The organism is Desulfovibrio sp. X2 (assembly GCF_000422205.1).
GTDB lineage: Bacteria > Desulfobacterota > Desulfovibrionia > Desulfovibrionales > Desulfovibrionaceae > Alkalidesulfovibrio.
In genome coordinates, this window is the sequence record NZ_ATHV01000004.1 from 1 (window position 1) to 226,494 (window position 226,494).

The window sequence follows — 226,494 nt, forward strand, 5'->3', positions numbered from 1 at the left end:
ACCCCATCCCCCTCATCCTCCGAAACTTTTTGGCGCGCTTCGCGGGGCTTGGCCGTGAGCGGCGGGACGGTTGGTCCGGTCGTGGCGGGCGCGGTCGTGTGCAGCGGCAGAGAAGAAGGGAAAAAGTCACACCCGGCTGCTCAGTACGCGAGAGTCCTCCCCCGAAGACGAATCTACCCGGGATCGTAAAATATCCCGGGCAGATTCGTTCCTGCGGCCCGCCACGCCCAGGCTTGCTTCCAGCCTGTCGCCCGGCGTGCCGCGCGCGAGGGGGGTCGAGGCAGAGCCTCGCGCGGGAGAGTCCAGAGAGGGGCGCGCAGCCCCTCTCTGGCGGGAGGGTCCGGGGAGGGCAGCGCCCTCCCCGGCCGCCGGAGGCATCCGTCTCCGGGGGGTCCCTACTTGTAGGCCGCGATGGCCTTCTTGAAACCGGGCAGGCTGTTCCTGATGAACTTCTCCTCCACGCAGAAGGCGAGGCGGAAGTAGCCGGAGCGGCCGAAGCCGGAGCCGGGCACGGCCAGGACGAGGTTCTCGGCCAGGGTGCGGCAGAACGCCACGTCGTCTCCGCCCGGGGCCTTGGGGAAGAAGTAGAAGGCTCCCTTGGGCATGGCGTACTCGTAGCCCGCGGCGGTAAGTACCTCGGCCATGGCCTTGCGGCGCGCGTCGTAGACGGAGGCGTCCACGCTGTTGCCCAGGGCCTTGAGCAGGACCTTCTGGGCGATGGCCGGGGCGTTGACGAAGCCGAGGATGCGGTTGGTCAGCGTCAGGCCGCCGAGCAGGGTCTCCTTCTCGGGCATGTGCGGATTGACCGCGATGTAGCCCACGCGGGCACCGGCCAGGGAGAGGTTCTTGGAGAACGAGCTGACCACCACGGAGTACGGGTAGAGCGGCAGGAGCGGCGGCACCCTGGCGCCGTCGTAGGCCAGGAAGCGGTACGGCTCGTCGCCCAGGAGGTAGATGGGCCGCCCGTACTCGGCGCTCTTTTTCGCCAGGAGCGCGGCCAGGGCCTCGAGGTCTTCGCGGGAGTAGATGGCGCCGGTGGGGTTGTTGGGCGAGTTGACCAGGACCACGCGGGTCTTCTCGGTGATGGCCGCCTCGAAGGCGTCGAGGTCGAGGTCGAAGGTCAGGTCCTTGGCGGGCACGGGCTTGAAGACGCCGCCGAAGTTCTGGGTGTAGAAGACGTATTCCACGAAGAAGGGCGCGGGCGCCAGGACCTCGTCGCCCGGATCGAGCACGGCGCGCAGCAGGGCGTTCAGGCCGCCCGCCGCGCCGCAGGTGATGATCACGTCGCCAGCCTTGACCGGGCAGTCCTGCTCCACGGCCACCTCGAGGGCCAGGCGGGCGCGCACCTCGGGGTATCCGGCGTTGTGCATGTAGCCCACGCTGAAGGGCTGCTCGATGGTCTCGGCGATCTCGCACAGGGCTTCGCGCACGGCGAGCGGCGGCGGCAGGTCGGGGTTGCCCAGCGAGAAGTCGCAGACCGCGTCGACGCCGTGCTGCTGCTTCAGCTTGGCGCCCTCCTCGAACATCTTGCGGATCCAGGAAGAGCGGCCGAGGTAGTCGGTGACCTGGGAAGAGAGAACGGACATGTGCTCTGGCCTCCTGCGCGGCGAAGCTCGCGCGGGGCGCAGGGCGCCTGCCACGGGGGCCTCGCGGCGCCGTGGGTTCGGGTTCAGGGAATTTCCAGGCCCTGCTTGCGGTATTCCGCGAGCTTGTTGCGCAGGGTGCGCACGGAGATGCCCAGGAGGTCCGCTGCCTGGGTGCGGTTGCCCTGGGTCTTGTCGAGGCTTTTCAGGATCATGCGGCGTTCCATCTCGTCCAGCGGCAGGACCTCGCCGCCGACGCCCCCGGCCTCGTCCGCGACCGGGGCGGCGGCGCAGACGCCCGGGGTACACTGCCCGGCCTCCTCGAACTCCTCGGGCACCTCCCAGGCGTCCGGGTCGAGGAGGAAGTGGCGCGACTCGATGGGGCCGTTTCCGGCCAGGAGCACGGCGCGCTCCATGAGGTTCTGCAGCTCGCGCACGTTGCCGGGCCAGTCGTAGGAGCGCATCCACTCCACGGCCTCCTCGGAGAAGGCGAGCCTGGGCAGGCCGTAGGCCTTGCGGAAGCCGTCCACGAACCACTGCGCGAGCAGCAGCACGTCGTCCCCGCGGTCGCGAAGCGCGGGCAGGCGCAGGGGGATGACGTTCAGGCGGAAATAGAGGTCCTGGCGGAACTTGCCCTGCTGCACGTACTCGTCGAGCTTGCGGTTGGTGGTGGCCAGGACGCGCACGTCGACCTTGACCGTGTCCAGGCCGCCCACGCGGTCGATCTCGCCTTCCTGCAGCACGCGCAGGAGCTTGGCCTGAAGGCCCATGTCCATCTCGGAGATCTCGTCGAGCAGGATGGTGCCGCCGGAGGCCAGCTCGAACTTGCCGAGCTTGCGGGCGATGGCGCCGGTGAAGGCGCCCTTCTCGTGGCCGAAGAGTTCGGATTCCAGCAGGTGCTCGGGCAGGGCCGCGCAGTTGATGGCCACGAAGGGCTTGTCCGCGCGGTCCGAGAGGGAGTGGAGGTAGCGGGCGAAGCGCTCCTTGCCGGTGCCGGACTCGCCGGAGATGAGGACCGTGGCCTTGGAGGCCGCGACCTGCTTGGCCAAAGCCAGGACGCGCAGGACCGAGGGGTGGCGGCCGATGATCTCGCCCGCGCCGCCGCGCTGGGGCTCGGCCTTGCGCGCGGGCGCGGCCTGGGCGGCAGGGGCCTCCTCGGCCGGGGGCGGCGTCTTGGGCAGCACGGCCTCGATCTTGTCCAGGGAGACGGGATCGAGCCAGTAGTCGTGGGCGCCGAGTTCGAGGAGCCTGCGCGCCTCATCGGCCGTGCCCTGCTCGGTGAAGATGACGATGGGCGGAAAGTCGCCCATGGCGGAGGCGGACTCGCCCAGAAGGTTCTCGACCCTGTAGCCGGGCAGGCGGACGCGCGAAAAGACGAACAGCGGACGGCTCTTCTTGATGAAGGACAGGGCGCCGGTGAGGTTCTCGGCCAGGCCGACCTCGTAGCCCATCTCGCGCAGGCGGCTGAAGTGCGCCGTGACCGCCGCGGGCTGGGCGACGAAAAGGATGCTAGCCGCCACGGGCCGTCCTCGCGGTGGCTCGCTTCGGGGAAGCTGAGGATGAGTGCTGCATGTTCTCCCAGTGTGACGCCCGCGGAACACGCCGAGCCGTGCCGCGCGGAAGCCCGCCGCAGTGCATTCGTGTCGCGTCTGGTCCCTTGTCTGCCTGCCGAGCGTCGTCACGCTCGCGACACGAGGCGCACGCATACGCGGCTTTCGCCACGACTTCTATACAGACATTCTCCGCCAAGGACAATCCCGCTGCGGCCAACCATCGGAATAGGTGCGCGAATCCGGACCGGGGGGCACCTGGGGAGAGGGGCCGGTCCGATCCCAGGAACGGGCGGTTGACCTCCCGGGTCGGCGCGGATAGCTTCCGGCCCCATGGACAAGGAACATCTGCGCAGCGTTCTGGCCGCGGTGGCCGAGGGCAGCCTCGGGGTGGACGAGGCCCTGCGGCGCGTGGCCCTGGAGCCTTACGCCCGCCTCGCCGAGGGGGTCTGCCTGGACACCGGGCGCGGCGTGCGCACGGGCCAGCACGAGGTCGTCTTCGGCCAGGGCAAGGACGACCGCCAGCTGCTGGCGGCGGTGGGCGGGCTGGCCGAGGCCGGGCTGCCCGCGCTGGTCACGCGCTGCGACGCGCGCCAGGGCGCCCTGCTGCTCGGCGCCTTCGCGCAGGGCGAATACTGGGAGCGCGCCCGGCTCTTCTGCCTGGGCAGGCCGCTTTCGCTGGCCGCCCCCTTTCCCGCCGAGGGCGAGGCCGTGATCGTCTCGGCGGGCGCGGCGGACGCGCCCGTGGCCCTGGAGGCCCTGGGCACGGCCCGCTACCTCGGGCTGTCCGCGGGCTTCGTGCCGGACGTCGGCGTGGCCGGACTGCATCGCCTGCTGCCCTATTCCGAGGCCCTGTCCAGGGCGCGGCTGCTGGTGGTCGTGGCGGGCATGGAAGGCGCGCTGCCGAGCGTCGTGGCGGGCATGTTCGGCAAGCCCGTGGTCGCGGTGCCCACGTCCGTGGGCTACGGCACGGGGCTCGGCGGCGTGGCCGCGCTGCTCTCCATGCTCAACTCCTGCGCCGCGGGGCTTTGCGTGGTCAACATCGACAACGGCTTCGGCGCCGCCTCCCTCGCGGCCAAGCTCCTTTCTTCCCGAGCCGAGGCCCGGTGAACGTCCTCTTCGTCAACTCCACACGCCGCTGGGGCGGGGTCAAGACCTGGACCCTGGACCTGGCCGCGCGCCTTGCGGCCGCGGGCCACGGCGCGCACGTCGCCTGCCGCCCCGGCCCCTTCGCGGACAAGGCGCGCTCCCTCGGCCTTCCGGTCGAGGCCCGGCGCTTCGGCCTGGACTACAGCCCGGCGATGATCCTCTGGTTCCTGCGCCTCTTCAAGGCCTGGAAGACCGACGTCGTGGTCTGCAACGTGGGCAAGGACCTGCGCACCGCGGGCGTGGCCGCGCGGCTGGCCGGGCTGCCCGTGGTGCACCGCGTGGGCCTGCCGCGCGACATGCGCGACACCCTGAAGGTCCGCCTCACGCACCGCTTCGTGCGGCCGCGCCTGCTCTCGCCCTGCGAGTACATCAAGGACGAGATGCTGGACGAGGTCTCCTTCCTGCGCCCCGACGAGATCACGGTCATCCGCACGGGCAAGCCGTGCGCGGGCGCCCTGCCCGCGGCGGCCCAGGCTCCGGGCGTCCCCCGCCGCCTGGTCATGACCTCGCAGCTGAACGCGGACAAGGGGCACGCCGACGTGCTGCGCGCCCTGGCGAGGCTCGCGGCCGAGGGGCTCGACTTCCGCCTGGACGTGGTGGGCGAGGGGCGCGAGGCCGAGGCCCTGCGCGCCCTGGCCGACGCCCTCGGGATCGCGGAAAAGTTGACCTTCCTCGGTTTTCAGGCCAGTGTGCAGCCCTTCCTGGCGCAAGCCGAGATATTCGTCCTGGCCTCGCGCTCGGAGGGACTGCCGAACACCCTGCTCGAGGCCATGGCCGCCGGGCTCGCGCCCATCGCGCGCAACGTGGGCGGCGTGGCGGAGGTCTGGCCGGAAGAACTTTCGCCTTTCCTGACCACGCCCGCGCCCGCAGCCCAAAGCGACGCGGACGAAAACGACCTCACGCAGCCGCTGCGCACGCTGCTCTCCGTCCCGGACGAAGAGCTCGCGCGCCTGCGCGGGGCGGCGCTGGCCGCCTGCCGCGAACGCTTCGAGATCGGCGCGCAGGCCGCGCGGCTGACGGACTGGCTGGCGGGCCTGGCCGCAACGCGGCAGAACCGGCCCCGGAGCCGGGCATGAGCCGGGCAGCCCCCGGCATGGACAACGGATGAGCGCCTTTCGCGATGAACCACAGATGCACCATCTCCCCGCGACGCAAACCACGGACGGCGGCATGACGCGCCGCGACCTGCCCGTGCTGCTCGGCCACTGGCTGGCCTGCTGCCTGCCCCTGCTCCTGGTGCTGGGGCTGCTGCGCCTGTCCATCGGCAGCGACGCGGCCGTGGACGTCTTCTTCCGGGCGCACCGCGCCGCGCATCCCCTCCTCCATCGCCTCTTCACCCTGGCCTCGGACTGGGGCAACCTCTGCCTCTACGCCCCGGCCGCGGCGACGCTGATCCTCGCCTGGCGCCGGGGGAACCGCCCGCGCGTGCGCTACTGGCTGACCTTCGCGGCATTGCAGTTCCTGCTCTGCTTCCTGGTCGTGCGCATCGCCAAGATCTCGCTCGGTGTGCCCCGGCCGGACGCCTCAAACCGCCTGCCCGAGCCCTGGACCTTCGACGCCAGCCACCACGCGCGCCCCTCGGGCCACACGGCCGAGATCTTCGGCCAGGCCACGGCCCTGACGCTGGACCGCCCGGCCCGCTGGAAGACGCTGCTCCTGGCCTGCTTCGGCACTGCGGTGGCCTTCTCGCGCATCTATCTTTCCTGGCATTCGCCGAGCGACGTCTTCTTCGGCCTGCTCGTGGGCGCCACCGTGGGCATCTTCTGCCCCGTGCTCATGGACGTGGACTGGAAGGGACTTGTGCGCGCGGCAAGGAACACGCGGTGAAAATCATCTTCCTAACCTCCTCGTCCACGGCCAGCGGCGGCTCGCGCCAGGCCATCTACCTGGCCAGGGGACTGTGCGAGAAGGGCCACGACCTGACCCTCTTCGCGCCCGAGGGCTCGCCCCTGCCCTCCATCGACCCGAGCGTGCCCTCGCGCGTCCTGCCCGCCAGGCGCTCGCGCTGGCGCGCCGCAGTGGAGGCGGTGCTGCCCGCCAAGAACGAGCCCGTGGTGGTGCACGCCTTCCACAACAAGGCCTGCAAGCTGGCCTCGCTGTGGGGGCTCGTCTGGAAGCTCTCCGGCCGCAAGTCCGTGGTCCTGCTCAACCGGGGCGTCTGCTACCGGCCGGGCAACCCGCTGCCCTGGTGGTCGCCCGGCGTGGACGCCGTGACCGTCAATTCCATGGCCTGCGCCAAGGTCCTGGCCCGCATCGGCACACCGCGCGGCAGGCTGCGCGTCATCTACAACGGCGTGCCGCCCACCCGCGTCTCGCCCGCCCGCTCGCGCGACGCCGTGCGCGCAGAGCTCGGCATCCCGCGCGACACGCTTGTCGTCGGCTCGATCACGGGCGACAAGCCGGTCAAGGGCGTGGCCGAGCTCGTGCGCGGCGCGGCCCTGGCCAAGGCCGAGGGCTTTTCCGGCCGCCTGGTCCTCGTGGGCGCGAGCCCGGAGAAGTGGACCCCGCTGGCCGAGGAGCTGGGCGTGGCCGAGCTCTTCCGCTTCATCCCGCGCACCCCGGCCGTGGCCGACTACCTCCAGATCTTCGACGCCTTCGTCATCTCCTCGCTTTCCGAGTCCCTGCCCAACACCCTGCTCGAGGCCTGCCTGACCGGGCTGCCCGTGCTCTCCACGGCAGTGGGCGGCGTGCCCGAGCTGATCGAGGGCCGCGGCCTGATCGTCGCGCCCGGCGATCCCTCGGCCCTGTCCAAGGGGCTGCTGGACATGGCCGCGGACGCCGCGCGGCGCGAGCGCTTCGCCGCGTCCAGCCGCGAGCTTGCCGCCTCCTGCACCCTGGAGCGCAAGGTGGAGCGCACAGAGACGCTCTACCGCGAGCTTCTGGCCGCGCGCGGCTTCCCCACGGACTGACCGGGGACTCCCGGCGCCCCGGACACCCGGGCGGGACGCGGCCCTGAGGGGCGCTGCTGGCACGCATTCTGCAAATCATTCGCCCGGCGAACGATCTGCCAAAACTTTGCCCAGTTCCGCCGGACGCGGGCAGGCACATTTCTTTTCCGGGAGAGCCGCGTGACCACCACCTCGTGCACCTACCTCATCCTCGGCGCGGGCCCCACGGGCCTGGCCGCCGCCAACCGCCTGCGGGAGCTCGGCGAGGACTCGTTCCTCGTCCTCGAGCGCCACGGCCACGCGGGCGGACTCGCGGCCAGCTTCACGGACGGCGCGGGCTTCACCTGGGACATCGGCGGCCACGTCGTCTTCTCCCACTACGCCTACTTCGACTCGCTCCTCGACTCGCTCCTGGGCGAGGACGTGCTCAGGCACCAGCGCATCTCGTCGGTGCGCATCGCGGGCGGCTGGGTGCCCTACCCCTTCCAGAACAACATCCGCCACCTGCCGCCCGAGCTGCGCTGGGAATGCGTGCGCGAGCTTCTGCCCGGCAGGAGGCCGGAGGGCGAGCCCGAAAACTTCCTGCAGTGGTGCGAGACGGTCTTCGGCAAGGGCATCAGCCGCCTGTTCATGGCGCCCTACAATTTCAAGGTCTGGGCCACGCCGCCCGCGCTCATGGGCTATCGCTGGATCGGCGAGCGCGTCAGCGTCGTCTCCCTGGAGCAGGTGCTGCGCACCATCGTGCTCGGGGAGGACGACGTGGCCTGGGGGCCGAACAACACCTTCGGCTTCCCGCTGCGCGGCGGCACGGGCGAGATCTTCCGCCGCCTGGCAGCGCGCATCGCGGACCGGGTGGTCTACGACGCCGAGGCCGCGGCCGTGGACCCCGTGAGGAAGGAAGTGCGCACGGCGGACGGCCGCGTCTTCGCCTACGAGCATCTGCTCTCCACCATGCCGCTGGACCTGCTCGCGGGCTCGCTTATGAGCGGGGCGCCGGACGCGGTGCGCGAGGCCGCGAAGAGCCTTGCCCACAACAGCGTGCACGTGGCGGGCGTGGGCGTGGCCGACACCAGGGAGGACCCGACCTGCTGGATGTACTTCCCCGAGGACGACTGCCCCTTCTACCGCGTGACGAACTTCCACAACTACTCGCCCAACAACGTGGCCGAACCCGGCCGCCAGCGCGGCCTCATGGCCGAGACCTCGTCCTCGCCCCACAAGCCGGTGGACAAAACCGCGGTCCTGGAGCATACCCTGCGTGGCCTCGAGAACACGACCCTGACGCATCCCGGGACCGAAGTGGTCAGCGCCTGGCAGCACGACGTGGAATACGGCTATCCCGTGCCCACCCTCGGCCGCGACAAGGCGCTCGGCATCGTCCAGCCCTGGCTGGAGGAGCGCTCCGTCTTCTCGCGCGGCCGCTTCGGCGGCTGGAAATACGAGGTGGCGAACATGGACCACTCCGTCATGCAGGGCGTGGAATGGGCCGAACGGATGCTCTCGGACACCAGGGAAACCACCTACACACTCTAGCCATCCAGGCACGCACAATGACTTCTTCCGACACGACGACCGAGGCCGGCTCCGCCACCTCCTCCGACGTCTTCGCCGCCCGCCGCGAGCGGGTGCGCGCGAAGCTGGCGGAAAAGGGACTGGACGCACTGCTCGTGGCCCACGCGGCCAACCGCTTCTACCTCTCCGGCTTCGAGCTGCATGACCCGCAGTGCAACGAGTCCGCGGGCATGCTGCTCATCCACCGCGACGGGCGCGACGTGCTGCTCACGGACCCGCGCTACGAGGACGCGGCCAAGCGGCTGTGGGCGGCCGACGCCATCCACATCTACCGCGCCCCGCGCGACGCGGACATCAACGCCTTCCTCAAGGGCCAGAACTGCGCGACCATGGGCGTGGAGTCCGACGCGCTTTCGCACAGGACCTGGGAGTCGCTGTCCGACGGCCTGCCCTTCACCCCGGCCACCGGCATCGTGGAAGGCATCCGCCTCTTCAAGGACGCGGCCGAGATAGAGGCCATGCGCCGCTCCTGCGCCCTGAACCACGCGGCCTTCTCCGCCGCGCCCGGCTTCCTCGTGCCCGGCCGCTCGGAATACGAGGTCTCCTGGGAGCTGGAAAAGTACTTCCGCGAGCACGGCGCCACCGAGCTCTCCTTCTCCACCATCGTCGGCGTCAACCAGAACGCCGCGCTGCCCCACGCCATCCCCGGCCACACGGCCGTGCCCGAGTCCGGCCTCGTGCTCATCGACATGGGCTGCCGCCTGGACGACTACTGCTCGGACCAGACCCGCACCTTCTGGGTCGGCGACACGCCCTCGGACCGCTTCCGCCACGTGGTGGACATGGTCCGCGAGGCGCAGGACGCGGCACTCAAGATCATCCGCCCCGGCCTTCTCGTGCGCGACGCCTACCTCGCCGCGCGCGCGGTCTTCGAGCGCTACGGCCAGGAACGCTTCTTCACCCACGCGCTGGGCCACGGCATCGGGCTGCAGACCCACGAGCCCCCGAGCCTCGCGCCCACGGCGAGCGACATCCTGCAGCCCGGCATGGTCGTCACCGTGGAGCCGGGCCTCTACTACCCCGAATGGGGCGGCGTGCGCTGGGAGTACATGGTTTGCGTAACACAAGACGGTCACGACGTCCTCTAGGGCGTGATCCGGAGGCGGACCGCTCGGCCCGCCTCTACGTCACCCTCCCCCCGTCCGACATCGCGCGCTTCCGCTTCCTCCTGGAAGCGCACGACAACCTCGCCCTCTTCACGGTGCTCGACAAGCACCGCGCCGCGCTGCGCCTCTCCTTCCCCGTGGGGCTGGAGCCGCAGGTGCGCGCCGCCCTGGCCCGCATGGCGGACGAGATCGCCCTCACGGTCATCGAGCCGCGGCTGGGCTGAGGCAGAGATGCCTCCGGCGGGCAGGGAGGGGCTGTGCGCCCCCTCCCTGCACCCTCCCTGCACACGGGCGATGCCCTTGCCCCCCCTTCGCACACGAAACTCGGGATGCCGAACGCGCCGCTGACCGGGCGTGGCCGGGCGGGCATGGGCGGCCGGGCGTGGACGGCCGGTTGCGGCGTTCGGGAAGATTGTGTCGCCTCCGGGGCCCGAGGCGGGTATGCTGGGCGATGGAAAACTCTTTCGCGGACAAGCCTGAAAAAGGAGGACGCCATGAAGGCCATCGTCATGGATCGTTTCGGCCCGGCGGACGTGCTGCGGCTCGCGGACGTCGCGGAGCCTGAGTTGCGCGAAAACGACCTGCTCGTGCGCGTGCGCGCGGCGGGCGTCAACCGGGCGGACATCCTGCAGCGCCAGGGGATGTATGCCGACCAGCCGCTTGCCGACTCGGAGCTGTTGGGGCTCGAGCTCGCGGGCGAGGTCGTGGCCGCGGGCGCGGCCGTCGCGGACTTCGCCCCCGGGCAGCGCGTCATGGGCATCGTCGGGGGCGGGGCATACGCCGAGGTCGCGCGCATGGACGCGGGCATGGCCATGCCGGTCCCCCAAGGCATGGACTTCGCGCACGCGGCGGCCATCCCAGAGGTCTTCGTCACCGCGCACGAGGCGCTGTTCCACCTGGGCGGCCTGGAAGACGGCGGTACGGCGCTGATCCACGCCGCGGCGGGGGGCGTGGGCTCCGCCGCGGTCCAGCTGGCCCATGCCGCGGGCGCGCGCGTCTTCGCCACGGCCAGCCGCGCCAAGCTTCCGCGGGTCAGGGAGTTCGGCGCAAACACGGCCATCGACTACAGGTCCGAGGACTTCCGTGTGCGCGTGCTGGAGGAGACGGGCGGCAAGGGCGTGGACGTGGTCGTCGACTTCATCGGCGGCCCGAACTTCGCGCCGAACGTCGAGGCCCTGGCCGAAGGCGGACGCCTGATCCAGGTGGGCCTGCTGGGCGGCGCCAAGGCGGAGATCGACCTCGCCAGGATCCTCCGGAAGCGTCTGCGCATCATCGGCACGGTCATGAAGTCGCGCCCCCAGGAGGCCAAGCGCGCCATGGTCCGGCGCTTCGCCCGGCGCTGGCTCCCCCGCTTCGCGGACAATACCCTCCGCCCGGTCGTGGACCGCACCTTCCCCTTCGAGCAGGCCGCCGCGGCCCAGGACTACATGGAGTCCGGCGCCAATGTGGGCAAGATCGTCCTGACGACGTAGAGCCGGGTCACGGCAAGCTCCACTTCCAGGGCGCTCAAAAAGCGTCGGATGCAAGGAGCAGAAAAAAGCTCGGGCCCTCGCGCATGTTGAAATACGCGAGGGCCCGAATCTTTCGCGGCGGCGCTGCGGATGGTGCGTTTACAGCGCCCTGGCCGGGAGTGTCGGAGAATCCTTACGACTTGTTAAGAATCCCGACGCTCCACCGCGCGGGCGCGACGGCGGGCGACGACCGTGCCGAGCACGCCCGCCCCCATCAGGAGCATGGTGCAGGGCTCGGGAGTGGGCGTGGGCGGATCGTAGCCCGTGACCCGGGTCTCGCACAGGGACGTGCCGTACTGGAAGGCCACGCTGTCCGCGAGGTCGTCCAGGCTGAAGCCGTCGGAGGCGTGGAAGGTGAAGATGACCGAGTCGTCGATCAGCGGCCCCTGCTTGCTGAGCCCCTTCTTGTTCTTCGCGCCGGGGTTGGTGAAACCGGCGCTGAGCAGCCCGTAGTCGGCGCCCCCGAGCTTGTGGTGATGGCTCGAGAAGTTGCTGTGGCCGAGGCCGGAGAGCGCCCCGGAGGCGCTGATGAAGCTGTTGTAGTCCGCGATCAGGTCGAGCGTGCTCTGCTTGAAGCCCCAGCCGTCGCCCACGTCGCTCAGGGAGCCGTAATAGACGGTCGATCCGGCCAGCGCGGCGGACACCGGGGTCAGCGTGTACCCGCCGTCCACGTCGAAGAAGAGCCCGGTCAGCACGGCGCTCGGCGAGGTCGTGTCGGCCGTGGACGTGTTGGCCAGCGTGACGGTCAGGGAATTGCCCGTCAGGCTGAACAGCGCGGAGGCGGAATACGCACCCGAGGAGCCGGTGTAATAGAGCGTCGAAGCCTGGGCAGCCACGGCCGACGCCGCGGCGAGGACGATCATGCCGAGAATGAACAGGGATTTGGCGATGCGGTTCATGCGGGTTTCCTTTGGTTCATCGACCCCGGCCATCAGGAGCCCCCTCGGCCCCAGCCGGCCCGATTGCCGTTCGCCAAGCGAAGCAAGAACTGGTCCAAGTATTTTGTCCTTTCATTTAAAGTTCTTATACAAATATTTTCATCCCAGAGTGTAAGATTTACCGACCGAACCGCGAAAAGTCCTCTTCGCCTTTCACCCCGCCATCCGCCGTCTTCCCCCTAGTTCTTCTCTCCCCTCCCCTTTCCCCGCAGCCAGCGCGAAAGGTCCGGCACGAGCCGGGGCGTGCGGGCGCAGTAGGCGTCGTATTCGCTGCCGAACTGCGCGCGCAGAAGCTTCTCTTCCGAGCGCATGCGGGCCTGGAGCAGCGGCAGGAAGCAGGCAGCGACCAGCACGCCGGGAAGCGAGCGGAAGGCCAGGGCCCAGCCCAGGGCGTTCACGAGCACGCCGAGGTAGCTGGGGTTGCGCACCACGCCGTATATGCCGTCCGTGACCAACCTGTGCCCCGGCTGGATGGCCACCAGGGCGCTGAAGCGGTTGCCGAGCACGAAGACCGGCCAGAGCCTGAGCGCCCCGCCGAGGGTGTAGAGGATGACGCCGAGCCAGCGCACCGCGTCGCCGTCGATTGTCAGGAAGCCCAGCCTGTCCGTGTAGGCCGGGAGCCAGGCGAGCAGCAGCCCGAGCAGCGAGAAGACCGCGATGACCCAGCGGTTGGAGCGGTCCTCGCGCACGCCGGGGCTCAGGGTGCCGCCGCTGAAGAGCGACGCGCCCGTGAGGGCGAGCGTGACCGCGGCCAGGGCGAGTCGCGCCGGATCGGCGAAGAAGGCGGCGACCCCGCCCCAGCCGAGCACGGCCAGCCCGAGATAGAGGAGGACCGAGGCGACGGCGAGGAGGGCGAACCGTGGGGAGATCATGCCCCTCCCTTACCCGATCCGGCGGATCGCCGCCACGAAAACGAGGCCCCGGCCGTCCCTTTCGGGCGGCCGGGGCCGGGCGGACGCTGCGCGGGGCAGCGCTAGAATTTCTGGAAACCGGCGTCCAGGTCCTCGGAGGCCATGTCCAGCTTGAGGGCCGGGGCCTTCTTCAGGGAAGCGGACCGCCTGGCCGGGGTCTTCGCCGCGGCGAGCGAAGCCGCGGCCGCGCGCGGCCGCGGGGCGCCTCCGTGGCTGTTCAGGCGGAAGAAGTTGACCGTGGACAGAAGCTGCTCCGACTGGCTGGACAGCTCTTCCGTGGTCGAGGCCATCTCCTCGGCGGCCGAGGCGTTCTGCTGGATGACCTGGTCGAGCTGCTGGATGGCCTTGTTGATCTGGTCCGCGCCCGCGTCCTGCTCCTTGGAGGCGGCGGCGATGTCCTGCACGAGGTCGGCCGTCTTCTTGATGTCCGGGACGATGGCGGTGAACATCCGCCCGGCGCTCTCGGCCACGGCGACGGACTCCGAGGAGAGCGTGGATATCTCGGCCGCGGCCATGCCGCTGCGCTCGGCGAGCTTGCGCACCTCGGCCGCGACCACGGCGAAGCCCTTGCCGTGCTCCCCGGCCCGGGCCGCCTCGATGGCCGCGTTCAGCGCCAGGAGGTTGGTCTGCCGGGCGATCTCCTCGATGATGGTGATCTTCGACGCGATCTCCTTCATGGCCTGCACGGTCTGCGCCACCGCCCGGCCGCCTTCCTCGGTGCTGGCGGCGGACTTGACGGCCATCCGCTCGGTCTGATCGGAATTCTCGGCATTGTGTTGGATGTTGGAGGCCATCTGCTCCATGGACGAGGAGACCTCCTCCACGCTCGAGGCCTGCTCCGTGGCCCCCTGGGAGAGGGTCTCGGCCGTGGCGGCGAGCTCCTCCGACCCGGAAGCCACGTTCTCGGCGCCTGCCTTGACCTCGGACACGATCTCCCGGAGCTTGTGGACCATGCCGTTCAGAGCAGCGGCGAGCTGCCCCACCTCGTCCTTGCGGTCTATCTGAATGATCTGGTCGAGATCCCCCTGGGCCAGGCTCTTGGCGAATTCGACGCCGCGCAGCAGAGGGGCGCTGATGGCCCGGGAGATGACGAACCCGAGGAGGATGCCGAAGGCCGCGCTGACGCAGGCGACAACGAGGAGCAGGAAGCGGTTGGATTCGTAGATGCGCGTCGTCTCGACCGAGTAGTCCTTGGCGTTGGACTCCTTGACGCGGGTCAGGTCGGTCATGGCCGCGTCGACCTTGTCCAGCTTCTCGCGCCCCGTGGTCATGGAGAGGTCGACGGAATCGCGCTTGTCCTGGAGCTCGTCGGCTTGCGCCATGGAGAGGATATGGTCCAGGACCGGCTTGTAGTCGGCGATGTACCTGTCCAACTCGCCCAGAAGCTGCTTGGACCTTTCGGAATAGAAGAGCGGCCGGGCCCGGGCCAGGTAATCGAGATACGCCTTGCCGTACTTCCCGACGTCCTGCCTGTACCTGTCCCTGTCCTCCGCGCTGGAGGAGAGCAGCATGTTCTTCAGCGCCCTGTCCCTGTATATGAGGTTGATGTTGGCCTCCTTGACGTAGGAGATGCCGAGGAGTTCCTTGTTGTAGATGTCGTCCGCCATGGAGTTGATGTCGGACATCTTCTGGATGCCGAGGAAGGCCACCACGAGCATGGCCGCCGTCAGCAGCAGAAACGCGAAGAGGATCTTTGAAGACGTCTTGAGATCATAGAACCATTTCATGGTTGTCCTTCCCCCGGAATGTTTGTTGATCGGGGCCCGAGACTTTCCCAAAACGCCTGTCGGTGGAATTATTTTTCGCGCGAAAATATTCTTTTATCATTGTATCTTACATATAAAAATAATGCTCGGAATCCAAAAGGGGAGCAGGAGTAGGGATTCCGATCCGCTCTGCCGCGTCGAGGCGGGCGAGATCAGCACGCCGAACGCCGGGCCTCGCCCGGAGAAGGCCCGGGCGGAGGCCCTGGCGGAGGGCGCCCCCTCTTCCGGGACGACGCGCGCGGCCCGGTTCGGACGGGGGGGGAAGACGAGAGGAGACAAAGGGATCGCACGTCCCCTTTCCACTGCGCCGCGGTTTCCGGTCTGCAGGCCGGGCTCCGGGAGCGGCTTCGCGGAAGGGGACGGATCGCCTTCCGCCCGGCGACCCCGCGCCCCGTATTCTCTTTTTCTCCTCCCTCTTGACATCAAAATGCGATGTGCTAGATAACTGCGTTCCCGAGCGGGTGTAGCTCAGCTGGTAGAGTACAAGCTTCCCAAGCTTGGTGTCGCGGGTTCGATCCCCGTCGCCCGCTCCAAATTCCGCTCCGGCCTCGGCCGGACCGGGCCTTCTGTTGGTGGCGCTGGAAGGTGGCTTTGGGCCACCTTTTTATTTGGCGCCGCGGGTGGTCCGCTGGCAAGGACGGGCACACGATGGACATGAATCTCGCACAGACCCTGGAAACCCTTTTCGCCCCCGTGATCGAAGGCCTCGGCCTCACGCTGTGGGGCATCGAGACCGTCGGCGGCGATGGACAGCTGGTCGTGCGCGTGTTCATCGAGCGCGAGGGCGGCGTGGACGTGGACGACTGCGCCAAGACGAGCCGCCACCTGAGCCTGCTCCTGGACGTGGAGGATCCCGTCCCCGGACGCTACAGGCTCGAGGTCTCCTCGCCCGGACTGGAGCGCCCGTTCTTCAGGCTCGACCAGGTCAGGCCCCACGTGGGCGGCACGGTGGAGGTGAAGCTCCACACGCCGACGTCCGCGGATCCGGCCCGGCGCAACTACAAGGGCGTGCTGCTGGCCGTGACCGACGACTCCCTGAAGGTCGAGGTGGACGGCGAGGACTACGTCCTGCCCTGGGCGAACGTGTCCAAATGCCGCCTGCGCGTCACCGACTGGGACGCGGTGAAGAAAGGCAAGCAACCTCGGTAGATTTTCACTCGGCATCAGAGATTTTGATTTCCCCGGAGGGGTCATGAGCACGGAACTGAAAAAGGCCATCGACCAGATCAGCAAGGACCGCGGAATCGACCGCGAGCTGCTCGTGGACACGCTGGAAGAGGCGGTGCGTTCGTCCGTCATCCGCAAGTACGGCGAGACCATCGACGTCGAGGTGACGTTCAACGACGACACCGGCGAGATGGAAGTCTTCCAGTTCAAGGTCGTGGTCGACGAGGTCGAGGACCCGCTGTCCGAGATATCCCTCGAGGAAGCCAAGCTGCACGACCCGAACGTGGAGCTGGACGACGACCTGGGCTTTCGGCTCGACGTCATGGACCTGGGCCGCATCGCCGCCCAGAGCGCCAAGCAGGTCATCATCCAGCGCATGCGCGACGCCGAGCAGGAGATCATCTACGAGGAATACAAGGACCGCGTGGGCGAGATCGTCTCCGGCATCATCCAGCGCCGCGACCGCACCGGCTGGATCATCAACCTCGGCCGCACCGAGGCGCTCCTTCCCAAGGAGGAGCAGATCCCGAAAGAGCGCTACAAGCGCGGCGACCGCGTGCAGGGCTTCATCATCAATGTTCTGAAGGAAGGCCGCGGCCCGCAGGTCGTGATCTCCCGTTCGCACCCGGACTACATGACCGCCCTCTTCCGCCGCGAGGTGCCCGAGGTGGCCGACAGCACGGTGCGCATCATGGGCGTGGCCCGCGATCCGGGCAGCCGCGCCAAGGTTGCCGTCACCTCCCGCGACCGCGACGTGGATCCGGTGGGAGCGTGCGTGGGCATCCGCGGCAGCCGCATCCAGGCCGTGGTCCAGGAGTTCCGCGGCGAGCGCATCGACATCGTGGTCTGGCGGCCCGACATCGCCGACTACGCGCGCAACGCCCTTTCCCCGGCGCTGATCACGCGCATCACCGTGGACGAGGACGACAAGCTCCTCGAGGTGGTGGTGCCCGACGACCAGCTGACCCTGGCCATCGGCCGCAAGGGCCAGAACGTGAAGCTGGCCTCCAAGCTGCTGGGCTGGAAGATCGACATCTTCACCGAGACCCGCTACGGCGAGCTGCACGCGGCCCGCGAGGTCCTGGAGCAGGTCGCCTCCGTGGCCGAGATGCCGGTCGAGCGCTTCCTGAACGCGGGCTTCGAGACGCTGGAATCGCTCGCCGAGGCCGAAGAGGAGACCCTGCTGGCCATCGAGGGCATGAGCGAGGAGAAGATCGGCCACATCATGGCCGCCGTCCGCCTGCTCATGCCGAGCAAGCCCGTCGAGGAGGAAGACGCCGAGGAGGCGGATGCGGACGAGGAAGCCGAGACGGTTTCCGAAGAGCCCGCTGCCGAGGCCGCTCCCGAGGAGCCGACCGAGGAGCCTGCCGAGGAGTCGACCGAGGAAGCCGCCGAGGAGCCTGCAAAGGACGATGGCGAGCAAGAGTAATCACGTGCCGCAGCGGACCTGCGTGGTCTGCCGCGGCCGTTTTGAAAAATGGAGCCTTATGCGCTACGTCTGCCCAGGCCGGCCGGACGAGCCGCTCGTTCCCGACCCGGAACAGCGGCTTCCCGGACGCGGCGTGTACTGCTGCGGACGCGAAGAGTGCCAAGCGCGGCTGCCAGCTGTGAAAGGGTGGCGGAAGAAATGCAAGGGGGTTTTTGATGGCTGATATCAAGGTACGGGATCTCGCCGCCGACCTCGGCGTGAGTTACAAGGAGATCCTTCAGGTGCTGCGTGACCTGGACATTCCGGTCAAGAGCCAGGTCAGCACGCTTGAGGAAGACGAGGCCAAGCTGGTTCGCCAGCGCTTCGCCCAGGGCGTGACCGTGACCGAAGTCATCAAGGAGGTCCAGCCGGGAGTCGTGCGGCGCCGCCGCAAGAAGCTCACGGCGTCCGCCTCCGAGGAGGAGGCCCCCGAGGCCGAGGAGGCCGAGGCCGCCGAGGTCGAGGAAGCGCCCGAGGCCGTCGAGGCCGAGGAGGCTGTCGAGGCCGAGGAGGCCCCTGCCGTCGAGGCCGTGTCCGAGGAGGCTCCCGCCGCCGAGGCGGGCGCCGAGGCCAGGCCCGAGGCCCAGCCGACCGCGCGCATCATCAGGCCCGCCCACGCGGAGACGGCCGCCCCCGCCGCCCCCGCCGCCGAGGAAAAGGAAGCCCCCGCCGAGTCCGAGGCCCCCGCAGCCGAAGCCACCGCCGAGGAAGCCGCGCCCGAAGCCCCCGAGGCCGCGCCCGAGGCCGAGGCTCCCGCCCAGGCCGCCGTGGAGTCCGAGACGGAGGCCGCCGCCGAGGCCGAGGCTCCCGAAGCCGCCGAAGCGTCCTCCGAGGAGGACAAGGGCGATCGCCGCGGCAAGAAGAAGGACAAGAAGAAGGAAAAGTTCAGCGGGCCGCAGGTCCGTGTCATTTCGAGGCCCGACCCCTCCGAGGTCAAGGCCCGTCCCGCCGCCCCCGCCGCTCCGGCCGCGCCGGGTCGGGGACGCCCGGGCGCTCCGGCAGCCGGAACCGATGCCGACCGTCCCAAGCGCGACCGCCGCGTGGTGGAATACCGCGACGTGCCGAGCGAGGCGCCCAAGGCCGCCGTGCCGCCGCGCACCCCGGGCGGCGACGCCGGAAAGCCCGGCAAGAAGGGCAAGAAGGGCAAGCGGGGCGAGCGTCCCGGCACCGGCAGGCGCGAGGACTCGGTCCCGGCGCATCTGATGCAGCCCAAGAACCGTCAGGCCGTGCCGCAGCCCATCACCCAGCCCATGAAGGCCGCCAAGCGCAAGATCCGCGTCGAGGACGCCATCCGCGTGGGCGACCTGGCCCACCAGATGGGCATCAAGGCGCCGGAGATCATCCGCGTGCTCATGGGACTCGGCGTGCTCGCGACCATCAACCAGTCCCTGGACATCGACACCGCCACCGTGGTGGCCGGCGAGTTCGGCTACGAGATCGAGAAGGTGGGCTTCTCCGAGGAGAGCTTCATCATCCCGGCCGAGGCCGACAAGCCCGAGGACCTGAAGCCGCGTCCGCCCGTCGTAACCATCATGGGCCACGTCGACCACGGCAAGACCTCGCTGCTCGACGCCATCCGCAGCTCCAACGTGACCGCGGGCGAGGCCGGCGGCATCACGCAGCACATCGGCGCCTACCACGTGGCCACGCAGCGCGGCGAGGTCGTCTTCCTGGACACCCCGGGCCACGAGGCCTTCACCGCCATGCGCGCCCGCGGCGCCGAGGTCACGGACATCGTGGTCCTGGTGGTCGCGGCCGACGACGGCGTCATGGAGCAGACCCGCGAGGCCGTGAACCACGCCCGCGCGGCCAAGGTGCCCATCGTCGTGGCCGTGAACAAGATGGACAAGGAAGGCGCCAACCCCGACCGCGTGAAGCGCGAGCTCTCCGAGCTCGGCCTCATGCCCGAGGAATGGGGCGGCGAGACCATTTACGCCTACGTCTCGGCCAAGCAGCGCCAGGGCATCGACAACCTGCTCGAGCTCATCCTGCTGCAGGCCGAGGTGCTGGACCTGCGCGCCAACCCGGACAAGCCCGCGCGCGGCCACATCGTCGAGGCCAAGCTCGACAAGGGCCGCGGCGCGCTGGGCACCGTGCTCATCTCCGAGGGCACGCTCAAGCAGGGCGACGCCTACGTCTGCGGCCTGCACTGGGGCAAGGTGCGCGCCATGTTCAGCGACCAGGGCAAGAAGCTCAAGAAGGCCGGACCGGCCATGCCGATCGAGGTCCAGGGCTTCGACGGCGTGCCCGAGGCCGGTGACGAGTTCGTCTGCGTGGCCGACGAGAAGGTCGCCCGCCGCATCGCGGAGGAGCGCCAGACCAAGCAGCGCGAGCGCGAGCTGGCCAAGGAGACCAAGGTCACCCTGGAGTCCTTCCTCAAGTCCCGCCCGGACGAGGAGGTCAAGACGCTGAACCTCGTGGTCAAGACCGACGTGCAGGGCTCGCTCGAGGCCATCGCCGACGCCCTGACCAAGGCCAGCACCGACAAGGTCAAGATCAGCATCATCCACTCGGGCGCCGGTGCCATCACCGAGTCCGACATCCTGCTCGCCTCGGCCTCCGAAGCCATCATCATCGGCTTCAACGTGCGGCCCACCGCCAAGATCAAGGAAGTGGCCGAGCAGCAGAAGGTGGAGATCCGCTTCTACGACATCATCTACAAGCTGGTCGGGGAGATCAGGGACGCCATGGCGGGCATGCTCGCCCCGGTGATCAGCGAGAACTACCTGGGCCAGGCCGAGGTGCGCGAGCTGTTCCACATCTCCCGCATCGGCACCATCGCGGGCTGCGGCGTGACCGACGGAAAGATCACGCGCAACGCCAAGATCCGCCTGCTGCGCGGCGGCGTCGTGGTGCACACCGGCGAGCTGTCCTCGCTCAAGCGCTTCAAGGACGACGTCAAGGAAGTCGCCAAGGGCTACGAATGCGGCATCACGCTGCAGAACTTCAACGACCTGAAGGTCGGCGACATCGTCGAGGCCTTCGAGTTCGTGGAGAGCGCGGCCACGCTGTAGCCGCACACCGAATGCGCGCCGGGCGCGCGGACGTCGCATGGACGTCCGCCGCCCGGCGGCCTCCGGGGCCGCCCCCGCGCGGCCGCGAAATACGCGGGCACGGGTGGCGCGGAAACTGAAAACGCGCTAACAGGGACCGGAAGGAAACACTGTTCGCGGCGCGAGGAGCCGGGCCCCGGCATCCGGGACCTTCGGGACGCGCTCCCCTCCCCTCCTCCCCGGCACGGCACGGCACGTATGTACATCGGCGTATTGCGCCTGGAGTTCCATCTCCACGGCAACGACAGCCTGAAGGGAAAGCGCCGCGTGGCGCAGAGCCTGAAGCAGAAGCTCCGCAACAAATTCAACGTGGCCGCCTCCGAGGTCGGCGCGCAGGACGAGCACACGCGCCTGCTCCTGGGAGCCGTGACCTGCGGGCCCGACTACAAGGTCGTGGAGGGGCGGCTGCAGAAGGCACTGAACATGGTCGAGGCGGCCAGCGACGAAGAGCTGGCCGATTCGGACATCGAGATTTTCGACGACGAGGGACGATGAAGCGTTCGACGAGCCGGCGCGCCGACAGAATGAGCGACGCCATCCTGCGCGAGATAGCGCGCCTTTTGGCCGAGGAAGTGGCCGACCCGAGACTCGAGCTGGTCACCGTGAGCGGCGTGCGCATGAACGCCGACTTCTCCGTGGCCGAGGTCATGCTGACCTACAGCGGCGACGAGGAGCGGCACAAGCAGGTCGAGGCGGCGCTCAAGAAGGCCTCGGGCTTTCTGCGCACCCGCCTGGGCAAGGCCTTGCAGATGAAGAAGACGCCCGAGCTGCGCTTCTCCTTCGACGACTACCTCGAGGACATGGTCTATGAGCGACACGAGACGTGAGCTGGCCCGCATCATCGCGGAGCAGAACGACTTCCTCGTGGTCGCGCACACCAATCCGGACGGCGACGCCGTGGGCTCCACGGCGGCCATGGGCTGGATCCTCGAGGCCCTGGGCAAGCGCTATTTCCTCTACAACCGCACGGGCATGCCCCGGGGCTTCGACTGGCTCTCCCTGCCCGCGCCCCTGCTGACCTCCCTGCCCGGCGAAGAGATCGAGTGGATCATCTCGCTGGACTGCGGGGCGCTTTCCCGCGTCGGCCCCGAGGCCGAGGCCGTCTGGCCGGACAAGCACACCATCAACATCGACCACCACCTGGGCAACCCGGATTTCGCGGACTACAACTGGGTCCGCACCACCTACTCGAGCACGGGCGAGATGGTCGCGCGGCTGGCCGAGGAGCTCGGCGTGCCGCTGTCCGGTCCGCTCGGCGAGGCCGTGTACACGGCCATCGTCACCGACACCGGCAATTTCAGCTACGACTCCACCACCACCAGGACCATGGCCGTGGCCTCGCGCATCATGGAGCAGGGGCTGCGCCCCGGTCCCATCAACGCGCGCATCCAGAACCAGTGGTCGCGCGAGCACATCTGCCTCATGCGCGAGGTCCTGGGCTCGGCCGACCTGCTGCACGGCGGCCGCATCGGCGTGATCCGCATCCCGCACGCGGCCATGGCCGCCTGCGGCGCGCTGCGCGAGGACGCGGACGGGCTGATCAACATGCTGCGCCGCGTACGCGGCGTGGAGATCGCCATCGCCCTGCGCGAGGAGACGGACGGCAACATCAAGTTCTCGCTGCGCAGCCACGGCGACGTGAACGTGCAGCAGGTGGCCGCCCTCTTCGGAGGCGGCGGCCACAAAAACGCCAGCGGCGGCACCCTGCCCCCGCCCATGGCGAGCGCCGCGCAGACCATCGTGGACGCCTGCGCCGCGATCCTGCCGGAGGCCTAGTGGACGAGCGCACGCACGCGACATCCGGCGAAGACCGCCCCGCGCCGCAGAAGGTCCGCCTTCCGCAGCTCGACGGCGTGCTCGTGCTGGACAAGCCCGTGGGCCCGACCTCGGCCGACTGCCTGAACCGCATAAAGCGGCTCGGGCAGCGCAAGATCGGCCACGCCGGGACGCTCGACCCCCTGGCCTCGGGCGTGCTCGTGGTGCTCCTCGGCCAGGCCACCAAGCTGGCCACCTTCATCACCGGCGCGGTCAAGACCTACCGGGGGAGGCTGCGCTTCGGCACCACGACCGACACCTACGACATCCAGGGCAAGGTCGTGTCCGAGGCAGACTGTTCGCATCTGACCGCCGCGCAGGTGGAAGCGGCGGTGCTTGACTGGACGCAGGCAAAAGTGCAGGAAGTGCCTGCCTACTCAGCGGCCAAGCATCAGGGAAAGCCCCTGTACGCACTGGCCCGCGAAGGCAAGGACGTTCCTGTCAAAACGAAGGAAATAACGGTCTTTTCGGCCAGGGCACTTGACATTGCCCTGCCGGAGACCGAGTTTCAGGTGTCCTGCTCGGCAGGCACTTATGTCCGCTCCCTGGTCCACAGCCTGGGGACGCGGTTTGGTTGCGGCGCCGTGCTGACCGCGCTTCGGCGCGAGGAAAGCCGCCCGTTCACCCTGGAGAGGGCCGTTCCCTTGCAGAACGTGCTCGACGAGCCCGAAAGGCTGCCCGAATGGGTCATCGGCCTGGCCGATGCCCTGCCGGACTGGCCCCGGGCGCGTCTCACGGCCGAGGAGGCCCACCAGGTGAAGAACGGGGTCAGGCTGCCCACGCGCGGACAGGCCGGGCCCGGCGCCAGGGCGATGTTCCTCGACGAGACGGGAACCCCCCTGGCCCTGGCCGAAAGCACGATCGAATCCGGCGACGTCCGCTGGGCGATCCTGCGCGGTCTCTGGTAGCCGCCTGGTCCCACAACACATTACATCATCAACAAGGAGAGACTGCTGTGGTCATGACGCCCGAGGACAAGAACCGCATCATCGCGGAGTACGCCAAGCACGAGGGTGACACCGGTTCGCCCGAGGTGCAGGTTGCCCTGCTGACCAGCCGCATCACCTACCTGACCGAGCACTTCAAGGTCCACGCCAAGGATTACCACTCCCGCACGGGCCTGCTCAAGCTGGTCGGACAGCGCCGCAAGCTGCTCAACTACCTGAAGAGCAAGGACATCCAGCGCTACCGCGAGCTGATCGGTCGGCTCAACCTGCGCAAGTAGACGACTTCCGGCCGGGACTCCGCGTGGAGTCCCGGCCTTCCCTCCACCCTTTGGAGCGCAGTAGTTGGCTGTGGCGGGTGCTTCGGCCAGGAGCCTCCGCCCGGGCTCGCACCGGAGCCCTCGCCACAGACCAGCTAACGCTCCGAGGGGATACCCCCCAACCAAGGAGCATTGAATGCCCGTTCCCTTCGAAAAGACCAGCCTGACCACCACGGTCGGCGGCATGGACATCACCATCGAGACCGGCCGCATGGCCAACCAGGCCGACGGCGCCGTGTGGGTGCAGTCCGGCGGCACCGTCGTGCTCGTCACGGCCTGCTGCCAGGCCCTCGAGATCGACCGCGGATTCTTCCCCCTGACCTGCAACTATCAGGAGAAGTTCTACGCCGCGGGCCGCATCCCGGGCTCCTACTTCCGCCGCGAAGTGGGCCGTCCCTCGGATCACGAGACCCTGATCTCCCGCCTCATCGACCGCCCGGTGCGTCCGCTCTTCCCCAAGGGCTTCAAGGACGAGGTCCAGGTCATCGCCACGGTCCTTTCGGCCGACCGCGTCTGCAACCCGGACGTGCTGGCCATGACCGGCGCCTCGGCCGCGCTGACCATCTCCTCCATCCCCTGGTCCGGCCCCATCGCCTGCGCCCGTGTGGGCTACGTGGGCGGCAAGTTCGTCCTCTACCCCACCTACGAGAGCATGAACGCCGACGCCACCCTGAACCTGGTCCTGGCCGCCTCGCGCGACGCCGTGGTCATGGTCGAGGGCTCGGCCCAGTTCCTGCCCGAGGATCTCGTGGCGGATGCCATCGCCTGGGGCCACGAGCAGATCCTGCCGCTCATCGACATGCAGGAGGAACTGCGCGCCAAGGTCGGCAAGGAAAAGCGCACCTTCACCCCGCCCCTTGAGAACAAGGAGCTGGTCGAGGCCGTCTTCGAGGCCGCCCGCGCCGACATGACCGAGGCCCTGGCCGTGCCCGAGAAGATGCCCCGCCGCCAGGCCATGGCCCAGGTGCGCGAGAAGGCCAAGGCCTCCCTGGCCGAGCGCTTCGAGGACGACGCGGACTTCGGCAAGCACTTCGAGGAGGCGCTCGGCGCCCTCGAGAAGGCCATCGTGCGCGAGAAGATCAGCACCACGGGCCGCCGCATCGACGGACGCGACCTGACCACGGTGCGCCCGCTCTCCATCGAGACCGGCGTACTGCCGCAGGCGCACGGCTCCTCGCTCTTCCGCCGCGGCGAGACCTCCGCCCTGTGCATCACCACGCTCGGCTCCTCGCGCGACGAGCAGCGCCTCGAGACGCTGGTCGGCGAGAAGACCAAGCCCTTCATGCTGCACTACAACTTCCCGCCGTACTGCGTGGGCGAGGCCCGGCCGCTGCGCGCGCCGTCCCGCCGCGAGGTTGGCCACGGCACCCTGGCCGAGCGCGCCCTGTCCGCGGTCCTGCCCGAGAACGGCGAGTTCCCCTTCACCGTGCGCGTGGTCTCCGAGGTCATGGAGTCCAACGGCTCCTCCTCCATGGCCACGGTCTGCGGCGGCTGCCTGGCGCTCATGGACGCGGGCGTGCCCATCAAGGCCCCGGTGGCGGGCATCGCCATGGGCCTGGCCAAGGTCGGCGAGGAGTACTACGTGCTCACGGACATCCTCGGCGACGAGGACGCCCTGGGCGACATGGACTTCAAGCTCGCCGGCACGGCCGAGGGCATCACCGCCGTGCAGATGGACATCAAGATCTCCGGCATCCCGCAGGAGGTCCTGCGCCGCGCCCTGCACCAGAGCCGCGACGCCCGCCTGCACATCCTCTCCGAGATGGCCACGGTCCTGACCGCGCCGCGCGAGGAGCTCTCCGACCTCGCCCCGCAGTACAAGACCATCACCATCAACCCCGAGAAGATCCGCGAGGTCATCGGCTCCGGCGGCAAGAACATCAAGGCCATCACCGCGGCCACCGAGGCGGACATCGACATCGAGGACACCGGCAACATCAAGATCTTCGCGCCGACCCTCGAGTCCCTGAAGAAGGCCGAGGAGATGATCCTCTACTACGACCAGACCGCCGAGGTCGGAAAGAACTACGTCGGCAAGGTCATCAAGATCATCGACTGCGGCGCCATCGTCGAGATCCTGCCGGGTCTCGAAGGCCTGCTGCACGTCTCCCAGCTCGACGTCGAGCGCGTGGAGAACGTCTCCGACCTGCTCTCCGTGGGCCAGGAAGTGACCGTCAAGGTCGTCGAGGTCCAGGCCGGAGGCCGCGTGCGCCTCTCGCGCAAGGCGTGGCTCATGGAGCAGGCGGGCCAGGAAGTGGACCTCTCCAGCTTCAGCGCGCCCCGTGGCGGCGGACGTGACCGCGGCGGCGACCGCTGCGATCGCGGCGGACGCGGCGGTGACCGCGGCGGACGCGGCGGGCGCAGGTAGCCCGCGCTTCCCGAGCAAAACGAAAAAGACGAAGGGCGGTCCGGAAACGGGCCGCCCTTTTTTCATGCGCTGCTTCGCGCGCTCGGGGAGGAACGGGCTGTCGGCGTGGGGAGCTAGAGGTCGGACTCGCAGACGACTTCGGGGAAGCAGGCCAGGCCGAGGGAGGTGAGCTCGGCGCTCACGGCCTCGGAAGGGGGGGCGAGGAAGCCGATGCTGCCGCCCTTCTCCTGCAGGCTCTTCTGCGCCGCGGCCACGAGCTGCACGAAGGTCACGTCGATGCGCGAAAGCCTGGCCGCGTCCAGGCGCACCTCGCTGCCCTGGGCCACGCACGCGAGCAACGCGGCGCACAGCGCAGCAGCCTCGGCCACGGTGGCCGACTCGCCGAGCTCGCACACGACCTGTCCGTCCGCGCGGCGCACGACAAAGGGACCCGGCAGTTGGTCCAGGGGAGTCTCGTCCGAGGGAATTTCGTCTGCCTCCGTCCCGCCGGCCGCCGATTCCGGCTCGGATGCGGCGGCCGCTGCACGTCCGGTTTCTTTCTCGCTCATGGCATGTTCCTCCCTGGCCGCGTCGGCGGCGGCCGAATCTTCTTCGCCGGAATCGACCTCTCCGGTTCCGGACTGGGCAGGAGCCTGCGCCGGGGCCTGCCCGGACGGCGGATGCGAAAACCCGGGGCCCGAAGGGGCGACGAGCCCGGGCAGGCGGCGCACCTGCTCAGTGGGCACGCCGGTGAGCATGCCCAGTATCTCCGCGTCCACGAAGGAGCCCACCAGGGCCGAAAAGACGCGCGGCGCCCCCGCCTCGTCCGGTTCGTCCAGGCGGCTGCCGAGCACGCACCCCGCTCCGGCCAGGGCAGCGAGCACGTCGCAGACGAGCCCGTCGGCCTCCTCCGGCGGGTCGACGAGTCCGGAAGGGGTGAGCGAAATGTGGTAGAACGACTTGCCCCCGCGAAGCGCAGCGGCCAGGAGCATCTCGTCGCTCTGGAAGACCGCTCCCTCCGGCCCGTCTGCCACCAGAATCCGGCGCTCGGCGGCTCCGTGCGGCAGCAGCCCGGCCAGTTCGCGCGCCACGCTCGATGCCGCCTGGCGCGTGCGGCCTTCCCGGGCCGGTCCCGCGCCGTCCTCCGAGGCCAGCAGGGAGAGGGCGTCGAAGGCGTGCACCAGCGCGCCCTGCACCGCCTCCGAGAAGGGCAGCGTACGGCTGCGCAGCGCGAGGAGCACCCCTTCCGCCTCGCGCGCGAGCTCCGCCACGACCAGGCCGGGCCAGAAGCGCTCCGCCACGGCCGCGAGCGTATGCGCGGAGCGCAGCAGGTTGCCCAGCCGCCCGGAATCCAGCTCCTTCGGGCTCGCGCCGATCTCCGCCACGCCGCTGCCGAAATCGGCCAGCAGCCTCCTCCAGCGCGCGGCCAGGAGGTCGGACACGGGGGCTGTCGCGCCGTTCATGCCCGCACTCCCCTCATTCGGGCCTCATTCGGGAGCCTTGTGGACGGTGAAGTGCCTGGTCAGGCGCATCATGGACAGGATGTCGTAGATGCGCTCCGGGACGTTGACCAGCGTCAGGCTGCCGCCCTTGCCGAGCAGCGAATTGTGCGTGGCCACGAACAATCCCATGCCCAGGGAATCCACCATGCGCACGCCCGTGAGGTCGATGGTCAGGTTGGTGTAGCCCTCGTCGACCAGGGAGGTCAGCTCGTTCCTGACCTCCTCCACGGTCGACGCCACGAGGTCGCGGCCGGGCAGAATGGTCGCCCCGGCCTCGGCCCGTATCACGTCCGACATGCTCCCCCCCTTGCGCACAAGCCGTTTGGTCAGGCTGATCTCGTTGCCGGTCTCGTTGAAGGAGACCTCGTCGAAACATTTCTCGATGAGCGCCAGGCCCCGCCCCACCTCGTTCTCCGGCGGCGGCTCCACGCGAGGCATGGCCCCCCAGTCGAAGCCCTTGCCGGGATCGCGCACCGTGACGGTCAGCTCTTCCCCGCCCGCCTCGAGTTCGCAGAAGACCTTGCGGTCGCCCTGGCTCCCGCAGCCGTGCAGGATGGCGTTGGACAACGCCTCGCGCAGGCCGAGCTGCAGGGAGAAGAGGTCGCCGTCAAGGTGCTCCTCGGACAGGAAGCGCTCGGTCATGCTCCAGATCTGGTCGATGTTGGACAGGCGGGCCGATGACTGGAAAGCCAGGATGTGCGGACGGTGCAAAAGTATCAGCATCTCAGACCTCCACCGCAAGCAGGACGGCATCGTCGTGGAACGGCCCTCCCCGCCCCATGACCGAACGAACGGCCTCGACACTCTCACGCAAAGGGTGCGTCCGGCAAGCGGCGCATGCCTCGAGGAGCTCGGGAAGGCCGGAGGTCAGGTCGCGCTCGGGCGCCTCCACCAGACCGTCGGTGTACATGTAGAGCCGGTCGCCGGGAGAGACGTCCAGGGTCAGGGGGGCGAAGGAGACGGACTCGAAGGGACCGAGGATGTCTCCGCCGGCCTCCAAAAAGCGCGGCTTTGTGCCGTCCGCGGGCATGAGGATGGGCGGCGGGTGGCCGCAGGAAAAGACGCGCAGGCTCGTGCGCCGCGCGTTCAGCAGGCAGTAGCAGGCGGTCAGGAACTGCCCGCGGCGGAGCACGCGGCCGAGCACGCTGTTGAGGTTGCCGAGCGTCTCCGCGGGCGTGAACAGCGGACCGGCGTTCTGCGCGAGCAGCGCCTTGAGCCCCGCGGTGGCGAACGAGGCGGTGATGTCGTGGCCGCTCACGTCTGCCACGAAGTAGCCGTAGCCGCCGCCCACGTCGATGACGTCGTAGAAGTCGCCGCCCGCCTCGAGCACAGGCTCGTAGGAGACCGCGAAGCCCGCCCCGGGCAGGTCCTCGGGCGTGACGAGGATGGCCTTCTGGGCGTCGCGCACCTGGGCCAGACGCTCGGCCTGGGTGCGGATGATCTCCTCGTAGGCGGCCTTGAGCTTCAGCGTGTTGCGGATGCGGGCCAGGACCTCGGGCAGCTCGAAGGGCTTGGTCACGTAGTCCACGGCCCCGAGCTCGAAGCCCTTGACCTTGGTCTCCACGTCGGCCAGGGCCGAGAGCAGGATGACCGGGATGGAGGCCGTGGACGGCTCGTTCTTGAGCGAACCGAGCGTCGAGAGCCCGCTCTCCCCGGGCATCATGATGTCGAGCAGGATGAGATCGGGGCAATGCGCGCCCGCCATCTCACGAGCCTCCCGGCCGCTTGCGGCCAGGAGGCTTACGAAACCCTCGCCCCGGAGCATTCGCTCCAGGGTGAAACGGTTCAGCCGTTCGTCGTCGACGACGAGGATGACGGGCTTTTCGCGCATCGTTCCCGCGCCGCCCTACTTGGTCCCGCCGCCGGAGCCGTCCTTTTGCTGCTCGAAGACCTGGGTCACGGGCAGGGTGTAGGTGGTGACCGTGTCGCCCGAGCGCACGAGCAGCTTGACCTTGTCGATCTTCACGTCGCCCGGGAAGTAGAGGTAGCCGACCTTGGTGTAGCTCTGCGGCACCGGCTCGGAAGTCCAGGCGTAGCGCGACAGCTCGCGTATCACGCTCTGCTTGAGTTCGGTCTCGGAGTTGTAGCCGCCGTAGAGGCCGCCGGCCATGGCGCCGCCGGCGGCGCCGATGGCCGCGCCCTTCCAGATGTTGTCGCCGCCGCCGATGGTCCCGATCAGCGCGCCGATGCCCGCGCCGAGCACCGCGCCGAGGCCGCCGGAGCGGGCCGCGTTGCTCGTGGTGTTGGACAGGGCCTCGGAACGGGTCACGAGCTGCGTGGCCTCGTCGACGCTGTAGGGCAGGTACTCGGAGCCGTCGGAGGCCACGCCGCGCGTCTGGTCGTAGTCCACGGTGAACTTCTTGTCGGAGCTGTTCTTGAAAACCAGGAAGACCGGGTCGAGCCCCGCCTTGCTGTAGTCCAGCCCCTCGCCCAGGTAGGTGTAGCCCACGGCCGCGATGCCGAACTCCGAGGTCTTGACCGAGCCGGGCACGGTATCGGGATCCGCCACCCTGCGCGGCTGCGGCAGGGGCTGGCGGCTGGCGCAGCCGAAGAGCGAGGCCGGGAAGACCAGGACCAGCACGAGGGCCACGGCCCTGAAAAGACGTGAACGGTGAAGCGCTTGCATCTTCGATGTTCTCCTAGTTCATCAGCACGCCGGCGTAGCCGACGACGCTCGTGTAATCGCCCGAGGCATCCCCCGAGGTGGCGTAGGCGGCGAGACGCGCGTTTTGCGCGCCGAGGACGCGGGCCGCATGCATCCCGAGCACCATGGGCAGCACGCCGCACATGGTGATGCCGTGGTCGGCCACCACGCGGTAGAGGCCCTCCGGGTCGAAGGACAGGATCCGCTCGAGGGCCAGGGAGTCCCGCTCCTTGGCCTTGTCGTGCGGCAGGTAGTGGCTCATGTCCGAGCTGACCACGATGGCCGCCCGATCGGGCAGGGCCGCCATGGCCTCGGCCAGCGCCTGCCCCGCCTCGAGCAGGGACTCGGGCGAGCGCGCGGACACGGCCACGGGCACGACGCGGATGTTGTTGTTGAAGTGGCGCAGGAACGGCAGGACGACCTCGAGGGAATGCTCGTGCTCGTGCGCCGCGGTATCGGCCCGAAAGCCGTGCCCCGCCCCCACGATGGCCGCGGCCAGGGACTCGTCCACCGGCAGGCCGCCGCCGGGCAGCTCCCATGCGCCGTCGGGCCACACGGCCAGCGGGGCGCCGCGGCCGGTATGGTTCGGCCCGAGCAGGACCACGACGTCGGGCAGGTTGGCCTGCGCCAGGGTCTGGCCGCAGACCTGGCCGGAGTAGATGTAGCCCGCGTGGGGCACCATGGCCAGGACGGTGGGCTCCATCTCGCTTTCACCCGCGCCCTCGGCGCAGGTCACTATCATCCGCTCGAGCTCGTGTACGTCTGTGGGGTAGAACTGCCCCGCCACGATCGGCCGTCTGTTCATGGCGATCCTCCTTGCCCCTCCCATGGTTGAAGCCGCAAGTGCCCTTCTAGCATAAATCTTTTTTCCTGCAAGGGAACCCGGGAGTCGGCGCGACTTGCTTTTTGGCGGTTCCCGCCTAGAATCGGCGCGTTTGCCCGAAGGGCCGTTCGGCCCCGCGGGCACGGTATCGAGCATCGCAGCAAGGAGCCCGCATGATTTCCAAAGGCAGCGTCTTCAACGTCCTCGGCGTCCCCATGGACCTCGGCGTCTCCAAGCTCGGCGTGGACATGGGGCCGACGGCGCTGCGCTACGCGGGCATCTTCGAGGCCCTGGAGCACGCGGGCTTCTCCTACGTAGACGCGGGCGACCTGACCGTGGCCCACAACTTCGCCCTGGACCGCCTGCCCGTGGGCGAACGCGCCGGGGCCAAGCGCGCCGAGATCGCGCGCGTCTCCGAGGCGCTCGGCCGCCACGTCTACGAGGCGGCCGCCCGGGGCGAGATCCCGCTCACGCTCGGCGGCGACCACTCCACGGCCATCGGCGCCATCGCCGGGCTGGCCAAGGCCCACGGCAGGCTCGGCGTGGTCTGGATCGACGCCCACGCCGACGCCAACACGCCCGAGACGAGCCCCTCGGGCAACATCCACGGCATGCCCCTGGCCGTCTCGCTCGGCCACGGCTACCCGGAGCTCGTGCGCTGCCTGGGCTTCGCGCCCAAGGTCAGGCCGGAGGACGTGGTCATCATCGGCGCCAAGGACGTGGACCCGGAAGAGATGGAATTCGTGCGCCGCCAGGGCATCGCGCTCTACTCCACCTTCGACATGGAGCACCTGGGCCTCGCCCGGGTCATGGAGGAGGCCGTGGCCCGCGTCGCCCAGCACACGGACGCGGTCTACGTGAGCTTCGACGCCGACGTCATGGACATGCGCCTGGCCCCCGGCACGGGCATCATGACCCGCGGCGGCCTCAACTACCGCGAGATCACCTACGTCTGCCGGACCATCGGCGAGCGCCTCCCCCTCGCGGGCCTGGACATCATCGAGGTCAACCCGCTCATGGACAAGCGCAACCAGACAGCCGAACTCTGCGTGGAGCTGGCCATGGCCCTGCTCGGCGTGAAATGGACGGACTACGAGCGCGACTACCTGCGCGCCAACGCCGCCCCCTCCGCCCGCCCCCACGCGGACGACGACTGAGAAGAGAAGGCCTCCGGCGGGCAGGGAGGGGCTATGCGCCCCTCCCTGCACCCTCCCCCACGAGGGGTTACCCCTCGACCTCCTTCGCACTCGCCACGCCGGGCAACGAACATGGTCCGCCCGGGCGTGACGGGCTGAAAAGCGCACGCGACGTACCGCCGCGTAACGCCCCTTCTCCCTTCACCCCATCCTCCTCCCAACAATCCCGGCAGGATGCTCAAAAGGTGCCGGATGCAAGGAGCAAGGAAGAGGCAGGCCCGACGCGTATTCCCCATACGCGAGGGTTTGCATCTTCCGCAGCGACGCCGCAGACGGCGCCTTTGCAGCACCCTGCCCAGGGCGCTCAAAAGGTGTCGGATGCAAGGAGCAAGAAAAGCTCGAACCCTCGCGTATTCCGCATACGCGAGGGTTCGAGCTTTTCGCGGCGACGCCGCAGACGGCACCTTTTCAGCAACCTGCCCAGGGCGCTCAAAAAGCGTCAGATGCAAGGAGCAAGAAGAATTCAAGCCCGACGCGTAGTCTGACCTACGCGAGGGTTCGAGCTTTTCGCGGCGACGCCGCAGACGGCACCTTTTCAGCGCCCTGGCTAGGGGATGGAGGGGGTGTATTCCTGAACTTGCTTTTCGATGCTCGTGGTGCTCAGGGCGGCCTGGGCGGTGCGCGCGGCGAGGGTGCCGGGCTTGCGGGCGATGATGTCCTCGAGGATCTTGCGCGCGGTGTCCTTGTCCCCGTACTCGCGGTAGACGCGCGCCAGGCGCAGCCTGAAGGCGGGCCAGTCAGGCGACTCGTCGGTGATCATCTTGTCGTACTGGAGCCCCCAGCGCAGCGCGTCCTCGAAGCGTCCGGCGCGTTCGGTAACGTCCATGAGCATCATCATCAGGTCCTTGACCCGGTCCGGCTGGGAATGCGCGGAGAGCAGCAGGCTCACGGCCTCCTGCGCGTAGAGGAACTCCTTCTCCAGCTGCTTGTCCGCCTCCGCGGCCTTGGCCATGTGGTAGAGCGCCAGGCCGCGTTCGCCTCCGGGCAGGTCCTGGTCCCCGGCCAGCTTGCTCCACAGCCCTTCGCTCTCCTTGGTCCGGCCGAGCCCGGTCAGGGCCACTGCCGTGGCGTAGTCCAGCTGGCGGCGCAGCTTGGGCGAGAGGTCCCAGCCCGAGAGGCGCTTGGCGAGGTCGGACACGGCGGGCCAGTCGTTGTTGCCCACGTAGACGTCGAGCACGAGCCCGAGGGCCAGCTCGGAGAGCGGCCCCTTCTTCTCGAGGAAGGGCAGGGCCAGGGCCAGGGCCTGATCGTTCCGGCCCTGCTTCCACAGCGCCGTGGCCACGGCCATGCGCGTGTCCGGGGTCATCTTGTCCCGCATCTGCTCCAGGAAGGGGAAGCGCTGCCACATGCCCGCGATGCGCGGCCAGTTGCCCTGGTCCTGGCTTTCCTTGACCGACTTCTCGAAGGCGGCCAGGGCCATGTCGCGCACGTGCCCGGCCAGGCTGTGCTTGGGATACTTCTCGAAGAACTTCCCTGCCGCGTTCAGGGCCTCGTCCGGCTTGTTGTTGAAGAGGTACCACATGCCGAGCTTCGCCTGGGCCAGAGGCGCGAGCGGGCTGTCCGGGTACTTCTCCATGATCTGGTTGTAGATCTCCACCGGCCGCAGGGTGAAGGGCCTGTCGAAGACCGCGGACATCTGGGGCATGGTGGGATCGTCGTAGATGCCCTCCTCGGCCAGGCGCATCTTGGCCACCAGGCCGCCCTGCTTGTCCCCGTACTCGTTCGCCACGCGGGTATACATCTCGCGCGCCGCGTCCTTGTCGCCCTGGCGCAGGTAGATGTCGCCGATGCGCGCCAGGACCACGTCCACGTCCGGCGCCTTGGGATCGAGGTTGTAGAAGGCCCAGTAGGCGTCCTTGGCCTTGGCGTAGTCGCCCAGGGCGTTGGCCACGTTGCCCGTGAGGCGGAGGAACTCCGGCGATTCCACGTAGTAGCGCGGGAAGCGCTTGTCCACGTAGTCGACGATCTTGCCCGCCTCCTTGTCGAAGCCGAGCTTGTTCAGGGCCTCGGCCAGGCCCACGGCGGCCTCGCGCACCACCGGGCTGTCCGGATAGCCCTGCACCAGGGCCTGGTAGTGGTCCGCGGCCTGCTGGTAGTCGCCCTGCTCGGCGTAGTACTTGCCCCAGTAGTAGTCGATGAGCGCGATGTTCTCGTCGTGCGGGTAGCGCTTCTTGAGCAGGTTGAAGTAGGCCGTGGCCTCCGGGATGTTGCCCACGCGCATGTTCACGAGGCCGAGCGAGAAGAGGATGCCCGGGACCTTGGGTCCCTCGGGCTGGTAGTTCATGGCCCGCTCGAAGGCCCCCACGATCTCCTCGAAGTGCGGCGTGAGGTCGTCGGCGTGCTGCGTGAAGAGGCTCTGCGCCAGGTTGTAGTAGGCCTCCCCCTTGAGGTCGGCCGGATAGGCCGGGTCCTTGGTCAGGGCCTCGAGCTGCTTGCTCGCGTCGGCGTAGTTGCCGCCCTGCAGGGCGGCCAGGGCCTCCTGGAGCTGGTCTTCCTGCTTCTGGCGCAGTTCGGCCGGAGACATCGGCGGCTCGGCGCCGTGGCCGCCCTTTCCGCCTTCGTGCGGCGCGGCCTCGTGGCCCGCGCCGTCGGGCGCCTGCTCCCCGGCGGCCGGGGCTGCGGCGACATGTCCGCCGGTCTGGTCGCCTGCCTGCTCTCCCGCGTGGGGGGCGGGCTGGTCGGCGGGCCGCCCTCCGGCCTCGGGCGGCGGCGCGGCCGCACCCTTGACCTGAGGAGCGGCCGGGGCCGGGGCGGGGTTCCCCTGCGTCCCGGCCGCCTGCTCGCCGCCTGCCGCCGCACCCGGCGCAGCGGACTGCTGTGCGCTGCCGGGGGCTGCGGGCGGGGCCGCGCTGTTCGCCGCCAGGATCTCGGGCAATGTCTTGTGCACCACGGACTGGCGCAGGGAATAGCCTTCCTGCGGGCCTTGCGCGGCGGCCGCCTGCGGACTTTCCGGAGCGGCGGCGCCGTTCGCGGCGCCTTCGGCCGCGGTGCCAGCGTTCCAGGCCTGGGCGGCATCGGGACCGACCTGTCGCACCGGCGCGCGCAGGGAATACGGGCTCGAGCCCGGGGCGGACAGGGAGCCGGGCCGGTTCGGCGGAACCGGAGGCGTGGGCGGCGTCGGGGGCGTGGGGCCGGGGATGGCGGGCGCGGCCTGCCCGTTCTTTTGCGGTCCGGCCGGGGGCCCGGCAGGCGTCTGGGCAGACGTCTTGGGAATCGCCTGGGGAGCCGCCTGGGGAGCCGCCTTTTGCGGCGCAGGTGCCTGGGGAGCCGATTTCCGGGGAGCCGCGGGGGGCGTCTTCGCGGGCTCGGGCTTTTGCTGCGGCCTAGGCTCGGGCTTGGGCTCGGGCTTGGGCTCGGGCTTGGGCTCGGGCTTGGGCGCGGGCGCTGCGGGCTCCGTGGTCTTGGACCACAGCGCGCCGATGGGGTCGCGGAAGAACTGCAGGGTCACGCTGTTGCCCCGCGCGGGCATGTTGATGAAGCCGAAGGCGTTGCTGCGCAGGCGGACCGAGAAGCCGTCGCCCGTGGGCGTGATGCCCTGCACGATCCCTGAGCCGGAATAGGTCTGCGCGGCGGGGCGCGTGCCGCCGTTCTGCACGGTCACGGCCACGCGGTCCGCGCCCACGCGCTCGGCGCGCACCCTGGGTGCCTGGCCGTCGAAGGTCAGCGTCAGGGTCTCGTTGCCGCCGGACGTGCCGTGCGCCACCTCGAAGGCCATGGCCTGGGCGGGCAGGAGCAGGAGCAGCGACAGCGCGCAAAGGAACCGGAACGGGCCGGCAAGGGAGATACGTCGCACCAGGGCGCGGCGAAGCAAGAAGCGTGCTCGTCCGGACACTGCTTCAAGCGGCCCCCTGGGCGCGGCCGCCCTCCTGCGCATACCGCCTTCCACCCCCGGGGCCCCGCTCAGTTCGCGTCCAGCTTGCGTTTCTTGAGTTTCTCTATGAGCGTGGTGCGCTTGATGCCGAGCAGTTCGGCGGCCTGGTTCTTGACGCCGCCCGCCTCGCCCAGGGCCTCCACCAGGAGGCGTTCCTCGATCGAGTCCAGGAATTCCTTGAGCCCGAGCCCCTGCTCGCGCAGGTGCGACAGCGTGGGCCAGACGAAGCCCTGCGGCGCGGCCGGGGCGGGCTCGGGGTGCGGCCGCTCGAGCCCGGAGTCCCGCCAGATCTTCTCCGGCAGGTCCTGCGGCACGATCTCCGCCCCCTCGCAGAGGATGGCCATGCGCTCCATGAAATTCTCGAGCTCGCGCACGTTGCCCGGCCAGGAGTAGTCGCGGAGCATGTGCCGCGCCTCGGGGTCCATGCCCAGGCGGGGCCGCTCGCGCAGGCGGCAGAACTTGTCCAGGAAGTAGTCGGCCAGGAGCAGCACGTCCTCGCCGCGCTCGCGCAGGGGCGGCAGGTGCAGAGGGATGACGTTCAGGCGGTAGAAGAGGTCCTCGCGGAAGCGGCCCTCGGCCACTTCCTTCTCCAGGTCGCGGTTGGTGGCCGCCACCACGCGCACGTCGGCCTTCTGGACCTTGGCGCCGCCGACCTTCTCGAACTCGCGCTCCTGGAGCACGCGCAGGATCTTGACCTGCAGCGAGAGGTCCATCTCGCCGATCTCGTCCAGGAAGACCGTTCCGCCCTGGGCCAGTTCGAAGCGGCCGGGCCTCGTGCGCACGGCGTGCGTGAAGGCGCCCTTCTCGTGGCCGAAGAGCTCGGATTCGAGCAGTTCCTTGGGGATCGCCCCGCAGTTGATGGGCACGAAGGGATGATCGCGGCGGTGGCTGTTCCTGTGCAGGGCCCGCACGAGCAGTTCCTTGCCCGTGCCGGATTCGCCCGTGATCAGGACCGTGGAGTCGGTGGGCGCGACCTTGGCCAGGATCTTGAAGACTTCCTTGAGCCCAGAACTCGCGCCGATGATACCCTCGACGTTCAACTCCATGCGGAGCGCCTCCCGGATGAAATACGGCGCGTGCCCCCACACGGCGCGCATTCACCAACTGGTGTCAATAGTATGACGCAAAGTCAAGGGCAAATGCGCACTCCCCGCGCGGATCAATATGATTTTTCCTTTGCCTCTTCCTCTCCTTGACATTTTCCCGCGATTCCATTTTACAATGGCAATACTGAAAAAACTTTTCCGGTTTTCACCGTCAACCAAAGGAGCCTCGCCATGTTCGCCAAAAGGTTCGCACTCACCTTCGCGGCCCTGGCTCTCCTGCTGGCCGTTCCGGCCATGGCAGGGGCCCAGAGCAAAACCGTCCTGAGCCGCCCCCAGGGCGCGACCGGCCAGCCCCTGACGCCTCCGGGCCAGACAATGGAGAAGAAGGGACCGAGCCCCCTGATCCAGAAAGGCCAGTACGTGCAGACGGCCGACAACTTCATCATCCTCTTCGACTCCTCCGGCTCCATGGCCGGTGAGTACGCGCCCTCCAAGACGACCAAGCTGCTCGCGGCCGAGGATCTGCTGCGCGCCTTCAACGCGGACATCCCCGACTTCAATTACAAGGCGGGGCTGTACACCTTCACGCCCTGGAAGGCCTATTACCCCCTGGGTTCCTACGACAAGGCGGGCTACCGCCAGGCCATCGACTCGCTGCCCACCGAGATCCCGGGCGGCCAGGCCTTCGGCGCGCCCACGCCGCTCGGCGAGGCCATGCTCAAGGTCGGCGACATGCTGAAGACGCTTTCCGGCCGCACCGTGGTCATCATCTTCTCCGACGGCCGCAACACCGACACGAGAAACCCGGTCAAGATCGCCAAGGGCCTGGCCGCGAAGTACAATGTCTGCTTCATGACCGTCAGCGTGGCCCAGAACCGGGACGGCCAGAAGATGCTCGACTCCATCGCCAAGGCCAGCCCCTGCTCCCTGAACGTGGACTTCGATTACGCGGTGCGCAACCCCGAGGTCTGCACCGGCCAGATCTGCGCCCTGGCGCCCTTCACCGCGATCGTCCAGCCGAGTGGAACGACCTACGTGCCCGTGCACACCATCTGGTTCGCCTTCGACAAGTCCGACCTCAGGGCCTGGGACAAGGAGATGCTGGACAAGGCCGCGGCCGACCTGAAGGCCGACCCCTCCTCCACCTTCTACGCCTCGGGCTACACCGACAGCATCGGCACCGAGAAGTACAACGTGGGCCTGTCCATGCGCCGGGCCATGGCCGCCAAGGAATACCTGGTCAAGAAGCACGGCATCAACCCTGACCGCATGGTCATCCGCTGGTTCGGCGAGAGCTCGCCCGCGGCCAGCAACGAGACCGCGGCCGGACGCCGCCTGAACCGCCGCGTGGAGTACATGGTCATGCCGGGCTCCAAGTAGCCCGCCCGGTCCATTGCGCGGCAAAAAAGGGGCGCCCCTCGCGGGGCGCCCCTTTTCTCATGATCCGGGATCGAGAGGGCTAGCCTGCCGCGGCGCCTCCGGCGGCGTTCAGCACGAAGCCCTTGGTGGTGCCTCCCGTGGACGAGGGCGTGCCCGCGATCTTGGAGAGGTAGACGTCGCCGAGCGTCTCGATGTGCCCGCCGACGTTGTCGAAGTAGTTGTAGTGCAGCTGCTCCTCGTCGATGATCTGCTCGAAGAGCTTCACGCTGCCGCTGTCGCCGTTCTCGCGGCAGACGAGCAGGAGCTGGTTGTAGACGTCGATGGTGTTGTCCTCGAGCCCGGCGTCGAAGGGGAAGACGTCCTTCACGTCCTGCCCCTTGGCGACCTTGGCCGCGGGCTCGCTCGTGGGCTCGCCGCCCAGCTCCTTGATGCGCTCGGCGAACATCTCGGCATGGCGCATCTCGTCGATGGCGATGAGCTTCATGTTCGCGGCCAGCTCCCCGTAGTCCTTGTCGTCCAGGCCGTAGTGCTGGTTCATGTACTGGTTGATGGCGTGCAGCTCCATGGACCGGGCCTTGTTCAGGGCCTCGATGACCTTCTGCATGCGCGCTTTCCTGTCCTTGCTCCCGGCGGCGGTTTTCATGGCGGTCGTTCTCCCTTTCTTGAGCAGGATTTTCCCCCTGCCCCGCGCTCAGGCCGCGGAGCGAACCAAAAGGGGATAATGATTCTCCGGACCATACGCCTGCCCCGCCGCGGATTCAAGGCAAAGCCGCTTTTTTTCGAGAAGCTCAGGAAAAAAGACGGGGCGGCGGCGACACGCGCAGCCGGGGTCCCGGGCGCCGGACGGGGCGAACGGAAGCCGGGCCTCGGTGCGGCGCACGGAGGAGGGAAAGCGGGGAAGTCGCGCGAAGCGGGGAGGGAAGGAGGCCGGAACCCGGCGGCTCAGGCGATCATGTCGAGCACGGTGCCCGCGAGCTGGTCCTGGGTGCGGACGGCCGCGACGTTGGCCGCATAGGCGTTCTGCACGAGGCCGAGGTCGACCATCTGGGTGCCGATGTCGGTGTTGGAGCCTTCGATGAGTCCGGGGGCCAGGCGGGCCGGGCCTCCGTCCTCGGGCAGGCCCGAGGCGGGGATGGCGGGGCCGGGGGAGTTGTCCACGTCGATGGAGCCGACGCGCATGCCCTCGCCGTCCGGGCCGGTCTCGAACTCGGTGCGCGACTGCTTGAAGCCGGGCGTGTTCGAGTTGGCCACGTTGTTGGCCGTCACGGCTGCGGCGGTCGCGAAGCCGCCCAGGGCCTGGACGTTGACGTCGATGCTCATGGCGTGTCCCCTGTTCTCCCCCAAGGCACTCTAGCGTGACGTCCGCAAAATACGCAAAGCCGTATTTTGCGGAAGATCGCTGCGCCGAAAACATGGTTTTCGGCTTGCTCACGCCGCCGACGGCCGCTGAACCGTGCATTCGCCCGGTTCACGTGTCGCGTGCGACTCCTGCGCAGCGTATCGACCTTTTTCACGGACACGACACTAGCGCCGCCGACAAGGACGGTCAAACGTCGTATCGGCAGGCCGGGGGGCCGAACTTTAGGGGGGCGCCCGAAAAAAAGCTGTTTTCCGGAAAAAGGGCGGAGAAGCCCGCCCGCTCCTCAGGGGCGCGACAGCTCGATCGAGGCGTAGGCCGCGTGGTTGTGGATGGACTCCTGGCTCTCCACGTCCACGCTGAACCAGGTCACGCGCTCGTCCTCGGACAGCCTTTTCGCGGCCGCGCGGACCACGTCCTCCACGAAGCATGGGTTGGCGAAGGAATTCTCGGTGACGCGCTTCTCGTCCTCGCGCTTGAGCAGGCTGTAGACCGGGGACGAGGCCGAGGACTCGGCGATGTCCACCAGCTCCTCGATCCACACGAAGCCCTTGGCGCGGCAGGCGATGCGCACCACGGCGCGCTGCGAGTGCGCGCCCTCGTCGCTGATGGCCTTGGAGCAGGGGCAGACGGTCATCACCGGGACCTCCACGCGCAGGGTGAAGGTCATGCGGCCCGCCTTGAGCTCACCGTCCAGCTCGCAGTCGTAGTGCATGGGCCCGGCGATGCCGGAGACGGGCGCCGCGCGGGTCACGAAATAGGGGAAGAGGAAGCGGGCGTGGGCCGAGCCCGCCTGCAGCCGCGCGCACAGCTCGGTGAGGAGCTCCTTGCACGAGGCGTAGTCCAGGTCGCCCCGCCACTGGCCGAGGATCTCCACGAAGCGGCTCATGTGCGTGCCCTTGAACTCGGCGGGCAGGTCCACCGCCAGGTCCACGGCGGCCACGGTCTGCTGGCGGCCGTGCGCGCGGTCGCGCACGGAGAGCGGAACCTTGAGCCCCTTCACGCCCACGCGGTCGATGGCCATGGCCACGTCGGCCGGGCCGCTCTGCACGTCCTTCATCTTCATCGTCATCTGTATTGAATCCTCTGGAATGCTGGAAATATTCTTCGCAAACCCTCAGGCCAGGTCGTGGCCGGTGGTGGTCAGGCCGAGCTTGCCGTGCTTCACGCCCTTGGTGGCCACGAGGCGCTGCGCCAGGTCGCGGATGCGTCCGGCGTCCCCGCGCAGGACCAGGACCTCCAGGCAGTTGTGGTGGTCCAGGTGGACGTGCATGGAGCACTGGATGAGGTCGTGGGCGTCGTGCTGGATCTCGGTCAGCCGCTGCGCCAGGTCGGACTGGTGGTGGTCGTAGACCAGGGACAGGGTCCCGGCCAGCTCGCCCTCGGCGTCCTCCCACTCCTTCTGCACCAGCGTGTTGCGGATCAGGTCGCGGATGGCCTCGCTGCGCGTCTGGTAGCTCTTCTCCTCGCACAGCTTGTCGAACTTCTCGAGCAGGTCCGAGTCGAGCGAAACGCCGAAGCGGATGGTCTGTCCCATATGTCTACCTCACCATTCCCATATCTCTCACAGGGAAGAATATGCGACCTGTCTGAGCAGAATGTCTTCTTTTTTGAAAAAGCAAATCGTCAAGGCGCACTCGACGTTCCAGTACAGCCAGTAAATCCACACCATCCATTAGAAGCAATGGACTCTTCTGCCCAGAATGAGCGTCGATAGCATTATTTACAACACCATTTATCGAAATTAATAGCCCTAATGTATTTTCTGCACATCTTCCGATCTTTGATTTAAAAATATCAAGGACATTTGTCGCGCATGGATTCTCTGTCCATTTGCACTCCAACAGGTAATCCATATTCTCAAATACAAATGAACCATCAATTTGATCAAAATCGCTTTTGTAAGAAGCACGGGGGTATAAATCATAGACTTCAAACAAACTATTGATTAATTTTTCTAATTCATAGCCTCTGTTTTGCTTATTTTTTTCTGTCCCAAGCAAAAAAAATAAAGATTTTAATTCATCCATTTTTGAATTAAAAATTTCATCCTGCTTACGCTTCTCGACCTCGATTTTTGATTTTTCTTCATATAGTTCTCTTTCTGATTTTTTATCGAAATGTTCTTTAGTGAGCTTTTTAAGTGCATTTACTGCTTCAATAGCTTCTCTCTCTTTCTTCTGCCCATCATCAAGCTGTTTCAAATGAGAAAAATCTTCGATATTAATTACGCATTGTATCAAATTAAAAGTCAGATCTTTATAAAACTCTTCATGTTTGGCTAAACGCTCAACTATTTGCGCGCTTATGTTGATCTTTATATCATCCCAATTGATACCATTTAATACGGATGATTCACTGAGCGAAAGAGATAAAAATCGCCTGAAGTCTCTTTTATACCAATAAATTTTGGCTAATGCGAGTGAAAGCGCATTATAGACGGTAGGATTTACCTTTTTCGCCATTATTCCAACCTGAGCTCCCAGAGATTCACGGTCATGGACGAGGTGGGCGAGGTGCGCTTCTCCTGGCCGACGCGCTCCACGAGCCAGCCGCGCTCCCTGAACCTGTCCGGGAAGGGCTTGGACACGTCGCGCCGGGCCTCGCCGAGCCACACCCGGCCGCCAGGGGCCAGGGCGTGGCGGAAGAGCGCGTCCAGCGGCTCGAAGAAGCGCTTCTCGTAGATCACGTCCCCGCCGAAGATGAACGGGAAGGCGCCCTTGCGCACGGCCGGATAGCGCCAGTCCATGCGCAGCCACAGAGGCTGGGGCACGCCGTTCAGCGCGGCGTTGTCGCGGCCGTAGGAGAGCGCCTCCTGCATGATGTCGAAGGCCACCACGCGCGCCCCGAGCCAGGAGGCCACGAGGGCGGTCACGGCCAGGCCGCAGCCCACGTCCAGGCAGGCCCGCCCCGCGATCTCGTCCTTGCGCTCGGCCAGCATGGCGGCCAGGGCCACGCCCGCGGGCCACATCTCCACCCAGTAGGGAATGTGGTCCTCGGCGTCGGGCGTTTCCTCGTCCAGGGAGTTCCAGAGCGTTTCCAGGTCCCCTTCCCGCTCGATGCGCCAGGTGCGTCCGGCGAGCGTGAGGGTCAGGGTCTCGCGGCCGGGAAGGGAAGACTCGGCAGGGTCGGTGTGCGGCATGGCCGCGCTATAGCCCGGCCGGGGCGTACAATCAAGTGGCGACGGGCCGCCCCGGGACGGCAAGGAAACGCTTGCGGCGCCCGGGAAGGCACTTTACATAGGGTGGCGTTTGGGGATACCCCTGCCGCCGCGGCGTCCGGGCCCCCCGAATGCCGTTTCATCCGGACATCGCAGGAGGAGCGAATGATTCCCGACGATCTTCTTTATGCCAGGACGCACGAGTGGGCCCGAGTCGAGGACGGCGAGGCCACTGTCGGCATCAGCCATTTCGCCCAGGAGCAGCTCGGCGACCTGACCTACGTCGAGCTTCCCGAGGTCGGCCAGCAGGTCGCCCACGGCGAGGAAATGGGCAGCGTCGAGTCGGTCAAGGCCGCGAGCGAGCTGTACGCCCCGGTCACGGGCGAGGTCATCGCCGTGAACGAGGAGCTGGCCGACAACCCGGGCCTCGTGAACGAGGACCCCTACGGCGAGGGCTGGATGATCCGCGTGCGCCTCTCCCAGGACCCCGAGGAACTGCTCGAGGCCCCGGAGTACGAGCGCCTGCTCGAGGAAGAAGCCCACTAGCCGAAACCGCTTTCCGCCGCCGGATAATCGTTCCGGCGGCCCGGAGCCGTCATGCCCTACATTCCGCATACGGACGAAGACGTCCGTGAAATGCTGTCCGTCATCGGCGCGTCCTCCGTGGAGGACCTCTTCGCCGAGATCGTCCCGGCGCTTCGGCCGAAAAGCTTCGACCTGCCGGACGGCCTGTCCGAGCAGGCCGTGCTCGCCCGCATGGAAGGCCTCTCGGCCAAGAACGCCTCGGGACTCAAGTCCTTCCTGGGCGCCGGCTTCTACGACCACCACATCCCGTCCGTGGTCGACGCCATCACCTCGCGCGGGGAGTTCTACACGGCCTACACGCCGTACCAGCCCGAGGCCTCGCAGGGCACGCTGCAGGCCATCTACGAGTTCCAGAGCGCCATGTGCCGCCTGATGGAGATGGACTGCGCCAACGCCTCGGTCTACGACGGCGGCTCGGCCATCTTCGAGGCCATGATGATGGCCGCGCGCAAGACGCGCCGCCGCCGCTTCGTGATCTCCGAGAGCGTGAGCCCCATCTACCGCATCATGCTCACGTCCTACACCATCAACCTGAATTTCGAGCTGGTCACGGTGCCCCACCGCGACGGCAAAACCGACACCCAGGCACTGGCCGCGGCCATCGACAAGAACACGGCCGCCGTGCTGGTGCAGAACCCGAACTTCTTCGGCACCGCCGCGGACCTCTCGGACCTCTTCGCCGCCGCGCGCGCGGCCGGGGCCGTCTCCGTGCTCTCCACCTACCCGGTGCTGCAGAGCGTGCTGAAGACGCCCGGGGCCATGGGCGCGGACGTCGCCGTGGCCGAAGGCCAGAGCCTCGGGCTGCCGCTCTCCTTCGGCGGGCCGTACCTCGGCGTCATGACCAGCACCAAGGAGCTCGTCCGCCAGATGCCCGGCCGCATCGTGGGCCGCACCACGGACCTCGAGGGCAAGACCGGCTACGTGCTCACGCTGCAGGCCCGCGAGCAGCACATCCGCCGCGCCAAGGCCACCTCGAACATCTGTTCCAACCAGGCCCTGTGCGCCCTGCGCGCCCTGGTCCACCTCTGCTGCCTGGGCGAGGAAGGCATGCGCCGCACCGCGGCCGTGTGCATCGAGCGGGCGCATTACGCCGCCGAGCGGCTGACCGCCATTCCCGGGGTCTCGCTCCTCTCCGACGCGCCCTTCGGCAACGAGTTCGCCGTGCGCCTGCCCATCGGCGCCTTCGAGGCCATCGACAAGCTGACGGCCAAGGGCGTGGTCCCGGGCTTCCCCCTCGGCCGCTACTACGAGGGGCTGGAGAACTGCCTGCTCGTGGCCTGCACCGAGAAGAACTCCAAGGAAGACATCGGCGTCATGGCCGAGATGCTGGGAGGGCTGCTGGCATGAAGACCATCTTCGCCAAATCCCGCGCCGGACGCGAAGGCGTCTGGCCCGACGCTCCGCAGAAGGCCCCCGAGGCCTACCTGCCGCAGGACGTGCTGCGCGCCGCTCCCGCGCGCCTGCCCGAGCTCTCCGAGCTCGACGTGGTGCGCCACTTCACCGAGCTGTCGCGCAAGAACTTCGGGGTGGACTCGAACTTCTATCCGCTCGGCTCCTGCACCATGAAGTACAACCCCAAGTTCACCGAGCAGGTCGCCGCGCTGCGGGGCTTCGCCGGGCTGCACCCGGTGCTGCCCCAGCTGCAGGGCGCCGGACGCCACTGCCAGGGCGCGCTGGAGGTCATGTACGAGCTCGAGCGCCTGCTCTGCGAGATCACCGGCATGGCCGGCTTCACCCTGCACCCCATGGCGGGCGCGCACGGCGAGCTGACCGGCTGCATGCTCATCGCCGCCTACCACAACGCCAAGGGCAACAAGAAGACCAAGGTCATCTGCCCGGACTCGGCGCACGGCACCAACCCGGCCTCCGCCTCGCTCGCGGGCTTCGAGGTGGTGAACATCGAGTCCGTGGACGGCCTCATCGACCCGCAAAAGCTCGCCGAGGCCCTGGACGACGAGACCGCGGCCCTGATGATGACCTGCCCGAACACGCTCGGCCTCTTCGAGCGCAACCTGCCCGAGATCGTGAGGCTCCTGCGCGAGAAGGACGCCCTGCTCTACTACGACGGCGCGAACCTGAACGCGATCCTGGGCAAGATGCGCGTGGGCGACGCGGGCTTCGACGTGGTGCACCTGAACCTGCACAAGACCTTCGGCACCCCGCACGGCGGCGGCGGCCCCGGCTCCGGCCCGGTGGGCGTGTCCGAGAAGCTGCTCGAGTTCCTGCCCGTCTCCAGGGTCAAGAAGCTCGAGGACGGCCTCTTCGTGCTCGACTACAAGCACCCGAAGTCCATCGGCTACGTGGCGCCGTTCTACGGCAACTTCGGCGTCTACCTGAAGGCCTACGCCTACATCCTGCGCCTGGGCGGCAAGGGGCTCACGCGCGTCTCCGAGAACGCCGTGCTGGCCGCCAACTACCTGCGCAAGAAGCTCGAGAAGGCCCTGGAGATCCCCTACGACCGCACCTGCATGCACGAGTTCGTGGCCTCGGCCGTGGAGCAGGCGAAGTCGGGCGTGCGCGCCCTGGACATCGCCAAGGCGCTGCTCGACAAGGGGCACCACGCGCCCACGGTCTACTTCCCGCTGATCGTCAAGGAATGCATCATGGTCGAGCCCACGGAGACCGAGTCCAAGGAGACGCTCGACCGCTTCGTGGACGACCTGCTGGACATCCTGGACCACGCCGCGCGCGAGCCCGAGGCCATCCAGGCCGCGCCCGTGACCCTGCCCGTGCGGCGCCTGGACGAGACCAAGGCCGCCCGCGAGATGGACATCGCCGACCTCGGCTAGGCCGCGGAGACGGAATAAAGACGGGACGAATGGAACACGATCTGATCGTCATCGGCGGCGGGCCCGCCGGCTACAATGCGGCGCTGCGCGCCGCGGCCGGCGGGCTCGACGTCTGCCTCGTGGAGAAGGCCGAGCTCGGCGGAACCTGCCTCAACCGGGGCTGCATCCCCACCAAGTTCCTGCTCGCGGGCACCGCGCCCGTGGAGGAGCTGGCCGACCAGGCGCGCATGAAGGCCGCCTCGGGCGAGATCGCCATCGACCTCGCGGCGCTGCAGGCCCGCAAGGACCGCCTCCTGGCCGCCACGCGCAAGGCCATGGGCCAGAGGCTCGCCGCCGCGGGCGTCACGCTGCGCCAGGGGCTGGCCCGCTTCGACGGGCCGAACGCCGTGGAGCTCACGGCCGAGGACGCCGTCCACGTTCTGCCCTTCAGGCACTGCCTCCTGGCCGCGGGCTCGGTCTCCACGCTCGTGCCCTCCATGCGGCCGGACGGACAGGCCGTGCTCGACTCGGACCAGCTCCTCGACCTGACCACGCCCCCGGCCTCGCTCATCATCGTGGGCGGCGGCGTCATCGGCATCGAGATGGGCCGCATCTTCGACCGCCTGGGCGCGCAGATCACCGTGGTCGAGGCCCTGAACCAGCTCGTGCCCTGGGAGGACCCCGAGGTCTCCGACGAGCTCGCCCGCGTCTGCAAGCGCCGCAAGTGGACCGTGAAGCTCGGTGCGCGCGTGGCCTCCCTGCGCACCGAGAACGGCGCGGCCCACCTCGCCCTCGAATCCGGCGAGACGCTTTCGGCCGAGAAAGCCCTTGTCTGCATCGGCCGCCGCCCGGCCGTGGAGCCCCTGGTGCCCGCCAAGGCGGGCATAAGCCTCACGCCGCGCGGCTTCGTCGCCGTGGACGAGCACCTGCGCGCCACGGACTCCATCTACGCCGTGGGCGACGTGAACGGCCGCGCCATGCTGGCCCACGCCGCCGAGCACCAGGCCGCCCACGCCGTGGACCACTTCCTGGGCAAGGCCCCGGCGCCCTACGCCGACACCGGCCTCCCCTCCTGCATCTACGGCGCGCCCGAGATCATGCGCACCGGCCGCATGGCCCACGAGCTGCTGGCCCAAGGCCGCTCGCCGCAGATCTCGCGCTTTCCCATGGCCGCCAATCCCCTGGCCCAGGCCCACGCCAGCACCACCGGCTTCGTCAAGATCGTCTGGGACGAAGGCCGCATCGCGGGCGCCACGGCCATCGGCCACGCCGCCTCCCACCTCGTCTCCCTCGCCGAGGTCATGGTCCGCCAGGGCTGGACCCGCGAGCAGGTCGAGGAATTCGTCTTCCCCCACCCCTCCGTCGACGAGGCCCTGAAGGAAGCCTGCCTCGCCGCGCCGGAGCCGGTGGAGATGAAGACGAAGAAGTAAGCAGCAAGAGAAGCGGGGAGGAGGAGAAGGACCCTTTGGAAAGGATCCTTCTCCTCCTCCCCGCACCCCTCCTCCTCATCCCCGAAACTTTTCGGCGCGCTTCGCGGGGCCGGACGGACGCCGCGGGCGACCGGTCCCGGCCAAGCGCCGCGACGCCATTGTCCGCGACCGCCGTATAAACCGTCCCGCCTCGGCCATAGGCCGCCCATCCAAATCGCGTCCGGGGTCTCACCAGGCATCGGGACCGGCAGAACGCGCTCCCCCGGGCACGCCTTCCTGCTCTTCCGTCGTGAAGAGGACCCTTTCGGGATTAAGAAAGGCACGGGGAAAAGGGGGAGGCATGGTTGACTCGGGCGCAAAGCCGGTGCACTTAACCGGGTAAGATCGCAGGCAGAAAAGTCACGCCGCGTGACCAGAAACGCCGCAAGGCGCGCACGGGAACACGGCAAAAGGCGGTCTTGAGCCACAGGAGCGGCGTGCGGGCAGCGGTTGCAAGGTCCGCAAGGGGAACGCCGGGTTACGCCATCGTTCAGGGGAGTCAGGAGGACAGTACCGAAAAGGCTGTGAGCGCAGGGGGGCTGCGTCATGTATGGCATCTTCAGAAGGCTCGGGCTTGCCCGGAGCCGCAGGAACCGTACGGCGGGCGACGAGGAATCGCGCCCCAGGACCTTTTCCGCGGGAGGCATCCTGCGGACCCTCATCCAGAAACGCAGGGCGATCGACGTCATCGTCGGCGACGACGGCCCGACATTCAGGCTGCATCCCGCCTTCATCCAGGACGGCAGCGTCCTCTTCAGGCGCCATCCGCACGAAAGATTCCTTCTCGGCCGCGAGGTCATGCTCTTCTGCTCGCTGCCGGATCCGGCGGCCAGGGGCAGGACCATGTTCCTGCGTTCCGAGGCCGACATGGACGGCCAGTTCTTCAACTACCGCGGCGAGCCCCACCTCTCCTGCCTCGCGCACAGGGAGTTCGAGGAGTGGCAGCGGCGCCGCCACACGCGCTACAGGCTGGAGCCCCAGGCCGACGTCCAGCTGGACCTCTGGACCTGCCCGCGCGGCGAGGTCCCCGTCCCCAGGACCGGGCCCGAGCTCACCTGCGGCAACGGCCCGGGCCTCGCCGCCCGGGTGTGCAACATCTCGGCCTCCGGCATCGGCCTGTACATCTCCAACACCACCTGCGTGGGCACCATGTTCGAGAAGGACAGGCTTCTGCTGCGCCTGTCCGTCGGCACGAAGGTCTTCATCCTGCTCGCGGAGCCCAGATACTTCTCCAAGCGCGCAGGATTCGTCTACGTCGGGCTCGCCTTCGTCCGATCGTACCGCCTCGCCTCGGGAAAGCTCCAGGAGGACGCGGCGCCTCCCTTCACCGCCCTCGCCCTGGCGGCCAAGGCGCTCGGCACGGAGTGACCCGCCCCGGGGAGGGACAGGCAAGAAGGCGGGAATGCGCGGCCGTTCGGCCGGAGCGGTCAGCCGTGGTTTCGGCGATAGGCGCCGGGCGGGATGCCCATCAGGCGCTTGAAGGCCCGCGCGAGATGGCTCTGGTCGCTGAAACCTACGGCCAGGGCGGCCTCGGACAGGGAGGCGCCGCCGTCGAGCAGCGCGCGGGAACGGCGGATGCGCTCGCGCGTGTGGTATTCGTGCGGGGAGAGGCCCGTCGCCTGCTGGAAGACGCGCTGGAAATGGAAGGCCGAGAGACCGGCCAGGGCCGCGAGGTCGTCCAGGCGCAGGGACTCGGCGTGGTGCTCCCGGATGTATTCCGCCACGCGCTCCACGGCCGCGCCGTGACGTCCGGGCAAAACCGCGGGGATGAGGCCGGGCGCGGCATGGGCGAAAAGCGCGGCAAGAAACGACTGCAGCGCCTCCTCGCGCTCCAGCGCCTCGGCCGGACGCGTCAGCAGGCCTATCAGACGGCGGAAGGCGCGCTCCAGGGACCTGTCCGCGATCCACAGGGCCTCGAAACGGGGCGCGGCCGACGCCCGGCAATCCATTGCGGCGCACAACTCGGCCAGGCGGCCGGGCGCCAGGGCGAGCACGCTGTAGCCGTGCGGCCCCAGGGCCTCGCAGACGTGGCGCTGGCCGGGGTTCACGACGAACAGGCCGTGCTCCGGCGCGAGGAAGGAACGGTCGTGCAGGCTGATGACACGCTGTCCGGCCTCCACCGTTCCGACGCAGAAGTCGTCGTGCGCGTGCGCGGGAAAGCGGCCGGACACCCCGCGCGCGAGCACGAGGTGCACGCCCGGCAGACCGAGCGCGTCCAGGAAGCGGATGCGCGGGGTGGCCGCGGGCATGACCGGCCGTCTTCCCGAGGCACCGGCCGCGGCACCGGCCGAGGCGGCGGCAGATGCGTCGGCCGAGGCGCCGGTCGCGGCCGGGATCAGAGCAGCGCGGGGAAGAACTTGGCCAGCAGCCACAGCCCCTCCTCCCCGGCGCGCACCTCGTGGGTCTCGCCCATGGGAATGACGCACACGTTGCCGGGCGCGTAGTCCATCCGCCTGCCGAAGACCTGGACCTGTCCGCCGCCCGCCACGACCTCGTGCAGCTCCCACTGCCCCGCGTGGGTGTGCGCGTCGAGGGAACACCCGGGCGCCACGTGCACCAGGTGGCAGGAGAGTCGCCCCTCGGTCCTCTCGCCGCGCACGAGATGCTTCATGCGCACTCCGGCAAAGGAGGGATGCGGCGTCCAGGCGATGGCCGCCGCGTCCACCGTCTCCCCCTCGAACCCCATCCGTCCCCGGGCCATGCGCTCTCCCGAATGTTCCGTCCTGTCCTGCATCGCCATCTTCTCCTCCCGGCGCGCCGCGCGCGCCTGTGCGTTTCGTGATGGCTCAAAGATAAGCCATGCCCGGCGCCGGGTCTTGGACGATCTTGCGAGCCCCCTTCCCTTTCGGCACGCCCCCGCACGCCCAGGCCTCCTCCCCCCCGATCGCCCGGCGCAGCGCAAGCGAAACGGGTCCAGGCTCAGCCTGGCGCGGGAGAGTCCAGAGAGGGGCGCGCAGCCCCTCTCTGGCCGCCGGAGGCATCTTCTCCCTCTCCCCTCTCTCCCCTTCTCGTCTAGTCGATCCCGTAGGCCTTGAGCTTGCGCCACAGGGTGGTGCGGGGGATGTCGAGGATCTGGGCGGCGAGGCCCTTGTTGTAGCCGGTCTTTTCCAGGACCGTGGCGATGTAGCGGCGTTCGACCTCGTCGAGGCTCGGCAGGGCCTCGCCGTCGAGCGTGTCGAACTCCAGCTGCTGCAGGTCCTGGGGCAGGTCCTGGGGCCTGATCTGGTCGCAGTCGGTGAGGGCCACGGCGCGCTCGACGATGTTCTCGAGCTCGCGCACGTTGCCGGGGTAGCTGTAGTTCTGGAGGATGTGCAGGGCCTGGGGGTGGATGGCGGCCACGGGCTTCCTAAAGGAGAGGCTGTACTTCTCCATGAAGTGGCGCACGAGCAGCGGGATGTCCTCGCGCCGGTCGGAGAGCGGCGGGATGACCATGTTGACCACGTTCAGGCGGAAGTAGAGGTCCTCGCGGAAGGCGCCCGCCGCGATCTCGTTCTTGAGGTCCTTGTTGGTGGCGGCGATGACGCGGATGTCGAGGTCGATGGGCTTGGTGCCGCCCACGCGCAGGATGCGCCGCTCCTGGATGACGTGCAGCAGCTTGACCTGCATGGAGAGCGGCATCTCGCCGATCTCGTCGAGGAAGACGGTGCCGCCGTTGGCGGATTCGAGCAGGCCGATCTTGGTGGCCGCGGCGCCGGTGAAGGCGCCCTTCTCGTAGCCGAAGAGCTCGCTGCTGATGAGCTCCTCGGTGAAGCCGCCGCAGTTGAAGGCCACGAAGGCGTGGTCCTTGCGGCCGCTCAGCTTGTGGATGGCGCGGGCCACCAGGGCCTTGCCCGTGCCGCTGGCGCCCTGGATGAGCACGTTGCAGTCCACGGGCGCTATCTTCCTGATGAGCGAGAAGAGGCGCTGCACCACCGGGCTCGTGCCCACGATGGTGCCCATGCCGCCGTCCTTCAGCGCCTCGCGCAGGCGGGCGTTCTCCTGGCGCATGGCGATCTTCTCGATCGCGCCCTGGACCAGGGCGCGGATCTCGGCCAGCTTCACGGGCTTGGTCACGTAGTGGAACGCGCCGTCGCGCATGGCCTCGATGGCGGTGTCGATGGCGCCGTGGCCGGTGATGATGATGACCTCGGTGTCGTTGTGCTCGGCCTTGATCTGGGGCAGCAGCTCGATGCCGGTGATGTCGGGCAGGCGCAGGTCGGAGAGGACCACGTCGAAGGGCCGGGCGCGCATGCGTTCCATGAAGGCCTTGCCCGTGGTGAAGGCCTCGACGTCGAAGCCGTCGCGGCCGAAGGCGCGGCTGAGGCTCCTGCACACGGGTATCTCGTCGTCGACCACGGCGATGCGTGCCGGGACCGTGGTCAGCAATTCTTCAGTCATTCCGACTCCTCGGGCGGGGCTTTGGGCAGGTAGACCTTGAAGGTGCTGCCCTTGCCCGGTTCGCTTTCGACCTCGATGCGGCCACCGTGCCGCTTGACGATGGAATAGGTCACGGCAAGGCCGAGGCCCGTGCCGCGTCCGACCTCCTTGGTGGTGTAGAAGGGTTCGAAGATGTGTTCAAGCACTTCGGCGGCGATGCCCTGGCCGGTGTCGCGCACGTCGAAGCGCACGTGGCCGTCTCCGGCGTCCCGGGCCGAGAAGTCGATGGCCCCGCCCGAGGGCGTGGCCTGCATGGCGTTCAGGAGCAGGTTCATGAAGACCTGCTGGAGGTTGCGCATGTTGCCGCGGACCCTGGGCAGGTCCTCGGGCACGTCAAGCGAGAGGGTGACGCCGGAGAGCATGACCTGGTTCTTGACGAGGTTGGCGGTGCTGCGGGCCACGTTGATCGGCGCGAGGTTCATGAAGGCGGGCTTCTCGGTGCGCGAGAAGTCGAGGAGGTTGCGCACGATGTCGCCCGCGCGCTCCGCCTGGACCACGATGTCGCCTGCGAGCTCGCGGCCGTCCTCGTCCAGCGTCTCGCCGTGCTCCTCGAGGAGAGTCTCGGCGGTGAGCGAGATGTTGTTGATGGGGTTGTTGAGCTCGTGGGCGATGCCCGCGGTGAAGGTGCCAAGCGCGGCGATCTTGCGCGCCTGCAGCAGGTCCTCCTGGTTGGCCTCCAGCTCGTGGGCCATGCGGTTGAAGGCCTCGATGAGCCCGGCCACCTCGCCGATGCGGTGGGCGTCGTAGACGATGGGGCTGAAGTCGCCGCGCGCCACGCGCGCCGTGGTCAGGCGGATGACCGCGAGCGGGCGCAGAAGCCCCTGGGAGACGAGCTTGATGACCAGGATCATGAGAAAGATGAAGACGGCCAGGAAGGCGAAGGGCAGGAGCGAGGTGCGCACGATGGTCTCGTGGATGCGCTCGCGCTTGTAGGTCAGGAAGTGCATGGCCTGGTCGAGGAGGTCCTTGCCCTGAGCGCGGATCTCGTCGCGGCTCTTGGAGCCCGCGGGCGCGAGCGAGGTCATGGTCTCCTCGTAGGCGGCGAGCGAGGCGGCGAAGCGGGCCATGGCCTCCTTGCCGAAGACGTCCGCGATGTCCGGCGTGAGCTCGGCGACCACGGCGTCGATGCGGCGCAGGTAGTCGCCGCTCTCCTCCAGGTTGCCGGGATCGCCGTAGAGCAGGAAGTTCTTCTCGAAGCGCCGGACCTCGAGGATGTCGTTGACCATGTCGTCGTAGCGCTCGCCGAGGAGCAGGCGGTTCTTGACCGTGGTCAGGCTCCAGAGGTTCAGCGCGGTGAGCGCGCTCACGGAGAGGAAGGTCAGGGCGAAGACGATGAGGAACTGCCCCTTGATGGAGCCGTAGAGGCTCCAGGCGCCGCGGCGCTTCCCGGCCTCGCCCGGCGCGGCGCTGCCCGCCTGGTGTCCCTGTTGCGTGCTGCCGTGGTTGAAGATGGACACGTCGCCTCCCCTGTCTGCCGGACTGCTGCGCGGCCGTCGGCGGTTCACCTTTTCGCGGCGCCGTGCGGGCGCCGCGCCTCTCCCCAGCCTCTGCGCCGGGGCAGCAATCTTCGTTCCAGACCGTCCGATCGCGAAAAAACGCGGATTCGGACCAATTTATTCGGCAATTCTATGTTTCAACTTGAGACATGATCGCACACGTGAAAAGCGTGTCAATTTCAATCTGAAACAATGGAGCCTGTTTTTCGCCCGTCGGAAACAGACTAACCAAACAATTAAAGCATATTACAAGAATGGCACCTTCATTGCTCCTTTCAGGGCAGAGATCACTACGAGGCGATGATGGAACGCATACTGGTCCCCATGGATGAACGACACGGCGCTTTCGAGGCGCTGTCGCACGCCATCTTCCTGTCCGGCCGCATAGCCGCGAAAATCTATGTGCTGCTGGTCCTGGCCCTTGCGGGGCCGGACTCTCCGGCGGCCGCAGCCTCCGCTCTCCCGGGCGACCCGGCAGGTCCCGGGGCCATCCGCAAGCGTCTCGAATCCCAGATTGAAACGGCCAAGGCCGAAGGTGCACAGATCGACTACTTCGTAACGGAGGGTGTCTATGCTGAAGAGGTAATCCGTTTCATCGAACACAACAGGATAACCCTCCTGATCGCGGAAGGGTCCGAAGGCAGCGACGGCCGTGCCGATCGCGATGCCGCGGCCTTGCGCAAGATACTGCACCGCGTTTCCTGCAGGGTCGAGATCGTCACCCCTCGAAAAACCGGACAAGGTTCGGCAAGGGAGTCAACATGAGTCTACCTCTCCATCTCTACCTGCCCATCGCCGGGAACAGCGTCAACGTGCTCTCGATTCTCGGCCTGGGCGGAGCCGTGGGCCTGCTCTCGGGCATCTTCGGCGTCGGCGGCGGTTTTCTGATGACGCCTCTGCTCATCATGCTGGGCATTCCGCCCACCGTGGCCGCGGCCTCGGACTCCAACCAGATCGTGGGCGCCTCCACCTCGGGCACCCTGGCCCACTTCCGCCTCGGCAACGTGGACTTCAAGATGGGCATCCTGCTCCTCGTGGGCGGCGTCTTCGGCGGCACCATCGGCGTGCAGATCATCAAGATCCTGCGCCAGCTCGGCAACGCCGACTTCCTGATCAACATCACCTACGTGCTCATGCTCGGCATCGTGGGCGGCTACATGTTCGTGGAAAGCCTGCAGTCCATGCGCAAGGACAAGGCAGGCGCCCAGAGCGCGCCCAAGCCCAAGAAGAAGTCCGCCTTCGGCGCCATGCTCCAGGCCCTGCCCTTCCAGATGGACTTCGTGCGCTCCGGCGTGCGCATCTCGGCCATCATCCCGTTCATCCTCGGCACCCTGGTCGGCATCCTCTCCGCGATCATGGGCGTGGGCGGCGGCTTCATCATGGTCCCGGTCATGGTCTACCTGCTGCGCATGCCCATGCACGTCGTGGTGGGCACGAGCCTGTTCCAGATCCTCTTCACCTGCATCAACGTGACCATCATGCAGTCCATGGAGAACCACACCGTGGACTTCGTCCTGGCCCTGCTCCTGCTCATCGGCTCGGCCATCGGCGCCCAGGTCGGCACCAAGATCGGCCGCAAGCTCAAGGGCGACCAGCTGAAGATCCTGCTCGCGAGTCTCGTGCTCGTGGTCATGGGCAAGATGCTCTACCAACTCCTGGCCAGGCCTGATATTCTGCTCGCCTACGTGGGAGGACACTAGCCATGCAGCGGACATCTCACAACATCGCCATCCTCGCGGCGCTCTGCGCCCTGCTGCTCGCCGCCGTCCCGGCCTTTGCCGACGGCGCGGCCACGCTGACGCTCGCTCCCGCCCAGATCGACATCGGCACGACCTACAACGGCATGCCCCTGCACGTCGAGGGCACCATCCCGGCCGGCTGCCAGGCCGTGATCCGCTTCCTGGGAGAGCCCAAGGACGTGCACATGAAGGCCAAGGGCAAGATCTTCGGCCTCCTGTGGATGAACCTCGACTCCCTGACCTTCACCGACGTGCCGAGCGTCTTCCTGGCCCAGTCCTCCACGGAGTTCGGCCAGCTCGGCGCCGCGGGCGACAGCCTGGGGCTTGACGGCCTGAAGGCCTCCATCGGGGTGCACGGCGGCAACGAGGGCGCCAAGTCCCTGATCGGCGACCTCCTGCACATGAAGCGCACGGAGAAGCTCTACCGCCAGACCGAGGGCGACGTGACCCTGACCCCGGCCGACGGAAGCCAGACCTTCGCGGCGGACATCGCCCTGCCCTCGCGCCTCGCCCCGGGCACCTACACGGTCGAGGTCCACGCCGTGTGCGACGGCAAGGTCGCGGCCAGCGCGCGCCAGGAGATCACGGCCAAGCTCGTGGGAGCGCCCGAGTTCCTGGCCCGCATGGCCTTCTCCCAGGGGTTGCTCTACGGCGTCCTGGCGGTCATAATCGCCCTCCTGAGCGGCCTGGCCATCGGCCTGGTCTTCCAGAGCAAGGGAGCCCACTAGCAGTATGGTTTCGCTTTCCGGTCTATTGGACGTGCTCGCCTTCTGGCGGCGCCGCAAGGCTCCTCTCCACTTCGGGGTGCTCTTCAAGACGTTCCGTACCATTTTGGAACGCAACAACCGCATCCTGGAGCAGATGGGGGACATGGGCGACAAGCTGGGGGGCGAGTACGTCTTCGACCGGCAGTACATCGTCTCCGCCTGCGAGACCCTGGGCGACCAGGTCTTCAAGCTCATCTCGGACCTGAGCGTGCTGGCGCGCAACAAGAACGACGGCCTCTTCGCCGTGTTCGCGAACATCCAGCACGAGATCCACGAGGAGCTCGCCGGGCGCCACGCCATGCCCGAGGTCAGCCTGGTCCTCGACCTGGACAAGCTGAGCTCGGACCTCTTCGAGTCCGCGGGCAACAAGCTGGCCGTGCTCGGCGACGTGCGCAACGTGCTCGGCATGGAGACCCCGGACGGCTTCGTGGTCACGGCCAAGGCCTTCATGGACTTCATGGCGCAAAACGGCCTGCCCGAGCTCATCGAGACGCGGCTGAAGGCCTGGGACGGCGAGGACGAGGCGGTCTTCTCCGAGCTCTGCCACGACGTGCGCGAGCAGATCCTGGGCGGCAAGATCCCAAAGCCCCTGCGCAACGCGGTCAACGCCGCCCTGGACAAGCTCGCGCGGCGCAACGGCCGGGGCGAGCTGCACATGGCCCTGCGCAGCAGCGCCTGGGGCGAGGACTCGGAATCGAGCTTCGCCGGGCAGTACGAGACCGTGCTGAACGTCACCCCCGACAATTTCTTCACCGCCTACCGCACGGTGCTGGCCAGCGCCTATTCCGAGATGGCCTGGCGCTACCGGCTGCACCGCGGCTACCGCGAGCACGAGATGGTCATGCCCGTGGGCTGCCAGCTCATGGTCGAGGCCGCGGTCAGCGGCGGGCTCTACACCCTGGCCCCGGTGGGCCAGGAGCGCGAGGTCATGGTCGTGAACGCGGCCTGGGGCCTGGGCGCGCCCGTGGTGGACGGCACCGGCGAGGCCGACACCTTCATCCTCGGCCGCAGCTCGCCCTATCCCGTGCACTCAGCGGAGATCGCGCACAAGGCCAAGGCCATGATCCTGTCTTCCGCGAGCGGCACCGCCTACGAGGACGTGCCCGAGGCGCGCCGGGACGTGCAGAGCCTCACTCCCGAGCAGCTCGAACGCCTGGCCCAGGCGGCCATGACCCTCGAGCGCTTCTACAAGCGTCCCCAGGACGTGGAGTGGGCCTTCACCCGCGACGGAACGCTCAACATCCTGCAGTCCAGGCCGCTCAACATGCGCTCCAGGCTGCCGGAGTTCGCGCCCTGTCCGGAGGAGGCCACGCGCGACGCGGAGGTCGTGTTCCAGGGCCGGGGCACGGTGGTGCAGCGGGGCGTGGCCGTGGGCCGGGTCTTCGTCGTGCACGGCCACGAGGACCTGGACGAGTTCCCCTACGGCGCCATCCTCGTCTCGCGCTACACCTCGCCGCGCTTCGCCAAGGTCATGCGCAAGGCCCAGGGCATCATCACCGACGTGGGCTCGCCCACCGGCCACATGGCGACCATCGCGCGCGAGTACCGCGTGCCCACGGTGGTCGGCACGGGCATGGCCACCAAGCTTTTGAAGACCGGCGAGGAGATCACCCTGGACGCCTCGACCAACGCGGTCTACCGCGGGGCGCTGGGCGAGCTGTGCCGCTACGAGCTGACCGAGGTGGACGTCTTCGAGGACGCCTACGAGTACCGGCTGCTCCGGCGCGTGCTGCGGCGCATCACCCCGCTGCACCTGCACGACCCGCACGCCGCGAGCTTCAACCCGGCGGAGTGCCGCACCTACCACGACATCACCCGCTTCGTGCACGAGCGCTCCGTGGAGGAGCTGATCGGACTCTCCGAGCGGGGCGAAAACTTCTCCGACGCCACGCCGCGCCACCTGGTCACCAAGCTGCCGCTCGGCCTCACGGTCATCGACATCGAGGACGGCCTCGCGCCGCTCGATCCCGAGGCCGACGCCACGAGCGAGGACGTGACCTCCATCCCCCTGCGCGCCCTGCTGGAGGGGCTGACCGCCTCGGACATGTGGTCCACCGAGCCCGCGCCCGTGGATCTGAAGAGCTTCATGTCCAGCTTCACGCGCACCACCGCGGCGGCCGCGGCCACGGACCGCTCGGAGCGCAACCTGGCCGTGGTCTCGCGCTCCTACATGAACCTGAACCTGCGCCTCGGCTACCACTTCACGCTCATAGACGCCTTCATCACCCCGGAGATCAACGACAACTACATCTATTTCCGCTTCCTGGGCGGGGTCACGGACATGGCCCGCCGCTCGCGCCGCGCCAAATGCATCGGCGATATCCTGGAATCCACCGATTTTCGGGTGGAAGTCCGCGGCGACCTGGTGGTAGGACGGGTGAAGAAGCTCGCCAAGAAGCGTATGGTGGAGCGCATGATGCTGCTCGGGGGGCTCATCGGCTACACCCGGCAGCTGGACGTGCACATGGACTGCGACGAAGACATCACCCGCCACGCGGCGTGTTTTTGCGAGCGCATAGAGGCCCTTTTGGAGGAGCACCGTGAGCGGAGAGAATGGCGGACAGGTTAACGGCGGCCAGGACGGCGGCCAGAACGTCAGGACGGAGAGGCAGCCCCAGGGCCGCACCCGCGTCCTGATCCTCGACGACGAGCCCATCGTCTGCAAGCGGCTGAAACCCGCGTTCCAGAAGGCAGGCTACGACGTGGAGACCTTCACCGACAGCGGCGCGGCGCTCGCCCGCGTCGAGGAGGCCCCCTTCGACATCGTGATCACCGACCTCAAGATGGAGGGCACGGACGGCCTCGAGTTCCTGAAAAGGGTCAAGGCCCGTCGCCCCGAGACCGGCGTGATCGTCATCACCGGCTTCGCCACCCTGGAGACGGCCCGCGAATCGTTCCGCGAGGGTGCCTTCGACTTCGTGGCCAAGCCCTTCAAACTCAAGGACATCCTGGACACCGTCGCGCGTATGCAGCAGGGCGCGTCCAAAGGCACCGCGACCGGGGCGGGCTCCTAGACACCGGCTCCAGGCCCGGACGCCCCGACGGGCCGCAACCCCACGGCGAGAACCATGCGCAGCACTTCCCGCCCGTCCTCCGGCCGCACTCCCGGCCAGCCCGGAACCCCCTCCGGCAGCCCAGGGGCGCCACACGGCGCCGAGGCGCTGCGCGCGCTCTTCGCCAAGTTCCGGCGCATCCTCGAACTCAACAACCGCGTCCTCGAGATGATGGCCGAGATGGAGCGGGCGCTCGGCGGCGAGTACATCTTCGACTCCGCCTTCCTGCGCTCGGCCGTGGCCGAGATGTCCGGACACGTGCACCAGGTGGCCTACTGCCTGAACGTGCTCTCGGGCAACCGCCACGTGGCCCTCTACGACCGCTACGAGGCCATCCGCAACATCCTGGACGACCTGCTCGAAGGCGGCCCCGGCCCGGGGCTTGCGGGCGGCAGGCAGCTCGTCCTGCCCGGCGCCGAGGTGCGCTGGGAGGTGGAGCCCCTGGTGGGACAGGCCGCCGCGGCCCTGGCCGAGACGGCGCGGGCCGGGGAGATCGGGCTTTTGGACTGCTTCTTCGTCAGCGCCGCGGGCATCGCCGCCTGGCGGGAAGCGGGCGGATCGCCCGACGAATTGCCGCCCGCCCTGGCCGAGGCCGTGCGCGAGGAGCTTGCGAACCTCTTCCGCCGCCTGGGCGGGCCGCGCCGCCTGGTGCTGGAGGCCCTGCCCCACGCGGCCGCCGAGGCCACGCCACGCGCGCAGGCGCGCGGGGCCGGGCCGGACGCGGACGAGGTGCTGCGCGCCGTGGCCGCCCTGCTCGCCGAGGCCGATGCCGTGTCGAAAAAGGTTGCGGCCGCGGGCGGAGACGAGAACGAAGCCGCGGCCGCGAGCCCGGCCTGCGTGCGCCTGCGCGAGGACCTCGCGGCCAGGGCCGCGGGCAGCATCCTGGCCATGCCCCGCGAGGCCGAGCTGCCCGGCACCATGCTCGTCACGGCGCGGTGCGAGGCCATGGGTCCCGGCGAGGACCGCTATTTCCTGCGCCGCGTGCCGCCGCACGAGCTGGTGCGCTCGGAGCAGGCCGCTGCGGCGGACCTCGGCGGCAAGAACGGCGGCCCGGCCTGCGCGCCGGGCAAGGACGCCGCCCTTGCCCCGGGAGCGCGCGGGCTCAGACGCGGCTCGGCCATTCTCGCGCCCGGCGCGCTGACCGGCCTGGCCTCGGCCGCCCGGACGCTGGAGAACGCCCTGGGCGGACCTCCGGCGCTCACCTGGGCCATGGACCAAGGAGGCCGCCTGCTGGCCCTGGACGTGTCCGTGTGCACGCCCCCGCCCGAGAGCGTTCGCGTCGCCGGGCTGGACCGCATCCTGGCCGGAGCGGAACGAATCCTTTCCGGCGGGGCCACGGTGCAGTCCGGCGTGGCCGCGGGCCGCGTGGTCCACGTGGACGAGCACACCGATCCTTCCGCCCTGCCCCCGGGCGCGGTGCTCGTGGCCCGGGCCGCGGCGCCGTCGCTGAGCCCGCTCCTGCGCCGGGCCGCGGCCGTGGTCACGGAGATGGGCTCGGCCACCGGCCACCTGGCGACCATCGCGCGCGAATGCCGCCTGCCCGCCGTCTTCGGCCTGCAGGACGCGCGCGCCCGGCTGCCCGAGGACACGGAGGTGACCGTGGACGCCGGGGCGGGCGTGGTCTACCGGGGCGTCATCGAGCCGTTGCTCGATTTCCAGGCCTCGGCCCCGGAGTTCGGCCCCACGGACCCGGAATACCTGACGCTCAGGCGCCTTCTGCGCTTCATCCGGCCGCTCTCCATAAGCCATCCCTCGGACGAGGGGTTCGCGGCCGCCAACTGCCGGACGTTTCACGACATCATCCATTTCTGCCACGAGCAGGCCATGGAGGAACTGCTGGAGCTCTCGGCCCGCCACCCGGACCTGGAGCAGGCCGCGACCCGGCCCCTCGAGCTGCCCGTGCCGCTGGACCTCTTCGTCCTGGACCTGGGCGGCGGCGTGGCGCCGGAGGCCGGGCAGCGCCTCGGCCCCGAGGACCTGACCTCCCGCCCGCTGCGCGCCCTGCTGCGCGGCCTCGCCAGCCCCTCGGCCTGGGACAACGCGCCCATGGCGCTGCACCTGGGCGACGTCTTCGCCGGGCTCGGCCGCAGCACGGCCGCCCTGGACGCGCCGGGCCAGGGCTATTCCGGCCGCAATCTGGCCGTGGCCGCGCGCACCTACTGCAACGTCAGCCTGCGCATGGGCTACCATTTCAACGTCATCGACAGCTGGCTCGGCGACACGCCCGGCCAGAACTACGTCTACTACCGCTTCGTGGGCGGCTTCGCGGACGAGGCCCGGCGCGGGCGCCGCGCCGAGCTCGTGCGCCGCGCCCTCTCGCGCCTGGGCTTCCGCGTCGAGGTGCGCGGCGACCTGGTCACGGCCAGACTGCGCATGGGCGAGCGCGAGGAGATCGAGCTGACGCTCTCGCGCCTGGGCGAGCTGACCGGCTTCACCCGACAGCTCGACCTGGCCATGGGCTCCGAGGAGGACGTGGCCGCGCTCGAGGCGCGTTTCGCCGAGATCGGGGCCGACAATGGGAACGGCAACGGGACCGACAGCGGGGTCGGGCCGAAAACCGGAGATGAAGAACAGAGCACACCAACCCCGGACGGGGGAGGCGACGCATGACCGGACTCTTCGGCCGCATCGCGGCCTGGCTGCGCGAGAAGCGCGAGGCGCGCGCACGCGGGGCGCTCGATGCCCTGAAGGCCCGCTACCACACCTTCCGCGTGCTCCTGGCCAACAACGAGCGCGCCCTTTCCCTCATCTGCGCCCTGGACGCGGAGCTGCGCGGCGGCGACTTCCACGGCTCCGCCTGCGGCGGATCGGAGGAGAGCACCGCGGCCAAGATCGAGGACCTCATCGGCGTGACCTACGAGCTGTCCGAGGGGCTGAACCTTCTGACCTACGACGCGCACGGCGGGCTCTTCACGGTGCACGCGCGGCTGGCCGCGGACATCCGCGAGCTGACCTCGCACCTGGACGAGCTGCGCGAGGAGACGCCGCTCTCCCTGCCGCTCTCGGCCCCGGAGGCCGCCTCCGAGCGCCTGGCCGGGGGCAAGGCGGCCTCCCTGGCGCGGCTTGCGCGCGCGGGCCTTCCCGTGCCGCAGGGCTTCGTCATGACCACGGAGGCGGGCCGCCTCTTCCTGCGCGAGTCGGGCCTGGACATGGCCGTGCGCCGCCGCCTGCGCGAGGCCCAGTCCGGCCGCAAGAGCCTCGAGCAGGCCATGGCCGCGCTCGAGGAAGACATCATGGCCGCGCCCCTGCCGCCCGCCGTGGCCAAGGCCCTGCACGAGGGCTTCGCGGCCTGCGTGGACGAAAGGACGCCCGGCGCGGGCATCTCCGCGCGCAGCAGCGCCCGGGTGGAGGACAGGCCGGGCCAGTCCTTCGCCGGACAGTTTCTGAGCATCCTGAACGTGACCTCGCCCGCGGCCCTGGAAGAGGCCTACCGCCGCGTGCTGGCCGGAAACTTCGCGCCGCGCGCCGTGAGCTACCGCCTGCAGGCCGGGCTGCCCGCGCAGGACGCGGGCATGGCCGTGCTCTGCCAGCGCATGGTCCCGGCCCGGACCGCGGGCGTGCTCTACACCCTGGACCCGTCCGCCCCGCCGTCCAAGGACGCGGCCGCGGACGGCCACATGCTGCTGAGCGCCGCGCCGGGCCTGGGCACCCAGGTGGTGGACGGCTCGGGCGCGGTGGACACCTACCGCCCGCCGCGCGGCCAGGGTGTCGCCGGACCGAGCGTGATCGGAGCCAAGGGCATGCGCGTGGTGGCCGCAAACGGCGGCGGTCTGCGCGAGGAGGACGTGGCCGGGGAGGAACGCGACGCGCCCCTCCTCGACCAGGACGCCATCGAGCGGCTGGCCGCGCTCGGCCGCTTCATCGAGAGCCTGGCCGGGACGCCGCAGGACATCGAGTGGGCCATGGACGGCGAGGGCGTGATCCACGTCCTGCAGTCGCGCGCCGTGCCCCTGCCCCAGGCCGGGCGACGCATGGCCGAGGAGCTTTCCGGGCACGTGCTGCACCAGGGCGGCGTGACCGCCGCGCCGGGCCGGGCCGTGGGCCGCGCGCGCGTGCTGCACTCCGCGCAGGACATCGCCGCGGCCGAGCAGGAAGGAAACGGCGCCAAGGCCGCGCCCCTGGTGCTGGTCATGCGCCAGAGCCTGGTGGACGCGGCACGCCTGCTGCCGCGCGCGGCCGCGGTGGTGGTCGAGTTCGGCAACCCCACGGACCACCTCTCCTGCGTTGCGCGCGAGGCGGGCGTGCCCATGCTCACGGGCGCCACGGGCGCCGAGGCCGCGGTGGCGGACGGCGCCTGGGTGGTGGTGGACGCGGACAGGGGCGAGGTTTTGGCCGTGCCGCCCGAGGCCCTGCCGGGCCTGGCAGAGCTTGCGCCAAGGCGCCCCGCCCCGGCCGCGCCCGAGCTTGGCCACGCGCCCTCGCCCGAGCTCGCCAGGCTGCGCGACCTCGTGGAGCCGCTGCACCTGACCGACGCCTACGGACCGACCTTCAGCATCCGCGAGTGCGCCTCGCTGCACGACATCGTGCGCTACTGCCACGAGAAGGCGGTGCTGGCCATGTTCGAGGCGGGCGACGAGACGCTGGAGGAGGCCTCCTCCCTGGTGCGCAGGCTGGACGAGGACGTGCCGCTGCATTTCCTGCTCATAGACCTCGGCGGCGGGCTTGCGCCGGGCCACGGCAAGCTGCGCGTGCGCATGCGCGACGTGCTCTGCGCGCCGCTCCTGGCGCTGTGCGAGGGCATGGACACGCCGGGGCTGCGCTGGCGCGTGCCGCCGCCCACGGGCTCGGTCTCCGGCCTCTTCGTCAAGGGGCTGACCGACAAGCGCGGCCCGCGTCCCCTGGGCGAGTTCAACTACGCCATGATCTCGCGGGACTACCTGAACCTCAACGCACGGGTGGAGTTCCACTTCGCGATGATCGACACGGTCTGCGGCCGCAACCCGCGCGAGAACTACGTGCGCTTCCGCTTCAAGGGCGGCGGCGGGGAGATGGCGCAGCGCGAGCGCCGCGCGCGCTCTGTGGCCTTCGTGCTCGAGGCCTACGACTTCCTGGCCGACTTCGAGGGCGATCTGGTCACCGGGTCGCTGCACGACGTGCCCGCCGAAACCATCCGCGAGCGGCTGATCATGCTCGGCCGCCTGCTCGGCTTCACCCGCCTGCTGGACGCGGCCATGACCGGGGACGACATGCCCGGCCGCCTGGCCCAGGCGTTCCTGGACGGCGACTACGGGCTGCGCTGCCTGGAGGAAGGCACCTGCCGGGCGCCCATAGGCGACGGCGGGGAGAAGCCCGCCAAGGAAACGGAGACGCCGCGCGCTCAGGCGTGATGGAAGCGCAGCCCCGGCACGCCCGCGGGTCCCGAGGCGGACAGCTCCACGGCGGTCAGGAGGTTGCCGTGGCAGGCGCCGGTGTCGATGCCCACGAGCCCTTCGGCCACGAAGGGCGTCTCGAACGAGGTATGGCCGAAGACGACGAGCTCGGCCGTCTCGCCCTCCGCCTCCTCCTCCAGGCTCCTGATGAGCCCCGGCCGCACCGCGAGGCTGGCCTCGAGCTCGCCCGGGGTGCTCGCGCCCTCGCGCAGGGCCACGCCCGCGTGGGCGAAGAGGAAGCGCCCGTGCCGCCAGTGCGGCAGGAGCGAGCGCAGGAAGTCCAGATGGTCGGGCGGCAGGAAGGAGAGATCGCCCAGGGAGCGCATGGTCTTCCTGCCGTAGCTCGTGAGGGTCTGCTCCACGCCCAGGGTACGCAGCACGCGCAGGTACTCCACGTCGCCGGTCTCGGCGTAGCGCAGCAGGGCCTGCTCGTGGTTGCCCATGAGGAAGACCGCGCCCGGGCACTCCTCGCGCACGGCGAGCAGCCGCTCGAGGACCAGGCGCGTGTCCGGCCCCCGGTTGATGTAGTCGCCCAGGAAGACCAGGGTGTCGCGCTCCGGCACGAACGGCAGGCGGTCGAGCAGCCGCTCGAGCTTGTCCGAGCAGCCGTGTATGTCGCCCACGGCGAAGATGCTCATGCTGGTTTCCGTCCTCTTCCGTCCTGTCTTTCAATGTAGCGCGGCAAGGCGCGCCTGAAAAGCCCGCGGGCCAAAAGAGGCCCCGGCCTCGCGTCCGGCCGGCGCAGGCCTTTTCTCCGGGACGTCAATTTCGTACAATACGCTGCCCGGCCGAACGGCTAGACTGCCGTTCGACACCCGTAAGGAAGATCAGCCATGCGCCCCATTCTCGACGTGCGCTTCCTGCGCGACCCCGACCTGCGATTCCTGGAGATCGCCCTGGTCCGCAAGAGCGCCCACGTCTTCCCGAAGCACTGCCACGACCATTTCACCATCAGCGTCATCGAGGCCGGAGGCAGCTACTGCAACGGACCGACGCAGGAGAAATCCTTCGTGGGGCCGGGCAAGATCGCGCTCATCAATCCCGGCCAGGTGCACAGCTGCATCGCGCCCCCGGGCATGGTCTCCAGCTACCGCGTGTTCTACGCGGACACGCCCTGGCTGCAGGCGCTGGCCCGCGAATGCTGCCAGAGCGAGATCGCCTCGCCGGAGTTCGCCCGACTCATCGTCGAGGAGCCTGCGGCCACCCGGGCCTTCCAGGCTTTCTCGCGCATGCTGGCCCGCGGTCCGGACCGCGTCGACCGGCTGCAGAGGGAGTCGGCCATGGTCGCGGCCTTCTCCCGCCTCTTCGCGCGCCACGGCAACTTCTCCGGACGCGTGCCGCATCCGGGGCGCGAGCACCGCTCCATGCGCCAGGTGCGCGACTACCTCGCCTCGCACCTGGCCGAGAAGGTCTCGCTCGAGGAGCTGGCGCAGCTCGCCGGGCTGTCGCGCTACCACCTGCTGCGCGTCTTCAAGCGCGACACGGGCATGGCGCCCCACGCCTTCCATACCCAGATGCGCATCGACCGGGCCAAGAGGCTCCTGCGCCGAGGCCTGCCCATCGCCGAGGTGGCCTTTGCCGTGGGCTTCGCGGACCAGAGCCACTTCTCCAACAAATTCCGCCAGTTCGTGGGCGCCACGCCCGGCCAGTACGCCCTCGGCTAGAGCAATTTCCTGCAAGACGGCCCGACGGGACGCCCGTATGCTGCCGCGCAAAACGGAGGATCGCATGTCCCGCCTGTTCTCCCGGGCCTCCCGGGGCTCCTCGTCAGTACCTTCGCCTGCGTCTTCGGGGCTCCTGCCCGTTCTGGCCCTCGTGGGCGCCGTGCTGCTCTGGGGCGGCTCGTTCTCGACCATGAAGATCGCGGTGGGCGCCTTCGGCCCCATGAGCGTCATGTGGCTGCGCATGGTCATCGCCCTCGTCCTGCTCCTGCCCTTCGCCAAAAAGCTCTGGCCGCGCGGCGCGAGGCCCGGCGACTGGAAGCTCCTGGCCGCCATGTCCGCCCTGCTCCCCTGCGCCTACTTCATGTTCGAGGCCAACGCGCTGCGCTTCACCACCTCGGCGCAGGCCGGGGTCGTCTCCTCCTCGGTGCCGGTGCTGGTGGCCGTGGGCGCGGCCCTCTTCCTGGGCGAGCCGCTGACCAGGCGCGCCGTGGCCGGGCTCGTGCTCTCCGTGGCCGGAGTGGCGGGGCTGAGCCTCGCCGGGGCGCCGGGCGTCGCCGCGCCCGCGCCGCTTCTCGGCAACATGCTGGAATTCCTGGCCATGGTCAGCGCGGCGGGCTCCATGCTGCTCGTGAAGAAACTCTGCGGCCGCTACGGCCCCTGGACCCTGACCGCGCTGCAGACCCTGGCGGGCTCGCTCTTCTTCCTGCCCGGCGCAACGGAGCTGCCGCGCGCCATGCCCTGGGACTGGCCCGCGGTCCCGGCGCTGTGCGTGCTGTTTTTGGGCAGCTTCGTGACGCTCGGCGCCTTCGGCCTCTACAACTGGGGCATGAGCCGCCTGTCCGCCGGGCGCGCCTCGGCCTTCATCAACCTCGTGCCCCTGGTGGCCGTGGCGGGCGGCTGGCTCTGGCTGGGCGAGGCCCTGGCCCCGGCGCAGGCCGCCTCGGCCGCCCTAGTCCTGTGCGGGGTGATCTACGGCCAGACCGCGCCGCGGCGCGGCCCGGAAAAGGAATACGCGGACGGAACGAGCGGGGACGAAGCGCCCCGTCCGCAGGAGTCGGAGGCCTGAGCCGGGTCTAGTAGGCGTAGGGCTCGTGGTCGCGCCACTCGAAGATGTAGGGCGCGCCCGAGGCCTCCTCGTCCGGGATGGGGTCGATGCGTTCCGGGACGAAGACGAAGTTCGTGTCCACGATCGTGGAAAAGACCCCTCTGACGTGCAGCTTTTCCAGGTCCTTGGCCGCGGGCTTCCTCTCCAGATGACCGTAGACGCGCACCCACTCGCCCGGCGCGAGCCCGGCGGGCGGCGCCCCTGCCACGCGCAAGCCGACGGCCACGGCGTCCGCCAGACAGCACCAGACCGAGACCCTGAAGACCCCGAACTCGTGATGCCGCGTGAGCTCGCCCGCCTGGATCGTGCTGCCGCGCAGCACGTAGCGCCCGGCCAGGGCCTCGTCCGGATGGTCGCGGCAGAGAAAGAACAACTCCGCCAGGTTGATCTTCACGTATTCCTTGCCGCCCAGGGTCAGGCGCGAGGGCTCGGCCGCCTCCCCGTGCGGCGCCGTGACACCCGAGAAGGCCGAGCCCGAGGTGGGCGGCGTGGCCCCGCCCTCGTCCCAGACCGGGGCGGGCGCGGCCTGGGCTGAAGTCTCTTCGGAAGTCTGGGCATGGTCCGACGGGACAGGCGCCGCAACGGACGTAGCGGCGCGCGCCGGAGGCGGCGCCGTGGGCGTGAAGGCGTCCCGGCCGCCGTACCAGCAGACGACGAGGAAGGCCCCGAAGACCGCGACGCGCAGGAAGTTCGCGCGACGGGGGCGGCGCAGCCCGGCGGCCAGGCCGAAGACGAGCAGCAGCCCGGCCGCGGCCAGGGAGAGCGGCATGAACTTGGGATTCAGGAACTTCCAGTAGCCGCCGCTTCGCGCCAGATGGACGATGAACAGGCCGAGGGCGACGAGAACGAGGCCCTCGAGCAGGGCGGAGAGACGGAGGAGGTTCCTCACAGTCCCACCCCCTGCAGGAAGGTGTGGCTCACGCCCTGCCCTATCCCGTGGTTCAGGGCCACCCCGAGCAGCGCGCAGACCACGAAGACGAGCAGCGCCGGGATCACGGCCAGCATGAGCACCACGCGCCTCTTGAACGTCCCGGAGAACATGAAGAGGAGCTTCAGGTCGAAGATCGGCCCGAGCGTGACGAAGGCGAGCTTGGAAGCCGCAGGGAAGCTGACGAACGAGGCGGCCACGAAGGCGTCGGCCTCGGAGCAGACCGAGAGCAGCACGGCCAGGACGATCATCGCGCCCACGGCCAGGAAGACGTTGGCCTCGAAGGGGGCTATGGCCGAGGGCGGCAGGAAGGTCTTGAAGGCCGCTGCGGCCATGGCGCCGAGCACGAGATACTGCCCGGCCGAGAGGAAGTCCTCGGCCATGTGCGCGGCGGCCGCGGCGAGGCGCGCGCCGAGCCCGTGCCCGTCGCCCCGCGCCTTCTCCTCCGGACGGCGCAGCCCTGTCGCGGCCAGGGCCTGGACCTCGGCCATGGCGGGCAGCAGCGGCGGCCGCGGCACTGGGGCGGCCTTGGCCGCGGCCTGAGCGCCGTCGTGGACGAGGGCATGGTCATGGCCGTGCCCGCAGCCGCAGCCCTCGGCCTCGGCGTCCGGCCGCACCAGTTCGGCGGGGTCGCTTCCTGACACGATCCAGCCGACCACTCCGGCGGCCAGGCAGACCACGGCCACGCGGCCGCCGACCATCCAGAGGTTGCCGCGGAAGGCCACGTAGGTGGCCACGAGGACCACCGGATTGACCACGGGCGCGGCCAGGAGATAGGCGAAGGCCGCGTGCGCCGGGAAGCCCTTGCGCAGCAGGCGGCGCACGATGGGCACCACGCCGCACTCGCAGGTCGGCAGGAGCACGCCCATGGCGATGCCCGCCAGGATGCCCGTGGCCGTGCCGCGCGGGATCAGGCGCTCCACCCGCCCGCCCGGGACGAAGACCTCGAAGAGCCCGGAGACGAGCGAGCCCAGCAGCAGGAAGGGCAGCGCCTCGAGCACGATGGCCGTGCAGGTGGTGGAGAATATCCCCATGTTTTCCGGGGAGAAGATGCTCATGCGTACCTCGTGCGGACGAAGCCGTCGGGCGCCCTCCCCTCGGCGGCTCGTCGCCTCCATCATAAACGGACCGCGGCGGAAACGGGAGGACTCCCGGGCCGGGCGGGCGAAAAAAAAAATCGCGGCGGCTCCACCGGGATTCACTTCGCGGCCGCAGCGTCCCTTGACCGCCTCCTACGCGACGTGATAATTTTTCTCAACCATGAACACGAACGACCCCACCGGCCTTGACCGGCTGCAGCAACTCTTCGACCGCCTCGGCCAGCGCCTGACCCCCCAGAAGGAGGCGGTCTGGCGGCTCTTCGCCGCGTCGTCGCAGGGCTACACCCTGCCCGAGGCCTGCCGCGCCCTGCGCGGCGAAAAGATCGGCCAGGCCACGGTCTACCGCGTGGTCAACCTGCTGCGCGAGCACGGACTCCTGCGCTACGTGCACGCGGCCGACGGCGAGCACCGCTACCTGGCCGGGGGCCCGGGCCATTCGCACTACCTGGTCTGCCGCTCCTGCGGCAAGGCATGCGAGGTCACGGACTGCGACCTCTCGGTCCTGGAAAAGCTCCTCTCCGTGCAGACCGGCTTCTGCGTGGAGGGGCACCACCTGGAATTCTTCGGGCTCTGCCCGCAGTGCGGCCCCCTGCCCGACCTGCGCCGCGCCCCGCACAGCGGCTGAGCCGCCTCCCCGAGCACCGCGTCCCGCTCCCGAACGGGCAGTGTTTCGGCCGCCGCGCGCGGTCCGGCCCTGCCATTTCGATGAAAGCGGTTGTCTTTCCCCTGCAACGTGATAAGAGTTCTCAGAAAACCATGCACAAGACAGCCTCCGCCACACATTCTTCCGCCGCCCAGCGCGGCGCGCGCGACGCCCGGCCGCCCTTCTCGCCGCTCGGCTGGAACGTGGGCAGCCGCCTGATCGTGGCCGCCGCCGTCTCCGGCCTGCTCTGGGTCGTGCTCTGGTGGGCTTTGGACTAGCCATGCCGCACTTCATCCACGTCCACGACCTGACCGTCGGCTACAACGGCCACCCCGCCGTGCACCACCTCTCCGGCACCTTCGAGGCGGGCTCGCTGACCGCCGTGACCGGGCCCAACGGCTCGGGCAAGTCCACGCTGCTGAAGGCCATCGTCGGCCTGCTGCGCCCCCTGGGCGGCCACGTGGACCGCGACGGGCTGACCAGCCGCGAGATGGCCTACCTGCCCCAGCAGGCCGAGATCGACCGCACCTTTCCCATCACCGTGCTGGACATGGTGGCCCTGGGCCACTGGCAGACCACCGGGCTCTTCGGCCGCGTGAGCCGCGCGCAGTGGCGCGCCGCGCACGAGGCGCTCGAGACCGTGGGGCTCTCCGGCTTCGAGCGCCGCCCCATCGGCAGCCTCTCGGCCGGGCAGTTCCAGCGCGTGCTCTTCGGCCGCCTGCTCCTGCAGGACGCGCCCCTGGTCATCCTGGACGAGCCCTTCACGGCCATGGACGCCGCGACCACCGCGGTGCTCCTGCGCCTGGTGCTCACCTGGCACGAGCAGGGCCGCACGGTCATGGCCGTGGTCCACGACCTGGCCCAGGTGCGCGACCATTTTCCCCGGACCCTGCTCCTGGCCCGCGATCCCGTGGCCTGGGGCCCCACGGCCGAGGTCCTGACGGAGGAGAACCTGGCGCGCGCGAACGGCATGGCCGAGGCCTGGGACGAAAACGCCGAGGTCTGCCGGGAGGTGCCCGCATGAACTGGCTCGCGCACCTCCTCGTCTCGCCCTTCACGGACTTCGCCTTCATGCGCCACGCCCTGGGCGCCTGCCTGGCCCTGGCGCTCGGCTGCGGCCCGCTCGGCACCTTCCTCCTGCTGCGCCGCATGACGCTCTCGGGCGACGCCCTGGCCCACGCCATCCTGCCCGGCGTGGCCGTGGGCTTCCTGCTCTTCGGCCTCTCCCTGCCCGCCATGACCGTGGGCGGCTTCATCGCCGGGCTCGGCGTGGTCGTGGGCTCCGGCGCCGTGGCCCGCGCCACCCCCCTGCGCGAGGACGCGAGCCTCGCGGCGCTGTACATCATGTCCCTGGCGCTGGGCGTGCTGCTCGTCTCGCTGCGCGGCAGCAGCGTGGACCTCATGCACCTGCTCTTCGGCAGCATCCTGGCCGTGGACGACTCCTCCCTGCTGCTCATGGGCGCCATCGCCACGGTCTCGCTCTTCGCCCTGGCCCTGCTCTACCGCCCCCTGGTGGTGGAGTGCGTGGACCCGGGCTTTTTGCGCGTCATGAGCGGCCGGGGCTCCCTCGTGCACCTGGTCTTCATGTCCCTGGTGGCGCTGAACCTGGTGGGCGGCTTCCAGGCCCTGGGCACGCTCATGTGCGTGGGCCTCCTGGTGCTGCCCGCCTCCGCGGCCCGCTTCTGGACCGTGCAGGTCTGGTCGCAGTCGGCGGCCGCCACGGTCATGGCCCTGGCCTCGGGCTACGTGGGGCTTCTCGTCTCCTACTACCGCGAGGTCCCCTCGGGCCCCGCCATCGTGCTCACAGCGGGGGCCTGCTACCTGCTCTCGCTCTGCTTCGGCCCGCGCGGCGGCCTCATGGCGCAGCGCCCCGCACGCAGACACTTCAAACGCTGAGGAACGGCATCATGCGCAGCCATACGCCTTCCACCCCCGCCCGGCTCCTCGTCCCGGCCCTCGCCGCCCTGTCCGCCCTTCTCCTGCTCGCGCCGTTCCCCGCGCGGGCGGCCGGACCGCTTCGCGTGGTGGCCACCTTCTCCATCCTCGGCGACATGGTGAAGAACGTGGCCGGGGACCGCGTGGAGCTTGCCACCCTGGTCGGACCGGACACGGACACCCACGTCTACGAGCCCACCCCGAGCGACGCCAGGACCCTGGCCAAGGCCGACCTGGTCTTCGTCAACGGCCTCGGCTTCGAGGGCTGGATGGACCGGCTGGTGGAAAGCTCCGGCTGCAAGGGGCAGGTGGTCGTGGTGAGCAAAGGCGTGAAGCCGCGCACCATGATCGACGAGGACGAGGGCGGCAAGGAGGTCGTCGACCCGCACGCCTGGCAGGACCTGACCAACGGCGCCATCTACGTGGCCAACATCGAGAAGGCCCTGGTCAAGGCCGATCCGGCGAACGCCGCCTTCTACACGGCCAACGCCGAGGCCTACCTGAAGAAGATCAAGGAGACGGACGACTGGGTGCGGGCCGAGTTCGCGGCCATCCCGGCGCCCAGGCGCAGGATCATCACCTCGCACGACGCCTTCGGCTACTTCGGCCAGGCCTACGGCGTGATCATGCTCGCGCCCGAGGGCTTTTCCACCGATGCCGAGGCCTCGGCCAGGGGCGTGAGCCGTCTCATCCGGCAGATCAGGAGCGAGAAGATCTCCGCCCTGTTCGTGGAGAACATGAGCGACCCGCGCCTCATCGAGCGCATCGCCAAGGAGACCGGCGTGCGCCCCGGCGGCGAGCTGTACTCCGACGCCCTGTCCAGGCCGGGCGAGGGCGCCGCGACCTACCTCGAGATGTTCAGGAACAACGTGACCAAGATGGTCGCGGCCATGACCGGCAGCAAGTAGCCCTCGCGCTAGCCGATCTCCACCGTGGCGGGCTTTTCGAGCCCGGCCTCCTCCGTCTCCGGGCGCTCCCGGGCGGCCGGGGACGCGCCCGCCACCTCGGCCAGCGGCTCGAGCACCAGGCTGTGCTCGTGAAAGGCCCTGAGCGTGCCGCGATGCCCCACGCTGAGGATGGCCGCCCGCGGCAGCCGCTCGCGCAGGAGCGCGTAGAGCGCCTTCTCGCCCGGCTCGTCCAGGGCCGAGCTGGCCTCGTCCAAAAACAGCCAGTCCTGCCGCTGCAACAGCATGCGCGCGAAGGCCAGCCGCTGCTGCTCGCCCGGCGAGAGCTCCTGCGCCCAGTAGCGGGCGTCGTCCAGGTGGCCCGCCAGACGCGAGAGCCCGCAGGCCGTGAGCGCCTCCCGCACGTCCTCGTCGTCGAAGCCCCCGGCCGGAACCGGATAGCTCACCGCGGCGCGCAGCGTGCCCACGGGCAGGTAGGGCTTTTGCGGCAGGAAGAGCATCCGGCCCGAGGCGGGCAGCTCGATCCGCCCCCGGCCGTGCGGCCAGAGCCCGGCGATGGCGCGCACGAGCGTGCTCTTGCCCGCGCCCGAAGGCCCGGTCACGAGCAGGCTCCCGCCCGGCGCCAGGGTGAAGGAGATGTTCGAGAGCAGCGGCCTGCCGTCCGGCAGGTCGAGCGCCACGTCGCGCACGCGCAGCCGCTCGTCCGCGCCCGTGCGGCGCACGAGCACGCCGCCCTTCTCCCGGAGGGTGCGCGCCCCGTCCCTGGCCTCGTCCATGGCCTGCGTGAAGTGGGTCAGCCGGTCCGCCGTGGCCTTCCACTGCGCCAGCTGCGGGTAGGCGGCCACGAACCAGCTGAGCGCGCCCTGGAAGTTGCCGAAGGCCGAGGCCGTCTGCATGAGCCCGCCGAGCTGGAGGGCCCCGGAGAAGTAGCGCGGCGCCGCGGCCAGGAAGGGGAAGACCACGGCCAGCTGGCCGTAGCCCGTGGTCAGCCAGGCGAGCCGCTTGCGCCGCTTCATGATCTCCCACCAGTTGCGCACCACGTGGCCGAAGCGCTCGGAGAAGAGCCCGGCCTCGTCCTTCTCGCCGCCGTAGAGCGCCACGCCTTCGGCGTTCTCGCGAAGCCGGACGAGCGAGAAGCGGAAGTCCGCCTCGTAGCGCTGCTGGTCGTAGTCCAGCCGGATCAGCGGATGGCCCACCCGCTTGGTCAGCCAGGTGCCCACGATGGCGTAGACCACGGCCACCCAGACCATGTACCCGGGCACGCGCAGCGCATGGCCGAAGAGCGCGATGGAGAGCGTGCCGGAGAGCATCCACAGGATGCTCGTGAAGGAGACGAGCGTGACCACGGACTCGAGGAAGCCGAGCGAGAGGGTCAGGGTCTGCTCGATGAACAGCCCGATGTCGTCCGCGATGCGCTGGTCCGGGTTGTCCGTGTCGCCGTTGCGCATCTGCAGCCCGTAGTAGACCTTGTCCCCCAGCCACTCGCCCAGGTACCGCTCCGTGAGCCAGCGCCGCCAGCGGATCTGCAGCATCTGGCGCAGGTAGAGCTGGTAGACCGCCACCGTGATGTAGCTGGCCGCGAGCACGCCGAAGATGCCGAGCTGGTGGTAGAAGCCTTTCAGGTCGTGGTTCTGCAGCGTGTCGTAGAAGGCGTTGTTCCACTTGTTGAAGAGCACGTTCAGGAACACGAGCCCGAGGCTCATGGACACGATCACCGCCAGGAGCCCGCGGCCCGGCCAGCGGTCCTCGGAAAACCAGTAGGGCCTGGCAAGACGCCAGATGTCGCGCAGCACGCGCAGGGTCTCCTTCACGGAAGCCTCGTTGGATGCGTCTTTCGGAAAATGACGGTTTGCGCCGGCAACCGCTGTCGGCAGGAAAAGGATCTGGACCGAAGACTCGGCCGGACCATTCGGCATATACGCCGGGCGGCCGGGCGGCGTCCACTCCAGGAAGCGGGGCGCCCTTCTGCCCGAAGAAAACGTTTTTGGCCCCGAAACGGTGGACAGCCAGTTCCTTCCCCGAAGAGAACCCCAGAAAATTCCCCTCCCCCCTTCCCACATCCGTCGTGACGTCGTATGGTCGTTCCCTCCCCTCTGGAGCGGACGCGCCGGTCCGCCCGCACCGGGACGCGCATGGCGCCCCGGAGACCGGCGCGTCCGCCATCGGGGCGCCCTTTTCCCACGGCCGCAAAACGACGCAGGGGCGGGAACACGGTCCAAGGAGCCCGCAATGCCGGAACTGCCCGACGTGGAGGTCTTTCGCCGCTATCTGGAAGCAACGGCCCTGCACAAGCGCATCGAGTCCGTGCAGGACCTCGAGACGGGGTTGCTGGACGGCGTCTCCGCGAACGACCTGCGCCGGGCGATAGAGGAGCATGCCCTGGAGGAGACCGCGCGCCACGGCAAGCACCTCCTGGCGCGCATCCCGGGCGACGGCTGGCTCGCCCTGCACTTCGGAATGACCGGCCGCCTCAAGTACCACAAGCTGGCCGACTCGGCCCCGGAGCACGTCTGCATGCGCCTGGCCCTCGAGAACGGCTACGACCTGGACTACGCCTGCACCAGGAAGCTCGGCCGCATAGGGCTCGCCGCCTCGCCGGACGCGCTGGCGCGCGAGCAGGGTCTCGGGCCGGACGCACTGGATCCCGGGCTCTCCGGGAGCGGCTTCGCCCGGCTCCTGGCCGGGCGGCGCGGAATGCTCAAGACCGCGCTCATGGACCAGTCCCTCCTGGCCGGGATCGGCAACGTCTATTCGGACGAGATCCTCTTCCAGCTCTCCCTGCATCCCAGGACCCCGGTCGACACCCTGGACGAGGCCGGGCTTAAGCGGCTGCACGCGACCCTGCGCCAGGTCCTCGAGCAGGCCGTGGAGAACGGCGCGGACCCGGCCCGCATGCCGGACACCATGCTCACGGCGCATCGCCACCGCGACGGCTGCTGCCCGAAATGCTCCGGCAAGCTCGAAACGATCAAGGTCTCCGGACGCAGCGCCGTCTTCTGCCCAGCCTGCCAGAAGACGGGGAGCTAGCCGCCGCGGCCGTTTCCTTTCGGCTGGAAACGGCCCCTGCAAACGATGGGCGCCCCGCGCCCCATCAAAACCGAACGACAAGGGGGCAGCATGCTCACGCAATCACAGATCGAGGAAATGCGGAACCTTCTGGAAAACGGCCTGCGCGAACTGCGCGAGGAGGCCGGAAGGCTCGAGGAGCAACGCCTGCGCCTTTCCGCGCCCGAGGTGGAATACGAGGAGCGCAGCCGCAAGGACACGGGACAGCTCGCGCTCGAGGAGCAGGAACGGCTCGCCCGCGACCGAGAGAAGGAGATGGACGACGCGCTGCTGCGCATCGGCGCGGGCACCTACGGCACCTGCCTGGCCTGCGGCCGCGACATCTCCATGCAGCGCCTGCGCGCGGTGCCCTGGACCCTGCACTGCCGCGACTGCGCGGCCGCCGAAGAGGGAGGCCCAGGCCCCGCCGAATCCGTGGAAGAGCCCCTGCGCCCCGCCCCGATCCTGCCCTACAGGTTCCAGGGGATGGACGACGCGGCCCTGGCCGCGGCCGCGCAGGACGAGCTGCACGGAGACGGCCGCGTGGAGACCGTGGAACTCTCGCTGCGGGTGGAGAACGGCCAGGTACTCCTCGGCGGCGTGCTGCCGAGCGACCGCCAGCACGCCCTCCTGCTCTCGCTGCTCGAGGACGATCTGGGCCTTCAGGTCGTGGTGGACGAGGTGCGCGTGGACCGCACGGCCTTCGAGCGCCGCGACCGCGCACCGGGCAGGGCGGAGCGCCCCCCGCGGCCCGAGGAGGTCATGATCGAGGGCGAGGTGGAGCCGGAGGACCCGTACCGCTCGGTGCGCGAAGGGGCCGAGACCTCGCCCGCGGACAGGATGGTGCCCGAAAAGGAAGAGAAATGAGGCCCGCCTGCCCCGGGCAGCGCCCGGGTATCCCGCCGCCCGCGGCCGGGTAAGGAGCCGCGCCATGCCTGCGCACAACGCGGACATCGCCCGCATCTTCCGCAACGTCGCCGAATACCTCGAGATAAACGGCGCCAACGCATTCCGCGTGCGGGCCTACGAGAACGCGGCCAGGACCGTGGAGTCCATGGCCCGCGACGTGGCCGACATGGTCGCGGCCGACGAAGACCTCTCCGGGCTGCCCGGCATCGGAGAGGACCTGGCCAAGAAGATCCGCGAGATCGTGGACACGGGCTCGCTGCCGCTGCTCGAAAAGCTGCGCGCCGAGAACCCGCCCGGCCTGCTGGAACTTTTGCGGGTGGAAGGCCTCGGCCCCAAGCGCGTGGGCATCCTGCGCGAGAAGCTCGGCGTGGAAAGCCTCGACGACCTCCGCAAGGCCGTGGATTCCGGCGCCGTCCGCGACCTCGAGGGCTTCGGCGAGAAGAGCGAGGCCAAGATCGGCCGTGCCCTTTCCGCCCTGGAAAAGGGCCGCGTGACCCACGAGATGAGCCGCATGCGCCTGGACGAGGCCGAAGGCTTCGCCCTGCCCCTGCTCGACCACATCCGCGCGGTCGAGGGTGTCGTCCGCGCGGAGCCGGCCGGATCGCTGCGCCGCCGCAAGGAGACCGTGGGCGACCTGGACATGGTGGCCGTGTGCGACGATCCCGAAAAGGGGCCCGCCCGCGTCATGGACGCCTTCGCCGCCTACGACCGCGTGGAGGAGGTCGTCTCCAAGGGCGAGACGCGCGCCACGGTCCGCCTCAGAAACGGCCCCTCGGCCGACCTGCGCGTCGTGCCCGCCGAGAGCTTCGGCGCGGCCCTGCACTACCTCACCGGCTCCAAGGCCCACAACGTGCGCCTGCGCGGCATGGCCGAGGACCAGGGCTGCAAGGTCAACGAGTACGGCGTCTTCAGGGGCGAGGAACGGGTCGCGGGAGAGACCGAGGAGGACCTCTACGCCTTCTTCGGCATGGACTTCATCCCGCCCGAGCTGCGCGAGGACACGGGCGAGCTCGAGGCGGCCCGAAAACACCGCCTGCCCGCCCTCGTCACCCTCGCGGACATGCGCGGCGACCTGCACGCCCACACAGACGCCTCGGACGGCCGCGCTGGCCTCGAGGAGATGGCCGAGGCCGCCCGCAGCCGCGGCTACGACTACCTGGCCATAACCGACCACTCCCAGGCCGTGACCGTGGCCCACGGCCTGGACGCCGACCGCCTGGCCGCGCTCATCGACGCCGTCGACCGCGTGAACGACGGGCTCTCCGGCATCACCCTGCTCAAGGGCTGCGAGGTGGACATTCTCGAGGACGGCAGCCTGGACCTGCCCGACTCCATCCTGAAACGCCTCGACCTCACCGTCTGCTCCGTGCACTCCAGGTTCGGCCTGCCGCGCGACGCGCAGACCGAGCGCATCGTCCGCGCCATGGACAACCCGCACTTCACCATCCTCGGCCACCCCACCGGCCGCCTCATCGGCAAACGCGAACCCTACGCCGTGAACATGGAGCGGGTCATCGCGGCCGCCGCCGAGCGCGGCGTCTTCCTCGAACTCAACGCCCACCCCGAGCGCCTCGACCTCGACGACCGCCACTGCCGCGCCGCCAAGGAGGCGGGCGTCCTCGTGGCCGTCTCCACGGACGCCCACAGCCCGGGCGGCCTCGACACCATGCGCTTCGGCCTCGGCCAGGCCAGGCGAGGCTGGCTGGAGGCCAAGGACGTGCTCAACACGAGGAGCCTTCGGGAGCTGAAGAAGCTGCTGAAGCGGTAGGATTTCAAGACCGAAGATGCCTCCGGCGGCCAGGAAGGGATTATCCCTCCGGGGCTGCGCGCCCCTTCCTGGACCATCCCCCGCGAGGGGGTCACCCCCTCGACCCGCCTTCGCGAGCGGGGCCTGGGGCGGATGGACAGGAGGTCGCCTGGGCGTGGAGGGGCGGTGGTGCGCTGAGGCTGGAGGAGGAAGAGGAACCTCATAGAGAGGACATTTGCGAACGCTCTCGTTCTGCGGCCTCTCACGCCCAGGCAGCCCCTGTCCGTTCGTCAATCGGATCGCTTGCGGAGCGGGTCGAGGCCGAGCCTCGCGCGGGAGAGTCCAGAGAGGGGCGCGCAGCCCCTCTCTGGCGCGGGGAGGGTGCAGGGAGGGGCGCGCAAGCCCTTCCCTGCCCGCCGGAGGCTCGTTGCGGCGTGCGCCTAGGCCTCGGGCGCCTTGCCCTTGGTGAAGGTGATGAGCGGGCAGTTCTTGCAGATGTCGGCGCCGGGGAAGGGTTCGCCCAGGCGGGTGATGGCGGCTCCGCCCTTGTCGGCGATGCGCTTTTCCAGGCGCGCGACCATGGCGGGCAGGTCCTTGCCGGGGATGGAGACGTTGATCTCGCCGCGCTCGGTCTTGCCGGAGTTGTAGCTGCCGCTGCAGGCCAGGTAGAGGTTGGCCAGGCCTGTGTCGTGCACGTAGACGTTGCCGCCGCAGGCCGCGGAGTTGACGGTCAGGTTGGGGCGCAGGGGGTGGATGTCGCGCACGGCCATCCAGTCGCCGAGCAGGTGGTAGGCCTGCATGTTGTCGCAGTAGAAGTGGATGACGTCGGGGTCGAAGAGGGTGGCGGCAAGCGGCGTGACGGCCACGGCCAGGAGCTTGCCTTCCGGCAGGCGGGGCTTGGTGGCCACGAAGCGCCCGGCCTGCTCGAGGTCGCTCGCGTACTTGGAGTGGCTCTTGACCTCGCCCTCGTCCATGCCCTTCCAGCCGAAGACGAACTTGGCGTTGGTGCAGCCGAGCTTCTCCTCCTCCATGAGCACGGAGATGCCCTCCATGCGCGCGCCGATCTCGGCCTGGCAGAAGGTCAGGGGCTTGACCGGCTGGTAGTATTCCGCCTCCTTCTTGAAGCGCTCGAGCTCGGCGGCATCGAAGAAGTACTTGATGGCGATGGGGTAGTGCATGAGCCGCAGTTCCTTCATCAGGACATCCTGCAGGCGCGCGTAATCGGTCTGGGACATGATGATCCTCCGTTTTCTCGCGCGGGTGCCGACCGGGACCGGACGGGCCGCGCGGAGTGCGCCTTCACGGCGCAATCACATATGTTTTGCCTAACATAATACGACTGTTTCACTCCGTCAATACGGGACACGGCGACAACGCCCGGCAGAGATGACGGGGCGCGGGGAGGGGTTTACAGGCCGCGCGGCATTGGGTATCGCTGCCGAGCCCGGCCCGGACGGCACGCCCGGCAGCCCCTTCATCCACACGACATTTCGAGAGCCCGAGACCATGCAGCAGCCCGGAACCTTCACCATCCACGCGCGCGACGGCTTCGCGCGGCGCGCGAGCCTCGCCACGGCCCACGGGGTCGTGCAGACCCCCATGTTCATGCCCGTGGGCACGGTGGGATCGGTCAAGGCGGTCTGCCCGGCGGACCTGCGCGCGGCCGGGGCACAGATGATCCTGGGCAACACCTACCATCTCTACCTGCGCCCGGGCGACGAGCTGGTGGCGCGGCGCGGCGGGCTGCACCGCTTCATGGGCTGGGACGGCCCCATCCTCACGGATTCCGGGGGGTTCCAGGTCTTCAGCCTGTCGGACCTCCGGCGCCTGGGCGAGGACGGCGTGGAGTTCCGCTCGCATCTGGACGGCTCGCGCCACCTCTTCACCCCGGAGAAGGTCGTCTCCATTCAGCGCAACCTGGGCTCGGACGTGATGATGGTCCTGGACGAGTGCCCTCCGGGCGGCTCGAACCGCGACTACGCGGCCGAGTCCCTGGCGCTGACCGAGCGCTGGGCCGCGCGCTGCCGGGCGGCCTATCCCGCGGGCACGGGCGACCAGATGCTCTTCGGCATCGTGCAGGGCGGCATCTTCGAGGACCTGCGCGAGGAGAGCCTCGCGGGGCTCGCGCGCATCGGCTTCGAGGGCTATGCGCTGGGCGGCCTCTCCGTGGGCGAGGCCAAGGCGGACATGTACCGCATCATGGCCCACATGGGGCCGAAGCTGCCGGACGACCGGCCGCGCTACCTCATGGGCGTGGGCACGCCCATGGACATCCTGACCGGCATCGAGTGCGGCATCGACATGTTCGACTGCGTGATGCCCACGCGCAACGCGCGCAACGGCACGCTGTTCACGAGCTTCGGCAAGGTCAACATCAAGCGCTCCGAGTTCCGCGAGGACGACCGCCCGCTGGACCCGGCCTGCTCCTGCTACACCTGCCGCACCTTCTCGCGCGCCTACCTGCGCCACCTCTTCGCGGCCAAGGAGATCCTCTCCCTGCGCCTGAACTCCATCCACAACCTGCACTATTTCCTGGACCTCGCGGCGCGGGCCCGCGCGGCCATCGAGGCCGGGACCTTCGCCGAGTACAAGGCCTCCGTGGCCGCCGCCTATCCGGACGACCGGCCCTAGCGGGCCGGTCCCGGCGGGCCGAGCGGCCGCCCTCCTCCCCTGCCCGCTCGCCCCGGTCACCTTTTGCATACCGGGGAACGAAACGGTGCGTACTTCCGCCAACGCCCGAAGGCGCGTATTCAATCCGGAAACCGGTGCGCCGCGCCCTCTGGAGGTTCAGCCATGAAAACGCTTTTCGATCCGATACGAATCGGCGGCATCGCGCTGCGCAACAGGCTCGTGCGCTCCGCCACCTGGGAGCGCATGGCGGACGAGGCCGGGCGGCCCACCGACCGCCTGGTGGAGGTCTACGAGGAGCTGGCCGACGGCGGCGTGGGGATGATCATCACCAGCGCCACGCACGTCACGCCGGTGGCGGGCGTGCTGCCCGGCATCCTGGGGCTCTACGACGACGCGCTGATCGAGGGCCACGCGCGCCTGGCCGCAGCCGCGCACGCGAGGGGCTGCCCCATCGTGCTGCAGGCCACCTTCGCCGGGAGAAACGGCGAGCGCTGGAACGCGCTCACGCCGAGCCGGGCGGAGATCGCGGAACTCGTCGAGGCATACGGCGACGCGGCCCGCAGGGCGAAGCTCGCGGGCTACGACGGCGTGCAGATCCACAGCGCGCACGGCTTTTTCCTGAGCGGCTTCCTGAACCCGGCCGTGAACGTGCGCACGGACGAGTACGGCGGCTCGCCGGAGAACAGGACGCGCATGCTGCTCTCCATCTTCCGCGCCATGCGCCGCGCCGTGGGCGACGACTTCCCCGTCCTGGTGAAGATCGACTCCACGAACTTCGACGGCCCGGCAGAGGGAAAAGACGCCGTCTTCGAGGGCTGCCTGCACGCCTGCGAGGCGCTCGCGGCCGAGGGCCTCGCCGCCGTGGAGGTGAGCGGCATGGGCGGGGCCATGCTCCAGACGCCCAAGCTTCCCTACGAGGAATCGGTGTTCCGGGACCAGGCCGCGCAGATCGCGGCCAGGATCACCGGGAAGTTCGGCGTGCCGGTGGGCATGGTGGGACTGAACAAGACTCCGGCGGTGATGCGCGGGGTATTGGAGAAGACGGACGTGGCCTTCTTCTCGCTGGCCCGCGCCCTGCTGCGCGAGCCCGCCCTGCCTGCCGAGTGGGCCGCCGGGCGCGATTCGCCCGCCGAGTGCATCTCGTGCAACGCCTGCTACCAGGATTCGGGCAACGCCTGCGTGTTCCGCTAGATTTTTCGGCGAAAGCGAAAGGGGCGGGACGCCCCGCGCGGACGGCCCGCCGAACGGGGGGTGCCGAACGGGCGGCGCCGCGCGGGGCGATGCAAGGCCGGGGCTAGTCGGCGAAGCTTTGCAGCTCGATGACGTTGCCCTCGGGATCGCGGGCGAAGACGAGGGTCAGGGTGCGGCCGTCCGGGCACTCCATGCAAGCCTCCTCGCCGAGGGTGTCGCAGCCGTGCGCGCGCATCTTCTCCAGCACCTCGGGGATGGAGGCGACCTCGAAGGCGAGGTGGGTGAAGCCCTGGTCGTTCACCGCGCTTTCCCCGGCGCGGTAGACGGGCGGGGCGTACTCGAGGATCTCCATGGTCACGCCCGGGCAGCCCGGAAAGCCGAGGTGCGTGCCGCGGATGGCCACTTCGGGAATGTTGGTCAGCTCCTCGGCGATCTCACCGGACGCATCGATATGGTTGTCCGTGCGCGTGAAGCCGAAGACTTCCACGTAGAAGGCGACCATGCGCCTCCAATCGCGCGCAATGAGTCCTGTATGGACATACTTCACTTTGTTGCTCATCCTCTCTCTCCTTGCGATCATCATATCCGTCAATTCAGATTCCGTATGACATGCATCAGGATATGACTCAAGTTTGGCGATCAATAGGCGCATCGCGGCCCGTCGTCAACCGTTGCGTGGCGGATGGCGAGAGGACGGGGCAGACGAGGAAAATGCGCGTCTCGGTTGAACTCGCCTCGATTCCGGGCTACGAAGGCCGCAGACTGGCATTCCCGGCGCGGCGTCCCCCGAGGCCCTGAAATGCCCAAAGGAAGTCCCCATGGAAAAGGTCGATCTCGCGCAGAAGTTCTCCCTGTTCACGGAGCACTGGAGCCCCCGCGTCGTCGGGGAGCTGAACGACTCCTACATCAAGCTGGCCAAGCTCAAGGGCGAGTTCGTCTGGCACCACCACGACGGCGAGGACGAGATGTTTCTCGTGGTCAAGGGCAGGCTCGTGATCCGCTTCAGGGACGGGGACGTGGATCTCGGCCCCGGCGAGCTCATCGTCATCCCGCGCGGGGTGGAGCACATGCCCGTGGCCGAGGAAGAGGCGCAGGTCATGCTCATCGAGCCCAAGACGACGCTGAACACCGGCAACGTGACCAACGAGCGGACCGTCGCCGAGCTCAAGCGGATATAGCCCGGGCACAGGCCCGACGGGCCGCACACACGGACATCGCGGAGGTTTTTTTCGTGGCCGAGAATACAGAACGCGCAAACCGCCTTGCGGGCGAGAAGTCACCCTATCTTCTGCAGCACGCGCAAAATCCCGTGGACTGGCGGCCGTGGGGCGAGGAGGCCTTTGCCGAGGCCAAGGCGCAGAACAAGCCGCTTTTCGTGTCCATCGGCTATTCCACCTGCCACTGGTGCCACGTCATGGCCCACGAGAGCTTCGAGGACGAGGACGTGGCCGCGCTGATGAACGCGGTCTTCGTGAACGTCAAGGTGGACCGCGAGGAGCGGCCGGACGTGGACTCGCTGTACATGACCGCCTGCCAGATCCTGACCGGCGGGGGCGGCTGGCCGCTGAACGTGGTGCTGACGCCCGGGGGCGAGCCCTTCTTCGCCGCCACCTACATCCCCAAGCAGTCGCTGCCCGGCCGCATGGGCATGCTGGACCTCGTGCCGCGCCTGGCCCAGATATGGAGCACGCAGCACGAGGAGGCGGCAAGCGCGGCCGCCAAGATCGTGGGCCACCTGCGCGAGATCGAGCAGGCGGGCGAGCCCGCGGACTTCGGCCACGACGTCCTCGACCGCGCGGCGGGCATCCTGGCCGAGCGCTTCGACGCGGAGCACGGCGGCTTCGGCACCGCGCCCAAGTTCCCCTCCCCGCACCAGCTGCTGATGCTCCTGCGCCACCACCGCGCGAGCGGGGACGCGCACAGCCTCGGGATGGTCCGCGGCACGCTCGTCGCCATGCGGCTCGGCGGCCTCTGGGACCACGTGGGCTTCGGATTCCACCGCTACTCCACGGACGCCCGCTGGCTGCTGCCCCATTTCGAGAAGATGCTCTACGACCAGGCCATGATGCTCATGGCCTACACCGAGGCCTGGCAGGTGACGGGCGAGCCGCTCTTCGCGCAGACCGCGCGCGAGATCGCCGGCTACGTGCTGCGCGACCTGCGCGGGCCGCTGGGCGCCTTCCTGGCGGCCGAGGACGCGGACAGCGAGGGGCAGGAAGGCCTCTTCTACGTCTGGCGCGACGAGGACCTGGACGCGGCGCTGGACCTGGATGCCGAATGGGCCAGGGAGCTCTTCGGCGTGCTGCCGGAAGGCAACTTCGAGGACGAGGCGCGGCGCGAGCGCACCGGCGCCAACGTGCTGCACCTCTCGGGCACCCCGGCCGAGCTGGCGGCCCGCCTGGGCATGGGCGAGAAATCCTTTGCCGAGAAGTTCGAGTCCGTGCGCAGCCGCCTGCTGCTCTACCGCTCCCGCAGGCCCAGGCCCCACATGGACGACAAGGTGCTCACGGACTGGAACGGGCTGATGATCGCGGCGCTGGCCAAGGCGGCCAGGGCGTTCGAGCCTTCCTGGGCGCGCGAGGCCGCGCGGGCCGCGGACTTCATCCTCTCCAGGCTGCGCATGCCGGACGGCCGCCTGCTGCACCGCTGGCGCGAGAACGAGGCCGCGGTGCCGGGCCTGCTGGCCGACCACGCCTTCCTCGCCTGGGGGCTCCTGGAGCTTGCCGAGGCCACGGGCGAGCCCCGCTGGCTGCGCGAGGCGACCTCCCTGGCCCGGATCCTCGTCGAGGACTTCGACGACGCGCAGCACGGCGGCTTCTTCCAGACCCCGGCCCGCGCCGTGGGCGAGGCCGCCCTGCCCGTGCGCCAGAAGGACATCTACGACGCGGCCATGCCCTCGGGCAACTCCGCGGCCGTGCTCGCCCTGGCGCGGCTCTCCCGCATCACGGGGCAGGAGCGCTTCCGCGAGCGCGCCGAGGCCGTGGCCGGGTACGTGGCGGGCAAGGCCGGGCAGCGGCCGGACGCCTTCGCCATGCTGCTCTGCGGCCTCTCTCCCCTGCACCCCCAGGATGAGCGCGGCGGCGCGGACGTGGTCGTGGTCGGGAAATGCGGCGCCGAGGACACCCAGGGATTGCTCGCCGCCTACGGCAGGACCTTCGCCCCGGACGCCACCCTGGTCTTCAAGGACCCGGGGGACGAAAAGGACGCGGCCGAGACGGACGGGCTCTGCCCCGCGGCCGAGGGCCGGACCATGCTGGACGGTCGGGCCACGGCCTACGTCTGCCGCGCCAGGCGCAGTTGCGAGGACCCGGTGCACGACCCCGAGGCCCTGGCCGCTCTGCTGCGCAAGGCTTGAGGGAGGCCCGAGAGGAAGACGCGGCGGGCGAAGGCCGCACGCCGCGCCGAAAGCTTTGCGGCGAATGCGCGACGACGCCCTTGACATCGGGCGGACCGCTGTGTATCTGACTTTTCCCTTTACGGCGGACGTAGCTCAGTTGGCAGAGCACAAGGTTGTGGCCCTTGGGGTCGTGGGTTCAAGCCCCATCGTTCGCCCCACAAGAAGATCAAAGCCCTGTCGCGAGACAGGGCTTTTTTCATTGCGCCGCTTCCGGCGCGTCCTTCATTCCCCGGGCCGTCCGGCCCGCCTCAGCGCTTGCGCAGAAGCCGCTTGTCGCCCACGCGCACGGTGATCTTCTCCTTGTCCAGCCACTCGAGCAGCGGGATGGCGTACTTGCGCGAAAGGCCCGTGAGGTCCCGAAGCGACCCCGGGCCGAGGTCGTCGTTCTGCTTGAACCATTCCGTGATCATGGCCACGAGGCTGTCCACGGCGCTGCGCGCGAAGTACATGTCCTCCTTGACCTTCACCAGCTCGCCCTGGTCCGTGAGCAGCTTGAAGACCGGAGCCGCGGCCTTGAAGTCCACGTTCAGCGGATCGAGCACGTCCTTCAGGTTGGGCGGGGTGACGCCGCCCTTGGCGTAGGCCGAGAGCACGGCCTCGCGCAGCTTGGCCTGGTCCGAGGCCAGGGAGACCTTGTGGCCCGGCAGGCGCAGCATCTCCTGCTCCTGCACGAGCTCGCCCTTCTTGAGCAGCCGCTCCACCAGGAAGTGGAAGAGCTTGGGGGAGACGTCGCGGCCCCAGCCCGAGGCCAGGGCGCCGCGCGGCAGTCCCGGCTTCATGGGCTCGCGGCGGTGGTAGTCGGCCACGTGGGCCAGGGCGGAGGCGGAAAGCTCGTCGCAGATCCGGCCCGCCACGTAGGCCCGCTCCTCGCGGTCGAACATCAGCGCCTGCTGGCGGCCGCCCAGGTCGTTCAGGATCTTCTCCAGCCCCCGGCTCTCCAGGTTCGTGCCCACGAGGAGGCGGGCGAAGGAGAGCCCGGCGGTCCCGGCCATGTCGAGCTGGAAGAGGACCAGCTCCTCGGGCGCGGCCTGGGGCAGGGAGAGGAGCCTCGCCGCCTCCACGGAGCGGCGCTTGAAGCGGCGCGGCCAGGGGCCGAGCAGCACGCCGCCGCCGATGGTGCGCAGCGGCGAGTAGGAGCGCATCACGAAGCGGTCGCCGAAGACGCCGACCATGGGCTCCTCGAAGCGGATCTGCGCGGGCGCGCTCTCGCCGGGCAGGAGCTCGTCGCGGTCGAGCAGGTAGACGCGGGCCATGACCTCGCGGCTGCCGTGGTGGAAATGGAACTGCTTGCGGTGCTTGAGCGGCTTGGTCGCGGACAAGAGCAGCGTCACGCGGGCGTCCCAGACCGTCGAGGGGAAGAGCGCGCCCGGCAGGGCCAGCACGTCGCCGCGCGCGATGTCCTCGACCTCCGCGCCGGAGAGGTTCACGGCCGTGCGGCGGCCCGCCTCCACCTGCTGCACGCTCTGCCCGTGCGACTGCAGCGTGCGCACCTTGACCGGGAGGGCCGAGGGATAGAGCGCGAGGTCGTCGCCCACCTTCACGCTGCCCGAGACCAGGGTGCCGGTGATGACCGTGCCATAGCCCTTCATGGTGAAGACGCGGTCCACGGGCAGGCGCAGGAGGTCCGAGCGCCGCCGCTCCGTGTGCGCGGAGACGATTGCCGCGACGGCCGCGCGCAGCTCGTCGAAGCCCGCGCCCGTGGACGAGGAGACGGGCACGATGGGCGCGCCGTCGAGGAAGGTGCCGGAGAGGAACTCGCGCACGTCCTCGGTGACCAGGGCCAGCCAGTCCTCGTCCACCATGTCGGTCTTGGTCAGGGCCACGAGGCCCGTGGTCGTGCCGAGCAGGGAGCAGATCTCCAGGTGCTCGCGGGTCTGCGGCATCACGCCCTCGTCCGCGGCGATGACCAGGAGCACGAAGTCGATGCCCGCCGCGCCCGCGACCATGTTCTTCACGAAGCGCTCGTGGCCGGGCACGTCCACGATGCCGAGGCGCTGCCCGTCCGGCAGGTCGTAGTAGGCGAAGCCGAGCTCGATGGTGATGCCCCGCCGCTTCTCCTCGGAAAGGCGGTCGCAGTCTATGCCGGTCAAGGTCCGAACCAGAGAAGTCTTGCCGTGGTCGATGTGCCCGGCCGTGCCCATGATGACTGCCATGCCGCCCTCCTGTGAAGCGCCGTTGCGCGAAACGTCTCCCTACCGTCTTCCCCCGGTCTCGCGCAAGGTGCAGGAGCTGCCGCGCCTTATGGCACAGGATGAAAATCGGGACGCGACCGGGGCGCGACCGGAGGCGGGACGGTGCGGCGCCGGGAACGGCCGAGGCCGGGACAGGGGTGACAAGACGGCGGCCCCGGGTTAGGAAGGGGGTTCGCGCATCGGCGCGGTAAAGGCGGTTTTTCGTTCCATGACATCCAGTCTTGTGCAGCACCCGGGTCCCGGGTGCATCGTCGAGTTCATGCAGGGCAACCAGCCGATGGTGGGCTTCGTGGCCGGAGAGAAATCCGGCCGGATGCACGTCTTCACCCAGACGGGCCGGGAGACGCTCGTGCCCGCGGCCCGGCTCCTGCCCTGGTCCGGCCCCGTCTACGAGGGCGTAACCACGCGCTCCGGCATGGAGGACGCCGTGCGGCGCCATGCCGAGCTGCGCAACTCCCTGGAGGCGGGCGTGGACGCCCTGGTCCTGTGGGAGCTCGCCCAGGGCGAGGTGGACGCGGCCGGGGCCGAGTGGTTCGCGGAGCTCACGGCCCAGGAGCCGGACGTGGACACGGTCGCGGCCGTGGGCCGCGCGCTCCTCGGCCGGAAGACGCACTTCAAGTTCCAGCCCCCGAGCTTCGCCATCTACTCCGCCGAAGAGGTGGAGCGCCGCATGGGCGAGGCCGAGCGCCAGCGGGTGGCCGAGCAGCTGGTCACCGCGGGCCGCGACTTCGTGAAGACGCTGTGGAACCTGCCCGCCGGGCAGACCCCGCCGCGCCTCGGCGACGACGCGACCGAGAACCGGCTGCGCCAGATCCTGCTCGCGCGCATCCGCGATCCCGAGGACCGCGAGAGCGAGGCCGTGTGGCGCGAGCTGCGCAAGGGCCTGCCCGAGAACCCGCACCTCGCGCTGCTCATCGCGCGCAAGTGGGGCCTCGTGCCGCCGCACTACAACTATCTGCTCGACCAGGCGGGCTTCGCCTGGGGCGACGGCTGGGCCGACGAGCACGCGGCCGAGACGGCGCGGCAGGCCGAGGCCGTGGCCGCCCTGTCCGAGCCGGATGCCGCCGACGCCGACTACGTGAGCATCGACTCCGCGACCACGCGCGACATCGACGACGCCTTCTCCATCCGCCGCGCGCCCGGCGGCATCCGCCTCTCGGTGGCCCTGGCCTGCCCGGCCCTGGCCTGGGAGTTCGGCGGCGAGCTCGACCGCGCGGTGCGCGACCGGGCCACGAGCATCTACCTGCCCGAGGGCGCGGCCTACATGATGCCCGAGGCACTGGCCACGGACATCTACAGCCTGGTGGCCAAAAAGGTCCGGCCCGCGCTGGTGGCCGAGTTCCTGCTGGCCGAGAACGGCGCGGTGCTCGAGAAGGACATCCGCTTCGCGCCCGTGCGCCTGTCCGCCAACGTGACCTACGAGGCGGCCGAAGAGGCCATCGCCGAGGACGCGGAGGAGACGGGACGCTACGGCCTGGCCCACGCCGTGGCCCGGGCGCTGCGCGAGCGGCGCATCGAGCGCGGGGCCGTGGTCATCCAGCGGCCCGAGCCCGAGATCTCGCTCACGGAAGAAAAAAATGACGTTCAAGTGGAGGTCGCGGAAAAGAAGGAGACGCCCGGCTCGCAGCTCCTGGTCAGCGAGTTCATGATCCTGGCCAACGAGGCCGCGGCCCTGTGGGCCCGCGAGAAGGGGATCGCGCTCCTGCACCGCACCCAGGACGTGGCCCTGCCGCGCGAGCTGGCCGGAATCTGGAGCGAGCCGCTGGACATCTTCCGCACGGTCAAGCAGATGGGGCCGAGCCTGCTCGAGGCCGCGCCCAAGCCCCACCGCGCGCTCGGGCTCGAGGCCTACGCGCCCTCCACCTCGCCGCTCCGGCGCTATCCGGACCTGATCAACTCCGCGCAGATCCACGCCTTCCTCACCCGGGGGCAGGCGCTGTGGGACGCGGAGGAGCTGGCCGCCATGCTGCCGCGCCTCACCGCCCGGCTGGAGGCGGCCTCCCAGGTGCAGCGCTTCAGGCCGCGCTACTGGAAGCTCCTGCACGTCAAGCAGACCCCGAAAAAGTTCTGGCACGCCGTGGCCGTGGAGGAATGCGGCAATCTGATCAACTTCTCGGTGCCGGAACTGCAGATCTTCGTGCGCGCGCCCAAGGACCTGTGCGGCGAGAAGTTCATCGCCGGGCAGCCCTGCATGCTGCGCTTCGGCAAGGCCGATCCCCTGAGCAACGAGATCCGCGTGGCCGAGGCCCTGGCGGAGTGATCATGCGGGGCCTGCCGGGAATCCCCCCGGAGTGACGACACGTTTCGTTTCCCAGGCCGTTCCAAGGCCTCGGATTCGCGGCGCAAAAAAAGCTCAGGCCCGGCGCGTATGGGAAAGTACACGCCGGGCCTGAGCTTTTTTGCGGCCAAGTTCTCGCCTTTCTGACAGCGGATGGAGACGAACCGGCATTTTCAGGCCGTTCCAAGGGTTCCGGATGCAAGGCGCAAGAGAGGTTCGAGCCCGACGCGTATTGCCGCATACGCGAGGGTTTGAACCTCTCGCGGCAACGCGGCAGACGAGGACTGTAGGGCAGCCCGCGGCCAATTTCTCGCCTCTCCGGCAGCGGATTGGGATGAACGGTATTTTCAGGCCGTTCCAAGGGTCCCGGATGCAAGGCGCAAGAGAGGTTCAAGCCCGACGCGTATTGCTTCATACGCGAGGGTTTGAACCTCTCGCGGCAACGCCGCAGACGGGGCCCTTGGGACGGCCTGAAATCAATCCTCGTCGACGTGGCCGAGTATGAGCCCCCAGAAGCCCCCGAAGCCGGTGATGCCGCCAATCTCCGGCGGCAGCGCGAACGAGCCTTCCGGGCGGTAGAGCCAGCCCAGGTGCGCCCGGCAGCCGCCGCACACGGCCACCTGCCAGGCATAGCCCGGAAACCACGAGAACTGCGCCACGAACGGCCCCTCGCCCTGGGCGCCGAAGACCCCGGCGAAGCAGCCGAGCTCGTAGACCAGCCCCGCGGGGTTGGAGAAGACGTGCACGTGCGCGCCGAAGGCCTCTATGCGCGCCCCCGCGGGCGCCAGGGTGTGGCCGCAGGAGCCGCAGCGCAGGAAGCGGTCGCCCCCGCCGCCGGGCGCGGCCTTGTCGCGCGTGTGGCCGGGCGTGCCTGGGGTGGGCGAGATGCGGCGCAGGAGAAAGGACGCGGGCGGCGGGGTCCGGCGCGCAGGCAGGCCCAGCCCTCCTCGCGGGAGACGCGGGACAGGAGCCGGGCGCGCGGGCATGGCCCGCCGGGCAGGCGCGACGTGATGCGGCCAGGGGTCCATGGTCGCAATATGCCACAGCCGCGCGACGATGGGAACGGGGGAAAAGGCTTTCGCGACACGAAAAACGTGTGGGGACGGCCCGTCTGGAGCGCAGCCCTGGCCCACGGGCTCTTCCGGGTGAAGCGTCAGGCCGGGGATTCCCCCCGGGCCAGGGATTCGTAGAGCCGGCGGTGCCCTTCGAGGTGCGGATGGTGGAGAAGCAGGGCCGCCAGGGTGCGGCAGGCGTCGAGCCGCCTGCCGAGCGCGGCCTGGCACCCCGCCAGGTCGCAAAGCAGCGTGGGATCGGCCGGGGCGGCCTCGAGCGCGCGCTCGAAGAGGCGCAGGGCCTCCTCGCGGCGCCCCTGGCGCACAAGATGCAGCGCCCCGTCCCGCAGATGGCGCAGATGCGCGACGACGGCCTTCCTGGACAGGGACATGGACGTTCTCCTTGGGCGTGATCGCCGCGGCCGCGCCTGCCCGCCGTGCGAACGGACGCAGGGCCGCCTGACGTACAATTCTATACCCAAAGAGAATGAATACGTCCAGCCCCTCGTCGGCCCCGAGAGCGATTTTTCCGGGCCGGGCGGGGCCTTCACGGCCTGCGCCCTTGCCCGCGGGGCGATTTTCGGTAAGGATGCCCCATCCCGTATCCCGTCGCCATCTTTGCAAGGAGCGCTCGATGATCCTCAACTTCGGCTGGCTGATCATGACCTACGTCCTGGGCTCGATCCCCTTCGGCCTGTTCATCGCCAAGATGGTCTGCGGGATCGACCCGCGCGAGCACGGCTCGCGCAACATAGGCGCGACCAACGTGGCCAGGCTGTGCGGCACCAGATACGGCGTGGCCGCCCTGGCCCTGGACCTGCTCAAGGGATTCCTGCCCGTGTGGGCCGCCACCCGCTTCAGCCACGGCTGGTTCTTCCTCTCGCTGTGCGCCCTGGCGGCCGTGGTCGGCCACATGTACTCGTGCTTTTTGGGCGGCAGGGGAGGCAAGGGCTTCGCCACGACCATCGGCGCCTTCCTGGCCCTGGCCCCCTGGACCGTGATCCTCTCCGTGGCGCTGTGCATCGCGACCATCGCCTCCTCGGGCTTCGTCTCCCTGGGCGCCCTGGTCTTCGGCGCGGCCCTGCCCCTGCTCCTGCTGCTCGGCGGCAGCTTCGGCTTCGTCCCGGCCGGGCTCGTGGCCATGACCCTGCTCTACTGGAAGCACCGCGAGAACATCGTGCGCCTCGCGCGCGGCGAGGAGAACCCCTGGCGCCGCGGCAAGACCGTCGCGACCGAGGACGTCGAGGGCTAGGCCGGGCTCGTCGCGCAGGTCAGCCTGAACGTGCCGCGGCTCGCGAAAAAAATATTAGGCCTCGGGATAATTGACCAAACAGGACGAGGGATGTTTTTTCCGGCACTCTTCCGTTGACACCGATCCCCCATCGGCGGATTTTCGGTGTCATGGACCAACATCTCATCACCATCCTTTTTCTGTTCATCCCGGGCTTCCTGGCCATGGCCCTGGCGGACGCGCTCACGCCCGCCATCACGCGCAGCCAGTTCGACAAGACGGTCAACGCGGCCATCCTCACGCTGCTCATCTTCTTCATCTACTCGCTCTTCTTCGACGCCTTGCCCTTCACCCTGTGGACCGGTCCGGCCCCGGGCGGGGAACAGAGCCCGGCCATCGTCCTCAGGCTGCCGAACATGGCAGGCATGTTCGCCATCGCCGTGGCCCTGGCCCTGCTCTACGCCTGGTCGGTGACCCACGACGCGCACATGCGCATCTTCCGCGGCCTGGGCCTCTCCAACGTGAGCGCCAGGCGCAACGCCTGGGCGGACGCCTTTTCAGGCCACCGGCGCTACGTCATCGTGCACCTGAAGGACGGGCGCAGGATCCTCGGCTGGCCCGGCTACTTCGGAGACGGCGCGGAGGACACCAACATCTTCCTGACCAACCCCTCCTGGGTCACGGACGACAACGTCGCCGAGAACTGCGGCGACGACGGCATGCTCATCACCCCCGAGGCGGGCGTCGAGCTGGTGGAGTTCGTGAAGAAGCAGTGAGGGAACGCCTCGCGACAGGACGCCCGAAGGGACGTCCGGGGAGCAGACCATGAGCGACGAAAAGACGCCCCTCGCCGAGAGGCCGCCGATCCTGAAATTCCCGTTCGATGCGGGCGACCGCATCCAGGGCGGGGTCAACCCGCCTCCGGACTACCCGCCGCCGGATCTCGGCAAGCTGCCGAGGCCCCCGAAGACGAAGACGCCGCCGGACGAGAAGGGCGAGAAGTAACGGACAGCCGCCTCGGGCGAAGGCGTCGGCCGGAGCTTCGCTAAGGGATGTACTCGGTGGGGATGTCGTCGTCCCAGGCGGCTTCGTCGTCCGGGCCTGAGGGAACGGCGGGTTCGGCCGCGCGCGGGGCGCGGGGCGGTCCTGCCTGGATGCCGCCCTGGTGGCCGGAAAGCAGGTCGAGCACGGCGCGCACCAGGGGCTCGAGGCTCGCGCGGTCGCGCGCGCGGATGGGAATGCCGTGCGGATAGGCCGCGGCCGTGGCCTCGCGTGCCTGCGTGTCCAGGGTATCCCACTTGTTCAGCGCCAGCACGCGCGGGATGTCGGAAAGCTCCATCTCCTCGAGGATGCGCTCCACCGCCTCGATCTGCTGCGCGGCCTGGGCATGGCCCGCGTCGGCCACCAGGACCAGCGCGTCCGCGGCCTCGAGCTCCTCCAGGGTCGCCCGGAAGGCCTCCTGCAATTCCTTGGGCAGGTGGCGGATGAAGCCCACGGTGTCGGTCAGGATGACCTCGCGCTCCTCGGGGAAGCGGATGCGGCGCGAGGTGGGGTCCAGGGTGGCGAAGAGCTTGTCCTCGGCCAGGACCTCGGAGCGGGTCAGCGTGTTCAGGAGCGTGGACTTGCCCGCGTTGGTGTAGCCCACGAGCGCCACCACGGGCACCTCGGCCTTGGCCCGGCGCGCCCGGCGAAGCCCGCGCCGCTTGCGCAGCTCGGAAAGCTCGCGCTTCACGCGGGTGATGCGCTCGCGCACGCGGCGGCGGTCGATCTCGAGCTTGGTCTCGCCCGGGCCCCGGCCGCCGATGCCGCCCATGAGACGCGAGAGCGCCTCGCCCCGGCCCACGAGGTGCGGCAGGCGGTACTGCATCTGCGCCAGCTCCACCTGCAGCTTGCCCGCCCGGCTCGTGGCGCGCTGGGCAAAAATGTCCAGGATCAGCTGGCTGCGGTCGATGACCTTGCGCTCCGTGGCCTCGCCCAGGTTTCTGAGTTGCGCCGGGGTCAGCTCGCAGTCGAAGACCACGACGTCCGCCCCGGCCTGCAGCGCGGCGACCTCGAGGTCCGCGAGCTTGCCCTTGCCGAGGATGGTGCGCGGGTTCACCTGGGGCACGCGCTGGGTCAGCGTGTCGGCCACGTCGAGCCCGGCGGTGCGCGCCAGGGCGCGCAGCTCGGCCAGGGAGGACTCCTGGGCGGGCCGCGGCATGGGCGAGACGTGCACGAGCACGGCGCGGCCCTCGGCCGTCACCGGACGCGCGGACTCGGCGCGGGCCAGCTCCTCCTCCAGGGCCTCGGCCTGGACGGTGAAGTCGGTGTCGTCGCGGTCCCAGGGCCGCATGGAGCCCACGTCGTAGGCCTTGCCCTCGGGGTTGGGCGGCAGCATGTGGGCGCTCTGCACCCGGCCGGGCAGGCCGTCCGGGCCCACGGTCAGCACCTGCACCGCATCCAGGCGCAGGAAGACCATGTCCATGAGGTCTTCTTCGGAGAGTCCGTCGGGGGAAAGGTGGGTGTGCAGGAGGCGCAGGCCCCGGAGCCTGCCGCCCGAGGCGCGCACGCGGCCGAGCTCGGGAATGAGGATGGAGTGGGCGTCGCCCACCACCACGAGACGCGGCCTGCCCTGGCGGTCCAGGAGCAGGCCGATCTGGCGGCCGAGCCCGGAGGAGAGCACGGCGAGCTCGCGGGCCTGTTCGGGGCTCATGCCTCCCCTGCTCGGGAAACGGCGGCCGTAGAGCCGCGAGAGGGCCTTCAGCTGGCTTTGCTTGAGACCCTCGGTGCGTCCCAGAACCTTGTCGGCTATGGCCTATCCCTCGTGCTGGAAAAGATAATCCGCGATCAGGGCGTCGTAGCGGCTGATGCGCCTGAACGTCTCGGCGGCCAGCTCCTTGCGCAGGGCCAGGGAGACGCGCATGCCGTTGTCGGCCAGCTCGTCGCAGATGCGCTTGTAGAAGGCGGGGTCGGGCACGACCAGGATGGAGTGGTAGTTCTTGGCCGAGGCCCGCAGCATGGTCGGTCCGCCCACGTCGATCTGCTCCACGGCGTCCTTCAGCGCCAGCCCCTTCCGGGCGGCGTCCGCGAAGTCGTAGAGGTTCACGCAGATCAGGTCGAAGGGCTTGATGGACAGCTCGGAGAGCGTGGCGAGATGGTCGGGGTTGTCCTTGTCCGCCAGGATTCCGCCGTGGATGGCCGGGTGCAGCGTCTTGACGCGGCCGCCCATGATCTCGGGGAAGCCGGTGACCTCGCTCACTCCGGTGACGGGCAGCCCCTCGCCGGAGAGCAGCTTCTTGGTGCCGCCGGTGGAGACCAGCTCCACGCCGTGCTGGACCAGAAAACGGGCGAAATCGGCCAGGCCGCTCTTGTCGGTGACGCTCAGCAGAGCCCGGCTGACGGGCAGAAGATCCATTCGCATACCCCCATCGTTGCGTTTGGGCGGACTGTGCCCAAAAAGGGGGCGGATGGCAAGACGGCTCCTCTCCCTGCGAAGGGCGTCCCGCCCGTACCCGCACCGCCGCGGGTACGAGCGGGACGCAATGGGAGGGGAGTCATTCCTTCTGCCGCTTACGCCGCCTGGCGGATGTGCGCGTACAGCTCCTTGGCGGGGCCGTTGCCCGGATCGCTGTCCAGGATCAGGCGCAGCTCGGCGGCCGCGCCCTCGACGTCGCCCAGGCACATCCGGCATCCCGCGAGCGAGAAGCGGACGTCGTGCTTGGCCGGGTCGATGGCCAGGAAGCCTTCCAGGTACGGCACGACCTCGGCCAGGCGGCCGGTGGCGTGGCCCATGCGGACCAGTCCGAAAAGGGCGATCAGGTTGGACGGATTGACGTCCAACGCCTTGGCGAAGTGCACGAAGGCGGACGCGTTCTGCCCGGTTTCGGACTCGACCAGCGCCATGCCGGCCAGAGATTTGTCGTTGCTCTCGATGGAGTCGGCCTTCTGGTAGAGGCCGAGGGCATTGGCGAGATCGCCGCGCTGCACGGCGATGGTCGCCAGACCGAGGTAGGGATCGGGGTGCACGCCGTTGGAGCCGATGGCCTTGGCGTAATACTCTTCGGCCTTCTCCAGGTCTCCCATGAAGAGATAGCACTCACCGAGTTCCTTGTTGATCTCGTAATCCAAGTGACTCATGACTCAACCCTCCGCTTGCGATGTTCCTGACGTTCCCGGCCCCCATCGGGGAGACTCCGTTGCCGGGACGTTTTTTCCCGCGAGACGCGGGCGACCCGATATCTGCAACCGATGTGCCAACGCCGTTTTTTCCATTTCCGGCGTCTCGGCAGCCATCCGGAAAAACCCTGCGGTACGGGCCGTTCCGAGCCTTGTCCGGGAGTGGCGGCGCGGCGCGACGGCTGCGTGAAACTTCCGGCCGGGCCCGAAAAAAAGAGCGGCCGGGCATACTCCCGGCACGTACTTCCGCATGGCCCCGGGGATCGGAAAGGGCCCTGGTCATCGGGCCGGGCACAGGTCTCCCCCTGCCCGACCCGATCCCCCGTGTCGGCTCCCCCGAGCCGAGCCCGGCCCCCCGCCCGGGCGGACCTCGCCGGGCAGTGGCCGTGCCTGGGGCTTATCGGACGCGGGGGCCGAAACCTTTACTTTCCGGACCGTGTTCATGTGATTTTCGAGTGCGGCCCGTCGTGCCGTACGCAGCGGCGCGATCCGGGTACGCTCCGGCGATACGGAGTGGCCGCGGCTGCCGGCGGCTGCCGGTAGATGCCTCCGTCCTCCCCACCCCGCGCCTCTCATCTTTTCTTCATCTGCCTCCCCTTCTGCCTCCCCTCCTGCCCCCCCTTCCCTTTCCCCGCCTGGGCTTGCCTCCCCTTCCGGCCGCCACGATTGCGACGCCCGATCCGGCGCCCGACGGGCGCAATCCTGAACAAACACATCAATTCCGACATCTTACAGCATTGGAACAGGCCTTGCTTTCACTTGTGCGCACTCGTGGATCGCAGATGGCGGGACCGGTGCGGGTGATCGCCCGGAAACGCCCGAAGGAGGCCGAACATGGAACTCATGGAAAGATACATGAACGTCAGCGCGAAGGTCATGGACCTTCAGCTCGATCGTCAAAATCTCGTCACGTCCAATCTGGCGAACATCGAGACGCCCCGCTACCGGCCCAGGCGCATCGAGTTCGAGAAGGAGCTGCAGCAGGCGCTGAACCAGGACATGCGCGGCCGCCTGACCAGGACGAGCCCCGAGCACATGCCCGCCGCCTTCGCGCCCGGCACCTTCGACCGCCCGGTGGGCGAGGAGTTCCAGCCCCGCTACGTCTACGGCGAGGACAGGGTCGACCTGGACAAGGAGATGACCATCCTGAACAAGAACCAGCTCGAGTACAACACCCTGACCACGGTGGTGCAGCACAGCTTCCAGGAGCTGAGCAAGATCGTCACGGAGGGCAGCAGGTAATGGACTTCATGACCGCGCTCGACGTCGCGGCCTCCGGCATGGGGGCCCAGAGGTCCTACCTCAACGTCATCTCCATGAACCTGGCGAACATGAACACCACGCGCACGGCCGAGGGCGGCCCCTACGTGCGCAAGTCCGTCTCCATGGAGACCACGGACGTCTACGATCCCTTCGACGCCCACATGTGGGACGCCAACAACCGCGAGCTCAAGGGCGTGAAGATCGACGGCATCGTGGCCGACAAGCGCCCCTTCAAGAAGGTCTACGACCCGGGGCATCCCGACGCCGACAAGGACGGCTTCGTGAAGTACCCGGACATCAACGTGGTCGAGGAGATGGCCAACATGATCACGGCCATGCGCTCCTACGAGGCCAACGCCGCCTCCGTGGAGGCGGCCAAGACCATGTACAACAAGGCGCTGGCCATCGGCCAGGGCTAGGCACGGGCCCTGCAAGGACGCCCCCGTCGCCCACGCGCACACTCAAGGAGACACGTAGATGGCCATCACCGCAATCGGCAGCGCCGCCCTCAAGGCCTACGGCCAGAACATCCAGTCCATGCAGCAGAGCCGGCAGAAGATCGAGTCCCAGATGCCGCAGAAGACGGCCAAGACCGAGGACTTCTCCACGACCCTCACGGACTCCCTCAAAGAGGTCAACCAGATGCAGATCCACGGCCAGAACATGGTCGAGGAGTTCGCCACGGGCAAGGAAACCAACGTGCACGAGCTGATGATCCAGCTGCAGAAGGCCAACCTCGCGGTCAACCTGACCTCCGCGGTGCGCAACAAGATCATGTCGGCCTATCAGGAAATGATGAAGATCCAGATGTAGCGGCCGCCGTAAATTTGACCTGACGCGACGACCAGACCCGGCAACACGACCCGACGACGAGCAACGGACCTACTGGAGGACCAGGAAATGCCCCCCTTCGTGCAAAACACCCTGAACACGATCAACTCCTTCTGGGGCAAGCGCACCGCTTCGCAGCGCATCCTCATCGGGGGCCTGGCGGCCTCGGTGGTCATCGCCTTCGTGGTCATGGTCTACTTCCTCAACAGGCCCGACTGGAAGGTCCTCTACTCCAAGCTCTACGCCGAGGACGCGAGCCGCATCGTGACCCTGCTGCAGGGCCAGAAGGTGCCCTACAAGCTGTCCGACAACGGCACCACCATCCTCGTCCCGGCCGACCAGGTCTACAACCTGCGCCTGAAGATCGCGGGCGACGGCATGGTCCACGGCCAGGGCCTCGGCTTCGAGCTCTTCGACGAGGTCAAGATCGGACAGACGGACTTCGTGCAGCACATCAACTACATGCGCGCGCTGCAGGGCGAACTGGCGCGCACGATCATGGAGTTCCCCGAGGTCGAGAGGGCCCGCGTGCACCTCTCCATCCCGTCGAAGTCCCTGTTCATCGAGGACCAGATCCCGCCCTCCGCCTCGGTCATCCTCCAGCTGCGCGAGGGGCAGAAGCTGCAGCAGAAGCAGCTCCTGGCCATCTCGAACCTGGTGGCCTCGGCCGTGGAGGGGCTCAAGAAGTCCGGCATCACCATCGCGGACACGCGCGGCCAGGTGCTCTTCCATCCCGAGGACGACGACTCCCTGGAAGGCATGACCACGGCCCAGCTCGACTACAAGGCCAACCTCGAGAAGAGCCTCGAGAAGCGCATCGAGCAGCTGCTTCTGCCCATCGTGGGCGGTCCGGGCAAGGTCGTGGCCCGCGTCAACGCCGACGTGGACTACTCGCAGAAGACCATCAAGCGCGAGCTGTACGACCCGGCCTCCTCGGTGGTGCGCTCCGAGACCCGCTCCCAGGAGTCCAACCAGGGCCGCGCCAACATCGACGGCGGCGTGCCCGACCCCAATTTCCGCGGTGACGGCTACAACGGCTCCCTCTCCACCCAGAAGGGCGAGCGCGAGACCCGCACCACCAACTACGAGATCAACAAGGAAGAGCAGCAGATCGTGGACGCCGTGGGAGAGTTGAAACGCCTCTCCATCGCGGTTATCGTCGACGGCACGTACAAGGACGGCGGCAAGGCCGGGGAAGGCCAGAAGGTCTTCGTGCCCAGAAGCGCCGAGCAGATGACGCAGATCAAGCAGCTGGTGGAGAACGCCGTGGGCTTCGAGCAGAAGCGCGGCGACAGCATCGAGGTCACCTCGGTCTCCTTCGGCGGCCCGGACCTCTTCGCCGAGCCGAGCCTGCTGCAGACCATGCTCGAGTACATGCAGCGCCTGGGCAAGCCCTTCCTCAACGGCCTCCTGATCTTCCTCTTCCTCATCCTGGTGGTGCGGCCGGTCGTCCTGGCGCTCATCAAGCCCCGCGTGGCCGAGGAGGAGGTCGAGGAGCTGGTCAGCCTGCCCGATGCCGAGGAGCGCCTGGCGCTCGAGGAAGGCGTCGAGGAAGAGGCGCTCGATCTGCAGCGCCGCCTGGAGAACGCCAAGGCGCAGGCCCTGCAGCTCTCCGAGCAGGACATGGACCAGGCCGTGGCCGTCCTCAAAAGCTGGCTCAAGCAGGAGGCCGCCTAAATGGCGCAGCAGCAGAGCGCTTTCTCCGGACCGCAGAAATCCGCGATCCTGCTCCTCGCCCTGGGCGAGAAGTTCACCGCCGAGGCCTTCAAGCGCATGGAACGCGCCGAGATCGCCACGGTCTCCAAGGCCATGCTCCAAATGGAGTCCGTGCCCAAGGAGCAGGTGGAAGAGGTCCTGCGCGAGTACAACGAGACCCTGGCCTACGGCCACGAGCTGCTCATGGGCGGCCCGGAGCAGGTCAAGCGGCTGCTGACCAAGGCCCTGGACGGCGACACCGCGAAATACATCATGGACCAGCTCGACCTCGAGGCAGGGCCCGCGCCCTTCCGCGAGCTCGAGAACGTCTCCCCGCGCATCCTGGCGCAGATCCTGCGCAACGAGCATCCCCAGACCCTGGCCCTGATCCTCGGCCACCTGCACCCGGACCAGGCCGCGGAGCTTCTGCAGAGCCTGCCCGCCGGCGTGCGCGCCGAGGTCCTCATGCGCCTGGCCAAGCTCGAGGCCGTGGCCGAGGAGATGCTCATGGAGGTCGACAAGGTGCTGCAGTCGCAGCTCATCGCCATGGGCGGCAAGGAAGGCAAGAAGGTCGGCGGCGTCAACTCCGTGGCGGAGATCCTGAACGCCGTGGACCGCCAGACCGAGGAGGAGGTCCTCTCCGAGATCGAGGAGGAGTCCGCCCAGATGGCCGAGGAGATCAGGAACCTCATGTTCGTCTTCGAGGACGTGAAGGCCCTGGACGACCGCTCCATCCGCGAACTCCTGAAGGAGGTCTCCAACGACGAACTGACCCTGGCGCTCAAGGGCGCCTCGGACGACCTCAAGGAGAAGTTCTTCAAGAACCTGTCCGAACGCGCCGCGACCATGATCAAGGAAGACCTGGAGATCATGGGTCCCGTGCGCCTGGCCGACGTGGAAGGCGCGCAGCAGAACGTGGTCAAGGCCGTGCGCAGGCTCGAGGCCGAGGGCCGCATAGTCGTGGGCAGGGGCTCGGGCGATGTCTTCATCTAGCGACAAGGAAGCCGGCGGCTCCAAGGGGCTCGGCCCCATCACCGGCCGCGTCTTCCTGGGCGTGGACACGCCCGGGCCGGACATGGCCACCATCCAGGAGCTCGAGGGCAAGCGCAAGCTCGTCTGGGACCAGGCGACCAACACCGAGCTCGTGGAGCGGGTCAAGCAGAAGGCCCGGTCCATGGCCCGCGAGATCCTGGAGGAGGCCCGCGCCGAGGCCGAGAGGATCAAGGAGGCCGCGCGCGGCGAGGGCTTCCAGCAGGGGCTCGAGCAGGCGCGCGAGCAGGTGGAGCAGGAGCAGACCGCCCTGGCCGAGGCCGTGGGCAACGCCCTCTCCGCCATCCGCGGCCAGGCCCGCCAGGTCTGGACGGCGCAGCGCGCCGACTTCGTCGCCCTCATCCGCATGGCCGTGGAGAAGACCGTGAACGCGGAGATGTCCGAGCGCCGCCGCGAGATCCTGGAAAATCTCGTGGACCAGGCGCTGGAGACCATCGACTCCATGCGCGGCCTGACCATCCGCGCCCGGCCCGAGGAGGCCGAGCTGCTGACGGCCATCCTGAACCACGTGGCCGAACGCTTCCCCGAGCTCAAGAGCTACCGCGTGAAGCCCGACGAATCCCTGACGCTCGGCGGCATGGTCATCGAGTCCGCGGACGGCATGGTGGACAACACCCTGGCCACGCGCTGGGCCGCGGTGGAAAAGATCTTCGCCCACTTAGAGCAGAGCGACCCGGGCCAGGCCCCGGCCTTCCCGGACGAGCCCGCCCCGGCATCCAACGCGGCCCCCGGCGGCAAGGAATAGCCCGTGGACCCGCGCGGCTGCATGCGCCTTCTGGGCAACACCGAGCCCTCCAAGTCCTACGGCAAGGTCACCAAGGTCGTGGGCCTCATCGCCGAGGGCCGGGGCGTCAAGGCCCCGCTCGGCTCGGTCTGCCACCTCCTGCCCGAGGAGAAGTCCGGCGAGGGCATCCCGGCCGAGGTCGTGGGGTTCCGCGACGGCGCCCTGCTCTTCCTGCCCTACTCGGAGCTGCGCGGCATCCGCCCGGGCTCGCTCATCCAGAATTCCTCCCTGCCGCCGCTCATGCCCGTGGGCAAGGGCTTCCTCGGCCGCGCCGTGGACGCCTTCGGCCAGCCCCTGGACCGCAGCGGGGCCATCGCGCCGGACGACTACTACCCGCTGTACAACGAGCCGCCCAACCCCCTGGACCGCCCCCGCATCTCCGAGCGCCTGGACGTGGGCGTGCGCGCGGTCAACAGCCTGCTGACGCTCGGCAAGGGCCAGCGCGTGGGCATCATGGCGGGCTCGGGCGTGGGCAAGTCCACCCTGCTCGGCATGATGGCCCGCTACACCAAGGCCGACGTCAACGTCATCTGCCTGGTGGGCGAGCGCGGCCGCGAGGTGGTGGAGTTCATGGAGCGCGACCTGGGCCCCGAGGGCATGAAGCGCTCGGTGCTGGTCATCGCCACCTCGGACCAGTCGCCGCTGGTGCGCATGCGCTGCGCCTACGCGGCCACGGCCATGGCCGAACATTTCCGCGACCAGGGCAAGGACGTGCTCCTGATGATGGACTCCGTGACCCGCTTCTGCATGGCGGGCCGCGAGGTGGGCCTGGCCGCGGGCGAGCCGCCCACGCGCGGCGGCTACACGCCCTCGGTCTTCTCGGCCCTGCCCAAGCTCCTGGAGCGCGCCGGGCGCAACGCGCTCGGCTCCATCACCGGCATCTACACCGTGCTCGTGGACGGCGACGACCTGACCGAGCCCATCGCGGACGCCACCCGCTCCATCCTCGACGGCCACATCGTGCTCACACGCGACCTCGCGGACCAGGGCCACTACCCGTCCATCGACGTGCTGCGCTCGGTCTCCAGGCTTCGCTCGGACATCACCTCCAAGCCCGAGCAGCACGCGGGCCGCGTGCTCATCAGGAACCTTTCCGCCTACCGCCGCGTGGAGGACATGATCAACATCGGCGCCTACGCGCGCGGCTCCAACCCGGAGATCGACCTGGCCATCTCCATGGTCGGCCCCATCAACGACTTCCTGCGCCAGCTGGTGGACGATCCCTCGCCCATGGACGACAGCATGAGCCGCATGGTGGCCCTGGCGGTCAAGGCCGATCCCCAGGCCGGGCAGCAGCAGCCGCAAGGCCAGCCTCAGCAGCCCGCGAAGACCGCCAAGCCGCAGCCGAAGCAGCAGAAAGTCCAGCCCCAGCAGCCCCAGAAGCCGCCCGGCTTCAAGAAGTAGCCGCGCGCATCCGCCGGGCCTTGACCGCCCCGCCCTCTTTCCCGTTGAGCGCGGGGCCGATGGCGGGTATCATGCCTTCTTCGTCTCCCCTGCCCGCCGCACGCGGGCCGCGCGGCAAGCGCGCGGAGGCGAGGAGAGCCCATGCCCTTCCTGGAACGAGACGGACTGCGCCTGCACTACGAAGACTCCGGCCCGCCCGCGGCAGGACCCGACGCCGCGGTTTCCCCGGCCGGGGGCCTCCCCCTGCTCTTCATCCACGGCAACTCCTGCGACGGAACCTTCTTCGCGCCGCTGACGGAGCGCTTCGCCCCGGCGCGGCGCTGCATCGTCCCGGACCTGCGCGGCCACGGCCAGAGCGACGCGCCCGAGGACGCGGCCTACACCTACCACGCCTTCACCGACGACCTGGCCGCGCTCTGCCGCTCGCTGCGCGTGCCGCGCGTCGTGGCCGTGGGCCACAGCATGGGCGGGGCCGTGGCCGTGCGACTGGCCGCGTCCCGGCCGGACCTCGTGGCCGGGCTGGCCGCCCTGGACTCCACCCTGCTGCCTCCGCCCGGGCTCGAGCTCTGGCTCGACCCGCTGCTCCGAAAGCTCGCCGCCGCGCCGGACGCATCGCCCATGCGCGACTTCTACGAGCCCCTCTTCGGCCCCGAGGACGACCCGGTCCGCAGGCAGGAGATCGTGGCCCGGCTGGAGTGCACCCCGCGCCACGTGGTCCTGGCCCTCATGGACCTCTTCCGCGACCCGGACTACGAATCCGCCCTGCGCAGCGCGCGCTGCCCCCTGCTCTACGTGAGCGCGAACCGCCACCGCACGGACTGGACCGCCCTGCGCCGCCTGGCGCCCCAGACGCGCTTCGCCCAGGCCGCCCTCTCCGGCCACTTCCTGCCCCTCGAGGTCCCGGAGCAGATCGGCCCCATGCTCGGGCGATTCCTGGCCAACCTCGGGACAGTGCCTGCCCCGGGGGCCTGAAGAAGGCCTCGGCCGTGTACGCCCTCCACCCCGACGTCCCCGAGCCGCTGTACGCCCAGCTCGCCCGCCAGATGCGCGAGCGCGTGCTCGCGGGACGTCTGGCCGCGGACGAGCGGCTGCCCTCGGTGCGCGCCCTGGCCGCCGAGCTCGGCCTCGGCCGCAACACGGTGGAGGCCGCCTACCAGGAGCTCCTGGCCGAGGGCTACATCCACACCCGGCCGCGCAGCGGCTACTTCGTCTCCGCCCTGGACCAGGACGCCCTGCCCCCGGGCCGCGCGCCCGGAAAACGGCCCGCGCAGAAGCCCCCCGAGGCGGACGGGCCGGGGACGGCCGACCTCCCGCCCGCGCGCTACGATTTCCACCCGGCCAGGCTCGATACGGCAATCTTCCCCGCGCCGCTGTGGCGCAGATATTTCCTCGAAATCCTGCGCGAGAGCGGCCGCGATCTCGCCGCCTACGGCGGGATGCAGGGCGATCTCGGGCTTCGCGCCCGCATCCGCGACTACCTCGAGCGCTCGCGCGGCGTCGTCTGCTCCCTGGACCAGGTCGTGGTCTGCGCGGGGCTGCAACACTCCCTTGCCGTCGTCGCCGACCTCCTGCGCGAGACCCACTCCCGCGCCGCCGTGGAGAACCCGGGCTACTTCCTGCCCCGCTCGGTCCTCGCCAACAGCGGATGGGACATCGTCCCCGTGCCCGTGGGGGAGGACGGCATGGACCTCGAGGCGCTTCGCGAAAGCGGCTGCCGCCTGGCCTACGTCACCCCCTCGCACCAGTTCCCGCTCGGCCGCGTCATGCCCGTGGCGAGCCGCCTCAAGCTCCTCGAATGGGCGCGCGCGGGCGGCAACGTGATCTTCGAGGACGACTACGACAGCGAGCTGCGCTACCAGGGCTCGCCGGTCAGGAGCCTGCAGGGCCTCGCCCCGGGGGCGGACGTGGTCTACGCCGGGACCTTCTCGAAGATCCTCTCGCCCTCTCTGCGCCTGAGCTACATGGTCCTGCCGCCGTCCCTGCTGCCCGCCTTCCGGGCGCGCTTCGGCGACTACCAGGACTCGGCCTCCCTGCTCGAACAGCGGACCCTGGCCCGGTTCATGGAGCGCGGCCACTGGGAACGGCACATCCGCCGCGCGCGCACGCTCTGCAAGCGGCGACACAACGCCCTCCTCGCGGCCGTGACCCGCCACTTCAGGCCCGAACGGCCCGGGGAGGGGGCCGAGGTCATCGGACAGGGCGCGGGGCTGCACGTGGTCCTCGCCCTGCCGCGCTCGGCCCCGCCCGAGGCCGAGGTCGTGCGCCGGGCCGCGCGGGCGGGCATCCGCCTCGTCCCCTTCGCCGCCACCCTGGCCGAGGGCACGGCGCACGGCGACGGCCGCGCCCTGCTCCTCCTCGGCTTCGGGGCACTCGCGCCCGAGGCGCTGGACGAGGGCATGGCGCTCCTGGCCTCGCTCTGCCGCGGATGATCCCGCATTTCCCTTCGCTTTCCCCCCGCGCTTCCCGTTCTGCCCCCCCGACTTTTTCGGCATCTGCACCTGTCCATTCCCTGCTCCGTCGCTATGTTCCATCCCGGCCCCTCCGGGGCGGAAGCGACGACAAGGAGAACGCAGATGATTCCCGAAAAGATGCTCGAGGTCATAAAGAACGAGGGCGTGGCGGCCATCGCCACCCAGGGCGAGGACGGCCCGCACATGGTCAACACCTGGAACAGCTACCTGAAGATCGTGGACGGCCGCATCGTCGTCCCGGTGGGCGGGATGAACAAGACCGAACGGAACCTGGCCGGGGACGACCGCGTGCTGATGACCGTGGGCAGCCGCAAGGTGGCCGGGCGCAACGGCCCGGGCACGGGTTTCCTGATCCGCGGCACCGCGGCCTTCGAGACCGCCGGGCCGCACTTCGACGCCGTGGCAGGGTTCAAGTGGGCCCGCGCCGCCCTGGTGATCACGGTCGCCTCCGCGGAACAGACCCTCTAGCACGCCGGGACGGGGGCGCGTCGGATAGGGGCGCGCCGCCGCCCCGCCCCCGGCCCGCCCCTGTCCGCCTCACCGGCCCTCCGTCCCTGGACAGTCCCTCCCGCCTCTCCTATTGTGCTCGCATGCCGCACGCGACCATCGAAATCCTGGGGGTCGTCCCCACTTCCGGCCCCTCTTCCGGCCCTTCTTTCGGCTCGTCCAACGGCCAAGACGCGGGTCTGCCGCTCTATCTGGCCCAGGTCCCGGCCGGGTTCCCCTCGCCCGCGGAGGACTACATCGACCGCCGCCTGGACCTGAACGAGCACCTGGTCAAGAATCCGGCGGCCACCTTCTTCGTGCGCGTCTCCGGCGACTCCATGCGCGACGCGGGGATAACCTCGGGCGACATCCTGGTTGTGGACCGGTCCCTCGAACCGCGCGACGGCGCCGTGGTGGTCGCGGCCCTGGACGGCGAGCTGACGGTCAAGCGCTTGCGTACACGTCGAGGCCGCCTCTACCTGATGCCGGACAACCCGGACTACGCCCCGGTGGAGATCGACCCCGAGGCCTCGTTCACGGTCTGGGGCGTGGTCACCTTCGTCATTCACAAAGCCTAGGGCACAAAGCCTGGGGCACACGGCCCAGGGCGCACGGCCCAGGGCACGGCCCCCGAACGTCTCCGGAAACCGCCATGGCCAGAACCTTCGCCCTCGTGGACTGCAACAACTTCTACGCCTCGTGCGAGCGCGTCTTCGCGCCCCGGCTCGAGGGCACGCCCATCGTGGTCCTGTCCAACAACGACGGCTGCGTCATCTCCCGCTCGGCCGAGGCCAAGGCGCTCGGCATCCCCATGGGCGAGCCGAGCTTCAGGCTCAAGGGCTTCGCCGCGCGCCACGGCGTGGCCGTGCTCTCGTCCAACTACGCGCTCTACGGCGACATGTCCGGCCGCGTCATGTCCGTGCTCGAACGGTTCGCCCCGGCCACGGAGGTCTACTCCATCGACGAGGCCTTCCTGGACCTCACGGGGCTGCGCGAGGACAAGGCCGCCTTCGCCGCGCGGCTGCGCGCCCTGGTGCGCCGCTGGACCGGCATCCCCGTGTCCATCGGCATCGGCCCCACCAAGACCCTGGCCAAGGCCGCCAACCGGCTGGCCAAGAAGAACCCCGAGCTTCACGGCGTGCTCGACCTCTCGGCCGGGGACGACGTCACTCCCTGGCTCTCCCGGATCGCGGCGGGCGACGTCTGGGGCATCGGCCGCCGCACCGCGGCCATGCTCGCGCGCCACGGCGTGCACACCGCGGCCGACTTCGCGCGGCTGCCCGAGGCCTTCGTGCAGAGACGCATGACCGTCACCGGACTGCACACCCTGCTCGAGCTTCGCGGCCGCCCCTGCATCGAACTCGAGGACGTGCCCGCGCCCAAGAAGTCCATCGTCTCCTCGCGCTCCTTCGGCACGCCCGTCACCCGCCTCGCGGACATGCGCGAGGCCCTGGCCTGGCACGTGGCCCGCGCGGCCGAAAAGCTGCGCGGGCAGCACGCCCTGGCCGGAAACGTCCTCGTGCACATGCAGACCAACCGCTTCATCTCGAACGAGCCGCAGCACGCGGCCTCGGACACCGCATCCCTCTCCCTGCCCACGGCCCGCACCCCGGAGCTCCTGCGCGCGGGCCTGGCCCTGGCGGACCGACTCTTCAAGCCCGGCTACCGCTACAAGAAGGCCGGGGTCATGCTCTTCGGCATCGAGGCCGAGACCGCCGTGCAGGGCTCCCTCCTGGCGCCCGATCCCCGGGACGACGCCCGCCGCGACGCCCTCATGCACGCCCTGGACGCCGTGAACGCCAAGTGGGGCCGCGAGACCCTGCGCCCCGCGGCCACGGGCATCGAGCGCCCCTGGCGCATGCGCCAGGAGCACCGCACCCCCCGCTACACCACCGTCTGGGACGAGATCCCCGTCGTCAACGCCGACTGAGGCGGAGACGAAGACACGGAAAAGACGAAGAGAAAGATGCCTCCGGCGGGCAGGGAGGGCTCCTCGCCCTCCCTGCACCCTCCCCGCAAAGGGTGACCCCTTGACCCGCCTCGCCTGCGTTACGGCTGACGAACGGACAGGGGAAGCCCGGGCGTGGGGGCGGGAAGCGTTCGCGGCGACGCGCGGGTGGTGCCTTTTCAATACCCTGAGTCTGGATCGCCGCGCGAATCCGGCCTATGGTGGGAAGGTTGCCAGAAAGAAGGCAGAAGAAGACACGACAGAAAAAAGGAGAGACCTATATGGCACCGAGCGTCAGCGAAGCCATCGCCGCCCGCCACAGCGTGCGGGCCTATGCCCCGGATCCCCTGAGCCAAGCCGAGATCGAGGCGCTGCTGGAGGCGGGACGCAACGCCCCCTCGAGCCTCAACTCCCAGCCCTGGCGCTTCAAGGTCGTCACGGCCGAGGCGGACAGGCAGTGGTTCGCCACCAGCGCAGCCAGCCGCAAGCAGTCCTGGCTGGCCGCGGCGCCCGCGATCATCGTCTGCTGCGCCGACCTGGCGGGCTACGTGCGCGACTCCCAGGCGAGCGCCTTCTTCTACAAGGAGAACAAGCTCATCGAGGGCGAGCCCATGGCCGGGATCGAGAAGTACGTGGCCCGCGAGGCCGAGGCCGCCGAGATGGCCAAGTTCGGCGCGGGCGCCATGAACGTGGCCCTGGCCGTCTCCTTCATGATGCTGCGCGCCGTGGAGATGGGGCTCGGCACCTGCTGGGTAGGCATGTTCGACGAGCAGAACATCAAGAACCGCTTCGGCCTCGGACCGGACCTGCGCGTGGTCTGCCTGCTGGCCGTGGGCCGCCCGGCCGAAGCCTCGGTCCCGCCCCGCAAGCGCAAGGCGCTTGCGGAGATCGTCCTGCCGTAGCCGACCTCCGCGCTCCGCACAAAAAACGGGCCGGATTCCCCCCTGCCGAGGGGGGAATCCGGCCCTTCCCTTTGCCGCGCCTCCCGTGCGACCGCGCGCACAAAGCGCTTTCAGGCGGTCCGCTCCTGCCCTATAGTGACGTACGAGTGGACAAGGGTCGGCGAGCACCCGCAAGCACGGGCGCAAACACAGGCGCAAGCGCGACGGCAGAGCGGAAGGGAGGAGGCGCATGAACGGGAAGATCACTGTGTTCGGGGCCGGGAACGTGGGCGGGGCGGTCACGCGCAGGCTCATCGAGCGCAAGCTGTGCAAGAAGGTGGTGCTGGTGGACCGCTCCGGGTCCAAGGCCGCGGGCGTGGCCCTGGACATCCTGGAGGCGAGCCCAATCGACCTGCTCGAGCCGGTCTGCATTCCCATGGACGACCTCGAGCAGACCAGGGATTCGGAGATCGTGATCATCACGGCCGGGGCCCGGCGGCAGGAGGGCATGAGCCGCGACGACCTGGTGAGGGTCAACGCGGACATCGTGCGCGACTGCGTGGGCAAGGCCGTGAAGTACAGCCCCTACGCCTTCTTCATCATCGTCAGCAATCCGCTGAACGTGATGTGCCACGTGGCCATGCGCGCGGGACAGATCCCGCGCACGCGGATCACCGGCATGGCGGGCATCCTCGACTCCTGCCGCTTCGCCTACTTCATCGCCAAGGAACTCGGGGTCTCGGTGGAGAACGTCCAGGCCATGGTGCTCGGCGAGCACGGCGAGGACATGATCCCGGTGCCGCGCTACTCCACCGTGGCCGGGGTGCCGCTGACCGAACTCCTGCCGCCCGAGGCGATCGAGCGGCTGGCCGCGCGCACCCGCGAAGGCGGGGCCGAGATCATAAGCCTCATGCAGACCAGCGCCTTCTACGCGCCCGCCTCGGCCGTCATCCAGATGGTCGCGGCCGTGGTCATGGACAAGAAGAAGATCCTGCCCTGCGCGGCCCAACTCTCCGGAGAATACGGCATCGAGGGCGCCTTCCTCGGCGTGCCGGTCAAGCTCGGCGCGAACGGCATAGAGGACATCCTCCCCCTGGAACTCACGGACGCGGAACTCGCGGCCCTGCGCCGCGCCGCGGACAAGGGCAAGGCCCTCCTGGCCCTGCTCGGGGAGCCCTGCTAGGCACGCCCGGGGGGAACCGCGTTCCCCGTCCGTGCGTGCCGCGCGCGAAGCGATCAAGGCCGTGCCTCGCGAAGGAGGGGGGCAGGGAGGGGCGCAGAGCCCCATGGGGATACTCCCTCCCTGCCCGCCGGAGGCACTCCCGCGGCGCTCTCCGGTCGGCCTAGCCCTTGGCGGCGTCGGCCATGCGGGCGCCGATGGCGAAGGCCTTCCTGCAGTCCTCGGGGAAGACCTCGGCGTGGCGGCGCTTGCGGTCGGCCACGTCGATGTAGACGGGCCCGAACGGGGTGTAGTCGTCCACGTGCAGGGTGCCCGTGGCCAGGAGCGTCTCGTTGGGGCCGCCGAAGAGGCGCTTGAGCCACGTCTCGGCCAGGCCGATGACCTGCCCGTAGCCCAGTTCCGCGGCCATCTCCTCGGACACGCCCATGGTGTAGAAGAAGGCCGTGGGGATGGTCCGGGGGAAGAGGGTCTCCTTGTCCGGGGCCAGGGGATAGAGGGGATAGAGCAGGCGCTCCAGGAAGCAGCGCAGCATGCCGCTCTGCGCGCCATAGTAGATGGGCGTGCCGAAGATGAGGCCGTCGGCCTCCACGGCCTTTCGCAGGACCGGGGCCAGGTCGTCCTTGACGGCGCAGTGGCCGAAGGTGGGCTTTTCGATCTTCTTGCAGGCGTAGCAGCTGATGCAGCCCTTGTAGTCGATGTCGTAGAGGTCGACGACCTCGGTCTCGGCCCCGCGCGAGGCGGCGCCTTCGAGCGCGCTCTGCAGCAGGGTCGCGGTGTTGCGCTTCTTCCTGGGGCTGCCGTTGAAGGCGATGATCTTCATGTCTTCTCTCTCCTTGCCTAGCCGATCCCGCGGCCGACGGAGAAGGCCTTGCCCAGGTCCTCGCCCACGCCCACGTAGGAGCGGCGGCAGGTGTCGAAGAGGACCGGGCGCAGGGTCTGCAGGGAGGCCTTGCCGTTCTCGTCCAGGCAGTCCTCGTCGACCTTCACGTCCATGATCTCGCCCACGAACTGGGTGTGCAGGCCGAGCTCGTGCACAGCCACCACGCGGCATTCCACGACCATGGGGAACTCGGCCACGTAGGGCGCGTCCACGTGCTCGGCGCGCGCGGCGGTGAGGCCGGTCTTGGCGAACTTGTCCACGTCGCGGCCGGAGACGATGCCGATGTAGTCGGTCTCGCGCAGGTGCTTCTCCGAGGGCACGGAGACGGTGAAGGCGCGCTTGTGCATGATCAGGCCGTGGGTGTGGGTGGCGGCGCGCAGGGACACGGCCACGCAGGGCGGCTTGGAGCAGCAGATGCCGCCCCAGGCCGCGACCATGACGTTGGGCCTGCCGTTTTCGTCGTACGCGCCCACGACCCAGGTGGGCGTGGGCTGGGCATAGGTGTTGGCGCCTATGGATTTCTTCATGGATTCCTCCTTGCGGAATCGGGTGCGGAATCGGGCGCGGGATCAGTGCCAGAGGACCCGGGCCGCGACGCGGGGCGGGACCTGGCGATAGCGGTACTTGGGGTGGCCGAGCATGAGACCGCCGAAGACCTTCTGGCCCTCGGGCAGGCCGATGGCGGCCGCGACCTCGGGCATGGCCTCGGCCGCGCGGGTGACGAGACCGGCCCAGCAGACGCCGAGCCCCATGGAGACGGCCTGCAGCTCGACGTAGGACAGGGCGATGGCCGAATCGGAATCGCCCCAGGGATAGCTTTGCGGCGCGTGGGCCACGAGCAGGGCGGGCGCGCCGCGCAGGACCATGGCGTTGCCCTCGTCGGCCATGCGCACGTAGTGGGCGCGGGCGGCCATGGGGCGCATCCAGTCCACGCAGAGCTTCTCGATCTTCGCCAGGCGCCCGGGCTCCTGGACCACGATCCAGGAGATGTTCTGGGAATTGGAGGCCGTGGGCGCGCGGCGGCCGATCTCGATGAGCAGCTCGAGGTCCTCGCGGGACACGGGCTTTTCCTTGAACTCGCGCACGGAACGCCGCGCGAGCAGGAGCCCCTCGGTCTGCTCGGCCGTGGGCAGGTCCTTGGGCGCGGGCAGGAAGTCGGCCGCGGGCGTCAGGCTGTTCGAGAGCGCGCCCTTGGGGCAGACGGCCACGCAGTGGCCGCAGCGGATGCAGATGTCGGCCGCACCCTCGATTTCCCTGGGGAGGTCGTCCCCGGACTGGACGATGAGCCGCGCCGGGCAGACCTCGGCGCACAGGCCGTCCTTGCTGCAGAGTTTCGTGTCAACCGTGATCAGGGACATGCGTTTCTCCTTCGATACGCTTGGCGTGCCGGGGCATCTCCCCGCGGCCTGCCGGGCGCGCGAGGGTGCTGGACATGGATCTCATGCTGTCTTTTCCGACACTACGGGCGATGATGCAAGAAGGCACAAAAAAGTGTCGTGGTATCGTGCAGGGTACTCCCGCGCGGGAGAGCCTGCCCGGCGTATTTCGCCATCATGCCGCGACCACGAGCGAAAACATGTCCGCCCGACGGCGCGGCGCACGCGCGCAGGCCTCGGTGCGGCCTTTCCCTGGAGAAAAAAGATGACGCCCGGCGTTCGCTTCTCCGATCGCCTGCCCAGTCTGCTGCGCAGGACCGCCTTTCCCCTTCTGCTCGGCCTGGTGCTGGCCTTGGCGCTGTTCTTCAGATGCCACGACGTCTCCACCTTCCCCCCGGGCGTGTGGTACGACGAGGCGGTCAACGCCCTGGACGGCATGGACGCGGCCTTCCACCACGGCTACCGGGTCTTCTTCCCGGACAACTACGGCCGCGAGGGGCTGTTCATCGACGCCATCGGCCTGTCCTTCAAGACCTTCGGCCTGGGCATGTGGCAGATGAAGCTGCCCTCCATCGTGCTCGGCGCGCTCGGCGTGCTGCTCGCGGCCCTGCTCTGCCGCCGCCTGTACGGCGGGGAGGACGCGGACGGGTATGCCGCCGACCGGGACTTCGGGCGCGACGCCGTGGCGCTGCTGGCCGCCTTCTTCGTGGCCGTCTCGTTCTGGGACGTGAACTTCTCGCGCATCGCGTTCCGCGCCATCGGCATGCCGGTCTTCCTGGCCGCCTGCCTGTGCTGCATCTGGGACGGAGGAGACGCGAAGGGAGGCAAAAGGCGCGCGCCCGGCCCCTGGCTGCTCGCCCTCGGCGGCCTGTTCTGCGGGCTCGGGCTGCACACCTACACGGCCTTCAAGGCCTTCGCCCTGGTGCTGCCCGTGCCCGTGCTCGTGGACCTGCGCCGTCTGCGGCGCGAGGCCGCGGAGCGCGGGAAAAACGGCGCGGCCGCCTGGCTGCGGCCGCTGCTTACGCGCTGGGGGGCCTTCGCCCTGGGCACGGCTGCGGGAGCCCTGCCGCTCGTCGTCTTCGCCATGCTCCACCCGGACGAGTACTTCGAGCGCATGGGGCAGCTCTCGGTCTTCAGCCTGCCCCATCCCTGGCTTGCGCTGGCCGAGAACCTCGCCAAGAGCGTGGGCATGTTCGTGGTCCAGGGGGACGCCAACTGGCGGCACAATATCGGCGGCGCGCCGCTCCTCGCCTGGCCGGTCAGGCCCTTCTTCCTGCTCGGCCTTGCGCTGTGCGCCTACGGCGCGTTCGCGAAAAAGGTCGACGAGCGCCGCCGCGAGCGCAGCGTCCTGCTGCTCGCCTGGTGGGGCGTCATGCTCCTGCCCGCGGCCCTGTCCAACGAGGGCGTGCCGCACGCCCTGCGCAGCCTGGGCTCCCTGCTCCCGACCTACATCATGGCCGCGGAAGGCGCGGTCTTCGCCTTCGCCCGGCTCTCGGCCGCCTCGGCCCGCGGCCGGGAGGCCGCCGCGGCCGCGGCCCTGCTCCTGCTCCTCGGGCTGCCGGTGCTGCAGTTCCACCGCTACTTCACGGTCTGGGGGCAGGACCCGCGCACGCACGCGGCCTTCCAGGCGGAGCTCGAGCCCATAGCCCAGGCCATCGAGGCCCAGCCGAACGGCGAGCTCAAGGTGCTGCTCACGGCGGGCGTGCCCCAGGCCAAGCCCGTGGAGGTCCTGACGCTCACGACGCCCAACCTCGAGGTCGCGGCCACGCCCGCCGACATCCGCCTGCCGCGGCACGGCCGCTTCGCCATCTTCGCCCTGGGCGACGGGATCAAGGCGCTGTCGGGCATGCGGACCAGCCTGCACGGCTCGCTGCTGAGGGGCGGTTCCTTCGCCTGCCTGCTCGGCAGCCGCTAAGGGGAATCGGGAGAAGGTCCGGGCCGCGATCAGGCCCGCTGTCTGGCCCGCCGTCTGGCCCGCTGTCTGGCCGGAATCAGGCTGGAATCAGTCGGCTGGCCCGCGTCGGTCCCGCCGCCCCGGACGCAGGCCGGGCGGCAGGCGGTGGCAGAAGCTCTTGATGCGGCCCTTGATCAGGCGGAAGGGGTCGAAGGTCACGGGATCCAGGCGCGGCGGCACCACGAAGGCCGAGAGGTCGAAGTCGGCGGGGCCGAGCAGCGGAAAGGCGATGTTCTCGGCAAAGGCGCCGGGGAGCCCCCGCGCCCGCGCCTCCCGCCACACGGCCGCGTCGTCCGGCTCCACGCCGAGCATGGCGTAAACCGCGGCGTCCAGGGCGTGCGGATCGCGCGAGGCCGCGAGCAGGCCGAGGGGGCAGGCGTCCCCGCCCGTGGGCCCATGACCGCTCATGGCCACCACGCCGTCCAGCAGCGTGACCACCGGCGGCAGCGCGGCCGCCACCTCCACCAGCATGGCCTCGAAACGGTTGCCCCTGTCCCCGAAGCGGCAGTGGGCAAAGGCCTTGCGCCCCCCCACCACGCAGCCGAAGAGGTTCTTCACCCCGGCCGTGAGCCGCATCTGGTCGTGCGCCTTGAGCCGGGGGACGCTTATGATCCTCTCCGCCTCCAGCGCGTCGCGCGAGACGCCGACGTGGGCGCCGAAGGAGAGCGCGAGCCTGTGCGGCCGCCCGAGGCTCGCGAGGCGCACGGGCAGTCCATCGAGCGCCCGCGCCAGGCCGCTCGCCCGGGCCACGCCGCGCGCCGTGCCGAAGGCCGGGGAGTCCGCGACCGTTATCCGCGCCCCGCAGTCGGCGAGACAGGCGCAGACGGCCCGGACCACGGCCGGATGGGTGGTGGAGAGCCCGGCGTTCTTCTGCGAGACGAGGTTCGGCTTGACCAGGACGCGCGCTCCGGGCGCGGGCAGCGCGCCGCACAGCTCGAGCAGGCGGGCGGCCTCGTCCGCGAGCCAAGGGGCGTCGTAGGCGGGCACGCGGGCGAGAAAGACCGGGATGGGCGGCGCGGGAGCGCGCGGGGTGGTCGGCATGCAGCGGTTCTAGCCTTCCGACAGAAATTCGCAACGCCGTTCTTGCAGGCAGGAAGCGTAGCGGCGGCTATACGCCGACGGCCTCCCGCTCCCTGCGCGGGTCAAAAAGTGACACTTTTTTCTTTTATGAACCCCATAAAATATAATGGGAAAACAGAAAGTTTGGGCATATGGTTCGACTGTATCCTCTGTCGGATTGTTTTTTCCGTGCGCGAACATGGCGAGGCGTCGCAGGCGGCATGCCGCCGCCGCGGCCTTACGCAAGGAGGATGGAAAATGGGCATACCGGCAAAGACAGACCAGAAGTGGAAGGATCTCATCACCGGCAAGACGACCTTTGCGCTGAAATTCCTCGCAGCCAAGATTCTCCTGGGGCGCCTCACGCGCTCCGCGGCCGACAACCCCTCGCCGGACAACGTCAGGCAGTGCGTCGAACAGATCCACGATCTGTTCACCAAGAACGAGCACATTCCGGCGGTGCAGGACGACATCAAAACCATTTTCGGCTAGGAGGAACCATGCGCCAGCACCTCATGAGCATCAGTGACGCCGGAGCCGCGATCAGCGCGGGCGGCAAGCTTATCATCGCCGGAGACGAGGACGCCCTGCGCCGGTTGCCCAAGGGCGACTGGATCGGGGGCACCATCCCCTACTTCATCACCAGCGAGGTCGGCGGGGCGGTCATCCGCGACAAGGTCTTCGTCACCGACATCACGGGGACCGTGACCTCCGTGTCCGTCACCCGCCACGACCAGGACAGTCTGGCCAAGGTCTACTCCCAGGGGCCGCGCCACGGCTTCAGCTTCGTCATCATCCCGGCCTCCTGCAAGACCCACCTGTCCTTCGCCCTGAACGCCCCGAACTACAAAGATTTCGGCGTCACGCCGCTGATCGGCTGGATCTCCGGCGTGCACCTGGACGACCTGGGCAAGAAGACGCCCAAGGTCTTCAACGGACAGACCGGCGAGGCCATCGAGGAAGGGGCCGTGGTGCTCAGGGCCGAACTGCCCGAGAGCAGGATCGCCGAGATCGGCATCGTCAACCTCTTCCAGCAGGGCGGCGGCGACACCCTGACCTTCATGCAGGACGGATTCTCGGCCAGTGAGGTCATGGTCAACGGCGAGAAGCGCGACTTCGCCGCCTACATCCTCGAGAACAAGTTCGACACGCGGCTGCCCCTGGTGGCCGACTACTACGGCGTGCAGGTCAACATCAGCTTCCAGTCCGTGGACGCCAAGGCGGGCGTTCATTTCTACGCCCCGGTCTTCAGCGGCATCCGCTACAAGCTGGCCAAGCCCGTGCCCGACTACCTGAAGAGCTTCAACCAGCTCCTGAAGCAGGAAGGCAGCGCGCACAAGGGCAACATCGCCTTCTCCTGCAACTGCATCCTGAACTACCTGTACTCCGAGCTCGAAGGCAAGAAGACCGAGCCCTTCTCCGGCCCGGCCACCTTCGGCGAGATCGCCTACCAGCTCCTGAACCAGACGCTGGTCTACCTGGAGATCAAGGACATCTAGGCGCTCCGGGAGCCCCGAACGCAAAAAAGGCGCCCCCGTCCTCCCCCGTCCTGGAGAGGACGGGGGCGCCTCTCTCTTTCCGGGCGGTTACGCCCCCAGCTTCTTCATCATCTCGCGGTCGAAGGCGGGCAGGTCCTCCGGACTGCGCGAGGTCACGAACTGGCCGTCCACCACGACCTCCTTGTCCTCGTAGTTCACCCCGGCCTCCTTCAGCTCCGGGACCACGCTCGAATAGCAGGTGGCCCGACGGCCTTGCAGCAGCCCGGCCGAGATGAGGATCTGCGGGCCGTGGCAGATGGCCGCGATGGGCGCGCCCGAAGAGGCGAAGTCGCGCGCGATGTCGAGCACCTTGGGGATCACGCGCAGCGCCGCCGGGGCCTTGCCGCCGGGCAGGACCAGGAGGGAGTAGCCGCACGAGCCCGCGGACTCCACGTCCTCCACGCCCAGGTTGGCCTCCACGGAATAGCCGTGCTTGCCCGTGATCTTCCCCTTGCTCGGCGCGGCCAGGTCCACGTGGTACCCCGCCTCCTGCAGCCTGTAGAGGGGCACGAGCAGCTCGGTGTCCTCGAAATTGTCCGCGCTGACGATGAGGGCCTTCTTGTCGTTCATGGTCTTCTCCTCCCGATGTCTCTCGAGGGGGCGACGCCCCCCCGACGGTTTTCAGGGCAATACGACCAGGATATTCCATAAACGAGTCGCAGTGACAACCGGCAAGACCAGGGAGGGGCTGCGCGCCCCTCCCTGGACCCTCCCGCGCAAGGGGTGACCCCTTGACCCGCTCCGCATGCGATACGCCCGGCCCACAGGCACGGGCTACCTGGGCGTGGAGGGCAGATGAAGGCAACGCGGTTGTCCGGCCTGCCTCTGCCCCCCCCACGGACCACGGACCAGGGCGCTCAAAAAGTGCCGGATGCAAGGCGCAAGGGAAATCCGAGTCCGACGCGTAGTCCACCTACGCGAGGGCTCGAATCTTCCGCAGCAACGCAGCAGACGGCGCTTTTTCAGCGCCCGGACATTGAACACGGGCGGCCCGGGCGTGGAGGGAGGGAAGATGAAGACAACACGGTTGCCCGGCCTGCCCCTGCCCCCCCACGGGCCAGGGCGCTCAAAAAGTGCCGGATGCAAGGCGCAAGGGAGATTCGAGTCCGACGCGTAGTCTTACCTACGCGAGGGCTCGAATTTTTCGCAGCAACGCAGCAGACGGCGCTTTTTCAGCACCCGGACATTGAACACGGACGGCCTGGGCGTGGAGGGAGGGAAGATGAAGACAACACGGTTGCCCGACCTGCCCCTGCCCCCCCACGGGCCAGGGCGCTCAAAAAGTGCCGGATGCAAGGCGCAAGGGAGATTCGAGTCCGACGCGTAGTCTTACCTACGCGAGGGCTCGAATTTTCCGCAGCAACGCAGCAGACGGCGCTTTTTCAGCGCCCTGGCAAACTACTAGTTCATGAGCCAGAGGAAGGCATCGGCAAGACGGGGATCGAAGCGCGTGCCGCGCGCGGAGAGGATGAGACGCATGGTGCGCGCGTGCGAGTAGGCGGGCTTGTAGCTGCGGGCCGCGCGCAGGGCGTCGTAGGTGTCGGCCAGGGCCACGATGCGCGCGAAGAGCGGGATGTCTGAAGAACGGAGGCCGAACGGATAGCCGGAGCCGTCGAAGTTCTCGTGGTGCGCGAGTGCGGTTCTCACGCTGGCTCCAGGCGCCCGCCCGGCCTCCAGCAGATGGGCCCCGAACAGCGTATGGCGGCGCATCAGGGCCCACTCCCCTTCGGTCAGTGGTCCGGGCTTGAGCAGGACGTGCTCGGGCAGGGCGAGCTTGCCGGTGTCGTGTCCCCGCGCGGCCAGGGCCAGCTCGCCGAGCTCCGCGCCGCGAAGCCCCAGGGCGCGGCCCAGGGAGAGGCTGAGCGGGGCCACGCGGCCCGAGTGCTCCATGTGTTCTGCGTGTCCTGACTGCATATGAGGCGTCCTTGCGGTCTCATGCCCGGAGGCGGTGGCGGCCGGGGGGCATCTGCATCGAGATTCCCCCCGGACCCCGGCCTCTCTATCGGCGCTTTCGAGCAAAGCTTTAGGCGTGCCGCATTGACGCGGCCCCGGTATTGGGCAAGAACTTGGGCCTTCGGAAGGAGCAGATGGAGCAGGACACGACGAGCGCGCGGGAACGGCTGGTGGTCACCGGGCAGGTGCAGGGCGTGGGGTTTCGGCCCTTCGTCTACCGCCTGGCCATGGAATGCGGCCTGTCCGGCCGGGTGGCCAACACCCCGGCGGGCGTGGCCGTGGAGGTGCAGGGCGCGCCCGGCTCGGTGGAGGACTTCGCGCGGCGGCTTGCGGCCGAGCTCCCGCCCCTGGCGCGCATCGTGCGCCTGACGCGCGAGACGCTGCCGCCGCTGGAGGGCGAGGCGGAATTCTCCATCGTGCACAGCGAGGCGGGCGAGGGGCACCAGGTGCTCATCTCCCCGGACACGGCCACCTGCCCGGACTGCCTGGCCGAACTCTTCGATCCCGGGAACCGCCGCTTCCTCTACCCCTTCATCAACTGCACCAACTGCGGGCCGCGCTACACCATCACCCGCTCCATCCCCTACGACCGCCCCTTCACCTCCATGGCCTGCTTCCCCCTGTGCGACGACTGCCGCGGGGAATACGAGGACCCGCTCGACCGCCGCTTCCACGCCCAGCCCAACGCCTGCCCGGTCTGCGGGCCGCGCGTCTGGCTGGCCGATGCCGCGGGCAGGGAGCTGTGTCGAGGGGACGAGGCCGGGCGCGAATGCGCGCGCCACCTGGCCCAGGGGCGCATCGCGGCCGTGAAGGGGCTGGGCGGCTTTCACCTCGCCGTGGACGCGCTGAACGAGGTGGCCGTGGCCCGGCTTCGGGAACGCAAGCACCGTCCGGGCAAGCCGCTGGCCGTCATGGTCCGGGACCTCGCGGCCGCGCGCGCCCTGGCCGAGGTGGGCGAGGCCGAGGCGGCGCTCATGTCCGGCATCGAGCGGCCCATAGTCCTGTGCCGCAGGAAAAGCGGCGGCGCGCTCCCGTCCGGCATCGCGCCGGACACGGATTTCGTGGGCCTCATGCTGCCCTACGCGCCCCTGCAGCACGTGCTCTTCCACCATCTGTGCGCGCTTTCGGGAGACGGCGCGGCCCTGGTCATGACCTCGGGCAACGTCTCGGGCGATCCCATCGCGCTCGGCAACCGCGAAGCGCTGGCAAGGCTTTCCGACATCGCGGACGTCTTCTTGCTGCACGACCGCGACATCCTCATCCGCGCGGACGACTCCGTGGTCCGCCCGGCGCCCGCGCTCCCGGGAGAGGGCGGGGCGCAGGCCGCGCCGCTCTTCCTGCGCCGCTCGCGCGGCTACACGCCGCGCCCCGTGTTCCTGGACCGCGACGGCCCCTGCGTGCTCGGCACCGGGCCGGAGCTGAAGAACACGCTCTGCCTGACCAAGGGCGAGATGGCCTTCGTCAGCCAGCACATCGGCGACATGGAGAACCTCGCGACCTTCGGCTTCTGGCGCGAGATCGCGGCGCACCTCGCGGACATCCTGCAGGTGCGGCCCTCGCTCATGGTCCACGACCTGCACCCGGGCTACATGACCACGCGCCACGCCCTGGAGCAGGCCGGGGAGCCCGGCGGCCTGCCCGTGGCGGGCCTCGCGCACCACTATGCCCACGCCCACGCCGTGCTGGCCGAGAACCGCTTTTCCGGCCGCGCCCTGGTCCTGGCCCTGGACGGCACGGGCCTTGGCGAGGACGACACGCTGTGGGGCGGCGAATGCCTGCTCGTGGACACCGAGTCGCTCGACCACGCGCGCCTGGGCAGCCTCACGAGCCTGCGCCTGCCCGGCGGCGAGGCGGCCATCCGCGAGCCCTGGCGCGTGGGCGCGGCCGCGCTGTGGGAGCTGGGCGAGACGGACGCCGTGGACGGAGCGCGGCCCTGGCTCCCGGCCTTCGGCAAGGCCGCCGAAGTAGTGGCCCAGATGCTGGAAAAAAATCTCAACTGCCCCGCGACCACGAGTTGCGGCCGCCTCTTCGACGCCGCGGCCGCGCTGTGCGGCCTCGGGCTGTCCATCTCCTACGAGGCCCAGGCCGCCATCCTGCTCGAGCAGGCCCAGGACATGGCGGAGACCGGCGCCTATCCCTGCCCCGTAAAGGAAGCCGAAGGCCGTCTGGTGCTCGACGCGCGGGAGCTTCTGGCCGCGCTCTGGGCCGACGTGCGCGGCCGCGCGCCTGATCGCGCCGTGGTCGGCCGCGCCGCGCGGCGCTTCCATCTGGGCCTCGCGCAGGGCCTGGCCGAGCTGGCCCGGGCCGCGGCGGAGGCGAGCGGGACCGACACCGTGGGGCTCTCCGGCGGCTGCCTGCTGAACCTGAGCCTGGCGCGCGACCTGCCCCGGGCTTTGGCCGCGCGCGGGCTCTCGGTCCTCGTGCACCGCGAGCTGCCCCCGGGCGACGGCTGCGTCTCTCTCGGCCAGGCTGTCTGGGGCCGCCTTTTTCTTGGTTGAGGCCGCTGAAAAAGCGCCGTCTGCTGCGTCGCGGCGGGAAATTCGATCCCTCGCGTAGGCAGGACTACGCGTCGGGCTCGAATTTCCCTGGCTCCTTGCATCCGACGCTTTTTGAGCGGCCTTGAAGTTGGAGAGGGAATGAAAAATGAGACGGCCGTCCCGCGTTGCGGGACGGCCGTCTTTATTTACGTCTTGCAGCTCCTGCGGACTACTGGGAGAGGGTCCTTTCCGCCGGGGCGGACTTGGCGGGTGACGTGGTGCCGGTGGATGACGGCGAGGACGTGGTGGACGAAGGGGCGGACGTCTTCCTGCCGGTCGCCGTGCCGGACTCCGGCGTGGCGCTCGGCGCGGTGCCGCCGGCCCTGGGCATGGTGCGCAGGAAGGACTTGACCTCGCGCACGCCCTGCACCTTCTTGGCCACGGCGATGGCCTTGTCGATCTCGGCCTGGCTGCCCACGATGCCGAGCAGGACCACGTTGCACTGCGGCGTGGCCACGTCGATGTTCGTGGCCGTCACGCCCTTGGTGCCGTAGAGCTCGTAGTTGAGGTCGGCCCGGACCTCGCTCTTGTCCACGAAGTCGCACGAGGAGGCCGACGAGGGCAGCAGGTAGGTGTAGACGCGGCGCACCCCGTCCGTCCCCCTGGCGATCTGGATGGCCCGGTCCTTCTCCTGGGCGTTGTCGTAGGTGCCCACCAGGTAGACGTCGTTCAGGTAGACGAAGACCGAGATGCCGAAATAGCTCACGTCGCTGTCCGTGGCGTAGTCGGATTCGATCGACGTCCTGATGCCCCGGTCCTGGGACTGCTGGGCATAGCTGCGCTCGTCAACGGCGGTGTTGTAGACCGCGCCGACGGGCGTCAGGTTGCCGCATGCGGCGACCCCGCCGACCAGGGCTGCGAGAAGCAGCCAAAGACACAACGAACGCATATCCATTCCTCCTGGCCGACAGGGCGATATCCTGCCGGATAACCAATTATTTCGCGCATGTAACATGGCGATTCCGGACTTGCAACGCTTGACAACCTCGCGTCACACTCCCTATACCTTGTATCCTCGGAAACTGCACCGGGAACTCATACTCCAAAGCGGGAGACACTGGCAAAGGATTCTGACGGACGCTTCAAGCAGACATCGAAGGAGTGCGGCATGCTGGACATTCTCAAAGGCCAGCGCACGTATGCGCTGGTCGGTCATGGCGGCTCGGGCAAGACATCGGTGGCGGAAATGCTCCTCTTCGCCGCGGGCGAGATCGACCGGATGGGCAAGATCGAGGACGGCACCACGAACCTCGATTTCGAGCCCGAGGAGATCAAGCGACGCGGCAGCACCCAGCCCGCCTTCACCCGTCTCTCCTGGAAAAAGAATCCGCACTTCCTCATAGATATCCCCGGCGACAACAACTTCACAGGCGACATGACCTACCTCCTGGCCTCGGCCGACGCGGCGATCCTGGTCATCGACGCCGTGGACGGCGTGAAGCCCCTGACCCGCAAGGTCTGGAGCCAGATCAGGGAGGCGGGGCTGCCCGCCGTCATCGTCATCAACAAGATGGACCGCGACCGCGCGGACTTCGACACGGCCTACGCGAGCATCAACGAGCAGCTCGGCGTGCGCCCGGTCCTCCTGCACCTGCCCATCGGCCAGCGCGAGTCCTTCTCCGGCGTGGTCGACGTGCTCGGCGGCACGGCCATGACCTTCGACGACAAGGGCGGGGTCGCCCCGGCCGCCATCCCCGCCGACATGGCGGACAACGCGCAGCTCATGCGCGAGACCATGGTCGAGAACATCGCCGAGTCCGACGAGGCGCTCATGGAGGCCTACCTGGAAGAGGGCGCCCTCTCGCCCGAGCAGGTGGCCGAGGGGCTGGCCAAGGGCGTGGCCGCGGGCGCCGTCGTGCCCGTGGTGGTCTGCGCCGCCCTGGAGAACAAGGGCGGCGGCCTGCTGCTCGACATCATCCAGGACCTCCTGCCCTCGCCCCTGTTCCACGCCCCCTGGGTGGGCGACGACGGCGCGACGCGCCCCTCGACGCCGGACGAGCCCGTGGCGGCCTTCGTCTGCAAGACCATCGCCGACCCTTACGCGGGCCAGCTCTCCGTGCTGCGCGTGCTCTCCGGCACGCTCGCCTCGGACATGAGCCTGGCCAACCCCGACCGCGACGGCAAGGAACGCTGCGGCCAGCTCCTCTACCTGAAGGGCAAGGAGACCGTGCCCTGCAAGGAGCCCGTGGGCCCTGGCGGCATAGTGGCCGTGGCCAAGCTCAAGAACACCCGCACCGGTGACACGCTGTGCGACGAGAAGGCGCGCTTCGTGCTCGACCGTCCGGCCGTGCCCGGCCAGCTCATCACCTACGCCCTGGCCGCGGCCGAAAAGGGCGAGGAGGACAAGGTCTTCCAGGCCGTGCAGAAGCTCCTGGACGAGGACATCTCGCTTCGCCTCTTCCGCGACGAGGAGACGGGCGACATCCTGCTCTCGGGCATGGGCCAGCTGCACATCGAGACCGCCGTGGAGAAGGCCAAGCGCCGCTTCAAGGTCGGCATCGTGCTGAAGACGCCCAAGGTCCCCTACCGCGAGACCATCAAGGGCAAGGCGGACGTGCAGGGCCGCCACAAGAAGCAGACCGGCGGCCGCGGCCAGTTCGGCGACTGCTTCGTGCGCTTCGAGCCCAGGCCCCACGGCGGCGGCTACGAGTTCGAGGACGCCATCGTGGGCGGCTCCATTCCGCGCCAGTACATCCCGGCCGTGGACAAGGGCATCCAGGAGTCGGCCGCGCGCGGCGTCCTCTCCGGCAACCCGGTGGTGGACTTCAAGGCCACGCTCTACGACGGCTCCTACCACAACGTGGACTCCTCGGAGATGGCCTTCAAGATCGCGGGCTCCCTGGCCTTCAAGAAGGCCTGCGAGATTGCGGGCATGAAGCTGCTCGAGCCCTACATGACCGTCTCGGTCTCCGTGCCCGACCAGTACATGGGCGACATCATCGGCGACCTCTCCTCGCGCCGCGGCAAGGTGCTCGGCTCCGACTCCACCGGCGGCGTCACCGAGATCAAGGCCCACGTGCCCATGAACGAGATCCTGCGCTACGCCCCGGACCTGCGCTCCATGACCGGCGGCCAGGGCGTCTTCGCCATGGAGTTCTCGCACTACGAGGAGGCGCCGCCGCCCGTGACCGAGCGCGTGGTGGCCGAGTACCGCAAGTCGCGCGGCGAGGAGTAGGCAGCGACGGCGGCACGGCGGACCGCGCCGCAAGACGCATGCACGAGGGGCGCCCGCAGGGGCGCCCCTTTTTTCGTGGCCGCGCGGGGACGACTCGCGCGATGCGATAGGATTTCGCCTCCGACGGCGCGCCACTGGATAGGATTCATCAATAATATCCCTGCGATGTTGCCCAGCCACGCGCTTTCGGGGTAGCGTGCCCGCTTATCATTCCTAAAGCGTCGGATTAACCCGCACCCCGCGCAGGCCCGGCCCGCGCGGCCATCGCAAGGAGACCGCATGCGCATCGTCCGCCTTCTTCTGGTCCTCTGCCTCGTCCTGCTCCCGGCCTATGCCCTGGCCGCGGCCAAGGGCGGCACCTTCACCGTGACCGTGAAGCCGAGCGTGCTGCCCGACTCGCACTCGGCCAGGCTCTGGCTGCCCTACCCCATGTCGAACGACGACCAGACCGTCTCCGACATGCAGGTCAGCGGCAACTACGACCGCTCGGCCGTGTACACGGACCCCTTCTCCGGGGCCACCTACCTCTACGCCGAATGGACGCGGCTCACGGCCAAGCCCTTCGCGGTCATGAGCTTCCACGCCGAGCCCCGCTACGCCAAGGCCACGGGCCTGAAGGACATGGGCCTGCCCGTGCCCGCGCCCATCGCCGCGCGCTACCTGGCCTCCACCGAGTGGGTGCCCGCCGACCAGTACAAGGCCCAGGCCGCGAAGATCGTCGCGGGCAAGCGCACCATCCTGGCCAAGGCCCGGGCCATCTACGACTGGACCGTGGACAACACCTTCCGCGACCCCGACGTCCAGGGCTGCGGCCTGGCCGTCCCCGGGCGCACGCTGACCGAGATGAAGGGCGGCGGAAAGTGCGCGGACATCAGCGCCGTCTTCGTGACGCTGTGCCGCGCCGCGGGCGTGCCCGCGCGCGACGTCTACGGCCTGCGCCTGGCCTCGCCCAAGAGCGGCGACGTGACCTCCGCCTTCCACTGCTGGGCCGAGTTCTACCTGCCGGGCACCGGCTGGGTGAAGGCCGATCCGGCCGACGTGCGCAAGATGATGCTGGTGCACGACCTGAAGCTCGGCGACAAGGACACGGCCATGTGGCGCGAGTTCTTCTGGGGCGGCGACGACCTTCTGCGCGTCACCCTGGAGAAGGGCGCGCGCGGCGTGCTCTTCAACCCGCCGCAGCAGGGCGGCCTGGTCAACTACTTCATGTATCCCTTCGCCCAGGTGGACGGCCGGACGCTGAACTGCCTGGACGCCAAGGACTTCAGCTACACCGTGGACTTCGCGGCCGACTAGCGCGGCGCAACGCCCGAAGACGGCCGAAGAGGGCCGAAGACGCGAAAAGGGACGGGAAGCCGAGGCTTCCCGTCCCTTTTTCCATCCCGGGCGGACGCGACGGTTTCCCGTCACGCGCATCGCCGCGAAGCCGTCCGCTACTGCAGGCGACCCTTGTTGCGCATGCCCCAGTGGCCCTTGGGGATGGGCAGGCAGACGTTGCTGCCGGGCACGTCGGCGCACATGAGCAGCTCGCCGGTGCGCTCGTTGAAGATGACGCGGTCCAGGAACATGGACAGGGCGTGGGCGGGCGCCACCTGGGGGCCGCCGGGCAGGCAGCGCTCGAAGAGCGCCTGGCCCGCCGCGCGCACGATGCGCAGCGCCTCGGCCGAGATGGCGATGTCCTGGTAGTCGAGCTGGTGCAGCCCCTCCTCGGCGAGCCCGAGGGGCGGCACAAAGGGCATGGGTTCGCTTTGCAGTGTCGGAATCATGACGTCCTCCCGTTGCTGGAGGACCATTGAGCAACCCCCGTGCCATCCCGCCGAAGCGCTTGCCTGCCGTGTTTTCCCGAGACGCCCCTTGTTCGCGGCCGCCTTTTTCCGTACTCTCCGCCCCGAGAGGTTCTGCCGCATGTTTCACAATCTGCTCATCTGGCTCGTCTTCCTGCCGGCGACGATCCTGCTCGCCCTGCTGTCGATCGTCGCCCCGTCCACCTGCGACTGGGTGCACAAGGTCTGGGGGGGGCTGGCCCTGTTCTGCTTCGGCGCGCGCGTCTCGGCCGAGCTCGACGCGCTCGAGCCGGGGAAGACCTACGTCTTCATGGCCAACCACCAGAGCCAGCTGGACATCCTGCTGCTCCTGGCCGTGCTGCACGCCCACAGCGTGCGCTTCGTGGCCAAGCAGGAGCTCTTCTCCATCCCGGTGCTCGGCTGGGCCATGAGCCGCGTGGGCCACGTGGCCATCGACCGCGGCAACAGCCTGAAGGCCATGAAGAGCCTGGACCGCGCGGCCGCGAAGGCGCGCGAAGGCATCTCCATCATCATCTTTCCCGAGGGCACCCGCGCGCCGGAAGAGCCCGAGGACCTGCAGGAATTCAAGATCGGCGGCATGATCCTGGCGCTGAAGACCGGGCTGCCCGTGGTCCCGGTGATCATCTCCGGCACGGCCCGCGTGCTGCGCAAGAAGAGCCTGCGCGTCCACCCCGGACCGGTGCGCGTGCGGGCGCTCGCGCCCATCGAGACGACGGGCCGCTACACGCTCAAGCAGCGCGAGGCCTTCCGCGACGACCTCTACCGCGTCATGAACGACGCATACCGGGAGCTTCACAATGGCTGATCCAGCCGCGCACGGGGGCCTGACCATCTATCCGCTGGGGGGCCTGGGCGAGATCGGCATGAACTGCATGCTGCTTTCCACGGCCCAGGGCATGATCCTCATCGACTGCGGGCTCATGTTCCCCGAGGAATACCTCTTCGGCATCGACGTGGTCATCCCCCGCTTCGACTTCGTGCTGGCCAACAAGGACAAGCTCCGCGCCATCGTCCTGACCCACGGCCACGAGGACCACATCGGCGCCCTGCCCTGGCTCATGCCCTTCGTGGACGTGCCCATCTACGGCTCGCGCTTCACCCTGGCCCTGGTCGAGAGCAAGCTCAAGGAGCACGACCTGGACCGCTACGTGACGCTCAAGCCCGTCCAGGGCGGCGACAGGCTCGTCTTCGGGGACATCGCCTGCACCTTCATCCCGGTCTGCCACTCCATCATCGAGGGCTTCGGCCTGGGGATCGAGACCCCGGCGGGCCGCATCGTGCACACCGGCGACTTCAAGATCGACCGCCACCCGCTGGACGGCCACGCCACGGACATGGAGGCCTTCCGCGCCTTCTCCGAGCCCGGCGTGACGCTCATGCTCTCCGACTCGACCAACGTGGAGTCCGAGGGCCGGGCGCTGACCGAGCGCGAGATCGAACACACCTTCGACACCATCTTCGCCGAGGCCGACGGCCGCATCCTGATCACCCTCTTCTCGAGCCACATCCAGCGGCTGCAGGAGATCTTCGACCTCGCCGCCAAGCACGGACGCAGGGTGGCCGCCAGCGGCCGGAGCCTGTGGCGCAACATCGACATCGCCCGCGAGCTCGGCCACCTGCGCATCAAGCCCGGGGTCTACGTGCAGCTCGACGACGTGCCGCGCTTCCCGGACCGCGAGATGGTCATCCTGCTCACCGGGTCGCAGGGCGAGCCGCTCTCCGCCCTCTCGCGCCTGGCCATGGGCGAGCACCGGCAGATCCGGGTGCACGAGGGCGACCTGCTGATCATGAGCTCGCGCTTCATCCCGGGCAACCAGCGGGCCATCACCCGGCTCATCAACCGGCTCTACAAGCTCGGGGCCGAGGTGCTCTACGAGCGGGTGGCGGGCATCCACGCCTCGGGCCACGCCTACCAGGCCGAGCTGGGCCAGATGCTCGACGCCGTGCGTCCCAAGTTCTTCATCCCGGTGCACGGCGAGTACCGCCACCTGGTCAAGCACCGCCGCCTGGCCGTGGAGCGCGGCGTGGCGCCCGAGCGCTCCCTGGTCGTCGAGGACGGCCAGCCCGTGACCTTCCTGCCGGACGGCACCATCCGCCTGGAGGAGAAGATCGTGGTCGAGTCCATCTACGTGGACGGCAAGGGCGTGGGCGACGTGGGCCACACGGTGCTCAAGGAGCGGCAGCTGCTCGGCGGCGAGGGGCTGGTCATCGTCAACCTGGTCATCGACGAGGCCACGGGCGAGATAACCCTCGGCCCGGACATCCTCTCCAAGGGCTTCATCTTCGAGCAGACCTACGCGCACTATCTGGAAGACGCCAAGTGCATCGTCCTCGACATCTACGAGAACGTGCCGCCCAACCAGATCGACAAGCTGAAGGAGCGCATCCGCTCCTCCCTGCGCCGCTTCTTCCGCAAGGTGCTGGACCGCGACCCCGTGGTCATCCCGGTGGTCATCTCCATCTAGCTCCGTCCGGACGCACCCTCTCTCCGGCCCGCGCGCGGGCCGGAGGAGGCGGCCGCGCGCCGCCGAAGTTGGACACGGACGGGCGCGACTGGTAGGGAAAGTCGAGCCCCCGCAACCCGAACCCGCCGAGGTCCTCCCATGCGCATCCTCCGCGTCCTGCACCAGGGCAGGATATTCTACGCCTCCCTCCTCGAAGACAGCGTGGTCTGCCTGAACAAGGAGCTCGGCTACACCGACCCCATCCCCCTGCGCGACCTCTCCGTGCTGCCCGTGGTCATGCCCAGCAAGATCGTCTGCGCGGCCATCAACTACCGCGCCCACGGCGCCGAGCTCGGCCACTCCGTGCCCGAGGAGCCGCGCCTGTTCCTGAAGCCGCCCTCCGCGGTCATCGGCGCGGGCCAGGCCATCATCCTGCCCGAGGCCTCCTCGCGCGTGGACCACGAGGGCGAGCTGGCCGTGGTCGTGGGCAGGAACGCAAAAAACGTGGCCGAGGAGAACGCGGACGAGTACATCTTCGGCTACACCTGCGCCAACGACGTCACCGCCCGCGACCTGCAGCAGCGCGACCAGCTCTTCGGCCGCGCCAAGGGCTTCGACACCTTCTGCCCCATCGGCCCCTGGATCGAGACCGAGGTGCCCGATCCGGACAACCTCGTGCTGCGCACCCTGGTCAACGAGGAGGTGCGCCAGGAAGGCAGCACCGCGGACATGATCTTCGGGCCGAGAAGGCTCCTCGCCTACGTCTCCTCGATCATGACCCTCTCCCCGGGCGACGTCATCCTCACCGGCACGCCCGAGGGCGTGGGCCCCATCAGGGACGGCGACGAGGTGCGCGTGGAGATCGAGGAGGTGGGCCTGCTCATCAACCCCGTGGTCGGCACCCCGGTCACGATCGAGGAAAAGCACACCGTGCAGTAGTTCTTCCGGCACCCCCCGCGCGGCTCCCCCGGGCGCCGCGCGGGGGTTGCCATCTTCGGGGAATTTGTTTAGATACCTCGGTTCCCAAAAACGCACACCCCGCGATCTCAGGGTTGCCCGCCGCGTCGGCGGGTCCAGGTACGGGGTGGAGGAAAAACCCAAGGAGTCTCAAGATGGCCTACGTTACCATGAAGCAGATGCTGGAGACCGGCGTCCACTTCGGACACCAGACCCGGCGCTGGAATCCCAAGATGCGCCCCTTCATCTACGGCGCGCGCAACGGCATCCACATCATCGACCTGCAGCAGACCGTGAAGCTCTTCCAGAAGGCGCACGACTTCCTCGCCCAGACCGTGGCCGAGGGCGGCAACGTCATCTTCGTCGGCACCAAGCGCCAGGCGCAGGAGTCCGTGAAGACCGAGGCCGACCGCGCCGGCATGCCCTTCATCACCAACCGCTGGCTGGGCGGCACGCTGACCAACTACCAGACCATCCGCAAGAGCATCGACCGCCTGAAGAAGCTCGAGGCCATGGTCGAGGACGGCTCCATCAACCGCTACGGCAAGAAAGAAGTCTCCATGCTCATGCGGGAGCTGAAGAAGCTGCAGGCCAACCTGGGCGGCATCAAGGCCATGGACCGCCTGCCGCAGGCCGCCTTCATCATCGACCCCAAGCGTGAGGAGATCGCGGTCCAGGAATGCCGCAAGCTGGGCATTCCCATCGTGGCCGTCGTGGACACCAACTGCGATCCCGACGTCATCGACTACGTCATTCCGGGCAACGACGACGCCATCCGCGCCATCAAGCTCTTCGTGACCCACATGGCCGACGCCTGCCTCGAGGGCGCCGCCGGCCAGAAGGAGCGCGGCGCCGAGGAGCCCAAGGCCGCCGCCGAGGACAAGCCCGAGACCGAAGACGCCGGCGCCGCCGGCCAGGAGGACTAAGTCTCATGAGCATCACCGCCACCCAGGTGAAGAACCTGCGCGACAAGACCGGCGCGGGAATGATGGATTGCAAGAAGGCCCTCGGCGAGTGCGCCGGCGACGAGGAGAAGGCCATCGCGTGGCTGCGTGAGAAGGGCATCGCCAAGGCCGCCAAGCGCGCCGGCCGTGCCGCCTCCGAGGGCATCATCGGCAGCTACATCCATACCAACGGCAAGATCGGCGTCATGGTCGAGGTCAAGTGCGAGACCGACTTCGTGGCCCGCTCGGACAAGTTCCAGGAGTTCGCCAAGAACGTGGCCATGCAGATCGCTGCCGCCGCGCCCATCTGCCTGCGCTCCGAGGAAGTGCCCGCCGACCTTCTCGCCAAGGAGAAGGAGATCTACAAGCACCAGGCCATGGCCGAGGGCAAGCCCGAGAACATCGCCGAGAAGATCGTCGATGGCCGCCTGAAGAAGTTCTACAAGGAAGTCTGCCTCCTCGATCAGCCCTTCATCAAGGACGACAAGGTCTCCATCGGTGACCTGCTGAACGAGCTGGTCGCCGTGCTGGGCGAGAACATCCAGATCGGACGCTTCGTGCGAATGGCCCTGGGTGAAGACCAGCAGGACGCCGCCGAGTAGCGACAACGAAGCGGGCCGAAAGGCCCGCTTTTTTTTGCCCGCCCCCGCCCACCACGCCGGATTGCCTTGGCGGGGCGAAGATTGTACCACTTGAACCAGCAAACCCCGCCGGCTCCACCGGCCCGAGGATGGACCATGCAATCTCTCCGCTACAAGCGCGTTCTGCTCAAGCTCTCCGGCGAAGCCCTGGCCGGCGAACAGAAGTTCGGCATCAACCCCGCCACGCTCGACGTCATCGGCCGTGAGATCGTCGAGGTCTCCCAGATGGGCATGCAGCTCGTCCTGGTCATCGGCGGCGGCAACATCTTCCGCGGCATGTCCGAGTCCGCCGCGGGCATGGACCGCGCCTCCGCCGACTACATGGGCATGCTGGCCACCGTGCTGAACGCCCTGGCCGTGCAGGACGCCCTGGAGAAGCTCGGCGTCGAGACCCGCGTGCTCTCGGCCATCGCCATGCGCGAGGTCTGCGAGCCCTACATCCGCCGCCGCGCCGTCCGCCACCTGGAGCACGGCCGCGTGGTCATCTGCGCCGCGGGCACCGGCAACCCCTATTTCACCACCGATACCGCCGCCGCCCTGCGCGCCGCGGAGCTCAAGTGCCAGGCCATCCTCAAGGCCACCAAGGTCAGCGGAGTCTACGACAAGGATCCCATGAAGCACGACGACGCCGTCATGTTCCAGAAGATCACCTACCTCCAGACCCTGGAGCGGCGCCTCAAGGTCATGGACTCGACCGCCATCTCCCTGGCAATGGACAACAACCTGCCCATCGTCGTATTCAACCTCTTCCAGACCGGGAACATACGCAAGGTCGCCCTCGGCGAGGACATCGGAACGACGGTTACAGGAGGCTAACGTCATGCAATCCGTGCTCAAGGACTCCGAAGACAAGATGAACAAGGCCGTGGAGAACCTCAAGCGGGAGTTCGGCAGGCTGCGCACCGGCCGCGCCTCCACCGCCCTGGTCGAGAACATCAAGGTCGACTACTACGGCACCCCCACCCCGCTGCCGCAGATATCCTCCATCGCAGTCCCGGATTCGCGGAGCATCACCATCCAGCCCTGGGACCGCAACGCCTTCTCCCTCATCGACAAGGCCATCCAGACCTCCGACCTCGGCCTGTCCGCGGTCAACGACGGCAAGGTCCTGCGCATCAACATCCCGCCCCTCACCGAGGAGCGCCGCAAGGAACTCGTCAAGCTGGCCAAGAAGTACACCGAGGAGACCAAGGTCGCCGTGCGCAACATCCGCCGCGACGGCAACGAGACCCTGAAGAAGAAGGAAAAGGACAAGGACATCACCCAGGACGACCTGCACAAGGGGCAGGACGAGATCCAGAAGCTGACCGACGGCTACATCAAGAAGGCCGAGCAGGTCCTGGGCGACAAAGAAAAAGAGATCATGGAGATCTAGGCTCCATGTCGCCTTCCCAAGGCACGCTGCTGCCGCAACACCTCGCCATCATCATGGACGGCAACGGCCGCTGGGCGAAAGCCCGCGGCCTGCCGCGCAGCGAGGGGCACCGCGCGGGCACCGAGGCCGCAAAGGCCGTCATCACCCGCTGCCGCGAGCTCGGCGTGCGCCACCTCACCCTCTACACCTTCTCCAGCGAGAACTGGGCCCGCCCCCAGGACGAGGTCGGCTTCCTCTTCAAGCTGCTCACCGAGTTCCTGACGCGCGAGCTGCCCAACCTCATGTCCCAGTCCATCCGCCTGCTCGTGCTCGGCGAGATGCAGGCCCTGCCCTTCGCCGCGCGCCAGATCCTGAACCACGCCGTACGCAAGAGCGCTGGCAACTCCGAGATGATCCTGAACCTCGCCCTCAACTACGGCGGCCGCGCCGAGATAGTGCGCGCCGCCCGCCGCTGCGTGGAGGAAGGGCTCCCCGCCGACGAGATCACCGAGGAGGCCCTGGCGCAACGCCTCTACACCGTGGGCCAGCCCGACCCGGACCTCGTCATCCGCACCTCCGGCGAACTCAGGCTCTCCAACTACCTCCTCTTCCAGGCCGCCTACAGCGAACTCTACTTCACCGACACGCTGTGGCCCGACTTCTCCCCCGCCGAACTCGACAAGGCCCTGGCCGACTACGCCACCCGCCAGCGCCGCTTCGGCGGAATCGAGGGCTCCGCCGGGAACTCGGACGAAACGCTGCCCGGCTCCTCCGCAAGCAAGCCCTGATCCCCCGCCGCCTTCCCCTCTCGTAGACACGGCCGCCCCTTCCGGCCTATCCTCCAGGCCATGAACGCACAGCAGAAATCCCTGCCCCAGGCCGTGGCCCTGGCCATCGTGGACATGCAGAACGACTTCGTGCTGCCCGGCGCGCCCGCCTGCGTGGCCGGAGCCGAGGCCACCGTGCCCACGCTGGTCCGCCTCCTGGCCCTGGCCCGCGCCCGCGCATGGCCCGTCGTCCACGTCCACCGCCTGCACAGGCCGGACGGCAGCGACGCGGAAATCCCCCGCCGCCACCTCTTCAGCCAGGGGACCGGCATCTGCGTCACCGGCAGCAAGGGCGCCGAGATCATCCCCGCCCTCGCCCCCCTGCCCGGCGAATACCTGCTGCCCAAGACCCGCTACAGCGCCTTCCTGGACACCCCGCTCGACGCCCTGCTGCGCCGCCTGAACGTGCGCACCCTCCTCGTCGGCGGCACCCAGTACCCCAACTGCATCCGCGCCACCGCCACCGACGCCATGGCCCGCGACTACCACACCATCGTCGTCACCGACGCCTGCTCCGCCCAGGCCCCAGACGTCGCCCAGGCCAACGTCCGCGACATGCTCGCCATGGGCATCGACTGCATCCCCCTGGACGACCTCGAACGGCTCGCCGAGGCCGAATAGCCTCCGGCGGCCAGGGCGGGGGCTGCGCGCCCCCGCCCTGGACCCACCCCGCGCGAGGCGCTGCCTCGACTCCTGCGCGCACGGCGCCCGGTCAGGCCGGGCAAACGAAACCTGGGCGTGGCAAGCCCCAGGAATGAGTGTGCCCGTGGACCGACAGCTTGTCGTGAGCCTCTTCCCTCTCCTTTGCCGAGAGCCTTCAGGGGCGCTTGCGGGCATGGATGCTGGCAAAGGAGATGGTGCGGGCCGGATTTTTCTTCTCCCGCCGGAAACGGCGGGAGAAGAAAAATCCGGCCCGATCTTCACGGCCATTCCACGGCGCTCGACCGCCCTGCTCCATCCGTGCCCCTCCACGCCCGGACCGCCCATGTCCATTGCCCGGCGTATCGCGGGCGAAGGGGGGGCAAGGGCCAGTGGCCCTTGCGAGGGTGGGTGCAGGGAGGGGCGAGGAGCCCCTTCCTGCCGGGGAGGGTCAAGGGAGGGCGAGGAGCCCTCCCTTGCAGCGGAATCCCGAGGGGGGCCCCCTCCCCCAAAATGCGTGGGGTGGGCACGCTTTCGCGCGCCCACCCCACAAGGTGCTGGAGGTGGACAGTTATGTCCTGTGTTCCGGGACTACCCCTTCAGTCCGGCGAGGACCTTCTCGGGCAGGGCCGGGAGGTGCGTGATGCGCACGCCGCAGGCATTGTAGATGCCGTTGATCACGGCGGCGTGGGGGGCGGCCAGGGGCATCTCGCCCACGCCGGAGGCGCCGAACGGACCGTCGGGCCGCGGGGTCTCCACGTAGATGATCTCCATGTTGTCCGGGATCTGCTTGATGTACGGGAAGCCCGCGCCCGCGAGGGTCGAGTGCTTCTTCAGATCCTCGTAGTCCTCGGTCAGCGCCAGGCCGATGCCCTGGGCCAGGCCGCCGTAGATCTGGCCGTCGACGACCAGCTTGTTGTTCACCTTGCCGACGTCGGCCACGATGGTGCAGCCCTCGACCTGGACCTTGCCGGTCGCGGTCTCCACGGCGACCTCCATGAGGTACACGCCGTACATGTAGCAGCAGAACGGGCTGCCCTGGCCGTTGGCGTCGCAGTCCTTGGCCGGGGCGGTCCACTTGCCGTTGACCCTGGTGGGGATCTTCTCGGCGACCATCTCGTCGTAGGTGCGGTAGCCGCCGCCCGGCTTGCGCATGGCGTCGAGCAGCTTCTCGCAGGCGTTCTTGATGGCCTGGCCCGTGACGACCTGGGAGCGGCTGCCGCCCGCCGGGCCGGAGTTCGGGGCCTTGCTGGTGTCGTTCATGACCAGCCTGATCTGCTCGGGCGCGAGGCCCAGGGGCAGCAGGGCCTCGTGGGCCACGCCGAGGGTACCGGCGTCGGCGCCCTGGCCGTGGTCTTCCCAGCAGTCGAAGATGGTCACGGTGCCGTCGGCGTTCAGCTCGGCGTCGGCCTCGGAGGTGTCCGGGCCGTCAAGGCCGGAGCCGTACACGCCGATGGCCACGCCCACGCCCTTCTTGATCGCGGCGGTGGACTCCTTCTTGGCCTTCTCCTGGGCGGCCTTGTACTTGGGCCGCAGGATCTCGATCATCTCGGGCAGGCTGTAGACCTCGGGGTCCTGGCCCGTGGGCGTGGTCGCGCCCTTGCGGTAGCAGTTCTTGTAGCGCAGCTCGAGCGGGTCCATGCCCAGCTTCTCGGCCAGTTCGTCCATGAGCACCTCGGAGGGGAACTCGCTCTCCGGCGCGCCGTAGCCGCGGAAGGCCGCGCCCCAGGCGTGGTTGGTGCAGACGGTGCGGCCCTCGCCGCGGATGCTCGGGAAGTTGTAGCCCGCGCCGATGAACTGGGCGCCGCGAAGCGTCAGCAGGTCGCCGAACTCGGAGTAGGGGCCGTGGTCGACGGTCCAGTCGCTCTCCAGGGCCAGCAGCGTGCCGTCCTTCTTGGCGGCGAAGCGCAGGTTGGTGATGAAGGGCGAGCGCTTGCCGGTGTAGGCCTGCTGCTGCTGGTAGTTGTAGCGCAGGTGCACGGGGCGGCCGGTGGCCAGGGCGGCCACGCCGAGCAGGGCCTCCATGGTCGGGCTGAACTTGTAGCCGAAGGTGCCGCCCGTGGGGTTCTGGACCATGACCATCTTCTCGGGCTCGACGCCGAGGCCCGGGGCGATCATGTACAGGTGCAGGTGCAGGCCGATGGACTTGGAGTGGATGTTGAGCTTGCCGTCCTCGTCGAGGTAGGCGAAGCCGACGTCCGGCTCGATGGGCAGGTGCGGCTGGCGGCCGACGTAGAAGTCGTCCTCCACCACCACGTCCGCCTTCTCGAAGATGGGCGCGGTCTCCGGGCCCTTGGCGATCTTCTGGATGTAGTAGACGTTGGGCGTGCCGGGATGGATCTCGATGGCGTCCTCGGCCATGGCCGCGGGCGCGCTCATGTACTCGGGCAGCTGCTCGAGGTCCACCTTGACCTTGGCGGCGGCGGCGCGGGCGTTCTTCTCGGAATCCGCGCAGACGATGGCGATGGCGTCGCCGTACTGGAAGATCTTCTCGTCGCAGAGGATGGGACGATCCCAGCCGTCACCCTTGTTGGTCGGGAAGGTGATGAGGCCGGTGATGCGGTTCTTGCCCTTGACGTCCTTGTGCGTGAGCACGCTGTGCACGCCGGGCATCTTCAGGGCCTCGGAGGCGTCGATGCCCTTCAGGTTGGCGTGGGAGACCTCGGCCTGGACCAGGGCCAGGTGCAGGGTGTCTTTCGGCATCTTGACGCCCAGGTCGGCGCCGAAGTCCCAGGCGCCGGTGACCTTGGCCACGGCGCTCGGGCGGGGGTACTCGGAGCCCCAGATGCGGCCGTCCTTGGGCAGCTTGAAGGCGAGGTCCTTCATGGAGAGCTCGCCGCGCAGCACCTTGGCGGCGTCCATGACGGCGTCCACCAGGGGCTGGTAGCCGGTGCAGCGGCAGGCGTTGCGGTTCTTCTGGAACCACTCGCGCACGTCGTCGCGGCTCGGCTTGGGGTTGGAATCGAGCAGCGCCTTGGCGGAGACGATGAAGCCCGGCGAGCAGAAGCCGCACTGGGCGCCGCCGTGGACCATCCAGGAGAGCTGCAGGGGGTGCAGGTGGTCGGCGGTGCCGAGCCCCTCGATGGTGTGGATCTCGGCGTTCTCGGGCACGCGCTTCATCTTGGTGATGCAGGAGCGGACCAGCTTGCCGTCCATGATGACGTTACAGGCGCCGCACTGGCCCTGACCGCAACCCACCTTGGTGCCGGTCAGCATGAGCTGCTCGCGCAGCACGTCGGCCAGGGTGTCCTCCGGGTTGACGGCCAGCGTCCGCACGGCCCCGTTGACGGTGAATGTCTTCTTGATCATTCGGCTCTCTCCATATGGTATTGAAGTTACACTCCATCCTGCGGCAGGATGTGACACACCTCGTACGTCCTCTGAAAACCGGTCAGCTTCCCTTTCCGAAGGGGCAGACGGGGTAGCGGCACTCGGGGCAGGCGGCGCAGAAGCCGCCGTGTCCGAGGCCCGCAAGGTCCTCGCGGGTCACCTCTTCCCCGGCCAGGAGGCGGGGCACCACGAGATCGAAGATGCTGGCCTTGTGGTACATGACGCAGCCCGGCAGACCGAGCACGGGCACGGTTCCGATGTGGGCCAGCAGGAACATGGCGCCGGGCAGGACCGGAGCGCCGTAGGCCGTGAGCTTGCCGCCCGCCTCGCGGATGGAGGTGGGCGTCTGGTCGTCCGGGTCCACGGACATGCCGCCGGTGACCACGATCATCTGCGCGCCCTCGACCAGGAGCTGGTGGATGGCGGAGACGGTCATGGCCACGTCGTCCGAGACGATGATCTGGCGGAGGATGCGGCTGCCGAGATGCTCGAACTTCCTTTTCAGCACCGGGCCGAACTTGTCCTTGATGCGGCCGTGGTAGACCTCGCTGCCGGTCGTCACCATTCCGACCCGCAGGGAGCGGAAGGGCTTGACCTGGATGACGGGTCCGGCCGCGGCGCACAGGGCTTCGACCTGGCGCATTTTGTCCTCCTCGACCATGAGGGGGATGACGCGCGCGCCCGCAACGGGACGCCCCGGCTCGACCTCCTGCCGGGTGTGCAGGGAGGCGAAGGCCATCTCGTCGATGCTGTTGATCCGGCGCAGGGCGTCGACGTTCACGCTGAGCAGCCCGTGCACGTCCGCGATCATGTTGACGCGCCCCTCGCAGGGCGCGGAGAAGCGCAGCCCCTGGCCGACGGCGGCCCGGGCGATGCGCATGGCGGCGTCGTCCTCGTGCACCAGCCCCTGGCCGGGCGCGAAGACGTAGATGTGCTCCTTGCCGAGCTTGAGCAGGGCCTCCACGTCGTCTCCGGTGATGACGTGGCCCTTGCGGAAGGCCGCGCCCTTGCTCTCTCCGGGAACGATGCGGGTGATGTCGTGACACAGCACGGTGCCAACGGCGTCCTGGACGGGGATGGCCGTCATTCCCTTGGACGGTTGCATGTGTGCTCCTTTGGTGGTTTGTCCGCGCGGGGCGCTTTCACCGGCCGGGCCGAAGGCCCACGGTCGGTGCGACGCCGAGCAAAAGAGCAAAGACTGCGCCACGAAAAAAAACAAATAAATGTGATGCATTAGAAAACACTTGAAATTTTCCGCCCGCGCGGCAAAGACAAATTTACCCCCCCCATACTGCCCGATCTGGCATATGCCCCGCAAGGCATAACCTTTGAAAAGTCATTTCAGATGGTTAGATATCAACGGTCAAAATGCGCCAGAAAAAAGGCTTGATTGGGTCAATTTGACCCTGTACCCCTGAGAGATCGCTGCAGCGCAATGGAAAAAATTCGAGTGTGTCCTCTTGTCCCTTCCCTCGGCAAAAGTGTATCTTTTTGTCCCATCATGCCTCAGCACACCTGATTCATTGATTTTTATTCAGCAGAAGAAACCGCTGCGAAGGCATTCGGAGGACGAAAATCCCCCCTTTGCGAGGTCGAAAGACTCAGCGAGGGACACTTTGAAATATCGAAAAAAATCAGCCTGCTGATTTTACAGACTTTTTTGTTTGGCCCGGAAGTTGCCTTCTTGGGGGGCAACCGGACGGAGGGCCCACCCCCTCCACTAACTTCTACCCCAAGGAGATGGCGGACATGGCAGTCAGAGAAGAAGTTTACGGGTTCTTCATTCCCAGCGTTACCCTGATCGGCATCGGCGCTTCCAAAGCGATTCCGGAGAAGATCACGGCGCTGGGCGGCAGCAAGCCGCTCATCGTCACCGACCAGGGCATCGTGAAGAGCGGCATCCTGAAACAGATCACCGATCTGCTCGACGCCGCCAAGATGAAGTACCAGGTGTACAGCGACACCATCCCGAACCCGACCGACGAGAACGTCCATGCCGGCGTCGAAGTCTACAAGAAGAACAAGTGCGACAGCCTGATCACCCTGGGCGGCGGTTCTTCGCACGACTGCGGCAAGGGCATCGGCCTCGTCGTGTCCAACGGCGGCAAGATCCATGACTACGAGGGCGTGGACAAGTCCACCAAGCCCCTGCCCCCGTACCTCGCCGTGAACACCACGGCCGGCACCGCCTCCGAGATGACCCGCTTCTGCATCATCACGGACCTCTCCCGCCACGTGAAGATGGCCATCGTCGACTGGCGCGTGACCCCGAACATCGCCATCGACGATCCCGTCCTGATGGTCGGCATGCCCCCGGCGCTGACCGCCGCCACCGGCATGGACGCCCTGACGCACGCCGTCGAGGCCTACGTGTCCACCATCGCCACGCCGATGACGGACGCCTGCGCCGAGAAGTCCATCGAGCTGATCTTCAAGTACCTGCGCAAGGCCGTGGCCAACGGCGCCGACATCGAGGCGCGCGAGGGCATGTGCTTCGCCCAGTACCTGGCCGGCATGGCCTTCAACAACGCCAGCCTCGGCCACGTGCACGCCATGGCCCACCAGCTGGGCGGCTTCTACGACCTGCCGCACGGCGAGTGCAACGCCATCCTGCTGCCGCACGTCGAGAAGTTCAACCTCATCGCCCGCGTTGAGCGCTTCGCCAAGATGGCCCAGATCATGGGCGAGAACATCAAGGGCATGTCCAAGCGCGCGGCCGCCGAGGTCTGCCTCGACGCCATCAAGCAGCTGTCCGCCGACGTCGGCATCCCGGCCGGCCTCGTCGAGCTCGGCAAGCGCTACGGCAAGAATGTCCAGGAGAAGGACATCGAGACCATGACCAAGAACGCCCAGAAGGACGCCTGCGGCTTCACCAACCCGCGGTGCCCCAAGGATGCCGACGTGGTCGCCATTTACAAGGCCGCCATGTAAGCTCATACCCCCGGGAGGCGGTGCGCCGCCTCCCCGCCGGCCCGAGGAGATGCGCCGACCGCCTCCCCGGGCCGGCGTCCTTGAAAACCCCAAACAGACGGCGAACCAAGCGATGCAAACGATCAACTTGCACGAGGCCTACGACGCGGATTTCGTGGCCAAGGTCCAGGAAGAGAGCGAACAGAACCTGGCCCTGTGCTACCAGTGCGGTAACTGCACGGCCGGCTGTCCGTACACCTTCGTCTACGACATCCCCGTGAGCCAGATGATGCGCCTCGTCCAGGCGGGCCGGAAGCGGCAGGCGCTCAGCGCCCGCTCGCTCTGGCTGTGCGCCACCTGCGAGAGCTGCACCACGCGCTGCCCCAACAACATCGACGTGGCCCGCGTCATGGACGTGATGCGCCACATGGCCCGCCGTGAAGGCTACGCCACCGAAAAGGGCGTGAAGACCTTCTGGGACTGCTTCCTCGATTCCATGCGCAAGCATGGCAGGGTCTTCGAGATGGGACTCGTGGCCGCCTTCGTGACGCGCACGGGCCGTTTCTGGACCGACGTGGACCTGGCCCCGCGCATGCTGCCCAAGGGCAAGCTCCCGTTCACGCCGCACGACATCCAGGGCAAGGACGAGGTGCGCAAAATTTTCGAACGCTACCAGGCCAGGAGCAGATCATGAGCCAAGCGCTGTCCTACGCCTACTACCCCGGCTGCTCGGGAATGGGCACGTCCAAGGAGTACGACCAGAGCACCCGGGCCGTATGCAAGGCCCTGGGCATCACCCTCATCGACATCGAGGACTGGAGCTGCTGCGGCTCCACGCCGGCCCACACCGTGGACCACGTGCTGAGCGCGGCGCTCTCCGCCCGCAACCTGGCCAAGATCGAGTCCATGGGCCAGAAGACGGCCGTGACCCCCTGCCCGAGCTGCCTGACCAACCTGCGCACCGCGAGCCACCGCATGGCCAAGGAGGCGTTCAAGGAGAAGGTCAACGCCCTGCTCGACGCGCCGTACGACAACACCGTGGACACCAAGTCGGTGCTCCAGGTGCTGGTCGAGGACCTGGGCGCGGAAGAGCTGGCGAAGCGGGTGGTGAAGCCGCTCTCCGGGCTCAAGGTGGCGCCGTACTACGGCTGCATCATGAACCGCCCGCCCGAGGTCATGGAGTTCGACGATCCGGAGAACCCCATGGCGCTGGACGACATCCTCGCCGCGCTCGGCGCGGAGGTCCTGCCCTTCCCGCTCAAGGTGGAGTGCTGCGGCGCCTCCTACGGCGTGGCCAGGAAGGACATCGTGGCCAAGCTCTCGGGCAAGCTCCTGGGCGCGGCCGCGGGGCTCGGCGCGGACGTGATCGTGGCGGCCTGCCCGCTGTGCCAGATGAACCTGGACCTGCGCCAGGAGCAGATCAACCAGGCGAACGGCACGCACTACCACATGCCGGTACTCTACTACACCCAGCTCATGGGCCTGGCCCTGGGACTGCCGGAACGGCAGCTCGGGCTGGACAAACTCTGTGTGGACCCTAGAGCTATTCTGCGAGCCGCTCTCAACAAACCCGCCAAGGCGGCAAACGACTGAGAACGGACGGGAGAAAAGCATGAAGATAGGCGTTTTCGTCTGCCATTGCGGCAGCAACATCGAGGCCACGGTGGACACCGCCGCGGTGGCCGAGGCAGCCAGGAGCTATCCGGACGTGGCCTTCGCCACGGACGTCATGTACGCGTGTTCCGAACCGGGACAGGACGCGATCATCGATACCGTGCGCGGCAAGGGGCTGGACGGCGTGGTCGTGGCCTCCTGCAGCCCGCGCATGCACGAGCCGACCTTCCGCCGCGCCGTGGAGCGAGCCGGGCTCAACCGCTACATGCTCGAGATGGCCAACATCCGTGAGCACGTCTCCTGGATCGGCAAGAACCGCGAGGCCAACACCAACAAGGCCGCCGAGCTCGTGCGCCTGGCCGTGGAGAAGCTGCGCCAGGACCGCGCGCTCTTCCCCAAGAGCTTCGAGGTGACCAAGCGCGTGCTGGTCATCGGCGGCGGCGTGGCCGGCATCCAGGCCGCGCTCGACTGCGCCGAGGGCGGCCTCGACGTCGTCCTGGTCGAGAAGAGCTCGACCATCGGCGGCAAGATGGCCAAGCTGGACAAGACCTTCCCCACGGTCGACTGCTCGAGCTGCATCCTCGGGCCGAAGATGGTGGACGTCTCCCAGAACGACAAGATCTCGCTCTACGCCTACTCCGAAATCGAGGAGATCGGCGGCTACGTGGGCAACTTCGAGGTCAAGATCCGCAAGAAGGCGGCCTACGTCGACTGGAGCCTGTGCACCGGCTGCGGCCTGTGCATGGAGAAGTGCCCGAGCAAGAAGTCGCACGACGCCTTCAACGAGGGCGTGGGCCAGACCACGGCCATCAACATCCCCTTCCCCCAGGCCATTCCCAAGAAGGCGGTCATCGATCCCAAGTTCTGCCGCCAGTTCATCAAGGGCAAGTGCGGCGTGTGCGCCAAGGTCTGCCCGAGCGGCGCCATCCGCTACGACATGGAAGACGAGATCGTGACCGAGAAGGTCGGCGCCATCGTGGCCGCCACGGGCTACGACCTCTTCGACTACACCAAGTACGGCGAGTACGGCGGCGGCCGCTATCCGGACGTCATCACCTCGCTGCAGTACGAGCGCCTGCTCTCGGCCTCCGGCCCCACGGGCGGACACATCAAGCGCCCCTCGGACGGCAAGGAGCCGAAGAACATCGTCTTCATCCAGTGCGTGGGCTCGCGCGACAAGTCCGTGGACCGGCCCTACTGCACGGGCTTCTGCTGCATGTACACGGCCAAGCAGGCCATCCTGACCAAGGACCACCTGCCCGAGTCCCAGTCCTACGTCTTCTACATGGACATCCGCGCCCCGGGGAAGCTCTACGACGAGTTCACCCGCCGGGCCATGGAGGAGTACGGGGCCCGCTACGTGCGCGGCCGCGTGTCCATGATCTACCCCAAGAAGAAGGAAGGCGGCGACGTGCTGGTGGTGCGCGGCGTGGACACGCTGCTCGGCCAGCAGGTCGAGGTCGAGGCCGACCTCGTGGTCCTCGCGGTGGGCGCCGAGGCGGCCAAGGGCTCGCCCCAGCTCGCCGAGAAGCTGCGCATCTCGTACGACAAGTACGGCTTCTTCATGGAGAGCCACGTCAAGCTGCGCCCGGTGGAGACCAACACCGCGGGCGTCTACCTGGCCGGATCCTGCCAGGGGCCCAAGGACATCCCGTCCTCGGTGGGCCAGGGCAGCGCCGCCGCCTCCAAGGTCCTCGGCCTCTTCTCCAAGGACAAGCTCGAGAGCGACCCGCAGATCTCCCAGGTGGACATCAAGCGCTGCGTGGGCTGCGGCAAATGCATCGCCACCTGCCCCTTCGGCGCGATCAAGAGCGTGGACTTCCGCGGCGAGCCCAAGGCCGAGGTCATCGAGACCGTCTGCCAGGGCTGCGGCATCTGCACCTCGACCTGTCCGCAGGGCGCGATCCAGCTCTCGCACTTCACCGACAACCAGATCCTCGCGGAGGTGAACGCGTTATGCCAATCTTAGCCGGCAAGGAGCTGCGCATCGTCGGCTTCCTCTGCAACTGGTGCTCCTACGGCGGGGCCGACACCGCCGGCGTGGGCCGCTTCACGCAGCCCACGGACCTGCGGATCATCCGCGTGCCCTGCTCGGGCCGCATCGACCCCCTGTTCATCGTCAAGACGCTGCTGTCCGGCGCGGACGGCGTGCTGGTCTCCGGCTGCCACCCCCGCGACTGCCACTACACGAGCGGCAACCTGCTCGCCCGCCGCAGGCTCGAGGCGCTGAAGCGCTTCCTGCCCATCATCGGCGTGGAGCCCGGCCGCTTCGAGTACACCTGGGTCTCGGCCTCCGAGGGCCAGCGCTGGCAGCAGGTGGTGCAGCGCTTCACCGAACAGGTGCACGCCCTCGGCCCCTCTCCGGCCAACGCCATCTTCGGGGCCTGCGGCGAGACCGCGCAAGACAAGGGAGGCTCCAGTGTCGCCATTTGACGCCCTCAAGGAAAAGATCAAACAGGCGCTGCCCGACCTCGACTACGTGATCGGCTGGCAGCAGGGCTTCGATTCCCTGCACGCCACACCGCTGTTCATGCGCACCCCCGAGGACGTGGACAGGCTCATCTGGAACCCGCTGTGCGTGCACAACCTGAGCACCTACCTGCCGAGCCTCAAGGGCAAGAAGGTGGGCATCGTGCTCAAGGGCTGCGACAGCCGCGGCGTGATCGAGCTTCTCCAGGAGAACCTCGTCGAGCGTGAGAATCTGGTCCTCTTCGGCATGCCCTGCTCCGGCGTGGTCGACCTGACCAAAATCCGGCGCAAGGTGGGCGACCTCGAGCGCGTGAGCGGCGTCACCATCGACGACGCCGCCCTCGTGGCCACCACCCCCGAGGGCGAGGTCAGCATGCCGCGCGACGAGATCGCCGCGGACAAGTGCCTGGTCTGCCAGTTCCACAACGCCATCGAGCCCGACCATTTCGAGGGCGACCCCCTGCCGCCCTCCACCGGCGCGGACCTCGGCGGCGACGAGCTGGCCATGCTGGAAGCCATGGCCCCGGCCGAGCTCATGACCTACTGGGCCAAGCAGATGGAACGCTGCATCCGCTGCTACGCCTGCCGCAACGCCTGCCCCATGTGCGTGTGCCGCGACCACTGCATCGCCCAGAGCCGCGACCCGCACTGGCTGACGCAGGAGGATACGCCCCGCGAGAAGCTGATGTTCCAGCTGATCCACACCATGCACCTGGCCGGGCGCTGCATCCAGTGCGGCGAATGCCAGCGGGCCTGCCCCGTGGACATCCCCATCCTGGCGCTGCGCCGCAAGATGGACCGGGTGATCCGGGAGCTCTTCGACTACCAGGCGGGGCTCGACGCCAAGGCGACGCCTCCGCTCTCCACCTTCCAGGTGGAAGAAGCCAACATCAAGGAGCGGAGGTGGTAATGGGCACTGCCGCGTTTCTTCCCAAGGACAAGCTCGCCGCCTGGCTCAAGGAGCTGGCGGGCGACCATATCGTGCTGCTTCCCCAGGCCCGCGGCGACGCCGTGGTCTTCTCCCCCCTCGACCCCGAGAAGGCCGAGGAGATGACCGCATCCGCGGTCTTCACCCGCGACGCCACCTGCCCGCCGAAAAGCGCGGTCTTCCCGGCCGAGCAGGAGCTTCTGCGCTACTCGCGCGTGAAGGACCCCGAGGATCCGGGCAAGGTGGACGTGCAGCTCGAGGTGACCATGCCCCGGCACCGCCGCCTCGTGTTCGGCGCGCGGCCCTGCGGCGTGCGGGGCTTCCTGACCTACGACCGCGTCTACTCCACGGACAAGCTGACCGATCCGTACTACGCCGCGCGCAGGCAGAACACCCTGTTCGTGACCATGGCCTGCGGCGAGTCCGGCAACACCTGCTTCTGCAACTGGGTCGGCTCCGGCCCGGACGACGCCTCTGGCTCGGACATGCTGCTCACCCCGGTGGAGGGCGGCTACCTCGTGGAGCCCGTGACCGAGCGGGGCGAGGCGCTGGTGCGCAACTCCGTGCTGGTCCCGGGCGACGACCGCGTGGCCGAGGCCGAGGCCGTGCGCGCGAAGGCGCGCGAGGAGCTCGAGAAGCGCTCCCCGGCCCCGGACCTCGCCGCCTCCACGCAGAGCCTCATGGACGTCTTCGACGACCTGGAGTTCTGGCAGGACATGTCGGCCAAGTGCATCAGCTGCGGCGCCTGCACTTACCTCTGCCCGACCTGCTACTGCTTCAACATCACGGACGAGGCCAAGGGCCTTTCCGGGCGCAGGATCCGCTCCTGGGACAACTGCATGTCCTTCCAGTTCACGCTGGAGGCCAGCGGCCACAACCCGAGGCCGACCAAGGCGCACCGCCTGAAGAACCGCGTGGGGCACAAGTTCAGCTACTACCCGGCGCTGCACGGCGGAGCCATCGCCTGCTGCGGCTGCGGACGGTGCATCAAGAGCTGCCCGGTGAGCGTGGACATCCGCGAGATCGTGCTCGCGGCCATCGCCAGGGCCGCGACCAAGGCCGAGAAGGCCGCCGAGGAGGCAGTGTAATGACCAGCCTGTCCAATCCTTATCTGCCCGAGATGGCGACCATCCTGGAGACGGTCCAGGAGACCCCGACCATCAAGACCTTCCGGCTGCGCCTGGACGACGAGGCCAAGATGAAGGCCTTCACCTTCCAGCCCGGCCAGGTGGGCCAGCTCTCGGCGTTCGGCACGGGCGAATCCACCTTCGTCATCAACTCCTCGCCCACGCGCATGGACTACCTGCAGTTCAGCGTCATGCGCTCGGGCGAGGTGACCACCCGCCTGCACGGCCTCGTGGCCGGGGACAAGGTCGGCGTGCGCGCCCCCCTGGGCAACCACTTCCCGTACGAGGACATGAAGGGCAAGGACATCGTCTTCGTGGGCGGCGGCATCGGCATGGCGCCGCTGCGCACCCTGCTCCTCTTCATGCTCGACAACCGCAAGGACTACGGCAAGATCAGGCTGCTCTACGGCGCGCGCAGCCCCGAGGACATGGCCTTCAAGGCCGACCTCCCCGAGTGGATGGGCCGCGACGACATGGAGACGGTCCTGACCATCGACCGCGAGGCCGCGGGCTGGGAGCACCGCGTGGGGCTCATCCCCAACGTGCTGCTCGAGATGGAGCCCTCGCCCGAGAACGCCGTGGCCATCACCTGCGGCCCGCCGATCATGATCAAGTTCACGCTGCAGGCGCTGAAGAAGCTCGGCTACGCCGACGAGCAGATCTACACCACGCTCGAGAAGCGCATGAAGTGCGGCGTGGGCCTGTGCGGCCGCTGCAACATCGGCACCAAGTACGTCTGCGTGGACGGCCCGGTCTTCACCTACGCCGAACTGCGCGACCTGCCCAACGAACTGTAGAGCCCGAAAGGACGGACGATATGGCCGAATTCTTCAAGGCTGCGGAGATCGCGGCGACTGCCGTGGAAATGGAGCGGCGGGGACAGGAGTTCTACAAGGCGCTCGCCCGGGCGGCGGACAACGAGGAGGTCAAGCGCTTCTTCGAGTACTTCGCCACCGAGGAGTCCCGCCACGAGGGCATCTTCCAGGGCATCGCCGACCAGCTCGGCCCGGTGGAGCTGCCCGCCTGGAGCAGCAACGAGGAATACATGGACTACGTCCAGGCGCTGCTCGACTCCCACGCCCTCTTCTCCCGGCCCCAGGGCTACGACATGGCCGGACAGTGCAAGAGCCTCGAGGAGGCCCTGCGCATGGCCATGAGCTTCGAGAAGGACTCGCTGCTCTTCTTCATGGAGATGGCCGAGCTCGTGCCCGAAAAGCAGCGCGAGGCCGTGAAGCGCTGCGCGGCGGAGGAGCGCCTGCACCTGCGCCAGCTCGGTGAAATGCTCAAGCGCACCGCCGCCTGAGCGGCGCGCCTGCCGGGCGCAGAGGCCTCGGCCCGCGCGCGGCGATGCGCGACGACGTGCGCGGCCTTGACCGCGCGTGCCCGGCAGTCGCCATGGTCGCGCCTCCCCGCGAGGCGCGGCCCGGCCGGCGAGGCGGCCCGGTCCCGAAGAGCCGCCCCGAACCACGGAGGGCCTGCATGTTCTTCGACTACAGAATTCCGGACGCTCTGGATCTGCTCAGCTACGGCAGCCATACCTCCCCGGCCCGCCCCCAGGCCTCCGGCCCGGGCGGCATGCTCCGCTGCCCCGGTCCGTACCTCGCCTCGCCGCTCTTCGCCGCGCAGCGCTTCCGCCGCCAGCGCGCCGGGGGCAGCACCACGCTGGCCACGCTCGAGGACGCCTGGGAGCTGCTCTTCACCGGAGAACGGCTGGACCAGGACGACCTCGACGTGCTGCTCGGCTGCGTGGAGATGGCGATCGAACGCCAGCGCCCGGGCAGCGCGGTGCGCTTCGCGGTGCCCGACTTCCTGCACCGTTTGGGCAGGCGCGTCTCGGGACGCTCGCGCGACCGTCTGGCCGCGAGCCTCCTGCGCATCGAGCACGGCCGCCTCTCCCTGTGCGGACAGTCCGTGAAGACCTACACCCAGCTTCTGTCCACCGTGGTCATCGACCAGGAGCGCGACATCTGCCAGGTGGAGGTCAATCCCGAGGTCGTGGCGGCCGTGGCCGCGATGCCGAGCCCCCTGGTCTTCATCCACGATCGGCTGCGCCTCGGCCCCCGCCCCCTGGCCAAATGGCTGCTCGGTCTTATCTGGACCCTGAAGGACGAATACACCCTCGACGAGGAGGAGCTTCTGCGGCTGTGCGGCCGTCCCTCCCCGGGGAGGCAGCCGCTGGGAACGCTCCTGCACAAGGCCTTGTTCTTCCTCGGCGAGATGGGGTATGCAGAGAATATAACTGAATATCCCGACGGACGGATCGGAGTGCGCGGACTGGGGGGAGCCTCGGGCCCGGCACGCCGCCGCAGGGCGTGAGGAACACCGCAGAATGCAAGCAACAAAGTTCGCCATCCCCGAGATCATCTTCGGGCGGGGCAGCATCATCCACGTGGCGCAGTGCGCCAAGCGGCTGGGCGCCAAGCGCGTCCTGCTGATCAGCGACACCGGCGTCGAGCGCTCGGGCTGGGTCGAGCGCGTCATGGACATCCTGCGCGAGAACAGCGTGGAGTGGGTCTACTTCAACGAGGTCAACTCCAACCCGCGCGACTACCAGGTCTACGAGGGCTTCGAGGTCTACACCGAGGCCAAGGCCGACGTGATCATCGCCATCGGCGGGGGCAGCCCCATCGACGCGGCCAAGGGCATCGCCATCCTGGCGGGCAACGGCGGGCGCATCAACGACTACGAGGGCGCGAACCGCGTCATGCGGCCCCTGCCGCCCATGGTCTACCTGCCGACCACGGCGGGCAGCGGCTCGGACATGTCGCAGTTCTGCATCATCACGGACGTGGCGCGCCAGCTCAAGATGTCCATCATCAGCCGCTCGCTCGTGCCCAACATCTCGATCATCGACCCGCTCATCCTGCTCACCAAGAGCCAGGAGCTGATCATCGCCTCGGCCGTCGACGCCTTCTCCCACGCGGTGGAGTCCTACGTCTCGCGCATCGCCTCGCCCTTCACCACGCACCAGGCGCTGCTGGCCATCAACCTGATCATCCCGAACCTCATGCGCGCCGTGGAGGACCGCTCCATCGAGGCGCTCGAGCAGCTGTCCATCGCCTCGACGGCCGCGGGCATGTCCTTCTCCAACGCCGGGCTCGGCGCGGCCCATGCCCTGGCCCACTCGCTGGGCGGCATGTTCGACGTGCTGCACGGCCTGGTGCACCCGGTCCTGCTGCCGGAGATCATGCGCTTCAACACCCCGGCCTGCCCGGAGAAGATGGGCACCATCGGCCGCTGCATCATCGGCGACCGCAAGTGTCCGGACGAGGTGGCCGCGCTCGAGGGCATCGAGCGGCTGCAGGAGTTCTTCACCGAGCTCGCCGTGCCTGTGAGGCTGCGCGACATCCTGCCCGACCAGTCGTCCTTCGAGCGGCTGGCCGGGGCCGCGGTGGGCGACGCCTGCAACCTGACCAACCCGCGGACGGCGGGCAAGGACGACTTCCTGGCCATCTGCGAGAGGGCCTGGTGATGGCGACCGAACTGCAACCCTCCCTCGAAGACCTCATCGGCATCGAGCACTGCAAGCTCGGCTTCTTCAAGGAGCTGCGCCAGAAGCTCAAGGAGCTCAAGGCCTCGAACAAGGAGTCCGAGCAGCGCCGCCAGGAGATCGCGGCCATTCTCGACGGCATCACGGACATCATGATGGTCCTCTCCGAGGACCTGCGCATCATCTCCGTGAACCACGTCTTCCATCGCCTGCTCGGCGTGAAGAACCCCGTGGGCCGGTTCTGCTACGACATCTTCCGCGGCGAGCGCCACCCCTGCCCGGAATGCCCGGCCCACCACTCGTTTTTGACCAACACGGTCTGCCGCGAGACGGCCATCTTCACCATCGGCGAGCGCAACCGCCAGTTCGAGATGGTGGCCTCGCCCATCCAGAACCCGGACAAGACGCAGCGGCGCATCCTGATCTTCAAGCGCGACGTGACCATGGAGAAGGAGTACCAGGCCAAGTTCTACCAGGCCGAGAAGATGGCCACCATCGGCCTGCTGGCCGCGGGCGTGGCCCACGAGGTGAACAACCCCCTGACCTCCATCTCCGGCTTCGCCGAGGGCATCAAGCGCCGCCTCTCCAAGATCGAGAACAAGGACGTGGCCGGGCTCGAGGACATCGAGGACTACGCCGCGACCATCCTCAAGGAGTGCCGCCGCTGCCAGGGCATCGTGCAGGCGCTCCTGACCTTCAGCCGACCCAAGTCCTCGCCCTTCAGTCCGCTGGACCTGAACGTGGTCGTGGGCGACACGCTGAAGCTCCTGCAGCACAACATCCTGCGCATCAAGGATCGCGAGATCAACCTGCGCCTGGACCTCTGCGAGTCCCTGCCGCTCATCTACGGCGACGAATCGCAGCTCAAGCAGGTCATGCTGAACCTGCTCATCAACGCCCGCGACGCCGTCGAGGAGGCGGGGGGCGAGGGCAGCATCACCATCCGCACCATGAAGGCCGGGAAGGACATGGTCCAGCTGGCCGTGGAGGACACCGGGTGCGGCATTCCCCAGGAAAACATGGGCAAGCTCTTCGAGCCCTTCTTCACCACGAAGAACGTCGGCCGGGGCAGCGGCATCGGGCTGTCCACGTGCTACGGCATAGTCAAGGAACACTGCGGCGAGATCATCGTCTGCAGCCAGGTGGGAAACGGGTCCCACTTCGTGGTCAAACTCCCCGTCAATCCGGAACAGCAACGTGAACAGCCAGTATAACGTCCTCGTCGTCGACGACGAGCAGTCCATAGTCAAGCTCTTCAAGAAGGAGCTCACGACGCCCGAACGCGCGGTGCACTGCGCGGGCACGGGCCGCCAGGCCCGCGACATGGTGCGCAAGTCCCAGTACGAGGTCGTGGTCCTCGACCTGCGCCTGCCGGACTCGAGCGGCCTCGAGCTTTTGGCCGAGTTCCGCCAGCGCATCCCGGACGTGGAGGTGATCATCATCTCGGGCCACGGCGACATCGACAGCGCCGTGGAGGCCATGAAGCTCGGCGCGTACGACTACGTGACCAAGCCCTTCAACCTCGACGAGGTGGAGATCATCATCGAGCGCGCCTACCAGCGCGTCTGCCTGCAGCGCGAGAACCGCTCCCTCAAGCACTCCCAGAGCCGCCAGCGGCCCGCCATGCTGGTCGGGCGCTCCGAGGCCATCAAGCAGATCCAGTTCCTGATCCAGAAGGTGGCGCCCACGGACGTGCCCGTGCTCATCACCGGCGAGTCCGGCACGGGCAAGGACGTGGTGGCCGCGGCCATCCACGCCCACAGCGAGCGCGCGGACAAGCCGCTGATCATCAAGAACTGCGCCACGCTGCAAAAAGAGCTGGCGCGCAGCGAGCTCTTCGGCCACGCCAAGGGGGCCTTCACCGGCGCCACCGAGGCCCAGGACGGCCTCATGTCCTTCGCCAACCGCGGCACCCTCTTCCTGGACGAGATCGGCGAGCTGCCGCTGGGCGTGCAGGGCTCGCTCCTGCGCGTGCTGGAGAGCAAGGCGTACCGCCGCGTGGGCGAGAAGGACGAGTGCCAGACCGACGTGCGCTTCCTCTTCGCCACCAACCGGAACCTGCAGTCCGAGGTGGAGTCCGGCAACTTCCACGAGGCGCTGCTGCACCGCATCAACGTCTTCAACATCCACATCCCGCCGCTGTGCGAGCGCAAGGAGGACATCCCCCTCCTGGTGGAATACTTCCTGGGCCGCATCATGGCCATGCGCACGCCCTGCACGGTGAGCGAAGGGGCCATGAACTGCCTCATCAACTACCAGTGGCCCGGCAACATCCGCGAGCTCAGGAACGTCATCGAGCGCAGCATCATCCTCGCGGAGGACGGCCGGATCACGGAGCAGGTCCTGCCCATGGAGCTTCTCGGCAAGGAGAAGGCCCCGGGCAACTTCCTCTCCATGGAGGCCGTGGAGCGGCAGCACATCCACAAGGTCATGCAGCTGTGCAACCGCAACCGCAGCCAGGTGGCGGAGACGCTGGGCATCAGCCGCAAGACGCTCTACCGCAAGCTGCGGCAGTACGATCTGGAGTAGATCATCGGACGCCGCGCGCGGTCCGTCCCACACGCCCCGGGACGCGGCCGCGCGCGGTGTTCCATCCCTTCCGGCCCCGAACCTCCCGGGAGGGGGCCTGCCGCCTCGGATCCGCGACACCGTGCCGCCGCGCGCACGGCAGTTACCGCCGCCCGCCTTGCATCCCCCCCCAAAATACGACTCTACCGGTCAAAAATCTATTTTTCATCTATTCAGAGCTTGAAATTGACGGAATTCCTTACATTTATTGCCTGCCGCACAAAAATTTCGCCAGCCATGCCGAGATATTAGCAAAAGGCACGCTTATTGCTTTTTTCTACGTATTTTCCCTACCGGAACCTCTTGCAGGGTACCCGGGCGAGTGGCCTTTGCTCACCCTTACCAGGACCATGAGCAATGAAACCCGACAAGAACGATACGCTGCCCAGAGCGCTCCCCCTCTTCCTCCTTCCGCCTGAAGCCCCTCCGACCCCGGGCGCGGGGACGTCCTCCCCGGCGTCCTGCCGCGCGGGCGGAGGGCAGGGATGATGGAGACCGTGGGGCTGACCCTCTGCCTGACCCGCAGCTGCAACGCGGCCTGCCGCCACTGCGGCCTCTCGGCCTCGCCCGAGGCGGACGAGACCATGGCCCTGGACCTGGCGGCCATGGCCCTGCAGGCGGCCTGCACCGGCCGCAGGCTGCGCTGCGTCCGCCTGACCGGCGGCGAGCCGATGCTCCTGCCGAGCCTCGTGCGCGGCGTGCTCGCGGTGGCCCACCGCCTGGGGCTCGCGGCCGAGCTCTGCAGCAACAGCTTCTTCGCGCGCACCCCGGAGGCGGCGCGCACGGCGCTCGAGCCGCTCGCCGGGCTCGGCCTTTCGGCCTACGTAACGAGCCTGGACCGGTTCCACGAGGAATACGTCCCCACGGAGCGCGTGCGCCACGCCGTGCGCGCGGCCCTCGATCTCGGCCTGTGCGTGACCGTCATGGTCATGGACGACGGGCCGGGGGCCTACTCCCGCCGGGAGATGGAGATGATCCTCGGCCTGCCGCTGGACAGTCCGGCCCTGCGCGTCGAGTCCACGGCCCTGGTCTCGGCCGGACGCCTGGCCGAGTCCGCCGTGCCCGGCCTGTCGCGCCTGGCACGGCCCGCTGCCCACTGGGCAGGCCCCTGCGAAAGGATATGCCGCTCTCCGGTGCTGACCGCGGACGGCCGCCTCCATGCCTGCCGCAACCTCGGCCGCCACGCGCGGCTGATCGGCGACATCCGCGCCGTCCCCCTGCCCACCCTGCTCGACGGCATGGGCCGCGACCCCATGCTCGGCCTCCTGGCCGAGCATGGTCCGGCGGGCGTCTACGGCCTGCTCGCAAAGCGCGGCGAGGCGGACCCGCGACGGACCTTCCTCGGCCCCTGCGACCTGTGCACTGCGCTCTGGGAGGACAGCGGGCTTCGCGCCGCGGCAGAGGCCCTGCCGGGCAGCCTGGAGCGGTCAGCCCGGCAGAGAAGCAACTGAAATCCGGCAAGAGCCGGACGGACCGACGGATCGGCCTGCGGGGCGGCCTCGCGGACTAGCACTCGGGAGCGGAACCGTTCCGCCCCCTCCCGAGTTCGGCGCCCGAGGCCGCGGCGATGGCGGCCGCGAGATCCCCGTAGGCCACGGGCTTGGTGACGTAGGCGTCCATGCCCGAGGCCATGAAGCGCTCCTCGTCCTCCCTCATGGCGTAGGCCGAGAGGCCGATGACGGGAATCCCGGCAACCGCGTCCCCGGCCTCGCCGCGCCGTATCCGGCGCGTGGCCTCGGCCCCGTCCATGACCGGCATCTGCACGTCCATGAGCACGGCGTCGAAATGCCCCCCGGCCAGGGCGAAGACGGCCTCCGCGCCGTTGGCGGCCACCGTGACCTCGTGGCCCTCGCCCTGCAGCATGTCGAGCATGAACAGCTGGTTGATGCGCTCGTCCTCGACGAGCAGCAGCCGAAGCGGCCCCAGCTCCTGCGGAGGCCTGCTGCTGCAGGAGGTCGCGACGTTCTCCCCGGCCGCCTGCAGGGGCAGGAGCACGTGGAAGGCCGTGCCTTCGCCCTCGACGCTCTCGAAGTCGATCCGCCCGCCGAAGAGCTTCACGAGCCGCTTGCAGATGGCCAGTCCGAGCCCGGTACCCTTGTAGCGCTTGGTCAGGTCGTCCTCGCCCTGGGTGAAGGAATCGAAGATGCGCTTCTGCAGATGCGCCGGGATGCCGATGCCGGTGTCCTCGACGCGGAAGAGCACGTTGTGGATCGCGGCCTCGTCGGATTCTTCGGGCATGGCTTCCGCACTCAGGCGCACCTCCCCCTGCCGCGTGAACTTGAGGGAGTTGGAGAGCAGGTTGTCAAGGATCTGGCGCAGGCGGAGCGGATCGCCGCGCACCGTTGAAGGCAGGGCGGCCTCCAGCGAGAGGACGAAGGAGAGCCCCTTCTCCCTGCACTGCGGCTCGAGCTCCGCGGCCAGGGCCTGCAGCAGCTCCCGCAGGTCGAAGTCGCGAGACGCGAGATCCACCTTCCCGGCCTCGATCTTGGAGATGTCCAGGATGTCGTTGATGATCCCGAGCAGGTTGTAGCCCGCCTCGTCGGCCAGCTCGAGCTGCTTCCTGACCTTGTCCGGCAGCTCGGCCTTGAGGGCCAGGCGCAGCATGCCCAGGATGCCGTTCATGGGCGTTCTGATCTCGTGGCTCATGTTGGCCAGGAACTGGCTCTTGGTCAGGGCGGCGTCCAGGGCGCGGTCGCGCAGCTCGCGCAGGCGCTGCTGCATCAGCTGCATCTCGGTGATGTCGCGGGCGATGACCAGCACGCTCTCGATTGCGCCGTGCCTGTCGAACTCCGGGACCACCGCGGCCTGGTAGGTGCGCCTTGTCGTCGTGCGCGGCAGTTCGAGGACGAAGCGGACCGACTGGCGCAGACGGATCGCCCTGGACACGGCCTCCTCCCAGACCCGCCGAAGGTCCTCGGGCAGCCCGAGCTCGCGCAACGTCTTCCCCACCACGTTCTCGGGCAGCTGCCCCAGGAAGCGGGCCGCGGCGGGATTGACGTAGAGGTGGCGGCCCGCGAGGTCGCTGCGGCAGATCATGTCCGGCGAGTTCTCGGCCAGGCGCCTGAAGCCCTCGCGCTCGCGCACGAGCGCCTCCTCGGCCTGCTTGCGCGGAGTGATGTCGATGGCGGTGAGCAGGAGCGGCAGGCTCTTGGGCAGGGTCCGGGCCAGCAGGCGCAGCCAGCGCACCCCGTCCTTCCCCTCCACGCGGACCTCGGCCTCGGCGGGGATCCCCGTGATGGCCCGGCGCACCAGGAGGTAGAGCGCGTCGCGGTCGTCCTCATGCAACAGGGAATAGAGGCTGGCGCCCTTGAAGCGCTCCTTTCCGGCGCCGAACAACACTGCGGCCTCGTCGTTGAACATCCCGACGTAGCTGCCCTGGGTCAGGGTCATGTAGCCCACCGGGGCGTGCTGGAAGAGCTCCCAGTACTGCTGCCGCGCCTCCTCCAGGTCGCCGCGCACCTGGCTCAGCTCGGCATTCTGCAGGTCAAGCTCCACCATGTGCACGTGCAGGTCGTGCATCAGCTCCTGCGCATCCGTGGGGACGCGCTTCTCGAGATCACCGAGGGAACTCTTCGTCCGTTCCTCGGCGGCCTTGCGCAGGCTGTCCGCCCCCCTCCCTTTCGAGACCTTCTTGTCCGCCATGCGGCTTTCCTCCGGCTCCCCCCTAGAGCGGTTTCTCGCTGATGTCCCTGAACGCCAGCAGAATGAACGCGGGATCGGTCTCCTTGTACTCCACCTGCCTGGCGTTGAGCAGGAAAGTCCTGTGTCCCAGGCGGGGGAAGTCCGCTTCCACGCGGTAGTTCTCGAGCATGGTCCGGCCGGGGATGATATCCTCCAGCAGGCGCCTGAGCTCGGGGATGTCCCAATCCCCGCCGTTGAGCTTGTAGAGCTTGACGCCGATGGTCTTGTCCGGCGCGGCCATGAAGGTGTTGAAGAAGGCGGCGTTGGCGGAGTGGATGCGCAGGTCGGGCCTGAGGACCAGAAGCGGCGTGCCGATGGTTTCGGTGACGGCCTCGGCGTAGAGCCGGGCCTCCTTCTCGGCCAGGGCGGCCTGCTTGATCTCGGTGACGTCCGTGAAGCTGACCACCAGCCCGTCGATGACGTTCTCGCTGGTGCGGTAGGGCCGGATGCGCAGGCGGAACCAGATGCCGTCAGTGGTCCTGACCTCGCTCACCCTCTCGTTCAGCGTGTCCAGCACGGCCCGCGCGTCCTCGGCCAGGCCGTCGTAGGCCAGGCGGTGGGAGATGTCGGTCACGGGGCGGCCCAGGTCCCGCTCCTCGGTGAGGTTGAAGATCTGGCGGACGGCAGGGGTGAAGCGCTTGATGTGCAGTTTCTCGTCCAGGAAGAGGATGCCCACGTCCGTGGCCTGGAAGAGGTTCTTGATGTCGTTGTTGATCTTGGTCAGTTCCTCGTTCTTGCGCTGGATCTGGACGTTGACCTGCTCGAGCTCCTCGTTGGTGGACTGCAGCTCCTCCCGCGAGGTCTCGAGCTCCTCGTTGGTGGACTGCAGCTCCTCGTTGTTGGCCTGCTGCTCCTCGTTGGCGCTCTTCAGCTCCTCGTTGGAGGTCTCCAGCTCCTCGATGGTGGCCTGCAGGTCCTGGCGCACGGAGTGCAGCTGGCGCTCCAGGGCGGCCACACGGGCGTCGGCCTCGTCCTCGGCGTCGGGCTCCTCCCCGCTCCAGGCGCGGTCGCTGAAGATGACCAGCAGATAGTCCGGCCCTCCATCGGGCCGACCGGCAGGCATGATGTCCACATCCACCCGCCGGGCTTGGCAGCCGTGGCGGACGAACAGCCCCTCGCTCCTCCAGGGGCGGCCGCTGCGGCGCACCTCGCGGATGCCCGCTTCCAGGGCCTCGTGCACGGTACCGCGGGCCATGGACAGGACGTCGAAGGTCGCCTCGCCGATGGGCGGGGCGAGATAGAGCTCTGTATCGCCGTGGAAGTAGGTCACCTGGTCGCGCCAGTCCAGCAGGACCCCGGCCGAGGAGTATTCGAGGAGCGCGTTTTCGGTGATCTGCCGGTAGTTGACCTGTCCGCCCCCAGCCCCGTTCCCGTGCTCCGGCGCGCCCCCCTGCCTCCGGTGCGCGTGGCTCGCGCCGTCGGCCGCATCCGGCGCATCCGGCGCATCCCGCCGATGGGCCTGCTCGAAGATGTCCTTGTCGATGAAACGCTGCACCGCGCGGCTGCTCGTGGTCCCCTTGCGGGCGCGGAATATCTTCCACTTCTTGTCCTCGAGCTTGAAGAGCTCCACGAAGTCGCCGATGCCCTCCGAGGTGCCGAGCATGAGGCAGCCCCCCGGGGTCAGGGCGTAGTGCAGCATGGGAATGATCCTCTGCTGCAGCTTGCCGCCCATGTAGATGAGCAGATTGCGGCAGGTGATGACGTCCAGGCGCGAGAAGGGCGGGTCGCGCACCAGGTCGTGCACGGCGAAGATCATCATCTCGCGCAGGAAGGTCTTGACCGTGTAGCTTCCCTTGCCCTTGACGAAGAAGCGCCTGAGCCTCGACGCCCCCACGTCCGCCGCGATGTTGTCGGGATAGACGCCCTCGCGGGCCCTGTCGACGGCATGGTCGTTGATGTCCGTGGCGAATATCTTGACCTTGAGCCTGCGGTCCGCCTCGTCCATGGCCTCGGTCACGAGCATGCCCAGGGTGTAGGCCTCCTCCCCGGTGGCGCAGCCCGCCACCCATATGCGGATGCCCTCGTCGTCGCGGCGCTCCTTGACCAGAGGCACGAGCACCTCCTTCTTGAGCCTCTCCCAGGCCTTGGGATCGCGGAAGAAGTTGGTGACGTTGATCAGCAGGTCGCGGAAGAGGGACTCCACCTCCTCGGGGTGGTTGACCACGTAGCCGATGTACTCCGTGATCGTGTTGATCTGGTGCATGGCCATGCGCCGGGAGATGCGGCGCTGGATGGTGTTGCGCTTGTATCCGCCGAAATCGTGCCCCTTGGCGTAGCGGATCTTGCGCAGCAGGAATTCGACGGCGCTCTCGTCCTGGCTGGCGTCGCCCGCAGGGGGCTTTTCGGCCCCTGCCAGATAGGGATGCACCATGTAGCGCGCGAGTTCCCGGCCCATCCGCTCCACGGGAAGGATGAAGTCCGCGAGCCCGGTGTCGATGGCGCGGGTCGGCATGGAGGAATACTCGGCCTGGTCCTCCTGCTGGACCATGATCATGCCTCCGGCCGCGTTCACGTCGCGCACGCCGAGAGAGCCGTCGCCGCCCGCGCCGGACAGGACCACGGCCACGGCCCGGGGCCCCGTCTCCGCCGCCAGGGAGCGGAAGAAGCGGTCGATGGGCAGCGAGATCGCAAGGCCATCCGTCCGCCTGAGGCGGATGCGGCTGCCCTCGAGTTCGACGTCGTGGTCCGGCGGCCTGAGAAATATCTTGCCCGCCTCGAGCATCATCCCGTCCTCCGCGGTGACCACGGGCAGGCTGGTGTAGCGGGCCAGGATATCGTCCATGAGGGAGGATCGCGTGGGGTCCAGGTGCTGGACGACCACGAAGGCCGCGTCCAGCTTTTCGGGAAGATTGCGGAAAAAGCCTTCCAGGGCCTTGAGCCCCCCGGCCGAGGCGCCGATGCCGACCACGGTGAAGCCCCCGGCCTTGAGGCCTGCGGCCTGCGCCGGATCACGCGCATCCCCGGCCTCCTCGTCTTCCCGCTCCGCGCGGGATGCCTCCGCCTCCGGCAGCTTCTCTCCCCGGCGCCCCGGATCGGCTGCCGCGGGTTCCTCGCGCCCGGCTTCGCCGGACGTGCCGTCCCCCGCGAGGCGGCCGGGAGAGCTGGAGGATTCGGAGAATTCGGAGGATTCGAGGGCTTCGGGTGATACAGGAGAATCAGGTGTCGCGAGAGAATCGGACGCGCCGGATCGCTTCGCCGGGACCGGCGGCTTCCCTTTCGCGCGCCCGGAACGGGCCGGTGCCTTGGATTTTCCCGCGCCGTCCGAATCGTTCTTCTTTATCGGGCTCACTTTTTTCTCCTTGCAACTACTTATGGATACACAAGATGGGGTTATTGTAAAGGTGCCGCCCCGGTCTTTTCTCCGAAAACTGTCCCGACCCGTCGCGGGGGGGGCGGCGAGGGAGCTCCCCGACGCATGCCGCATGCCCGTCCGGCGTCCGGCCGGATTCCTGACGATTTCCCGACGGCCGCCTTCAGGCGGCCGTCCGCGCGGCGAAATCGCCTGCAGGACAGGCGCTTCCTGTCTAGCATCCGGACCGGCATCGGACCAGGGCAAAACACGCTCCCGGATACGTGCGCCCGCTCGGCCAGGACCACGCCGAGGCGCACGAGGCGGCCTTTGCGGCCGCCCGCCTTGCCACGCCCGCGGAATCCCGCTAGGGTGCGCGGACGTCGGACGCCGTGGGCTCCGATTGACTTCCCGGGCAGGCGCTTTAGAGTTGCGAGGGATCCCGCCATCTTCAAACCGGGAGGCGAACATGGCTGCTCCTGAAGAGATGTATCAGTGCCAAACCGTCAATTGCGGCTACGTGTACAACCCGGACAAGGGCGACAGGAAGGGCAAGGTTCCCGCGGGCACGAAGTTCGAGGACCTGCCGGACGACTGGCGCTGCCCCGTGTGCGGGGCCACCAAGAAGTGCTTCCGCCCGCTGGCCGGGCCGGGCTCCACCGCGCAGGCCCGGTGCGAGCGCCCCACGGTGCCGCCGCACGGCTCGAACTGAGCCGCCCCCCCCTGACCCGTGGCCCGGAGGCGCGCTAGTGGCCGCGCCGAACCTGCGCGCCCGCGTGGCCACCTCGGCCGTGCTCGTCCTCGGCCTGGGCCTGGTGCTCATGGTCGGCGGCTGGGCCACCTTCGCCGCGGCCCTGGCCATCTCGCTCCTCGGCCTCACGGAGTTCTACGGACTGTTCTGGCGCGAGTGGGCCGGCGTCGGCAAGAAGGTCATCGGCGCCGCCTGCGCGGTGCTGCTCTTCACGGCCGCCCGCCACGACGACCCCCTCTACCTCATCCTGGTCCTCTCGGCCGGGCTGTGGCTCGGCAACCTCTTCTTCCTCTACTGCTTCGGCAGGAAGCCGAACGACGCCTTCTACACCAACGCCGCCGTGCTCACGGCCGGGCTGCTCTACGTGCCCCTGCCGCTGGCCCTGCTCATGTACATGCGGCCCGCGGAGATCGTCTTCGTGCTGCTCGCGGTCGTGGCCTCGGACACCGGCGCCTACTTCGCGGGCTCGCAGATCGGCGGCCCCAAGATCTGGCCCACGGTGAGCCCCAAGAAGACCTGGGCCGGAAGCGCGGGCGGCATGGCCGCCTGCGTGGCCGTCTGCCTGCTCTTCGGCCGGGCGGCGTCCGGCGCCCCGCTCGCGGCCCTGGCCGTCGCGGCCGTGGTCCTGAACCTGGCCGCCCAGTTCGGCGACTTCTTCGAGTCCGCGCTCAAGCGCTGGCTCGGGGTCAAGGATTCCGGCACCATCCTGCCCGGCCACGGCGGCGTGCTCGACCGCATAGACGGCCTGCTCCTGGCCGTGCCTGTTTACGTGGGGCTGCGCGCCCTGTATCCTCTCTTCACGTAATCCTGATCCAGGGGTTTTTTTCCGTGCACAGCGTCTACATATCCCCCATCCCGGAGCGCACCCCGTGCAGGAGGCCGCGCAGCCTCGCCGTGCTCGGCAGCACCGGCTCCATCGGCACCCAGGCCCTGGACGTCGTGGAGGAGCATCCCGAACGCTTCGAGGTGGTCGCCCTGGCCGCCGGACGCAATGCCGAGCTCCTGGCGCGCCAGGCCATCCGCCACCGCCCGGGGCTGCTCGCGGTGCTGGACCGCGACACCGCGGACAAGGTGCGCGCGCTGCTGCCCGCGGGCTACGCGCCGCGCATCCTGGCGGGCCCCGAGGCCTACGTCGAGGCCGCCACCCTGCCCGAGGCCGAGATGGTGCTCTCGAGCATCGTGGGCGCCGCGGGCCTGCCGCCGACCTTCGCGGCCGTGGCCGAGGGCAAGATGGTGGCCCTGGCCAACAAGGAATCCCTGGTGCTGGCCGGGCACCTCATCCGCGAGGCCTGCTGCCGAAGCCGCGCCTCCATCCTGCCCGTGGACTCCGAGCACAACGCGCTTTTTCAGGCCTTCTGCTTCGAGTCGGCCGCCTCGCTGCGCCGCCTCGTGCTCACCGCCTCGGGCGGCCCGTTCCGCGGCAGGGACAAGGCCTTCCTCGAGCAGGTCACCCCGGAGCAGGCCCTGGCGCATCCCAACTGGAGCATGGGCGCCAAGATCTCCGTGGACTCGGCCACGCTCATGAACAAGGGGCTCGAGGTCATCGAGGCCTGCCACCTCTACGGCCTGCCCGAGCACCGCGTGGCCACGGTGGTCCATCCGCAGAGCATCGTCCACTCCCTGGCCGAGTACGTGGACGGGTCGCTGCTGGCCCACCTCGGGCCGCCGGACATGCGCGTGGCCATCGCCTACTGCCTGTGCTTCCCGGACCGCGTGCCCCTGGCCGTGACGCCCGTGGACCTCGTGCGCCTGGGCAGCCTGACCTTCGAGGAGCCCGACACGGAGCTCTTCCCCTGCCTGCGCCTGGCCCGCGCGGCCTACTCGGCCTCGCAGAGCCATCCCATCGTGCTGAACGCCGCCAACGAGGTCGCGGTGGCCCTGTTCCTCTCGGGCGCCCTGTCCTTCCTCGGCATCCCCCGCCTCATCGAGGCATGCCTGGAGCGCCACCGGGGCCGGACCGTTCCGGACCTGGAGACGGTGCTCGAACTCGACCGCGAGGCGCGCGTGCGCGCCCGCGAGCTCTCCGGAGTCTGACGTGCGCGACGCGCTTGCCGTGATCCTGGTCCTTGGCGGCCTCATCTTCTTCCACGAGCTCGGCCACTTCATCCTGGCCCGGGTCTTCGGCGTGGGCGTGCGGGTCTTCTCGCTCGGCTTCGGGCCGCGCCTCTTCGGCCTGCGCGCGGGCAAGACCGAGTACCGCCTCTCCCTCGTGCCGCTGGGCGGCTACGTGAGCATGGTGGGCGAGCATCCGGAGGAGCATCCCGAAGGCCCCGCGGACGGGAGCGACGACGACACCGAGGGCTTCGAGCCCCACCAGTTCTTCAACCGCAAGCCCGCCTGGCAGCGCATGTGCATCGTGGCCGCCGGGCCGTGCTTCAACTTCCTGCTCGCCTTCCTGGTCTACTGGGCGCTCATCGCCACGGGCAACAACGAGGCCCTGAACATCCTCGTGACCACGGTCCATCCGGACACCCCGGCGGCCGAGGCCGGGCTCCACCCCGAGGACCTGATCACGGCCGTGAACAACAAGCCCCTGTGGTTCGGCGACGAGCTCACCGAGCGCATCAAGGAGAAGCCCGACGCGCCCATCCACCTGACCGTGGAGCGCGACGGCAAGACCTTCGCCGTGGACCTGACGCCGCGGGTCATGACCCGCACCCTGCCGAGCGGCTCCACGGTCACCCGGCCCATGATCGGCGTGAGCTACGGCTTCCGCCCCGTGCATCGCGAGGCGGGCTTCGCCGAGGCGCCCGTGCTGGCCTGGCGCAAGTTCACCGCGCTCACCGGCAAGATCCTGCACGGGCTGTGGGAGATCGTCACCGGCGCGGTCTCGACCAAGGAGATCGGCGGGCCCATCTTCATCGCCCAGGTGGTGGCGGAGTCGGCCAAGCAGGGCCTGGCCACGGTGCTGCAGATGGCCGCCTTCCTCTCGGTCAACCTCGGGCTCATCAACCTGCTGCCGATCCCGGTGCTCGACGGCGGCCACATCCTGTTCTTCGGCCTGGAGGCCGCCTCGGGCAAGCCCGTGAGCACGCGCGTGCAGGGCGTGACCACGCGCATCGGCCTCTTCCTCCTGTTCATGCTCATGGCCCTGGCGATCTACAATGACATCGTCCGCTCGTTCTTCGGCCCGGCCTAGGGCCGCCAAGGCGGCGCCCGCGCGCGACCTGCTGCTGGTCCTCGGCGCGGCCGAGGACAGGCTGCAGATCGTGGCCGGACGAAGGGAGGGGACGGGCGTGGTCCTGGAGGCGGCCCAGGAATGGCCCTCTCCCGGACGGGCCATGGCCCTGCTCGCGCCCTGCCTGCAGCAGCTCCTGCGCCTGCTCGGCGGCTTCCAGCGCCTTTTGGGCATCGCCTGCGTGCGCGGCCCCGGCTCCTTCACCGGCATCCGCGTCATCCTGTCCACGGCCGAGGGGGTCATGGCCGCGACTGGCGTGCCGCTGGCCGGGCTCGAGCTGCCGGACCTGCTGGCCGAGGCCGCGCCGCGCCGCTGGCCGGAGTCCGGAGGCACGGCAAGGTCCGACGAGGAATCGGGAACGGAAATTTCCACCCTGGCCGTGGTCACCTACGCCCGGCGCGGCCAGGTCTACCTGCGCCTCTACGGGCCCGCCGCCCCCGCCGCCCCCGCCGATCCCGCCGATCTCGCAGATCTCGCAGACGAAGGCGGCGCGCCCTTCCACCCCCTGGGCCCTGTGGCCGCGCTCACGGCCGGGGCCGCCCTCGAGGTGCTCTCCGCCCTGCCCGGCCCGGTGCACGCCCTGGGCAGCGGGCTGCGCAAGAACGCCGACGTCTTCCTCTCCCCGGGCTCCCCCCTGATCGTCCTGCCCGCCCGCCTGGACTCGCCCGCGCCCGCGGCCATGCTCGCCGTGGCGGCCAGGGCCGAGTACGCCTCCCGGCCCGTGGAGCCGCTCTACGTGCGCCCCTCGGACGCCGAGGAGAACCTGCCCGACATCGCCGGTGCCCGCGGGCTTCCGGCCGACGAGGCGCAGCGCCTTCTCGCGCTCTTCCGCGACGCGATCCTCCCGAAAAATTGAGCTCCCGCTAAAGATCGCCCCCTCGTCTGCCGATCCTTGATGATGAAGGCAGGAATGCGGCCACGGACATGAACGTCCCCCGGGGAAACGGCCGCATCCCTATGGCAAGGATGCCAGCAATCATTCAAGGAGGAAGACCATGTCTCTCGTCATCAATCACAACATGATGGCCATGACCGCGGCCCGCAACCTGGGCACGGCGTACAACAACCTGAGCACCTCGGTGAACAGGCTCTCTTCGGGCCTGCGCATCAACAGTTCCGCGGACGACGCCGCCGGGCTGGCGATCCGCGAGCTCATGCGCTCGGACATCTCCGCGCTGAACCAGGGCGTGCGCAACGCCAACGACGCCATCTCGCTGATCCAGACGGCGGACGGCGCGCTGCAGGTCATCGACGAAAAGCTGATCCGCATGAAGGAACTGGCCGAACAGGCGGCCACGGGCACCTACAACTCCGACCAGCGCCTGATCATCGACTCCGAGTACCAGGCCATGGCTTCGGAGATCACCCGTATCGCCAGCGCCACGGACTTCAACGGCATCTACCTGCTGAACGGCCACCTGTCGTCCTCGACCTTCTCCGGCTCGGGCCTCACGTCCACCGGCAAGCTGAAGGTCCACTTCGGCGCGGGCAACGACTCGTCCGAGGACTACTACTACATCCAGATCGGCAACTCCACGGCCTCCGCCCTCGGCGTGGGCCTGGGCGCCTCGTCCGGCACCGACGGCCGCTCCATCTCCACCCAGGAGCTGGCGCAGAAAGCCCTGGACCAGATCAACAAGGCCATCGTCTCCAAGGACAAGATCCGCGCCAACCTGGGCGGACTGCAGAACCGCCTGGAGAACACGGTGACCAACCTGCAGATCCAGGCCGAGAACCTGCAGTCCTCCGAGTCGCGCATCTCCGACGTGGACGTGGCCACCGAGATGACCGAGTTCGTGCGCCAGCAGATCCTGTCGCAGTCCGCCGTGGCCATGCTCTCGCAGGCCAACAGCCTGCCCAGGATGGCCATGCAGCTCATCCAGGGCTAGCCCCGAAACGCCTCGCACGCCCAAAGCCCCGGGTAACGGCAATCCGGCCCGTCCGCTCACGCGGACGGGCCTTTTTTTTCGTTTCACCCCCCTAAAGGGTTTTCGAAAACATCCGATATGGCGGGCAACAGCAGCTCAGCCGGGAATGGGTCCCGCGAGCTTCCGGCAAGGACGCCGGAACACACCTTCAAGGAGGAAAACCATGTCGCTCGTCATCAACCACAACATGATGGCCATGACCGCGTCCCGCAACCTCAGCACGGCGTACGGTCACCTCAGCACGTCGGTGAACAGGCTCTCTTCCGGCCTGCGCATCAACACCGCTGCGGACGACGCCGCCGGCCTGGCGATTCGCGAGCTCATGCGCTCCGACATCTCCGCGCTGAACCAGGGCGTGCGCAACGCCAACGACGCCATCTCGCTGATCCAGACGGCTGACGGCGCCCTGCAGGTCATCGACGAAAAGCTGATCCGCATGAAGGAACTGGCCGAACAGGCGGCCACGGGCACCTACAACTCCGACCAGCGCCTGATCATCGACTCCGAGTATCAGGCCATGGCTTCGGAAATCACCCGTATCGCCAGCGCCACGGACTTCAACGGCATCCACCTGCTGAACGGCCACCTGTCGTCCTCGACCTTCTCCGGCGCGGGCCTCGAGTCCACCGGCAAGCTGAAGGTCCACTTCGGCGCGGGCAACGACTCGTCCGAGGACTACTACTACGTCCAGATCGGCACCTCCACGGCCTCCGCCCTGGGCGTGGGCCTGGGCGCCACCGGCTCCGCCGGCCGCTCCATCTCCACCCAGGAGCTGGCGCAGAAGGCCCTGGACCAGATCAACAAGTCCATCATCTCCAAGGACAAGATCCGCGCCAACCTGGGCGCCCTGCAGAACCGCCTGGAGAACACGGTGACCAACCTGCAGATCCAGGCCGAGAACCTGCAGTCCTCCGAGTCGCGCATCTCCGACGTGGACGTGGCCAGCGAGATGACCGAGTTCGTGCGCCAGCAGATCCTGACGCAGTCCGCCGTGGCCATGCTCTCGCAGGCCAACAGCATGCCCAGGATGGCCATGCAGCTCATCCAGGGCTAATCCGGGCCGTAGGCCGGATCATCTCCGGCCTAAAGACCCGACGCCTCAAAGCCGAACAGGAAGATATGCCCGGCCCCCTCGGGGGCCGGGCCCCCCCGGGGGCGGGGGGTGGAGGTTGGCACCCCTCTTGCTAACCACCCCGCGGGAACCTTCCCTCGGAAAAATTTACCCAAGCGGTTCGGCGTATGGTCAACGATACTCTCACATCAGGCGGCATCCACTTCACGGGCCTCGGTTCGAACACGGACTTCGACTCGATCATCGACAAGCTGATCCAGGTCGAATCCGCGCACAAGAACCAGCTCACCGAGTGGCAGGCCACCTGGCAGCAAAAGCAGGCCGGGTTCCAGGACCTGAACACCAAGCTCCTGACCCTGCAGACCACCCTGCAGGGCATGGACCGCGAGAGCGAGTTCCTCCTCAAGAACGCCGACTCCAGCAACCCGGACGACCTCACCGCCACGGCCAGCGCCGACGCCCAGGAAGGCTCCTACGTCTTCACCATCAACCAGCTGGCCAAGACCCAGATCGTGACCATGACCGGGACCTCGGCCTCCTCCCTGGACGCCAAGGTCAACGCCACCGGCTCCGCGCAGACTTTCTCCTACAACTACCAGGGCACGGAGCACTCGATCAGCGTGCCGGACGGCACCACCTTCTCCACGCTCATCTCCATGATCAACAACGACGGCGCCAACCCCGGCGTGCGGGCGAGCTCCATCAAGATCAGCGACGGCGTCTACCAGCTGCAGCTGCGCGGCCTGGACACCGGCGCGACCAACACGCTGCTGGTCAGCTCCAACACCACCCTCACGGGCTACACCGCGAGCAACGCGACCGTCACCCAGACCGCCCAGGACGCCCAGTTCAGGCTGGACGGGTTCCCCAGCAACGCCTGGCTCTCCCGTTCCACGAACACCATCGACGACGTGGTCAACGGGCTCTCCGTGCTGCTCAAGGCGACGAGCGCGGGCAGCGACGTCACGGTCAGCGTGTCCACGGACACGGCCGCCATCAAGCAGCAGATCCACTCCTTCGTGGACCAGATGAACGACGTCCGCGCCTTCATCCTCTCGCTGACCAAGTTCGATGCGCAGCAGAAGAAGGGCAGCCTGCTCACGGGCAACTACGGCGTGGAGATGGTCTCCTCCAACCTGAAGAACATCGTGGCCTCCAAGGGCATCGGCTTCAACTACTACAACTCGACCACGGGGCAGGGCGACGTCTACACCACGCTCTCCCAGCTCGGCATCCTCACCGAGGCCGACCCGGGCTCGCCGAACGCGGGCCTCCTGACCGTGGACGACGCGGCCTTGGACACGGCCCTGCAGAACAACCCGGACGCCGTGGCCGAACTCTTCTCGGGCTACTACGACGGCTCCACCACGGTCAGCCAGCCCGCCTCCAACGCCGCGGCCTTCTCCTACGCCTCGAGCATCGCCGGGAGCACGCAGGGCGGGACCTACAACGTCTCCTACACCGTGGCCGGCGGCAGCGTGACCGGGGCGACCATCGACGGCTACGCGGCCACCTACGACTCGAACACGCACCAGCTCACGGCCAGCAAGGGCCCGGCCGGGGGCCTCGCGATCTCGGTCAACAGTCTGGTGGACGGAAGCTACTCCGGTACAGTGTCGCTCAAGGTCGGCAAGGCCACGGAACTCATCGACCAGATCAAGCAGCTGACCAACAGCACCGACGGCACCCTGCACATCCTGGAAGACAACTATCAGGACATCATCGACGACATCCAGACCAAGATCGACTACGAAAACAACAGGTTGAGCGACAAGCGCCGCGCCCTGACGGACCAGTTCGCCAGGCTCGAGAAAACGCTCAGCAACTACAACGGAATCCAGAGCGCGCTGAACAACGGCATCAGCCAGATGTCCTCGTCCAGCTCGTCGTCTTCCTCCGGATAGCACGAGGTGATCCATGCAACAGAACGCGACGCGGGCCTACATCGCAACGCAGGTGACCACGACCACCCAGGCCGACCTGCTCATCATGCTTTACGACGCGGCCGTGAAATATCTTGCCCAGGCCAAGGAGCGCATCGCCGAGCGCGACGTCAAGGCCAAGGGCCAGCTCATCACCAAGGCCCTCGACATCATCAACGAGCTGCAGTCCTGCCTGAACAAGGAAAAGGGCGGCGAGATCGCCGACAACCTCTCGCGCCTGTACTTCTACTGCAATTCGCGGCTGCTCATGGCCAACCTGAAGATGGACACCGAGGCCATCGACCAGGTCGTCAACATCCTGCGCGGCCTGCGTTCCGCCTACGCCGAGATCAAGGACACCGCGGGCCTGGACGCCGCCATGGAGCAGGTCCGGGCCGCTCCGTCCAAGCCCATGGGCCTCGGATTCGGCGCCTCGGCCACGGCCGCGGCCATGAAGCTGCAGGCCGGAAAGCCCCAGCCCGGAGCCCGGCCCGAGACGGGTGAGGCCGAGTCCGGAAAGGCACAGCCCTCCCAGGTCTCCCAGCAGGTCTACGGCCGCAGGGGCACCCAGCCCCAGGCCAGGCCCGCGCCCCAACCGGCGCCGCAGGCAGAGGCAGCGGCCGCGCCCGCGGCCACGCCCCAAAGCGACCCGCAGAATGTCCCCCAAGGCATCCCGCAAGACATCCCGCAGGACGTTCCGCAAGACGCTCCGCAGCAGCCGCTCCAGCCCCAGGCCGCTCCCCGGCCCGCGGCCATGAACGCCCGCCGCGCCGCCGCGGCCTACGGCTCCACGCCGGGGAACTGACGCCCGCGCAGCGGAAGGTGCACAACGCGGCGGAGCGGGGCGGCCGTCGGCAACGCGGCCCGCGCCCTCACCGCGCAGCGGAGCGCGGGCGAGCTTGCCGTGCGCTGCGCGCGCCTCCTTGCGGCAAAGCCCGCACAGGGCTATGACACGCCGCATGAGCGATCTGCTGACCGAATACAGCCGCGAGACGCTGCGCTTCCGCCTCGGATCCGAGGCCCAGGCCGCGCCCTCCGCGCTTCCCCAGCCACCCGACGACATCGACGCCCTCCTCGGCCGCGTGCTGCGCGCCTGGGAGCGCGAAAAACGCACGAACGTGGTCCTCTTCGGCCTGGCCTCCGGCGCGCTGGCCGCGCGCCTGGCCCAGAGCCTGCCCCAAGACGTCTCCCTGTGCGTGAGCGAGCCCGACCCCGCGCTCGCGCAGGGCCTGCTCGCGGCCGGACGCCTCGACTGGTGGGACGAGGACGGCTCCCGCGTCTGCCTCGCGGACACCTCGCCCTGGGCGCACAAGCTGCTCTGGCTGCGCCAAGGGCTCGTGCCGCAGACGGCCTTCGACATCGTCAACCCCGAGCTTGCGAGCGAGCTGCGCGACAAGGCGCTGCTCCTGCGCGAGGCCTTCCACGCCGGACGCCTGCGCGCCGCCGTCTTCGGCGCCGACCGCACGGCCGAGCGGCCGCGCGTGACGCTCGCCGCCATCCTGCGGCCGGACGAGCCCGGACTGTCCCGCTTCTTCGCCCAGGCCCCCTCCTGGCTCGCCCGCGTGGCCGTGCTCTGGGACGGCGCGCCGCCCGCCGGGGACTTCGCCCCTGCCCTGCCGGACGGCGTGCGCCTGATCCAGGCCGCGCGGCCCCTGGGCGGCGACTTCGCGGCGCAGCGAAACGCCCTGCTCGACCTCTGCGGGGCGGGCGCCGCGGGCGTTGCGGACGGCGAGGACATCCAGGCCGCCCTGGACAGGATCATGGCCGACAAGGACGCGCACGACCCCTGGGCCATCGCGGCCGCGGACAGGGCCCTGGCCGCGGCCGACGCCACGGAGTGGATCCTGACCCTGGACGGCGACGAGCTTCTGCCCGAGGCGCTGTGGCAGGCCCTGCCCGGCCTCATCGCCCGGCTCACGGCGGAAAAGGCCGTGGCTGCGGCCTTCCCGCGCCTGACCCTCTATCCGGACGCGGACCACGCCAAGTGCGGCTACGGCCTGTGGCCGGACCTGCAGCTGCGGCTGTTTCGCGCGGACGGTGGGGGTGACGGGGGCAAACCCCGCTACGAGCGGCCCGTGCACGAGCGGCTGACCGGCCTCGCGGGCCCCGTGGCCGTGGTCCTGGACGGCTCGATCCTGCACGAGAGCGCGCTGCGCAAGTCGCCCGAGGAGCTCGAGAAGAAGCTTCAGGGCTTCGACGCGGCCGGAGGCGGCGGCGTGCGCCACGTGCTCTCCGGCGAGTACCCGAGCCTGCCGCTCGCGGCCCTGCCGGGCGCCGGGCCCTTCTCGCCTCCGCTGCGCCTGCTTGTGCTCGACAAAAACCCCGTGTAAGGGCTTGCCCGTTCTTGCGCGCCCCTGACTTCGCGCCTTCGCCGCGCAGAGGAGCCTTGCCGATGGACATCTATCTCGGCGCCTGCCAGACGCCGGTCTTCGCTTCCTGGGACGACCTTCTCCCCTTCCTGGAAATGGCCGCCTCCTTTTCCGAGCCCACGCTCTGGGTCTTCCCGGAACTCTTCTACGGCGGCTTCGACTACGAGAACCGCCTGGCCTGGGCCGAGCGCTCGGCCGAGCTCCTCGTCCGCCTGCAGGACTTCTGCGACGGGACGCCCCATGCCCTGGCGGGCAGCCTCATGGAGCTGCGCGAGGGCAACCTCTACAACTCGCTCTTCCTGGTCTCCGGCGAGCACGATGCGCCGCAGCGCATCTACAGCAAGATCCACCTCTTCCCCGGGGTGGACGAGAGCCGCTACTTCACGCCCGGCGAGCCCTGCCCCCGCCCGGCCGCGTGGCGGGGCCTCTCGGTCGGCGGCGCGATCTGCTTCGACCTGCGCTATCCCGAGCTCTTCCGGCTGCAGGCGCGGCAGGGCGCGGACGTCTTCGCGGTCTGCGGGCAGTGGTCGCAGTCGCGCCTGCCCCACTGGCGCCGCCTGCTCACGGCCAGGGCCATCGAGACGCAGAGCTACATGCTGGCGGCCAACGCCGTGGGCGAGTCGCCCTTCGGCTTCCTGCCGGGCTATTCCTGCCTGATCTCGCCCTGGGGCAAGCTGCTCTTCTCCTGCCACCGCAAGGCCGTGGCCAGGCGGCTCGTCTACGACCCGAAGCTGGTGGAGCGCTCGCGCAAGCTGTTCAACACCCGCGAGACGGAGCATTTCCAGGTCACGGGCCGCGCGGCCCGCTGACCGCGGCGACGCCAAGTCCAAGCCCTGCCTTGATTTAACGAGTCCGTGAGAGTAGGTTTCATTTTTTCCGCTACCCCGAAAGCCCCCCAAATCGGATGGCGCCATGGACATCACGTGCCCCAAATGCGGCTTCACCCGGACCATTCCGGATGACAAGATACCTGACGAAGCGGTTCGGGCGACCTGCCCGAAATGCAAGCATAAATTCCAGTTCCGCGAGCTCCCCGAGGACTTCGTGCTGGAGGCGGACGGCGAACCGCTGCTCCCGCCCCTGCTGAAGCCCGCCGCGCCCGAGCCCTCGCCGACACCCGAGCCCAAGCCCGAGCCCAGGCCCTTCTTCAGGCCCGAGCCCGAGGCTCCCGCCGCGCCCGAGCCCCCTGCCGCCGCCTCCAGGCGGTCCGCCGGGGAGGCGGCGCCGCGCCGTCCGCTCATCCCCTGGGACGCGGGCGAGGAGGCGCAGGAGGAGGACAGGACCGGCCACGACGCCTCGGCCTCGTCGCTGCTCCGGCCTCCGCCGCGCGCCGCGGCCCCGGGCGAGCGCGAGGGACGCCGCGAGGAACGCGAGGACCCCCTGAGCAGGCTCATGCGCGCGGCCACGCCCCCGGGCAGCGAGGTCGACGCGGCCGACACCGGCGACGACGTGGTCTCGAGCCTGCTCGGCCGCCCCGCCGCCCCGGAGCGTTTCACGCCCGGTTCCGCGAGCCCCGAGCCTGAGGAGACGGAATTCAACGAGTCGCGCTTCTTCGCCGGAGCCCGCTTCAGCATCTCGGACGAGGCCGCGGACAAGGCGGCTGACACGAGCCGGGCCGGAGAGCACGGCGCGGGACTGGGCCTGCTGCGCCCCGGCCCCAAGGAAACGGCGAAAGGACGCACGGAAGAGACCGGCGGATCGCGCTCCCTCCTGACGCCGCCCGCCGGGCCCTCGGCCGCGCGGGACTCCGGATCGAGCCTCCTCTCGGGCCCCAAATCGGGCCAGACATTGGGCCAAACGCCGGGTGCCGCCCCGGGCGAGTCCGACCGCGACGACATCTGGCGCAAGCTCGAGAGCCTGGAGGAGGCCGACGCCTCCGCGGCCGCGCAGGGCCCCTCCCGTGAGTGGATGCCCGAGGGCGGCGAGGAGCTCGAGGTCGAGGCCCCCTGGGAGAGGCTGGACAAGCACGGCTTCTTCGGCGGGCTGTGGCGCACCACCACCCGGGTCATGTTCCACCCCGGGCTGTTCTTCGACGCCCTGCCCGTGAACCGGGGCCTGGGGCGTCCCCTGGCCTTCTACGTGCTCATGACGCTCGTAGGCTACCTGCTCATGCTGCCCTGGGCCATGACCACGGTGGACGTCATCGTCGCGCAGATCGGCTCGCCCGTGCTCAAGGAGTGGGCCGAAACCGTGCTCGGACCGCGCAACCAGCTCCTGCGCACGGCCATCCAGCCGGTGCTCTCCACGCTGCTGCTCTTCTTCTACGCCTCCATCCTGCACGTCAGCCTGTTCGTCTTCCAGGGCGCCAAGCGCGGCTTCGAGGCCACCTTCCGCGCCCTGGCCTACAGCGCCGCGCCCATGATCCTCTTCGTGATCCCCTTCGTCGGGCCGGTGCTGGCCGAGCTCTGGTCCCTGGCCGCGCTCATGGTGGGACTGCGCCGCACGCACCGCACCAGCTACGCCCAGGTGATCCTGGCCATGCTTCTGCCGGTGGCCGCGGTGGTCATCCTGACCTTCGCCGTGGTCTTCGCCCTCTCCCAGGGGGGCTCGTAGGTCCGGCATGGTTGTTGCTTCGAGCAGGCCCAATTACCGGCGAACGGAGACGAGCATGAAGATCCTCGACTGGCTCAGGGGCAAGATGGGAAAGGACGGACGCGGCGACGCGGACGCCCGGACGCTGTGCCGCCTGGCCTGCGAGGTGCGCGACATGGCCCGCGCCGTCCTGGTGCTCGGGGCCTGCGACGACGAGCTTGCCGAGCGCGTGCGGCGCATGCAGGAGGAGATGGACGAGCTGGCGAAGCTGGCCTCCGGGCCGCGCTTCGGGCGGCTTCCCCTCTCGCGGCGCATCGCCCTGCGCGAGGGTCTGGACCGGTCGCGCAAGCGGCTGATGCAGACCATGCAGGCGGCCCCGGCCCCCACACAGCGCCTGCAGTAGCCTGCCGTCTTCCCGCCGCACCATCGGGAGTGCGTCATGAATTTGACCCGTCTGTGCGCGTGCCTGCTCTGCGCGCTGCTGCTCTCGGCCTGCGCCGACGTGCAGCCGCGCCTGACCCAGCCGTCCGACGTCGTGATCGACCAGAACGTCGAGTCCACGCCGCTTCGCATCTACGTCTCGCCCAGGAACGCGCCCATGCGCGGGCTTTCCGTGGTCTACCTGCCGTTCCGCGTGTCCCAGAACATGGAGGACCCGCGGCTCATCGGCAGCCAGGTCATGGGCGTCTTCTGGGAGACGTGGATGGAGAAGAAGCTCTTCGCCACTCAGGTCTTCCTGGGCGACACCTACTACTACAGCCAGGCCCAGGCCGCGAAGCTCGGCCGCGAGAAGGGCGCGGACCTGGTGGTGACGGGCGAGATAAGCCATTTCCTCGACGGCGGCAGCAACTCGGATTCCGCGGTCTCGCTGCGCGTGGACGTCATCGACTCCAAGACCGGCGAGCTCGTCTGGTCCATGGCCGAGGCCGGGCGCATGGAGCGCGTCCTCAAGGAGGACTACGTCATCATCAAGCGCACCTACCGCCTGCCCAACTCCGCGGTGGAGAGCATCGTGCGCCACATCTCCGAGGACATGGCCGTGCCGGTGCGCGAGTGGTCGGACCGCTACGGCTTCGCCACGAACGCCGACGAGATCGTGGCGGGCCTCGCGGCGCCGCGCCGCGCCGCCTCCCAGGGCGGCCGGGCCAAGGGCAGCTTCAAGGCCATGGAGTACGCCCCGGACGGCAGCGAGCGCGCGATCACCGAGACGGACCCGCTGCTCGGCGTGAACCTCAAGGTGGAGTTCGACTTCGACAAGTGGAACATCCGGCCCGACGCCGCGACCATCCTGAACGAGCTGGGCAAGGCCCTGCGCTCGCCCGAGCTCGCGGGGCGAAGCTTCACCCTGCGCGGCCACACGGACAACTACGGCACGGACGAGTACAACATGCGTCTCTCCCTGCGCCGCGCCAACTCCGTGAAGAACTACCTGGTCAAGAACTTCGGCCTCGACCCGGCCCGCCTGAAGGTGCAGGGCTTCGGCGAGAGCATGCCCATCGCGAGCAACGACACGCCCGAAGGGCGCCAGCTGAACCGCCGCGTGGAGGTGGTGAAAAATCCCTGATTGCCTCCGGCCGCGAAAGTCGTCTACAAGGGTCGGCATCATGAGCCACGCACAGCCTGACGCCCAGCCCGGGGCACGGCGCGCCGCCCCCCCTTCCGCAGACCGAAGGGGGGCGCGCGTGCTGGTGGTCGAGGACGAGCGGGTGAGCGCCATGCACACGGAGCGCATGCTGCGCCGCGCGGGCTTCTCCTCCCGCCTGGCCGGATGCGGCGAGGAGGCCCTGGCCGCCTTCGCCGCCGAATCCTTCGACGCGGTGCTCGTGGACCTCGGCCTGCCGGACATGGACGGGCTGACCCTGGCCGCCCGCATGCGCGAGATGCGCGCGCCCTCCTGCCCGGCTCCGACGCTCATCGCCCTGAGCGGCGACGCGCCCGAGGAGGTCATGGAGCGCGCCGCGCCCGGCCTGCTCGACGGCGCCCTGGCCAAGCCCCTGTGCGCGGACGCCCTGCACTGTCTGCTGCGCCCCTTGCAAGCCCAAGAGCCGACAAAGCCCGATTTCTCCCTCCTGGACGACGACGCGAGCCTGGCGCGCGAGTTCGCCGCGCTCTTCCTGGAGGACCTGCCCCACCGCCTGCGCAGGCTGCACGCCGCAATGGCCGAGGGCGACTGCGCGAGCCTGTGCCGCCACGCCCATTCCCTGAAGAGCACCACGGCCATGGTCGGCGCCGATGGCGCCTCCGAGGCCGCCCGGGGACTCGAGCGCGCCGCCCGCGCCGAGCGCATCCGCGACTGCCCGGCCCTGCTCGCCGCCCTGGAGCGGGACCTCGAGGCCGTCCGTTCCGGCCTCGCCCGCTTGACTAGTTTCTGATCGATCCTACATCATCTTCGTCGGGTTCATGACACCCGCGCGGCAGGGCCGCGAATGCCCGCGTGGCGGAAGCTGCCGGGCACGACCGTTTCCAGGCGATAACGACTCGCGTTCATTCGGCAACTCTTGCGCAAAGGACGGTCGCATGAAACGGATTCTGGTGATCGACGACGACGACGCCATGCGCGGCATGGTCTGCGCGGTGCTCGCGCGAGAGGGCTACGAGGTGCTCGACGCGGCGGACGGCGAGCAGGGGATCAGGCTGCGCAGCGAGCTGCCCGGCGACCGCCCCCTGGACCTCGTGATCGTGGACATCTTCATGCCGGACAAGGACGGCCTGGAGACGATCATGGAGCTGCGCGGCACGGGCGAGGGCTGCCCCATCCTGGCCATGTCCGGCGGCGGCGCCATCGGCGAGATGGCCTTCCTGGACTACTCCTGCAAGTTCGGCGCGCAGGCCCTGCTGGCCAAACCCTTCCCGCCCTCGGTCCTCCTGGCCGAGGTGCGGCGCCTGCTCGACCCGGCCTCGGCAACGGACGATGCGCCGGGCGCAGGCCGAGCCTGCGTCCCCTCCGACGGCGCCTAGCCGCGCCCCGTCCCCTTCCCCTCCCGAACCTTTCCAGGACCCCGCCCCGCGGGGTCCTCTTTTTCGTGTCGCTTCCATGACGCCCGCGTTTCGCAGAAACAATCCGGAATACTTGAGCCATTCGCATTTCCCCCGATCGGCGGCCTTGCCTCTGGGCGCAGACGGCCTCTCCCCGAGCGCCTTGCGCGGCAGGCCGTCCGCGCCAGGCCCTTCTCCCCCCTCCGCGCGGCGCCTGCGGCGCGCCGTGTTCGCGACAACGATCGAGGAGCCTGTCCGGCAACATTTTTGCCTTGCATTTTTTCACCGAAGTGCAACAAATGTCCACGCAATGGACATTTGTTCGGGCGAGAGGTGCCGGATGTCGTTCGCCGCAGGGTCCAGCAGCACAGCAGAGTCTCATGCCGCTTCCACGGCTTCGCGCTTCCCGGGCTTGCCGGCTCCGGGAGCCGCTGTTCCGTGCGGCGCGGCCCCGGGCAAGGCGCCCGCCTGCTCCCGCTGCGCCGCGGCCTTCCGCACCCTCCGTCGCCGGGCCCGGCCCGGCCTGTACGGTCCGGCCTGAAGCCGGGCGAACTGTTCGACGCAGCGGGAGGACGGGATGGACAACACCCCCGAGGAACAGCAGATGCTCAGCCGCATCGCGTGGGCCTACTACGTGAACGGCATGACCCAGGCCGAGATCGCCTCATGGCTGGGGCTTTCCCGCGCCCGCGTGGTCAGGCTGCTGCAGCTCTGCCGCGACGAAGGCTACGTGCAGATCACCGTGAACACCGACAAGGCGGCCTGCCACGAGCTCGAGCGCGACCTGGAGTCGGCCTTCGGCCTTACGCGCGCCGTGGTCGTGCCCGCGCCGCAAAACCACCGCCACCTGAACACCGATCTCGGCCAGGCCGCGGCCCACTACCCGGCGGGCTGCCTGCGCGACGGCAACTCGCTCGGGCTCGGCTGGGGCACCACGGTCGCCGCCGCGGCCACCTCCGTGCCGCCCGAGCCCGCGCAGGGGCTGACCGTGGTCTCCCTCTACGGCGGCCTGCCGCACAGCATCGTGGTCAACCCCTACGAGATCGTGGCCACCTTTTCGCGCCGCCTGAAGGCGGCGCAGACCTACTACATCGCCGCCCCCATGTTCGCCCCGAGCCCCGAGGCGCAGCGCCTGCTGAAGTCGCAGGAGCTGTTCCGCGCGGTCTACGCGCAGGCCATCCAGGTGGACATAGCCTTCATCGGCCTGGGCGAGCTGGACCCGAGCGCCACCAACCTGGTGCTCGGCGCCATCACCCAGCAGGACGTGCGCTCGCTGAAGAAGGCGGGCGCGGTGGGCGAGGTTTTCGGGGCCTTCGTGGATCCCTCCGGACGCCCGGTGGACCACCCCCGCAACGCGTGCTTCATGGGCCCCACCCTGGAGGAGGCGCGCGACATCCCCCTGACCATCGCGGCGGCCGGAGGCGAGAGCAAGGAGCCCATCATCAGGGCGGCCCTCGCCGGAGGCTTCGTCAACGTGCTGGTCACGGACGAGATCACCGCCGGGCGGCTGCTGCAGCCCGGCAAGGGAGAACGGCAATGAACAGGAAGGACCTGCTGGCGCGCCTGAAGGCGGGCAAGGAATTCGACCTCCTGGTGGTCGGCGGCGGCGCCACCGGCTGCGGCGTGGCCCTGGACGCCGCCACGCGCGGGCTCGACGTGGCCCTGGTGGAGCGCAGCGACTTCGCCTCGGGCACCAGCAGCAAGAGCACCAAGCTCGTGCACGGCGGCGTGCGCTATCTGGAGAAGGCCATCAAGAAGCTGGACCGCGAGCAGTTCATGCTCGTGGTCGAGGGGCTGCACGAGCGCGGCAGGCTGCTCAGAAACGCCCCGCACCTGGCCCACTCCGTGCGCCTGCTCACGCCCGTGAACTCTTTTTTGGAAGCGGCCTACGTCTACTGCGGCCTGGTCCTCTACGACCTCCTCGCGGGCAGGCTGGGCCTCGGCCGCAGCTCCGTGGTCACGCGGAAGCGCGCGAAGGAGCTCTTCCCCACCCTGTCGCTTACCGGCTGCAAGGCGGGCATCATCTACTCCGACGGCCAGTTCAACGACGCCCGCATGGCCGTGACCCTGGCCCGCACGGCCAACGCCCACGGCGCCGCCTGCCTGAACCACGTGGAGGTCACGGGGCTCGTGCGCGAGGCGGGCAAGGTCTGCGGCGCCGCGCTGCGCGACGGCCTCTCCGGCGAGGAGTGGACCGTGCGCGCCAAGGGCGTGGTCAACGCCACCGGCCCCTTCGCCGACTCGCTGCGCCGCATGGACGACCCGGCCGCGCCGGACATCCTGAAGGTCAGCTCCGGCATCCACATCATGCTGCCCGGCTCGTTCGCGCCGGAAAACCTCTCGCTCCTCATCCCGCGCACCGAGGACGGCCGCGTGCTCTTCATGATCCCCTGGATGGGCCACGTCATCTTCGGCACCACGGACGAGCCCGCAAGGCCTGAGGCCGATCCCGTGCCCACGCAGGCGGACGTGGACTACCTGCTGGCCTACGCGCGGCGCTACCTGAACCGCCCGGTGGAGCGAAAGGACGTGCTCGCGGCCTGGAGCGGGCTCAGGCCCCTCGTCTTCGCCCCGGGCAAGTCCAGCACCGAGGAGCTGGCCCGCACGCACGTCATCGACGTCTCGCCCTCGGGCCTTCTGACCATCACCGGCGGCAAGTGGACGAGCTACCGCCGCATGGCCGAGGACGCCGTCGACAAGGCGGACGAGGTCTTCGGCCTGCGCCTCTCGCGTCCCTGCGCGACGAAGGAGCTGAAGCTCCTGGGCTCGCGCGGCTTCATCCCCGGAGCGCACGCCGAGCTTGCGCGCGCGTACGATATCGGGCCCGAGCTCGCCCTCTCGCTGTACCGGCGGTACGGCGACGAGGCGGGCGCGGTCCTGGAGCTTGCCCGGGAAACCGGGCTCACGGGCCTTCTGCATCCGGAGCATCTCTATCTGGAGGCGGAAGTGGTCCACGCCGCGCGAAACGAACTCGCGCGGCACGTTTCCGATGTCCTGGTGCGGCGGTTGCCGCTCGGCCTGGTGAACATCGCCCACGCCATCGAGGTCGGCCCTCGCGTGGCGGAACTCATGGGCGAGGAGCTGGGCTGGGACGCGGGCGAGCGCGAGTCGGAGGCCTCGTCCGCCCGCGAGCTGCTGGCGGGATGGTGCGGCAACGGGGAGTGGTGCGGGCTCTGAGCCCGGCCGTCCCCTGCCGCAGGCGTCTGCATGGCGGGTGACGGCGCCGCCGCGCCCCGGTCCGTCCGGGAAAGGCCGCGCCGAGTGTGTCGGACAACCTTTTGCGTGTCGTGTGTGGAGGAACAATGAACGAACTTTCGTTGCGCAAGGAGATGCTCTCCGAGTTCATGGGGACGCTCGTCCTCATCCTGTTCGGAGCGGGCACCGTGGCCATGACCGTGCTCTTCGGCAAGACCCTGAACATCACCTGGACCAACATCACCATCGGGTGGGGACTGGGCGTGCTGCTGGGCATCATGGCCGCCTTCCCGTCCGGGGCGCACATCAACCCCGCGGTGACCCTCTCCCTGGCCGTGACCGGCCGCTTCCCCTGGCGCAAGGTCATCCCCTACTCCCTGGCCCAGACCGCGGGCGGCTTCGTGGGCGCGGCCCTGGTCTTCCTGGACTTCAAGGCCAAGTGGCTCATGGCCGACCCGACGCTCGTCGGCACGGCAGGCGTCTTCTGCACCTTCCCGGCCATGCCCGGCTTCCTGCCCGGCTTCACCGACCAGGTCATCGGCACGGCCATCCTGATGTTCGGCATCCTGGCCATCGCGGACTTCGGCGCCAAGAGCAACACCTCCTGGACCGGCCCCTTCCTCGTGGCGCTCCTCGTCGTGGTCATCGGCATGGCGCTCGGCGCCATGAACGGCTACGCCATCAACCCGGCGCGCGACTTCGGCCCCCGCTTCTTCGCCTTCGTCTCGGGCTTCACGCAGCCGAACCTGATGAACCCCACCGTGGTCCTCATCCCCATCCTCGGTCCCCTGGTGGGCGGCCCCCTGGGCGCCCTGATCTACGACCGGACCACCGGCGCCCTGCACAGGGACTAGCCCAAGACCACGAACCCAGGAGGAAAAGACCATGAGCGGATACGTTCTTGCCATCGACCAGGGAACCACCAGCTCCCGCGCCATCCTCTTCACCCGCGCGGGCGACATCAAGCAGATCGCCCAGAAGGAGTTCACCCAGATCTATCCCAAGCCGGGCTGGGTGGAGCACAACGCCAACGAGATCTTCGACACCGAGTCCTCGGTCATGACCGAGTGCCTGAGCCGCGCGGGCGTGGACGCCAGCGAGGTCGCGGCCATCGGCATCACCAACCAGCGCGAGACCACCGTGGTCTGGGACCGCCGTTCCGGCACCCCGGTCTACAACGCCATCGTCTGGCAGGACCGCCGCACCGCGGCCATCTGCGACGAGCTGAAGGCCAAGGGCATGTCCGAGACCGTGCGCGAGAAGACCGGCCTCATCATCGACTCCTACTTCTCCGGCACCAAGGTGCGCTGGATACTGGACAACGTGCCCGGCGCCCGCGAGAAGGCCGAGCGCGGCGACCTGCTCTTCGGCACCATCGACACCTGGCTCATCTGGAACCTGACCAAGGGCGCGGTGCACGTCACGGACGTGAGCAACGCCAGCCGCACCATGATGTACAACATCCACACCGGCCAGTGGGACGACGAGCTCCTGGCCATGCTGAACGTGCCGCGCTCCATGCTGCCCCGCGTGGCCGGGTCCTCCGAGGTGGTGGCCGAGACGCACCCCGAGTTCTTCGGCCGCGCGCTGCCCATCTCCGGCATCGTGGGCGACCAGCAGGCCGCGACCTTCGGCAACGCCTGCCTGAAGAAGGGCATGGCCAAGAACACCTACGGCACCGGCTGCTTCATGCTCCTGAACACCGGCGAGTCCGCGCGCATCAGCAAGAACAACCTGCTGACCACCGTGGCCTGGGGCACCCCCGAGAAATGCCTCTACGCCCTGGAAGGCAGCATCTTCATCGCCGGAGCCGTGGTGCAGTGGCTGCGCGACGGCCTGGGCATCATCGGCTCCGCGCCCGAGGTGGAGCAGCTGGCGCTTTCCGTGCCGGACAACGGCGGCGTCTTCCTGGTGCCCGCCTTCGCGGGCCTGGGCGCGCCGCACTGGGACCAGTACGCGCGCGGCGCCATGATGGGCATCACCCGCGGCGTGACCAAGGCGCACATCGCCCGCGCCGCGCTCGAGTCCATCGCCCTGCAGACCCTGGACATCATGGACGCCATGCAGAAGGACGCGGGCGTGGAGCTGAAGGCCCTGCGCGCCGACGGCGGCGCCACGCGCAACAACCTGCTCATGCAGTTCCAGGCCGACATGCTCGGCGTGCCCGTGGAGCGGCCCCGGGTCACGGAGACCACCGCCCTGGGCGCCGCCTACCAGGCGGGCCTGGCCGTGGGCTTCTGGAAGAGCGAGGAGGAGATCGAGCGCATGTGGCAGCTCGACCGCCGCTTCGAGCCCAACATGGACGCCGACCGCCGCGGCCAGCTGATCCACGACTGGAAGCGCGCCGTGGAGCGCTCCATGGCCTGGGCCGAGGAATAGCCCGGGAACAGCCTGCCCACACGACGACACCCAAAAGGGCGCGTGCTCACGCACGCGCCCTTTTTTATCGGGATGCCTCCGGCGGCCAGAGAGGGGCTCCGCGCCCCTCTCTGGACTCTCCCTCGCGAGGCTCAGCCTCGACCGCCACCGCACGCGGCACGACTGGCGAACAGGCAAAGGCCGCCTGGGCGTGAAGGGCCCTGAAAATCTTTTCTCGAATGATGTCCCCGACATCTCCGCCAGGGCGCTCAAAAGGTGTCGGATGCAAGGAGCAAGAAGAGTTCAAGCCCGACGCGTATTCCTGATACGCGAGGGTTTGAACTCTTCGCAGCGACGCCGCAGACGGCGCCTTTTCAGCGCCCTGGCCCAGGCCGCTCAAATAGTGCCGGATGCAAGGAGCAAGAAAAATTCGCGTCCGACGCGTATTCCAAGATACGCGAGGGCGCGAATTTTTCGCGGCGACGCCGCAGATGATGCTTTTTCAGCGACCACCGCCAGGGCGCTCAAAAGGTGTCGGATGCAAGGAGCAAGAAGAGTTCAAGCCCGACGCGTATTCCTGATACGCGAGGGTTTGAACTCTTCGCAGCGACGCCGCAGACGGCGCCTTTTCAGCGCCCTGGCCTGGAGCCGATGAAGGAGAGGTAACGCCAGAGCCCGCCGAAGGCCGGGACAACGCGCTCGACAAGGGGCTCGAAGCGGGCCTTGGCCTGGGACAGCAGGTGGCCCTGCATGCGCACGTGGTTCATGCCCATCCAGCGCTCGAAGGCGCGCGCGGGCGTGTCGTGGAAGTCGACCACGGCCAGCAGGCCGCCGGGCTTGAGATCGCGAAACGCCGCGTCCAGGGCCTGCTCGAAGCCGGGGTTGAACATGGACAGGGCGTAGGAGAAGAGGACGAGGTCGAAGGAACCGGCCTGCACGGGCGCGTCGTAGGCCTGCTCGCGCAGCTCCACGCGCGCGCAGCCGCCCTCGCCGCGCGCGAGCCTGCGCCGGGCCACCGCGAGCATGGAGGGGCAGAGGTCCACGCCCACGATGCGCGCGCCGGGAAAGCGCCGGGCGAGCATGCCGAGGTTCCTGCCCGTGCCACAGCCCGCCTCCAGGATGGACAGCCCGGCGAGCCCGGGCGTGCGGGAGCCCGCCCCTTGCGCTCCGCACAGGGCCTGGGCTGCCAGGTGGCGTTCAGCCTCGGAGACGATGGCGGAGCGGCCGAAGAGGAAGGTCCAGCGCGTGGCGTCGTAGATGCGCGCGTGCAGCCGGTAGTAGCCCTTGAGCGCGTCCGGGCCGCAGGCCCCGTCCATCTTTCCGGTCTCTTCCATGTCAGCCCACCACTGCCAAATGCTGGCTGCCGTAGGTGCCCACGCGGTCGGCCTCGTGCAGGGGCCCGGTCAGCTCGGGCCGGAAGGCCAGGCGCGTGCGCGCCTCGGCCGGGATGAAGCCCGCGTCCGAGCCTGCCGAGCGCATGAGCACGCGCGCCCCGGGCCTGGCCCAGGCGAGGATGAGCCGCCATTCCTCGCGCAGGTCGTGCGGGCGATGGCGCGCCATCCAGTCCTGGTGGTCCAGGAGCACGAAATGGCTGAAGCGCCGCCTGGACGAGGCCAGGAAGCCGGACAGGGTGCCGGTGAAGGCGGAGAGCGCGTCCACCCGCTCGCGCAGGGTCTCGAAGTGCTCGGGCTTCAGGTAGTTGGGGCAGCACCCGGGGCTGTAGGAGCCGGTCAGGTAGACGCGCCAGAAGTAGTTCTGGCCGATGGGCACGCGGGTCAGCACGTGGCGCAGCCGGTCGCGCACGAAGGAGGCGAGCCCGCCCGGGTGCTCGCGCCGGATGATCTCTATCTGCGGCCTGGGCACGCCGAGCAGGGCCATGACGAAGGGCTGGCGCACGGCAAAGGAAAGCAGCGGGTCCCAGAGCCTGGGCTCGATCCTGTCGTAGATCGCGGTCTGCTCGGCCTCGCTCTTCGCCTCCAGGAGCTCAAGGGCCAGGGCGCGCAGCCCCGGCTTCAGCCGCCACAGGATGCGCGACACGCCCCAGGCCACGTCCCCGGCCGCGGCGCGCCAGTAGAACGAGCCGCGGCCCGAGGGCGAGAACCAGCCGATCTTGGCGTCCCAGAATTCCTGGGCATAGCCCGGCAGGCGCGGCCTGACCGCGGCGTAGATGGCCTTGTGGCCCGCGTCCGCGCCCTGGCCGAAGAGCGACCACAGCCAGTCGTGGCGGCCCGTGGCGATGAGCGCGCGCTTGAGCTCGAGGAGCGCGTTCTGGCGGAAGTTCACGTCCACGCAGCACACGGCGCGCGGCCCGTCCAGGAGATAGTCCAGGGCGTTGCAGCCCGCGGAGGTGATGACCACGACCTCGGAGGAGGCGTCCAGGCCGAGCAGGCGGCGGTCCAGGGCCGGGTCCTCCCAGCAGGCGTTGTAGATCAGGCGGCGGCCGTGGATCAGTTCGAAGAGCTTGTCGTGCAGGGCGTCACGCATGGGGCCTCCCCGCCTGCGGCGCGAAGCGCGCCAGGGCGGCGGAATCGGGCGGGCGGCGGGCATCGAACCAGCCGCAGGCGCGGTAGTAGGTGAGGTCGCCGAGCCAGGCGCGGGCGAAGGCCCGGTCCGAGGCGAAGCGGGCGGCCAGGGAAAACGGCGCGGAAAAAAGGGACAGGAGCGGCGCGGCCAGCTCGGAGGGATCGCGGAAGCACTCCCACTCGCAGCGGCGGCAGAAGGCCTTGTCGCGCACGCGGCGCGGGTCCAGGGCCTTGGCCGGGCCCAGCGGCTCGTCGCCCCGGTAGCCGCAGGGATAGGCCTGCATGTCCGCGCAGTCCACGTAGAAGAAATCGATGCCGCCCCGGCAGGGCGCGGAGAACGGCGCGGAGAGGGGCGCGGTTCCGGGCGCTGCCGCGTCCAGGTCGCGGATCAGGGCCATGAGCGAGCTCACGGGCGTGAAGATGCGCATGCGGTGGCGGTGCTGCGGCACGGCGTCTGCCAGGGCGGCGAAGAGCTCGCGCTTCTCCGCGCGGCTGAAGCTGATCATGTCCGCCGCGCTCGAGGCCTGGTAGACCGCGCCGCCCTCCTCTCGGCTCATGGGGTAGCAGGCGTTGGCGATGGTGAAGCCGAGCTCCTCGGCGCGCATGTAGAAGCGCGAGAAGGCGAGGCGCGTGGCCTCGAAGAAGGCCTCGCGCCCGGCGTCCTCGAGATGGGGCAGGGGCTCGCCCCCGCCGGTCAGGCGGTTGATGCCCAGGTTCACGGAGGGATACAGGCCGTGCTCGTGGAAGATGGGCAGGGCGCGCTCGATCCCCGCGACCACGCCGGGCAGGCCGCGGTTTCGCTCGTGGGCCTCGGTCCCGGCCGAGTCCAGGCTGATCCAGAAGGTGGAGAAGCCCGCGGCCAGGAGCTTTTCGGCCAGGGTGTGCACGCGGCGCTCGAACGAGGGGCGGTCCGAGCCGGTGAAGAGGAAGCCGTTGGTCCCGGTGCGCACGTGGGAGATGCCCGCCGCGCGGGCGTGCCGGGCCAGGGCGCAGATCTCGTCCAGGCAGAGCAGCGGCTCGCCGCCGGTGAAGGAGACGGCGGCCACGCCGCGCGCGGCGAGAGCGTCCAGCATGCGCCGCGCGGCGTCCGGCTCCATGGCCGTACGCGGCATGTCGTTGTCGCGACGCATGCCGCACTGCGCGCAGGCGGCGTTGCAGCGGTCCGTGTACTGGATGACGACCTGTCCGGGCAGGCGCCCGCGGGCCAGTCGGCCGAGGATCTTCAGCGAGGCGGAGAATGGTCTGGGTGCGGTCACGTACGGCGTCCTTTGTTCTCCCTGCCTAGCGGCGGACCGTTACGCCCTGGTGTCCATCGTGTGCCGCACCGGCCGCATTTTCCCTTGCCTTGAGGGGTCCAGGCCTTATCCTGTGCGGGCGGGCGCGCCTCCCCGTCCGCTGCCGGACACTGCAGGACCGCCGCGCTCCGACCGCGCGCGGGGCTGTTCAGGGGGGGCGAAATGTGGTAGCCCGCTCTCTTCGCATCATCTTCGGAGGTCACACGTGATCGGCATTTCCAAACTCTTCTGCGGTACGGTGGAGCCCTCGGACGCCCTGCGCTACGGGCGCCATTCCGGCAAGCTCCCTTCCCATCTTCTCCAGTTCTCCAAGGACAAGAAGCCCGTCGTGGTCTGGAACATGACCCGCCGGTGCAACCTCAAATGCATCCATTGCTACGCGCAGGCCGTGGAGGCCGAGGAGGAGCTGGGCGGACGCGACGCCATCTCCACCGCGCAGGCCAAGGCCATGATCGACGACCTTGCCGCCTACGGCGCGCCGGTGATGCTCTTTTCCGGCGGCGAGCCCCTGGTGCGCCGCGACCTGACCGAGCTGGCCAGCCACGCCACGGCCAAGGGCATGCGCGCGGTCATCTCCACCAACGGCACGCTCATCACCAAGGAGAAGGCCCGCGAGCTGAAGGACGTGGGCCTGTCCTACGTGGGCATCTCCATGGACGGCGGCGAGGCCGTGCACGACAAGTTCCGCGCCGTGCCGGGCGCCTTCAAAAAGGCCATCCAGGGCATCGAGAACTGCCAGGCCGAAGGGCTCAAGGTGGGGCTGCGCTTCACCATCAACCGCCACAACGCGGGCGAGGTGCCCACGCTCTTCCGCCTCCTGGAAGACCTGGAAGTGCCCCGCATCTGCTTCTACCACCTGGTCTACGCGGGCCGCGGCTCCGAGATGGTGGCCGAGGACCTGGACCACGCGCAGACCCGCGCCGTGGTGGACCTGATCATGGACGAGACGCGCGCCCTGTTCGAGCGCGGCAAGGAGAAGGAGGTCCTGACCGTGGACAACCACGCGGACGGCCCCTACCTCTGGCTGCGCATGCTGCGCGAGGACCCCAAGCGCGCCGCCGAGGTCCTGGAGCTGCTGTCCTGGAACGAGGGCAACAGCACGGGCCGCGGCATCGGCTGCATCTCCTGGGACGGCCAGGTGCACGCCGACCAGTTCTGGCGCAACCACACCTTCGGCAACGTGCTCGAGCGCCCCTTCTCCGAGATCTGGGACGACCCGAACATCGAGATGCTGCACAAGCTGAAGGACAAGCGGCCCTACGTGGGCGGACGCTGCGCCCGCTGCCGCTTCCTGAACATCTGCGGCGGCAACTTCCGGGCCCGCGCCGAGGCCGTGTACGGCGACATCTGGGCGCAGGACCCGGCCTGCTACCTGACGGACGACGAGATCACGGGCGAGCCCGTGTGCCGTCCGGACGAGCGGGGCGGAAGCGACGAGGCGGCCTGCGCCCGCTAGGCGGCCGCACGACGGCAGAAACGAAACGATCTCCCGCCGAATGCGGGGAGCGAGGAATACGACGATGGACTTCTTCCGCGGCCGTCGCCTGCGCGCCGATCCGGCCATCAGGCGCATGACGGCAGAGACGGAGCTTCGGCCCCAGGACCTGATCCAGCCCTGGTTCGCGTACGAGACCGACGATTCCAAGTACAAAAAGCCCATCGGCTCCATGCCGGGGCAGTACCAGCTGTCCATTCCGGAGCTGCTGCGCCGGGCGGAGAAGGCCGTGAAGAACGGCCTCGTCTCCTGCCTGCTCTTCGGCATCCCCAGGGAGAAGGACCCGCAGGGCTCCCAGGCCTACGCCGAGAAGGGCATCGTGCAGCAGGCCGTGCGCGCGCTGAAGAAGGAGTTCCCGGACCTCTACGTGATCACGGACGTGTGCCTGTGCGAGTACACCTCGCACGGCCACTGCGGCCTCGTGCGCGGGGAGGACATCCAGAACGATCCGACGCTGGAGCTTCTGGCGCGCACCGCGCTCTCGCACGTGCGCGCCGGGGCGGACATGGTCGCCCCCTCGGACATGATGGACGGCCGCGTGGCGGTCATCCGCGAGGCCCTGGACGAGCACGGCCACACGGGCGTCCCGCTCATGTCCTACGCGGTCAAGTACGCCTCCGCCTTCTACGGCCCGTTCCGCGAGGCCGCCGAGGGCGCGCCCAAGTTCGGCGACCGCAAGACCCACCAGATGGACCCGGCCAACCGACGCGAGGCGCTGCGCGAGGCCGCGGCCGACCTCTCGGAAGGCGCGGACCTCCTCATGGTCAAGCCCGCCGGGCCGTACCTGGACATCATTCGCGACCTCTACGAGGCCTTTGACGCGCCCGTGGCCGCCTACCAGGTGAGCGGCGAGTACGCGCTGATCAAGGCCGCCGCCGAGCGCGGCTGGGTGGACGGCACGGCCGTGGCCCTGGAGAGCCTTCTCGGCATCAAGCGCGCCGGGGCCTCCATGATCCTGACCTACTTCGCCGAAGAGCTGCTGCCGCTGCTCAAGTAGGCATCGCGCGAGGAACGCGCCCGAACGGGCCGAAGAGAGCCATGAAGCACGACGAGCACATGAACGGACAGGGACACCCCGCCGCGCATTCTGGCGGACACCAGGGCGGACATCCGGGAGGACACCCGGGCGGACACCCGGGCGGCCATCCCAAGGGACATCCGGGCGGCGCCAAGGGCGACGTGGGCGAGGGCGGGCACGGCGGCGCGAGGACGCTCGAAGACGGCTCGCCCGTCTGCCGCCTCGTGGCCTGGGAGGTCACCCGCTCCTGCAACCTGGCCTGCAAGCACTGCCGGGCCGAGGCGCACCTCGATCCCTATCCGGGCGAGCTCTCCACCGAGGAGGCCAAGGCGCTCATCGAGACCTTCCCGGACGTGGGCAACCCGATCATCATCTTCACCGGCGGCGAGCCGCTCATGCGGCCCGACATCTTCGAGCTCGTGCGCCACGCCAAGGCCCAGGGGCTGCGCTGCGTCATGGCCCCCAACGGCACCCTGGTCACGGCCGAGATCGCGCGCGAGATGAAGGCCGCGGGCATCGAGCGCTGCTCGCTCTCCGTGGACGGCGCGGACGCGGCCACGCACGACGTGTTCCGCGGCGTGCCCGGGGCCTTCGAGGGCGTGCTGAACGCCGTGCGCCACTTCAAGGACGCAGGCATCGAATTCCAGATCAACACCACGGTCACGCGCGGCAACCTGGAGAAGTTCAAGGACATCTTCCACCTGGCCGAGGACCTCGGCGCCTCGGCCTGGCACATCTTCCTGCTCGTGCCCACGGGCCGCGCGGCCGAGCTCGGCGAGGAGATCATCTCCGCGGACGAGTACGAATCCGTGCTCAACTGGTTCTACGACTTCAGAAAGACCACGACCATGCAGCTGAAGGCCACCTGCGCGCCCCACTACCACCGCATCCTGCGCCAGCGGGCCAAGGAAGAGGGCATTCCCGTCAACTTCGGGACCTTCGGCCTGGACGCCGTGTCGCGCGGGTGCCTGGGCGGCGTGGGCTTCTGCTTCGTCTCGCACACCGGCCAGGTGCAGCCCTGCGGCTACCTGGAGCTGGACTGCGGCCAGGTGAAGGAGACGCCCTTCCCCGAGATCTGGCGGCGCTCGCAGCAGTTCCTGAACCTGCGCAACCCCGAGGTCTACACCGGCAAGTGCGGGCAGTGCGAGTACGAGCGCGTGTGCGGCGGCTGCCGGGCCCGCGCCGCCACCATGCGCTCCGGCTACCTGGACGAGGAGCCGCTGTGCTCGTACACGCCCAAAAAGTCCGCAAAGGCGTCCGGGAAGCAGTCCGGCGGCGCGGGGACCTGCGGCGGAGGCTCCTGCCATGGCTGATCCCGTCGCCGCCCGTCCTGCCGCCCGTCCTGCCGCCCGTCCCACCGAAGGTATGGACGACCTGGACAAGCGCCTGCTGGACATCATCCAGTCGCACTTCCCGCTCGTCTCCCGGCCCTACCGCGCCCTCGGCCGCGAGCTCGGCCTGACCGAGGCCGAGACCCTGGCCCGGGTGCGGGCGCTGAAAGCCTCGGGCATCATCCGCCGCACGGGCGCCAACTTCCAGTCCGGCAAGCTCGGCTGGCACTCCACCCTGTGCGCCGCGCACGTGTCCGACGACAAGCTCGATGCCTTCACCGCCGAGGTCAACCGCCACGTGGGCGTGACCCACAACTACCTGCGCCGCCACTTCTACAACGTCTGGTTCTCCTACATCGGCGAGGACGCGGCCACGGTCCAGGCGAAGCTCAAGGCCATCACGCAGAAGACCGGCGTACCAATCATGTACCTGCCGGCCGAGAAGGTTTACAAGATCAAGGTCGACTTCAAGATGAAACGCAAGGGGGATGCGTGATGGAACGCGATATCATTCTGGCCCCGTCCCTGCTCTCGGCCGACTTCACCCGCCTGGGCGAAGAGATGGCGGCCCTTGAGGAAGCGGACATCAAGTGGGCGCATCTGGACATCATGGACGGCATGTACGTGCCGAACATCACCTACGGCCCGGTGATGGTCTCCGCGCTGCGCAAGAAGAGCAACCTCTTCTTCGACTGCCACCTGATGGTCGAGCAGCCCGAGCGCTACGTGGTGGACTTCGCCGAGGCGGGCGCGGATCTCATCTGCGTGCACGCCGAGGCCACCAAGCACCTCGAGCGCACCCTCTCCCACATCGAGGACCAGGGCGTGAAGCCCGCCGTGGCGCTGAACCCGGCCACCCCGCTCGAGATGATCAAGTACGTCCTGCCGCAGTGCCACATGGTCCTGCTCATGAGCGTCAACCCCGGCTTCGGCGGTCAGATGTTCATCCCCTTCGTGCTCGACAAGATCCGCGAGCTGCGGGAGATGATCGACAAGGCGGGCTGCAAGACCCTCATCGAGGTGGACGGCGGCGTGACCCCGGAGAATGCCGAGAACATCGTCGAGGCGGGCGCCGACGTGCTCGTCTCCGGCTCGGCCTTCTTCAAGTTCCCCCCCTACAAGAAGCGCCACGAGCTCTTCCTCTTCCTCGCCAAGAACAAGTTCGGCCCCACCGGCCTCTAGGCCCCGGGCGCTGAAAAAGCGCCGTCTGCTGCGTCGCCTCGAAAAGCTCGAACCCTCGCGTGTGGAGAATACGCGTCGGGCTCGAGCTTTTCTTGCGCCTTGCATCCGACGCGTTTTGAGCGTCCGGGGGAGATGGGGGGCGCGTCCGCAATTCGCGGGGCGGGCAGAGGCAGAGGCCCGCAGCGCGCTCCCCTTCCCCCTCCGCCCTGCCGTCCCCCCTGCCCCTTGCCCTGGAGCGGTTCTGTGCTATTGTCGGGCCGCAATACCCCCCGTCCGTCAGCACCGCACGCGGAGGCGCAGCATGTACGAGACCATCCTGGTGGCCTTCTCATTCTCCGACCCGGGCCGCGCCGCTCTGGCCGCGGGCGCGGAGCTGGCGCGCCGCGAGGGCGCCCGGCTGCACGTCTTCCACGCCCTGGACTACCGCCTCATGCACGACGATCCCGCGCACCCCGCCTGCGTCGCCGCCTGCCTGGAGACAGAGGACCGCTTCCGCAACGAGGAGGGTGAAGGGCTGAAGGACGTCCAGGCCTTCTTCGAGTGCCGCCCGGACGACCCGGCCATGGCCGTGTGCAAGCTGGCCCGGGACCTTCCGGCCTCGCTCATCGTCATCGGCGTCCACCGCAGCAAGCTCGCGCGCATCAGCTACACCGGCATCACGATCATCGAAAACGCGCCCTGCCCGGTGCTCGTGGTGCCCCTGCCCCATGCGCGCCGCACCGCCGCCTGACGCGGCCCGGCCGCAAGGAGCCGCATGCTCGCCATCGTCACCCTTCTTTCTGTCATCGCCTTCTCGCTCGTGGTCACGCGCATCGCCACCATCGCCCTCATGCACACCGGCCTGTCCGAGGACACGGCCCGCTTCCAGGCGCGCTCGGCGCTCACCGGCGTGGGCTTCACCACGCACGAGGCGGAGGGCGTGGTCAACCACCCGGTCAGGCGGCGCATCGTCATGCAGCTCATGCTCTGGGGCAACGCGGGGCTGGTCACGGCCATCTCCTCCCTGGCCCTGACCTTCGTGAACCTCTCCGGGCCCAAGGCGGAGATGCACCACGCCATCTACCTCGGCGCCGGGCTCGTCCTGCTCGTGGCCGCCAGCCGCAGCCGCTTCGTCAACACCCACCTCTCGCGGCTCATCACCTGGGCGCTCAAGCGCTACACGGACATCGACGTGCAGGACTACGTGAGCCTCATGCACCTGGGCGAATTCAGGATCAACGAGCTGATGGTGGAGGACGACTTCTGGCTGGTGGACAAGGACCTGCAGACGCTCGGGCTCAAGAAGCTCGGCCTGCAGGTGCTGGGCATCACGCGGCGCGACGGCCGCTTCGTCGGCACGCCGAGCGGCACGGACGAGATCAAGGCCGGGGACAGGCTGCTGGTCTACTGCCGGGGCGACGTGCTGCGCTCCGTGGACTGGCGGGCCGCGCCCGCGTCCGAGGAAGAGAAGGGTGCGGACGGGGAGCCCTCCCCGTCCCCCGAGGCGCCCCGCGGGCTGCTCGCCAAGGTGCGGGGCAAGGCGGCCAAAAGGAAGGCCGCGAAGAAGGACGACGGGCGGCCGGACGATTCCGGCTGAGAGCCGGGCCCGATCATTTGATGAAGGTCATGGCCGTGAGGCGGTGCACGAGCAGGCCTTCGGGCTTGGCCACCTCGGGCCGCTCCGCGCCGGGCGCGAGCCCGGTGATCACCGAACGTCCGATGACCAGGCGGCCCGCGGGGCCCTGCGCATTCGTGCGCAGCCCCCACACGGTCTGGAAGACCACGGGCTCGCCGTCCCATTTCCCCAGATAGAGCAGGATGTGGCCGGGCATGGCCAGCAGGGTGGCGAAGGGCCGCCCCTGGGCCAGGATCGCGGCGCGCTTGTCCGCGTCCGAGAGCCCCGCGAGCGGGACGGAGGGGCCGCTTCTGGCCTGCTCGGCCGAGTTGCGCGGCAGGGCCAGGCCGAAGGGCGTGAAGATGTCCTGCAGCGACGCGGAGCAGTCGCGCTGGCAGTAGATCCCGCCCCAGCCGTAGGGGTTGCCGAGCAGCTGGTCGATGAGCGCGGCGACGTGCACCGGGGTGAAGGGCCAGGGCATGGGCACTGCCGCGCCGCGTGGGAACAGGGCCTCCACGCTCGTCGCGCCGCCCGTGCCGTCGTCTGCGGGCAGCAGCAGGCTCATCTCGCCCAGGGCGCTGAGCGCGGGCAGGACCATGCCCACGCGTCCGGTGGCCAGGAAGCGGCCCGTGCCCTCGCCGGACTCCGGCGCGTCGACCGGGCAGGCCGAGGACCCGGCCGCGCGCAGGGGCGCGCCGTCCTCGATCAGCGCGGCCAGGGGCAGGGACTCCCAGCGCGCGCGGAAGGTCTCGCCCGCAAAGGCGATGTCGCGCGCGGGCACGAAGCCCGCAGCCGAGGGGCCCTCCACCAGCACCCAGGCGCCGTCCGCCGTGACCTGGGTGGCGAAGAGCGGGGTCCCCGCCTGCACCGCGCTGTTCTGGTTCATGTCGAAGGGAAAGCCCTCGCCCGCCTTCCTCGGATCGTAGAAGACCGGCTCCACCGTGGGCAGCACGCGCAGGTCCAGGCGGCGCAGGGCCACGGCCGGGCGGCAGAGGTTCGGGTAGGTCGCGGGCCGGACGTTTCGCTGCAGCCCCTCCAGCCACTCGGGCGGGCGGGGCCTCAGGTCCTGGCCCCAGATCGTTCCCTTGAAGGCGGAAAAGCCCCACAGGGCGTCCTTGGCCGAGAACGCGGGCTTCGTGCGGTGCCAGGGCGCGAACCAGCGCGCGCAAAACTGCCCGTAGCGCGCCTTCTGGCGGCCGGGCGGGAGCAGCGGCGCGGCCTTGCCCGGCATGTCCAGATAGGCCAGGGCGTTTTGCGGCAGCCGCGCGAGATCAGCCACGGGCTCGGCCGTCCCCCCTGCCCCGGAGGCGGAAGGCGCCCCCGCCCTCCCCTTGCCCGTCGCGGCGCAGCCCACAAGGCCGAGCGTCCAGACGAGCGCCAGGGCGAGGAGCGACGCGACGCGGCAAAGCGACGCCGCGCGCCGTCCCATCGGGAGAAGCGAGGCGGAAGAGGGGACGGAAAAGGGGATGGAGGAAACGGCGGCGGGGCGTTGCTGAACGGGCGGCGTGCTCATGCGGGTTCCTTACTCCGCCCCGGAGACGGCGGCAACCGGGCCTGCGGCTTGCCCCTTTTGCGGTCCGGCAGTATAGGGCCATATGCGCCGCCGCCCTCACGAAGACATGCTCGTCAAGCTGCAGTCCGCCATGCGCGAAATGGCGGAGGTGCACCGCGCGGCGCTCGAATCCTTCGAGAAGATCAGGCGCTGCATAGACCACGTGCAGACCCTGACCACCCTGCGCGACCTGCCCCTGGTGCTCGAGGGCGTGCGCGGCCAGCTCGGCATGGACGAGCTCGGCGTGATCCTGGACGCCGCCATGTTCGGCGAGTTCCTGCCCGACAAGGTGCCCACGGCCGAGCCCCGCGTCCTGCGCGCGCTCCTCTCCGAGCTGCCCGGCAACGGCAGGCCCTACATGGGCACCTGCGACCAGGCGCCCTACCTCGACCACCACCTGGACCCCGCGGCGCCCTGCCCGGCCCCCTGCTCCGGCGAGACGCCGGGCTCCTGCTTCATCCAGCCCCTGCCCAACAAGTACGCGCCCGGTCGGCCCATCGGCGTCATCGTCCTGCGCGACCGCGACGCGCAGCGCTTTTCCAGCGACAAGGCCACGGACTTCCTCGAACACTTCTGCGACCTGCTCGGCCATGCCGTGGTCACGGTGCGCGACCACGACCAGCTCGTGCGCGACACGGTCATCGACGAGCTGACCGGCGCGCACAACCGCCACTACCTCGTGCGCCACGCCCCGCGCCTCCTGGCCCTGGCCGAGCGCAAGGGCATGCCCCTCGCCCTGCTCTTCGTGGACCTGGACCGCTTCAAGCCCGTCAACGACCTGCTCGGCCACGACGCGGGCGACTGCGTGCTGCGCGAGGCGGCCCGGCGCATGCGCGAGGTGGTGCGCGGCTACGACATCTTCGCGCGCCTGGGCGGCGACGAGTTCGTGGTGCTCATGCCCGACGCGGGCGAGGACGAGGCCGTGGCCCTGGCCGAACGGCTGCGCGAGGAGGTGGCCGCCGTGGACGTGGCCGCGTGCACCGCGCAGGTCTGCGCCGCGCCGGACGGGATCGGGAATGGGACGGAAAGGAAGGACGGAACTTTCGACGGCGAAACGGCCGCGGCGCCGAATCCGGCGGCCCGGGGGCTGACGCTCTCCGCCTCCGTGGGCCTGGCCCTGCACGCGCCCGGCCGCACCCTGGACGACCTGCTGCACCTGGCGGACCAGAACATGTACCGCGCCAAGCGCGCGGGCCAGGATGGCGGCCCCCGGGAGAGCGGGCAGAATATCGGGCAGGATAGCGGGCAGGATAGCGGGCAGGACGGGGGAGAAGCCGACGGGGACGAGGCCGAGACCGCCGCCGCCTCGACCTGAGCCGCTACGCCCGCGGCCCGCGGGCCCGGTCCCCCGGTCGACGACCGGACGACGAAAAGTCAAACGGCGGGCACGGCCCGCCGTTTTTCTTTGTGGCCCGGCGAAAACCCCAGACATCGCCGGGCACATGAGGCGACAAGGAGTTGCCTGCCCTATCGGTCGTCTGGCAGAAACCTTTAGAGAGAATCCACGGATTCCCATTTTCGTGATCCATGCGGAAAAAGAGGCTCAGGCCAGACGATCGTCTTGACTTTTCTGGCCCACCACGAATAAACGTCACTTTGAACGGGGTAATTCGTATGATCGACGCAATCGACAGAAAAATCCTGAACATCCTTCGCAACAACGCGCGGGTGCCCAACGCCGAGATCGCCAGGACCATCGGCATGGCGCCGTCCGCCGTGCTCGAGCGCATCCGCAAGCTGGAACGCCGCGGTGTCATCGAGCGCTACGAGGCCCGCATCGACCCCAAGGCCACCGGCCTCGGGCTGACCGCGTACACCTTCGTGCATGTGGAGGAGGGTGTGGGCACCCTGGACACCGGACAGAAGCTCGCCGCCCTGCCCGAGGTCCTGGAGACGCACTACACCGCGGGACAGGCCGCCTACCTGATCAAGGTCAGGGTGGCGGACACCGAGGCCCTGGCCGAATTCCTCCAGCGTATCGGCAAGATCCCCGGCGTGCGCGACACGAACTCCACCATCGTGCTGCGCACCATAAAGGAAACGGCTTCCATCCCCCTCTCGGCGCCGCCGGAGGACAACGACTAGGAGCGCACGCGACCATGGACATGCAGCAGATCGACCAGAACATCGTCGCCCGGGGCAAGGAGTTCTTCGCCTCCATCAAGGGCGAGGCTCCGAGCATCTTCAACAAGGGCTTCTGGACCGGCAAGGTCATGGACTGGGCCATGCAGCACGAGGACTTCAAGGTCCAGCTGTTCCGCTTCGTGGACGTCCTGCCCTACCTGAACACCTCCGATTCGCTGCAGCGCCACATCGACGAATACTTCACCGGCGAGGGCGCCGGAGACATCCCCGCCGTGCTCAAGTGGGGCGCGGAGAAGTCCGGCCTGTTCGGCAGCCTCGCCGCCAAGGCCATGGGCAAGATCATCCGCACCAACATCGAGGGCATGGCCAAGCAGTTCATCATCGGCGAGAACACCAAGGAGGCCGTCAAGTCGCTGAACAAGCTGCGCAAGGACGGCTTCGCCTTCACCGTGGACCTGCTCGGCGAGGCCACGGTCTCCGAGTTCGAGTGCGACGAGTACATGCAGGGCTACATGGACGTCCTGAATGCCGTGGAGAAGGAGCAGAAGAGCTGGAAGGCCCACAACTCCTCCGGCGACCTCGACTGGGGCTGCGCGCCCAAGGTCAACGTCTCGGTCAAGCCCTCCGCCTTCTACTCCCAGTCCAAGGCCGTGGACGTCGCGGGCACGGTCTCCGGCATGCTTAAGCGCATCCGCCCCATCTACAAGAGGATCGTCCAGATGGGCGGCGCCATGTGCATCGACATGGAGCAGCTGAAGTACAAGGAAGCCACCCTCGAGCTCTTCAAGCGGCTGCGCTCCGATCCCGAGTTCAGCCACTGGCCGCACCTCTCCGTGGTCCTGCAGGCCTACCTCCGCTCCACCGAGGACGACCTGAAGGAGCTCATCGCCTGGGGCCGCGAGACGAAGCTGCCCTTCGGCCTGCGCCTGGTCAAGGGCGCCTACTGGGACTACGAGACGGTCGTCGCCATGCAGTCCGGCTGGCCCGTCCCCGTGTGGACCAGCAAGCCCGAGTCCGACATCGCGCACGAGCGCTGCTCGCGCCTGATCCTCGAGAACTCCGACCTCGTCTACTTCCAGTGCGCCTCGCACAACATCCGCACCATCAGCGCGGTCATGGAGATGGCCAAGGCCCTCTCCGTGCCCGAGCAGCGCTTCGAGTTCCAGGTGCTCTACGGAATGGCCGAGCCCGTGCGCAAGGGGCTCAAGAACGTGGCCGGACGCGTGCGCCTCTACTGCCCCTACGGCGACCTCCTGCCCGGCATGGCCTACCTGGTCCGCCGCCTGCTCGAGAACACGGCCAACGAATCCTTCCTGCGCCAGGGCTTCGCGGACAACGTGGACGTGGCCCAGCTCATGGAGAACCCGAGCCAGACGCTCGAACGCGAGCGCGCCGCCGCCCCCTGCAAGGCCCCGGCCGAGGTCTCGGCCAAGGACCAGGCCTCCGGCCTCACGCCCTTCAGGAACGATCCCTACGTCGACTTCACCATCCCGGCCATGCGCAAGGGATTCGTGGACGCCATCGCCGAGGTCCGCGCCAGGAAGGGCCGCACCTACCCGCTCTTCATCGGCGGCCGCGAAGTGACAACCTCCGATCTCATCCCCTCCTACAACCCGGCCGATCCCGACGAGGTGCTGGGCCAGGTCTGCCAGGCCGGAACGGCCGAGGTGGACGACGCCATCGCCGCGGCCGAGCGCGCCTTCCCCGCCTGGCGCGACACGCCCGCCGAGAAGCGCGCCGAGGTGCTGCTGAAGGCCGCCGCCATCTGCCGCCGCCGCAGCTTCGAGCTCTCGGCCTGGCAGGTGCTCGAGGTCGGCAAGCAGTGGGACCAGGCCTACCACGACGTGGGCGAGGCCATCGACTTCCTCGAATACTACGCCCGCGAGACCATCCGCCTGGGCAAGCCGCGCCGCATGGGCAACATGCCGGGCGAGCTGAACCACCTCTTCTACCAGCCCAAGGGCATCGCCGCGGTGGTCGCCCCCTGGAACTTCCCCCTCGCCATCTCGCTCGGCATGACCTCGGCCGCCATCGCCTGCGGCTGCCCCGTGGTCTACAAGCCCTCCTCCATCTCCTCCCTCGTGGGCTGGGGCATGGTGGAGATCTTCCGCGAGGCCGGGCTGCCCGACGGCGTGTTCAACTACTGCCCGGGCCGCGGCAGCGTCATGGGCGACTACCTCGTCGAGCATCCCAAGGTCAGCGTCATCGCCTTCACCGGCTCCGTCGAAGTGGGCCTGCGCATCCAGGAGAAGGCCGCCGTGGTGCGGCCGGGCCAGGAGCAGTGCAAGAAGGTCATCGCCGAGATGGGCGGCAAGAACGCCATCATCGTGGACGACGACGCGGACCTCGACGAGGCCGTGATCCAGATCATGTACTCGTCCTTCGCCTTCCAGGGCCAGAAGTGCTCCGCCTGCTCGCGCGTCATCGTGGTCGAGCCCATCTACGAGCGCTTCATCGCCCGCCTCACCGAGGCCGCAAAGTCCATCAAGATCGGCCCGGCCGAGGACCCGAGCAACTACATGGGCCCGGTGGCCGACCTGCAGCAGCAGAAGAACGTGCGCGAGTACGTGGAGATCGCCCGCAAGGAGGGCCGCATCCTGGTCGAGCGCGAAGTGCCCGCCAAGGGCTGCTACGTGCCCCTGACCATCGTGGAAGGCATCCGCCCCGAGCACCGCATCGCCCAGGAGGAGATCTTCGGGCCCGTGCTCGCGGTCATGAAGGCCAAGGACTTTACCGAGGCCATCGCCTTCGCCAACTCCACCCGCTTCGCCCTCACCGGCGCGGTCTTCTCGCGCAGCCCGCGCCACCTGGAGCAGGCGCGCCGCGAGTTCCGCGTGGGCAACCTGTACCTGAACCGCAACAGCACCGGCGCCCTGGTCTACCGCCAGCCCTTCGGCGGCTTCAAGATGTCCGGCGTGGGCTCCAAGGCGGGCGGACCCGACTACCTCCTGCAGTTCCTCGACCCGCGCTGCGTCTCCGAGAACACCATGCGCCGCGGCTTCACGCCCATCGCCGAGGACGACGAGTGGATCTGCTAGCCGCCTGAGCCCCAAAGGCTCCGCACACTGCCCCTTCCAGGCGGCCCGGGAAAAATCCCGGGCCGCTTTTTTTGCCTCCGGCGGTCCGGGAGGGCGCCGCCCTCCCGGAACCCTCCCGCCAGAGAGGGGCTACGCGCCCCTCTCTGGACTCTCCCGCGCGAGGCTCAGCCTCGACCGGCGGCGCACGCCACACGCCCGAATTACGAACACGGGTTTCCTGGGCGTGGAAGCCCTGAAAATATTTGCGCGGAAAATGGCCCCCATCTCTTCCAGGGTGCTCAAAAGGTGCCGGATGCAAGGAGCAAGAAGAGTTCAAGCCCGAAGCGTATTCCTGATACGCGAGGGTTTGAACTCTTCGCAGCAACGCCGCAGACGGTGCCTTTTCAGCACCCTGGCAGGGCGCTCAAAAAGTGTTGGATGCAAGGAGCAAGAAGAGTTCAAGCCCGAAGCGTATTCCTGATACGCGAGGATTTGAACTCTTCGCAGCGACGCCGCAGACGGTGCCTTTTCAGCGCCCTGGGACTAGGAACGGAGCGGTAGGAAGAGGGACGCGTCAACATCCGCGCCCGGCTCGCCCGGCTCCAGAATGCGCTCGGCGTGGCTGTAGACGTTCATGCGCTCGGGGCGCAGGTGGCCGACGAGGGTCATGTTCAGCCCCTCGGCCAGCTCGGCGGCCAGGCTCGTGGCAGCGGAGAGTCCGGCCAGCACCTCCACGCCGAGCATCCCGGCCTTCAGCACCATCTCGTAGGACAGCCGCGAGGAGACGAGCGCCGTGTGCGCCCGCTCGCGCAGCCCCTGGCGCAGCACGCTGCCGATGGCCTTGTCCAGGGCGTTGTGCCGTCCGATATCCTCGGCGAAGGAGATGATCTCGCCCTCCAGGTCGCACAGCGCCGCGAAGTGCGTGGAGCCGGTGCGGCGGAAGACCTCCTGCATGGATTCCACCGCGGCCTTGAGCCGCCAGAGATGCCCCGCCCCCACAGGGTGCGCGCCGGAGACGGGCGGCACGTCGGTGTGCACCTCGGCCAGGCTCTCCTTGCCGCACAGGCCGCAGCTCGACTGGCTCAGATGCTCGCGCGAGCGGCGCAGCCTGGACTCGCGGCAGGCGTCGCGGCGGCGCAGCCGCACGAAGATGCGCTTCTCGCCGAGCCCGGCCGTGCAGTGGGAGATGTCCGCAACGTCCGAGGCGTCGCGGATCAGCCCCTCGGTCAGGCAGTAGCCGAGCACCAGGTCGCGGTCCTGGCCGGGCATGCGCATGGTGATGGCGTAGGGGGAGTCGTCGATGAAGATCTCGAGCGGGTCCTCCACGGCCATGAGGTCGTCGCGGGCGGCCGCGCCGCCCGGGCCGTGGCGCACGATGGCGCGCACGGTCGTCGCCCTTCCCGTCATGCCGTCCCCTCCCCTTCTAGAACGCGTTCCAGGGATAGGAGCCCACGGGCGAAAGCCCGTACTCCCGCGCCGCGATGTCCAGATGCGCGAGGCCGAGCGGGGCCGTGAGCGGCTCCACGTCCTCGGAGCACTCGCGCAGGTCGATGCAGGGCAGATAGGTGGAGCAGCCGGAGCAGCCGTAGATGCGCTCGTGCGGGGCGCCCTCGGCCGCGCGCCAGAACAGGGAGTCCTGGTCGTCCGTGCCGCAGCCCGGGCAGATGATGCGCCGCGTGCGCCAGACGTGGCCGCACTGGCCGCAGGAGAGCAGCCGCTGCCCGCCTCCGCCGCGCAGGTACTCGGAAAGCTCGCCCTGCTCGGCGCGGCTGAGGAAGGAGAGGGAGGGCGCGCCGCCGCAGACCGGGCAGGTCACGCCCGGCCAGACGCCGGAAAGCCCGCCCTCTGCCAGAACCGGGGCGGCCTTGGCGCGCAGCCGCCGAAAGACCGGGGAAATGACGAAGTGGGCCATGAAGGCCAGGGAGCCCGCGTCGAGCCCGGTGCGCCCGGCCAGGGCGGCGAGCCGCGCGGAATCCGCGTCGAGCACGTGGGCGGCCAGCTCCGAGGCGGCCATGCGGCCTTCTGCCACGTCGGCGCGAAGCGCCTTGGCGGCGGGGCCGAGCGGCGGGAAGATCGCGGCCAGCAGCGGGGCGAAGGTCTCGAGCGAGGCCGTGAGCGCGGCCTCGAACCCGTCCATGGCGGCCGGGTCCGCGCCCTGCAGGAGCGGCACGCCGCGCGAGAGGCGCAGGGCGTCCGCGCCCGGCAATACCGGGTCCCAGGAAGAGAGTCGCGCGGTCTCGTCGGCCACGGCGGCCAGCAGGTCCTCGAAGTGGTCGAGGTAGCCGGAGAACTCCGGCCGACGCGCCCGCAGGACGGAAAAGGCCGCGCGCACCGCGTCGCCGTCCGCTGCCTGGGCCAGTCCGGACAGGCTCGCGGCCGGTCCGGTCATCTCCTCCCCCATGGTGGGGACGGTTCGCGGCGCGACGTCGCCGTCCTTCGTTCCCGTGCCTGAAAATCCCTGCATGCCTTCCCTCCGAAATTCTTGTCCGCCGCCCTCCTTCTCCCCGGGGCCGTCGGTCGCCGGTCCCGGGGAGCGGTCGGAGGGGCGGGCGCTGGGCCCGCCCCTGCCGTGGAGGTGCGTCGTTCGTGTATCGTGTGTCTTCTTGCCGAATCCCTCGTCGTGTCCCGTTTACGCTAGCCGCGCTCGGTCACGCGCCTGACGGGCCTGGTCAGCCCGGCCAGGAAGCTCTTGCGCGACATGGGAGCCGCGGGCGCGGGCACCCCGAGCTCGGCCACGGCCGTGGGATGGTAGCGCGTGGGCTCGTCGAGCAGCAGGAAGATGACGCTCACGTCGTCAGGGTTGCCGAGCATGGCGCGCGGGAAGTCCCGCTTGACCTCGGCCAGCCTGGCCTCGGCCAGCGCCAGCATGGCGGAGCGCTCGCCGAAGTTCATGGTCCCCGTGGGGCAGACCTTGACGCAGGCGGGCAGCATGCCGCCGCCCTGGCGCTCGAAGCACATGCTGCACTTGGTCAGGCGCTTCAGCTGCGCATCGTAGCGCGGGATGTCGTAGGGGCAGGCCTGGCGGACCTCCTCGGACTGCTCCGCGGTCAGCTTCACGGCCTCGGGCATGACGACCACGGCGCCCGTGGCCTTGTCCTGGATGATCGCGCCCTCGACGTAGGAGTCCGCCGTCATCTTGCAGGGCGGCTCCACGCAGTGGCGGCACTGGTCCGGGAAGAAGAACCAGCGCGTCACGCCGTCTATGCGGTGCTCGAAGAAGCGCACCAGCTTGTAATTATGTGGGTTCAGGTCCGGGGGGTTCTGGTGCGTGCCCTTCTGCTTCGTGTGGTTTGCGGGCAGCTCGAACCATTCCTTGCAGGCCAGCTGGCATCCCCGGCAGGCCGTGCACCGTGACGTGTCTATGAAGATGCTCTTGGGCATGTCCGTCTCCTTTTCGACTCGCGTATTCCCGGCGGCGGCCGCGCGGCCGCCGCCGGGAAAGTTGCTAGAGCGCCAGCTCCGTGACCTTCTTGGCCTTGCGCACGTTGACGAGGCAGGCCTTGTATTCCGGGATGGTGGTGTTGGGGTCGGCCACCGAAGGCGTGAGCCTGTTGGTGGAGTCGCCCGTTCCCGGCGTGGTCCAGCCGAAGCAGAACGGCATGCCGACGAGGTGGACGGTCTTGCCCTGCACCGTGAGCGGCCGCATGCGCACCGTGACCATGGCGATGGCCTCGACGCGTCCGCGGATGCTCTCGATGACCACGGGGTCGCCGTTCTTGATGCCCCTCTCCTTGGCCAGCTCATGGCTCATCTCGACGTAGAGCTGGGGCTCGGTCTCGAGGAGGTTGGGCACGTTGCGCGTCTCGCCGCCGCCGCACCAGTGCTCGGTCACGCTGTAGGTGGTGAGCACGATGGGGAAGCGCGGATCCGCTGCCTTGGCGAGCAGGTCCATGTCGCTGTGCACGGACTTGAAGCACGGACTGTGGAGCTGCCGGGAGAACGGATGGGAGGCCACGGGGGTCTCCACCGGCTCGTAGTGCTCGGAGAACGGTCCGTCCAGGCGGCCGGGGCCGAAGATCTGCCCGAAGCCGTCCTTGCTCATGATGAAGGGGTACTTGCCCTTGCCCGAGGCCAGCGGCGGCCAGCCGCCGTCCGGCACGTCGCCGACCCACTTCGCGCCGTCCCAGGCGATGACCGCCTTCTTCGGGCTGTAGGGGTTGCCTGCCGGGTCGACCGAGGCGCGGTTGTAGAGGATGCGGCGGTTGACCGGCCAGCACCAGGCCCAGTTGGGATACAGCCCGATGGTGGCCTGCATCTGCGTCTGCCTCGGATCGCGGTGCTTGGCCTTGTTGCCGCCCTCCTCGGTGTAGCCGCCGCAGTACAGCCAGTTGAGGCTCGAGGTCGAGCCGTCGGCCGCGAGCGCCGTGAAGCTCGGCACGAGCTGGCCCTTGGCGTAGACCTTGTCGCCGACCTTGGTCTCCCTGGTGAAGCGGCCGTTGATGCGCATGGCGATCTCTTCGGGATCGTAGGCCGCGGGCCAGTCGTGCGACAGCACCTGCTCGGGCAGGGCGCCGCCCTCCTTGGCGTAGAGCGTGCGCACGCCGTTCATGATGTCCACGACCATCTGGCCGAAGTAGCGGATGTCGCCCGCGGGCTTGATGGCCTCGTAGTGCCACAGCCACCAGCGGCCGGAGTTGGTCACGGAACCGGCCTTCTCCACGCGGTGCGCGGAGGGCAGGAGGAAGACCTCGGTCTTCACGGTCTTCGGGTCCACGCCCGGCCTGTGCCAGTTGTCCGTGGTCTCGGTGTGGTGCAGCTCGGCCAGGACCAGCCAGTCCAGCTTGTCCAGGGCCTTCCTGATCTTGTTCGAGTTGGGCACGCTGTTCATGGGGTTCAGGCCCCAGATGAAGCCGCCCTTGATCTTGCCGTTGTACATGCGGTCGAAGAGGTAGAGGTAGGAGTAGTCCTCCCCCTTGGCGGTCTTGGGCACGAGGCCGTAGCAGAAGTCGTTCTCCGCCGTGGCCTTGTCGCCGAACCAGCCCTTGAGCAGGCTGGCCATGTACTTGGGCTTGTTCTGCCACCAGTTGGCGGACTCGGGATCACGGCTCACGGGAGTGTTGGCCTTGTTGTAGTCCGCGAGCGTCGGCCAGGCGTCGATGGGCTGGGCCATGTAGCCGGGCACGATGTGGTAGAGCAGGGTGTGATCCGTGGAGCCCTGCACGTTGGGCTCGCCGCGCAGCGCGTTGATGCCGCCGCCGGCCACGCCGATGTTGCCGAGCAGGAGCTGCACGATGGCCGCGCTGCGGATGTTCTGCACGCCGGTGGTGTGCTGGGTCCAGCCGAGCGCGTACATGATCGTTCCGGCCTTGTCGGCCTTGCCCGTGGCGCCGAAGCAGTCGTAGACCTTCCTGAGCGTCTCCTCGGGCACGCCGGTGACCGCGGAGACGTTCTTCAGCGTGTAGCGGCCGTAGTGCTGCTTCATCAGGTTGAAGACGCAACGCGGGTGCGCGAAGCTCTCGTCGCGCATGGGCACGCCGTCGGCGTCGTTCACGAAGCTCCACTTGCTGCGGTCGTAGGCCCGCTTGGCCGGGTCGTAGCCCGTGAACAGGCCGTCCTTGAAGCCGTAGGCCTCGCCCACCACGAAGGAGGCGTTGGTGTACTTGGCCACGTACTCGTGGAAGTACAGGTTGTTGGACAGGATGTAGTTGATCATGCCGCCCATGAAGGCGATGTCCGTGCCCGAGCGCAGGGGGACGTGGTAGTCCGAGCGCGCCGAGGTGCGGGAGAACTTGGGATCCACGTGCACCACGGTGGCGCCGCGGTCCTTGGCCTTCAGGACCCACTTGAACGAGATCGGATGGTGTTCAGCGGCATTGCTGCCGATGATGAGGACCGAATCGGCATTCTTGATGTCGATCCAGTGGTTGGTCATTGCGCCGCGTCCGAACGACTCTCCCAGAGCCGCAACAGTGGCGCTGTGTCAGATGCGCGCCTGGTGGTCCATGTGGACGACACCAAGGCCCTTCATCGCTTGATGCGCTACCGCGCACTCCTCGTTGTCCATGTGGGAGGTGCCGAGCTGGAAGACGCTCTCCAGCCGGTTGACCGTGTTGCCCTTGCCGTCGCGGGCGATGAAGTCGGCGTCGCGGGTCGCCTTCACGCGGCGCGAGATGCGCTCGATCATGAAGCCCCAGTCCTTCTCCTCCCACTTGTCCGAGTAGGGGGCGCGGTACAGGGGCTTGGAGAGGCGGTCGTCGTTGCGGCTGAGCGAGAGCACGGCCGCGCCCTTGGCGCACAGCGAGCCCTGGTTGATGGGGTAGTCCGGGTCACCCTCGGTGCTGACGAGCTTCCCGTCCTTGACGCTGGCCACGATGTGGCAGCTCACGGAGCAGAACGGGCAGATCGAGATGACCTCCTTCGCTCCGTCGATCTTCAGTCCGGCGGCGTACGCCTCGGCCGGGCCGAGGTCCACGCCGAGCTGACTGAGGCCGATGCAGGCGACACCTGCCCCGGTCAGCTTCATGAAATCCCTTCGCGTCCACTTCATGGGAGCCTCCTTGTTGCGCGTCCGGCGCCCGGAGCGGCTGCCCGGGCGGAAAACCATGCCTATTTTGGCATAAGCATATCCGGCATCTGGGCTTTTGCAACAAAAATTCAAATATTTTAATGTGTTAAGAATAACACATTAACGGCTCCCCGAAGCCGCGCGCACCATCCTCTCGGGCGACCGGCGGGAGAAGGGGTCCTCCTTGCGGGCCTCGCGGGGCGCGTCCTGCAGGGCCCGGGAGGCGTCCTGCCCCTTGGGCGCCCGGTAGCGCTCGGCGTCGTAGGGGAAGATCTCCCTGGCCCGGGCCACGGCGCGGGTCTCCACGTCCGCGTACCAGTCGCGGAAGTTCTCCACGAGGAGCTTGCCGAACTCGGTCAGGCGGTAGCCGCCGCGGTTGCCCGCGGGCTTCTCGATCAGGCTGAAGCCGATGATCTTCTCGGTCTTCCTGATCTTGCCCCAGGCGGCGCGGTACGACATGCCCAGGCGGTCCGCGGCGGCCCGAAGCGAGCCGAGCTCGTCCACGAGCTCGAGAAGCTGCACCCGCCCGACGCCGAAGAAGACGCCCTCGTCGGTCTCCAGCCACATGTGCAGCCGCACCACCGGCCGCTCCCTTCCGCTCATGCCTGCCTCCTCCCCCGCCTGTGCGAGGGGTGGACGATCAATTATGTCTTCCATGACATAACGACTACCCTCGCCTCCCGGCACAAGCCAAGAAAAGCCTCATTATGTCAGATTTGACACAATATAGCCCGCGAAGGCCCGCCCCTCAAGGCTTTGTGGACTTCTCCACTTTCCGTGGATCGACGCGACACGGGAGAGGAAAAACAGGTGACTGTCAACTGCTCGAATATGCTCAAAAAAACAGCAATCCATCACTTGGCCCGATCATTGCTCTCATGCCCATAGACCATTTCTATTGGACAGGAAGCGAGCACCATGACCCTGCCGACCACGCCTCGAACCCGCACGACAGCCCCCGACGAAGGACGCAGCCGCCCGCGGCGCGGCCTGTTCCGGTCCGAGCGCGGCTTGTCTCGTTCGGAGCGCGGCTTCGCCGCGGTGGAAACCGCCCTGCTCCTGCCCGTGTTCATCCTGCTCTTCATGGGCGTCATAGACTTCGGCCGCCTCTTCTGGACGCAGAACACGGTCACGGCCGCGGCCGAGGAAGGCGCGCGCATGGCCGTGCTCACGGACACGAGCGACGACGAGGTCATGCAGACGGTGAAGGACTATCTGAAGAACGGCGGCATCGAGGAGCCGCCGACCATCGAGATCGGCGCCCGCGTCCCGGACCAGCCCGTGTCCGTGAAGGTCAGCGTGGGCTTCTCCTTCATGACCCTGCTGCACTCCCTGACGAGCCTCGTGGACATCGACCGGGTGACCTCGACCGCGGTCATGGTCCATGAAAGGTAGGCGGACCATGCGCGCGATCGTCTCGAACATCCTTCGCCGCCTGCGGCGCTCGGAGCGGGGCAGCGTCACCGTGGAATTCGCCGTGACCCTGGCCTTCCTGGTCTTCCCGCTGTTCATCGGAACCATCGACCTCTCCCGACTGATGCACGCCGACAACATCCTCACGCGCACCGCGCGCGAGGCCGTGGTCGTGGCCAGCCGGGGCGGCGACGCGGCCGGGATCGCCAGGACCATCGTGCAGAGCGCCGGGCTCTCGCCCAGCCTGCTCACCGTGAGCGTGACCTCGGCCCCGGACGCCTCGGTTTCCGGGACCAGCGTGCGCGTGGAGCTCGGCTACGACCTGAACGGCTTCGCGCTCTTCGCGGCCGACGTGTTCATGCCGGACGGGCTCAAGGCCGTGGCCGAAGCGAGGAAGGAATGAACGAAGCCGCCCGCAGAATAGTAAGCGTCCTCGCCCGCCTGCACAGCGACGAGCGCGGCGTGGGAGCCCTCCTGCTCGGCCTGACCGCCGTGGCCATCATCGGCTTCGCGGCCCTGGCCGTGGACCTCGGCTGGATGCAGTTCACGCGGAGCAGGCTGCAGACCTCGGCCGACGTGGGCGCCCTGGCAGGAGCGGGCAGTCTGCTCTCCAAGGGCGACGACCTCGCCGCCGTGCGCTCGGTGGCCCAAAGCTACGCCCGCCGCAACCTGATCGCCGAGGACAAGCCCGCCGCGGCGGTCGGGGACGGCGACGTGACCTTCTACCACGACGGCACCCCGGTCTCGTCCGGCGCGGACCAGGTGGAGGTCCGGGTGACGCTCTCGACCGAGCGGAAGAACGCCCTGAACCTCTTCTTCGCCAGGGCCATCGGCACCTCGAACGCGGACGTCAGCGCCTCGGCCAGGGCGGGCCTCGTCGGCACCTGCTCGAGCGAGTGCCTGAAGCCCTTCACCATCCCGGCCAAGTTCACCTGGGACGACACCTGCGACCCCGATCCCAAGCTCAGGAACAACGGTCGGCTCGACACGGGCAGCAGCTGCGAGATGGCCTCGGTCCAGGTGCCCGGCTACACCGACGCGGACGCGGGCACGCAGGTCGTGCTCAAGCCCAAGGACCCGAGCGACGCCGTGGTGCCGAGCTTCTACAACCTCATCGACTTCCCGCCCGTGAACAAGGGCAACCCGGTGACCGGCGGCGACGCGGTGCGCGAGAACATCGCCGGGTGCTCCGGCTCGAACGCCACGGTCGTCGAACCCAACGACGAGGTGCAGATCGAGCCCGGCAGCACCAACGGCCCGGTCAAGCAGGGCATCGCCGACCTCGTGGCCCAGGATCCCACGGCGCACTGGGACAGCGCCACCAACAGCATCCAGGGCAGCGCCTTCTCCAACCCCCTGGACAGCCCGCGCGTGTCCCTGCTCGGCTTCTACGACCCCAAGCGGCCGCCCGTCTCGGGCCGCAACACCCTGTTCATCGCCCAGGTCGGCGCCATCTTTATCGAGGGCATCGACGGCAACGGCAACGTCACGGCCCGCTTCGTGCGCGCCATGGCCGACTCGCCCACGGACTCCGGCGGCGACTGCCTGCTCAAGGTCAGCCGCATGCTGCGCGACTCGAGCCGCGGCGGCTAGCCGCGGCCCGGGCCGGGCGACGCCTGCCCGGAAATCGCCAAAAAATCTCGGATCGAACGCGAAGGGATGCGCCTTAGGGGCGCACGGGGAGGTCCTGCGCCAAGGGCCCCGGGAAGGTCGCGGCCACGTGGCGCGCGGCCACCACGCGGCCCGCGGCGCAGGCCACGAACTCGTTCAGCTCGGGCAGCGAGGTCTGGGCGTTGAAGCGGCCGAGGTGCGGCCCGGTGGGCAGGGAGATGTCCTCGCGGCCCTGCTCCAGCGCGCGGGCGCGCGCGGGCTCCATGCCGCGCGAGACGAGGAAGGCCTCGAAGCCCGCGCGGTCCAGCCGCCCCTGGTCCTCCACGCGGAAGAGCTCGTCCATGTAGCGGTCCACGCCCATCTCCTCGGCCATGCGCGCGGCCAGGTGCGCCGCGTCGAAGGGCAGCGCGCCCGTGTGCGGCCTGCCCGAGAAGCCGTGGCAGAGCTCGCGGAATATCCCGCCCAGGAGTCCGGCCAGGAAGTCCTCGTCGAAGAGGTGGCGCGCGTCGGCCGGGCGGCCTTCCGCGTCCTGGCCGCGAAGCGCCCGGTCGCCCGCGCGAAACCAGCTTCCGGCCACGAGCAGCAGGCCGAGGAGCGCGTTGCCCAGCGCCTTGTAGAGGGACTGGCCGCCGCCGCGAAGCGCCCGCAGGTGCTCCAGGTCGCGCAGGCCTGAGGCGCCGAAGTTCGGGTGGCGGCAGGAGCCCAGCCACTGGTCCAGCCGCCCCATGCGCCGCCAGTCGTAGACGCCCTGGTCGCCGCGCCGCCCCTGCGCCGTGCGGTTGTGGAAGAGCGGGATGGGGTCGTCGTGCACGATGCCGCGCCCCGCCAGCGCGCCGAAGAGGTGCGCGGCGCGCGGCAGCATCTCGGCCAGCTCCGCGCGGCCTGGCCTGCCGCCCCCGGGCAGCTCGTTGGGGTAGTGGAAATATCCGGCCGGGGCCAGGAAGGCCAGGGCCAGCCCCTCGGGATGGAGACCGGCCTCGGGCGCCCCGTCTTCTCCGGGGGCGCCGCGCAGGCGCAGCAGGGGGCAGCCGTGCACGGAAAGGGGCCTGGGCACCTCGAAGCGCACCGCGAAGGACTCTCCGGCCAGCCGCTCCATCCAGGCCGCCTCCAGCGCCAGGCCCGCGCCGTCCTCGTCCGCCCGGGCGCGCTTGACCACCAGCAGTTCCCCGCTCGAAGTCTTCCAGACCAGGCTGCGCCCCTCGCGGCGCGGCGCGGTGCGCGCATCGGCCCCGGCCGGGACACCGGCCAGGGCGCAGAGCGCGGCCGCGTCCGTCTCGGGCGCTGCCGCGGGATCGCAGGGGCTCACACCCCGGCCCGCCGGGGCCGCGGGCAGCCCGCCCAGGACCCCGGCCACGGCCAGGCGCGCCTTGCGCGTGCCCTCGCGCAGCATGGCGTCGAGCACGGACAGGGCGCGCGCGGCGAGCGGCCCGGGCGTGCCGGGCCGCAGAAGGCAGGCCAGCCCCTGGGCCGCCTCGCGGTACAGGTGGTGCGCGTTTCTCTGCGCGTCGTGGGCGAAGTTGGTGAGGATCGTTTCGAGCGCGTACAGGCTCCGCTCGGGCAGGGCGGCGCCCTCGCGCTCGGCCTCGGCGCGCAGCTCGCGGGCGTTCAGCCAGGTGACGGTGAAGTCGCGCTGCACGGCGCGCGTGGCGGGGTCGACGTCCGGAAAGTAGTGCACGGCTGAGCAGCTACCCTATCCGGCGCGCGAAGGCCAGCCCGGCGGCGCCCGGCGGCCGCCGTATCCAGGGCGGCCGGTCCGCCCCCTGCCCTTGCCTACCCTTCTTCCGAGGGCTCGCAGGCGCGGCCCTTGTAGTGGAAGAGGAAGTGCAGCCCCTTCTTGACCGTGTCCGAGAAGATCTTGCTCGAGAAGTAGTCGCCCGCCACGCGCTTGGCCGACTCGCCGAGCGTGGGATAGGGATGCACGGCCGCGGCCAGGGTGGCCAGCTTGACCTTGCCGCAGGCCACGGCGATCCATTCGTTCAGCAGCTCGCCCGCGTGCAGCCCGGCGATCTGCACGCCGATGGGCCGCTCCTTCTCGTCCAGCAAAAGCTTCAGCTTCCCCTCGGCCATGCCCTCGGCCAGGGCGCGGTCGTTGTTGGCGAAGGACTCGGTGTAGACCGTGTACTCGATGCCCAGCTCGCGCGCCTCGCGCTCGTTCAGGCCTATGCCGCCGAGCTCGGGCTCGGAGTAGGTGCAGTGCGGCAGCCAGGTGTAGTCCGTCTTGCGCGGCACGCGGAAGACCGCGTTGGTGACCACGATGCCGCCCTCGTAGCCCGCGGCGTGGGTGAACATGTGCCCGCCCGTGGCGTCGCCCGCGGCGAAGATGTGCTTCTGCGAGGTGCGCAGCCGCTCGTCCACGGTGATGCCCTGCGCCGTGTGCTTCACCCCGGCCGCGTCCAGGTCCAGCCCCAGGACGTTGGCCCGCCGCCCCAGGGCCACCAGCAGATGCTCGCCCCTGGCCACCAGCTCGCGGCCGAGCTTCTCGAAGACCACTTCCTTGCGCCCCTCGGCGCTTCGCACCCGCGTGACGGAGCAGCCGAGGTGGAACTTGACCCCCTCGCGCTCCAGCTGCTCCATGACCACGCCCGCCATGTCCGGGTCCTCGCGCGAGAGGATCTGGTGGCCGCGCTGCACCACCGTGACCTGGCTGCCCAGGCGCTGGAAGGCCTGGGCCATCTCGATGGCCAGGGGGCCCGCGCCGAGGATGACCAGGGAGCGCGGCAGGGCGTCGAGGGAGAAGATTTCGCGGTTGGTCAGGTAGCCGGTCTCGGCAAGGCCCGGGATGTCCGGCGCGGCCGCCGAGGAGCCCACGCAGAGCACCCAGCGCGCCGCGGTCACGGCCTTGCCGTCGCATTCCACCTTGTGCTCGTCCAGGAAGCGGGCGTGGCCGAAGCGGACCTCGGCCCCGAGCGAGCAGAAGCGCTCCGGCGAGTCGTGGCGCTGGATGGCGGAGATGACGCCAAAGATGCGCTCGCGCACCTTGCGGAAGTCCACCGGGCCCATGGCCGCCGGAGGCAGGCCCAGGTGGTGCGCCACGCGCACGAGCCGGGCGGCGCGCGCCGTGGCCAGGAGCGTCTTGCTCGGCACGCAGCCGTAGTGCAGGCAGTCGCCGCCGAGCGCCTTCTCCTTCTCGAGGACCACGCATTTGGCCCCGAGCTGGGCCGCGCCCGCGGCCACGGTCAGTCCCGCCGCGCCGCCTCCGATGATTCCGATGTCGTAGTCGTACGCGGCCATCGTCGCCTCCTATTTCGCGGCCCCGGCGCGGTGCGCGCGCACGAGGCCCATGACCTTCTTGACCAGCAGGGGGAATATGCCGAGCAGCGCAAGGGAGAGGAGCAGCCCGGGCGAGGCCACGTCGGACAGGCGGTGCACCTGGCCGAGCTGTGCGCCCGCGTTCAGGTAGACCACGGTGCCGGGCAGCATGCCGAGCTGCGAGACCCAGTAGAAGGTCGAGAGCCGCATGGGCGTGACCCCCATGGCGAGGTTGATGAGGAAGAACGGAACCACCGGGATGAGGCGGAGCGAAAAGAGGTAGAAGGCGCCTTCGCGCTCGAAGCCCTCGTTGATGCGGGCGAGCCGCTCCCCGAAGCGGCGCTGCACCCAGCCGCGCAGGAGATAGCGCGCCAGGGCGCAGGCGAGCGTGGCCCCCAGGCTGCTCGCGAACGAGACGAGCAGCACGCCGGGCAGGAAGCCGAAGACCGCGCCCCCGGCCAGGCTCATGATCGCCGCGCCGGGCAGGGAGAGCGCCGTGACCGCCACGTAGAACACGAAGAAGCCCGCCATGAGCGCCGCGCGGTGCTCCGAGGCGAGGCCCTGCAAGGCCTCGCGGTTGGCCTTCAGCGCGTCCAGGGTGAGGTATTTCTGCAGTCCGAAGGCGAAGAAGGCCGCGACGAGCAGCGCCGCCCCGGCGAGCAGGAGGAGGCGGGAGCGCACCGCGGGCGTCATCTATTTTTCCGGCCCTGCGGCGGAAGAGGACGGGCCCAGCGTCTGCGCGCCGTAGAAGGCCGCGCCGAAGAGGCCGCTGCGCTCGTCGCGGCAGAGCCTCACGGGCACCCTGGCCAGCTGCGCGCCGTAGCGCGGCGAGCTGACGAACTCCTCGCGGAAGTCGTCGTTGTCCACGAGCCAGGGGCTCTTGGCCGCCACCCCGCCCGTGACCATGACGCCCGCGAAGCCGACCACGGAGAGCACGTAGTTGCGCACGGCCCGGCCGTAGAAGCGGGAGAAGAGGCGCACCGTGGGCGAGGCGCGGCCCGCGCGCTCCGCCACCTCCTCCGGCGAGAGCGCCTCGTCGGTCAGGAAGCGGTGAAGATGCGCCAGCCCCGACCCCGAGACCACGACGTCGCCGTAGGCGTAGGGGATGGAGAGCGTGCGGCGCAGGAAGGCGTGGTAGGCCTCCTCGTGCTCGCCCACGAAGGGAAAGGCCGCGTGGCCCGCCTCGGCGGGCACGGCCAGGAAGCCGCCCTGCCCGTCCTTTCCGGACACGGGCAGGGTCGCGCAGTGGCCGAGCCCGGTGCCCGCGCCGACCACGGCCAGGGCCGCGGTGGGATCGCCCGTCCCGGGCTTCACGAGTTCCGCCTGGTCCAGGATCACGGTGCGGCTGGAGTAGCCCTGGGCCACGAAGTCGTTGATCAGATGGACGGAGAGCCCGGCGACCCCGGCCTCCTCGTCGTCGAGGTCGATGGTCCAGGGGATGTTCGCGGGCTCGGCGCGGCGACCGCCCTCCACCGGGCCGGGCACGGCCAGGACCGTGGCCTCCACGGTATCGGGCGCGTGGGGGAAGCCCTTGTCCTTCAGGGCCCCGAGCAGCCCGGCGAAGGAGTCCACCGAGTCCGTGGGAATCCAGGCCTCGTCGCCCGGACGCAGGTCGGCCGCGCCGCCCGGGCCGTTTTGGCCGTCGGGCAGCGTGAAGGACATGAACCGGCTGTGGGTTCCGCCGATGTCGGCGGCAAGGATGGTCGTCATAGTCGTTTCCTAGCAGATGGGGAAGAAAACTGACAAGGCATATTCCATGCGGCCCTCCTTCCCTCCGCCGGGGCGCCCCGGGGCCCGGCTCCCGGCCGGGCGCCGGGCCCGCGCGGCGTTTCCATCATTTCGAAAAGCTGCTATTTTGCTGCTCCAACCCGCACCAACCACCCCCGGAAATCCCCGGAGCAACACCAGGAAGACCGATGGAACGCCACCTCTATCTCGACACCCTGCCCATCCCGGAAGCGGTGTCGCGCGTGCGCGCCGCGCTCTCGCGCGAAGTCCTGCTGCCGTCCGAGACCGTGCCCTCGCACGAGGCCCTGGGCCGCGTGCTGACCCGGGCCGTGTTCGCCCGCTACTCCTCCCCGACCTTCCACAGCGCGGCCATGGACGGCATCGCCGTGCGCGCGGAAAAGACCTTCGCCGCGCGCGAGGACGCGCCCCTCGTCCTCTCCCCGGACGGCGGCTTCGTGCAGGTCAACACCGGCAATCCCCTGCCCGAGGGCATGGACGCCGTGATCATGGCCGAGCACGTGGTCATGCAGAAGGACGGCGGCGCGCGCATCGAGGCCCCGGCCTTCCCCTGGCAGCACGTGCGCCGCATCGGCGAGGACATCGTGGCCACGGAGCTCCTGCTGCCCCACGGCCGCCGCCTCTCGGCCTTCGACCTGGCGGCGCTGCTCTCCGCGGGCATCTGGGAGGTGGAGACCGCGGGCAGGCTGCGCATGGCCGTGATCCCCACGGGCGACGAGGTCCTGGACTACGCCACGCGGCCCGTGCCCGGCCCGGGTCAGGTGGTGGAGAGCAACTCGGTGATGCTCGTCTCCATGGCCAGGAGCGAGGGCTTTCAAGCCGAGCGGCGCCCGCCCGTGCCGGACGATCCGGACGCGCTGGAGGCCGCGGCCCGCGCGGCCCTGGCGGAAGGCTTCCACGTGGTGGTGCTCGGCGCGGGCTCCTCGGCCGGGACCAAGGACTACACGCGCACGGTCATGGAGCGACTCGGCGCCGTGCTGGTGCACGGCGTGGCCGCCATGCCCGGCAAGCCGAGCCTGCTCGGCGTGGCCCAAAACGGCGCCATGCTCGCGGGCGCGCCCGGCTACCCGGTGTCCGCGGCCATATGCTTCGAGAAGCTCGTGCTGCCGCTGTGCGCCTGGCTCGAACGCCGCACCCCGGCCGAGCGGCCGAGCCTGCCCGTGCGGCTCGCGCGCCGCGTGACCTCCAAGCCCGGGCTCCAGGAGTTCGTGCGCCTGGCCGTGGGCCGGGTGGGCGCGGACTACGTGGGCCTGCCCCTGGCGCGCGGCGCGGGGCTCCTCACCACCCTCACGCGAGCCCAGGCCCTGGCCTCGCTGCCCGCGGCCAGCGAAGGCGCGGACGCGGGCGAGACCGTGACGGCCGAGCTGCTGGTGCCGCGCGAGGAGCTGGACTCGACCCTGGTCGTGGTCGGCAGCCACGACAACACCCTGGACCTCCTGGCCGACGAGCTCATGGGCATCCCCTCGCCCGTGCGCCTCGCCTCCTCGCACGTGGGCAGCATGGGCGGCATCATGGCCCTGGCCTCGGGCCAGGCCCTGTGCGCGGGCGCCCACCTCTTCGATCCCGACACCGGGGACTTCAACTTCCCCTTCCTCGAGCGCTACGCGTCGAGCCTCGTGCTCGCGGCCGTGAACCTGGCCGTGCGCCACCAGGGGCTCATCGTGGCCAAGGGCAACCCCAAGAAGATCACCGGCGTCGCGGACCTGACCCGGCCGGACGTGGTCTTCGCCAACCGCCAGCGCGGCGCGGGCACGCGCATCCTGCTCGACTGGCACCTGAAGAAGGCGGGCATCGCGCCCGGCGAGGTGAAGGGCTACGAGAAGGAGGAGTTCACGCACATGGCCGTGGCCGTGAACGTGCTCACCGGCACGGCGGACTGCGGCCTGGGCATCCACGCCGCGGCCAAGGCGCTGGACCTCGACTTCGTGCCCCTGGCGCGCGAACGCTACGACCTGCTCGTGCCGCGTCCGGCGCTGGAGGACCCGCGCATCAAGGCCCTGCTCGCCGTGGTGCGCGACCCGGCCTTCCAGGCCAAGGTCCGGGCGCTCGGCGGCTACGAGACGGACTTCGCGGGCCAGGAGATGCGCCCGGGCTTCGGACTCGGCGAGGGATAGACGCACAAGGCGCCACCCGCCACGCTGCCCGGCCTCTTTCTTTATTGATACTCGGCTCCTCCCACCCTGGGCGCTCAAAAAGCGTCAGATGCAAGGAGCAAGGAAAATGCAAGCCCGACGCGTAGTTTGACCTACGCGAGGGTTTGCATTTTCTGCGGCGACGCCGCAGATGGCGCTTTTTCAGCCCCCTGGGCCAGGGCGCTCAAAAAGCGTCAGATGCAAGGAGCAAGAAGAGTCCAAGCCCGACGCGTATTCCAGATACGCGAGGGTTTGGACTCTTCGCGGCGACGCAGCAGATGATGCCTTTTCAGCGCCCTGCGGAGAAGGCGTCGAGATCGTGGAGGATGATGCGGGCAGCGCGGTGCGGGGCGCCGGGCTCGCCCATGCGGTCGCGCAGCCCGGCGAGCTTGGCGCGCACGTTCGCGGTCAGGCGCGGGTCGGCCAGCCAGAGCTTGGCCACGCCCGCGATGGACACGGCGTTGGCCCTCTCCTGCAGGAGCTCCGGAAAGACCTGCTCGTCCAGGATCAGGTTCGGCAGGCTCACGTACTTCACGTCGATGAAGCGGCGCGCCAGGGCGAAGGTCAGGTCCGAGAGGCGGTAGGCCACCACCGTGGGCGTGCCGATGAGCGCGGCCTCGAGGCTCACCGTGCCCGAGGCGGCGAGCAGGAGCTCGGCGCGGCGCATGGCCCGGTAGCGATCGCCGGGCTCCACGATCTCCACGGGCACGTCCGAGGGCCACAGCTCGCGCAGCAGCGTCTCGTCGATGGTCGGCGCGCGCACCAGGAGGAAGCGCGTGCCCGGCCGCTGGCGGCGCAGGATGCGCGCGGCCTCGCCGAACTCCGGGAGCAGCGAGTAGAGCTCCTTCTTGCGGCTGCCGGGCAGCACGCCCACGAGGTCGGCCTCGGGCTGCACGGCGTCCAGCTCCTCGAAGGGGATCTCGTCCATGAGCGGGTTGCCGATGAACTCGGCGCGCACGCCGTGGCGCTCGTAGAAGGGCTGCTCGAAGGGCAGGAAGCAGAGGATCTCGCGGGCGTGGGTCTTCAGGAAGTTGACCCGGCCCTTGCGCCAGGCCCAGACCTGGGGGCTTATGTAGAAGTAGACCGGGATGCCGAGCTTGCGGCCCATGCGCGCCAGGAAGAAGTTGTAGTCCGGCGAGTCCAGCAGGATGATCGCCGCGGGGCGGTATTCCTTGAGCTTCTGCCAGGTGCCCCAGAGCATCTTGGCGATGCGCGGCAGGGCCGTGGCCACCTCGGTGAAGCCGAGGGTGGAGAGCATGCGGCTGTCGTAGTCCAGCGACATGCCCGCGGCGGACATGGCCGGGCCGCCCATGCCCACGAAGGAGAGCGAAGGCTCGCGCGCGAGAAGCGCGCGTATGAGCGCCGCCCCGTGCATGTCGCCCGAGGCCTCGCCCGCGTTGATCCAGATGGTCCGCTTCTGTCCGCTCTCCATACCTGCTTCGTGTCCTCGTGATCCGTGATGATCCGGCCGTGATCCGGTGGCTGTCCGGTGGCGACCCGGGGGTGAACCGCGTTTCGGGCCGAGGCGCGAAGGCCCCGGAATTACCGGCCCGCAGGGCTTTCTCCGCCCCCGGCCGCGCCTCCCGAAAGAGGTTGAAATCAGGCGTCTCCCGTACTATCGTGCCGCCCGAAAGACAAGCGGGATCACGCCCGTGCCGCATCCCGCGCGGGCAGAGCCCCGCGCGCCCCCTCCTCCGCACCGGCCCGTCCCGCACCATTCCCGCGAACTCGCACAAAGGCAAAACACACAGATGAAAAAGATGAAAGTCGCCGTGGTCGGCCTCGGCTGGATGGGCAAGGTGCATCTGCGCAACTACTCCCAGATGCCGAAGGTCGAGGTCGTCGGCGTCCTGGACGTGGACGAGAAGATCCTGCAAGAGGTCCACGAGCAGTACGACGTGCCCGTCTTCCAGGACCTGGAGAAGCTGCTGGACCAGGGGCCCGAGGCCGTCTCGGTCTGCGTGCCCACCGTGCACCACCACGCCACGGCCATGGCCGTGATCGGGCGCGGCATCCCACTGCTCGTGGAGAAGCCGCTGGCCGCCAGCTCGGCCGAGGGCAAGGAGCTGGTCGCGACCGCCAAGGCCAAGGGCGTGCCCCTGATGGTCGGCCACATCGAGCGTTTCAACCCCGCCGTGGAGCGCCTGCACGACCTCCTGAGCGAGGAGAACCACGTCATCTCCATCATGTTCGAGCGCGTGGGCCCCTACCCGCCGCGCATCCAGGACGTGGGCGTGGTCCGCGACCTGGCCTCGCACGACATCGACCTGGCCTGCCACCTGACCGGCTCGCGCTACAAGAGCGTCTCGGCCTTCACCTCCAGCAACGTGGGCAAGCACGAGGACACCGTGGTCCTCTCCGGCGAGATGGAGAACGGCGTGCTGGTGCAGATCAACTGCAACTGGGTCACGCCCTACAAGTCGCGCAAGATCCACGTGGCCACCAAGACCCGCTACATCGAGGCCAACCTGATCACGCAGCAGGTCAAGGAATACAGCAAGTTCGAGAGCTACCAGCAGAGCTACAACGTGCGCGAGTGGCCCGTGATCTTCCGCGAGCCCGTGCGCGAGGAGCTGACCCGCTTCCTCGCGGCCGTGGAGACGGGCGGGCCCGTGCCCATCAGCGGCGAGTCCGGGCTCTACGTGCTCGAGACCATCGAGCGCATCACGACCTGCGGGGCCTGATACCATTGGACATCTCGCCTTGCGCGCAGGGCCGAAAGGGCATAAGGAAATAATTCACAATTTCGCGTTCCCTTTCCAACCCGAAGCAGGAGGCTGACATGTCCAAGGACAACGTCCAGAAATCCATGGGCGTCTTCGCGGCGGTGTTCGCGCACACCGGCCACATCTCCAAGGAGGAGGCCCAGAAGATGTCCGGTCTTTCGCCCGCGGCATTCGAGGAGGCCTACCAGAAGGCCGCCAAGGTCGCCGACAAGCTCCAGAAGGCGGAGAGCAACAAGCTGGAGAAGTTCCTGAACGGTCTCGGCGACGAGATCGACGACTACATGAAGCACTTCTTCATCTAGCCTTCGCGCGGCGAGACCGCGCAGCATCCGGCGCCGCGGGGCGCGAGCCGAACGGCTCGCGCCCCGCCGGCTCGGCTGCGCGGACCAAAGACCCGCCGCCCTTCCCCACCCCCCACCCGCGACGACCGCACGACAACCGCACCACCGCCGCATGGCCGCCACATGACCGCGAGCATTTCCAAGACAGCCCTGGCCCTGCTCCTGGTCGTCCTGCAGGTTCCCGACATCCGGACCACCAACCGCATCCTGGCCCTTGGCGGCCGGGAGCTGAACCCCGCCGTGCGCCTGCTCATGCGCCTGGGCCCGCGCTGGTGGTGGCCCAAGCTCGTCCTGGCCGGGGTGGCGGCTTACTGGCTCGCGGCCTCGAGCGATCCCGAGGCGGTCTGGCTGCTCGGCCTGGTCGACCTGGCCTACCTGGGCGTGGTCCTCTCCAACCTGCGCCAGATGAAAAGGCTCGAACGCCGCGCCCGACCTTGACTCCGGATGGCAAACGGGGCACTTTGGCATCGTAATCAATGATCCCCTGACACCTCGGATGACACCTCGGACCAGGCCCGCATGGATGCACGTGAAAACACCGAGCCTCGCGGCCGCAAGGCCTTTTTCGTAGAGCGCGACGCCACCCCCGCCGGGTCTCTCCGTCTTCCGAAGTCTCCGGACTCCCGGCTGTTTTCCCGGCTTCACGACAAGACGTCGTCCCAAGTCCCGCGCAGCGCCATGCCTCTCCCCCCGACAGCGGCCTGCTTGCAGAGGTAAGGGCATGTATTCACTGACGCTCTTCATCACAGGCAACGGTCCGGCCTCGGCCCGGGCCGAACAGAACCTCCGCCGCATCTGCGACCATGCCATGGACGGGCAGGTCCGGCTCGAGATCGTGGACGTCCTGCAAAGCCCGGAGCTGGCCGAGGAGGAAGGCATCCTGGCCACGCCGACGCTCATCAAGCGCGCCCCGCCGCCCATAAGGCGCCTCATCGGAGACCTCTCGGACGAGGCCCAGGTGCTCGCGGGGCTCGACTTCTACCCCAGCCACTGAGCGGGCCGCCCCCGGCCTTCCCGTCTTCGCCATGCGTCCCACATACTCCACAGATCCCGCAGATCCCGCAGATCCCGCCGACACCGGCGATTTCGAGCCCCGCGCCCCGCACCGGCTGCCGCCCCTGGCCGTGCAGGCCGCGGGCGTGCGCTCGCCGGCCGAGGCGCGCATGCTCGCTTCCCTCGGCGTGGACCTGATCGGCTTTCCCCTGCGCCTGCCCGTGCACACGCCGGACACGAGCGAGGAGGAGGCCGCGGCCATCATCCGCGAGGCGGGCATCGCCGCCCGGGCCTGCTGCATCACCTACGAGACCGACCCCGCGGCCGTGGCCGCGCTCTGCGCGAAGCTCGCCGTCTCCTGGGTGCAGCTGCACGCGGTCGTCGCGCCGGCCGACGCGGCCGGGCTGCGCGCGCTCGCGCCCGGGCTCGGCGTCATCGCCAGCCTCGTGGTCGCGGACGGCCCGGGTGGCGGCAACCTCTCCGAACTCCTGGCCCTGGGATCGAGCCTCGCGCCCCACGTGGACGCCTTCATCACCGACACCTTCGACCCGTCCACGGGCGCGCGCGGGGCCACGGGCAAGGTCCACGACTGGTCGCTCTCCGCCGCCCTGGCGAGGGGGCTTCCCCGCCCGCTCATCCTGGCCGGGGGGCTCACCCCAAACAACGTGGCCGCGGCCGTGCGCGCCGTGCGGCCCGCGGGCGTGGACGCCCACACCGGGCTCGAGGACGCGGCCGGAAACAAGGACCGGGCCAGGGTCGCCGCCTTCGTGGCCGCGGCCAAGGCCGCCCTGTCCGAGGTCGCCTGATCGGCCAAAAATGTTCCGCCCGGAATAATCCGGATGGACCTTCCGCGGCCGCCCTAAAGTTTCGCTCACGAAATCCGATAGAGACGATATGAGCGTCTCGTCCCTGACACTCTCCTACGGCCAGAACGCCGCCTCCGTCTTCGGGAGCTTCGCCGGGAGCCTCGCCCCCCGCTCGGGCGCCGTGCCCGTGCAGGCGGTGCCCACCATCGCCTCGAACCTGCAGGGATCGACCTCGGGCAAGGATTTCGCCTCCACCGCGCAGATGATCGTGGACAAGCTCTCGCAGGGCGCCACGGTGGGCGAGAACGGCGGGCGGAACGGGGACGGGCTTGCCGCCTCCCTCACGCGCACGGCACAGTGGATGTCCTCCAGCTACGGCGACCAGGCAGGGCAGTCCTTCCTCGGGGTCATCGCGGGATACGTGGGCAACGGCAGCGTGGGCGAGGACGCGCTCTCCAAGGGCATGCTCGCGGCCATCCGCCTCACTGACCAGAACTACGGCGTGAGCGCGGGCGACGCCCTGGCGAACGAGCTGAACGGCGACCTGAATCCGCAGGTCAACGCCTACTTCGACAACGGCCTGAACGAGAAGATCTACACCGCGACCGTGCCCGCGGGGAGCCTGTCCGGCCAGATAGGACAGGCCCTTGCCTCGGCCGTGTCCGGCATCGCGGACCGCTTCGGCGCAGACGAGGGGCAGAGCGCGCAGGAGATGCTGCTCGACTCCCTGAAGAACGCCTCGGGCGCGGGCGGGCTGGTGGCCGGGCTGCGCAAGGGGCTCTCGGAGCTGGCCTCCTACTACGACGAGAAGTACGGGACCGACGGGACGGGCGGGACGGGCGCGGCGCAGACAGCCTCCAAGACGGACGGCCTGACCGCGGCCCTGGAAACCGCCCAGGAAACCGCCCAGACCGCGGCCGAACCTTCGGCCCGGACCACGGCCGCCCGGACGGCCGCCCAGACGAGCCAGCAGGCGGCCGCGACAGGCGGCCTGGACGCCTTCCTCGGCTCCATCGCGGCCTCGCTCTCCCCTGCCGTGCAGGCCCGCAAGGGCTCGCTGCTCGACGTCTCGGCCTGATCGGGCCCCGCTCGCGCTATCCGCCAGGCCCTCTTCCGGGCCCTTCCTCCTTGCCGGATTTCCTACTCGCCCAGAAAGGGCCCGTCCTCGGGGGCGTCGTCCCACACGGTCTCGCCTGCATCGTCGGCGGCATTGCCGCCCGCGGCCAGGCGCAGCTCGCGCAGGTAGCGGAACAGGGCGCGAGAGGCCTTGGGCGGCTTGTTGCCCGCCGCCTCGCGCGCGGCGTTGCGGGCCAGGGTGCGCACGTGCTGCACGTCCAGCGCGGGCAGCTCGGCCCTGATCTCGTCCACCACGTCCTCGTCGCCTTCGACCAGCCGGTCGCGCCAGCGCTCGAGCCGCTGGAAGCGCGCCGCGTCGAGCTCCCGCGCCGCGTCGAGCTCGGTGAACAGGGCCTCCACGGCCGAGGTGTCTATCTCGCGCATGAGGCGGCCGACGAACTGCAGCTGGCGCCGCTTGCCCTCGTGGTCCGTGATGCGCCGCGCGAGCAGGACCGCCTCGAGCAGGTCGTCGCGAAGCCCGAGGGATCTGAGCTTGGACTCGGGCAGGTCCAGCAGCCTCTTTCCGAGCTTCTGCAGCGCGGTCATCTCGCGCTTCAATTGCGAGCGGGACTTCGGCTCCTCGCCTTCGTACCCGTCGTCGTTGCCGGAACCGTCCTGAAAATTGCCGTGCGTGCGTCGCGCCATGCGTTCCTCCGGCGCGCATTGTGACGGATGCGAGGCCGATGCGCAAAGCGGAATTTCACGCCGCCCCCTCCCCCGTCCGACTCCGTGCGGCCGGACATGTTGCCAACGTCCCGGACAATGCGCATACTTTCAGGATCATGGAACAGACCACGAAGGCTCCCGAGAATACCGACAGTTCTTCCGAAAGAACCTCCTCCCGCCTGGCCGCGCCGGTCAAGGGCATGCACTGCGCCGCCTGCCAGGGCCGCATAGAGCGCGTGCTCTCCCGCACCGAGGGCGTGGACAGGGTCAGCGTCAACCTGGCCGCCGAGAGCATGGAGGTGGACTACGACCCCGCCCGGCTCTCGCCCGAGGCCATCGCCGAAAGCGTCTCCAAGCTCGGCTTCGAGGTCGTGCTGCCGCAAAAGGAGCAGGTCCTGGAGCTCGACATCGAGGGCATGCACTGCGCCTCCTGCCAGGCGCGCATCGAGCGCGTGGTGGGGCGCATGGAGGGCGTGGCCGAGGCCGCGGTCAACCTGGCCGACGAGACCGGGCGCGTGGTCTACGATCCCGCGAAGACCTCGCCCAGGGCGATCAAGGACGCCGTCCGCGCGCTCGGCTTTCAGGCGCGCACGCGGGCCGCGGGCAAGGACGTCTTCGACATGCGCCGCCGCGAGGCCGAGGAGCGCCTGGCAGGCATGCGGCGCGAGCTGATCCCGGCCTTCGGGTTCGTCATCCCGCTCCTCTACCTCTCCATGGGCCACATGTTCGGCCTGCCGCTGCCGCCCTTCCTCGCGCCGGGCATCGCGCCGCTCACCTTCACCGTGGTCCAGGCCCTGCTCACCCTGCCCGTGGTCTACACCGGCCGCCACTTCTACCTGCGCGGCTTCCCGGCCCTGGCGCGGCGCTCGCCGGACATGGATTCGCTGGTGGCCGTGGGCACGGGCGCGGCCCTCGCCTATTCCTTCTGGCAGCTCGGCGCGATGGTCGTCGTGGACGGCGGGGGCGGGCTCTCCGCCGTGGCCCGGGCGCACGACCTCTACTTCGAGTCTGCGGCCGTGCTGCTGACGCTCATCTCGCTCGGCAAGTACCTGGAGGCGCGGGCCAAGCTGCGCACCTCGGGCGCCATCCAGAAGCTCATGGAGCTGGCCCCGGACACGGCAACGCTCATCGAGTCGGGTCCCGAGGGCGACGTCGAGCGCGTGGTCTCCCTGGACGAGATCGAGCCGGGCGACCGGCTGCTGGTGCGCCCGGGCGAGCGCGTGCCCGTGGACGGCGCGGTCCTGGAAGGCCGCTCGAGCGTGGACGAGTCCATGCTCACGGGCGAGTCCATGCCCGTGGGCAAGACCGCCGGGGCAGAGGTCACGGGCGGAACCATGAACATCCAGGGCGCGCTGACCATCGAGGCCAGGCGCGTGGGCGCTGACTCGACCCTGTCCCGCATCGTGGAGCTCGTGCGGCGCGCCCAGGGCTCCAAGGCGCCCATCGCCGGGCTGGCCGACCGCGTGAGCTACTATTTCGTGCCCATCGTCATGAGCCTCGCGCTCCTCGCCGGGCTCGCCTGGTGGGTCGGCGGGGCCGAGTTCACCTTCGCGCTGCGCGTCTTCGTGGCCGTGCTGGTCATCGCCTGCCCCTGCGCCATGGGGCTCGCCGTGCCCACCTCGCTCATGGTCGGCATGGGGCGGGGCGCGCAGCTCGGCGTGCTCATCAAGAGCGGCGAGGCGCTGCAGAAGGCGGAGAAGGTGGCGGCCGTGGTCTTCGACAAGACCGGCACCCTGACCCGGGGCAGGCCCGAGCTTTCCACCAACGCGCCCGCGCAGGGGCTGGACGGTGACGCCCTGCTGGCCCTGGCCGCCGCGGCCGAGACCGGCAGCGAGCACCCCCTGGCCGGGGCCGTGACGCGCGCGGCGCGCGAGAAGGGCCTTGCCGTGGCCAAGGCCGAGGACTTCGAGGCCCTGCCCGGCCGCGGGGTCACGGCCCGGGTGGCGGGCAAGGCCGTGGCCGTGGGCACCCGGACCTTCATGGAGTCCCTCGGCGCGAACACGTTCGACGAGGCGGTCGCCGGGCGCATCGCCTCCTCGGGCGGCACGCCGCTCTACGTGGCCGTGGACGGACGCCCGGCCGGGCTGCTCGGCGTGAGCGACGTGCTGAAGGACGACGCCCCCGCGGTGGTGGCCGAGCTCGAGAGGATGGGCGTCAGCGTGGTCATGCTCACCGGCGACCTGGAGGCCACGGCGCGCGCCGTGGCCGCGCAGGCGGGCGTCTCGCGCGTGCTGGCCCAGGTGCTGCCCGACCGCAAGGCCGAGGAGGTGAGGAAGCTGCAGGCCGACGGACTGTCCGTGGCCATGGTCGGCGACGGGGTGAACGACGCCCCGGCCCTGGCCCAGGCCGACGTGGGGCTGGCCATGGGCACCGGCCTGGACGTGGCCGTGGAGGCGGGCGAGGTGGTGCTCATGGGCGGCGAGCTTTCGGGCGTGGTCACCGCGCTCGCGCTGTCGCGCGCCGTGATGCGCAACATCCGCCAGAACCTGTTCTGGGCCTTCGGCTACAACGTCGTCGGCATCCCCGTGGCCATGGGCGTGCTGCACCTCTTCGGCGGGCCCATCCTGAACCCCATGATCGCGGGCACGGCCATGGCGCTCTCCTCGGTCTCCGTGGTCAGCAACGCGCTGCGCCTGCGCTTCTTCGCACCGCCGCGCGCGGCGCGGGGCAGGACGGCGGCCGGGACGGAGGCCGCGGCATGAAGAACTCCCACAGCTTCTTCACAAACCGCGACTGCGCCTACTTCCCCTGCCACAAGGGCGTGGCCGAGGAGGACTTCAACTGCCTCTTCTGCTTCTGTCCGCTGTATTTCCTGAAAGGGTGCGGCGGCAGGCCCACGCTCACGCCGGACGGCATCAAGGACTGCTCGGGGTGCACCGTGCCCCATGCGCCCGGAGGCTACGAGCACGTGCTGCAACGCCTGCGCCGCGAGTTCGACGCGAAGCGCGCCGAGGCCGCGGCGAAGACCGACGCGGCCCCGGAAGGTGACGCGAACGCCCCGGCGAAGGATCCCTAGCGCCTGAGCGGCGCGGCGAAGCCCACGTCGCCCAGGCCAGGCAGGGAGACGGGCAGATGCCCGGTGAAGCGCTGTTCGTCCGCGCAGACCGCGGCCAGGGCGGCGAAGGCTCCCGGGTGCGCGCCGTAGGTGGCCACGAGCAGCGGGGCCTCCTTGAATTGCAGGAGGTCGTAGGGCAGCCCGGCCGCGACCACACCGATCTTCGCGCCCTTCTGCGCGGCGAGCGCGCGCACGAGCGCCTCCTGCGCCGGATGGCGCGCCACGCCGCTGACCACGACCAGGGCGCGGCCCCCGGCGGCCTTGACCGTGGCCTTGGCCCGGGCCACGTCGTCGTCCGTCGGGTCGTCGGCCACGGGCACGAGCTTCGCCCAGGGCAGGCCGGAATCGAAGGCCTTGCCCACCGCGTCGAGCTTCTTCGGATAGATCACCGCCAGCCCGCCGGTCTCGCCGAGCGGCAGGAAGCCCTGGTTGCGCACCAGGGTC

At 69.0% G+C, this 226,494-nt stretch carries 197 protein-coding genes and 2 tRNA genes (1 of these 199 only partly in view); 137 read left to right on the forward strand and 62 right to left on the reverse strand.

The window, feature by feature from the left end; all coding sequences use genetic code 11:
- Positions 1 to 395: 395 nt before the first annotated feature.
- Both DSX2_RS01500 and DSX2_RS01505 read right to left on the reverse strand, forming a co-directional pair.
- The gene (locus DSX2_RS01500) at positions 396 to 1,586 is read right to left on the reverse strand and encodes a pyridoxal phosphate-dependent aminotransferase (RefSeq protein ID WP_020879259.1); all 1,191 of its coding nucleotides are present in this window, start codon (positions 1,584 to 1,586) and stop codon (positions 396 to 398) included.
- 83 nt (positions 1,587 to 1,669) lie between these two features.
- The gene (locus tag DSX2_RS01505) at positions 1,670 to 3,103 is read right to left on the reverse strand and encodes a sigma-54 dependent transcriptional regulator (protein WP_020879260.1); all 1,434 of its coding nucleotides are present in this window, start codon (positions 3,101 to 3,103) and stop codon (positions 1,670 to 1,672) included.
- A 363-nt stretch (positions 3,104 to 3,466) separates the two neighbouring features.
- Between DSX2_RS01505 and larB the strand changes: the two genes are divergently transcribed.
- From larB to DSX2_RS01550, 8 genes are all read left to right on the forward strand, one after another.
- On the forward strand, positions 3,467 to 4,243 hold the full coding sequence (larB, locus tag DSX2_RS01515) for a nickel pincer cofactor biosynthesis protein LarB (protein ID WP_020879261.1): 777 nt from the start codon (positions 3,467 to 3,469) through the stop codon (positions 4,241 to 4,243).
- Positions 4,240 to 5,358 carry a glycosyltransferase gene (locus tag DSX2_RS01520; protein ID WP_020879262.1) on the forward strand — a complete coding sequence of 373 codons (1,119 nt, stop codon included), beginning with the start codon at positions 4,240 to 4,242 and terminating at the stop codon, positions 5,356 to 5,358. Before larB ends, DSX2_RS01520 begins: the two co-directional genes overlap by 4 nt.
- 55 nt (positions 5,359 to 5,413) lie before the next feature.
- Positions 5,414 to 6,109 (forward strand): phosphatase PAP2 family protein, encoded by a 696-nt coding sequence (locus DSX2_RS01525; protein WP_152512803.1) that lies wholly within the window; start codon positions 5,414 to 5,416, stop codon positions 6,107 to 6,109.
- On the forward strand, positions 6,106 to 7,191 hold the full coding sequence (locus tag DSX2_RS01530) for a glycosyltransferase family 4 protein (RefSeq protein WP_020879264.1): 1,086 nt from the start codon (positions 6,106 to 6,108) through the stop codon (positions 7,189 to 7,191). The genes DSX2_RS01525 and DSX2_RS01530 overlap by 4 nt, the downstream gene beginning before the upstream one ends.
- A 159-nt stretch (positions 7,192 to 7,350) precedes the next feature.
- Positions 7,351 to 8,703 carry an NAD(P)/FAD-dependent oxidoreductase gene (locus DSX2_RS01535; protein ID WP_020879265.1) on the forward strand — a complete coding sequence of 451 codons (1,353 nt, stop codon included), beginning with the start codon at positions 7,351 to 7,353 and terminating at the stop codon, positions 8,701 to 8,703.
- A gap of 17 nt (positions 8,704 to 8,720) precedes the next feature.
- Positions 8,721 to 9,830, forward strand: coding sequence for a Xaa-Pro peptidase family protein (locus DSX2_RS01540; RefSeq protein WP_020879266.1), 1,110 nt, complete (start codon positions 8,721 to 8,723; stop codon positions 9,828 to 9,830).
- The gene (locus DSX2_RS01545; RefSeq protein WP_020879267.1) at positions 9,797 to 10,072 is read left to right on the forward strand and encodes a DUF4911 domain-containing protein; all 276 of its coding nucleotides are present in this window, start codon (positions 9,797 to 9,799) and stop codon (positions 10,070 to 10,072) included. Before DSX2_RS01540 ends, DSX2_RS01545 begins: the two co-directional genes overlap by 34 nt.
- 270 nt (positions 10,073 to 10,342) lie before the next feature.
- Positions 10,343 to 11,320 (forward strand): NAD(P)H-quinone oxidoreductase, encoded by a 978-nt coding sequence (locus tag DSX2_RS01550; RefSeq protein ID WP_020879268.1) that lies wholly within the window; start codon positions 10,343 to 10,345, stop codon positions 11,318 to 11,320.
- A gap of 182 nt (positions 11,321 to 11,502) precedes the next feature.
- On the opposite strand, the gene DSX2_RS01555 is transcribed toward DSX2_RS01550, so the two are convergent.
- From DSX2_RS01555 to DSX2_RS01565, 3 genes are all read right to left on the reverse strand, one after another.
- Entirely contained in the window at positions 11,503 to 12,258 is a 756-nt protein-coding gene (locus tag DSX2_RS01555) for an XDD4 family exosortase-dependent surface protein (RefSeq protein ID WP_035040155.1), read from the reverse strand.
- Between the two features lie 218 nt (positions 12,259 to 12,476).
- Positions 12,477 to 13,169, reverse strand: coding sequence for an isoprenylcysteine carboxylmethyltransferase family protein (locus DSX2_RS01560; RefSeq protein ID WP_020879270.1), 693 nt, complete (start codon positions 13,167 to 13,169; stop codon positions 12,477 to 12,479).
- 101 nt (positions 13,170 to 13,270) lie between these two features.
- Entirely contained in the window at positions 13,271 to 14,935 is a 1,665-nt protein-coding gene (locus tag DSX2_RS01565) for a methyl-accepting chemotaxis protein (protein WP_020879271.1), read from the reverse strand.
- A 496-nt stretch (positions 14,936 to 15,431) separates the two neighbouring features.
- Here DSX2_RS01565 and DSX2_RS01570 point away from each other — a divergent pair.
- The 11 genes from DSX2_RS01570 (at position 15,432) to pnp (ending at position 26,109) form a co-directional block, all read left to right on the forward strand.
- Positions 15,432 to 15,507, forward strand: a tRNA-Gly gene (locus DSX2_RS01570).
- A gap of 121 nt (positions 15,508 to 15,628) precedes the next feature.
- A complete protein-coding gene (rimP, locus tag DSX2_RS01575; protein ID WP_236615057.1) occupies positions 15,629 to 16,123 on the forward strand; it encodes a ribosome maturation factor RimP in 495 nt (164 codons plus the stop codon).
- Between the two features lie 43 nt (positions 16,124 to 16,166).
- Positions 16,167 to 17,570 (forward strand): transcription termination factor NusA, encoded by a 1,404-nt coding sequence (gene nusA, locus DSX2_RS01580; protein ID WP_020879273.1) that lies wholly within the window; start codon positions 16,167 to 16,169, stop codon positions 17,568 to 17,570.
- On the forward strand, positions 17,554 to 17,793 hold the full coding sequence (locus DSX2_RS17890) for a YlxR family protein (protein ID WP_084486353.1): 240 nt from the start codon (positions 17,554 to 17,556) through the stop codon (positions 17,791 to 17,793). Before nusA ends, DSX2_RS17890 begins: the two co-directional genes overlap by 17 nt.
- The gene (gene infB / locus DSX2_RS01585; RefSeq protein ID WP_020879274.1) at positions 17,786 to 20,623 is read left to right on the forward strand and encodes a translation initiation factor IF-2; all 2,838 of its coding nucleotides are present in this window, start codon (positions 17,786 to 17,788) and stop codon (positions 20,621 to 20,623) included. Before DSX2_RS17890 ends, infB begins: the two co-directional genes overlap by 8 nt.
- Before the next feature lie 237 nt (positions 20,624 to 20,860).
- Positions 20,861 to 21,157, forward strand: a complete 297-nt coding sequence (locus DSX2_RS01590) for a DUF503 domain-containing protein (RefSeq protein WP_020879275.1) — start codon at positions 20,861 to 20,863, stop codon at positions 21,155 to 21,157.
- Positions 21,154 to 21,489 carry a 30S ribosome-binding factor RbfA gene (gene rbfA, locus DSX2_RS01595; RefSeq protein WP_020879276.1) on the forward strand — a complete coding sequence of 112 codons (336 nt, stop codon included), beginning with the start codon at positions 21,154 to 21,156 and terminating at the stop codon, positions 21,487 to 21,489. The genes DSX2_RS01590 and rbfA overlap by 4 nt, the downstream gene beginning before the upstream one ends.
- A complete protein-coding gene (locus tag DSX2_RS01600; RefSeq protein WP_020879277.1) occupies positions 21,470 to 22,438 on the forward strand; it encodes a bifunctional oligoribonuclease/PAP phosphatase NrnA in 969 nt (322 codons plus the stop codon). The genes rbfA and DSX2_RS01600 overlap by 20 nt, the downstream gene beginning before the upstream one ends.
- Positions 22,438 to 23,385 (forward strand): tRNA pseudouridine(55) synthase TruB, encoded by a 948-nt coding sequence (gene truB, locus DSX2_RS01605; RefSeq protein ID WP_020879278.1) that lies wholly within the window; start codon positions 22,438 to 22,440, stop codon positions 23,383 to 23,385. The genes DSX2_RS01600 and truB overlap by 1 nt, the downstream gene beginning before the upstream one ends.
- A 47-nt stretch (positions 23,386 to 23,432) precedes the next feature.
- Positions 23,433 to 23,702 carry a 30S ribosomal protein S15 gene (gene rpsO / locus DSX2_RS01610; protein WP_020879279.1) on the forward strand — a complete coding sequence of 90 codons (270 nt, stop codon included), beginning with the start codon at positions 23,433 to 23,435 and terminating at the stop codon, positions 23,700 to 23,702.
- A 175-nt stretch (positions 23,703 to 23,877) separates the two neighbouring features.
- Positions 23,878 to 26,109 (forward strand): polyribonucleotide nucleotidyltransferase, encoded by a 2,232-nt coding sequence (pnp, locus tag DSX2_RS01615; protein WP_020879280.1) that lies wholly within the window; start codon positions 23,878 to 23,880, stop codon positions 26,107 to 26,109.
- A gap of 113 nt (positions 26,110 to 26,222) precedes the next feature.
- Here the strand turns inward: pnp and DSX2_RS01620 are convergent, their stop codons facing one another.
- Genes DSX2_RS01620 through amrB form a run of 5 tightly spaced genes read right to left on the reverse strand, consistent with a single transcriptional unit; the run spans position 26,223 to position 31,039 of the window.
- Positions 26,223 to 27,551, reverse strand: a complete 1,329-nt coding sequence (locus tag DSX2_RS01620; RefSeq protein ID WP_020879281.1) for an STAS domain-containing protein — start codon at positions 27,549 to 27,551, stop codon at positions 26,223 to 26,225.
- Positions 27,552 to 27,575: 24 nt separating this feature from the next.
- Entirely contained in the window at positions 27,576 to 28,313 is a 738-nt protein-coding gene (locus DSX2_RS17380; RefSeq protein ID WP_020879282.1) for an ATP-binding protein, read from the reverse strand.
- A 1-nt stretch (position 28,314) separates the two neighbouring features.
- Complete coding sequence (locus DSX2_RS01630; RefSeq protein ID WP_020879283.1) at positions 28,315 to 29,421, reverse strand: PP2C family protein-serine/threonine phosphatase; 1,107 nt, start codon at positions 29,419 to 29,421, stop codon at positions 28,315 to 28,317.
- Between the two features lie 15 nt (positions 29,422 to 29,436).
- Positions 29,437 to 30,216: a glycine zipper domain-containing protein gene (locus DSX2_RS01635; RefSeq protein ID WP_020879284.1), complete on the reverse strand. Its 780-nt coding sequence runs from the start codon at positions 30,214 to 30,216 to the stop codon at positions 29,437 to 29,439.
- Positions 30,217 to 30,229: 13 nt separating this feature from the next.
- Entirely contained in the window at positions 30,230 to 31,039 is an 810-nt protein-coding gene (amrB, locus tag DSX2_RS01640) for an AmmeMemoRadiSam system protein B (RefSeq protein WP_020879285.1), read from the reverse strand.
- Between the two features lie 191 nt (positions 31,040 to 31,230).
- On the opposite strand from amrB, the gene rocF reads away from it, so the two are divergent.
- Complete coding sequence (gene rocF, locus DSX2_RS01645) at positions 31,231 to 32,214, forward strand: arginase (RefSeq protein ID WP_020879286.1); 984 nt, start codon at positions 31,231 to 31,233, stop codon at positions 32,212 to 32,214.
- 586 nt (positions 32,215 to 32,800) lie between these two features.
- Here the strand turns inward: rocF and DSX2_RS01650 are convergent.
- On the reverse strand, positions 32,801 to 36,046 hold the full coding sequence (locus DSX2_RS01650) for a tetratricopeptide repeat protein (protein WP_152512805.1): 3,246 nt from the start codon (positions 36,044 to 36,046) through the stop codon (positions 32,801 to 32,803).
- 107 nt (positions 36,047 to 36,153) lie between these two features.
- Positions 36,154 to 37,170, reverse strand: coding sequence for a sigma-54-dependent Fis family transcriptional regulator (locus tag DSX2_RS01655; protein ID WP_020879288.1), 1,017 nt, complete (start codon positions 37,168 to 37,170; stop codon positions 36,154 to 36,156).
- A 231-nt stretch (positions 37,171 to 37,401) separates the two neighbouring features.
- On the opposite strand from DSX2_RS01655, the gene DSX2_RS01660 reads away from it, so the two are divergent.
- Positions 37,402 to 38,550: an OmpA family protein gene (locus DSX2_RS01660; protein ID WP_020879289.1), complete on the forward strand. Its 1,149-nt coding sequence runs from the start codon at positions 37,402 to 37,404 to the stop codon at positions 38,548 to 38,550.
- 79 nt (positions 38,551 to 38,629) lie between these two features.
- On the opposite strand, the gene DSX2_RS01665 is transcribed toward DSX2_RS01660, so the two are convergent.
- The 6 genes from DSX2_RS01665 to DSX2_RS01685 form a co-directional block, all read right to left on the reverse strand.
- Positions 38,630 to 39,193 carry a bacterioferritin gene (locus tag DSX2_RS01665; RefSeq protein WP_020879290.1) on the reverse strand — a complete coding sequence of 188 codons (564 nt, stop codon included), beginning with the start codon at positions 39,191 to 39,193 and terminating at the stop codon, positions 38,630 to 38,632.
- 299 nt (positions 39,194 to 39,492) lie between these two features.
- Positions 39,493 to 39,870 carry a flagellar basal body rod C-terminal domain-containing protein gene (locus DSX2_RS01670; RefSeq protein WP_020879291.1) on the reverse strand — a complete coding sequence of 126 codons (378 nt, stop codon included), beginning with the start codon at positions 39,868 to 39,870 and terminating at the stop codon, positions 39,493 to 39,495.
- Between the two features lie 323 nt (positions 39,871 to 40,193).
- The gene (folE2, locus tag DSX2_RS01675) at positions 40,194 to 40,967 is read right to left on the reverse strand and encodes a GTP cyclohydrolase FolE2 (RefSeq protein WP_084486383.1); all 774 of its coding nucleotides are present in this window, start codon (positions 40,965 to 40,967) and stop codon (positions 40,194 to 40,196) included.
- A 57-nt stretch (positions 40,968 to 41,024) separates the two neighbouring features.
- Complete coding sequence (nikR, locus tag DSX2_RS01680) at positions 41,025 to 41,444, reverse strand: nickel-responsive transcriptional regulator NikR (RefSeq protein WP_020879293.1); 420 nt, start codon at positions 41,442 to 41,444, stop codon at positions 41,025 to 41,027.
- Between the two features lie 4 nt (positions 41,445 to 41,448).
- On the reverse strand, positions 41,449 to 42,372 hold the full coding sequence (locus DSX2_RS18180; RefSeq protein ID WP_152512806.1) for a hypothetical protein: 924 nt from the start codon (positions 42,370 to 42,372) through the stop codon (positions 41,449 to 41,451).
- Entirely contained in the window at positions 42,372 to 43,049 is a 678-nt protein-coding gene (locus tag DSX2_RS01685; RefSeq protein ID WP_020879294.1) for a methyltransferase, read from the reverse strand. The genes DSX2_RS18180 and DSX2_RS01685 overlap by 1 nt, the downstream gene beginning before the upstream one ends.
- Before the next feature lie 183 nt (positions 43,050 to 43,232).
- Between DSX2_RS01685 and gcvH the strand changes: the two genes are divergently transcribed.
- The 5 genes from gcvH to DSX2_RS01710 all read left to right on the forward strand — a co-directional run bounded on the left by gcvH (position 43,233) and on the right by DSX2_RS01710 (position 49,257).
- Positions 43,233 to 43,613 carry a glycine cleavage system protein GcvH gene (gene gcvH / locus DSX2_RS01690; RefSeq protein ID WP_020879295.1) on the forward strand — a complete coding sequence of 127 codons (381 nt, stop codon included), beginning with the start codon at positions 43,233 to 43,235 and terminating at the stop codon, positions 43,611 to 43,613.
- Positions 43,614 to 43,664: 51 nt separating this feature from the next.
- A complete protein-coding gene (gene gcvPA, locus DSX2_RS01695) occupies positions 43,665 to 44,999 on the forward strand; it encodes an aminomethyl-transferring glycine dehydrogenase subunit GcvPA (protein WP_020879296.1) in 1,335 nt (444 codons plus the stop codon).
- Positions 44,996 to 46,441: an aminomethyl-transferring glycine dehydrogenase subunit GcvPB gene (gene gcvPB, locus DSX2_RS01700; RefSeq protein WP_020879297.1), complete on the forward strand. Its 1,446-nt coding sequence runs from the start codon at positions 44,996 to 44,998 to the stop codon at positions 46,439 to 46,441. The genes gcvPA and gcvPB overlap by 4 nt, the downstream gene beginning before the upstream one ends.
- A gap of 29 nt (positions 46,442 to 46,470) precedes the next feature.
- Positions 46,471 to 47,850 carry an NAD(P)/FAD-dependent oxidoreductase gene (locus DSX2_RS01705; RefSeq protein WP_020879298.1) on the forward strand — a complete coding sequence of 460 codons (1,380 nt, stop codon included), beginning with the start codon at positions 46,471 to 46,473 and terminating at the stop codon, positions 47,848 to 47,850.
- Positions 47,851 to 48,435: 585 nt separating this feature from the next.
- Entirely contained in the window at positions 48,436 to 49,257 is an 822-nt protein-coding gene (locus DSX2_RS01710; protein ID WP_020879299.1) for a hypothetical protein, read from the forward strand.
- Between the two features lie 59 nt (positions 49,258 to 49,316).
- On the opposite strand, the gene DSX2_RS01715 is transcribed toward DSX2_RS01710, so the two are convergent.
- The 4 genes from DSX2_RS01715 to DSX2_RS01730 form a co-directional block, all read right to left on the reverse strand.
- Entirely contained in the window at positions 49,317 to 50,138 is an 822-nt protein-coding gene (locus DSX2_RS01715; RefSeq protein ID WP_020879300.1) for an AraC family transcriptional regulator, read from the reverse strand.
- Between the two features lie 86 nt (positions 50,139 to 50,224).
- The gene (locus DSX2_RS01720; RefSeq protein ID WP_152512807.1) at positions 50,225 to 50,590 is read right to left on the reverse strand and encodes a cupin domain-containing protein; all 366 of its coding nucleotides are present in this window, start codon (positions 50,588 to 50,590) and stop codon (positions 50,225 to 50,227) included.
- A 311-nt stretch (positions 50,591 to 50,901) separates the two neighbouring features.
- On the reverse strand, positions 50,902 to 52,266 hold the full coding sequence (locus DSX2_RS01725; RefSeq protein ID WP_020879302.1) for a sigma-54 dependent transcriptional regulator: 1,365 nt from the start codon (positions 52,264 to 52,266) through the stop codon (positions 50,902 to 50,904).
- A complete protein-coding gene (locus tag DSX2_RS01730) occupies positions 52,263 to 53,762 on the reverse strand; it encodes a sensor histidine kinase (protein ID WP_020879303.1) in 1,500 nt (499 codons plus the stop codon). Before DSX2_RS01730 ends, DSX2_RS01725 begins: the two co-directional genes overlap by 4 nt.
- A gap of 342 nt (positions 53,763 to 54,104) precedes the next feature.
- On the opposite strand from DSX2_RS01730, the gene DSX2_RS17895 reads away from it, so the two are divergent.
- The 7 genes from DSX2_RS17895 to DSX2_RS01765 all read left to right on the forward strand — a co-directional run bounded on the left by DSX2_RS17895 (position 54,105) and on the right by DSX2_RS01765 (position 64,687).
- Positions 54,105 to 54,566, forward strand: coding sequence for a universal stress protein (locus DSX2_RS17895; protein WP_020879304.1), 462 nt, complete (start codon positions 54,105 to 54,107; stop codon positions 54,564 to 54,566).
- Entirely contained in the window at positions 54,563 to 55,501 is a 939-nt protein-coding gene (locus tag DSX2_RS01740; protein ID WP_020879305.1) for a sulfite exporter TauE/SafE family protein, read from the forward strand. The genes DSX2_RS17895 and DSX2_RS01740 overlap by 4 nt, the downstream gene beginning before the upstream one ends.
- Positions 55,502 to 55,503: 2 nt before the next feature.
- Entirely contained in the window at positions 55,504 to 56,268 is a 765-nt protein-coding gene (locus DSX2_RS01745) for a TIGR02186 family protein (RefSeq protein ID WP_020879306.1), read from the forward strand.
- Between the two features lie 4 nt (positions 56,269 to 56,272).
- Positions 56,273 to 58,876: a PEP/pyruvate-binding domain-containing protein gene (locus DSX2_RS01750; RefSeq protein ID WP_020879307.1), complete on the forward strand. Its 2,604-nt coding sequence runs from the start codon at positions 56,273 to 56,275 to the stop codon at positions 58,874 to 58,876.
- 64 nt (positions 58,877 to 58,940) lie between these two features.
- Positions 58,941 to 59,321, forward strand: a complete 381-nt coding sequence (locus tag DSX2_RS01755) for a response regulator (protein WP_035040216.1) — start codon at positions 58,941 to 58,943, stop codon at positions 59,319 to 59,321.
- A gap of 54 nt (positions 59,322 to 59,375) precedes the next feature.
- On the forward strand, positions 59,376 to 61,970 hold the full coding sequence (locus tag DSX2_RS01760) for a PEP-utilizing enzyme (protein WP_020879309.1): 2,595 nt from the start codon (positions 59,376 to 59,378) through the stop codon (positions 61,968 to 61,970).
- Positions 61,967 to 64,687, forward strand: coding sequence for a PEP/pyruvate-binding domain-containing protein (locus tag DSX2_RS01765; RefSeq protein WP_020879310.1), 2,721 nt, complete (start codon positions 61,967 to 61,969; stop codon positions 64,685 to 64,687). Before DSX2_RS01760 ends, DSX2_RS01765 begins: the two co-directional genes overlap by 4 nt.
- Here the strand turns inward: DSX2_RS01765 and DSX2_RS01770 are convergent.
- Positions 64,678 to 65,367 (reverse strand): metallophosphoesterase, encoded by a 690-nt coding sequence (locus DSX2_RS01770; protein ID WP_020879311.1) that lies wholly within the window; start codon positions 65,365 to 65,367, stop codon positions 64,678 to 64,680. The genes DSX2_RS01765 and DSX2_RS01770 overlap by 10 nt on opposite strands.
- A 195-nt stretch (positions 65,368 to 65,562) precedes the next feature.
- Between DSX2_RS01770 and DSX2_RS01775 the strand changes: the two genes are divergently transcribed.
- On the forward strand, positions 65,563 to 66,393 hold the full coding sequence (locus DSX2_RS01775; RefSeq protein ID WP_020879312.1) for an AraC family transcriptional regulator: 831 nt from the start codon (positions 65,563 to 65,565) through the stop codon (positions 66,391 to 66,393).
- Positions 66,394 to 66,457: 64 nt separating this feature from the next.
- Positions 66,458 to 67,459 carry a DMT family transporter gene (locus DSX2_RS01780; protein WP_020879313.1) on the forward strand — a complete coding sequence of 334 codons (1,002 nt, stop codon included), beginning with the start codon at positions 66,458 to 66,460 and terminating at the stop codon, positions 67,457 to 67,459.
- A 7-nt stretch (positions 67,460 to 67,466) separates the two neighbouring features.
- On the opposite strand, the gene DSX2_RS01785 is transcribed toward DSX2_RS01780, so the two are convergent.
- Both DSX2_RS01785 and DSX2_RS01790 read right to left on the reverse strand, forming a co-directional pair.
- Entirely contained in the window at positions 67,467 to 68,387 is a 921-nt protein-coding gene (locus DSX2_RS01785; RefSeq protein ID WP_020879314.1) for a DUF1980 domain-containing protein, read from the reverse strand.
- The gene (locus tag DSX2_RS01790) at positions 68,384 to 69,484 is read right to left on the reverse strand and encodes a permease (RefSeq protein ID WP_020879315.1); all 1,101 of its coding nucleotides are present in this window, start codon (positions 69,482 to 69,484) and stop codon (positions 68,384 to 68,386) included. The genes DSX2_RS01785 and DSX2_RS01790 overlap by 4 nt, the downstream gene beginning before the upstream one ends.
- Before the next feature lie 202 nt (positions 69,485 to 69,686).
- Between DSX2_RS01790 and DSX2_RS01795 the strand changes: the two genes are divergently transcribed.
- The 5 genes from DSX2_RS01795 to DSX2_RS01810 all read left to right on the forward strand — a co-directional run bounded on the left by DSX2_RS01795 (position 69,687) and on the right by DSX2_RS01810 (position 73,012).
- Positions 69,687 to 70,151 carry a Fur family transcriptional regulator gene (locus tag DSX2_RS01795; protein ID WP_020879316.1) on the forward strand — a complete coding sequence of 155 codons (465 nt, stop codon included), beginning with the start codon at positions 69,687 to 69,689 and terminating at the stop codon, positions 70,149 to 70,151.
- Between the two features lie 131 nt (positions 70,152 to 70,282).
- Entirely contained in the window at positions 70,283 to 70,447 is a 165-nt protein-coding gene (locus tag DSX2_RS18505; protein WP_020879317.1) for a hypothetical protein, read from the forward strand.
- Between the two features lie 2 nt (positions 70,448 to 70,449).
- On the forward strand, positions 70,450 to 71,193 hold the full coding sequence (locus DSX2_RS01800) for a metal ABC transporter ATP-binding protein (protein ID WP_020879318.1): 744 nt from the start codon (positions 70,450 to 70,452) through the stop codon (positions 71,191 to 71,193).
- Positions 71,190 to 72,065 (forward strand): metal ABC transporter permease, encoded by an 876-nt coding sequence (locus DSX2_RS01805; RefSeq protein WP_020879319.1) that lies wholly within the window; start codon positions 71,190 to 71,192, stop codon positions 72,063 to 72,065. The genes DSX2_RS01800 and DSX2_RS01805 overlap by 4 nt, the downstream gene beginning before the upstream one ends.
- An 11-nt stretch (positions 72,066 to 72,076) precedes the next feature.
- Positions 72,077 to 73,012 carry a metal ABC transporter substrate-binding protein gene (locus DSX2_RS01810; protein ID WP_020879320.1) on the forward strand — a complete coding sequence of 312 codons (936 nt, stop codon included), beginning with the start codon at positions 72,077 to 72,079 and terminating at the stop codon, positions 73,010 to 73,012.
- Positions 73,013 to 73,020: 8 nt separating this feature from the next.
- Here DSX2_RS01810 and DSX2_RS01815 read toward each other — a convergent pair whose 3' ends face one another.
- On the reverse strand, positions 73,021 to 74,820 hold the full coding sequence (locus tag DSX2_RS01815) for an ABC transporter ATP-binding protein/permease (protein WP_020879321.1): 1,800 nt from the start codon (positions 74,818 to 74,820) through the stop codon (positions 73,021 to 73,023).
- A gap of 418 nt (positions 74,821 to 75,238) precedes the next feature.
- Here DSX2_RS01815 and DSX2_RS01820 point away from each other — a divergent pair, with 418 nt between their 5' ends.
- From DSX2_RS01820 to polX, 3 genes are all read left to right on the forward strand, one after another.
- Positions 75,239 to 76,036: an Fpg/Nei family DNA glycosylase gene (locus DSX2_RS01820; RefSeq protein WP_020879322.1), complete on the forward strand. Its 798-nt coding sequence runs from the start codon at positions 75,239 to 75,241 to the stop codon at positions 76,034 to 76,036.
- A 90-nt stretch (positions 76,037 to 76,126) separates the two neighbouring features.
- Positions 76,127 to 76,921, forward strand: a complete 795-nt coding sequence (locus DSX2_RS17385) for a TraR/DksA C4-type zinc finger protein (protein WP_020879323.1) — start codon at positions 76,127 to 76,129, stop codon at positions 76,919 to 76,921.
- A gap of 64 nt (positions 76,922 to 76,985) precedes the next feature.
- Complete coding sequence (gene polX, locus DSX2_RS01830; protein ID WP_020879324.1) at positions 76,986 to 78,731, forward strand: DNA polymerase/3'-5' exonuclease PolX; 1,746 nt, start codon at positions 76,986 to 76,988, stop codon at positions 78,729 to 78,731.
- A gap of 419 nt (positions 78,732 to 79,150) precedes the next feature.
- Here polX and DSX2_RS01835 read toward each other — a convergent pair whose 3' ends face one another.
- Positions 79,151 to 79,945 carry a DUF169 domain-containing protein gene (locus DSX2_RS01835; RefSeq protein WP_020879325.1) on the reverse strand — a complete coding sequence of 265 codons (795 nt, stop codon included), beginning with the start codon at positions 79,943 to 79,945 and terminating at the stop codon, positions 79,151 to 79,153.
- Positions 79,946 to 80,216: 271 nt separating this feature from the next.
- Here DSX2_RS01835 and tgt point away from each other — a divergent pair, with 271 nt between their 5' ends.
- Complete coding sequence (gene tgt, locus DSX2_RS01840; protein WP_035040174.1) at positions 80,217 to 81,341, forward strand: tRNA guanosine(34) transglycosylase Tgt; 1,125 nt, start codon at positions 80,217 to 80,219, stop codon at positions 81,339 to 81,341.
- Positions 81,342 to 81,503: 162 nt separating this feature from the next.
- Positions 81,504 to 82,532 carry an NADH:flavin oxidoreductase gene (locus tag DSX2_RS01845; RefSeq protein WP_020879327.1) on the forward strand — a complete coding sequence of 343 codons (1,029 nt, stop codon included), beginning with the start codon at positions 81,504 to 81,506 and terminating at the stop codon, positions 82,530 to 82,532.
- 103 nt (positions 82,533 to 82,635) lie between these two features.
- On the opposite strand, the gene DSX2_RS01850 is transcribed toward DSX2_RS01845, so the two are convergent.
- A complete protein-coding gene (locus DSX2_RS01850) occupies positions 82,636 to 83,091 on the reverse strand; it encodes a VOC family protein (RefSeq protein ID WP_020879328.1) in 456 nt (151 codons plus the stop codon).
- Between the two features lie 259 nt (positions 83,092 to 83,350).
- Here DSX2_RS01850 and DSX2_RS01855 point away from each other — a divergent pair, with 259 nt between their 5' ends.
- From DSX2_RS01855 to DSX2_RS01865, 3 genes are all read left to right on the forward strand, one after another.
- A complete protein-coding gene (locus tag DSX2_RS01855) occupies positions 83,351 to 83,710 on the forward strand; it encodes a cupin domain-containing protein (protein ID WP_020879329.1) in 360 nt (119 codons plus the stop codon).
- A 53-nt stretch (positions 83,711 to 83,763) separates the two neighbouring features.
- The gene (locus tag DSX2_RS01860) at positions 83,764 to 85,887 is read left to right on the forward strand and encodes a thioredoxin domain-containing protein (RefSeq protein WP_020879330.1); all 2,124 of its coding nucleotides are present in this window, start codon (positions 83,764 to 83,766) and stop codon (positions 85,885 to 85,887) included.
- A 124-nt stretch (positions 85,888 to 86,011) separates the two neighbouring features.
- Positions 86,012 to 86,087, forward strand: a tRNA-His gene (locus DSX2_RS01865).
- Between the two features lie 90 nt (positions 86,088 to 86,177).
- Here the strand turns inward: DSX2_RS01865 and selB are convergent.
- Positions 86,178 to 88,082, reverse strand: a complete 1,905-nt coding sequence (selB, locus tag DSX2_RS01870; protein ID WP_020879331.1) for a selenocysteine-specific translation elongation factor — start codon at positions 88,080 to 88,082, stop codon at positions 86,178 to 86,180.
- A gap of 247 nt (positions 88,083 to 88,329) precedes the next feature.
- Between selB and DSX2_RS01875 the strand changes: the two genes are divergently transcribed.
- The gene (locus tag DSX2_RS01875; RefSeq protein ID WP_020879332.1) at positions 88,330 to 90,381 is read left to right on the forward strand and encodes a ribonuclease catalytic domain-containing protein; all 2,052 of its coding nucleotides are present in this window, start codon (positions 88,330 to 88,332) and stop codon (positions 90,379 to 90,381) included.
- A gap of 494 nt (positions 90,382 to 90,875) precedes the next feature.
- On the opposite strand, the gene DSX2_RS17390 is transcribed toward DSX2_RS01875, so the two are convergent.
- Both DSX2_RS17390 and DSX2_RS01885 read right to left on the reverse strand, forming a co-directional pair.
- On the reverse strand, positions 90,876 to 91,385 hold the full coding sequence (locus DSX2_RS17390) for a cereblon family protein (protein ID WP_020879333.1): 510 nt from the start codon (positions 91,383 to 91,385) through the stop codon (positions 90,876 to 90,878).
- A 167-nt stretch (positions 91,386 to 91,552) separates the two neighbouring features.
- The gene (locus tag DSX2_RS01885) at positions 91,553 to 91,843 is read right to left on the reverse strand and encodes a tetratricopeptide repeat protein (RefSeq protein ID WP_020879334.1); all 291 of its coding nucleotides are present in this window, start codon (positions 91,841 to 91,843) and stop codon (positions 91,553 to 91,555) included.
- Positions 91,844 to 92,085: 242 nt separating this feature from the next.
- On the opposite strand from DSX2_RS01885, the gene plsY reads away from it, so the two are divergent.
- The 3 genes from plsY (at position 92,086) to DSX2_RS01900 (ending at position 93,687) form a co-directional block, all read left to right on the forward strand.
- Positions 92,086 to 92,703, forward strand: coding sequence for a glycerol-3-phosphate 1-O-acyltransferase PlsY (gene plsY / locus DSX2_RS01890; protein ID WP_020879335.1), 618 nt, complete (start codon positions 92,086 to 92,088; stop codon positions 92,701 to 92,703).
- A gap of 149 nt (positions 92,704 to 92,852) precedes the next feature.
- Entirely contained in the window at positions 92,853 to 93,458 is a 606-nt protein-coding gene (locus DSX2_RS01895) for a DUF6338 family protein (protein ID WP_020879336.1), read from the forward strand.
- A 49-nt stretch (positions 93,459 to 93,507) separates the two neighbouring features.
- Positions 93,508 to 93,687, forward strand: a complete 180-nt coding sequence (locus DSX2_RS01900; protein WP_020879337.1) for a hypothetical protein — start codon at positions 93,508 to 93,510, stop codon at positions 93,685 to 93,687.
- Positions 93,688 to 93,727: 40 nt separating this feature from the next.
- Here the strand turns inward: DSX2_RS01900 and hflX are convergent, their stop codons facing one another.
- The 3 genes from hflX to DSX2_RS01915 form a co-directional block, all read right to left on the reverse strand.
- A complete protein-coding gene (hflX, locus tag DSX2_RS01905; RefSeq protein ID WP_020879338.1) occupies positions 93,728 to 95,374 on the reverse strand; it encodes a GTPase HflX in 1,647 nt (548 codons plus the stop codon).
- A 102-nt stretch (positions 95,375 to 95,476) separates the two neighbouring features.
- Entirely contained in the window at positions 95,477 to 96,076 is a 600-nt protein-coding gene (locus DSX2_RS01910) for an MGS domain protein (RefSeq protein WP_020879339.1), read from the reverse strand.
- Between the two features lie 155 nt (positions 96,077 to 96,231).
- Complete coding sequence (locus DSX2_RS01915; RefSeq protein WP_020879340.1) at positions 96,232 to 96,798, reverse strand: lipopolysaccharide assembly protein LapB; 567 nt, start codon at positions 96,796 to 96,798, stop codon at positions 96,232 to 96,234.
- Between the two features lie 873 nt (positions 96,799 to 97,671).
- Between DSX2_RS01915 and flgB the strand changes: the two genes are divergently transcribed.
- From flgB to mdh, 14 genes are all read left to right on the forward strand, one after another.
- A complete protein-coding gene (gene flgB, locus DSX2_RS01920; protein WP_020879341.1) occupies positions 97,672 to 98,079 on the forward strand; it encodes a flagellar basal body rod protein FlgB in 408 nt (135 codons plus the stop codon).
- Complete coding sequence (gene flgC / locus DSX2_RS01925) at positions 98,079 to 98,519, forward strand: flagellar basal body rod protein FlgC (protein ID WP_020879342.1); 441 nt, start codon at positions 98,079 to 98,081, stop codon at positions 98,517 to 98,519. Before flgB ends, flgC begins: the two co-directional genes overlap by 1 nt.
- Before the next feature lie 58 nt (positions 98,520 to 98,577).
- The gene (gene fliE / locus DSX2_RS01930) at positions 98,578 to 98,913 is read left to right on the forward strand and encodes a flagellar hook-basal body complex protein FliE (protein WP_020879343.1); all 336 of its coding nucleotides are present in this window, start codon (positions 98,578 to 98,580) and stop codon (positions 98,911 to 98,913) included.
- Between the two features lie 87 nt (positions 98,914 to 99,000).
- Positions 99,001 to 100,608, forward strand: coding sequence for a flagellar basal-body MS-ring/collar protein FliF (gene fliF, locus DSX2_RS01935; RefSeq protein WP_020879344.1), 1,608 nt, complete (start codon positions 99,001 to 99,003; stop codon positions 100,606 to 100,608).
- Positions 100,609 to 101,619, forward strand: coding sequence for a flagellar motor switch protein FliG (gene fliG / locus DSX2_RS01940; protein WP_020879345.1), 1,011 nt, complete (start codon positions 100,609 to 100,611; stop codon positions 101,617 to 101,619).
- Positions 101,606 to 102,421, forward strand: coding sequence for a V-type ATP synthase subunit E family protein (locus DSX2_RS01945; protein WP_020879346.1), 816 nt, complete (start codon positions 101,606 to 101,608; stop codon positions 102,419 to 102,421). The genes fliG and DSX2_RS01945 overlap by 14 nt, the downstream gene beginning before the upstream one ends.
- A gap of 21 nt (positions 102,422 to 102,442) precedes the next feature.
- Positions 102,443 to 103,864 carry a FliI/YscN family ATPase gene (locus tag DSX2_RS01950; protein ID WP_035040244.1) on the forward strand — a complete coding sequence of 474 codons (1,422 nt, stop codon included), beginning with the start codon at positions 102,443 to 102,445 and terminating at the stop codon, positions 103,862 to 103,864.
- Between the two features lie 141 nt (positions 103,865 to 104,005).
- Positions 104,006 to 104,836, forward strand: a complete 831-nt coding sequence (locus DSX2_RS01955; protein ID WP_020879348.1) for an alpha/beta fold hydrolase — start codon at positions 104,006 to 104,008, stop codon at positions 104,834 to 104,836.
- A 14-nt stretch (positions 104,837 to 104,850) separates the two neighbouring features.
- Entirely contained in the window at positions 104,851 to 106,293 is a 1,443-nt protein-coding gene (locus DSX2_RS01960) for a PLP-dependent aminotransferase family protein (protein ID WP_020879349.1), read from the forward strand.
- Between the two features lie 144 nt (positions 106,294 to 106,437).
- Positions 106,438 to 106,803 carry a pyridoxamine 5'-phosphate oxidase family protein gene (locus DSX2_RS01965; protein WP_020879350.1) on the forward strand — a complete coding sequence of 122 codons (366 nt, stop codon included), beginning with the start codon at positions 106,438 to 106,440 and terminating at the stop codon, positions 106,801 to 106,803.
- A gap of 122 nt (positions 106,804 to 106,925) precedes the next feature.
- Positions 106,926 to 107,399 carry a LexA family transcriptional regulator gene (locus DSX2_RS01970; RefSeq protein ID WP_020879351.1) on the forward strand — a complete coding sequence of 158 codons (474 nt, stop codon included), beginning with the start codon at positions 106,926 to 106,928 and terminating at the stop codon, positions 107,397 to 107,399.
- A 74-nt stretch (positions 107,400 to 107,473) separates the two neighbouring features.
- On the forward strand, positions 107,474 to 108,751 hold the full coding sequence (locus DSX2_RS01975) for a Y-family DNA polymerase (RefSeq protein WP_020879352.1): 1,278 nt from the start codon (positions 107,474 to 107,476) through the stop codon (positions 108,749 to 108,751).
- Positions 108,752 to 109,050: 299 nt separating this feature from the next.
- Positions 109,051 to 109,671, forward strand: a complete 621-nt coding sequence (locus tag DSX2_RS01980) for a nitroreductase family protein (protein ID WP_020879353.1) — start codon at positions 109,051 to 109,053, stop codon at positions 109,669 to 109,671.
- A 229-nt stretch (positions 109,672 to 109,900) separates the two neighbouring features.
- Complete coding sequence (gene mdh, locus DSX2_RS01985; RefSeq protein ID WP_020879354.1) at positions 109,901 to 110,833, forward strand: malate dehydrogenase; 933 nt, start codon at positions 109,901 to 109,903, stop codon at positions 110,831 to 110,833.
- 160 nt (positions 110,834 to 110,993) lie between these two features.
- On the opposite strand, the gene DSX2_RS01990 is transcribed toward mdh, so the two are convergent.
- The 3 genes from DSX2_RS01990 to DSX2_RS02000 are packed head-to-tail and all read right to left on the reverse strand — an operon-like array spanning position 110,994 to position 113,068.
- On the reverse strand, positions 110,994 to 111,650 hold the full coding sequence (locus DSX2_RS01990) for a flavodoxin family protein (protein WP_020879355.1): 657 nt from the start codon (positions 111,648 to 111,650) through the stop codon (positions 110,994 to 110,996).
- 17 nt (positions 111,651 to 111,667) lie between these two features.
- On the reverse strand, positions 111,668 to 112,237 hold the full coding sequence (locus DSX2_RS01995; protein ID WP_020879356.1) for a flavin reductase family protein: 570 nt from the start codon (positions 112,235 to 112,237) through the stop codon (positions 111,668 to 111,670).
- A gap of 42 nt (positions 112,238 to 112,279) precedes the next feature.
- Positions 112,280 to 113,068 (reverse strand): nitroreductase family protein, encoded by a 789-nt coding sequence (locus tag DSX2_RS02000; RefSeq protein ID WP_020879357.1) that lies wholly within the window; start codon positions 113,066 to 113,068, stop codon positions 112,280 to 112,282.
- 283 nt (positions 113,069 to 113,351) lie between these two features.
- Here DSX2_RS02000 and DSX2_RS02005 point away from each other — a divergent pair, with 283 nt between their 5' ends.
- On the forward strand, positions 113,352 to 115,001 hold the full coding sequence (locus tag DSX2_RS02005) for a hypothetical protein (RefSeq protein ID WP_020879358.1): 1,650 nt from the start codon (positions 113,352 to 113,354) through the stop codon (positions 114,999 to 115,001).
- 87 nt (positions 115,002 to 115,088) lie between these two features.
- Here DSX2_RS02005 and DSX2_RS02010 read toward each other — a convergent pair whose 3' ends face one another.
- Entirely contained in the window at positions 115,089 to 116,081 is a 993-nt protein-coding gene (locus DSX2_RS02010; RefSeq protein WP_020879359.1) for a DUF362 domain-containing protein, read from the reverse strand.
- A 276-nt stretch (positions 116,082 to 116,357) separates the two neighbouring features.
- Between DSX2_RS02010 and DSX2_RS02015 the strand changes: the two genes are divergently transcribed.
- Together DSX2_RS02015 and DSX2_RS02020 are read left to right on the forward strand one after the other, a co-directional pair.
- On the forward strand, positions 116,358 to 116,591 hold the full coding sequence (locus DSX2_RS02015; protein ID WP_020879360.1) for a hypothetical protein: 234 nt from the start codon (positions 116,358 to 116,360) through the stop codon (positions 116,589 to 116,591).
- A gap of 8 nt (positions 116,592 to 116,599) precedes the next feature.
- Positions 116,600 to 117,598 carry a hypothetical protein gene (locus DSX2_RS02020; RefSeq protein ID WP_020879361.1) on the forward strand — a complete coding sequence of 333 codons (999 nt, stop codon included), beginning with the start codon at positions 116,600 to 116,602 and terminating at the stop codon, positions 117,596 to 117,598.
- An 87-nt stretch (positions 117,599 to 117,685) separates the two neighbouring features.
- Here DSX2_RS02020 and DSX2_RS02025 read toward each other — a convergent pair whose 3' ends face one another.
- Both DSX2_RS02025 and DSX2_RS02030 read right to left on the reverse strand, forming a co-directional pair.
- Positions 117,686 to 118,207, reverse strand: coding sequence for a type 1 glutamine amidotransferase domain-containing protein (locus DSX2_RS02025; RefSeq protein WP_020879362.1), 522 nt, complete (start codon positions 118,205 to 118,207; stop codon positions 117,686 to 117,688).
- Positions 118,208 to 119,038: 831 nt separating this feature from the next.
- Positions 119,039 to 119,551, reverse strand: a complete 513-nt coding sequence (locus tag DSX2_RS02030; protein WP_084486365.1) for an HD-GYP domain-containing protein — start codon at positions 119,549 to 119,551, stop codon at positions 119,039 to 119,041.
- Positions 119,552 to 119,724: 173 nt separating this feature from the next.
- Between DSX2_RS02030 and hypF the strand changes: the two genes are divergently transcribed.
- Positions 119,725 to 122,088: a carbamoyltransferase HypF gene (gene hypF, locus DSX2_RS02035; protein WP_020879365.1), complete on the forward strand. Its 2,364-nt coding sequence runs from the start codon at positions 119,725 to 119,727 to the stop codon at positions 122,086 to 122,088.
- 208 nt (positions 122,089 to 122,296) lie between these two features.
- Here hypF and DSX2_RS02040 read toward each other — a convergent pair whose 3' ends face one another.
- Positions 122,297 to 123,016 (reverse strand): BON domain-containing protein, encoded by a 720-nt coding sequence (locus DSX2_RS02040; protein ID WP_020879366.1) that lies wholly within the window; start codon positions 123,014 to 123,016, stop codon positions 122,297 to 122,299.
- Positions 123,017 to 123,235: 219 nt separating this feature from the next.
- Here DSX2_RS02040 and DSX2_RS02045 point away from each other — a divergent pair, with 219 nt between their 5' ends.
- Both DSX2_RS02045 and DSX2_RS02050 read left to right on the forward strand, forming a co-directional pair.
- Positions 123,236 to 125,302 (forward strand): elongation factor G, encoded by a 2,067-nt coding sequence (locus tag DSX2_RS02045; protein WP_020879367.1) that lies wholly within the window; start codon positions 123,236 to 123,238, stop codon positions 125,300 to 125,302.
- Positions 125,303 to 125,581: 279 nt separating this feature from the next.
- A complete protein-coding gene (locus DSX2_RS02050) occupies positions 125,582 to 126,598 on the forward strand; it encodes a transglutaminase family protein (protein ID WP_020879368.1) in 1,017 nt (338 codons plus the stop codon).
- 137 nt (positions 126,599 to 126,735) lie between these two features.
- Here DSX2_RS02050 and DSX2_RS02055 read toward each other — a convergent pair whose 3' ends face one another.
- Positions 126,736 to 127,068 carry a hypothetical protein gene (locus DSX2_RS02055; protein WP_020879369.1) on the reverse strand — a complete coding sequence of 111 codons (333 nt, stop codon included), beginning with the start codon at positions 127,066 to 127,068 and terminating at the stop codon, positions 126,736 to 126,738.
- A gap of 139 nt (positions 127,069 to 127,207) precedes the next feature.
- Between DSX2_RS02055 and DSX2_RS02060 the strand changes: the two genes are divergently transcribed.
- The 9 genes from DSX2_RS02060 to DSX2_RS02100 all read left to right on the forward strand — a co-directional run bounded on the left by DSX2_RS02060 (position 127,208) and on the right by DSX2_RS02100 (position 134,895).
- Positions 127,208 to 127,912, forward strand: coding sequence for a 1-acyl-sn-glycerol-3-phosphate acyltransferase (locus DSX2_RS02060; RefSeq protein ID WP_020879370.1), 705 nt, complete (start codon positions 127,208 to 127,210; stop codon positions 127,910 to 127,912).
- Entirely contained in the window at positions 127,905 to 129,572 is a 1,668-nt protein-coding gene (locus DSX2_RS02065; RefSeq protein WP_020879371.1) for a ribonuclease J, read from the forward strand. Before DSX2_RS02060 ends, DSX2_RS02065 begins: the two co-directional genes overlap by 8 nt.
- A gap of 138 nt (positions 129,573 to 129,710) precedes the next feature.
- Positions 129,711 to 130,490, forward strand: coding sequence for a fumarylacetoacetate hydrolase family protein (locus tag DSX2_RS02070; RefSeq protein ID WP_020879372.1), 780 nt, complete (start codon positions 129,711 to 129,713; stop codon positions 130,488 to 130,490).
- Positions 130,491 to 130,663: 173 nt separating this feature from the next.
- The gene (rpsB, locus tag DSX2_RS02075) at positions 130,664 to 131,434 is read left to right on the forward strand and encodes a 30S ribosomal protein S2 (protein ID WP_020879373.1); all 771 of its coding nucleotides are present in this window, start codon (positions 130,664 to 130,666) and stop codon (positions 131,432 to 131,434) included.
- A 5-nt stretch (positions 131,435 to 131,439) separates the two neighbouring features.
- Positions 131,440 to 132,054 carry a translation elongation factor Ts gene (tsf, locus tag DSX2_RS02080; RefSeq protein WP_020879374.1) on the forward strand — a complete coding sequence of 205 codons (615 nt, stop codon included), beginning with the start codon at positions 131,440 to 131,442 and terminating at the stop codon, positions 132,052 to 132,054.
- Positions 132,055 to 132,189: 135 nt separating this feature from the next.
- Positions 132,190 to 132,909 carry a UMP kinase gene (pyrH, locus tag DSX2_RS02085; RefSeq protein ID WP_020879375.1) on the forward strand — a complete coding sequence of 240 codons (720 nt, stop codon included), beginning with the start codon at positions 132,190 to 132,192 and terminating at the stop codon, positions 132,907 to 132,909.
- 4 nt (positions 132,910 to 132,913) lie between these two features.
- Entirely contained in the window at positions 132,914 to 133,468 is a 555-nt protein-coding gene (gene frr, locus DSX2_RS02090) for a ribosome recycling factor (RefSeq protein WP_020879376.1), read from the forward strand.
- Between the two features lie 5 nt (positions 133,469 to 133,473).
- On the forward strand, positions 133,474 to 134,235 hold the full coding sequence (locus DSX2_RS02095) for an isoprenyl transferase (protein ID WP_020879377.1): 762 nt from the start codon (positions 133,474 to 133,476) through the stop codon (positions 134,233 to 134,235).
- Between the two features lie 60 nt (positions 134,236 to 134,295).
- Positions 134,296 to 134,895: a cysteine hydrolase family protein gene (locus tag DSX2_RS02100; RefSeq protein WP_020879378.1), complete on the forward strand. Its 600-nt coding sequence runs from the start codon at positions 134,296 to 134,298 to the stop codon at positions 134,893 to 134,895.
- A gap of 609 nt (positions 134,896 to 135,504) precedes the next feature.
- Here DSX2_RS02100 and DSX2_RS02105 read toward each other — a convergent pair.
- Both DSX2_RS02105 and DSX2_RS02110 read right to left on the reverse strand, forming a co-directional pair.
- Complete coding sequence (locus DSX2_RS02105; RefSeq protein ID WP_020879379.1) at positions 135,505 to 138,222, reverse strand: molybdopterin-dependent aldehyde oxidoreductase; 2,718 nt, start codon at positions 138,220 to 138,222, stop codon at positions 135,505 to 135,507.
- An 82-nt stretch (positions 138,223 to 138,304) separates the two neighbouring features.
- Positions 138,305 to 139,330 (reverse strand): molybdopterin-binding protein, encoded by a 1,026-nt coding sequence (locus DSX2_RS02110; RefSeq protein WP_035040185.1) that lies wholly within the window; start codon positions 139,328 to 139,330, stop codon positions 138,305 to 138,307.
- A 662-nt stretch (positions 139,331 to 139,992) separates the two neighbouring features.
- Here DSX2_RS02110 and DSX2_RS02115 point away from each other — a divergent pair.
- The 14 genes from DSX2_RS02115 (at position 139,993) to DSX2_RS02180 (ending at position 154,800) form a co-directional block, all read left to right on the forward strand.
- On the forward strand, positions 139,993 to 141,174 hold the full coding sequence (locus tag DSX2_RS02115; RefSeq protein WP_020879381.1) for an iron-containing alcohol dehydrogenase: 1,182 nt from the start codon (positions 139,993 to 139,995) through the stop codon (positions 141,172 to 141,174).
- Between the two features lie 112 nt (positions 141,175 to 141,286).
- Entirely contained in the window at positions 141,287 to 141,847 is a 561-nt protein-coding gene (locus tag DSX2_RS02120; RefSeq protein ID WP_020879382.1) for a 4Fe-4S dicluster domain-containing protein, read from the forward strand.
- Entirely contained in the window at positions 141,844 to 142,746 is a 903-nt protein-coding gene (locus tag DSX2_RS02125; RefSeq protein ID WP_020879383.1) for a CoB--CoM heterodisulfide reductase iron-sulfur subunit B family protein, read from the forward strand. The genes DSX2_RS02120 and DSX2_RS02125 overlap by 4 nt, the downstream gene beginning before the upstream one ends.
- Before the next feature lie 19 nt (positions 142,747 to 142,765).
- The gene (locus DSX2_RS02130) at positions 142,766 to 144,736 is read left to right on the forward strand and encodes a CoB--CoM heterodisulfide reductase iron-sulfur subunit A family protein (RefSeq protein WP_020879384.1); all 1,971 of its coding nucleotides are present in this window, start codon (positions 142,766 to 142,768) and stop codon (positions 144,734 to 144,736) included.
- Entirely contained in the window at positions 144,724 to 145,200 is a 477-nt protein-coding gene (locus tag DSX2_RS02135; protein WP_020879385.1) for a hydrogenase iron-sulfur subunit, read from the forward strand. The genes DSX2_RS02130 and DSX2_RS02135 overlap by 13 nt, the downstream gene beginning before the upstream one ends.
- Positions 145,187 to 146,146 (forward strand): 4Fe-4S dicluster domain-containing protein, encoded by a 960-nt coding sequence (locus DSX2_RS02140; protein WP_020879386.1) that lies wholly within the window; start codon positions 145,187 to 145,189, stop codon positions 146,144 to 146,146. Before DSX2_RS02135 ends, DSX2_RS02140 begins: the two co-directional genes overlap by 14 nt.
- On the forward strand, positions 146,146 to 147,252 hold the full coding sequence (locus DSX2_RS02145) for a 4Fe-4S dicluster domain-containing protein (protein ID WP_020879387.1): 1,107 nt from the start codon (positions 146,146 to 146,148) through the stop codon (positions 147,250 to 147,252). Before DSX2_RS02140 ends, DSX2_RS02145 begins: the two co-directional genes overlap by 1 nt.
- Entirely contained in the window at positions 147,252 to 148,088 is an 837-nt protein-coding gene (locus DSX2_RS02150; protein WP_020879388.1) for an FAD/NAD(P)-binding protein, read from the forward strand. Before DSX2_RS02145 ends, DSX2_RS02150 begins: the two co-directional genes overlap by 1 nt.
- Before the next feature lie 20 nt (positions 148,089 to 148,108).
- Entirely contained in the window at positions 148,109 to 148,594 is a 486-nt protein-coding gene (locus tag DSX2_RS02155) for a ferritin family protein (protein WP_020879389.1), read from the forward strand.
- A 176-nt stretch (positions 148,595 to 148,770) separates the two neighbouring features.
- A complete protein-coding gene (locus tag DSX2_RS02160) occupies positions 148,771 to 149,607 on the forward strand; it encodes a hypothetical protein (RefSeq protein ID WP_020879390.1) in 837 nt (278 codons plus the stop codon).
- Between the two features lie 13 nt (positions 149,608 to 149,620).
- Entirely contained in the window at positions 149,621 to 150,763 is a 1,143-nt protein-coding gene (locus tag DSX2_RS02165; RefSeq protein WP_020879391.1) for an iron-containing alcohol dehydrogenase, read from the forward strand.
- Positions 150,763 to 151,995 (forward strand): nitrogen regulation protein NR(II), encoded by a 1,233-nt coding sequence (locus DSX2_RS02170; protein ID WP_020879392.1) that lies wholly within the window; start codon positions 150,763 to 150,765, stop codon positions 151,993 to 151,995. The genes DSX2_RS02165 and DSX2_RS02170 overlap by 1 nt, the downstream gene beginning before the upstream one ends.
- Entirely contained in the window at positions 151,979 to 153,310 is a 1,332-nt protein-coding gene (locus DSX2_RS02175) for a sigma-54 dependent transcriptional regulator (RefSeq protein WP_020879393.1), read from the forward strand. Before DSX2_RS02170 ends, DSX2_RS02175 begins: the two co-directional genes overlap by 17 nt.
- 524 nt (positions 153,311 to 153,834) lie before the next feature.
- Positions 153,835 to 154,800, forward strand: coding sequence for a radical SAM protein (locus DSX2_RS02180; protein ID WP_020879394.1), 966 nt, complete (start codon positions 153,835 to 153,837; stop codon positions 154,798 to 154,800).
- Positions 154,801 to 154,855: 55 nt separating this feature from the next.
- Here DSX2_RS02180 and DSX2_RS02185 read toward each other — a convergent pair whose 3' ends face one another.
- Both DSX2_RS02185 and DSX2_RS02190 read right to left on the reverse strand, forming a co-directional pair.
- On the reverse strand, positions 154,856 to 156,991 hold the full coding sequence (locus tag DSX2_RS02185) for a PAS domain S-box protein (protein ID WP_020879395.1): 2,136 nt from the start codon (positions 156,989 to 156,991) through the stop codon (positions 154,856 to 154,858).
- A gap of 22 nt (positions 156,992 to 157,013) precedes the next feature.
- Positions 157,014 to 159,938 carry a chemotaxis protein CheB gene (locus DSX2_RS02190; RefSeq protein WP_172640001.1) on the reverse strand — a complete coding sequence of 975 codons (2,925 nt, stop codon included), beginning with the start codon at positions 159,936 to 159,938 and terminating at the stop codon, positions 157,014 to 157,016.
- Between the two features lie 850 nt (positions 159,939 to 160,788).
- Between DSX2_RS02190 and DSX2_RS02195 the strand changes: the two genes are divergently transcribed.
- The 20 genes from DSX2_RS02195 (at position 160,789) to glpK (ending at position 182,621) form a co-directional block, all read left to right on the forward strand.
- On the forward strand, positions 160,789 to 161,031 hold the full coding sequence (locus DSX2_RS02195; RefSeq protein WP_020879397.1) for a rubredoxin: 243 nt from the start codon (positions 160,789 to 160,791) through the stop codon (positions 161,029 to 161,031).
- A gap of 37 nt (positions 161,032 to 161,068) precedes the next feature.
- Complete coding sequence (locus tag DSX2_RS02200; protein ID WP_020879398.1) at positions 161,069 to 161,875, forward strand: phosphatidate cytidylyltransferase; 807 nt, start codon at positions 161,069 to 161,071, stop codon at positions 161,873 to 161,875.
- Positions 161,876 to 161,898: 23 nt separating this feature from the next.
- A complete protein-coding gene (locus DSX2_RS02205) occupies positions 161,899 to 163,104 on the forward strand; it encodes a 1-deoxy-D-xylulose-5-phosphate reductoisomerase (protein WP_020879399.1) in 1,206 nt (401 codons plus the stop codon).
- Position 163,105: 1 nt separating this feature from the next.
- The gene (gene rseP, locus DSX2_RS02210) at positions 163,106 to 164,209 is read left to right on the forward strand and encodes an RIP metalloprotease RseP (protein WP_020879400.1); all 1,104 of its coding nucleotides are present in this window, start codon (positions 163,106 to 163,108) and stop codon (positions 164,207 to 164,209) included.
- Positions 164,175 to 165,104 carry a tRNA (adenosine(37)-N6)-threonylcarbamoyltransferase complex dimerization subunit type 1 TsaB gene (tsaB, locus tag DSX2_RS02215; RefSeq protein WP_084486371.1) on the forward strand — a complete coding sequence of 310 codons (930 nt, stop codon included), beginning with the start codon at positions 164,175 to 164,177 and terminating at the stop codon, positions 165,102 to 165,104. The genes rseP and tsaB overlap by 35 nt, the downstream gene beginning before the upstream one ends.
- A gap of 139 nt (positions 165,105 to 165,243) precedes the next feature.
- Positions 165,244 to 166,137, forward strand: a complete 894-nt coding sequence (locus tag DSX2_RS02220) for a flagellin (protein WP_020879402.1) — start codon at positions 165,244 to 165,246, stop codon at positions 166,135 to 166,137.
- A gap of 202 nt (positions 166,138 to 166,339) precedes the next feature.
- Positions 166,340 to 167,230: a flagellin gene (locus tag DSX2_RS02225; RefSeq protein WP_020879403.1), complete on the forward strand. Its 891-nt coding sequence runs from the start codon at positions 166,340 to 166,342 to the stop codon at positions 167,228 to 167,230.
- 185 nt (positions 167,231 to 167,415) lie between these two features.
- Positions 167,416 to 169,152: a flagellar filament capping protein FliD gene (fliD, locus tag DSX2_RS02230; protein ID WP_020879404.1), complete on the forward strand. Its 1,737-nt coding sequence runs from the start codon at positions 167,416 to 167,418 to the stop codon at positions 169,150 to 169,152.
- Positions 169,153 to 169,165: 13 nt separating this feature from the next.
- A complete protein-coding gene (fliS, locus tag DSX2_RS02235) occupies positions 169,166 to 169,975 on the forward strand; it encodes a flagellar export chaperone FliS (protein WP_020879405.1) in 810 nt (269 codons plus the stop codon).
- Between the two features lie 154 nt (positions 169,976 to 170,129).
- Positions 170,130 to 171,500: a family 2 glycosyl transferase gene (locus DSX2_RS02240; RefSeq protein WP_020879406.1), complete on the forward strand. Its 1,371-nt coding sequence runs from the start codon at positions 170,130 to 170,132 to the stop codon at positions 171,498 to 171,500.
- A 62-nt stretch (positions 171,501 to 171,562) separates the two neighbouring features.
- Positions 171,563 to 172,348, forward strand: coding sequence for a nitrilase-related carbon-nitrogen hydrolase (locus DSX2_RS02245; protein WP_020879407.1), 786 nt, complete (start codon positions 171,563 to 171,565; stop codon positions 172,346 to 172,348).
- 103 nt (positions 172,349 to 172,451) lie between these two features.
- Positions 172,452 to 174,092 (forward strand): YIP1 family protein, encoded by a 1,641-nt coding sequence (locus DSX2_RS02250; RefSeq protein WP_020879408.1) that lies wholly within the window; start codon positions 172,452 to 172,454, stop codon positions 174,090 to 174,092.
- 55 nt (positions 174,093 to 174,147) lie between these two features.
- Positions 174,148 to 174,474 carry a hypothetical protein gene (locus tag DSX2_RS02255; RefSeq protein WP_020879409.1) on the forward strand — a complete coding sequence of 109 codons (327 nt, stop codon included), beginning with the start codon at positions 174,148 to 174,150 and terminating at the stop codon, positions 174,472 to 174,474.
- Positions 174,475 to 174,510: 36 nt separating this feature from the next.
- Positions 174,511 to 175,635 (forward strand): OmpA family protein, encoded by a 1,125-nt coding sequence (locus DSX2_RS02260; protein WP_020879410.1) that lies wholly within the window; start codon positions 174,511 to 174,513, stop codon positions 175,633 to 175,635.
- A 118-nt stretch (positions 175,636 to 175,753) separates the two neighbouring features.
- Positions 175,754 to 176,443, forward strand: coding sequence for a response regulator (locus tag DSX2_RS02265; RefSeq protein WP_020879411.1), 690 nt, complete (start codon positions 175,754 to 175,756; stop codon positions 176,441 to 176,443).
- Positions 176,444 to 176,588: 145 nt separating this feature from the next.
- A complete protein-coding gene (locus DSX2_RS02270; protein WP_020879412.1) occupies positions 176,589 to 177,029 on the forward strand; it encodes a response regulator transcription factor in 441 nt (146 codons plus the stop codon).
- A gap of 595 nt (positions 177,030 to 177,624) precedes the next feature.
- Complete coding sequence (locus DSX2_RS02275) at positions 177,625 to 178,587, forward strand: sugar-binding transcriptional regulator (RefSeq protein ID WP_020879413.1); 963 nt, start codon at positions 177,625 to 177,627, stop codon at positions 178,585 to 178,587.
- Positions 178,584 to 180,224, forward strand: a complete 1,641-nt coding sequence (locus DSX2_RS02280; RefSeq protein ID WP_020879414.1) for a glycerol-3-phosphate dehydrogenase/oxidase — start codon at positions 178,584 to 178,586, stop codon at positions 180,222 to 180,224. Before DSX2_RS02275 ends, DSX2_RS02280 begins: the two co-directional genes overlap by 4 nt.
- A 125-nt stretch (positions 180,225 to 180,349) precedes the next feature.
- Complete coding sequence (locus DSX2_RS02285; RefSeq protein ID WP_020879415.1) at positions 180,350 to 181,096, forward strand: MIP/aquaporin family protein; 747 nt, start codon at positions 180,350 to 180,352, stop codon at positions 181,094 to 181,096.
- 31 nt (positions 181,097 to 181,127) lie between these two features.
- Complete coding sequence (gene glpK / locus DSX2_RS02290; RefSeq protein WP_020879416.1) at positions 181,128 to 182,621, forward strand: glycerol kinase GlpK; 1,494 nt, start codon at positions 181,128 to 181,130, stop codon at positions 182,619 to 182,621.
- Positions 182,622 to 183,229: 608 nt separating this feature from the next.
- Here the strand turns inward: glpK and DSX2_RS02295 are convergent.
- Genes DSX2_RS02295 through DSX2_RS02305 form a run of 3 tightly spaced genes read right to left on the reverse strand, consistent with a single transcriptional unit; the run spans position 183,230 to position 186,378 of the window.
- Entirely contained in the window at positions 183,230 to 183,934 is a 705-nt protein-coding gene (locus tag DSX2_RS02295; protein ID WP_020879417.1) for a class I SAM-dependent methyltransferase, read from the reverse strand.
- Position 183,935: 1 nt separating this feature from the next.
- Positions 183,936 to 185,084 carry a DUF3419 family protein gene (locus DSX2_RS02300; RefSeq protein ID WP_020879418.1) on the reverse strand — a complete coding sequence of 383 codons (1,149 nt, stop codon included), beginning with the start codon at positions 185,082 to 185,084 and terminating at the stop codon, positions 183,936 to 183,938.
- A complete protein-coding gene (locus tag DSX2_RS02305; RefSeq protein ID WP_020879419.1) occupies positions 185,077 to 186,378 on the reverse strand; it encodes a radical SAM protein in 1,302 nt (433 codons plus the stop codon). The genes DSX2_RS02300 and DSX2_RS02305 overlap by 8 nt, the downstream gene beginning before the upstream one ends.
- A gap of 244 nt (positions 186,379 to 186,622) precedes the next feature.
- Between DSX2_RS02305 and ahbC the strand changes: the two genes are divergently transcribed.
- The 7 genes from ahbC (at position 186,623) to DSX2_RS02340 (ending at position 193,019) form a co-directional block, all read left to right on the forward strand.
- The gene (ahbC, locus tag DSX2_RS02310) at positions 186,623 to 187,873 is read left to right on the forward strand and encodes a 12,18-didecarboxysiroheme deacetylase (protein WP_020879420.1); all 1,251 of its coding nucleotides are present in this window, start codon (positions 186,623 to 186,625) and stop codon (positions 187,871 to 187,873) included.
- A gap of 64 nt (positions 187,874 to 187,937) precedes the next feature.
- Positions 187,938 to 188,909, forward strand: coding sequence for a porphobilinogen synthase (hemB, locus tag DSX2_RS02315; protein ID WP_020879421.1), 972 nt, complete (start codon positions 187,938 to 187,940; stop codon positions 188,907 to 188,909).
- Between the two features lie 41 nt (positions 188,910 to 188,950).
- Positions 188,951 to 190,243, forward strand: coding sequence for a heme b synthase (gene ahbD / locus DSX2_RS02320; RefSeq protein ID WP_020879422.1), 1,293 nt, complete (start codon positions 188,951 to 188,953; stop codon positions 190,241 to 190,243).
- Between the two features lie 52 nt (positions 190,244 to 190,295).
- Positions 190,296 to 190,757: an AsnC family transcriptional regulator gene (locus DSX2_RS02325; RefSeq protein ID WP_035040194.1), complete on the forward strand. Its 462-nt coding sequence runs from the start codon at positions 190,296 to 190,298 to the stop codon at positions 190,755 to 190,757.
- Positions 190,757 to 191,443 (forward strand): ribulose-phosphate 3-epimerase, encoded by a 687-nt coding sequence (gene rpe / locus DSX2_RS02330; RefSeq protein WP_020879424.1) that lies wholly within the window; start codon positions 190,757 to 190,759, stop codon positions 191,441 to 191,443. The genes DSX2_RS02325 and rpe overlap by 1 nt, the downstream gene beginning before the upstream one ends.
- A gap of 301 nt (positions 191,444 to 191,744) precedes the next feature.
- Complete coding sequence (locus DSX2_RS02335; RefSeq protein ID WP_020879425.1) at positions 191,745 to 192,173, forward strand: universal stress protein; 429 nt, start codon at positions 191,745 to 191,747, stop codon at positions 192,171 to 192,173.
- A 24-nt stretch (positions 192,174 to 192,197) separates the two neighbouring features.
- Positions 192,198 to 193,019 (forward strand): TrkA C-terminal domain-containing protein, encoded by an 822-nt coding sequence (locus tag DSX2_RS02340; protein ID WP_020879426.1) that lies wholly within the window; start codon positions 192,198 to 192,200, stop codon positions 193,017 to 193,019.
- Positions 193,020 to 193,032: 13 nt separating this feature from the next.
- Here the strand turns inward: DSX2_RS02340 and DSX2_RS02345 are convergent, their stop codons facing one another.
- Positions 193,033 to 194,466, reverse strand: coding sequence for an NlpC/P60 family N-terminal domain-containing protein (locus DSX2_RS02345; RefSeq protein ID WP_152512815.1), 1,434 nt, complete (start codon positions 194,464 to 194,466; stop codon positions 193,033 to 193,035).
- A gap of 190 nt (positions 194,467 to 194,656) precedes the next feature.
- Between DSX2_RS02345 and DSX2_RS02350 the strand changes: the two genes are divergently transcribed.
- The 3 genes from DSX2_RS02350 (at position 194,657) to pruA (ending at position 199,712) form a co-directional block, all read left to right on the forward strand.
- Positions 194,657 to 195,904 (forward strand): sensor domain-containing diguanylate cyclase, encoded by a 1,248-nt coding sequence (locus DSX2_RS02350; protein WP_236615058.1) that lies wholly within the window; start codon positions 194,657 to 194,659, stop codon positions 195,902 to 195,904.
- A gap of 299 nt (positions 195,905 to 196,203) precedes the next feature.
- Positions 196,204 to 196,674, forward strand: a complete 471-nt coding sequence (locus DSX2_RS02355; RefSeq protein ID WP_020879429.1) for an Lrp/AsnC family transcriptional regulator — start codon at positions 196,204 to 196,206, stop codon at positions 196,672 to 196,674.
- A gap of 14 nt (positions 196,675 to 196,688) precedes the next feature.
- The gene (gene pruA, locus DSX2_RS02360) at positions 196,689 to 199,712 is read left to right on the forward strand and encodes an L-glutamate gamma-semialdehyde dehydrogenase (protein ID WP_020879430.1); all 3,024 of its coding nucleotides are present in this window, start codon (positions 196,689 to 196,691) and stop codon (positions 199,710 to 199,712) included.
- A gap of 522 nt (positions 199,713 to 200,234) precedes the next feature.
- Here the strand turns inward: pruA and fdhD are convergent.
- From fdhD to DSX2_RS02390, 5 genes are all read right to left on the reverse strand, one after another.
- Positions 200,235 to 201,098, reverse strand: coding sequence for a formate dehydrogenase accessory sulfurtransferase FdhD (gene fdhD / locus DSX2_RS02365; protein WP_020879431.1), 864 nt, complete (start codon positions 201,096 to 201,098; stop codon positions 200,235 to 200,237).
- A 16-nt stretch (positions 201,099 to 201,114) separates the two neighbouring features.
- Positions 201,115 to 202,155, reverse strand: a complete 1,041-nt coding sequence (locus tag DSX2_RS02370) for a formate dehydrogenase accessory protein FdhE (protein ID WP_020879432.1) — start codon at positions 202,153 to 202,155, stop codon at positions 201,115 to 201,117.
- Between the two features lie 170 nt (positions 202,156 to 202,325).
- Positions 202,326 to 203,072: a 4Fe-4S dicluster domain-containing protein gene (locus DSX2_RS02375; protein ID WP_020879433.1), complete on the reverse strand. Its 747-nt coding sequence runs from the start codon at positions 203,070 to 203,072 to the stop codon at positions 202,326 to 202,328.
- Positions 203,073 to 203,136: 64 nt separating this feature from the next.
- Positions 203,137 to 206,178, reverse strand: coding sequence for a formate dehydrogenase-N subunit alpha (fdnG, locus tag DSX2_RS02380; protein ID WP_084486377.1), 3,042 nt, complete (start codon positions 206,176 to 206,178; stop codon positions 203,137 to 203,139).
- 138 nt (positions 206,179 to 206,316) lie between these two features.
- Complete coding sequence (locus DSX2_RS02390) at positions 206,317 to 206,799, reverse strand: winged helix-turn-helix domain-containing protein (RefSeq protein ID WP_020879436.1); 483 nt, start codon at positions 206,797 to 206,799, stop codon at positions 206,317 to 206,319.
- A 408-nt stretch (positions 206,800 to 207,207) separates the two neighbouring features.
- Here DSX2_RS02390 and DSX2_RS02395 point away from each other — a divergent pair, with 408 nt between their 5' ends.
- From DSX2_RS02395 to DSX2_RS02405, 3 genes are read left to right on the forward strand one after another with little or no spacing between them, the layout of a single operon-like run.
- Positions 207,208 to 207,591, forward strand: coding sequence for a TadE/TadG family type IV pilus assembly protein (locus tag DSX2_RS02395; RefSeq protein ID WP_236615059.1), 384 nt, complete (start codon positions 207,208 to 207,210; stop codon positions 207,589 to 207,591).
- 7 nt (positions 207,592 to 207,598) lie between these two features.
- Positions 207,599 to 208,012, forward strand: a complete 414-nt coding sequence (locus DSX2_RS02400; RefSeq protein ID WP_020879438.1) for a TadE/TadG family type IV pilus assembly protein — start codon at positions 207,599 to 207,601, stop codon at positions 208,010 to 208,012.
- Positions 208,009 to 209,202 carry a TadE/TadG family type IV pilus assembly protein gene (locus DSX2_RS02405; protein ID WP_020879439.1) on the forward strand — a complete coding sequence of 398 codons (1,194 nt, stop codon included), beginning with the start codon at positions 208,009 to 208,011 and terminating at the stop codon, positions 209,200 to 209,202. The genes DSX2_RS02400 and DSX2_RS02405 overlap by 4 nt, the downstream gene beginning before the upstream one ends.
- Before the next feature lie 73 nt (positions 209,203 to 209,275).
- On the opposite strand, the gene DSX2_RS02410 is transcribed toward DSX2_RS02405, so the two are convergent.
- The 4 genes from DSX2_RS02410 to DSX2_RS02425 form a co-directional block, all read right to left on the reverse strand.
- Entirely contained in the window at positions 209,276 to 210,895 is a 1,620-nt protein-coding gene (locus DSX2_RS02410; RefSeq protein ID WP_020879440.1) for a SidJ-related pseudokinase, read from the reverse strand.
- Between the two features lie 95 nt (positions 210,896 to 210,990).
- On the reverse strand, positions 210,991 to 212,451 hold the full coding sequence (locus DSX2_RS02415; RefSeq protein WP_020879441.1) for an NAD(P)/FAD-dependent oxidoreductase: 1,461 nt from the start codon (positions 212,449 to 212,451) through the stop codon (positions 210,991 to 210,993).
- Between the two features lie 9 nt (positions 212,452 to 212,460).
- Positions 212,461 to 213,162: a TVP38/TMEM64 family protein gene (locus DSX2_RS02420; protein ID WP_020879442.1), complete on the reverse strand. Its 702-nt coding sequence runs from the start codon at positions 213,160 to 213,162 to the stop codon at positions 212,461 to 212,463.
- Positions 213,163 to 214,179, reverse strand: a complete 1,017-nt coding sequence (locus tag DSX2_RS02425; RefSeq protein ID WP_020879443.1) for a glucokinase — start codon at positions 214,177 to 214,179, stop codon at positions 213,163 to 213,165.
- A gap of 206 nt (positions 214,180 to 214,385) precedes the next feature.
- Here DSX2_RS02425 and DSX2_RS02430 point away from each other — a divergent pair, with 206 nt between their 5' ends.
- Complete coding sequence (locus tag DSX2_RS02430; protein ID WP_020879444.1) at positions 214,386 to 216,329, forward strand: molybdopterin biosynthesis protein; 1,944 nt, start codon at positions 214,386 to 214,388, stop codon at positions 216,327 to 216,329.
- A 307-nt stretch (positions 216,330 to 216,636) separates the two neighbouring features.
- Here the strand turns inward: DSX2_RS02430 and lpxB are convergent, their stop codons facing one another.
- Positions 216,637 to 217,779 carry a lipid-A-disaccharide synthase gene (gene lpxB, locus DSX2_RS02435; RefSeq protein WP_020879445.1) on the reverse strand — a complete coding sequence of 381 codons (1,143 nt, stop codon included), beginning with the start codon at positions 217,777 to 217,779 and terminating at the stop codon, positions 216,637 to 216,639.
- 319 nt (positions 217,780 to 218,098) lie between these two features.
- Between lpxB and DSX2_RS02440 the strand changes: the two genes are divergently transcribed.
- From DSX2_RS02440 to DSX2_RS02465, 6 genes are all read left to right on the forward strand, one after another.
- Positions 218,099 to 219,031, forward strand: coding sequence for a Gfo/Idh/MocA family protein (locus tag DSX2_RS02440; RefSeq protein WP_020879446.1), 933 nt, complete (start codon positions 218,099 to 218,101; stop codon positions 219,029 to 219,031).
- 98 nt (positions 219,032 to 219,129) lie between these two features.
- Positions 219,130 to 219,375, forward strand: a complete 246-nt coding sequence (locus DSX2_RS02445; RefSeq protein ID WP_020879447.1) for a hypothetical protein — start codon at positions 219,130 to 219,132, stop codon at positions 219,373 to 219,375.
- Positions 219,376 to 219,537: 162 nt separating this feature from the next.
- A complete protein-coding gene (locus DSX2_RS02450) occupies positions 219,538 to 219,852 on the forward strand; it encodes a DUF5658 family protein (protein WP_020879448.1) in 315 nt (104 codons plus the stop codon).
- A 283-nt stretch (positions 219,853 to 220,135) separates the two neighbouring features.
- The gene (locus DSX2_RS02455) at positions 220,136 to 220,408 is read left to right on the forward strand and encodes a circadian clock KaiB family protein (RefSeq protein ID WP_020879449.1); all 273 of its coding nucleotides are present in this window, start codon (positions 220,136 to 220,138) and stop codon (positions 220,406 to 220,408) included.
- A gap of 31 nt (positions 220,409 to 220,439) precedes the next feature.
- Positions 220,440 to 221,213 (forward strand): phosphoribosylanthranilate isomerase, encoded by a 774-nt coding sequence (locus DSX2_RS02460; RefSeq protein WP_020879450.1) that lies wholly within the window; start codon positions 220,440 to 220,442, stop codon positions 221,211 to 221,213.
- Positions 221,214 to 221,301: 88 nt separating this feature from the next.
- Positions 221,302 to 222,291, forward strand: a complete 990-nt coding sequence (locus DSX2_RS02465) for a hypothetical protein (protein ID WP_020879451.1) — start codon at positions 221,302 to 221,304, stop codon at positions 222,289 to 222,291.
- A gap of 62 nt (positions 222,292 to 222,353) precedes the next feature.
- Here DSX2_RS02465 and yjgA read toward each other — a convergent pair whose 3' ends face one another.
- Complete coding sequence (yjgA, locus tag DSX2_RS02470) at positions 222,354 to 222,974, reverse strand: ribosome biogenesis factor YjgA (protein WP_020879452.1); 621 nt, start codon at positions 222,972 to 222,974, stop codon at positions 222,354 to 222,356.
- A 221-nt stretch (positions 222,975 to 223,195) separates the two neighbouring features.
- On the opposite strand from yjgA, the gene DSX2_RS02475 reads away from it, so the two are divergent.
- On the forward strand, positions 223,196 to 225,697 hold the full coding sequence (locus DSX2_RS02475) for a heavy metal translocating P-type ATPase (RefSeq protein ID WP_236615062.1): 2,502 nt from the start codon (positions 223,196 to 223,198) through the stop codon (positions 225,695 to 225,697).
- Positions 225,694 to 226,011 carry a cysteine-rich small domain-containing protein gene (locus DSX2_RS02480; protein WP_020879454.1) on the forward strand — a complete coding sequence of 106 codons (318 nt, stop codon included), beginning with the start codon at positions 225,694 to 225,696 and terminating at the stop codon, positions 226,009 to 226,011. Before DSX2_RS02475 ends, DSX2_RS02480 begins: the two co-directional genes overlap by 4 nt.
- On the opposite strand, the gene DSX2_RS02485 is transcribed toward DSX2_RS02480, so the two are convergent.
- A protein-coding gene (locus DSX2_RS02485; RefSeq protein ID WP_152512818.1) for a glycoside hydrolase family 3 protein crosses the window boundary here: on the reverse strand, positions 226,008 to 226,494 show its 3' end. 1,403 nt of this gene lie beyond the right edge of the window; the window shows 487 of its 1,890 coding nt (coding positions 1,404-1,890); the start codon falls outside the window, past its right edge; it ends in the stop codon at positions 226,008 to 226,010. The two genes, DSX2_RS02480 and DSX2_RS02485, sit on opposite strands and share 4 nt — an antisense overlap.

Excerpts from the sequence above, each read along its gene's own strand:
- yjgA (WP_020879452.1), bottom strand. The coding sequence starts at position 222,974 with ATGGCGCGACGCACGCACGGCAATTTTCAGGACGGTTCCGGCAACGAC.
- DSX2_RS02335 (WP_020879425.1), top strand. The coding sequence starts at position 191,745 with ATGTACGAGACCATCCTGGTGGCCTTCTCATTCTCCGACCCGGGCCGC.
- DSX2_RS02115 (WP_020879381.1), top strand. The coding sequence starts at position 139,993 with ATGGCAGTCAGAGAAGAAGTTTACGGGTTCTTCATTCCCAGCGTTACC.
- flgC (WP_020879342.1), top strand. The coding sequence starts at position 98,079 with ATGGACTTCATGACCGCGCTCGACGTCGCGGCCTCCGGCATGGGGGCC.
- DSX2_RS02070 (WP_020879372.1), top strand. The coding sequence starts at position 129,711 with ATGCGCATCCTCCGCGTCCTGCACCAGGGCAGGATATTCTACGCCTCC.
- DSX2_RS01715 (WP_020879300.1), bottom strand. The coding sequence starts at position 50,138 with ATGCCCGCGGCCACCCCGCGCATCCGCTTCCTGGACGCGCTCGGTCTG.
- glpK (WP_020879416.1), top strand. The coding sequence starts at position 181,128 with ATGAGCGGATACGTTCTTGCCATCGACCAGGGAACCACCAGCTCCCGC.
- DSX2_RS02220 (WP_020879402.1), top strand. The coding sequence starts at position 165,244 with ATGTCTCTCGTCATCAATCACAACATGATGGCCATGACCGCGGCCCGC.
- DSX2_RS01740 (WP_020879305.1), top strand. The coding sequence starts at position 54,563 with ATGAGTCTACCTCTCCATCTCTACCTGCCCATCGCCGGGAACAGCGTC.
- DSX2_RS02160 (WP_020879390.1), top strand. The coding sequence starts at position 148,771 with ATGTTCTTCGACTACAGAATTCCGGACGCTCTGGATCTGCTCAGCTAC.
- DSX2_RS02165 (WP_020879391.1), top strand. The coding sequence starts at position 149,621 with ATGCAAGCAACAAAGTTCGCCATCCCCGAGATCATCTTCGGGCGGGGC.
- DSX2_RS01550 (WP_020879268.1), top strand. The coding sequence starts at position 10,343 with ATGAAGGCCATCGTCATGGATCGTTTCGGCCCGGCGGACGTGCTGCGG.
- DSX2_RS01555 (WP_035040155.1), bottom strand. The coding sequence starts at position 12,258 with ATGAACCGCATCGCCAAATCCCTGTTCATTCTCGGCATGATCGTCCTC.
- larB (WP_020879261.1), top strand. The coding sequence starts at position 3,467 with ATGGACAAGGAACATCTGCGCAGCGTTCTGGCCGCGGTGGCCGAGGGC.
- DSX2_RS17390 (WP_020879333.1), bottom strand. The coding sequence starts at position 91,385 with ATGCCCGCGCGCCCGGCTCCTGTCCCGCGTCTCCCGCGAGGAGGGCTG.
- DSX2_RS01750 (WP_020879307.1), top strand. The coding sequence starts at position 56,273 with ATGGTTTCGCTTTCCGGTCTATTGGACGTGCTCGCCTTCTGGCGGCGC.
- fliS (WP_020879405.1), top strand. The coding sequence starts at position 169,166 with ATGCAACAGAACGCGACGCGGGCCTACATCGCAACGCAGGTGACCACG.
- DSX2_RS02180 (WP_020879394.1), top strand. The coding sequence starts at position 153,835 with ATGATGGAGACCGTGGGGCTGACCCTCTGCCTGACCCGCAGCTGCAAC.
- DSX2_RS02020 (WP_020879361.1), top strand. The coding sequence starts at position 116,600 with ATGCGCCAGCACCTCATGAGCATCAGTGACGCCGGAGCCGCGATCAGC.
- DSX2_RS02405 (WP_020879439.1), top strand. The coding sequence starts at position 208,009 with ATGAACGAAGCCGCCCGCAGAATAGTAAGCGTCCTCGCCCGCCTGCAC.
- DSX2_RS01900 (WP_020879337.1), top strand. The coding sequence starts at position 93,508 with ATGAGCGACGAAAAGACGCCCCTCGCCGAGAGGCCGCCGATCCTGAAA.
- DSX2_RS02370 (WP_020879432.1), bottom strand. The coding sequence starts at position 202,155 with ATGCAGGGATTTTCAGGCACGGGAACGAAGGACGGCGACGTCGCGCCG.
- DSX2_RS01810 (WP_020879320.1), top strand. The coding sequence starts at position 72,077 with ATGCGCAGCCATACGCCTTCCACCCCCGCCCGGCTCCTCGTCCCGGCC.
- DSX2_RS01975 (WP_020879352.1), top strand. The coding sequence starts at position 107,474 with ATGGCCAGAACCTTCGCCCTCGTGGACTGCAACAACTTCTACGCCTCG.
- infB (WP_020879274.1), top strand. The coding sequence starts at position 17,786 with ATGGCTGATATCAAGGTACGGGATCTCGCCGCCGACCTCGGCGTGAGT.
- DSX2_RS02445 (WP_020879447.1), top strand. The coding sequence starts at position 219,130 with ATGTCCAAGGACAACGTCCAGAAATCCATGGGCGTCTTCGCGGCGGTG.
- DSX2_RS02240 (WP_020879406.1), top strand. The coding sequence starts at position 170,130 with ATGAGCGATCTGCTGACCGAATACAGCCGCGAGACGCTGCGCTTCCGC.
- DSX2_RS01835 (WP_020879325.1), bottom strand. The coding sequence starts at position 79,945 with ATGTCCCAGACCGATTACGCGCGCCTGCAGGATGTCCTGATGAAGGAA.
- plsY (WP_020879335.1), top strand. The coding sequence starts at position 92,086 with ATGATCCTCAACTTCGGCTGGCTGATCATGACCTACGTCCTGGGCTCG.
- DSX2_RS01965 (WP_020879350.1), top strand. The coding sequence starts at position 106,438 with ATGATTCCCGAAAAGATGCTCGAGGTCATAAAGAACGAGGGCGTGGCG.
- tsf (WP_020879374.1), top strand. The coding sequence starts at position 131,440 with ATGAGCATCACCGCCACCCAGGTGAAGAACCTGCGCGACAAGACCGGC.
- DSX2_RS02025 (WP_020879362.1), bottom strand. The coding sequence starts at position 118,207 with ATGAACGACAAGAAGGCCCTCATCGTCAGCGCGGACAATTTCGAGGAC.
- DSX2_RS02415 (WP_020879441.1), bottom strand. The coding sequence starts at position 212,451 with ATGGCCGCGTACGACTACGACATCGGAATCATCGGAGGCGGCGCGGCG.
- DSX2_RS01670 (WP_020879291.1), bottom strand. The coding sequence starts at position 39,870 with ATGAGCATCGACGTCAACGTCCAGGCCCTGGGCGGCTTCGCGACCGCC.
- DSX2_RS01770 (WP_020879311.1), bottom strand. The coding sequence starts at position 65,367 with ATGAGCATCTTCGCCGTGGGCGACATACACGGCTGCTCGGACAAGCTC.
- DSX2_RS02270 (WP_020879412.1), top strand. The coding sequence starts at position 176,589 with ATGAAACGGATTCTGGTGATCGACGACGACGACGCCATGCGCGGCATG.
- nikR (WP_020879293.1), bottom strand. The coding sequence starts at position 41,444 with ATGGGACAGACCATCCGCTTCGGCGTTTCGCTCGACTCGGACCTGCTC.
- hflX (WP_020879338.1), bottom strand. The coding sequence starts at position 95,374 with ATGAGCCCCGAACAGGCCCGCGAGCTCGCCGTGCTCTCCTCCGGGCTC.
- DSX2_RS02350 (WP_236615058.1), top strand. The coding sequence starts at position 194,657 with ATGCTCGTCAAGCTGCAGTCCGCCATGCGCGAAATGGCGGAGGTGCAC.
- DSX2_RS01765 (WP_020879310.1), top strand. The coding sequence starts at position 61,967 with ATGACCGGACTCTTCGGCCGCATCGCGGCCTGGCTGCGCGAGAAGCGC.
- DSX2_RS01850 (WP_020879328.1), bottom strand. The coding sequence starts at position 83,091 with ATGAGCAACAAAGTGAAGTATGTCCATACAGGACTCATTGCGCGCGAT.
- folE2 (WP_084486383.1), bottom strand. The coding sequence starts at position 40,967 with ATGAAGGACGTGCAGAGCGGCCCGGCCGACGTGGCCATGGCCATCGAC.
- polX (WP_020879324.1), top strand. The coding sequence starts at position 76,986 with ATGCCTGCGCACAACGCGGACATCGCCCGCATCTTCCGCAACGTCGCC.
- DSX2_RS01955 (WP_020879348.1), top strand. The coding sequence starts at position 104,006 with ATGCCCTTCCTGGAACGAGACGGACTGCGCCTGCACTACGAAGACTCC.
- DSX2_RS02195 (WP_020879397.1), top strand. The coding sequence starts at position 160,789 with ATGGCTGCTCCTGAAGAGATGTATCAGTGCCAAACCGTCAATTGCGGC.
- nusA (WP_020879273.1), top strand. The coding sequence starts at position 16,167 with ATGAGCACGGAACTGAAAAAGGCCATCGACCAGATCAGCAAGGACCGC.
- DSX2_RS01995 (WP_020879356.1), bottom strand. The coding sequence starts at position 112,237 with ATGAAGAAATCCATAGGCGCCAACACCTATGCCCAGCCCACGCCCACC.
- DSX2_RS01600 (WP_020879277.1), top strand. The coding sequence starts at position 21,470 with ATGAGCGACACGAGACGTGAGCTGGCCCGCATCATCGCGGAGCAGAAC.
- fliG (WP_020879345.1), top strand. The coding sequence starts at position 100,609 with ATGGCGCAGCAGCAGAGCGCTTTCTCCGGACCGCAGAAATCCGCGATC.
- DSX2_RS02400 (WP_020879438.1), top strand. The coding sequence starts at position 207,599 with ATGCGCGCGATCGTCTCGAACATCCTTCGCCGCCTGCGGCGCTCGGAG.
- frr (WP_020879376.1), top strand. The coding sequence starts at position 132,914 with ATGCAATCCGTGCTCAAGGACTCCGAAGACAAGATGAACAAGGCCGTG.
- DSX2_RS02105 (WP_020879379.1), bottom strand. The coding sequence starts at position 138,222 with ATGATCAAGAAGACATTCACCGTCAACGGGGCCGTGCGGACGCTGGCC.
- mdh (WP_020879354.1), top strand. The coding sequence starts at position 109,901 with ATGAACGGGAAGATCACTGTGTTCGGGGCCGGGAACGTGGGCGGGGCG.
- DSX2_RS01630 (WP_020879283.1), bottom strand. The coding sequence starts at position 29,421 with ATGCGCGAAAAGCCCGTCATCCTCGTCGTCGACGACGAACGGCTGAAC.
- DSX2_RS02060 (WP_020879370.1), top strand. The coding sequence starts at position 127,208 with ATGTTTCACAATCTGCTCATCTGGCTCGTCTTCCTGCCGGCGACGATC.
- DSX2_RS01745 (WP_020879306.1), top strand. The coding sequence starts at position 55,504 with ATGCAGCGGACATCTCACAACATCGCCATCCTCGCGGCGCTCTGCGCC.
- pnp (WP_020879280.1), top strand. The coding sequence starts at position 23,878 with ATGCCCGTTCCCTTCGAAAAGACCAGCCTGACCACCACGGTCGGCGGC.
- DSX2_RS01500 (WP_020879259.1), bottom strand. The coding sequence starts at position 1,586 with ATGTCCGTTCTCTCTTCCCAGGTCACCGACTACCTCGGCCGCTCTTCC.
- DSX2_RS02340 (WP_020879426.1), top strand. The coding sequence starts at position 192,198 with ATGCTCGCCATCGTCACCCTTCTTTCTGTCATCGCCTTCTCGCTCGTG.
- DSX2_RS02100 (WP_020879378.1), top strand. The coding sequence starts at position 134,296 with ATGAACGCACAGCAGAAATCCCTGCCCCAGGCCGTGGCCCTGGCCATC.
- DSX2_RS17385 (WP_020879323.1), top strand. The coding sequence starts at position 76,127 with ATGCTCACGCAATCACAGATCGAGGAAATGCGGAACCTTCTGGAAAAC.
- DSX2_RS02425 (WP_020879443.1), bottom strand. The coding sequence starts at position 214,179 with ATGACGACCATCCTTGCCGCCGACATCGGCGGAACCCACAGCCGGTTC.
- hemB (WP_020879421.1), top strand. The coding sequence starts at position 187,938 with ATGGACTTCTTCCGCGGCCGTCGCCTGCGCGCCGATCCGGCCATCAGG.
- DSX2_RS02110 (WP_035040185.1), bottom strand. The coding sequence starts at position 139,330 with ATGACGGCCATCCCCGTCCAGGACGCCGTTGGCACCGTGCTGTGTCAC.
- DSX2_RS02440 (WP_020879446.1), top strand. The coding sequence starts at position 218,099 with ATGAAAAAGATGAAAGTCGCCGTGGTCGGCCTCGGCTGGATGGGCAAG.
- tgt (WP_035040174.1), top strand. The coding sequence starts at position 80,217 with ATGCAGCAGCCCGGAACCTTCACCATCCACGCGCGCGACGGCTTCGCG.
- selB (WP_020879331.1), bottom strand. The coding sequence starts at position 88,082 with ATGGCAGTCATCATGGGCACGGCCGGGCACATCGACCACGGCAAGACT.
- DSX2_RS01760 (WP_020879309.1), top strand. The coding sequence starts at position 59,376 with ATGCGCAGCACTTCCCGCCCGTCCTCCGGCCGCACTCCCGGCCAGCCC.
- DSX2_RS02010 (WP_020879359.1), bottom strand. The coding sequence starts at position 116,081 with ATGCCGACCACCCCGCGCGCTCCCGCGCCGCCCATCCCGGTCTTTCTC.
- DSX2_RS01780 (WP_020879313.1), top strand. The coding sequence starts at position 66,458 with ATGTCCCGCCTGTTCTCCCGGGCCTCCCGGGGCTCCTCGTCAGTACCT.
- DSX2_RS01915 (WP_020879340.1), bottom strand. The coding sequence starts at position 96,798 with ATGAGTCACTTGGATTACGAGATCAACAAGGAACTCGGTGAGTGCTAT.
- DSX2_RS01560 (WP_020879270.1), bottom strand. The coding sequence starts at position 13,169 with ATGATCTCCCCACGGTTCGCCCTCCTCGCCGTCGCCTCGGTCCTCCTC.
- DSX2_RS01660 (WP_020879289.1), top strand. The coding sequence starts at position 37,402 with ATGTTCGCCAAAAGGTTCGCACTCACCTTCGCGGCCCTGGCTCTCCTG.
- DSX2_RS01540 (WP_020879266.1), top strand. The coding sequence starts at position 8,721 with ATGACTTCTTCCGACACGACGACCGAGGCCGGCTCCGCCACCTCCTCC.
- DSX2_RS02130 (WP_020879384.1), top strand. The coding sequence starts at position 142,766 with ATGAAGATAGGCGTTTTCGTCTGCCATTGCGGCAGCAACATCGAGGCC.
- DSX2_RS01795 (WP_020879316.1), top strand. The coding sequence starts at position 69,687 with ATGAACACGAACGACCCCACCGGCCTTGACCGGCTGCAGCAACTCTTC.
- rpsB (WP_020879373.1), top strand. The coding sequence starts at position 130,664 with ATGGCCTACGTTACCATGAAGCAGATGCTGGAGACCGGCGTCCACTTC.
- DSX2_RS02475 (WP_236615062.1), top strand. The coding sequence starts at position 223,196 with ATGCACTGCGCCGCCTGCCAGGGCCGCATAGAGCGCGTGCTCTCCCGC.
- DSX2_RS02285 (WP_020879415.1), top strand. The coding sequence starts at position 180,350 with ATGAACGAACTTTCGTTGCGCAAGGAGATGCTCTCCGAGTTCATGGGG.
- DSX2_RS02295 (WP_020879417.1), bottom strand. The coding sequence starts at position 183,934 with ATGGAAGAGACCGGAAAGATGGACGGGGCCTGCGGCCCGGACGCGCTC.
- DSX2_RS02155 (WP_020879389.1), top strand. The coding sequence starts at position 148,109 with ATGGCCGAATTCTTCAAGGCTGCGGAGATCGCGGCGACTGCCGTGGAA.
- DSX2_RS02375 (WP_020879433.1), bottom strand. The coding sequence starts at position 203,072 with ATGCCCAAGAGCATCTTCATAGACACGTCACGGTGCACGGCCTGCCGG.
- DSX2_RS01875 (WP_020879332.1), top strand. The coding sequence starts at position 88,330 with ATGACATCCAGTCTTGTGCAGCACCCGGGTCCCGGGTGCATCGTCGAG.
- DSX2_RS01655 (WP_020879288.1), bottom strand. The coding sequence starts at position 37,170 with ATGGAGTTGAACGTCGAGGGTATCATCGGCGCGAGTTCTGGGCTCAAG.
- rbfA (WP_020879276.1), top strand. The coding sequence starts at position 21,154 with ATGAAGCGTTCGACGAGCCGGCGCGCCGACAGAATGAGCGACGCCATC.
- DSX2_RS01945 (WP_020879346.1), top strand. The coding sequence starts at position 101,606 with ATGTCTTCATCTAGCGACAAGGAAGCCGGCGGCTCCAAGGGGCTCGGC.
- DSX2_RS02150 (WP_020879388.1), top strand. The coding sequence starts at position 147,252 with ATGACCAGCCTGTCCAATCCTTATCTGCCCGAGATGGCGACCATCCTG.
- hypF (WP_020879365.1), top strand. The coding sequence starts at position 119,725 with ATGGAGCAGGACACGACGAGCGCGCGGGAACGGCTGGTGGTCACCGGG.
- DSX2_RS01665 (WP_020879290.1), bottom strand. The coding sequence starts at position 39,193 with ATGAAAACCGCCGCCGGGAGCAAGGACAGGAAAGCGCGCATGCAGAAG.
- DSX2_RS01705 (WP_020879298.1), top strand. The coding sequence starts at position 46,471 with ATGGAACACGATCTGATCGTCATCGGCGGCGGGCCCGCCGGCTACAAT.
- DSX2_RS01525 (WP_152512803.1), top strand. The coding sequence starts at position 5,414 with ATGCACCATCTCCCCGCGACGCAAACCACGGACGGCGGCATGACGCGC.
- DSX2_RS02040 (WP_020879366.1), bottom strand. The coding sequence starts at position 123,016 with ATGCGTTCGTTGTGTCTTTGGCTGCTTCTCGCAGCCCTGGTCGGCGGG.
- DSX2_RS01980 (WP_020879353.1), top strand. The coding sequence starts at position 109,051 with ATGGCACCGAGCGTCAGCGAAGCCATCGCCGCCCGCCACAGCGTGCGG.
- DSX2_RS02030 (WP_084486365.1), bottom strand. The coding sequence starts at position 119,551 with ATGCAGTCAGGACACGCAGAACACATGGAGCACTCGGGCCGCGTGGCC.
- pyrH (WP_020879375.1), top strand. The coding sequence starts at position 132,190 with ATGCAATCTCTCCGCTACAAGCGCGTTCTGCTCAAGCTCTCCGGCGAA.
- fliE (WP_020879343.1), top strand. The coding sequence starts at position 98,578 with ATGGCCATCACCGCAATCGGCAGCGCCGCCCTCAAGGCCTACGGCCAG.
- DSX2_RS02125 (WP_020879383.1), top strand. The coding sequence starts at position 141,844 with ATGAGCCAAGCGCTGTCCTACGCCTACTACCCCGGCTGCTCGGGAATG.
- DSX2_RS02135 (WP_020879385.1), top strand. The coding sequence starts at position 144,724 with ATGCCAATCTTAGCCGGCAAGGAGCTGCGCATCGTCGGCTTCCTCTGC.
- DSX2_RS02145 (WP_020879387.1), top strand. The coding sequence starts at position 146,146 with ATGGGCACTGCCGCGTTTCTTCCCAAGGACAAGCTCGCCGCCTGGCTC.
- DSX2_RS02245 (WP_020879407.1), top strand. The coding sequence starts at position 171,563 with ATGGACATCTATCTCGGCGCCTGCCAGACGCCGGTCTTCGCTTCCTGG.
- rimP (WP_236615057.1), top strand. The coding sequence starts at position 15,629 with ATGAATCTCGCACAGACCCTGGAAACCCTTTTCGCCCCCGTGATCGAA.
- DSX2_RS18505 (WP_020879317.1), top strand. The coding sequence starts at position 70,283 with ATGCACAAGACAGCCTCCGCCACACATTCTTCCGCCGCCCAGCGCGGC.
- fdhD (WP_020879431.1), bottom strand. The coding sequence starts at position 201,098 with ATGACGGGAAGGGCGACGACCGTGCGCGCCATCGTGCGCCACGGCCCG.
- DSX2_RS02225 (WP_020879403.1), top strand. The coding sequence starts at position 166,340 with ATGTCGCTCGTCATCAACCACAACATGATGGCCATGACCGCGTCCCGC.
- DSX2_RS01885 (WP_020879334.1), bottom strand. The coding sequence starts at position 91,843 with ATGTCCCTGTCCAGGAAGGCCGTCGTCGCGCATCTGCGCCATCTGCGG.
- DSX2_RS02095 (WP_020879377.1), top strand. The coding sequence starts at position 133,474 with ATGTCGCCTTCCCAAGGCACGCTGCTGCCGCAACACCTCGCCATCATC.
- ahbD (WP_020879422.1), top strand. The coding sequence starts at position 188,951 with ATGAAGCACGACGAGCACATGAACGGACAGGGACACCCCGCCGCGCAT.
- DSX2_RS01855 (WP_020879329.1), top strand. The coding sequence starts at position 83,351 with ATGGAAAAGGTCGATCTCGCGCAGAAGTTCTCCCTGTTCACGGAGCAC.
- DSX2_RS01990 (WP_020879355.1), bottom strand. The coding sequence starts at position 111,650 with ATGAAGATCATCGCCTTCAACGGCAGCCCCAGGAAGAAGCGCAACACC.
- DSX2_RS01725 (WP_020879302.1), bottom strand. The coding sequence starts at position 52,266 with ATGACTGAAGAATTGCTGACCACGGTCCCGGCACGCATCGCCGTGGTC.
- DSX2_RS02255 (WP_020879409.1), top strand. The coding sequence starts at position 174,148 with ATGAAGATCCTCGACTGGCTCAGGGGCAAGATGGGAAAGGACGGACGC.
- lpxB (WP_020879445.1), bottom strand. The coding sequence starts at position 217,779 with ATGGAGAGCGGACAGAAGCGGACCATCTGGATCAACGCGGGCGAGGCC.
- tsaB (WP_084486371.1), top strand. The coding sequence starts at position 164,175 with ATGACATCGTCCGCTCGTTCTTCGGCCCGGCCTAGGGCCGCCAAGGCG.
- fliD (WP_020879404.1), top strand. The coding sequence starts at position 167,416 with ATGGTCAACGATACTCTCACATCAGGCGGCATCCACTTCACGGGCCTC.
- DSX2_RS02005 (WP_020879358.1), top strand. The coding sequence starts at position 113,352 with ATGACGCCCGGCGTTCGCTTCTCCGATCGCCTGCCCAGTCTGCTGCGC.
- DSX2_RS02015 (WP_020879360.1), top strand. The coding sequence starts at position 116,358 with ATGGGCATACCGGCAAAGACAGACCAGAAGTGGAAGGATCTCATCACC.
- gcvPA (WP_020879296.1), top strand. The coding sequence starts at position 43,665 with ATGCCCTACATTCCGCATACGGACGAAGACGTCCGTGAAATGCTGTCC.
- DSX2_RS02170 (WP_020879392.1), top strand. The coding sequence starts at position 150,763 with ATGGCGACCGAACTGCAACCCTCCCTCGAAGACCTCATCGGCATCGAG.
- rocF (WP_020879286.1), top strand. The coding sequence starts at position 31,231 with ATGATTTCCAAAGGCAGCGTCTTCAACGTCCTCGGCGTCCCCATGGAC.
- DSX2_RS02465 (WP_020879451.1), top strand. The coding sequence starts at position 221,302 with ATGAGCGTCTCGTCCCTGACACTCTCCTACGGCCAGAACGCCGCCTCC.
- DSX2_RS01910 (WP_020879339.1), bottom strand. The coding sequence starts at position 96,076 with ATGGATCTTCTGCCCGTCAGCCGGGCTCTGCTGAGCGTCACCGACAAG.
- DSX2_RS02280 (WP_020879414.1), top strand. The coding sequence starts at position 178,584 with ATGAACAGGAAGGACCTGCTGGCGCGCCTGAAGGCGGGCAAGGAATTC.
- DSX2_RS17895 (WP_020879304.1), top strand. The coding sequence starts at position 54,105 with ATGGAACGCATACTGGTCCCCATGGATGAACGACACGGCGCTTTCGAG.
- DSX2_RS02275 (WP_020879413.1), top strand. The coding sequence starts at position 177,625 with ATGGACAACACCCCCGAGGAACAGCAGATGCTCAGCCGCATCGCGTGG.
- DSX2_RS02185 (WP_020879395.1), bottom strand. The coding sequence starts at position 156,991 with ATGGCGGACAAGAAGGTCTCGAAAGGGAGGGGGGCGGACAGCCTGCGC.
- DSX2_RS01950 (WP_035040244.1), top strand. The coding sequence starts at position 102,443 with ATGCGCCTTCTGGGCAACACCGAGCCCTCCAAGTCCTACGGCAAGGTC.
- pruA (WP_020879430.1), top strand. The coding sequence starts at position 196,689 with ATGGACATGCAGCAGATCGACCAGAACATCGTCGCCCGGGGCAAGGAG.
- DSX2_RS02430 (WP_020879444.1), top strand. The coding sequence starts at position 214,386 with ATGGAACGCCACCTCTATCTCGACACCCTGCCCATCCCGGAAGCGGTG.
- DSX2_RS02480 (WP_020879454.1), top strand. The coding sequence starts at position 225,694 with ATGAAGAACTCCCACAGCTTCTTCACAAACCGCGACTGCGCCTACTTC.
- DSX2_RS02325 (WP_035040194.1), top strand. The coding sequence starts at position 190,296 with ATGGACGACCTGGACAAGCGCCTGCTGGACATCATCCAGTCGCACTTC.
- DSX2_RS02065 (WP_020879371.1), top strand. The coding sequence starts at position 127,905 with ATGGCTGATCCAGCCGCGCACGGGGGCCTGACCATCTATCCGCTGGGG.
- DSX2_RS02055 (WP_020879369.1), bottom strand. The coding sequence starts at position 127,068 with ATGATTCCGACACTGCAAAGCGAACCCATGCCCTTTGTGCCGCCCCTC.
- DSX2_RS02260 (WP_020879410.1), top strand. The coding sequence starts at position 174,511 with ATGAATTTGACCCGTCTGTGCGCGTGCCTGCTCTGCGCGCTGCTGCTC.
- DSX2_RS01565 (WP_020879271.1), bottom strand. The coding sequence starts at position 14,935 with ATGAAATGGTTCTATGATCTCAAGACGTCTTCAAAGATCCTCTTCGCG.
- DSX2_RS01895 (WP_020879336.1), top strand. The coding sequence starts at position 92,853 with ATGGACCAACATCTCATCACCATCCTTTTTCTGTTCATCCCGGGCTTC.
- DSX2_RS01845 (WP_020879327.1), top strand. The coding sequence starts at position 81,504 with ATGAAAACGCTTTTCGATCCGATACGAATCGGCGGCATCGCGCTGCGC.
- DSX2_RS02050 (WP_020879368.1), top strand. The coding sequence starts at position 125,582 with ATGCGCATCGTCCGCCTTCTTCTGGTCCTCTGCCTCGTCCTGCTCCCG.
- DSX2_RS01685 (WP_020879294.1), bottom strand. The coding sequence starts at position 43,049 with ATGCCGCACACCGACCCTGCCGAGTCTTCCCTTCCCGGCCGCGAGACC.
- DSX2_RS17380 (WP_020879282.1), bottom strand. The coding sequence starts at position 28,313 with ATGCTGATACTTTTGCACCGTCCGCACATCCTGGCTTTCCAGTCATCG.
- DSX2_RS02355 (WP_020879429.1), top strand. The coding sequence starts at position 196,204 with ATGATCGACGCAATCGACAGAAAAATCCTGAACATCCTTCGCAACAAC.
- DSX2_RS02420 (WP_020879442.1), bottom strand. The coding sequence starts at position 213,162 with ATGACGCCCGCGGTGCGCTCCCGCCTCCTCCTGCTCGCCGGGGCGGCG.
- DSX2_RS01800 (WP_020879318.1), top strand. The coding sequence starts at position 70,450 with ATGCCGCACTTCATCCACGTCCACGACCTGACCGTCGGCTACAACGGC.
- DSX2_RS01805 (WP_020879319.1), top strand. The coding sequence starts at position 71,190 with ATGAACTGGCTCGCGCACCTCCTCGTCTCGCCCTTCACGGACTTCGCC.
- DSX2_RS02000 (WP_020879357.1), bottom strand. The coding sequence starts at position 113,068 with ATGTCCCTGATCACGGTTGACACGAAACTCTGCAGCAAGGACGGCCTG.
- DSX2_RS01710 (WP_020879299.1), top strand. The coding sequence starts at position 48,436 with ATGTATGGCATCTTCAGAAGGCTCGGGCTTGCCCGGAGCCGCAGGAAC.
- DSX2_RS02450 (WP_020879448.1), top strand. The coding sequence starts at position 219,538 with ATGACCGCGAGCATTTCCAAGACAGCCCTGGCCCTGCTCCTGGTCGTC.
- DSX2_RS01620 (WP_020879281.1), bottom strand. The coding sequence starts at position 27,551 with ATGAACGGCGCGACAGCCCCCGTGTCCGACCTCCTGGCCGCGCGCTGG.
- DSX2_RS01970 (WP_020879351.1), top strand. The coding sequence starts at position 106,926 with ATGCCGCACGCGACCATCGAAATCCTGGGGGTCGTCCCCACTTCCGGC.
- flgB (WP_020879341.1), top strand. The coding sequence starts at position 97,672 with ATGGAACTCATGGAAAGATACATGAACGTCAGCGCGAAGGTCATGGAC.
- fliF (WP_020879344.1), top strand. The coding sequence starts at position 99,001 with ATGCCCCCCTTCGTGCAAAACACCCTGAACACGATCAACTCCTTCTGG.
- DSX2_RS02045 (WP_020879367.1), top strand. The coding sequence starts at position 123,236 with ATGCTGGACATTCTCAAAGGCCAGCGCACGTATGCGCTGGTCGGTCAT.
- DSX2_RS02345 (WP_152512815.1), bottom strand. The coding sequence starts at position 194,466 with ATGGGACGGCGCGCGGCGTCGCTTTGCCGCGTCGCGTCGCTCCTCGCC.
- DSX2_RS02250 (WP_020879408.1), top strand. The coding sequence starts at position 172,452 with ATGGACATCACGTGCCCCAAATGCGGCTTCACCCGGACCATTCCGGAT.
- DSX2_RS01635 (WP_020879284.1), bottom strand. The coding sequence starts at position 30,216 with ATGCAAGCGCTTCACCGTTCACGTCTTTTCAGGGCCGTGGCCCTCGTG.
- amrB (WP_020879285.1), bottom strand. The coding sequence starts at position 31,039 with ATGAACAGACGGCCGATCGTGGCGGGGCAGTTCTACCCCACAGACGTA.
- DSX2_RS02460 (WP_020879450.1), top strand. The coding sequence starts at position 220,440 with ATGCGTCCCACATACTCCACAGATCCCGCAGATCCCGCAGATCCCGCC.
- DSX2_RS17890 (WP_084486353.1), top strand. The coding sequence starts at position 17,554 with ATGGCGAGCAAGAGTAATCACGTGCCGCAGCGGACCTGCGTGGTCTGC.
- DSX2_RS02455 (WP_020879449.1), top strand. The coding sequence starts at position 220,136 with ATGTATTCACTGACGCTCTTCATCACAGGCAACGGTCCGGCCTCGGCC.
- DSX2_RS18180 (WP_152512806.1), bottom strand. The coding sequence starts at position 42,372 with ATGGCGAAAAAGGTAAATCCTACCGTCTATAATGCGCTTTCACTCGCA.
- DSX2_RS02300 (WP_020879418.1), bottom strand. The coding sequence starts at position 185,084 with ATGCGTGACGCCCTGCACGACAAGCTCTTCGAACTGATCCACGGCCGC.
- DSX2_RS01590 (WP_020879275.1), top strand. The coding sequence starts at position 20,861 with ATGTACATCGGCGTATTGCGCCTGGAGTTCCATCTCCACGGCAACGAC.
- DSX2_RS01720 (WP_152512807.1), bottom strand. The coding sequence starts at position 50,590 with ATGGCCCGGGGACGGATGGGGTTCGAGGGGGAGACGGTGGACGCGGCG.
- gcvH (WP_020879295.1), top strand. The coding sequence starts at position 43,233 with ATGATTCCCGACGATCTTCTTTATGCCAGGACGCACGAGTGGGCCCGA.
- DSX2_RS02390 (WP_020879436.1), bottom strand. The coding sequence starts at position 206,799 with ATGAGCGGAAGGGAGCGGCCGGTGGTGCGGCTGCACATGTGGCTGGAG.
- DSX2_RS01775 (WP_020879312.1), top strand. The coding sequence starts at position 65,563 with ATGCGCCCCATTCTCGACGTGCGCTTCCTGCGCGACCCCGACCTGCGA.
- DSX2_RS02120 (WP_020879382.1), top strand. The coding sequence starts at position 141,287 with ATGCAAACGATCAACTTGCACGAGGCCTACGACGCGGATTTCGTGGCC.
- DSX2_RS01790 (WP_020879315.1), bottom strand. The coding sequence starts at position 69,484 with ATGAGCATCTTCTCCCCGGAAAACATGGGGATATTCTCCACCACCTGC.
- DSX2_RS01820 (WP_020879322.1), top strand. The coding sequence starts at position 75,239 with ATGCCGGAACTGCCCGACGTGGAGGTCTTTCGCCGCTATCTGGAAGCA.
- rpe (WP_020879424.1), top strand. The coding sequence starts at position 190,757 with ATGGAACGCGATATCATTCTGGCCCCGTCCCTGCTCTCGGCCGACTTC.
- gcvPB (WP_020879297.1), top strand. The coding sequence starts at position 44,996 with ATGAAGACCATCTTCGCCAAATCCCGCGCCGGACGCGAAGGCGTCTGG.